The sequence below is a fragment of the Pseudomonas sp. genome, assembly GCF_048269965.1.
Lineage (GTDB): Bacteria > Pseudomonadota > Gammaproteobacteria > Pseudomonadales > Pseudomonadaceae > Aquipseudomonas.
Genome location: NZ_JBLWTV010000002.1, coordinates 1 through 222,553 on the forward strand (window position 1 = coordinate 1; position 222,553 = coordinate 222,553).

Consider the following 222,553-nt stretch of genomic DNA (forward strand, 5'->3'; position numbering starts at 1 on the left):
GCAAAGAGTCTATCCTCTAGATTTTGCCCAATGGCGCGTCAATGACTCAAAAACCCTAGAGCTACTCAAGGGTGTCAATGCCCCTAGCGTATCAATAGAGTTCGATACCTCTTCTTTAAGAGGTGCAGAGATTGGAGGAATAGGGGACAGACCACGATTAATTTATCCGTAAATCGTGGTCTGTCCCCTGTTGTTGCAGGTTCAGTATCGCAATATGAAAAGCATTTCAAAGTAAAGTACGAAACATCTGAATCGATTTTGGCGTCCTCGAAAAAAGGGTGGCTCGCCAATAAAATACCAAGATCAAAAGCTGGCCGATGTTAATAAGTAGGGGTTAATGATGAGAGAAAATATCTTCTCAAATACTGAGTCCGCCATTGGTTCGCCTGACTTAGACAACCTGGAAAGATTGATCAGGAAAAAATTACCTGCCTCCTTTAGGGATCACTATCTTAAATACAATGGAGGCATACCAGAACGCACCTATTGGCTCAGCGAAACAGACGCTGAGCCAATAGAGGTTTCTGTCTTTAAATCTATTTCGAGCGCTCAGTCAAGTCTACTATCAACTTATCAGTCAATGCTAAGCAGGCAGGTTATACCTGCACGATTACTCCCTTTTGCAAACGATTGGGGAGGGAATTATTTTTGTTTGGACTTGGACAGCGGGGCGATCAGCTATTTTACCGTTGACAACTTTTACGAAGAACTTAGTGTCGAGGACAATCAACAAAAATCGGAAACGGTAATCTGCCCCGATTTTTCAAGCTTCGTTCAAGGGTTGATCGACGAGGAAGATATCGATGAATAGAGGAAAAGGGGACAGATTTATTTTTGGCCACTAGTATTGCGGTTCAATAAATAAATCTGTCCCCTTTTTGCTTGTCAGCTATTGGAACAAGAAAGGTGGGTTCCACGGTGCCAAGTCGAAAGAGGTCCGTGCATGGATGCGAGACTCAGACAACTATGAGCTAGAGTACTTTTCACATAATCGTTCTAAAGGTGCAAGTCTCGGGGAAACTTACAGAGATCCTGGAGGCTTTATTGGACCTGCTGAAAAATCAACCTATTTCTAAGGTGAGAAATGAGAGATCTAGAAGTAGAACTGCCAGACCTAGCAGAGAAAATTATCAACGTTATTGAGTCAGGTAATATGATGGCAGATGAAGGTGCGCACGAGAAAGCGCTGGCTGCTTATAATCAAGCTTGGAATCTTCTACCTGGCCCTAAAATAGAGTGGACCATGATTAGCAGCTGGTTGGTTGGCTGTTTTTATGAGTCTTTTTTTCAACTCGAAGACTTTAAGAGCGCACTGCATTGGGCGTCTATTGAGTTAGATATCAGGGAGTCAGATGTTGATGTGGGTCCTTGGATGAATCTAGGGAAAGTTTATTACGAGCTCAGCGATCATGATGCAGCCTTCAACTACTTCAAGAAGGCTTTTGATTTCGGCAAGGCTAGAGTTTTTAAGGAAGAGCCAAAGAAATATTACGAGTTCTTCAAATCAAAAAACATTTAGTAAGCCGTACGCGGAAAAGGGGACCTGTAGAGTTAGGGGCGGGCCACGCTTTAGATCGATTTTTCTCAGAGGCGAGGGCAGTTGCATTCGGAAAAGTAAGACCGACAATCTGTGGTGTTATCGTCCCTCTCCCCCAACCCCTCTCCCATAAATAGGAGAGGGGAGCTGATCGTGTTGCCGCCACGCGAGCCGGGTCAGGCCTTCACGCATCGTTCTCATGTCTGCCGCTATGGCAAAAGGCTTACACGCCGAAGCGCAATGAGCCTCTCCCGCCGCATGCGTAGGCTGGCTAATCTACACACACCTGCCGGGAACTGGATGTCCCGGGTCAAGGAAGACAGACCGCGCCAGGATGGCAAACGACAGGATGTCGGAAGGTCATTAAAAAACCCGCTTCGGCGGGTTTTTTGTTGCCTGCAAAAAATCGGGTCAGGCTGCGCGGCGGCCAAGCATGGTTCAACGCTGCCGGGAGACCGGTGAGAGGTTCCATCGAGCATCGCCGGCCAGTTTCCGCAATTGCCTTACTGCGCCGTGGCCAGTACCTGCGTATTGCGCCCGGCATGCTTGGCGCGATAGAGCGCGCCGTCGGCCTTGAGCAGCATGCTGGTGATGTCAACGTCCAGGGCGGGTGTCAGCCCGTAAACACCGGCACTGAAGCTCAAGTCGATGTGCTTGCCGTCAACCGGCGCCGGGTGCTGGGTTAGGGATTGGCGCAGCTGATCCACCAGCTCCAGCGCGCCGCTGGCGTCGGTGCCGGGCAGGATCAGCAGGAATTCCTCACCACCGTAACGACCAATGCTGTCGTTACGCCGCAGACGCTGCTGAAGATGGTCCGCGCAGTGCCTGAGCACGTCATCGCCAACCAGGTGGCCATGGCTGTCGTTGATCTGCTTGAAGTGATCCAGGTCGAGCATGGCGATGGACAGTGGTGTGTGTTGACGGCGAGCACGCTCCAGTTCGTCGGTGAGTCGCTCGAGTATCGCCAGGCGATTGGGCAGCCGGGTAAGCGTGTCACGCAGGGCGGTCTGCCGCAGTTCCGATTCGATACGCTCGCGCGACAGCAGCACCAGGCCGAAGGAGAACATGATGATGGTGGCGGCGCCGAGGGCGACCGATACGGTCTGCTTCAGGTTGCTCACGTCGTAATGCATCTCTGCCGGCGCGCCGCTGAGGATGACCGCTACGCGAATGCCCAGCCCGAACAGGCTGATGCCTGCGCCAATGATCAGGATGCGATGGGCACGGCCACCTGCCACGGCATGGATGCGGCTCAGGCGCAGGATCACCAGGCATTGCGTGAACAGCAGCAGGCAGGCCACCAACTGGCGGGGTTCCTGGGTGTCGACCAGCAGGCTGAGCAGCACGCCCAGCAGCAGCGGAAAGGCGAAGGCCAACCGCCAGGGCGGGCGCCGACCATGGATCAGCGGCAGGCTGACGGTGTAGAACGCCAGTGCCGTCGACAGCAGGGTGTTGGCCAGCACATAGGTCAGCCAAATCGAAGCCTGCCCGAACAGGGTGAAGCCGATGTAGGCCAGCGCGTGGGAAAGCATGCCCAAACCCGTGGTGAGCATGCCGTCGCGGTGACGCAACTGGCCGACCAGGATCAGGCAACTGCCCATGATCACGGCGACCAGCGCGACGGCTCCGAACAGGGTCTGGGTGTGGGCGATCATGTCGGCCTTCTTGTTCTCAGGAGTTGCTTAACTCTAGTGCAATCCTGTGTCCCAGTACTTGCGTCAGGTCAGGCCCACCAGTAGCGCACCATATGGAAGAACACCGGCGCGGCGAAGCACACCGAATCGAGGCGGTCGAGCATGCCGCCGTGCCCTTCGATCATGTGGCCCCAGTCCTTCACCCCACGGTCGCGCTTGATCGCCGACATCACCAGGCCGCCGGCAAAACCCAGCAAGCACACCAGCAGGGCGAACAGTGCGGCCTGCCAGAAGGCGAACGGAGTGATCCAGCACAGCATGGCGCCGATCAGGGTGGCCAGTGCCACGCCGCCGACAAAGCCTTCAACGGTTTTCGAGGGTGAGAGGTTGGGCGCGATCTTGTGTTTGCCGGCCAGCTTGCCGCACACGTACTGCAGCACGTCGGAGAGCTGCACGACGATGATCAGCCAGGCGATCAGCAGCAGGTTGCGCCCCTCGTAGCCGGGAATGTCCAGGGTCAGCAAGGCGGGCACCGAGGAGATGCAGTAAACCGCGATCATCAGGCCCCACTGCACCTTGGCCGCACGTTCGAGGTAACGGGTGGTGTCGCCGCCCAGCGAGGCGAGGATCGGCAGCAGCAGGAACAGGTAGACCGGGATGAAGATGGCGAACAGGCCGTACCAGCCGAAGGCGATCAGCACGTACTGCATCGGCAGGGCAAAGTAGAAGGCTGCCACCAGCGCCGGGTAGTCGCTGCGCCGGGTCGGCGTCAGGGTCATGAACTCGCGCAGGGCATAGAAGGAGACGAAGTAGAACAGCACCACAACGCCGGTGTTGCCGAACAGGAAGGCGATGCCGATCACCAGCACCATCACCCACCAGGCGTTGATCCGCGCGTTGAGGTTGTCGACCACCGGGTTGGGGCGGTCGCCGCTGCGTTTCTTGAGGATGAAGCCGACCAGGCTGGCCAGCAGGAGCAGGGCACCGATACCGGCGAATAACAGCAGGGTATTACGATCCATCTCAGGCCTCCTCGGGTGCCAGTGCCAGCAGGGCGTTACGCGCGCGTTCCAGGAAGGCGTCCTTGCCTTCCCCCTCGATGGGCTCCAGCGCAGCGCCAAAGCTCAGTGTGCACAGCAGCGGCAGCGGTAGCGCCCTGCCCTTGGGCATCACCCGGTTGAGGTTGGCGATCCACACCGGCACCAGCTCCACGTCCGGGCGCGCCTGAGCCAGGTGATAAAGGCCGCTCTTGAAGGGCAGCAGCGGCTCGTCGCCGAGGTTGCGCGTGCCCTCGGGGAAGATGATCAGCGAGTCGCCGCCGTCCAGCGCGTCGAGCATCGCTTGCAGCGGGTTGGCGCCTTCCTTGCGCTCGCGGTCGACCAATACGCCGTTGAATACCTTGTTGATCAGGAAGCTGCGTACGCCCGGCTTCTGCCAGTAGTCGGCGCCGGCCACCGGTCGGGTGCGTTTGCGCAGTTCCGGCGGCAGCGAGGCCCAGAGCAGGACGAAATCGCCATGGCTACTGTGGTTGGCGTAGTACAGGCGTTGCGTTGCCTGCGCGGTGCTGCCGAGCCATAGGGCTCGTGCGCCGGTCAGCAGGCGAGCTGCCGAGGTGATGGCGAAAGCGGTCAATGCAGCGAGCATGGCGACTCCTTAAGCGAAAACGATGAAGATCCCGAGTACGACGATGACGATCTGTAGCAGCAGGCACAGCGCCTGTTTGCGTAGCAGGCCGAGTGCGCCCTGAGAGCGAAGGCTCCAGCTGCGGCCAGCCTGCTGTGCATTCTGCAGGCCCAGATTCTGTAGTGCCTGATCCAGCGCATGGGTCTGGCTGTCGAGCTGTTCACCGGCCTGGGCCAGACGTTGAAAGAGTTCGGCGTCCAGCGCCACGCGCAGCGCCCAGTATTTCTCGGCCAGTCCGGTGATCAGCAGCGCGGCGCAGAGCAGCGCCAGGGTCAGGCTGGATGGCGCACCCAGCCAAGGCGCCAGGCCGAAGAGCACGGCGAGCAGGCTCAGCGCGCCGGAGCAATGATCGAGGCTGCGCCCCCGTCGCAGCAGTGCCGCGACCAGCAGCAGATCAGCCTGCATGAGCGACCTCCAGTCTGGGCCCGGCATCGAGCATGCCCTGCAGTGCGGCCAGGTGCTGCGGGCCAAGCACGATCTGCGACCGCGCCTGGCGGATCAGCGCCACGGCCGCTTCCACGCTCTGGCAGCGGCCACTGTGCAGCAGCCAGGCCGCCACGGCGGTGGCACTGCGCGAATAACCGAGGGCGCAGCACACCAGCAACGGGCCCTCATGACGCAGACGCTCTATGGCCTCGGCGGCGCGTTGGCAGGTCAGCGCATCCGGCACCACCAGGTCCAGTGACGGCAGGCTGCAGTAGTGCTGCGGCGTATGCAGCAGCGGCAGCTCGGCGCAGAGGTCGACCAGGGCGGTAAATCCATCGAGATCGCCTGCGGCGGGCAGGCGACCGAGATGAATGCCTTCCACCACCTGACTGGGCGCAGGCTGGCGAAGCGTCCACAGCCGCGAGTTGATCCAGGCGCCGAGCAGATAGGGGGCGAGCAACGCCGTGGCGGCCGGGCTGAGACGCCCATTGGCTTGTTTCTGGAAGCCGCCAGCACCGAACAGCAGGTAGTTGAGCGCAACCAGCGCCAGGGCCACGGCCGGCCAGAGCAGCCACAGCCAGGCACCGCCCAGCTTGACCGCGAGCACGGCGCTCAGCGTTGCGCCAAGCCCGTAGCGCAGTGCCAGGCGCCAACGGCGCGGATCGCTGGCCAGGCGTAGCTGCTTCAGCGGCGTATCGCCCTGCAGCGGCAACAGCCACAGGCAGAGGAAACCGGCCAGCGCCCCGGTGGGCACGTCGATGAAGTGGTGCTGCCAGGTGGTCAGCACGGAAATGCCGATCAGCGCCATCCACCCGTGCAGCAGGCCACGCCAGAACGGGCCGCGCGTGTGATTGGCGAACATCGCCCAGATGATCACCAGCAGGGTGATATGCAGCGACGGCGCCTGGTTGAAGGGTTTGTCGAAGCCCATCAGTACGTCGAACATCAGGCCGAAGGTGCCGTCCAGCGCGGGTCGTTCGAAGGTGAAGCGCAGTGGCCAGAGCAGGAAGCAGGCGACGCAGATCACCTGTGCGGCAAGCAGGCGCAGAGCGTGGCGATCCATTTCGCGGCGGCAGGCCGGCAGCAGGAAGGACAAACCATAGAGCAGGTCGATCGACCAGTACGGGACGATGCTCCAGGGCCACAGCGGTATCTGCGGCTCCCAGGCGAAGACCAGGCTGCCGACATCATCGCGCTGCCCGCTGAACCAGTTGGCGAAGCCGTAACTGGCGAAGAACAGCGGGCCGAGCAGCAGCAGCCAGAGTACGCCGCGCTTCCACAATCCTTGTTCGCGGGCGTGCTCCATCACTTCACCCGTTGTGCCAGGGACACACTGAAGATGCCCCATTGGTCGATGCGCTGCGCCACCTTGCGAAAGCCGGCGGCTTCGACCAACTGATCCATCTCCGCCTGGCTGCGCCGACGCATGACCCAGGCCTGGCCGTCGCGGTGGCTGGTCAGGGCGCGGGCGATCAGCTCCAGCTGCGGGTGCCAGGGCTGGCCGGTGTAGACCAGATAACCGCCCTCCTCGACTGCCGCCGCCAGGCCGGCCAGCGAGTCGCCGACCATCTGGTTGCTGCCGAACAGTTCGTACAGGCCGGAGACCACCGCCAGGGTCGGTTTCGGGTCGAGTGCGGCGAGGTCGTCACGGTCGAAGGCATCGCCTTTGACGAAACGGGCGATATCGCCCAGGCCCTTCTGCGCGATCAGGGCATTGCCGTCGCGCACGTTGATGTCGCTGTAGTCGCGCAGCAGGATCGAGTCGGGCCGCTGCTGCTGGCCTTCCAGCGATTCGAGGATGTAGCGGCCGTGGCCGGCGGCGATATCGACGATGCGCACCGCGCTGTTCGCCTCGCGCAGTCTGCTCATGGCCAGGCGCAGCAGCTCCTCGGCATGCAGCTTGCGCTGGCGGATGCCACGCCAGCCGATGGAATCCAGGTAGTTCTGGTCGATGAGTCGGCCCAGTGTGCCCTTGCCGGTGGGCTGGTTGCGGTAGACATAATCGAGCGTGCTGCCGGAATCGAAGCCGGTGTCGAAGCCCAGCTTCACCCCGGCCGACACACTGCTGCCCAGGCGCATGCCCGCGCGGGTGGCGCGCCAGTAGAGGTCACGCAGCGAGTGTTTGGGCAGCGGTGCGGCCAGCTCTTCGGCCTCGGCGCAGGTGGCGCCCAGGCGATCGGCATCGAGCAGCGAGGGGCGTGCGACCGGCTCCTCGAAATTGCGCAGGATGAAGCGCCGCGCGCGGCTCAGGGCATGGGCGCGGTCACGTTCACCAAGGGTGTCATGGAAGAAACCCGGGAGCAGGTGTTTTTCCTTGCGCAGACTGCCGAGGCGCGCGAAGAAGTCTTCCTGCGGCTTGCGGTGGACGACGAAGTCGGCACCGGAGATCAGCAACTGGGTCGGCACCTGAATCGCCTGGGCGTCGGCGACGATACGGTCGGCCGCCTCGTACAGACCGAGCAGCATGGTCACCGAAATTGGCCGGGCGATCAGCGAGTCGTTCTCGAAGGAGGCGATACGCTCGGGATCGTGGCTGAGGAACCGCGCCTTGACGTAACTGTTGACGAAGAAGTTGCCGCGCAGGGTGTGCAGCAGCTTCAAGCCGGGGCGGGCGAAGGGCACGTAGAGCTTGACCTTGAACGCCGGCGAGGCGAGTACCAGGCAGCGCACCTTGGGCGCGTAGTCGTGGGCCCAGGTGGAGATGATCACCGCGCCAACGCTTTGCGCCACCACCGCCAGGTCCTCTTCGGCGATGCCGTGCTGGCTGCCGATATGCTCGACGAAGGTCTGCACGTCACGCACGTTGGTGGTGAAGCTCGGGCTGTCGCCGCGTACGCCGGGCGAAAGGCCATGGCCACGGGCATCCCAGGCGAAGAAGTCGCAGTGCGGCAGCTCCAGTTCGTCCACCAGGTGGGCCATGCGCCCACCGTGCTCATGGCCGCGATGAAACAGCACGACGGCCTGGCGCGGGCCATCGCCGGGCGCTGTCGCCGGCCAGTGGCGATAGCTCAGCTCGACGCCGTCATGTGTAGTAAAGCTGTGAAGTTGTACGGGGCGCATGGAATCTCCTTATTCCTTGAGAGGGTTCAGGCCGTTTCGGCCAACCCGTGGCGAACGCGGTTGTACAGCGTATAGAGCAGCAAGGCGAGGATCAGGGCCAACAGCAGGTTGATCCACAAAGCCGGAAGCAGGCCGGTGGCGACGCCAGCGCCGAGCACGCCGAAGCAGAAGGCGCGGTCACTCTTGCCCATCGGCCCGTCATAGCGACGTGAAGCGCCAACCATCGGGCCAAGCACGCCGGCGTACTCGCTGATCACCGCCAGCAGTACTACCAGAATCACCAGCAGCGGCGAAACGCCGGCCAGCAGGGCGAAGGGCAGATACAAGGCGCTGTCGGCGATCACGTCGCTGAGTTCGTTGAGGTAGGCGCCGAGCTTCGATTGCTGGCCGAACTCGCGCGCGAGCATGCCGTCGACGGCGTTCAGCGCCATGCGCAGCAGCATCCACAACGGAATCAGGGCGAACAGCCAGGTGATGTGGTTGAACGCGGCGAGCAGGGCGCCGAGCAGCGCGGAAACGACGGCTGCCGCCAGGGTGACCTGATTGGCGGTGACGCCGCGTGCGTAAAGACGTTCGACGCCGGGGCGCAGCAGATTCTGGAAGGCCGGTTTGAGCTGGTAGATCGAGGGCATGGCAGCGAATTCCTTTTCTTGTCCCATCTTCGGCCATTGCCGCGGGCGAGACTGTGAACCCATCGAGGTAGAAGCGGATTCATCGACGGCATTCGTAGCGCAGGTACGACCTGCCCTACATCTGAGTCACAACTTATACCCCGCCACTGGATTTTCCTAGCGCGGTTTAATCGCCATTAAAATCAGGCGGATACGGGTGGTGATGGCGCTTTGACTGCATTTGACGCACAGCTTATCCACAGCTCAGGCGGTCTCGCCCAGACGACTCAGCTGCGGCTCTTCGCCGCGCAGTTCGGTCTGTTGCTGGCGCACCCACTGAAAAGCACGTTCGTTGAGTTCGGCGATGGCACGCGGGCCTTCGCCCTCGGCATGCATCGGCTGGCCGATGATGACCTGGATGGTGCCCGGGCGCTTGCCCCAGCCTGCCTTCGGCCAGAACTCACCGGCATTGTGGGCGATGGGCAGCACTGGCAGACCGGCATTCACCGCCAGAGAGGTGCCGCCTCGGGAGAACTTGCCGATCTGGCCTGGCGGAATCCGCGTGCCTTCGGGGAACACCAGCACCCAGGCGCCCTGCTTGAGGCGTTCGTCGCCCTGCTTGGCCAACTGCTTGAGCGCCGCCTTGGGGTTGCTGCGGTCGATGGCGATGGGCTTGAGCAGCGCCATGCCCCAGCCGAAGAAGGGCACGCGCAGCAATTCACGCTTGACCACCTGCGACAGTGGCTCGAAGAAGCCGGAGAGGAAGAAGGTTTCCCAGGTGCTCTGGTGGTTGGCGAGGATCACACAGGGGCGCTCCGGGATGTTCTCCAGGCCGCGCACTTCATAGCGGATACCGACGATCACCTTGGCCAGCCACACGGCGCAGTTGCACCAGGCCTGGACGACGAAGCGGTAGCGTTGGCGGAACGGCAGCAGCGGCGCGACCACCAGGCTGATCAGGCACCAGAAGAACGAGCTGGCCGACAGCAGCAGGTAGAAAAGCGTGACTCTGAATGCCTGCACTAGCGCCATGAACCTTCACACCTTATGAGAGCAATTGATCGGCGACAGCCGCCAGATCATCGAATACCAGGGTTCCTGGCGGCAACGGCTTGGCCAGGGTGCGTTCGCCCTTGCCGGTTCTCACCAGCACAGGCTGACAATCGACGGCCAGCGCGGCCTGCAGGTCACCGCCGGTATCGCCGACGAACCAGATTCCTGCCAGTTCCGTGGCGTAGTGCGCAGCGATCTGCCGGAGCATGCCCGGTTTCGGCTTGCGGCACTCGCAGCCATCGTCCGGCCCGTGCGGGCAATGAACGATCAGGCCAACCTCACCGCCCTGCTCCGCCACCAGCTCGCGCAGGCGCGCGTGCATCGATTCCAGGGTCGCCAGGTCGTAATAACCACGGGCGATACCGGACTGGTTGGTGGCCACCGCCACCGTCCAACCGGCTTTCGACAGGCGTGCGATGGCGGCGATCGACGAAGGGATCGGCAGCCACTCGTCGAGCGTCTTGATATAGGCGTCGGAGTCTTCGTTGATGACACCGTCGCGGTCGAGGATCAGTAGTTTCATGCAGTCGTTTCAGAGTCTGCCGTAGGAGCGAGCTTTGCTCGCGAACGCTTTCACGCGCGGAGCTCGCTCCTACAGAAGGGGTCAGCCCAGTACCGAGATGTCCGCCACGCCGAGGAACAGCCCGCGCAGGCGGGCCAGCAGGGCGTAACGGTTGGCGCGCACGCGCGCATCCTCGGCATTGACCAGCACCGCCTCGAAGAAGGCATCCACCGGCTCACGCAGGCCAGCCAGCTTGGCCAGGGCCTCGTTGTACTGGCGGGCGGCGGCCAGCGGCTGTACGGCCTGGTCGGCCTGCTGGATGGCGGCGTGCAGGGCGAACTCGCTGGGGTTGTCGAAGTAGTGCGCTTCGACCTGGGCGGCGACGCCACCTTCGGCCTTGCTCAGCAGGTTCGACACTCGCTTGTTGGCGGCGGCCAGGGCAGCGGCCTGCGGCAGTGTGCGGAAGGCCTGCACGGCCTGCACGCGCTGGTCGAAGTCCAGCGGCGAGGTCGGGCCCACCGCGCGCACCGCCTGGTACACGGCCACTTCGATGCCTTCGTCCTCGTAGCGCGCACGCAGGCGGTCGAAGATGAACTCCAGCACCTGGGCGGCCAGGCCTTCGGTCTTGATCTTGCCGGCGTACTGGGCGACGGCGAAGTCGACCGCAGCGGCCAGGTCCAGGTCCAGGCCCTTCTCGATCAGGATGCGCAGCACGCCGAGGGCGGCGCGACGCAGGGCGTAGGGGTCTTTCGAGCCGGTCGGCAGCATGCCGATGCCGAAGATGCCGACCAGGGTGTCGAGCTTGTCGGCCACCGCCACGGCAGCACCGGTCAGGGTGCTTGGCAGTTCGGCGCCGGCACCGCGTGGCATGTACTGCTCGTTCAGGGCCAGGGCGACGTCCTGCGGCTCACCGTCGTTGAGCGCGTAGTAGTAGCCGGCGATGCCCTGCATCTCGGGGAATTCGCCGACCATCTCGGTAGCCAGGTCGCACTTGCTCAGCAGGCCGGCACGGGCGGCGCGCTGGGCGTCGCCACCGACTTCGCGGGCGATGAAGCCGGCCAGGGCGGAGACGCGCTGGGCCTTTTCGAATACCGAACCCAGCTGGGCCTGGAACACCACGTTGGCCAGGCGCTGGTTGAAGCCTTCGAGCTTCTGCTTCTTGTCCTGCTTGAAGAAGAACTCGGCGTCGGTCAGGCGCGGACGCACGACCTTCTCGTTGCCCGAGACGATCTGCGCCGGGTCCTTGGACTCGACGTTGGCCACGGTGATGAAGCGCGGCAGCAGCTTGCCGTTCGCATCGAGCAGGCAGAAGTACTTCTGGTTGTCCTGCATGGTGCTGATCAGCGCCTCCTGCGGCACCTCGAGGAAGCGTTCCTCGAAGGAGCAGACCAGCGGCACCGGCCATTCCACCAGGGCGGTGACTTCGTCCAGCAGCGCCGGCGGCACGATGGCCGTGCCCTGCTCGGCGGCGGCCAGCTCGTCGACGCGGCGGCCGATGAGCTCGCGGCGCTCGGCGAAGTCGGCCAGCACGAAGGCGCTGCGCAGGTCTTCGGCGTAGTTGGCCGGGGCGCTGATACGCACGTCACGGTTGGCGTGGAAGCGGTGGCCACGGGACACGCGACCAGCCTTCTGCGCGAGGATCTCGCAGTCGACCACGGCGTCACCGAAGAGCATCACCAGCCACTGGGTCGGGCGCACGAATTCGTCGCGACGCGCGGCCCAGCGCATGCGTTTCGGGATCGGCAGGTCGTTCAGCGAATCCTGCACGATGGTCGGCAGCAGGTTGACCGCCGGCTGGCCGGGGATGTGCTGGGCGAAGCGCAGTTTCGCACCGCTGCGGTCGATCTCGGCGATGTCCACGCCGCATTTGCGGGCGAAGCCCAGGGCGGCCTGGGTCGGGTTGCCGTCGGCGTCGAAGGCGGCCTGGATGGGCGGGCCGTCGAGGTTCATGCTGCGGTCGGCCTGCTGCTCTTCGAGCTGCTCGACCAGCACCGCGAGGCGGCGCGGCGCGGCGTACACGCGGCTGGCGGTGTAGCTCAGGCCGGCGGCCTTGAGGCCTTTCTCGATACCGGTGAGGAAGGCTTCACCGAGGCTTTTCAGGGCTTTGGGTGGCAGCTCTTCGGTGCCCAGTTCGACCAGGAAATCGTGTGCACTCATGCTTGCGCCTCCAGCTTGGCCAATACTTCGTCACGCAGTTCGGGGGTGGCCATGGGGAAGCCGAGCTTGGCGCGCGCCTGCAGGTAGCTCTGCGCGACGGCGCGGGCCAGGGTGCGCACGCGCAGGATGTACTGCTGACGCGCGGTCACCGAGATGGCGCGGCGGGCGTCCAGCAGGTTGAAGGTGTGCGAGGCCTTGAGCACCATTTCGTAGGTCGGCAGCGGCAATTGAAGCTCGATCAGACGGTTGGCTTCGCTCTCGTAGAAGTCGAACAGCTCGAACAGCTTCTCGACGTTGGCGTGCTCGAAGTTGTAGGTGGACTGCTCCACCTCGTTCTGGTGGAACACGTCGCCGTAGGTCACGGTGCCGAACGGGCCGTCGGTCCAGATCAGGTCGTAGACCGAGTCGACGCCCTGCAGGTACATGGCCAGGCGCTCCAGGCCGTAGGTGATCTCGCCGGTCACCGGGTAGCACTCGATGCCACCGACCTGCTGGAAGTAGGTGAACTGGGTGACTTCCATGCCGTTGAGCCAGATTTCCCAGCCCAGGCCCCAGGCGCCGAGGGTCGGCGACTCCCAGTTGTCCTCGACGAAGCGGATGTCGTGCACTTCCGGGTCGAGGCCGATGGCCTTCAGCGAACCCAGGTACAGCTCCTGGAAGTTCTCCGGGTTGGGCTTGAGGACCACCTGGAACTGGTAGTAGTGCTGCAGGCGGTTGGGGTTTTCGCCGTAGCGGCCGTCGGTCGGGCGACGCGAAGGCTGCACGTAGGCGGCATTCCAGGTCTCCGGGCCAATGGCGCGCAGGAAGGTGGCGGTGTGGAAGGTGCCGGCACCTACTTCCATGTCGTAGGGTTGCAGCACTACGCAGCCCTGCTCGGCCCAGTAGTTCTGCAGGGCCAGGATCAGGTCCTGGAAGGTGCGCACGGCAGGCTTGGTCTGGCTCACGAAAAAATCACCTGTGGAGGCTTGCGAGGGAAAGCCGGAGAGTATATCGAAACTCGGCGCAGGCCGCAGGGTACGGCATATCGGCATCATCCGACGGATAGCGTGACTGTATTTATATCCAGTTGTTTTGTCGTTATAGTCACCGCTTCGACCCTGACCGAGGTTCACAGCCATGCCCCGCTGCTTCTGGTGTACCGACGATCCGCTCTACCAGGCCTATCACGACGAGGAATGGGGTGTGCCGCAGCGCGATGCCGGTCATCTGTTCGAGATGCTGCTGCTCGAAGGCGCGCAGGCCGGCCTGTCGTGGATCACCGTGCTGAAGAAGCGCGAGCGCTACCGCCAGGTGCTGCACGGGTTCGACCCTGAGCGTCTGGCCCGCCTCAGTGACGAAGAGATCGAGGCGCTGATGCAGGACCCGGGCATCATCCGCAATCGCCTCAAGCTCAAGGCCGTGCGGCAGAACGCCCAGGCCTGGCTGAAGCTGGAAGACCCGGTGACGCTGCTCTGGTCGTTCGTCGGCGGCGTGCCGAAGATCAATCACTTCAGCGACCGTAGCCAGATGCTGGCGGTGACGCCCGAAGCCGAGGCAATGAGCAAGGCGCTGAAGAAGGCCGGTTTCACCTTCGTCGGGCCGACCATCTGCTATGCCTTCATGCAGGCCACGGGTATGGTGATGGACCACACCACCGACTGCGACCGCTATGCGCAACTGAAGGGCTCATGACCACCATCACCACGCTGGACCAACTACAAGAATTGTACGGCGAAAGCCACGAACGCTCGCGGCGCAAGGAACTGCCGCGGCTGATCGAACCCTACCGCGCGCTGATCGATGCCTCGCCCTTCGTGGTGTTGGCCAGCGTGGGTCCGGATGGCCTGGATTGCTCGCCGCGTGGCGATGAGCCAGGTTTCGTGCGAATTCTCGATGACCAGACCCTGCTGCTGCCGGATCGCCCGGGCAACAACCGTATCGACAGCCTGCGCAACATCGTGCTCAACCCGCAGGTGGCGCTGCTGTTTCTGATTCCCGGCGTCGGTGAGAGCCTGCGCATCAATGGCCGCGCCGAGATCTCCCTCGACCCCGAGCTGCTGGAGCTGGGCCGTGCGCAGGGCAAGCTGCCGCGCAGCGTGCTGCGCATCCATATCGATACCTGCTACTTCCAGTGTTCCAAGGCGGCAGTGCGTTCCGGCCTGTGGGATGCCTCGCGTCAGGTCGAGCGCGCCAGTCTGCCGAGTGCCGGCGATATCTTCCGCTGTATCTATGAGGAGTTCGACGTCGAGGCCTACGAGCGCGATCTGCAGCAGAGGCTTCGGACGAGCCTGTACTGACTGGCTCGGCCCTGGCCGTTACACTGGGCGCTTTGCGGAAACGGTTGGAGTCTGTCGTGGAAAAACTCAAGGGCGCCCTGGTGGTCGGTTTCCTGCGCCTGTTCGCACTGCTGCCCTGGCGTGCCGTACAGGCCGTGGGCAATGCCATCGGCTGGCTGATGTGGAAGCTGCCGAACGGCTCGCGCGACGTGGTGCGCATCAACCTGAGCAAGTGCTTCCCCGAGCTGAACGAGGCCGAGCGTGAGCACCTGGTCGGGCAAAGCCTGAAGGACATCGGCAAGACCCTGACCGAAAGCGCCTGCGCCTGGATCTGGCCGGCGCACAAGTCACTCAAGCTGGTCCGCGAAGTCGAAGGCCTGGAAGTGCTGCAACAGGCCCTGGCCTCGGGCAAGGGCGTGGTCGGCATCACCAGCCACCTGGGCAACTGGGAAGTGCTCAACCACTTCTACTGCAACCAGTGCAAACCGATTATTTTCTACCGCCCGCCGAAGCTCAAGGCCGTCGACGAGCTGCTGCAGCAGCAGCGCGTGCAGATGGGCAACCGCGTCGCACCCTCGACCAAGGAAGGCATCCTCAGCGTCATCAAGGAGGTACGCAGGGGCGGCGCCGTGGGCATTCCTGCCGACCCGGAGCCGAGCCGTTCGTCGGGGGTTTTCGTGCCCTTCCTCGGCACCACCGCGCTGACCAGCAAGTTCGTGCCCGGCATGCTCACTGGCGGCAAGGCGGTCGGCGTGTTCCTGCATGCGCTGCGCCTGCCGGACGGCAGCGGCTACAAGGTGATCCTCGAAGCGGCGCCGGAAGGCATGTACAGCGAGAATGTGGAAGAAGGCGTGGCGGCGATGAGCGAAGTGGTGTCGCGCTACGTACGCAACTACCCGAGCCAGTACATGTGGAGCATGAAGCGCTTCAAGAAGCGGCCCGAGGGTGAGGCCAGGTGGTACTGAAGCGGTTTCGCCCATCTCTGGCTGATGCGATCGCGGCCAGGCTCTAGAGCTCCAGTTCCAGCCGCCGGGCAGCGAAATCGTCCAGCCGTCCCTTCAGCAGCAATTGGCGAATCCAGGGGCCCAGCAGATCCTGACGCCCGTCGAGCATCTGCACGGGACCCCATTGCTCAGCGCATCCGGCGAAGCGCTGCTGGTTTGCGCTGACGGCCTCGAGGATGCGCTTGTCCTGGCGCAGCACTACACCGAATAGCGGCCGTATCAGTAGCTGTTTCAGCCAGCCGGGTAGCCAGCCGCGGCGGGTGGCAATACGGGCGATCACCTGCAAGTGACCGGGTTCGGCGGGAACGAGCCAGGCCGTGATCAGCAGCGTGAGCCGGCCACGGGCGTCGCGGTATTCGATTTCCGCCTGACCCGGCAGGCGGAAGCGGCCGAAGCTCTCTGCGCGACTGCCTTCGAACAGCCGGGAGATCAGCCCGGTCTGCAGGTGCTCCTCGCTGTAACGCGCTTCGATCCCGTCTTGCAGTGCACGGATATCGGCGATCACCCGCTGGCGTTGGCTGTCGCGGCGGATCCAGCCGGCGTGTACGAAGTGGGTGTGGAAGGCGTCAAGGAAGTTCTCCGCCGCCTCTTGCAGGCTGCAACGGACCTTGTCGTGCATCCAGAACAGGTCCAGTCCTTCCTGCGGGGTGCTACAGGGTAGTGTCGGTGCCGCCAGCCTGGCGTCGCGCACCCAGATCAGGCCGTGGGAATCCAGTGCCTGCAGCGGTTGCAGCATGGCTGCGCGGCTGCCTTCGTCGAGACTGCCCGGGGCGCGGGTGCAGTGACCGGCGCCGTTGAAGCGCCAGCCGTGGTAGGGGCACTCGACTGCGCCGTCGCGCACGCAGCCGGCGCTGAGCGGAGCGAAGCGATGCGGGCATCGATCCGGCAGTGCCGCAGGCCGCCCGTCGCGCTCGCGGAACAGGACCAGCGGCCGGCCGTGCAGCACGCGCGCCAACGGTTGGCCCGCGCCGAGCTGCTGGCTTGTCGCCAACGGCCACCAGTAGGCCAGCGGCTGGTCGGTCGGGTTCATAGTTTCAGCTTCCTCATCAGCGGCACACCCAGCCCCTGCAGGAGTGCGGCCAGGGTGCGCCAGACCAGGCGCTGGCGCAGCGGCAGGTGAGCGATATGCAGCATGCTGTATTCGATCTGTGGCTGGCCGCCGCGCAAGCGCTTGAAGTGCGCTGCCCCGGAGCTGAAGTTGAGCAGCATGCGGCGTGTGGCCGCCTCTTCGAGGCACAGCCGGGTTAATTGACGATAGAGCCCGGCACGCTGTGGCAGTGCGGTGTCATAGCCGACGATGGGCGCGCTGAGCACGGTGTCGCTGGCGAACCAGCCGACGACCCCATCGATACGACCGCTTTCCGTGCGCAGCACGCGCAGTTCGAGCCAGCCATCACGGTGGCCCTGCTCCAGCCAGGCTGCGCTGTAGTGCGGATTCAGGACGCTGTATTTGTCCAGATAGAGCAGGTCGTAGAGCGCTTCGATACGCTCGAACTCAGCCTGTGTCAGGGTTTCGCCCGTATCCACCTGGTAACCGCTGCGGCGCAACAGCGTCGCATCGAGCCGGCAATTGTGGTGACGCAGATAAGCGCTGTCGGCGCCCTCGCGGCCATCGAACAGATAGACCTGGCGGCTCGGCACGGCGAGATAGCCGAGTGCATCAAGCCGTTTCAGCAATACGGCGTTGCTGGCCGGGTTGAGCGAGCGAAAGCCGAAGGCATGGCTCGGAAAACGCTGGCGCAGCTGCACTGTCAGCTCATCCAGGCCCTGGCCTTGCCAGTCCGAGGGATACAGGTTGGTCGACAGCAGCCAGTTGTTGACCTGCACGATGCGATCGATGCGGGCGCTCCTGAGCAGGTATTCGACGCTCGCGACCAGCGGTTTCAGCAGGTGTGCAAGCAGCCGGCTGGGCAGGCGCTGCAATTCGTCGCGGGCGTAGCCGCTGTAGGCGGTCAGGGGCGAGACCACATAGCAATTGTCGGCCCGCTCGCCGCCGTGGTTGATCGATACCGGCATCTGCCACTGGCCGAGCTCGAGCAACTGCAGTTCGCAGGCCGGTTGCCGATCCCGCGCTCGGCATGTTCGCGCACGTAACGCGGCGCTGCGCTGTCGCGTTGCGCCAGTTGCGGATCGTCGGCAGCCAGCAGCTTCATGATCCTGGTGTTCCTGCGAGTGACTGACCGTCCCACTCTATATCCGCAGTCGAGGCGGCCAGCAGGCCGCGCCGGCGCATCAGCGCGCGCATGGCGATCTCGCCAACGCCGAGCAACTGGCCTGCCAGCGGGCCGAGGTCGCCGTCGCGTAGGATCACGTCGCGCGCCGCGCGATAGTCGCTCCAGAAGGTGCGGCTGGCGAGATGGCGTGGCGCGCCGATCAGCAACATCGCGAGCGCCACCATGCGCGGGGTCGAGCTGGGCAGCAGCGGCTCGCCGGCCGTGCTTAGGGTGTTCACCAGCGCCCTGGGCTGGTCGTCGAACAGATGGATACCGCTGGTAGCGCGTGGGTTGCATTCAAGGACGTGAAAGTCTCCCTCGGCATCGGCGATGAAGTCGAAGCCGACCTGGCCGCTATAGCCGGTGGCCTGACCGAAGGCCTCGACGAAGCCCCGCACGGCAGCAGGTTGCGCAGGCTGGAAGTAGATCCCGGAGCCACGTCCGACGCGATACAGCGGACGGTAACAGGCATGTGCGCGTAACTGCCCGTCGACCAGCAGGCTGAAGCTGCAGTGTTCGTCGCCGGCGATGAAGCGCTGGGCTACCCAGGGTTGGTCTGGCGTCGGATGCAGTGTGCGAACGGTACGCGGGTCGGGACGGATCAGGGTGCGCGAGGCGAAGCGCGAATAGGCCGGTTTGAACACCCAGTCGCGGCTCTCTGCGGCCAGGGCGAGGCACTCTTCGTGGCACTGCAGCAGGCGTGTCTCGGGCGCTGCAACTTGCCAGCCGCGGGTCATCTCGGCGAAGCGGCCCTTGTGATGCAGGCGGTGCAGCAGCTCGAAATCGCTGGTCAGCACCCGGCACAGCGGTGTCAGTTGTGGCAAGCCATGGGCCAGGTAGAAGACCTCCTCGCAGGTCGGCAGGAGCAGGTCGATAGCGTCCTGGCGTATGCGCTCGGCCAGTGTGTCGACCCAGGCTTGCGGGTTGCTGCGTGGCTCCGGCAGGCGCACGAAGCGGTGTACCGCCCGACTCGAGCGAGCCAGGGGCCAGGCCAGTGAGTCGCCAACGCTGACTGTCCAGCCGCTGGCGGCAAATGCGTGTGCCCATTCCAGGCACGCCGGCGCACGAGCGCCGAGGATCAGTACGTGCATGGCGTTCCCTCTGGTCTGCGTTGCAGCAGCAGACGGCGACGCTTGGCGCCGGGTTCATCCGGCATCCAGTCGCTGATGTGCAAGGTCGCGGGCTGCACCTGCTGCTGTTGAAAGAATATCGCCAACGCTTCGCGCAAGGCTGTTTCGGCTTTGCCGGGTGCTGCGGCCTTCAACTGCAGATGCCAGTCCATGCCATCCTGGTGCAGGCGCCATTGCTCCAGGTTGGCCTGCGCGGTAGCGATGGCGCGCCGCAGCAGATCCGGGTAGAGCGGACGCAGGCCGCTGCCATCCAGGGCCGGCAGCCAGAATACTTCATCGGCGCGGCCTTCGATGGCGGCCAGGGTGCGCTCGGCGCGGCCACAGGGGCATGGCGCCGGCGCCAGTTGCAGAATGTCGTTGAGGCGATAGCGAACGATGATCTGCGTGGTACGCGAGAAGTCGCTGATCAGCGGCTGGAAGCGCCGCTGCTCCTGGTCCAGCCACTCGGGTTCGATCAGCAGATGGGTTTCGTTCAGGTGCAGGTTGCCCCGCTCGCAGCTGTAGCCGAGAAAGCCTTCGCTGGCCTGGTAGATCTGCGCCGGGCGGCGGCCGAAGGCGTGCTCGATGCGCTGTGCGTCGTCTTCCTCGAGGACTTCGGCGACCGATACCAGATGCGCCGGGGCGATGCGCAGGCGCCCGGCCAGATGCGCGTCGGCCAGAGCGCGCAGTACCGTGGCCGGTGCTACCAGTACATGCGGCTGTTGCTGTTCGAGCGCTTCCAGCGCAGCCTCCAGGCCCAGCAGCAGATCATGGAAGGCGAAGTCGATCCGGCGGCTGGACAGCGTCGTGTACAGACGGCTGTTGGCGCGCAGGAAGAAGGCGATGCGCAGCGGCTCTCGCCACGGCAGCAGATGGCCGAGCAGGCGTGTCGGCAAGGTGCGCGCCAGCAACGTTCCGGCCCAGCGTTCGCGCTCTTCCCTGCCGACCAGAAAGACGCCGCGATGACCGGACGTGCCGCTGGAAAGGCCGACGGTCAGCTCGCCCAGCTGGGGGCTGAAATCCCGCGAATGCTCGGCTTGCAGCGCGACGTCCAGAGCGGATTGCAGGTCGATGCCCTGGCTGTTGCAGGCGCTGAACTCGCTCATCAACAGCGCCTTGTCCATGCCAGGCCATCGCTCCAGCGGTTGTCCCCGAAAAGCACGCAGGCGCGGCGCCTGTGGTGCGGTTTCGCGCAGAAAGCGCGTCAGCTGACGCGCCTGCCAGGCCTCCAGGCGGCGCCGGTCGGAGAAGCGCAGCCACCAACGACTGTGGATGAAGCTGATGGCAACGCGCAGCAGGCTGCGCAGTCGTTCAAGGTCGCGCATGGAAAGCCTCTGCAGCCACTTCGCAGTGCGACGGCAGGATCAGCAGCGAGGGTTCGCGCCGGGCCAGTTCGCCGACGGCGGCGAAAGTCTCGCGATAGGCTCGAACGCTGCTGTTGCTGAACCATTGCGTCGGTGTTGGAGGCAGGCGACCTTCACGACAAGCGGGAAGCGAATAGCAGGCGTCCGCCACCAGCAGCAGCGGCCGGCCACCTGCATCGGGGATGCACAGGCCAAGCTGGCCGTGGCTGTGTCCGGGGAGTACGACGCCGAGCAGGCTGCCATCGCCGAACAGGTCGAAACCGTCCCTGAACGGTGCCATCCACGTTGGCAGCGGCCGCTGTGGGCAATGGTCAGCCTGTTCCAGGCGCGCCGAGAAATCATCCGGCAGCAGGCCCGGCAGGCGCCCCTGCAGCGTGGCCCGCCACCCCTTGCCACGCAGCGCCAGCACATGCTCGCTCTCGGCGCGCAGGGCGATGAAGCGCGCCTGCGGAAAGTCGCGCAAGCCGGCAACGTGGTCGCCATGATAGTGCGAGACGATCACGGTGGAGATCTGCTCGCAACGAATACCGCGCGTGGCGAGCTGCGCCGACAGGCACTCTTCGGCAGGTAGATGCACTGGCAGCAGGCTGCCGTAGAGGCGCTCGGGAAACGTGGCGGTGGCCTTGAGAAAGTGCGCCGCATAACCGGTGTCGTAAAGCATCCAGCCGCGCGTCGGGTGGCGCAGCAGGGCGCAGTACGACGGGAAGTCGACCTGCCGCAGCCCTGCCCCGCGCGCGGCCATGCACGCCAGGTGACGGCAGCTGCCGACCCGTAGCCAGGCGACTTCGACCGATGCGCTCATCTACCCTGCTCCAGCCACCAGGCCGCGTGGCGACGAATGCCTTCTGCGAGGTCGATCCTGGGCTGCCAGCCAAGCTCGCGACGAATCGCCGAGGTATCCAGGGTCTGGCTGAAGGCGAGTACGCCGGCGCTGTAGCGGGTCAGCAGCGGCTCCTCGCCGCTGCGCCAATGCGCGTCGGTTTCGAGCAGGCGGGCGACGGCAGAAACCAGCGGCCAGGGCAGTCGGCGCGTGCGTAGCGGCAGCGCGAAGGCCGTGGCGACGCGTTCCAGCAGATGGTCGAGACGGATAGGTTCGGCATTGCTGACGTTGTACAGGTTGTAGCGGCCTGGTAGCGGGCGGGTCAGGCCGAGCCAGGCGGCATCGACCAGATTGTCGATGTAAGTCAGATCGAGTTCGGCACGCCCACCGCGCATCAGTGGAATCGCCCCACGGCGCATCACGCGCAGCATGCGCGGCATCAGTGTGGCGTCCCACGGGCCGAACACGGCGCGCGGGCGCAGCACCACGGTTGGCGCGACATCGGCTGCACGCAGCAGCGCTTCGGCCATGCCCTTGGTGTGCGCATAGTGGTTCACCGGGGGCGGCAATGGGTCGTTCTCACGCACGCCGAGTCGATCCTGGAAGTCGAAGTACAGGCTCGGTGTCGACAGGTGCACCAGGCGCGCGACGCCTTGCGTGCGACAGGCATTGATGACTTCTTCGGTAGAGGCGACGTTGGCGCGCTGAAATGCCTCGGCGCTGCCCCAGGGCGCCGATAGCGCCGCGCAATGCACCAGAGCGTCGGCGCCCCTGGCCGCCTCTGCAAGCGCGGCACGTGCCTGTGGAGTGCCGTGTTCTATGGGTAGAAAGCGCATCGCTGCGCGAGCGTGGCGCAGTACTTCGTCAGCGGCGTCACGGTTGCGGCCGCTGAACACCACCTCGCAACCCTCTGCGGCCAGACGCCAGGCGATATGCCGACCGACGAAGCCGGTGCCTCCGGTGAGCAGAATCTTCATTCCAGCTCCAGCAGCATGCCACCGAGCGAAAGCCCGGCCCCTGTGCCGAGCAGCAGCACGCGCTGACCGGCGCGGACACGCCCGTCGCGCAGGCCTATGTCGAGGGCGGTCGGCAGCGATGCGGCGACCTGATTGCCGTAGTCGGCAAAGATGTCGATCACCTGCTCGGCAGAGAATCCCAGCCGTTTGCGCAGGTGTTGCATCGCCAGATGGCTGGCCTGGTGCGGAATCACTCGGTCGATCTGTGTCCGCTGCAATCGCGCTTCGTCGAGCAGAGACTGCACAAACCCCGGCAGATGGGTCGAGGCCAGGCGAAAAACCGCTTTGCCCCGCATGGTGAAACGGCTCAGGGCGGCGAAATGCTCGTCGCCGCGCGAGGGGTGGTGACGCGAGCCGCCTGCCTCAATCTGGCAGAGCTCGGCGCCTTCGGAATAGGTGCGTAGCTGCGCAGCGAGGATGTTCAGGCGCAGCCCGTCGCCGTCGCGCCCGAGAACCATCGCCGCCGCGCCGTCGCCGAAGATCGCGGCACTGTGCAACTGCTGCCAGTCGAGCCCGCAGGAGGCAATGTCGGCACAGACCAGCAGCACTCGGCGGTAGCGACCGGCAACCAGTGCCCAGGACAGCTGATCGAGGGCGACGATGAAACCGAGGCAACTGGCGTTGATATCGAAGGCCGGGATGCCGCTCGCGCCAAGGCCCAGCTCGCGGTGAACCAGCGCGGCATTGCAGGGCATGCCCTGGTCCATGGTACCGCTGGCGGCGATCACGCAGTCGAGCTGGTCTGCCGTCAGACCGGCAGCCTGAAGCGCCTTGTGCGCGGCTTGTGTGGCAAGGCTGGCGGCAGTGTCGTCGGCAGCGGCAACCGCGCGGCTGCGTACGCCACTGAGGCGCTCGACGCTGCCATCGGGCAGACCGAGCGAATGGTCGATTTCGGCGCTCGTCAGACGCCGCTTTGGCAGGGCATGGCCGCTACCGAGAAGTGACAGGGTGCGCAGAGGTAAAGAGTCGATCGGCATGCACAATCCATTGTTCAGGCATCGGGAACAGCCCGCATGATGAACCAGCAAGGCGTTTACGCCTACTGCGCAGGCTGTTCAGTCACCTATTTTCGTGCGCCAGGACGCCCTTTTGCGAAGGTCTCGACGGCGGTTGTCCCTCTCGGTCAAGGAGGCGTCGCTCGCTTCCGTGGGTGCGCCCAGGAGACGAAACGGTCATGACACGCCCTGGGCCCAGGAGGGTCTTGGTAACTGTCGCCACCTTTTTTCTGTCGAGCGTTGGGAATTGTTTCGATTTTGCGTTATTAAAGGCTGCATCGTCCGCCTACCCCCGGAGCCTCCATGCCGAACCAGCGCCAGCAGGTGCGTACCCCGATGAAGTGCCGGATCAAGATCAGCCACCCCAACTTCGGCGAGCTGCTGGCGCAGACCCGTGACCTGTCCGATAGCGGCGTCTACGTGAAGCACCCGGACATGGCCAGCCTGTCGGTCGGCGCCGAAGTGATCGGCCAGGTGCAGGATCTGCCTTTCCCCGCCCCGATATTGAAGATGGAAGTGATGCGCGTGGATCCCGAAGGGGCCGGCCTGCGTTTTCTCGGCGAAGCCTGAACGGCGGTAGCCAGCCTGGAGGTTCGTAACGCGTGTTTCGGCCAAGCATATGGCCGCTGGCGGGCATCGACACCCCGCGTCACTGCTGGCAGCACAAGGGCCCGGAACAGAACGCTGCCGACCTGTCGCGGCTGAATCCGCTCCTACGGAAACTGCAGAGCACTTTGTTGTGGGAGGGGCTTCAGCCGCGATGCCCTGCAGCTCTGCCCCTGTCGCTGCTGAAGCGCCTCCCACAGGTCCGGTCTCGGCGCCTCAGTTCGCCTCGTTGACTGCACTCAGAAACGCCTTGGTACGCTCCTGCTGCGGGTTGCCGAACAGCTGATCCGGCGTGCCCTGCTCATGGATGCAGCCCTGGTGGAAGAAGCACACACGGTCGGCGAACTCGCGGGCGAAGCCCATCTGGTGGGTGACCATCAGCATGGTCAGGTTGTGTTCGCTACCGAGGCGGCGAATCACGTTGAGTACTTCGCCGCACAGCTCCGGGTCGAGCGCCGAGGTCACCTCGTCGAACAGCATCACCTTGGGTCGCATCGCCAGCGCACGGGCGATGGCCACGCGCTGCTGCTGACCACCCGACAGCTGCGACGGGAAATGGCGCAGCTTCTCGCCCAGGCCGACCATCGCCAGCAGCTCCTCGGCGCGCTCGGTGGCTTCCTTCCTGCCCATGCCGAGCACCTGCATCGGCGCCTCGATCACGTTCTGCAGCGCGCACATGTGCGGGAACAGGTTGAAACTCTGGAACACCATGCCGATCTTGCCGCGCACCTTGCGCTGGTGACTGGCGCTGGCCGGCAGCAGACGCCCGTTGCGGCCGGGCATGTGGGTGAGCGGCTCGTCATCGACGGCGATCACGCCCTCATCGATGCTCTCCAGGGTCATCAGTGCGCGCAACAGGGTCGATTTGCCCGAGCCGCTGGGGCCGATGATCGCCACCTTCTCGCCGGGGGCGACGTCCAGGTTGAGCTTGTTGAGTACGGTGAGGTTGCCGTAACGCTTGGTCACGTCGGTGAAGCGGACGATGGGCTGGGGCATGGAGGAACTCCCTGCGGCGTCTGTAGAGTTGAGAAAAGCAGTCATCGGGCAGTGACCTCCAGGCGATCTTCCACGCGCCGCACGCACCAGGCCAGGGCCAGGCTGAGCAGCAGGAAGAAGATGCCGACCATGGTGATGGGCTCGAGGTAGCGGAAGCTCTCCGAACCGATGTTCTTGGCTTGTTGCATGATTTCCACCACGGTGATCGCCGACAGCACCGGGGTGTCCTTGAGCATGGCCACCAGGTAGTTGCCCAGCGCCGGCAGGATCGGCCGCAGCGCCTGCGGCAGGATGATCTGCCGATAGGCAGGCAGCGGCGACATGTTCAATGCCGTCACCGCCTCCCACTGGCCACGCGGCACCGCATCGAGGCCGGCGCGGTACACCTCGGCGGTGTAGCAGGCGTAGTGCAGGGCGATGCCGAGGATACCCGCCTGCAGCGCAGTCAGGTTCAGCCCGTAGTTGGGGAACACGTAGAACAGGAAGTACACCTGGATCAGCAGCGGCGTGCTGCGGATGAATTCGATCAGCCCGGCCACCGGCCAGGACAGCCACATATGCCGGCTGCGTCGGGCGATGGCCAGCAGCAGGCCGAGGACGATGGCGATGGCGAAGCCGGCGAAGGTGATCAGCAGGGTATTGAGCGAGGCCTCGAGCAGATCTGGAAGGATGCTCAGGGCGAAGTCCCAGTCGAAGAAATTCATTGCAGGCCTCCGCGCATCCGGCCACGGCTCAGGCGTTTTTCCAACAGGCGCATGCCGAGGTTGATCACCTGGGCCATGAGGAAATACAGCACCAGGGCCAGGGCGAATATCTCCAGGGTCATGAAGGTCGCCTGGTCCAGCTGACGAGCGCGGAAGGCCAGGTCAGACAGGGTGATCAGCGACACCAGCGAGGTGTTCTTCAGCAGTTCGATCAGCAGGTTGGTTCCTGGCGGAATCGCTGCCAGCAGCGCCTGCGGCAGGATGATGCGCAGGAAGCGTTTGGACGGATGCATGTTCAGCGCGGTGCAGGCCTCGTACTGACCCTTGGCCACGGAGCGGATGGCACCACGCATCACTTCCGCACCATAGGCGCCGATGTGCAGGCCAAGGCCGACGATGGCCACGGTGAAGGCGCTCATCTCGACGTTGAAGGGTGGCATCGGCAGCACGAAGTACAGCCAGAACAGCTGCACCAGCAGCGAGGTGCCGCGAAAGATTTCGATGTAGGTGATGGCCAGCCAGCGTAGCGGGCCAATCGGCGACAGCCGGCCGAGGGCGGCGATGACTGCCGAGACGATGGCCAGCAGCGAGCCCCAGAAGGTGACTTGCACGGTGACCCAGGCGCCTTGCAGCAGCAGGGGGAAAAGATCGGTCATGAATGTCTACCGCTCTATGCAGGGAAACACGCCACGCACCTTCGTGCGCGGCGTTACCCGTGCATTACTGGCCGCAGAGTTCGGCGGCGGTCTTGTCGGTGATGTTGGACTGATCGAAACCGAAGGGTTTGACCGTGGCCAGATGCTCTTCGCTGCCCAGCCACTTCTTCAGCTCGGCATTGACCGCATCGCGCAGGTCCTTGTCTTCCGGGCGGAAGGCCAGGGCGCCGTAACCGGTGTGGGCCGGGTCATCCTTGAATTCGGCGATGGCTTCGACGCTGTCGCCGCCCTTGTCGGCCAGGCCCTTCATGGTCAACTGGGTGCCGACGGCGGCGTCGGCGCGACCGGCGCGCACGGCCTGCAGCTGCGCGGTGGTGTCCGGCACCTGGAGGATCTGGTCGTCGGTGATACCGGAATCACGGGCATAACCCAGGTTCACCGTGCCGGACATGATCGCCACCTTGGCACCGCTCTTGGCGATGTCTGCGTAGCTGTGCAGGTCCTTCGGGTTGCCGGCTTTCACCAGCAGGGTATCGGGCAACTGGTAGTGCGGGTCGGTGAACAGCACCTGCTTGCAGCGCTCGGGGGTGATGTACATGCCGGCGGCGATCAGGTCGAAGCGGCTAGCGCGCAGGCCGGGGATCAGCGAGCCCCATTCGGTAAGCACCGGGTTGATCTTCTCGACGCCCATGCGCTCGAAGATCTTCCTGACGATCTCCGGCGACTCGCCGGTGACGCTGCCGTCGAGAGCGGTATAGGCGAAGGGGGTTTCGTTGGCGTAGCCGATGCGCACGCTGCTGCTGTCCTTGACCTTGTCCAGCGTTGAAGCCTGGGCGCCGGCAACGCTGGTGAGCAGGGCGCAGGCCAGCGCCAGGCGGCCGAAGCGGGAGGGGATAACGCTACTCATCTTGGTATTCTCCTGTTTCTTGTAGTCCGCCAACGGCGGCGTGCTGTGTTAGGAGGCAGGTAAATCAAGAGCGTTGGTGGCGCTGTTCGCGCCAGGTGGTCATTCTTCTGCGGTGCCGAGGCACTGTTTTCCACCCTTGGCCCGAGCATACAAAGGCTTTTTTCGCTGCGGTATTGCACTAGGACAATTGAATCGCAATGCCTCACGCGGGATGCTTGAGCGCAGTCGCCGCAGGAGCCATCGATGCACAACTGGAAGAAGGCCCTGGCCAACGCTCGCCCGGGCGAGTCGAAGTACAAGCTGCTGGTCCAGGCGGTCGCCGCCGATATCGAACAGGGTAGCCTGATCGACGGCCAGCGACTGCCACCGCAACGCCAGGTGTCCGATGCGCTCGGCATCAGCGTGCAGACCGTGACCAACGCCTACAAGGAACTGGAGCGCCAGGGCCGCGTGCGCTGCGAGGTGGGTCGTGGCAGCTTTGTCTCACGGCGCACCAGCGAGCGCGTGGCCACCAGCATGCTCGATCGCAGCGAGCAGGCGCTGATGGACTTTTCCAATGCGCGCATCCTGCACACCGATGCCCACGACCGCCTGTGGCGACAGACCTGCCTGGAGCTGGCGCAGGAGCCTGACCAGCCCTGGATTCACGCCTTCCGCCCGATAGCCGGCATGCAGCACCAGCGCGAGTCGGCAGTGCGCTGGCTGGCGCGCCTGGGCATGGACGTGGGTATCGAGGACGTGCTGCTGACCAGCGGCGCTGCGCACGGCATCTTCCTCGCCCTGGCGACGCTGGCCGGCCCGGACGACGTGGTGCTCTGCGAAGGCCTGACCGATCACGGTGCCATTGGCAGCTCGCAGGTGCTCGGCTTCACCCTCAAGGGGCTGGAGATGGATCGCTACGGGCTGAACCCCGAGCACTTCGAGGACATGTGCGGCAACGAGCGCATCACCGCGCTGGTCTGCACGCCCAACCTGAACAACCCCACCAGCGCGCTGATGCCCGACGAGCGCCGCCGCGAGATCGCCGAGATCGCCCGCCGCTATGGCGTGTACATCATCGAGGACGACGTTTACGGCCCGCTGCTGGCCGGCCAGCAGAGCACGCGGCCGCTCAGCCATTACGCGCCGGAGCTGTCGTTTTACTGCACCAGCATGACCAAGTCGGTGCTCACCGGTCTGCGCATCGGCTACCTGGTGATGCCCAAGCGCCTGGCCCTGCGTACCGAGAGCATCTTGCGGGTCAACAGCTGGATGGCGCCGTCGCTGCTCGGTGAGATTGCCACGCGCTGGATCGACTCCGGCGAGGCCGAGGACCTGGTGCAGCTGCAGCGGCAATTGCTGGCCAACCGGCAGGCTTTGGTGGAGCAGGAACTGGGCGAGCACCTGATCGGCGCTCATCCCTATTCGCTCAACAGTTGGTTGCGGGTGCCCGACGGCTGGGAGATCGACGGCCTGTTGCGCGAGTTGCGTCGGCGCAACGTGGCGTTGACTTTGCCCGACCCATTCGTCCCGCCGGGCATGCCGAGGCCGCGTGCGGTGCGCCTGTGCGTCGGCGCCGAATGCAGCGAAGCGAAGATGCGCCAGGGCGTGCAGATCGTGCGTGACGTCTTCGAGCAGTACCCGAAGGTGCATGATTTTTGAGGGTCGTAGGGTGGACGTCGCTTTTCACGTCCACCGCAACGGTGGATCGGTGAAGCGTGATCCACCCTACGTGCTCAACGGCGGGCGGGTTCAGCCCCCTCTCCCGCTTGCGGGAGAGGGTTGGGGAGAGGGGCTTTGTAGCCCGGATGAAATCCGGGAGCGGTTTGCTCCGATGCGTCCGGGTTACATCGGTGCGCACGGCGCACCCTACGCAAACGCGCCGATTGCTGGTCTCTTGAGGCACACCAATAAAAAATCGTCCTAGTACATTAAGCCGCTCAATTTCCCGCTCATACACTCGGCCGCACACCTTCACGGAATGTGCACCATGCCCTCCACCATTGCCTTCGATGATCTGCTCCAGGCTCGCCAGCGTATTGCCGGCCTGGTGCGCCAGACGCCACTGGAGCATTCGCCCAGCCTGAGCCGCCTGGCCGGTGTGCCGGTGTGGTTGAAGCTGGAGTCGCAGCAGGCCACTGGCAGCTTCAAGCTACGCGGCGCGAGCAACGCGGTGGCGCAGCTGGATGCCGAGCACAAGCGTCTCGGCGTGGTCACTGCCTCCACCGGCAACCATGGTCGCGCCCTGGCCTTCGCCGCCTCGCAGCAGGGCGTGAAGGCCATCGTCTGCCTCTCCGAACTGGTGCCACAGAACAAGGTGCGCGCCATTCGCGAACTGGGCGCCGAGGTGGTGATCAGCGGCCGCAGCCAGGACGACGCCCAGCTCGAAGCCCTGCGCATTGCCCGCGAACAGGGCGCCGCGTTCATCCCGCCCTTCGACCACCCGCACGTGATCGCCGGCCAGGGCAGCCTGGGCCTGGAGATTCTCGAGCAGTGCCCGGATGTCTGCGAAGTGCTGGTGCCGCTGTCCGGCGGCGGCCTGTTCGCCGGTGTGGCACTGGCGATCAAGGCGGCGAGCCCGGCCATTCGCACCCACGGCATCAGCATGCAGCTGGGCGCCGCCATGCACGCCAGCCTGCAGGTCGGCGAGCCGGTCGAGGTGGAGGAACTGCCGACCCTGGCCGATTCGCTTGGTGGCGGTATCGGCCTGGACAACCGCTACACCTTCGCCCTCACCCGCGAGCTGTGCGATCAGCTGCACCTGCTCGGCGAGGCCTCCATCGCTCGTGGCATCCGCCACGCCTACCGCGAGGAGCGACTGGTGGTCGAAGGCGCCGCTGCCGTCGGTATCGCCGCCCTGCTCGACGACCTGATCGAACCCCGTGGCCCGGTGGTGGTGGTGGTCAGCGGCCGCAACATCGACATCGACCAGCACCTGCGTGTGCTCAACGGCGCCGACGCCTGAGGAACTCCCATGGCCAAGACCCTGATACTCAACCAGGCCGATCTGCGCGAGTGCGTTGGCCTCGACGCCGACAGCCTCGCGGTGGTGGAAAACGCCTTCCGCCTGCTCGCCACGGCCGCCGTGGCGATGCCGCCGATCCTGCGCCTGGACGTGCCCGAGCATAACGGCGAGGTGGACGTGAAGACCGCCTACCTGCCCGGCGTGGCGCACTTCGCGATCAAGGTCAGCCCCGGTTTCTTCGACAACCCCAGGCTCGGCCTGCCCAGCCTCAATGGTCTGATGATGCTGTTCTCGGCACGGACCGGCCTGGCCGATGCGCTGCTGCTGGATAACGGCTACCTCACCGCCGTGCGCACCGCTGCCGCTGGCGCCATCGCGGCCAAATGGCTGGCCCGCGAAGACGCCAAGGTGGTCGCCATCCTCGGTGCCGGCGAGCAGGCGCGCTTGCAGCTGCAGGCCCTGCGCCTGGTGCGAGAGGTGCGCGAGGTGCGTATCTGGGCCCGTGATCCCGCCAAGGCTCAGGCCATGGCTGCCGAGCTGGAGGACGCCCGCGCGCTGGACAGCCTCGACGCGGCGCTGGAGGGCGCCGATATCGCCATCACCACCACACCGAGTCGCGAGCCGCTGCTCCAGCCGCAGCACCTGCGCCCCGGCCTGCACATCACCGCCATGGGCTCGGATGCCGAGCACAAGAACGAGATCGCCCCGGCCGCGCTGGCGCGGGTCGATGCCTATGTCGCCGACCGCCTGAGCCAGACCCGCGTGCTCGGTGAGCTCAATCACGCCGTCGCCGCCGGCCTGGTGGCCGCCGATGCCGATTTCGCCGAACTCGGCCAGGTCATCGCCGGCCAGCGTCAGGGGCGCACCGCGCCCGAGCAGATCACCCTGTGCGACCTCACCGGCACCGGGGCACAAGATACCGCCATCGCCAGCCTCGCCTACCAGCGCGCCGTTGCGGCCGGCAAAGGCCTCAGTTTCGATTCATGAACCTGTGGGAGGGGCCGGGCGGCGCTCCGCTTTAGCCGCGATAAACCAATCGCGACCAAAGCCTCTCCCACAGTCCAAAAACCACGGGGATTCATCCATGTCCGAAATCGTCGTCAACCTCCCCTTCAGCCGGGAGGAATATGCTCAGCGCCTCGCCAAGGTCCGCACGGCCATGCAGGCCAAGGGCATCGAGCTGCTGATCGTCACCGATCCGTCCAACATGGCCTGGCTCACCGGGTATGACGGCTGGTCGTTCTACGTGCACCAGTGCGTGCTGCTGGCGCTCGATGGCGAGCCGGTCTGGTATGGCCGTGGTCAGGATGCCAACGGCGCCAAGCGTACGGTGTTCATGCAGCAGAGCAATATCGTCGGCTACCCCGATCACTACGTGCAGTCCACCGAGCGCCACCCGATGGACTACCTGTCCAAGGAGGTCATCGCCGCGCGTGGCTGGGACAAGCTCGCCATCGGCGTCGAGCTGGACAACTACTACTTCAGCGCCGCCGCCTACGGCTCGCTGCAGCGCAACCTGCCCAATGCACGCTTCGTCGACGCCACCGCGCTGGTCAACTGGCAGCGGGCGATCAAGTCGCCCACCGAGGTCGGCTACATGCGCATCGCGGCGAAGATCGTCGAGCAGATGCACGCGGCGATCTTCGACAAGATCGAGCCGGGCCTGCGCAAGAACGAGCTGGTGGCCGAGATCTACCGCACCGGCATCCTCGGCGCCGACGGCCATGGCGGCGACTACCCGGCCATCGTGCCGCTGCTGCCCACCGGCGCCGACGCCAGCGCGCCACACCTGACCTGGGACGACTCGCCGATGCTCAGTGGCGCCGGCACCTTCTTCGAGATCGCCGGCTGCTACAAGCGCTACCACTGCCCGTTGTCGCGCACTATTTACCTGGGCAAGCCGCCGCAGCATTTCCTCGACGGCGAGAAGGCCGTGGTCGAAGGCATCGCCGCCGGCCTGGAAGCGGCCAAGCCGGGCAACACCACCGGCGATATCGCCCGCGCCTTCTTCAAGGTGCTGGAGAAATTTGGCATCCACAAGGACAGCCGCTGCGGCTACCCCATCGGTATCAGTTATCCGCCGGACTGGGGCGAGCGCACCATGAGCCTGCGCCCGAGCGACGAGAGCGTGCTGCAGCCGGGCATGACCTTCCACTTCATGCCCGGCCTGTGGCTGGACGACTGGGGCCTGGAAATCACCGAGTCGATCCTGATCACCGACCACGGCGTGGAAACCCTCTGCGACGTGCCGCGCAAGCTGTTCGTGAAGGATTGATCTGATCGTAGGGTGGAAAACCGCGAAGCGTTTTCCACCGATCCTGGACCTCAACGGTGGACAAGCCTTCGGCATGTCCACCCTACGTGGAATGTCGTCAATGACCTCTTTACGCGACAACCCCATCAGCCCCACGGTCGATTTCGACCGTGACGGCGTGCAACACGGATTTCTCAAGCTGCCCCATTCCCGCGACGATTCGGCCTGGGGCGCGGTGATGATTCCGGTCACCCTGGTGAAGAATGGCAGCGGCCCCACCGCGCTGCTCACTGGCGGCAACCATGGCGACGAGTACGAAGGCCCGCTGGCCCTGAGCAAGCTGGCCCAGCGCCTGCGCGCCGAGGACGTCAGCGGCCGGGTGATCATCGTGCCGTTCATGAACACCCCGGCCGTGCAGGCTGGCAGCCGCACTTCGCCGATCGACAAGGGCAACCTCAACCGTAGCTTCCCCGGCAAGCCGGATGGCACGGTGACGCAGAAGATCGCTGACTACTTCCAGCGCACGCTGCTGCCGCTGGCCGATGTGGTGCTGGACATCCACTCCGGCGGCAAGACCCTGGATTTTCTGCCCTTCGCCGCCTGCCACGTGCTGCCGGACAAGGCCCAGGATGCCGCCTGCGCCGCCGGCATGCGCGCCTTCGCTGCGCCCTACTGCATGCGCATGCTGGAGCTGGACGCGGTGGGCATGTACGACACCGCCGCCGAGGAGCAGGGCAAGGTGTTCGTCACCACCGAACTCGGTGGTGGCGGCAGCAGCACGGCGAAAAGCCTGGCCATCGCCGAGCGCGGTGTGCGCAACCTGCTGATCCACTTCGGTCTGCTGCAGGGTGAGATCGAGGCGAGTGAATCGGTGATGCTCGACATGCCGGATGGCGACTGCTTCGTCGCCAGTGAGGATGACGGCCTGCTGGAGATGTGTCGCGACCTCGGCGATACGGTGCAGAAAGGCGAGGTGATCGCGCGGGTGCACAGCGTGCGCCGCACCGGTGCGGCGGCTACCGAGTACCGCGCCAAACGCAGCGGCCTGCTCGCCGCCCGGCACTTTCCGGGGCTGGTGAAAGGTGGTGATACCCTGGCCGTCATCGCCGAGGTGGTGAGTTGAGAAACCCGACCTGCAGCCGCTGTGAAAGCACCTGGCCATGCTCGTGAGCGCCGGTAAGGCAGACGCTTCGCGAGCACGCTCGCTCCTACAGGCCTCGCATCGTTCCCAAGATAGGCGTACTGCCGATGCACAAGCTCGACCGCTATGACCTGAAGATCCTGCGCATCCTTGCCGAGGACGGGCGAATCACCAAGTCGGCCCTGGCCGAGGCGATCAACCTGTCGGTGACGCCGGCCTGGGAGCGGGTGCGCAAGCTGGAAAGCGCCGGGCTGATCAAGGGCTACCGCGCGCAGATCGACTGGGCAACGCTGTTTCGCAGCCAGCAGGTGCTGGTGGAAATCACCCTGGCTCGCCACACCGCGCAGGACATGCGCCGCTTCGAGCAGCGCCTGAGCGAGGCGCCGGAGGTGGGCTTCTGCTACGCCACCGGCGGCGGTGTCGACTACATCGCCATGATCCGCGCCCGCGACATCGACCACTACCAGCGCTTCATCGACCAGTTGCTGCTGGAAGACCTCGGTATCGAGCGCTACTTCACCTATATCGTGACCAAGACCATCAAGGCAGACACGTCGGGCGCGCCCACAGAACTGGACGACTGACGTACGCCACCATGAGATGTCGGGGGGGTTAGCCGCCTGCCGAGGTGACCGAGCGTTTCACCCCATTGGCTGCGGCGTAACCCACCATCGGAGCACCATGCTTCCTCGCCTGGTGGGTTACGCGCCGCGCCGCGATAGTGGGCATCTTCGATTCACGTTCAGCGTCGCTAACCCACCACTGCAGGCAGTGGCTCGACCGAGGGCAGCTTGAACGCCGCCAGGTCATCGCCCTGACCTTAACGGCCTGTGGGGCGGCTCAGCCGGAGGGGCGCAGTTGGGCGCGAATGGTCGGCAATACGCAGGCATCAGCGGTAAACCGTTCGTCGACTCTTCTCGTTTGGAAATGAACCAAAGACTTTTCCAGGCAGTCCCTCTCCGGGACGGGCAGGCGGCTCGTTTCCGATGCAACGCCTTGATCAGGAAGGGCTTCCGCGCAAAGGCCAATCACCAGGGTCACTGGGTTTGAATAAATTTTTCATGTCATTTTGCCTGGGAGGCGCTCTTTTACTGGGAATCTGTACCCAAGCCTCCGCCACCTTTCGTATCCACACCGTTCCTGCCACCGCGCCAGCGGTTGCGCCCAAACCGGCCAGCGAAGTGATCGACCGCGCCCTCGGCGCGCTGGGCACTCCCTACCGTTGGGGCGGTACCAGCCTGCGCCACGGCTTCGATTGCAGCGGCCTGGTGCAATACGCCTTCAAGACCCAGGACGACCTCGACCTGCCGCGCACCTCCCGCGCGCTGTCGCGCCTGGATGCGCCCTCGGTGAAGCGCAGCGACCTGCAGCCGGGCGATCTGCTGTTCTTCCGCATTCGCAGCCGCGCGGTGGATCACGTGGCCATCTACATTGGCGAAGGTCGCTTCGTCCACGCGCCGCGTCGCGGCACCAAGGTGCGCATCGACTTCCTCGACAATTCGTACTGGCAGCGGCATTTCCAGTTGGCCAAGCGGGTAGTGCCGCAGGCTTGAGTCTGCGACGGCGCGTTCAAGGTCGGCGTGATTGGCTGCCCTCTCCCTGCAGGGGCTCATCGCGCAAGACCATTTCTCAAGTGCACCGCATTACGCGAAGGCGCGACCTTTCATCCGAGCGGCGTGGCCGTCTGCGGCAAAACCTATCCTGCGGGTCAACAACGCGCTAGAATGCGCGCCGCTCGCGGCCATGTCGGCTGCGGCAGTGGGTTCCCTAACCCCACTCCATGAAAAAGGACATCGACATGACCCTGATTCCTGCGTCGGTCAGTCGGCCCGTGCTGGCCGGCCTGATCGCCTTCCATATCCTCATCATCATCGCCAGCAACTACCTGGTGCAGCTGCCGATCACCCTGTTTGGCTGGCATACCACCTGGGGTGCGTTCAGCTTCCCGTTCATCTTCCTGGCCACTGACCTCACCGTGCGCCTGATCGGCAAGCATGCCGCGCGCGTGGTGATCGCCCGGGTGATGCTGCCGGCATTGATCGCCTCCTACGTGGTGTCTGTGCTGTTCCATCAAGGCGCCTTCGGCGGCCTGGCCACGCTGGGCGAGTTCAACCTGTTCGTCTTCCGTATCGCCGTGGCCAGCTTCCTGGCCTACGCCTTCGGCCAGTTGCTGGATATTCAGGTGTTCGACCGCCTGCGCAAGATGCGCCAGTGGTGGGTCGCGCCAACCGCTTCGACCATTTTCGGCAACCTGCTCGATACCTTCCTGTTCTTCTCGGTGGCCTTCTGGCGCAGTGACGATCCGTTCATGGCCGCCAACTGGGTGGAGATCGCCACGGTGGACTACGTGATCAAACTGGCTATCAGCCTGATCCTCTTCGTGCCGCTGTACGGCATGCTGCTCAGCGCCATCGTGCGGGCGTTGCCGCAGCGTACCGCCACAGCCTGAGCTGAATCCGTAGCCCGGATGCAATCCGGGAATGTTCTGTGCCCTGCCCCGGATTTCATCCGGGCTACGCCACACGAGAATTCTCCTATTGCCCCGCCACCTTCAGAAAAAACTGCGGTAGCGCCTACCCGTCTTGGAAAAAACGCCAAGCGGCTCTTCCCTAGCATGTCTCCCATGCCCCACGGCCCGGAGACACCGCCATGCCCCTCGATCATCCCCTGCTGTTCAAATCGCTGTGCTATGTCGATGGTCACTGGCTGCACAGTGACGACGGCGCCAGCATCGCCGTGCACAACCCCGCCGACCAGAGCGTGATCGGCCATGTGCCGATGCTCAACCGGCAACAGCTCATCTGCGCCGTGGATGCCGCTCAGCGCGCCTTCGTCGACTGGCGCGAGCAGAGCCTGGACGCCCGCGCGGCGCTGCTGCGACGCTGGGCCGAGCTGATCCTGCAGCATCAGGAAGACCTGGCGCGCATCCTCAGCCTGGAGCAGGGCAAGCCGCTGGCCGAAGCACGCGGCGAGATCCGCTACGCCGCCAGCTTCATTCCCTGGTTCGCCGAAGAGGCGCGCCGGCTCTACGGTCAGACCATTCCCAGCCATATCCCCGGTGCTCAGCTCGGCACGGTAAAGGAACCGGTCGGCGTGTGTGCCCTGCTCACGCCGTGGAACTTCCCCAGCGCGATGATCACCCGCAAGGCGGCTGCCGCCCTGGCCGCTGGCTGCACCGTGGTGGTCAAACCGGCGCACGAGACGCCCTATTCCGCTTTCGCCCTGGCGCAACTGGCCGAGGAAGCGGGCTTGCCGGCTGGTGTATTCAACGTGGTACTGGGCGAGCCGCAGATGGCCATGGAAACCCTGGTCAAGGATGCGCGGGTGCGCTCGGTGAGCTTCACCGGCTCGACCCGCGTCGGCAAGCTGGTGTTGCAGGCTGCCGCCGAAGACGTGAAAAAGGTGGCGCTGGAGCTGGGCGGCAATGCGCCGCTGATCGTCTGCGCCGACGCTGATCTGGATCACGCTGTGCAGGTGGCGCTGGACGCCAAGTTCCAGACCTCCGGTCAGGACTGCTGTGCGGCCAACCGCATTCTGGTCGAGCGTCCGGTCTATGAGGCGTTCCTCCAGCGTTTCGCCAAGGCCGTGCGCGGCTTGCGCGTCGGCCCTGGGCATGACGCGCGCAACCAGATCGGCCCGCTGATGCACCAGGCTGCGCTGGATGTGACTGCCGCACGGGTTGCCGATGCCATCGAACAGGGCGCGCGCCTGCTGGCAGGCGGCGAGCCTCATGCGCTGGGCGGCTGGTTCTGGCAGCCGACCCTGCTGGCCGACGTTACCGACGGCATGCGCATCTACCGCGAGGAGAACTTCGCCCCCATCGCCGGCGTGCGTGCCTTCGACACCCTGGACGAAGCGGTGGCCATGGCCAACGACACCGAATACGGCCTGGCCGCCTACATTTGTTGCAACCGCGTGGATGTCGTCCACCCGCTGATCCGCCGCCTCGACCACGCCATGGTCGCGGTCAACGGCACCAAGTTCACCGGCCACCCGATCCCCTTCGGCGGCATGAAAGCCTCCGGCCTCGGCCGCGAGGGTGGCACGCAAGGCTTCGAGCCCTTCGTCGAAACCAAGTACTTCTGCATTCATCACCAGGGCCAGCGTTACCCCTGATGATCCAGAGTGCAGGTGGAAGTGAATTACCTTTAACGCTACCTCAGCGAATCAGATGGAGATCGCCATGACCGACTACCAGAACCTGTTCGAGCAGGACCGTGCCCACTTCATGCACCCGTCCACCCACGCCCACGACCACGCCAGCGGCGCGCTCAAGGGCCGCATCATCACCGGCGCCTCGGGCATCCGCATTCAGGATCATGAAGGTCGCGAGCTGATCGATGCCTTCGCCGGTCTGTACTGCGTGAACATCGGCTACGGTCGTACCGAGGTCGCCGAGGCCATCTACAAGCAGGCCAAGGAGCTGGCCTACTATCACACCTATGTCGGTCATTCGACCGAGGCCATCATCGAGCTGTCGGCGCGCATCATCGACTGGGCGCCCAAGGGCATGAAGAAGGTCTACTACGGCATGTCCGGCTCGGACGCCAACGAGACCCAGATCAAGCTGGTGCGTTACTACAACAACGTGCTCGGTCGCCCGGCGAAGAAGAAGATCATCTCCCGCCAGCGCGGCTACCACGGCTCGGGCATCATGACCGGCAGCCTCACCGGTCTGGCCAGCTTCCACCAGCACTTCGACCTGCCTCACGCGGACATCAAGCATGCCGCCTGCCCGCATTTCTACAAGGCGCCGGCCGGCATGGACGAGGCCGCCTTCGTGCGTCACTGCGCCGAGGATCTTGAGCGTCTGATCCTGGCCGAAGGGCCGGACACCGTGGCAGCCTTTATCGGCGAGCCGGTGATGGGGACCGGCGGCATCATCGTGCCGCCCACCGGGTACTGGGAGGCGATCCAGGCTGTGCTGGCCAAGTACGACATCCTGCTGATTGCCGATGAAGTGGTCTGCGCCTTCGGTCGCCTGGGCACGCCGATGGGCAGCCAGATGTTCGGTATGCAGCCGGACCTGATCACCACTGCCAAAGGCCTGACCAGCGCCTATGCGCCGCTGTCGGCAGTGATTGTCGGTGAGAAGGTGTGGAACGTGATCGACGAGGCCTCCAGCCGCGACGGCGCCATGGGCCATGGCTGGACCTACTCCGGTCACCCGATCTGTGCCGCCGCCGCGCTGGCCAATCTGAACATCCTGGAGAAGGAAAACATCGCCGCCAACGCCGCCGATGTCGGTGCCTACCTCAACCAGCAACTGCGCCAGACCTTCGAAGGCCACCCGCTGGTGGGTGAAGTGCGCGGTGTCGGCATGCTCGCCGCGCTGGAGTTCATGGCGGACAAGGATGCGCGCACGCCCTTCGATGCCGCGCTCAAGGTCGGCCCCCGGGTTTCTGCCGCCTGCCTGGAACGCGGCATGATCGCCCGCGCCATGCCGCACGGCGACATCCTCGGCTTCGCCCCGCCGCTGGTGCTGACCAAGGCTGAGGCGGACGAGGTGGTGGGGATCGCCAAGGCGGCGGTGGATGCGGTGGCCAGCGAGGTACTCTGAGCTCGCTAGAGCGGCAGGTTGCCGTCCTGTGGGAGGGGCTTCAGCCGCGACGGCTGAAGCCCTGATCCCGGATCGGCCACATGCAGAAATGCCTAGAAGCTCGCCGCTGAAGCGCCTCCCACAGTCCGCGGCGGGCTTTTCGATCAGCGGGGTAGTACTGAGCTTGTGGGAGGGGCTTTAGCCGCGATTGCTCTCTGGCTTGTCCAGCTTGCGCAGGAACACGCTCATCTCCTTTTCGGCCTGTTTGTCGCCCTTGGCTTGGGCTGCAGCGATGCCCTGCTGCCAGGCCTGGCGTGCGCCGTCGTGGTTGCCCTCGGCCTGCAGCGCCTTGCCCAGCAGCTTCCACGCCGCTGAATAGGCCGGGTCGAACGCCACGCAGCGTTGCAGGTGCTCGGCCGCCTGCGAGGCGTTGCCACCATCCAGATGGGCCTTGCCCAGGCCGAAGCGCAGCAGGGCGTTGTCCATGCCCTTGGCCAGCAGTTTCTCCAGTGCTTCGCTGCTCATCTTGGCTCCTGCATTGGGCATTCCCGGATTTCATCCGGGCTACGGGCTCGTAGCCGGGTGCGACAAGGGACTCAGAAGAACGTCAGGCCGGCCTGGAACAGGCGCTCGACATCGCGGATGTACTTCTTGTCGACCAGGAACAGGATCACGTGGTCGCCGGACTCGATCACCGTGTCGTCATGGGCGATCAGCACTTCTTCGTCGCGGATGATGGCGCCGATGGTGGTACTCGGCGGCAGGGCGATGTCTTCGATGGCGCGGCCGATCACCTTGCTCGATTTGGCATCGCCGTGGGCGATCACTTCCAGCGCTTCCGCTGCACCACGGCGCAGGCTGTGCACGCTTTCGATGTCGCCACGGCGCACGTGGGTCAGCAGTGTGCCGATGGTGGCCAACTGTGGGCTGATGGCGATGTCGATCTCGCCGCCCTGCACCAGGTCGACATAGGCCGGGTTGTTGATGATGGTCATCACCTTGCGCGCACCGAGGCGCTTGGCCAGCAGCGACGACATGATGTTGGCCTCGTCGTCGTTGGTCAGGGCGAGGAAGATGTCGGCGTCGTTGATGTTCTCTTCCACCAGCAGGTCGCGATCCGAGGCGCTGCCCTGCAGCACGATGGTGCTGTCGAGGCTCTCCGACAGGTAGCGGCAGCGTGCCGGATTCATTTCGATGATCTTCACCTGGTAGCGGCTTTCGATGGCTTCGGCCAGACGCTCGCCGATATTGCCGCCGCCGGCGATCACCACGCGCTTGTAGCTGTCTTCCAGGCGGCGCATCTCGCTCATTACCGCACGGATATGCGCCTTGGCGGCGATGAAGAATACCTCGTCATCGGCCTCGATGACGGTGTCGCCCTTGGGCATGATCGGCCGGTTGCGGCGGAAGATGGCCGCCACGCGCGTGTCGACGTTGGGCATGTGCTGGCGCAACTGGCGCAGTTGCTGACCCACCAGCGGGCCGCCGTAGTAGGCCTTGACCGCCACCAGTTGCGCCTTGCCTTCGGCGAAGTCGATCACCTGCAGGGCGCCGGGGTATTCGATCAGGCGCTTGATGTAGTTGGTCACCACCTGCTCGGGGCTGATCAGCACGTCGACCGGAATCGCTTCGTTGTCGAACAGCGCCTCACGGGTCAGGTAGGCCGCCTCGCGCACCCGGGCGATCTTGGTCGGCGTGTGGAACAGGGTGTAGGCCACCTGACAGGCCATCATGTTGACTTCGTCGCTGTTGGTCACTGCCACCAGCATGTCGGCATCGTCAGCGCCGGCCTGGCGCAGCACGGTGGGGAAGGAGCCCTTGCCCTGTACGGTGCGGATGTCCAGGCGGTCGCCGAGGTCGCGCAGGCGGTCGCCATCTGTGTCGACCACGGTGATGTCGTTGGCCTCGCTGGCGAGGTGTTCGGCCAGGGTGCCGCCCACTTGGCCGGCGCCGAGAATGATGATTTTCACTGATCGCTCCGTTAGCTGTGGCTGGTCACAGCGGTCTTTATCAGCTTGGCATAGTAGAAGCCGTCGTGGCCTTCCAGTTGTGGCAGCAGTTGGCGACCGTGCTCCGGCTGCAGGCCGAAGCCGCCGGTGATGGCGACTTCCTGCGCGTCGGCGGTGCGGGCCAGGAACGCGGCGATGGTCTCGCTGTTTTCCGTTGGCAGCACCGAGCAGGTGGCATAGAGCAGGATGCCGCCGGGTGCCAGGGTCGGCCACAGGGCATCGAGCAGCTCGCCTTGCAGCTGGGCCAGGGCCGGGATGTCCTCGGGCTTGCGGGTCAGCTTGATGTCCGGGTGACGGCGGATCACGCCGGTGGCCGAACAGGGCGCGTCGAGCAGGATGCGCTGGAATGGCTGGCCGTCCCACCAGGCGCCGGTATCGCGGCCGTCGGCGGCGATCAGCGTGGCGTCGAGGCGCAGGCGCTCGAGGTTCTCGCGCACGCGCGCCAGGCGCTTGGCTTCCAGATCCACGGCGACCACTTCACCCAGCCCCGGCTCGGCTTCCAGCAGGTGGCAGGTCTTGCCGCCTGGTGCGGCGCAGGCGTCCAGCACGCGCTGACCGGGCGCCAGCTCCAACAGGTCGGCGGCCAGTTGCGCGGCTTCGTCCTGCACGCTGACGCGGCCGTCCTTGAAACCTGGCAGTGTCGTCACATCGCAGGGCTGCAGCAGGCGCACGCCGTCGCGGCTGAAGGTGCAGGGCTCGGCTTCGATGCCCGCGCTGCGCAGCTCAATGAGATAGGCATCGCGTGAACCGTGGCGGCGATTGACCCGCAGGATCAGCGGCGGGTGCGCGTTGTTGGCGGCGCAGATGGCCTGCCAGTGCTGCGGCCAGTGCGCCTTGAGCGCCTTTTGCAGCCAGCGCGGATGCGCGCTGTGCAGCACCGGGTCACGATCGAGTTCGGCAAACAGGGCTTCGTGCTCACGCTGGGCGCGGCGTAGCACGGCATTGAGCAGGCCCTTGGCCCAGGGTTTTTTCAGCGCGCCGGCGCAGCCGACGGTCTCGCCGATGGCGGCGTGTTCGGGAATGCGGCTGTGCAGCAGTTGGTAGAGACCGATCAGCAGCAGCGCTTCCACGTCCTTGTCGGCGGCCTTGAAGGGTTTTTCCAGCAGTTTCTCGGCCAGCAATTGCAGACGCGGCTGCCAGCGGGCCGCGCCGAATGCCAGGTCCTGCGCCAGGGCGCGGTCGTGGTGTTCGACCTTGTCCAGCTGTGGCGGCAGGCTGCTGCCCAGCGAGGCCTTGCCGGACAGCACGGCGGTCAGGGCGCGGGCGGCTGCCAGGCGCGGGTTCATCGACCGAGCACCAGACCGGCGGCGAACTGCTCACGGCGGCTGTTATAAAGGTCGGCGAACGCCAGCGGCTTACCGCCGGGCAACTGCAGGCGGGTCAGGCGCAGTGCACCGTCGCCGCAGGCCACGGTCAGGCCGTTCTTGTCAGCCGCGAGAATGGTGCCTGGGCTGCCCTTGCCCTCGCCGATCTCGGCTGCATGCACTTTCAAGGCATCGCCACCCAGCGTGGTGTGGCAGATCGGCCAGGGATGGAAGGCGCGCACCAGGCGCTCCAGCTCCACGGCCGGGCGGCTGAAATCGATGCGCGCCTCGTCCTTGTTGAGCTTGTGCGCGTAGTTGGCCAAGGCATCATCCTGTACCTCACCCTTCAGTGTGCCGGCCGCCAGGCCGTCGATGGCCTGCAGCACTGCCTGTGGGCCGAGCTGGGCGAGGCGGTCGTGCAGCGAGCCGCCCGTGTCGCTGGCGCTGATCGGGGTGCTGACCTTGAGCAGCATCGGCCCGGTGTCCAGGCCGGCCTCCATCTGCATCACGGTAACGCCAGACTCAAGATCACCGGCCTGCACCGCGCGCTGGATCGGCGCTGCGCCGCGCCAGCGTGGCAGCAAGGATGCGTGGCTGTTGATGCAGCCCAGGCGCGGGGTGTCGAGCACCACCTGGGGCAGGATCAGGCCGTATGCGACCACCACCATCAGATCCGGCTTGAGCGCCGCCAGCTCGGCCTGGGCCTCTTCATTGCGCAGGCTGGCCGGTTGGTAGACGGCAATACCCTGCTCCAGAGCAAGCTGCTTGACCGGGCTGGGCATCAGTTTCTGGCCACGGCCGGCCGGCCGATCCGGCTGGGTATAGACGGCGACTATTTCGTGCGGGCTGGCCAGCAGGGCCTTGAGGTGCTCGGCGGCGAATTCCGGGGTGCCGGCAAAGACGATACGCAATGAGTCAGGCATGGGCGGTCACTAAAGAAAAAGGCTTGCCTGGCAGGTCACATGGAAACTACTGCGCTCGGTTATGCCGCGTTGAAAACAGGCTCGGACTGCTCATTTACAGCTCGTAAAGTCGATCGCGACTCCGACCGATCCTCGCCTGTTTTCGCCTTGCCTAACCTTCGCTCGTGACGTTTCCATGCGACCTGCTACACAAGCCCTTGGAATAAGTGGATCAGGCGCGTTGGCGATGCTGTTTTTCCAGCTTCTTCTTGATCCGGTCGCGCTTGAGGTTGGACAGATAGTCGACGAACAGCTTGCCGTTGAGGTGATCGCACTCGTGCTGAATACACACGGCGAGCAGGCCTTCGGCGATCAGCTCGTAGGGCTGGCCATCGCGATCCAGTGCCTTGATCCTGACCTTCTGCGGGCGGTCGACGTTCTCGTAGAAACCAGGCACCGACAGGCAGCCTTCCTGGTACTGGTCCATCTCGTCGGTCAGTGACTCGAACTCGGGGTTGATGAACACCCGTGGCTCGGACTTGTCCTCGGACAGGTCCATGACCACCACGCGCTTGTGCACGTTGACCTGCGTCGCGGCCAGGCCGATACCCGGAGCGTCATACATGGTCTCGAACATGTCGTCGACCAGTTGACGGATGGAGTCATCCACGACGTCCACCGGTTTGGCGATGGTACGCAGGCGTGGATCAGGAAATTCGAGGATATTCAGGATCGCCATATGCGTTTGTGATGCACTTGTGGAATAAAGTCAAAATCCGCTGCTAAGATGATGAACAGCATTGAAAAACGGCTTCACGCCGCGTATTCAGCGGGTTTGGCACGCGGCGCTAGGGCGCTTCACGTGAAGGCACATAATAAAGGGATTCACCGTATGAGGAAATCACTACTCGCCCTGCTCTTTGCAGCTGGCGGACTGGCCCTGACCAGCTTGGCTCAGGCCGAAGTGCAACTCAAGGACGGTCACCCGGACCGCTACACTGTGGTCAGGGGCGATACTCTCTGGGACATTTCCGGCAAATTCCTGCGCCAGCCGTGGAAATGGCCGGAGATCTGGCACGCCAACCCGCAGGTCGCCAACCCGCACCTGATCTATCCCGGCGATACGCTCAATCTGGTCTACGTTGACGGTCAGCCGCGCCTGATGCTCAACCGCGGCGAGTCGCGCGGCACCATCAAGCTGTCGCCGCAGGTGCGCAGCACGCCGATGGCCGAAGCGATTCCGACCATCCCGCTGGAGGCGATCAACAGCTTCTTGCTGAGCAACCGCATCGTCGACACGCCGGAAGAATTCAACGGCAAGCCTTACGTCGTCGCCGGCAACGCCGAGCGCGTGGTCAGCGGCGCTGGCGATCGCGTCTACGCCCGTGGCCAGTTCGATGAAGAGCATCCGATCTACGGCATCTTCCGTCAGGGCAAGACCTACGTGGACCCGGAGACCAAGGAATTTCTCGGCATCAACGCCGATGACGTCGGCTCTGGCGAGATCGTGGCCGAAGAGGGTGATGTCGGTACCCTGCTGCTGAAGCGCTCCACTCAGGAAGTGCGCCTGGGCGATCGCCTGTTCCCCACCGAAGAACGTGCGATCAACTCCACCTTCATGCCCAGCGAGCCGATAACCGATATCGACGGCTTGATCCTCGACGTGCCGCGCGGTGTGAGCCAGATCGGTCAGTTCGACGTTGTCACCCTGAACAAGGGGCTGCGTGACGGCCTGGAAATCGGCAACGTGCTGGCGGTGTTCAAGACCGGCGAGACCGTACGTGACCGCGTTACCGGCGAAAGCGTGAAAATTCCGGACGAGCGCTCCGGCTTGCTGATGGTGTTCCGCACCTACGACAAGCTCAGCTACGGCCTGGTACTGCAGGCCAGCCGCCAACTGGCGGTGATGGACAAGGTCCGCAACCCGTAATGCCCAACGAGCCCCGCACTAGCGGGGCTCGTGCTTTCAGGCCGCCAGGATGGCGGTGCAACTGTTCAGGGAAGAGTCGCCATGCCTGCCGCCTCCTCGCTTTCCCCCGCCGTTTCTCCTGCCGAGCTCGAAGCCCGCTTGCGCCTGCATCTGTTGCCAGAGTTGGGGCCGCGACGCTTTCGCAAACTTCTGAGCGCTTTCGATAGCGCCTCGGCTGCACTCAGTGCGCCGGCCAGTGCCTGGCGTGCGTTGGGGTTGCCGGCTGCCTGCGCCGAACCTCGCCGCAGTGCGGGCATCCGCGAGCGCGCGGCTGCCGCCCTGCGCTGGCTGGATGAGCCTGGTCAGCATGTGGTGATGTGGGATGATCCAGGCTACCCGGCTCTGCTCGGCGAGCTGGCGGATGCGCCGCCGCTGTTGTTCGTGGCGGGCGAGCCGAGCGTGCTGGAGGCGCCGCAACTGGCCATGGTCGGCAGTCGGCGCGCCTCGCGGCCCGGCATGGATAACGCACGAGCCTTTGCCCGCAGCCTGGCGGGCGGTGGCTTCGCCATCACCAGTGGTCTGGCGTTGGGCATCGATGGTGCTGCGCATCAGGGTGCGCTGGAAGGGGGCGGCAAAACGGTGGCCGTGCTGGGCACCGGCTTGCAGTGCCTGTATCCGCGTCGGCATGTGGGGCTGGCGGCGCAGATCATCGAGCACGGCGGTGCGCTGGTCTCCGAGCTGCCGCTGGACTGTCCGCCGCAGGCGGGCAACTTCCCGAGGCGCAACAGGATCATCAGCGGGCTTTCGCTGGGTGTGCTGGTGGTCGAGGCCAGCCCGTCCAGTGGCTCGCTGATCACCGCGCGCCTGGCCGCCGAGCAGGGGCGCGAGGTCTATGCGATTCCCGGTTCGATCCATCATCCTGGCGCACGGGGTTGTCATCAGCTGATTCGTGATGGCGCCACCCTGGTGGAAAGCATCGAACATATCCTCGAAGCCTTGCGTGGCTGGCAGACGCCCACCGCCGAACCTCTATCGGTGCCGCTCGCTGGCGTCGAACACCCATTGCTGGCCTTGCTGCATGCCGCGCCGCACAGCACCGAGGCGCTGGTGCAGGGCAGCGGCTGGCCGCTGTCACAGGTGCTGGCAGCTTTGACCGAGTTGGAGCTCGATGGCCAGGTGTGCAACGAGGCAGGGCGTTGGCTGGCGCGCCGACCTTAAGTGCCGTGGCAGGTCTCGATTGGCTTGGATAGACTGCCGCCCATTGATTCCGTGGGAGACAGGCGATGGCCAGCAACTGGCAGATACAGCAAACGGCGCGAGTGGTACGTGAGGGAGGCGTGATCGCCTATCCGACCGAGGCGGTCTGGGGCCTGGGCTGCGATCCCTGGAACGAGGAGGCGGTGTATCGTCTTCTGGCGCTCAAGGAGCGGCCGATGCACAAGGGGCTGATTCTGGTGGCCGATGACATCGAACAGTTCGACTTCCTGCTCGATGATCTGCCAGAGGTCTGGCAGGAACGCCTCGCCGGCACCTGGCCTGGCCCGAATACCTGGCTGGTGCCGCATCAGAATCGCCTGCCCGAATGGGTCACGGGCCAGCACGACAGCGTTGCCCTGCGCGTCAGTGACCATCCGCTGGTTCGCGCGCTGTGCCGCTACACCGGCCCGCTGATCTCCACCTCGGCCAATCCGACGGGGCGCCCTTCGGCGCGTTCGCGCCTGCGCGTCGAGCAGTACTTCCCGGGCGAACTGGACAAGGTCCTCGGCGGCGCGCTGGGCGGACGCAAGAACCCCAGTCTGATTCGTGACCTGCGTACGGGCGATGTGATTCGCCCGTCCTAGCAGAGCGGTTCAAGCTGCAAGCCATTGCCGTAGGGTGCGCTGCGCGCACCGCGAAAACCACACAGGTCCGAGGGCGAGCGGTGCGCATGGCGCACCCTACGGTACGTCGCGCCGCCATTCACGAATCATCTCGTAGGGTGCGCCGCGCGCACCGGCGCTTCGCAACACCCTGTCCGAAAGAATCGCGACACCACCAATATCTATCCGTCCTCACGGCAGCAGGATGGTCGAGCCGGTGGTCTGCCGCGAGCTCAGCGCATCCTGTGCGGCGGCGGCGTCCTTCAGTGCGTAGCGGTTGCTGATTTCCACCTGCAGCTGGCCACCGGCGATCATGCCGAACAGCTCGTCGGCCATGGCCTGCAGGCGCTGTGCGCTGGTGGCGTAGCCGGCCAGGGTCGGGCGGGTGACGTACAGCGAACCCTTCTGCGCCAGAATGCCCAGGTTGACGCCGGTCACCGCGCCCGAGGCATTGCCGAAGCTGACCAGCAGGCCGCGTGGCGCCACGCAGTCCAGCGAGGTTTCCCAGGTGTCCTTGCCGACGCCGTCATAGACCACCGGGCACTTGGCGCCGTCGGTCAGTTCCAGCACGCGCTGCACGACGTTCTCATGGCTGTAGTCGATGGTCGCCCAGGCCCCCTGCTCCGTGGCCCGAGCTGCTTTCTCGGCAGAACTGACGGTGCCGATCAGCTTCACGCCCAGCGCCTTGGCCCACTGGCAGGCGAAGGAGCCGACACCGCCGGCCGCAGCGTGGAACAGGATGGTTTCGCCGCCCTTGAGCTCGTAGGTCTGGCGCAACAGGTACTGCACGGTCAGGCCCTTGAGCATCACCGCCGCGGCCTGCTCGAAGCTGATGTCGTCCGGCAGTTTCACCAGCTTGTCGGCGGGCAGCACGTGCAGCTCGCTGTAGGCGCCGAGCGGGCCGGTGGCGTAGGCGACGCGGTCACCGACTTCGAGGCCTTCTACCTCGCTGCCGATCGCCTCGACCACACCGGCACCTTCGGTGCCCAGGCTCGAAGGCAGCGCGGGTGGCTGATACAGGCCGCTGCGGAAGTAGGTGTCGATGAAGTTCAGGCCGATGGCCCGGTTGGCCACGCGAACCTCGCGCGGGCCTGGTGCTGCCGGCTGGTAGTCGCGGTATTCCAGCACGTCGCTGCCGCCGTGCTGGCTGAACTGAATACGCTTGGCCATCTCGGATTCCTTGTCTGACTTGAGCCGCTGCGAGCGGCGAAAGGGTCTATCCAATCGTCCCGATTGACCGACGTCAACTGCGGATGTGCCTGGGTGAATGCTATGCTGCCCGCCGATTTCGACCTGCTCTCTGTTCAAGGTGCCGCCGTGACTGACCGTACCGAGGCCGTGAAGGCCTACCTGCTCGACCTGCAAGACCGCATCTGCTCCGCCCTGCAAGCCGAAGACGGCCAGGCCGTGTTCGCCGAGGACTCTTGGCAGCGTCCGGCCGGTGGTGGCGGGCGCACGCGGGTGATCGAGAACGGCGCGTTGATCGAAAAAGGCGGGGTGAATTTCTCCCACGTGTTCGGCGACAGCCTGCCGCCCTCGGCCAGTGCCCATCGCCCCGAACTGGCCGGGCGTGGCTTCCAGGCCCTCGGCGTGTCGCTGGTGATCCACCCGGAAAACCCTTACGTGCCGACCTCGCACGCCAACGTGCGCTTCTTCAGCGCCGAGAAGGAAGGCGAGGAGCCGGTGTGGTGGTTCGGTGGCGGTTTCGACCTCACGCCCTACTACGCCAACGAAGAAGACTGCGTGCACTGGCACCAGGTCGCGCATGACGCCTGTGCGCCGTTCGGTGCCGAGGTCTATCCCAAGTTCAAGGTCTGGTGCGACCGCTATTTCCACCTCAAGCATCGCGGCGAGCCGCGTGGCATCGGCGGGCTGTTCTTCGACGACCTCAACGAGTGGGACTTCGACACCAGCTTCGCTTTCATGCGTGCCATTGGCGACGCCTACATCCAGGCCTACCTGCCCATCGTCCAGCGCCGCAAGCTGACGCCTTTCGGCGAACGCGAGCGCGAGTTCCAGGCCTTCCGTCGCGGTCGTTACGTGGAGTTCAACCTGGTGTTCGACCGTGGCACCCTGTTCGGCCTGCAGTCGGGCGGGCGTACCGAGTCGATCCTCATGTCGCTGCCACCGCACGTGCGCTGGGGCTATGACTGGAAGCCGGAGCCGGGCAGCGAGGAAGCGCGCCTGACCGAGTATTTCCTCACCGATCGTGATTGGCTGGCATAAGTTTTTTCGCGTAGCCCGGATGCAATCCGGGGCACTTATCGACCGCTCCCGGATTTCATCCGGGCTACCAACTGGCGCCATTTCCCCGCAGGAGACCGCTTGCGGGCGATCTGGCCCCAGAGCGAATCGCCAGCCAGCTGGCTCCTACACAAACAGGATTTCCCATGGACCGCTACTGCGTCTTCGGCAACCCCATCGGCCATAGCAAATCGCCGCTGATCCATCGTCTGTTCGCCGAGCAGACCGGCCAGGCGTTGACCTATGACGCGCGCCTGGCGCCGCTGGACGCTTTCGTCGGCGATGCCCGCGCCTTCTTTGCCGAAGGTCTGGGCGGCAATGTCACCGTACCCTTCAAGGAAGAGGCCTTTCGCCTGGCCGACGAACTGACCGAGCGTGCGCGCCGCGCTGGAGCGGTGAACACCCTGAAGAAGCTGGCAGACGGTCGTCTGCTCGGCGACAACACCGATGGCGCCGGTCTGACCCGTGACCTGCAGGACAACGCCGGTTTCAGCCTGGCCGGCAAGCGCATCCTCGTGCTCGGTGCCGGCGGTGCCGTGCGCGGTGTGCTCGAACCCTTCCTGGCGCAGAAACCGGCCGTGCTGGTGATTGCCAACCGTACCGTGGCCAAGGCCGAACAGTTGGTGCGCGAGTTCGCCGATCTCGGCCCACTGGTCGCCGCCGGCTTCGACTGGATCGATGCGCCGGTGGACCTGATCGTCAACGGTACTTCGGCCAGCCTTGGTGGTGAGCTGCCGGCGATTGCGCCGAGCCTGATCCAGCCCGGTCATACGGTCTGCTACGACATGATGTACGGCCGCGAGGCGACCGCCTTCAACCGCTGGGCTGCCGAACAGGGCGCGGCGCGCTGCCTGGATGGTCTGGGCATGCTGGTCGAGCAGGCTGCCGAGGCTTTCGAGCTATGGCGTGGCGTGCGTCCGGATACCGCGCCGGTGCTGGCCGAACTGCGCCGCCAGCTGGCGGGCTGAACTTCCCGAAGTTCGTGCAGAGCGCCGCTGCGTAGGGTGGGTTAGGCGCATGCCGCAGATACCGATGACCCCGCAAGTTCCGACGCGCCGTAACCCACCATTAGTGTCACGCGGGAAGATCGCCTGGTGGGTTACGCGGCGCGCCATCATCGCGCTGTCAGGTCGTTCGTGTATTGCGCCGCTAACCCACCCTACGAGTTCGAGGCCGCTCACTCAATCCTCGAACTGCACCGGGCAGCGCTCGGCGCCTTCGAGCTTGAGGATTTCCTCCACCACCTGCGGTCGCGCCTGGCGCAACACCAGGCTGCGTTTCAGTGCCTGCAGGCGGCGCGCCTCCTGGTGCAGCATCTCCACCCCGGCGTAGTCGATGAAGTTGATGTGCCGCGCGTCGATCACCAGGCGCTGACCTCGGCTGCGTTGCAGCAATTGCTGGATGTACTGGCAGGCGCCGAAGAAGATCGAGCCCTCGATGCGCAGCACCTCGTCGTCGCCGTCCTGCCACAGGCGCACGCGCGGCTGCGAGGTGCGCTTGAGGTAGAAGAACAGCGAGGCCAGCACGCCGGCGTAGATCGCCGTCTGCAGCTCCAGCACCAGGGTGGCGGCGAAGGTCAGCAGCATCACCATGAACTCGGAGCGACTGACCCGGCGCAATGCACGGATCGCCGGCAGATCCATAAGGCCCCAGCAGATCAGCAGGATGCCGGCGGCCATCACCGGCAGCGGGATATGCGTCAGCAGCGCTGCGCCGAACACCGCGAACAGCGCCACCAGCAGTGCCGAGAACACGCCGGCCAGCGGTGTACGTGCGCCGGCCTGCAGGTTCAGCGCCGAACGGGTGAAGGAGCCGGCCGACAGCGAGGCGCAGAACCACGGCCCGAGCATGTTCGACAGGCCCTGGGCGCGAACTTCCTGGTTGGCATCGAGGAACTGGTGCGACTTCACCGCCAGCGCACGGGCGATGGACAGGCTGGTGACCAGCCCGAGCATGCCGCAGGCCACGGCTGCCGGCAGCAGGCGCAGCACGTCGTCGAGGTCGAAACTCAGCGCAGTAAATGGCGGCAGGCCGCCGGCGAACGGTGCCACCAGGGCGATTTCATCGACCAAACGCGCAGGCAGCAACCAGGCCAGCAGGCTGCCACAGACCAGGCCGATCAGCAGTGCAGGCGCCTTGGGCCAGAGCTTGCGCACGGCCACGCTGAGCAGCAGGGTGAAGGCTGCCAGGGCCAGGCTCGGCCAGTGCGCCTCGGGCAGGTGCTGGCCGATCTGCAGCAGACTGGCCAGCGCCGTGGGCTGGCTGGTGACCTCGACGCCGAGCAGATTGGGCATCTGCCCGATGGCGATCACCAGCGCCGCGCCGAGGGTGAAGCCGAGCACCACCGACTGCGAGACGAAGTTCACCAGGGCGCCGAAGCGCAGCAGGCCGAGCAGCCATTGGAACAGTCCGGCGAGAAAGGTCAGCAGCAGGATCAGGGCGATGAATTCGTCGCTGCCCATGCGCGCCATGGGGCTGACGCTGGTGAACAGGACGATGGAGATGGCTGCCGTCGGTCCGCAGATCAGGTGCCAGGAGGAGCCCCACAGGCAGGCGATGATCACCGGCACGATGGCGGCGTACAGGCCGTATTCGGCCGGTAGCCCGGCAATCAGTGCGTAGGCCAGCGATTGCGGCAGAGCCAGGATGGCGCCGGTCAGGCCCACCAGCAGGTCATTGCCGAGGGTCTTGCGGCTGGTGCCAGGCAACCAGCGGAGAAACGGCAGCAGGGTCTGTCGGTCAGGTAGGCGCATGATTCGGGTCGAGGGTGGGCCGCAGGCGACTCCACCCTACTCACTTGCCGCGGTTAATTCAAAGCCGCGCCTTCACGGCGGCCAGACCGTCGCCACCGTCGAGGGTCTTGACGCCCTGCAGCCAGCCATCGAGTACCTGCGGGTTGGCCTGGAGCCAGGCCTTGATCGCGGCGTCGTTGCTGGCCTGCTTGCTCAGCACCTGATCCATGATGCTGTTCTCCATCTCCTGGGTAAAAGTCAGGTTGCTCAGCAGCTTGCCGACGTTGGGGCACTGCGCGGCGTAGCCCTTGCGCGCCAGGGTGTTGACCTGGCCGCTGTCGCCGAAGTACTTCTCGCCGCCTTTGAGGTACTTCATGTCGTACTGCACGTTCATCGGGTGCGGCGTCCAGCCGAGGAAGACCACGAACTGATCGCGTTTCACCGCGCGGCCGACCTGCACCAGCATCGCCTGTTCGCTGGACTCCACCAGCGTCCAGTCGCCCAGGCCGAACTCGTCGGCGGCGATCATCTGCCTGATCGACTCGTTGGCGGGTGAGCCGGAGGCGATGCCGTAGAGCTTCTTGCCGAACTTGTCGGCGTGCTTGTCCAGATCGGCGAAGGTCTTCACCCCGGCATCAAAGGCATAGGTCGGTACGGCCAGGGTGTACTCGGTGCCTTCGAGGTTTTGCGCCAGCTTGTCCACCTCGCCGCTGGCGACGAACTTGTCGTAGTTGCTTTGCTGCGCCGGCATCCAGTTGCCGAGGAACACGTCGACCTGGCCCTTGTGCAGGCCGGCGAAGATGATCGGCACGGCCAGGGTCTGGGTTTGCGGCTTGTAGCCCAGGCCGTCGAGCAGGAAGCTGGCGATGCCGTTGGTCACGGCGATGTCGCTCCAGCCCGGATCACCCAGCTTGACCGTGGCACAGGCGGCGTCCTCAGCCCAGACGTTGCCGGCGCTGGTGAGCGCAGTGGCGAGTAACAGCACGCTGAATCGGTTCATGGCGTCTCTCCTTTTTTCTTCTGTTTTGGGCCCCTCTAAAAACATAGGCGAGGCAGCCAGCGCAATACCGATGGCGGCCCCGCAAAAACAGGCGAAAAACGACCGGGGTCGCGCTCGACTTTACGAGCTGTAAATGAGCATTTGACCGGGCTGGCGTTCCAGCCTGTTTTTAACGCAGTGATGGCAACGCAGGTAGTTTTTAGAGGTGTCCCTTTGGGGGCGGCAGTCGGTAAAGGTTCATACCTGTGGAAAACGGGCGCGGCGTTCCAGGTCGTCGAGATCGATATGGTTGCGCATGTACTGTTGGCTGGCGTCGACCCAGGGCTGATGATCCCAGCTGGTCAGCTTGCCCTGGCTCAGGGCCTCGGCCACCAGTCGGCGGCGGCGCTGGCTGGCCAGGGTGGCGGCGTGGATGGCCGGAATATCCCAGCGTTCGCGGGCCTCGGCCAGGAAGCCGGCGAGGATGTCCTTGTGCTCGCTGCACTCGGCCAGGTTCTGACGCTCGAGCGGGTCATTGTCCAGGTTGAACAGCAGCAGCGGGTCCTGCTCGCAATAGACGAACTTCCAGGGGCCGCGACGAATCATCATCAGTGGGCTGACAGTGCCTTCGGCCATGTATTCGCCGAGTACTTCGTCGTGGCCACCCGCGCCTTGCAGGTGCGGCAGCAGGGAATGGCCCTCCAGCTCCAGGCCCTGCTCGACCTCGCCGCCGGCCAGTTCCACCAGCGTTGGCAGCAGGTCGAGGGTGGATACGGACTGGCTGACCCGGTGCGCGGCAAACTGCTTGGGCGCATGCACCAGCAGCGGCACGCGGGCGGACATCTCGAACCAGTGCATCTTGTACCAGAGGCCACGCTCGCCAAGCATGTCGCCGTGGTCGCCGGAGAAGACGATCAGGGTGTCCTCCGCCAGGCCGCATTCCTCCAGGGTGTTCAACAGCTTGCCGATATTGTCGTCGATGTAGCTGCAGGCGCCGAAGTAGGCGCGGCGGGCGTCGCGGATCTTGTTCTCGGGCAGCGGCTTGTTCCACAGGTCGATGACCTTGAGCAGGCGCTGCGAATGCGGGTCCTGCTCACTCTGCTCGAGGTACTGGCGCGGCAGAGGAATGTCCACGCCCTCGTAACGATCCCAGTATTCGCGCGCGATGGTGTAGGGGTCGTGCGGGTGGGTCATCGACACGGTCAGGCAGAACGGTTGATCCGGGGTCATGCGCACATGGTCGTAGAGGTACTGGCGGGCCTTGAATACCACCTCTTCGTCGAAGTCCAGCTGGTTGCTGCGCACGCAAGGGCCGGCCTGCAGCACCGAAGACATGTTGTGGTACCAGCTGGCGCGTACCTCCGGCTCGTCCCAGTTCACTGCCCAGCCGTAGTCGGCCGGGTAGATGTCGCTGGTCAGGCGCTGCTCGTAGCCGTGCAACTGATCCGGCCCGCAGAAGTGCATCTTGCCCGACAGCGCGGTGCGGTAGCCGAGGCGGCGCAGGTAATGGGCGTAGGTCGGCACGTCGGCTGGAAAGTCGGCGGCGTTATCGAAGGCGCCGATCTTCGACGGCAGCCGCCCGCTGACCAGGGTGAAGCGCGACGGCGCGCAGAGCGGGCTGTTGCAGTAGGCCGAGTCGAACACCACGGCCTGCTCGGCCAGCTTCATCAGGTTGGGCATCTGCACCGGCGAGGCCGCGTCGTGCAGCGGCAGGATCGGCGCGGCCATCTGGTCGGCCATGATGAAGAGGATGTTCGGGCGCTTCATGGTGACGGGTATTCCATACTGTTGGTTTATGCGACAGTGCGGGCACCATGATTCCGGTAGAACGGCGGCAGGGTAAACCCGGCTGAAATACATGCCTCGGATAAGCACAGCTTATGTTTAAAGCCATCGATGGACTGTCGCTCGACGCGCTGCGGGTGTTCGAGTCGGCGGCGCGCCAGCTCAGTTTCACCGCCGCCGCCAGCGAGCTGGGCAGCAGCCAGCCGGCCATCAGCCAGCAGATCAAGCGTCTGGAGCAGCAACTGGCCACGCGCCTGTTCGACCGCGTCTATCGCGGCATCGTGCTGACCGAGGCCGGCGAGCTGTTGCTGGCCCATGTGCAGGAGGGGCTGGCCAGCCTCGATGCCGGGCTCGTCGCCGTCACTGCACGGCAGCAGCATGAGGTGCTGCAGGTGGCCACCGACTTCGCCTTCGCCGCCTACTGGCTGATGCCACGCCTGCAGCGCTTCAACAGGCTGTACCCGGAGGTGGACGTCAGCCTGATCACCAGCGAGCGCGACCCGGCCACGGTACCCAGCGACATCGACGTGGCGATCCGCTTCGGTGATGGCCGCTTCAAGCATGGCGAGGCGCATCTGCTGTTTCGCGAGGAGGTATTCCCGGTGTGCAGTCCGCGTCTGCTCGGCGAGCTTCAGCCGCCGCTGCCGGTCGCAGTGCTGGCTGACCTACCGCTGCTGCACCTGCGTCCCGAGCACCGTTCGCGCTGGTTCGACTGGGATGGCCTGTTTCGCGCGCTGGGTATCGCCAGCCTACCAACGCCCGGCGCGTTGCGTTTCGACAACTACACCCTGCTGATCCAGGCGGCGATTGCCGGGCAGGGTGTGGCCATCGGCTGGCGCCATCTGGTCGATGAACTTCTGGCTCAGGGGCTGCTCTGTCGTCTGGGTGAGGCCCAGGTGCATTCGGCGTTGGGCTATTACCTGGTGCTGCCCGAGCGCAAGCGTCGCCAGCGCCTTACCGCGCGTTTCGTCGACTGGTTGCAGGCCGAGCTGGATTCGCCAGCAGCAACCGTTTGACCGGGCCATACTGCAATAGCCAAGCGTGATCCCTATACTGGTCGCCGCCGCTCCAGCCAGTCGTTTTCCAGGTCTGCCAGCGGCTCCCACACTCCAACCGGTGAAGTAAACCGTGAAACTCCATCATTCGATTTTGGGCCTGCTGCTGTGCGGCAGCCTTGTTGTTTCGAACCTCCAGGCCGCGCCTGCCCAGCCCAAGCAGGAGCTGGCCGCCGGCAGTGCATTGCTGATCGATCTGAAAACTGGCCAGGAGCTCTATTCCAGCAACCCGGACCTGCGACTGCCGGTCGCCTCGGTCACCAAGTTGATGACCGCCATGGTGGTGCTGGATGCCAAGCTGCCGCTGGATCAGGTTTTGCCGATCAACATCCGTGACACCGAGGAAATGCAGGGCGTGTTCTCCCGTGTGCGTATCGGCAGCGAAATCACTCGTCGCGAGATGCTGCACCTGGCGCTGATGTCCTCGGAGAACCGCGCCGCCGCCAGCCTCGCGCACCATTACCCAGGCGGCCACGCGGCCTTCGTCGCGGCGATGAATGCCAAGGCCAAGGCGCTGGGCATGCACAACAGCCATTTCGTCGAGCCTACCGGCCTGTCCGAGCTGAACGTCGCCACCGCCCGTGACCTGGCACTGATGGTCAAGGCAGCCAACCAGTATCCGCTGATCCACCAGTTCAGCACCGACTCCGAAGCGACCGTGGCCTTCCGCAAGCCCAACTACACCCTGGGCTTTCGCAACACCAACGCCCTGGTGCGCAAGCCCGACTGGAACATCGACCTGAGCAAGACCGGCTTCACCAATGCCGCCGGCCGCTGCCTGGTGATGGCCACCACCATCGCCAATCGCCCGGTGGCCTTCGTGGTACTCGGCGCCTTCGGCAAGTACACCCACATGGCCGACGCCAACCGCCTCAAGCGCTGGATGGAAACCGGCAAGGTCACCCCGGTACCGGCTGCGGCGCTCAGCTACAAGCAGCAGAAGCTGGCCGAGTGGAGCCTGCAGGCCAAGCAGTGATGCAGCGGTGACAGAAAGGGCGACTCGTTGAGTCGCCCTTTTTCGTTGTGCTGTCATCTAGATCCGGATGCAATCCGGGGCCTTTCAACTGTTTCCCCGGATTCCAGGCTACGGTCGATTTTTCTCGGTCGTGGTGCCTCAGGTCGGGCAGCCCAGCCGCTCGCTGAGAAAATCGAGAAAGCAGGTGATGCGCGACGCCAGCGCGGTGTTGCGGTAGTACACCGCGTTGATCGGCTGGCGCACCTCCACGCGTTGCGCGGCCAGCACCTCGACCAGCGCGCCGCTGGCGCGGGTGCCGTCAGTCATGAAGTCCGACAGGCACACCAGGCCTTCGCCAGCCAGGGCCAGTTCGAGAATGGTGTCGCCGCTGGAGGCGCGCAGGCTTGGGGTGATGCGCCAGCGCTCGCCGAGGGCGTGGCGTAGCGGCCATTCGTTGAGGCTGTCCGGCTCGGTGAAGCCGATCAGGCTGTGCCCGGCCAGCTCCTCGGTACGCGTTGGCGTGCCATGGCGGCGCAGGTACTCCGGGCTGGCCAGCACGCGGCGGCGGCTGTGGCACAGCGGCCTGGCATGCAGGCTGGAGTCCGGCAGGTTGCCGATGCGGATGGCCAGGTCGGTGCGGCGCTCCAGCAGGTCGATGATACGATCGTCGCTGTTCAGCTCCAGTTCGATCTGTGGATAAAGCGCGCGAAACTCGCCGATCAGCGGCACGATCACATGCAGCATGAAGGGCGAGGCGGTGTTGATTCGCAGGCGCCCGGCCGGTGCCTGGCGGCGCAGGGTCATCTGCTCCTCCGCATCCTCGACACTGGCGAGGATGCGCCGCGCCTGGGCCAGGAATATCTCGCCCTCCTCGGTCAGCTCCAGGCGCCGGGTGGTGCGGCGTAGCAAGGTGACGGCAAGCTTTTCCTCCAGCCGGCTGAGGGCACGGCTGACGCCGGACGCCGTTTGTTCGAGCTGCTCGGCGGCCGCGCTGATCGAGCCGCAGTCGACCACGCTGGTGAAGGCGAGCATTTCTTCCAGGCTAGTCTTCATTGTTGATCTTCAGTCAAAGGTGTTTGCTGGTTTGGCAGGTTTTTCCGCATGAGTCTGGCGCGGATACTGCTCTCCATCAAGCCTGCCTGCTGCTCGCCCTTTGCCTTGGGCCTGCACGGGCCGAACCATTCAGTCCCTGCGCCGGTTTGCTGATCGGCCATCCATTCACGATCTGTGAGGATATTGGTCATGAAATTCATTCCCCCCTTCGGTCTTGGCACCTTCCGCCTCAAGGACCAGATCGCCATCGACTCGGTACGCACGGGCCTGGAGCTGGGTTACCGGCATATCGACACGGCGCAGATCTACGGCAACGAGGCGGCGATCGGCCAGGCCATCGCCGCCAGCAAGGTGGCGCGCGATGAGCTGTTCGTGACCACCAAGGTCTGGACCGAGAACCTCGGCAGCGGCCGGGTGATCGCCAGTTTGCAGGAGAGCCTGCAGCGTCTGGGCCTGGAGCGGGTCGACCTGACCCTGATCCACTGGCCGTCGCCGAACGATGAGCTTCCCGTGGCGCAGTACCTGGGCGAGTTGCTGGACGCCAAGCGCCAGGGCCTGACCGCCGCCATCGGCGTGTCCAACTTCACCATCGCCCATTTGCGCCGGGCTATCGAAGCCGTGGGCAAGGACGAGATCGCCACCAATCAGGTGGAAATCCATCCGCTGCTGCAGAACCGCAAGCTGGTGGAGTTCTCCCGGCAGCAGGGGATCCATCTCACCGCCTACATGCCGCTGGCCTACGGCAAGGTGCTGGCAGAGCCAGTGATCCAGCGCATCGCCGCTGCCCATGGCGCCAGCCCGGCGCAGGTCGCCCTGGCCTGGTCGCTGCAGCAGGGTCATGCGGTGATTCCGTCCTCGACCAGGCGCGAGAACCTGGCGGCCAACCTGGTTGCCGCCGAACTGCGCCTGAGCGACGAGGACATGGCCGCCATCGCGACTCTGGAGCGTGGCGAGCGAGTCGCCAACCCGGGTTTCGCGCCGCGCTGGGATTGAGCACACGGAAGGTCGTCCGGATTGCCAGCGGTGCGCATGGCGCACCCTACCTGGCGCCGTGCGCACCGGCTGTAGAGCGTGCCTCAGCGCCCGCCGGCGATATCGATCAGCGCGCCGGTGGTATAGCTGGCCTTGTCACCGAGCAGCCAGACGATGGCTTCGGCGACTTCCTCGGCGCGCCCGGCGCGGCCCAGCGGTGTCGCCTTGCCCAGGCGCTCGGCGCGATCCGGCTGGCCACCGCTGGCGTGAATCTCGGTATCGATCAATCCCGGGCGCACGGCGTTGACCCGCACGCCCTCGCCGCCCAGTTCCTTGGCCAGGCCGCGAGTCAGCACGTCCATGGCGCCTTTGGCTCCGGCGTAGTCGACATACTCGAAGGGCGAGCCGAGACTGGCGGCCACCGACGATACCAGCACCATCGAACCACCCTCTCCACCACGGCTGTGGGCCATGCGCCGGGCCCCTTCGCGCGCGGTGAGGTAGCTGCCCAGCACATTGACGTCGAACATCCGTTGCAGGCGTTCGCCGCTCATCTCCAGCAGCGGCATGGGCGGGGCGACGATGCCGGCATTGACTACCAGGCCGTGCAGCGCGCCGAGCTTGTCCATGGCCTCGAACAGGCGCAGCACATCGTCCTCGTTGGCGACATCACCTGGCAGCGCAACGGCCTTGCCGCCCATGGCTTCGATCTGCGCCACCACCTCATTGGCGGCTTCGCGGTCGCTGCGGTAGTTCACGCCGACCGTCCAGCCGTCAGCCGCGGCCATCAGGGCTGTGGCACGGCCGATGCCGCGACTGGCACCGGTGATCAGCAGGTTCTTGTTCATGACTGGGCTCCTTGTTGTTCTGGTGTTCAGAATATATGCCGGGCTGTCGAAGTGTGGCGCCCTTGGTGTCCGACTTTGCCGGATGCAGGTAGCATCGGCGCCGCGCATGTCCGCCTGTGGACGTGCCTCAGCATCCGATAAGGAAATCCCATGAAGAAACTGCTGTGTGTTCCCCTGTTCGCCCTGTTGTCGAGCGCGGCCAGTGCCGCCACGATCGAACGCCAGGATCAACTGCTCGGCATCTGGGCCATGACGCCGCTGAACAACGGTATCGCCAACGTCGTCGAGTTCAAGGCCGACGGCAAGAGCGACCTGCATCCGTTCAATTGCGCAGAGCCGGGCGAGCGGGAGGTGGAAGTCTCCGACTATCGCCTCAGCGAGGATGGCCAGACCATCCACATCACTTCGCCCTACCAGAGCTTCGATCTGCAGGTGCTGGCTTTCAATGCCAAGACCATGGAGCTGGGCATGGAGATCGAAGGCCTCAAGCTGAATTTCTCCTACGTCAAGGGCGACAAGATCGAGCCGCTGTGCGCTTTGTATCGGTAAGCGATGCCTGACAGCCTCTGCCCTGTGATTGCCATGCACTCACAGGGTATGGACCAGGCTGCTGATTCCCCGGTCATCTATGAGCGCATGACGGCAAGTCGCTTGGGGCGCTAACATGCGCGCCCTTTTGCCTGTTCACACGCCCGCTCATGAAACCCGCACGCCTACGCGCCGACCTGCTGGCCGGCCTGACCTCGTCCTTCGCCCTGGTGCCCGAGTGCATCGCCTTCGCCCTGGTGGCCCAGGTCAACCCGCTGATGGGCCTGTACGGCGCCTTCATCATCTGCACCCTCACCGCCTTGTTCGGTGGCCGGCCGGGGATGATCTCCGGCGCGGCCGGCTCGATGGCGGTGGTGATCGTTGCGCTGGTGATACAGCACGGCGTGCAGTACTTGCTGGCCACGGTGCTGCTCGGTGGTCTGATCATGCTGGCGTTCGGCTTGCTGCGCCTGGGCAAGCTGATCCGTATGGTGCCGCACCCGGTGATGCTGGGCTTCGTCAACGGCCTGGCGATCATCATCGCCCTGGCCCAGTTCGAGCACTTCCAGCACGACGGCCACTGGCTGCAAGGCAACGCGTTGTACCTGATGCTCGGGCTGGTGGCGCTGACCATGCTCATCGTCTACCTGCTGCCGCGCCTGACCCGTGCCGTGCCGCCTGCGCTGGTCGCAATCCTCGGCATCGGCGCGCTGGTCTACCTGATGGATCTGCCGACCCATACCCTCGGCGACATGGCGCAGATTGCCGGCGGTCTGCCGAGCCTGGTGTGGCCGGACATTCCCTGGAATCTGCAAACCCTCGTCATCATCGCCCCCTACGCGGTGTTGATGGCCCTGGTCGGCCTGCTGGAAACCCTGCTGACCCTGAACCTGACCGACGAAATCACCGCCACGCGCGGCCACCCGGATCGCGAGTGCGTGGCGCTCGGCGTAGCCAACATGACGTCCGGTCTGTTCGGCGGCATGGGCGGCTGCGCGATGATCGGCCAGACCGTGATCAACCTCGGCTCGGGTGGGCGCGGGCGGCTGTCCGGTGTGGTCGCCGGGGTCATGATCCTGCTCTTCGTGCTGTTTCTCTCGCCACTGATCGAGCGCATCCCGCTGGCCGCGCTGGTCGGCGTGATGTTCGTGGTGGCGCAGCAGACCTTCGCCTGGGGGTCGCTGCGTGTCGCCGGCAAGGTGCCGGCCAACGACGTGCTGGTGATCGTCGCGGTGACTGCCATCACGGTGGCCACCGACCTGGCAACGGCAGTGCTCTGCGGCATCGTCATCGCCGCGCTCAACTTCGCCTGGCAGCATGCCCGTGAGCTTTACGCCGACAGCGATATGCAGGCCGATGGCAGCAAGCTGTACCGCGTGCATGGCACATTGTTCTTCGCTTCCTGCACCACCTTCCTGGCGCAGTTCGAGCCCGCCGATGACCCACAGCAGGTGACGCTGGACTGCCGCCACCTGAGCTTCGTCGACTACTCGGCCATCGCCGCGCTGAAAACCCTGCGCGAGCGCTACGAGCGCGCCGGCAAGCACCTGCGCGTGGTGCACCTGTCCGAGCGTTGCAAGCAGCTGCTCAAGCGGGCGAGCGAGTAGTGACGCCGTAACGAAAAAACCGCTGCACCTTGCGATAGGGCAGCGGTTTTTTTGGGGCTTGGGATCAGCGCCGCGCGCCACGTACCCCTTCGGCCAGTTCGCGGCACAGGCCGAGTACGCCGTCGATGGCCTGTTGTGGGCTTTGCGCTTCGGCGATCTTGTCGATCAGCGCGGAGCCGACCACCGCGCCCTCGGCGCGCCTGGCCACTTCGGCGGCGTGCTGCGGGGTGCGGATACCGAAGCCGATGCACAGCGGCAGGTCGGTGTGGCGACGCAGGCGTGCCACGGCTTCCTCGACATGATCCATGGTCGCCGCGCCAGCGCCGGTCACGCCCGCTACCGACACGTAGTAGACGAAGCCGGAGCTGCCAGCCAGCACGGTGGGCAGGCGGTCGTCGTCGGTGGTCGGGGTGGTCAGGCGGATGAAGTCCAGACCAACGGCTTGCGCCGGCTCGCACAGCTCGTCGTTGTGCTCCGGCGGCAGGTCGACCACGATCAGACCGTCGACGCCAGCGGCCTTGGCGTCAGCGATGAAACGCTCGACGCCGTAGACGAAGATCGGGTTGTAGTAGCCCATCAGCACCAGCGGCGTGCTCTGGTTGCCTGCGCGGAATTCGCGAACCATCTGCAGCGTCTGCTGCATGCCCTGTTTGCCGGCCAGCGCGCGGATGTTGGCGAGCTGGATGGCCGGGCCGTCGGCCATCGGATCGGTGAAGGGCATGCCCAGTTCGATCACGTCGGCGCCGGCGTCCGGCAGGCCCTTGAGGATGCTCAGCGAGGTGGCGTAGTCGGGGTCACCGGCGGTGATGAAGGTCACCAGCGCGGCGCGGTTTTCCGCTTTCAGTTCGGCGAAACGGTTCTGCAGGCGGCTCATGCGTGCTTCTCCTGGTTGTCCTGCATGTGGTGCATCACGGTCTGCATGTCCTTGTCGCCGCGACCGGACAGGTTGATCACCATCAGGTGGTCCTTGGGCAATTTGGGTGCGCGCTTGAAGGCTTCGGCCAGCGCGTGGGCGCTTTCCAGGGCCGGGATGATGCCTTCAAGGCGGCAGCACTGGTGGAAGGCTGCGAGGGCTTCGTCATCGCTGATCGGCACGTATTCGACGCGCTTGATCTCGTGCAACCAGGCGTGTTCCGGGCCGACGCCCGGGTAGTCGAGGCCGGCGGAAATCGAGTGGGCATCGGTGATCTGGCCGTCGTCATCCTGCAGCAGGAAGGTGCGGTTGCCATGCAGTACGCCCGGCGCGCCACCGGCCATGCTCGCCGCATGCTTGCCGGTGTCGACGCCATGGCCGGCGGCCTCGACGCCGACGATCTGCACGCCTTCGTCGTCGAGGAAGGGGTGGAACAGGCCGATGGCGTTGGAGCCGCCGCCGATGCAGGCGACCAGCGAGTCGGGCAGGCGCCCTTCCTTCTCGAGGATCTGCTCACGCACTTCGTTACCGATCACCGACTGGAAGTCGCGCACCATGGCCGGGTACGGATGCGGGCCGGCGGCGGTGCCGATCAGGTAGAAGGTGTTGTGGACGTTGGTCACCCAGTCGCGCAGGGCTTCATTCATGGCGTCCTTGAGGGTGCCGGTGCCGGCGGTGACCGGGATCACCTCGGCGCCGAGCAGCTTCATGCGGAAGACGTTGGCCTGCTGGCGATCGATGTCGGTGGTACCCATGTACACCACGCACTGCATGCCGAAGCGCGCGGCCACGGTGGCGGTGGCCACGCCGTGCATGCCGGCGCCGGTCTCGGCGATGATGCGCTGCTTGCCCATGCGCTTGGCCAGCAGGATCTGGCCGATGCAGTTGTTGATCTTGTGCGCGCCGGTGTGGTTCAGGTCTTCGCGCTTGAGGTAGATCTTCGCCCCGCCGAAGTGCTCGGAGAGGCGCTCGGCGTGGTACAGCGGGCTGGCGCGGCCGATGTAGTCGCGCTGGAAGTAGGCGAGTTCTTCGAGGAAGGCCGGATCGCTCTTGGCCTTCTCGTATTCGGCGGCCAGCGAGTTGATCAGCGGCATCAGGGTTTCGGCGACGAACTGGCCGCCGAAGCGACCGAAAAGGCCGCGAGCGTCGGGGCCGCTGCGGAAGGAATTCTGTGAACCAGGCATGGCTGTCATCCGTTGGTTGGTCAGACAATGGAGGTAGCTTAAGGCTTGAAGGGGGTAGATAAAAACTGATTAATTTGCTTAAACGTGTGATTTTTTCTGACATATTAATCATGGATGAATAGCATGAATGATCGCTGGTTATGGACTTTTCCTGTGGTAGGCGCTTTTCTTATTGCCATCGCATTGCTGCTACAAAATCACAGATGGAATGAAGAGGAACGCATGGTGCGAACGACCGGCAGTGTGGTGGCGTTGATGGGCCGGGGCTGCCCTCTCGTCGAATTCTTTCCCCGTCCGGGGGAGCGCATTACCTTTACGGGCGAGGTCTGCAGTCGATCTGGCTATGCCGAGGGCGATACGGTCGACTTGTTCTACGACCCCCTGGAGCCGCAGCACGCGCATATCGATAGCTTCCTGCAGAACTGGTTCATCAGCCTGATACTGGGTGCCATTGGTTTGTTCTTCACGTTGATCGGGCTGGCGCTGTTAATGCCGGAGGCGCTGGTCGACAGCCGGCGCAAACGGCTCATACGTAAAGGTCAGGCCGTACAGGCACAGTTCGTGGAAATCCGGCGCAACCCGTTTTCCACCTTCAACAATGTGCCGGCCTGGCAATTGGTCTGTCAGTGGTGCAACCCGAGTACCGGCGCAGTACATCTGTTCTACAGCGAAGACCTGTGGTTCGACCCGCAACCGTTTATCGGGAATGAATTTCTGCAGGTAATGGTCGACCCCAATGACCCTCGACGTTACAGCGTCGATACCAGCTTCCTTCCGCGCCTTGCAGATTGATGACATGAATCGAGATCTGCCCCCGCTAAACGCCCTGCGCGCCTTCGAGGCCGCCGCTCGCCTGCAGAGTGTCAGCCGTGCGGGTGAGGAGCTGCATGTCACCCATGGTGCGATCAGTCGGCAGATTCGTGCGCTGGAAGAACAGCTCGGCGTCAGTTTGTTCGACAAGGACGGTCGTGGTGTGAAACTCACCGATGCCGGCATGCGTTTGCGCGATGCTGCCGGCGACGCCTTCGAGCGCCTGCGTGGGGTCTGCGCCGAGCTCCGGCAACGCCAGGACGATGCGCCCTTCGTCCTCGCTTGCCCCGGTAGCCTGCTGGCACGCTGGTTCATCCCACGCCTGGATCGCTTGAACCGCGAGCTGCCGGAGCTGCGCCTGCAGCTATCGGCCAGTGAGGGCGAGCTGGACCCGCGCCGCCCCGGGGTGGACGCCACCCTGTGCTTCGCCACACCGCCCTGGCCGGCAGACATGCAGGTGCATGAGCTCGATATCGAGCGGATCGGGCCGGTGCTCAGTCCGCGCTTTGCCGGCTATGCGCATTTGCGCGATGCGCCCGCTGCGGCGCTGCTCGAGGAACCGTTGCTGCACACCGCCTCGCGCCCCCAGGCCTGGCCGCAGTGGGCCGCAGCGCAGGGCCTGGAGCCGGCGCGGCTGCAACAGGGCCAGGGTTTCGAGCATCTCTACTACCTGCTGGAGGCGGCCGCTGCCGGCCTGGGCGTGGCCATCGCGCCGCAGCCGTTGGTGGCCGACGACCTGGCCGCCGGCCGCCTGGTCGCGCCCTGGGGCTTCGTCGAAACCGCTGCGCGGCTGGCGCTGTGGGTGCCGGGTCGTGTGCGTGATGGCCGCGCTCAGCAACTGGCGCACTGGCTGGAGCACGAGCTACGGGTTTAGGTCATTTCGGCGCGTGCTCTGACCGCTGGTCTAGGCTGTTAGTAAAGCCACCGTGGAGCAGCGACATGTCCGACCATCGCACCTACAAGAAGATCGAAATCGTCGGCACTTCCAAGATCAGCATCGAGGATGCCATTCAGAACGCATTGGCCGAATGTGCCAAGAGCGTGCGCAACATGGACTGGTTCGAAGTCATCGACACCCGTGGCCATATCGTCGACGGCAAGGTGGCGCACTACCAGGTCGAACTCAAGGTTGGCTTTCGCTTGAGTGGTAGCTGATGCCCTGGGCGGTGAGGAAGGCGAAGAAGGCTTCGCGGCTCGAATAGCGCGGTTGGTAGCCGAATTCCTCCTTCAGGCGCTGGTTGGTCAGCACGGGTCGGTAGCGCAGGAAGTCCAGTTGCTCGGGGCCGTACTGACTCAACCCCAGTGGCTTGAGCAGGCGCAGTGCGGCGCTGAGCAGCGACGCCGGTAGCGGCCGGTAGGGTTTGCCGAGGATCTCGGCGATTTCCTTGAGGCTCAACGCGCCATCGCCGGCCAGGTTGTAGATGCCTTCCCGGTTCTCTTCCAGGCCCTGACGGATGATGCTGACCACGTCCTGCTCCCAGATGAACACGAAACGGCTGCTGTGGCCGAGCACGCCGAGTACCGTGCGCTTGTTGAACAGGTCGCTGATCGGGTTGTTCAGGCGCTTGCCAAGAATGGTGCCGGGGCGTAGCACCAGTTGACGCAGTTGCGGATGTTCCTCGCGGCAGCGCGCCAAGCATTGTTCGATCTCCAGTTTGTGCCTGGCGTAGGCGAAATAGGGGTGGCCGCGCAGCGGCTGGTCTTCGTCGATCCACTCGGCATTGTCTGCGGCGTAGCCGTAGGCTGCGCCGGAGCTGGCAACTATCAGCTGGCGTACGCCGTTGGCGAGCGCGCTATCGACCAGGCACTGGGTACCACCGACCTCGATGGCGTGCAGGTGGGCTTCGGTCATATCGCGCGGTGGGCGTATCACCGTGGCCAGGTGGACGATGGCGTCCGGTTTCCAGCCGCTGATGCAGGCGCGTACCTGCGCCGGGCGACCCATGTCCAGCAGCACCGGCTCGATGTTGGCTTTCAGCCCCTGGCTGGCGAGGGGGCGTATGTCTGCGGCGATCAGCGTCCATTCGGGGTGCTGGATGGCCAGTTCGTCGAGCAGCTGATGGCCTATGAAACCGGCTGCACCGGTGATCAGAACGCGCATGATTGCCTCCCGGCGGATACTGATGTCCGCTCTGCTCCGTTCATCTGCCGGAAGCGCCCCGGCGCGACGGACGTGGCCCTTTGGATAAACGAGCCTGGTGGTGATTGTTTTCACCCGGCGTCAGGCTAGGCAGACGACCGCCGGCGGACAATGGCGGAAGTCGCCAGCGGCCGTGGCGATTGACGCCAGGCGCACGGAGGCTGTGGCACCGCGCACAGCCATGAGGGTTGCGGCTGGTCACCAAGGCGTGGATCAGGCAAGCTGGCCACGCTTGTTCAGGGAGGATAGTCATGTTCAGGATGATGCTGGTGTTGTTCGTCGCGCTGTCGCTCGGCGGCTGCATCGACAACGAACCGCCACTCGCCGAGGAGCGCCGCCTGCTGCTCAGCGGTGAGGATTTCGCCGCTTACGAGGCGCCGGACGAGGGGCGCTACGAGAAGCTGGTGACCTACGCTGCGCGCAGCATCGATCTCAGTTTCGAGAGCGAGGGCAGCGACTGGTTCTATCTCTACAGCGGCGTCTCGCTCTACCCGCGCGCCGGTGATGCCCTGATGACCAGCTACGCCGAGACCTTCGGTGCCTCGTTCGGCCTGCGTGAAAGCGGGCTGGTGCAGCAGGATCTGCCGCTGGAAACCAAGCTGGCCAGTCGCGCCAGCCTCAAGCTGCTGACCCAGGACGGTGAGCCGGTGGGCAACCTGTTCTATGCCACGGTCGGCAACAAGTCGATGTTCACCATCTTCACCGGGGTGTACTTCGAGCAGCCCGAGGACTTCGAGGCGTTCATCGCGCCCAAGCTGCTGGCGTTGCGCGAATACCAGCACACCGATCCGTTGCTGAGCTGGGCGGGCGACAAGCTGGGGTTGGGCGCCGACTGAGCACCCCAGCCCGAAGACAATCAGCCGAAGAACCAGTAGCACACGCCGATGGCGGCGATGATCCCGGCCGCGTCGGCGACCAGGGCGCAGCCTACGGCATGGCGGGCGCGCTGCAGGCCGACCGCGCCGAAGTACACCGCAAGCACGTAGAAGGTGGTCTCGGTACTGCCCTGCACCGTGGCCGCAACCAGCGCCGGGAAGCTGTCGACGCCGAAGTTCTCCATGGTTTCGATCAGCATGGCGCGTGCGGCACCACCGGAGAAGGGTTTCATCAGCGCAGTGGGCAGGGCGTCGACGAAGCGGGTATCCCATCCCAGCGCTTCGATCAGCCAGCGAATGCCGTCGAGGCCGAAATCCAGCGCGCCGGATGCGCGCAGCACGCCGATGGCGCAGAGCATGGCGACCAGATAGGGCAGCAGGCTCTTGGCCACATCGAACCCTTCCTTGGCGCCTTCGATGAAGCTCTCGTACACCGCCACCTTGCGCAGTGCGCCGACCACCAGAAACAGCAGGATCAGGCCGAACAGTGTGAGGTTGCCGAGCAGCGACGACAGCGCCGCCAGGGCCGTGGCGCTCATCCCGGCGAGCAGGGCCATGAAGCCGCCGAGCAGCAGCGCGGATGGAATCAGGTAGGCCAGCACCACCGGGTCCCACAGGCGCAGGCGTTGCATCAGCGATACCGCCAGCAGGCCGGCCAGGGTCGACGCGCTGGTCGCCAGCAGGATGGGCAGGAACACCAGGGTGGGATCTTCGGCGCCTTGCTGCACGCGGTACATGAAGATCGACACCGGCAGCAGGGTCAGCGATGAGGTATTGAGCACCAGGAACAGGATCTGCGCGTTGCTCGCCGTGTTGGCGCTGGGGTTGAGATCCTGCAGGGCGCGCATGGCCTTGAGTCCGATGGGCGTGGCGGCGTTGTCAAGGCCCAGGCCGTTGGCGGCGAAGTTCATGCTGATCAGCCCGAGCGCCGGGTGGCCCCGTGGCACTTCCGGCATCAGGCGGGCGAACAACGGGCCCAGCATGCGGGCGAGCAGATCGACCAGCCCGGCTTTCTCGGCGATGCGCAACAGCCCCAACCACAGTGTCAGAGTGCCGAACAGCACCACCATCAGTTCCACCGAGAGCTTGGCCATGGCGAACAGGCTCTCGACCATCGCGCCGAACACGGTGGCGTCGCCGCCGATCAGCCAGCGTGCCAGAGCGGCGGCGGCTCCCAGCAGAAAAAAGCTCAGCCACAGGCCATTGAGCATTGCGATCCCCCTAGATTGGCCGGCGGTGCCTTCCCTGGTGTCCTTGTCCCTGAGGGAAAGGTGGCGCGAGGCGCCGGATGCAGGAGGGCATGCCGTTATGGCGGGGGATGATAACGTGCCGGCGGTGCCTATGGGGCAGCCGGCAAACTGTCGTCACTCAATACCAGTTGGGATCGCTGCGCAGCTGTTCCATCAGCATCTGCCGGACCTCCTCGTCCGGGTCGCCCAACCAGCGCAGGCTGGCGTGTTCACTGGGCACGCGATCCTCGGGCAGGCCATCGGGCACCTGCACGTACAGCGCGTAGGCTTCGTCGTCTTCCCATTCGAAGGCGACATAGGCGCGCTGCCCGAAACATCTGTGCGCTTCGCAGACCTGGCCGACCAGGTAGCGATCACTGTCGGCTTCCACTGCCTGCATGGGAGTGGAAAGGCCGCTGAGATTGATCAGCCAGTCCGGCAGGCGCTCTTCGTCCTTTGCCAGGTCCTGCCAGGCTTGGCGGTACTCGGCGTTGCTGGTCAGCAACTCGCCTGGATGGAAACGGGTGTCGCGGTCGGCGGCCTGAGCCGCCAGGGCGCCGCCCATCAGCAGGGCGGCGGCAATGGCGTGAATCGACTGCATCGATCTCTCCCTAAAGACGCGGGCGACGGCCCATGATGAACGAGACGATGAACAGCACCAGGAACACCACGAATAGAATCTTGGCGATACCTGCAGCGGTGCCGGCGATACCACCGAAGCCCAGTACAGCGGCGATGATGGCGATGATCAGGAAGGTGACTGCCCAACTAAGCATGGTGTTTCTCCTCGATGGATCAGTGGGTAATGGCCCAGGCAGGCCAGGGGTCTTGCGCGTTGCTCGGGTCCAAAGGCTGGGGCGCAGCGCCCGTGGGCAGCTCCAGCTCGGCGGTATCGCGGCTCGCGCACAGGGTCTGGCCAATCAGTACAACGCTGGCGAGCGTCAGGCTGAGCAGAAGCAGCAAGGTGGCGAGCACCAGAGCAACTATCCACATGGCGATTCTCCTGTTGCGTTGGAGGCGGATGGCTCGTTATCCGTCTCTTCCTTGTTCTGCATTGCAACCGGCGCATGGCCGGTCACCCACTGGGAACATTGCAGCACCCGTGCCAGGCCGTTTATTTAGATAAAATCCTTTAAAATCATTTGTTTAAGTTTTATTGAAAATATCAGGGGGCAGGCATACTGCCCGAACGAGGCCTGGCGGGTCATGCGTTTTGCACGACCCGACATGGGCTGTGACGTCTTGCGGCCTGCCAGAGTGGTCGCTCGTCGACTGCACAGTCGGTATACTCGCTGCGCCCGTGTGCCATGCGGGTTCCGCGCCCAGAACAACAACCGCGCCGCGAGTCTCGAACCGATGAACGACTACGAACAGGAAGACCCGATTCCCCAGGGTGACCTCGCCCTGCAGATCACCGCGTTGCCGCGCGAGACCAATGGTTTCGGGGATATCTATGGTGGCTGGCTGGTATCGCAGATGGATCTCGCCGGCACCGCAATGGCGAGCAGGGTCGCAGGTGGCCGTGTGGCGACCGTCGCCATCGATCGCATGGCCTTTCTGGTACCGGTATCGGTGGGCGCGCAGCTTTCGTTCTACACCCAGGCATTGGAGATCGGCCGCAGCTCGATTCAGATGATGGTCGAGGTGTGGAGCGACGACCCGCTGTCCAACGAGTGGCGCAAGGTCACCGAGGCGGTGTTCGTGTTCGTCGCCATCGACGGCAGTGGTCGCACTCGCCCGGTGCCGCCGCGTCGCGGTTGACGCTCACCCGGCGCAAACGCGAATGGCAGTCACGAAAACGCCGGCTTAAAGCCGGCGTTTTGTTTTGCTGAGCGATCAGCCGCGGATGTTGTAGATATCCTTCTCGTTGCTTTCCGCGTATTCGTACAGGCGCTTGAGGTAGGCCTTCTGGTGTTCCCACACCTTGCTCGCTGCCGGGTCGGCCGCCGCGCTGGCATCGACCACCTCGGCCGCCACTTCCTTCAGGCGGGCCAGGACTTCGTCCGGCAGGCGGCGAACTTCCACGCCGTCGGCCTTGAGCTGCTCCATGGCCTCCATGTTCTTGGCGTTGTAATCGTCGAGCATGTCGCCGTTGACGTCACGGGCGGCGGCGCGAACGATGGCTTGCAGATCCGCAGGCAGGGTTTCCCAGGCCTTGATGTTGACGTCCAGCTCGAACAGAACGCTCGGCTCCTGCCAGCCCGGGGTGTAGTAGTACTTGGCTGCTTTGTGCAGGCCGAGGGCCAGATCGTTGTATGGGCCGATCCACTCGGTGGCGTCGATGGCGCCAGTCTGCATGGCGGTGAAGATTTCACCGGCTGGCATGTTGACCACGGTGCCGCCCATCTTGGTCAGCACTTCGCCGCCCAGGCCAGGGGTACGCATCTTCAGACCCTTGAAGTCTTCGACCGAGTTCATTTCCTTGTTGAACCAGCCAGCGGTCTGCACGCCGGTGTTGCCACAGGCCATCGGCAGTACGCCGAAGGGTTTGTAGACTTCTTCCCACAGCTGCTGGCCACCGCCACGATGCAGCCAGGCGTTCATTTCCTGGGCATTCGGGCCGAATGGCGAGGCGCAGAAGAACTGCGCCGCCGGGACCTTGCCTTTCCAGTAGTACGGTGCGCCGTGACCCATCTCGGCGGTCCCGCGGGAGACTGCATCGAACACTTCCAGTGCCGGTACCAGTTCACCGGCTGCGTACACCTTGACCTTCAGGCGGCCGTTACTCATTTCATCGACCAGCTTGGCGAAGCGCTCGGCCCCCACGCCGACGCCCGGAAAGTTCTTCGGCCAGGAGGTGACCATCTTCCAGTTGAAGGTTTGGGAACTCGAGCCCTCTTGGGGTGCTGCGGCGCTCTTGGCCTCTTCTTTACAGCCAGCCAGTGCGGTTGCTGCAAGGCCTACGCCCGCTGCGGCGAGTATGTCGCGACGTTTCATGCAATGCTCCTTCTTGTTGTATTGGTCTTACCACGGGATCGCCGAAGGTAGACCGGGCGTGAATAACATAGGGGGTCGTGACCTACAAGCCTAGCTACTACGACTAAAGTTGTACGGGCATTGCTGCATTACCGGTAGCCTGCCTAGAATCGCCGGCCTGCGGCTCACAAGGACGCGGGCGGCGTGATGTGCAGCCAACCGGCTTGCTGTCCTGTCTCCTACACTCATAACGATAAAGGACTCACTATGTCCGACAAGCCTTCATTCCCCCTCGCTCTTGCATATCTGATCGATGCGCTCAACAGCTGGCTCGGCAAGGCCTGCGCCTGGCTGACGGTATTTCTGGTGATCGGTACCGCCATCGTCGTGGTGCTGCGTTACGGTTTCGGTATCGGTGCGACAGCCCTGCAGGAGGCGGTGCTTTACGCTCACGCCCTCGTGTTCATGGGTGCAGCGGCCTGGGTGCTGCAGCGCAACGGTCACGTGCGCGTGGATATCTTCTACCAGAAGTTCAGCGGTCGCCGTCAGGCGCTGGTGGAAATTCTCGGTAACCTGCTGTTCCTGCTGCCGGTCGCGCTGTTCCTCGGCTGGGCCAGCTGGGACTACGTCAGCAACGCCTGGTCGACTTTGGAAGCGTCCAGCGAGTCTGGTGGCCTCAAGTTCGTCTATCTGCAGAAGAGCATCATCCTGGTACTGGTCATCAGCCTGGTACTGCAAGGTATTGCCAATATGATCAAGGCGCTCTACGTCTTCAGCGGTCGCCTGCCGGCTCCGGAGGTGAAACATGGCTGAATTGATGGCGATTCTGCTGTTCGTCAGTATTTGCGTGGCCTTGATGGCCGGCTTCCCGGTGGCGTTCACCCTGGCCGGCGTTTCCCTGCTGTTCGCCGCTATCGGCGTCGTCACGGGGACCTTCGACCCCGGTTACCTCAGCGCTCTGCCGAACCGTCTGTTCGGCATCATGAACAACCAGACCATGCTCGCCGTACCGCTGTTCGTGTTCATGGGCGTGATGCTGGAACGTTCACGGGTGGCCGAGGACTTGCTGGAGTCCATGTCGCGCCTGTTCGGCACCCTGCGTGGCGGCCTGGCGATTTCCGTGTGCGTGGTCGGCGCTCTGCTGGCGGCTTCCACCGGTATCGTCGGTGCCACCGTGGTGACCATGGGCCTGCTGGCTCTGCCGACCATGCTGCGCCGCGGCTATGACCCGGCCATTTCCACCGGTACCCTGGCGGCTACCGGCACCCTGGGGCAGATCATTCCGCCTTCGATCGTGCTGGTGTTGCTGGGTGACGTGATGTCCAGCGCCTATCAGCAGGCGCAGTTGAAGATGGGCATCTTCTCGCCGAAGACCGTGTCGGTCGGTGACCTGTTCGTCGGCGCGCTGATTCCCGGGCTGCTGCTGGTTGGTCTGTACATCCTCTACATCATTGCAGTCGCCATCCTCCAGCCGAAGAAACTGCCGGCGCTGCCCCAGGAAGAACTGGGTCCGATCGAGTGGGGCAAGCTGATCAAAGCCCTGGTACCCCCGCTGATCCTGATTGGCGCGGTGCTGGGCTCGATCCTCGCTGGCTACGCCACGCCGACCGAGGCTGCCGCGCTGGGGGCCGTGGGCGCCATGTTGCTGGCGTTCAGCAAGGGCAAGCTGAACTTCGGTCAGCTCAAGGAAGTGGCTTACGGCACCACCGAAATCAGTGCCATGGTCTTCATGATCCTGATCGGTGCGTCGCTGTTCTCCCTGGTGTTTCGAGGCTTCGGCGGTGAGGTGCTGATCGAGGACGTGTTCGCCCAACTGCCTGGCGGCGTGCTCGGTGCGTTCTTCCTGGTGATGCTGGTGATCTTCCTGCTCGGCTTCATTCTCGACTTCATCGAGATCACCTTCGTGGTGGTGCCGATCGTCGGCCCGGTGCTGCTGGCCATGGGCCTCGACCCGATCTGGCTGGGCGTGATGATCGCGCTGAACCTGCAGACCTCCTTCCTGACGCCGCCTTTCGGTTTCGCGCTGTTCTATCTGCGTGGCGTGACGCCGGCGAGCATCCCCACCAGCACCATCTACAAGGGTGTCGTGCCGTTCATCCTGATCCAGATTCTGCTGCTGGTGATCGCCTACATCTTCCCGGGGCTGATCACCTGGCTGCCGGAGCAGGTCTACGGCAAGTAAGCATCGCTGGCTGGTTTGGCCAAACGCCCGTCCTCGTGATGGGCGTTTTGCTTTTTGCGTTGTCACACTGTCTGTCATCTATCTCAACGAGAGGTCGCCATGAGCACCGCCCAAGTCGAACGTGTGGAACTGGATCAACTGGTCTGCTGGCGCATCCGTGCCGCCGACAGCGAATTGCTGGTGGCCCAGCAGGGTGCGCAGATTCTCGGTTACCAGCAGGGCGAGCAGCCGCCGCTGATCTGGCTGAGCCCGGATGCGGTCTACCAGCGTGGCCAAAGCGTGCGTGGTGGTGTGCCGGTGTGCTGGCCCTGGTTCGGTGACCTGCGGCGCAATCCGCCGGCCGTGCAAGCGCACTATCATCAGGAGCAGGCGCCGGCCCACGGCCTGGTGAGGACGCTGGACTGGGAGTTGCTGGGCATCGACGAGGAAGACCAGTCCGTCACCCTGCGCTTTGCCTACGACACGCGCAATCAGCCACTGGAGGGTTGGCCGAGGGATGCCAGCCTGACCTTCGTCGTGCGTCTGGCGAACGACCTCAGCATGAGCCTGGAAACCCATAACCGCGGTGACACGCCGCTCACCCTGAGCCAGGCACTGCACAGCTACTTCGCCGTCAGCGACGTGCGCCAGGTCCATGTCGAGGGGCTGCAGGCCTGCCGCTACCTCGACACCCTGCAGGACTGGCAGGAACTGCGTCAGCAGAGCGAGCTGGGATTCAGCACCGAGACCGATCGCATCTACCTCGATACGCCCGCGCGGCTCAGTATCATCGACCCCGGCTGGGGCCGGCGCATCCATCTGGATGCCCGTGGTTCACGCTCGGCCGTGCTGTGGAATCCGTGGGTCGACAAGGCCAGGCGCCTCTCGCAGTTTCCCGATGACGCCTGGCAGAACATGCTGTGCATCGAAACGGCCAATGTGCTGGAGGATGTCGTGCAGCTGAAACCGGATGAACGGCATCGCCTGGAGCTGCGTATTTCGAGTGAGCTGACGGGCTAACAGTCAGTGCCGATACATCGGACCTGCAGGGGCGACGCGCACTTGAGAAGCTTCCCCCCCGGTGCGGGGCTCCTACGAAAGGCGGTTGGCGACCTGCTGGTTCTTCACTGACTGTCAGTGCCTGCTTGTGCCTCCAGGGCTTTTCGCAGATCGTCAGCGCGGCTGAAAACCTGCTGCGAGACGATCTGCAGGCCATCGAGCTGCAGCCACAGCACTTCGCCCTCGCCGGCCGGATAACGCGGGGCGATGCGCGCATCACGGTCGAGGAGGATGCGGTAGTTGTAGTCGCGCATCTTCGGCAGGGCGAAGAGGCTGGCGATGACCCTGGGCATGCGGCTGATATCGGCGAGAAAGACCGCCCGGCGCTCCTTCAGATAACCTTTTGGCTTGCCTTCGAGCGCGGCGTTGACCAGCTTGGCGCCGTCCATGTCGCGCGCCACCAGCAGCACGCGGGTCTGCTCGTTGAGCGTATAGGGTGCGTCATGCTGATCCAGCAGCGTCCAGGGCGCCAGGCGCTCGCCGGGCTCCAGGGCCAGTGCAGCGGTGGACAGCAGGCACAGCAATAGCAGGGCGGCAGCTTTCATGCGCGGGCTCCAGAGCGATCAGTAGAGGTCTTCGTCAGTTACCAGGCGGACTTCGCCCGCTTCCATGGCATAGGCAGCGTCGGCCAGGTCGTTGCTGACCTGCTCCACCTTGAGCTCGCCGCTGACCCACAGTGGCGCGTAGATATCGTCGAGCGCGATGCCCTTGGGATAGCGCACCAGCACCAGCTGATTGGGCGGCGGTGGCGGTACATGGATGCAGGCGCCCGGGTAGGGCACCAGAAAGAACAGCGTGCTGTTGCCTTTCTCGTCGCTCTCCAGCGGCACCGGGTAACCACCCAGGCGGATGGCCTTGCCGTCGAGTGCGGCGACGGTCTTGGCGGAGTACATGACCGCAGGCAGATTCTTGTCCTGCTGACGCAGGCCGCCTTCGCCGTAGAAGGTGCTGTCGCCTTCGGGGCTGTCGTGACTGATGTCGGGCATTTCCTCGAGAGCCTTGCGGTCTTCGGGGGGCATCAGGTCGAGCCAGTCGGTTTCCGGCAGTTCGGCGTGGGCCAGGCCGGTACAGAAGAGCAGGGCGAGCAGCAGGTGGCGCATGGGGTATGGCATCTCGTGGCGGCGTGAACGAGGAGCCGACAGGTCGGCTCCTGAGCAGGGCCTGTCAGCCCTTCTTGATCGCGCCGTAGATTACCAGCAGAACGACGGCACCGATCACCGCACCGATAAAACCGGCGGCCTGTCCGGCCTCGTAGATGCCTAGCGCCTGGCCGCCGTAGGTGGCCGCAATGGAACCGCCGATGCCGAGCAGGATGGTCATGATCCAGCCCATGCTGTCATCGCCGGGTTTGATAAAACGTGCGATCAACCCGACGATCAGGCCGATGAAGATGGTGCCGATAATGCCCATTGGCGTGTCTCCTTGATGTGTGCCGCTCGTGCGGCAGGCTCGTCATGGGACAAGCCAAGGTGCTATCAGTTCGCCTCGCCTGGCGGCAGAACGCCATAACGGTGGTAGATCAGGGCGACTTCGCCCTCCTCACGCATGCGTTCGAGCTCAGCACCCAGGCGGTCGTAGAGTTCGCGCCGGTCGCTCTGGTAGCGTTTCAGCGATGCGCCGAAGTGGTTGCCCAGTACCTGCTGGTGTGTGTAGTGCGCGTAGCTGTAGTCGCGAAAGTTAATCGCCTGGAATTGCGCTTCCATCGGTACGGTGTCGATCACTGCGATGCTGTCCAGGCGCCCGGCCCGGAACATCGCGGCCAGTTGCGCGTCGTCGCTGGCATAGGCACGCCCGAGCAGGTCATCGCTGTCGAAGGGCTCGAAATAGGCTGTACCGCGTTTGACGCCCACAGACAGATCGTACAGATCCTCGTAGCGGCTCAGTCTGGCTTCTTCCCCCGGGCGCACGACGAAGCGAACATTCAGTTGCTGATTGCCGATGCTGGGCAGGAAATGGATGTACTCGCGCCGCTGTTCGATGCGCAGCACACGCGGTACCAGGTCGACTCGTCCGGAGCGCAGGTCGTCGAGACTGCGCAGAAAAGGTGCTTCACGCCACTGCAGGTCTACCCCGATGCGGTGTGCGGCAGTTTCCAGCACGCTGATCAGCGGGCCGCTGGGCAGCCCGTCGACCGCACGCATTTCTGGCGGCCGTTCGCGAAAATCGACGCGCAGCACCTCTTGCGCGCCAACGCAGGTCAGCGTGAACAGTAGAGGCAGTAAGGAAAGAAGACGCTTCATGGGGGGCTCTTGAACGACCACCGTCGTTCAAGAGTCTAGCTGCGAATCGACCTGTCAGTCTTCGGCGATCAGCGCCTGAACGTCGGCGATACGCGCGTCGAGGCTGGCGTGATCGGCGCACCGCAGGGTGGCATGACCGACCTTGCGCCCGGCCTTGAAGGCCTTGCCATAGTGGTGCAGGTGACAGTCGGCAATGCTGATCACCTTGTCCACCGGGGGCACCGAACCGATGAAGTTGAGCATGGCGCTTTCGCCCAGCTTGGCGGTGGAGCCCAGCGGCAGGCCGGCGACGGCGCGCAGGTGGTTCTCGAACTGGCTGCACTCGGCGCCTTCGATGGTCCAGTGCCCGGAGTTGTGCACGCGCGGGGCGATCTCGTTGGCCTTGAGGCCGCCGTCCACCTCGAAGAACTCGAAGGCCAGCACGCCGACGTAATCGAGCTTGTCCAGCACGCGGCCGACATAGTCCTCGGCCAGGGCCTGCAGCGGGTGATCGGTGCTGGCGACGGACAGGGCGAGGATGCCGCTGTCGTGGGTGTTGTGCACCAGCGGGTAGAAGCGCGTTTCGCCGTCGCGGGCGCGCACGGCGATCAGCGACACCTCGCCGGTGAAGGCTACGAAGCCTTCGAGGATGCACGGTACGCTGCCCAGTTCGGCGAAGGCGCCGCTGACGTCTTCGGGCTTGCGCAACACCTTCTGGCCCTTGCCGTCGTAGCCCAGGGTGCGGGTCTTCATCACCGCCGGCAGGCCGATGCTGGCCACGGCGGCGTCGAGATCAGCCTGCGACTGGATATCGGCGAACTCCGGGGTGGGAATGCCCAGTTCGCGAAACATGGACTTCTCGAACCAGCGGTCGCGGGCGATGCGCAGGGCTTGCGCGCTCGGGTAAACCGGCACGAACTGCGAGAGGAAGGCCACGGTCTCGGCCGGCACGCTCTCGAACTCGAAGGTGACCAGGTCGACCTCGTCGGCCAACTGGCGCAGGTGGTCCTGATCGCCGTAGTCGGCACGGATATGCTCACCGAGCGCCTGGGCGCAGGCGTCCGGCGCGGGGTCGAGGAAAGCGAAGTTCATGCCCAGCGGGGTGCCCGCCAGGGCCATCATGCGGCCCAGCTGGCCGCCACCGATCACACCTATTTTCATAACAAAGCCCCTTTATCAGCAGGTGGCGAGACCAAGCAGTTGAACGCTGCCCGCAGCGCAGGAAGCGGAGTTTACGCCGGTAAATGAGCATTCCGAGCAGCGGACAGCGTTCAAATGCACCGTGTCGCAGCCCCTGATGGAATGGGCTTCAGGCCTCGCGCGGGTCCGGGTTGCTCAGCACGGTATCGGTCTGTTCCTGGCGGAACTGCTTCAGCGCCGCGTGAAACTGCGGGTGCTGGTGACCGAGGATGCTGGCGGCCAGCAGGGCGGCGTTGACTGCACCAGCCTTGCCGATGGCCAGGGTGGCGACCGGAATACCGGCCGGCATCTGCACGATCGACAGCAGCGAGTCGACGCCCGAGAGCATGGACGACTGCACCGGCACGCCGAGTACCGGCAGGTGGGTCTTGGCCGCGCACATGCCCGGCAGGTGAGCGGCGCCACCGGCACCGGCGATGATCACCTGAATGCCGCGTGCTTCTGCCTCTTCTGCGTACTGGAACAGCAGATCCGGGGTGCGGTGGGCAGAGACCACCTTGACCTCGTGGGGAATGCCCAGCTTGTCCAGCATCTCGGCGGTGTGGCTAAGGGTGGACCAATCGGACTTGGAGCCCATGATCACGCCAACCAGTGCGCTCATCAAAGTGCCTCTTCTCTCGGGCGCCTCGCGGCGCGTCAAAAACCAACAAGCCACGCGGGCGGGCCAGCGTGGCTTGTCATGATTCGTTGGCCGGGTGCTGCCGGCCGAAGGCCGCGCAGTATAACGCAAAGCCACTGCTGGCGGGCAGTGGCGATGACCGTTTGTCATGCAGGCTGCGGCAGGGTGGGAAAACCGCCTAAACCTTGCTCTGGGGCAATGCCGGGGTGGGCTGCGCGCGCACACTGGTCAGACACTCGCATGCAAGAGGAGCCGCGCATGAACCAGACCATGAAAGCCGCCGTCGTCCACGCTTTCGGTGAGCCGCTACGTATCGAGGAGGTGAAAACCCCGCTGCCCGGCCCGGGGCAGATTCTGGTGAAGATCGAGGCCTCGGGCGTCTGCCACACCGACCTGCACGCAGCCGAGGGCGACTGGCCGGTGAAGCCGAGCCTGCCGTTCATTCCAGGCCACGAGGGGGTTTGTTACGTGGCGGCGGTCGGCAGTGGCGTTACTCGGGTCAAAGAGGGTGATCGCGTCGGGGTGCCCTGGTTGTACACCGCCTGCGGCTGCTGCGAGCACTGCCTGACCGGCTGGGAAACCCTGTGCGAGAGCCAGCAGAACACCGGTTATTCGATCAATGGCGGCTACGCCGAATACGTGCTGGCTGACCCGAACTACGTCGGCATCCTGCCGAAAAATGTCGACTTCCTCGAAATCGCCCCGATCCTCTGCGCTGGCGTGACGGTGTACAAGGGCCTCAAGGAAACCAGGGCACGTCCCGGCCAGTGGGTGGCGATTTCCGGCATCGGCGGCCTCGGCCATGTTGCGGTGCAATACGCCCGCGCCATGGGCCTGCACGTCATCGCGGTGGACGTCGATGACGCCAAGCTGGAGCTGGCGTGCAAGCTCGGCGCCAGCCTGACCATCAACGCGCGCAAGGAAAACCCGGCCGAGGTGGTGCAGCGCGATATCGGCGGTGCTCACGGCGTGCTGGTCACGGCGGTATCCAACGCTGCTTTCGGCCAGGCCATCGGCATGGCGCGCCGGCATGGCACCGTGGCGCTGGTTGGCCTGCCGCCGGGTGATTTCCCCACGCCGATCTTCGATGTGGTGCTCAAGGCCATCACGATCACCGGCTCCATCGTCGGTACTCGCGCCGATCTGCAGGAAGCGCTGGATTTTGCCGGCGAGGGTCTGGTCAAGGCCACGGTGCACAGCGACAAGCTCGACAACATCAATGCCATCTTCGATCAGATGCGCGGTGGGCAGATCGAGGGGCGGGTGGTGTTGCAGTTCTGATTCGGGAAAGGCCACGGATTGGCAACTTTCCTACAGAACGGACGCGGACAGGCGCACAGATCGCCGCCAGGCGGGAGGCTATACTGTGCATCCTTCATCCGAACAAGGACGTGTCGTCATGAAACAGTACGTTTCGCTCGTTGCTCTCTCCCTGCTCTCCCTTCAAGCCGCTGCGCTGGATCTGGCCAAGCATCCGCAGGTCTTCGATGCCGGCCAGGGCGTCAGCCTGGCGCTGGCCCCTTCTGCCGACGGCAAGCAGGCGCTGGTGCAGGTCCGCGGCATCAACCACCCGCTCGACGAAGTGGTGTTCCTCACCGACGTCCGCGAGCTGGGTAACGAGCAGCGCGACTATGGCATCCGTCTCGATGGTCGCGACTACAACCTGCTGAACAAGCGCCGCGCCTGGAGCGGCGAGAGCTACCAGCTCAACCTGCCGAACACCCCGGGCTTCGAACTCAGCTACAACGAGGACAAGACCAGGGCACTGAAGCCCAAGGATCTCCTGGCGATGTACCAGAAGCAGGAGAAGGATGGCCTGCAGTCGCGCCTCGCTGCCTTCGACCGCGAGCAGCGCGTCGCCGATTACAGCGCTCGCCTGCAGGAGATCGACGGTGAGGCCTCCAAGGCCTGCGCCACCCCGCTGAGCACCCAGGTGGACTGGAGCGCGATGTCCGATGAGCAGCTGATGAACCTCAGCGTGCCGAGCTTCTGCGGTGAAGTGGTCAACCAGATGGCCTACCTGTGTGGCAAGGACGAGCGCTACAAGACTGAGGCCAAGACACTCAAGGGTGTCGACTGCCGCTTCGGCGAGAGCATGAAGTTGCGCGAGCAGGACGGCCAGCTGCAGTTCACCACCCGCAAGGACGAACCGAATCAGGGCGACTTCATCAACGCGATTCTGCGTAATCGCTGATCCTTCCCGGCGGGCTGCGGCCCGCCGTCTCGCGGCATACTTCTTGCGTTCCTTTGCGTAACCGCGCATACGGAACGCATCATGCTGCACGCCCCACTGACCACCCTGCATGTGGTGTCCCTGATCCTGCAACGCTTCGCCGAGCAGCCCGAGCTACGCCCGCAATTGCTGGCCGGGAGCGGCATTGGTGCGGCTGACCTGGACAATGCCGATGCCCGCATCACCCGGGTGCAGGAGCTGCAGGTCTGCGCCAATGCCCTGGCCCTGCGTGCTGATCTGGGGCTCGACCTGGGGCGCAGCCTGCATGTTTCCTCCTATGGGCTGCTAGGTTACGCCGCGCTGTCGGCTGCCACCTTTGGTGACGCCTGGCGTCTGTTGTTGCAGTACCCGGCGCTACTCGGCACCTATTTTCGCCTCGATCTGCAGGTGGAAGGCGAGCTGGCCTGGATCTGCGCCAGCGGTTACCGCGATGCCGAGGCGCTGGAAGTGTTCAACGTGGAGATGTGCCTGGCCTCGCTGAAACTGATCGGTGATGAACTGCTGCGCCAGCCCCTGCCGTTGGAGGGCGCCGAGTTCACCTATGCCCAGCCGCGCTACGTGAAGCGCTATGCACAGAGCTTTCCCTGTCCGCTGCGTTTCGAGGCCCAGCGCAATGCCTTCGCCTTTCCCGCTGCACTGCTGGAGCGCCGACTGCCGCTGGCCGATAGCGTCACCCACGGCGACATGGTGGAACGCTGCCGACGTCTGAATGCCGAGTTCAGCAGCCGCCAGGCCTGGCTGGAGCGGGTGCGCCAGTTGCTCGCCGCGCAGTTGGCCGAGCCGCCGGGGCTGGAAAACCTGGCGCAACAGATGCACTGCTCGCCGCGCACCCTGCGCCGCCACCTGCAGGAGCTGGGCACCAGTTATCAGGGGCTGCTCGACGAGCTGCGCTTCGAGCGCGCCAAGGCGCTGCTCAGCGAGCAGCAATGGCCGGTGTACCGCATCGCCGAGGTGCTCGGCTTCAGCGAGACCGCCAGCTTCCGCCATGCCTTCCAGCGCTGGAGCGGCGTGCCGCCGAGCCGCTTTCGCGCGTAGCCCGGATGCAATCCGGTCTGCCGAGTTGGTGCGCACGGCGCACCCTACGAGTCGGTGCAGTGCGCTGTTAAAAAATCGCTCCCGGCGATTTTTGGCCATTTCGATCCCCTTTTGGCCATTGTCAGCGTTCTCGATTCGCTGCCAGCGGGCGAACAATGCAGGCACAACAACGAGCCTGGAGCGCTTTGCATGCTCACCTACTACAGCGACGACCACCACCTGCACCACGGCAAATGCGAGCTGATCGACGGGCAACTGATGCCCTGCTTCGAGAAGCCGCAGCGCGCCGACCACATCCTCGCGCGCGTCAAGGCTCGCCAGCTCGGCGAAGTCCGCGCGCCCAAGGATTTCGGCCTGGCGCCCATCGAGCGTATCCACAGCAAGGCCTACCTGGAATTCTTCAAGGGCGCCTGGACGCGCTGGCAGGAGCAGGGCGGCAAGGGCGACCTGCTGCCGTTCACCTGGCCGGCACGCACCCTGCGCCGGATGATCCCCAACGACCTGCACGGCCAGCTCGGTTACTACAGTTTCGATGGCGGTGCGCCGATCACTGCCGGCACCTGGCAGGCCGCCTACAGCGCTGCCCAGGTCGCGCTCAGCGCCCAGCAGGAGATTGCCAACGGCGCCCACAGCGCCTTCGCCCTGTGCCGTCCGCCAGGCCACCACGCCGCTGGCGACGTGATGGGCGGCTACTGCTACCTGAACAATGCCGCCATCGCCGCCCAGGCCTTCCTCGACCAGGGTCGCAAGAAAGTCGCCATCCTCGATGTCGACTACCACCACGGCAACGGTACCCAGGACATCTTCTACCAGCGCAGCGACGTGCTGTTCGCCTCCATCCACGGCGACCCGGCCGAGGAATTCCCGTTCTTCCTCGGTTATGCCGACGAGCTGGGCGAGGGTGCCGGCGAGGGCTGCAACTTCAATTACCCGTTGCCGATGGGTAGCTCCTGGGACACCTGGAGCGCGGCGCTGGAGCAGGCCTGTCAGCGCATCGCCGACTACGGCGCCGACGTGCTGGTGGTGTCGCTGGGCGTGGACACCTACATGGAAGATCCGATTTCGCAGTTCAAGCTCGACAGCCCGGACTACCTGGCCATGGGCCGGCGCATCGCCGCGCTCGGCTTGCCGACGCTGTTCATCATGGAAGGCGGCTACGCGGTGGAGGCCATCGGGGTCAACGCGGTCAACGTGCTGGAAGGTTTCGAGGGCGCCTGATCGGCGTAGGGTGGACCGGGGCGCGTAGCTGGCGCTTTTTCGTCCACCGTCATGCGCTCGGTGGACGGGTGAAGCGTCGTCCACCCTACAAAAAACCAATAACGACACTTCAAGGGTGAAACGATGAAAGCCATCAAACAGATGCTCGGCGCCGCCCTGTGCGGCGCCACCCTGCTCAGCGGCGCAGTGCAGGCCAAGGAACTGCGCGTGTACAACTGGGCCGACTACATCCTCCCGGAGGTACCCAAGGACTTCCAGGATGAGTCCGGCATCCAGATCACCTGGGACACCTTCGAGACCAACGAGGCGCTGGAGGCCAAGCTGCTCACCGGTAACTCCGGCTACGATCTGGTGATCCCCTCCAACCAGTTCCTCGAGACCCAGATCAAGGCCGGCGTGTTCGCCCCGCTGGACAAATCCAAGCTGCCCAATTGGAAGAATCTCGACCCGGTGCTGCTCGGCCTGCTGGAGAAGAACGACCCGGGCAACCAATACGGCGTGCCCTACATGTACGGCACCGTGCTGCTCGGCTACAACCCGGAGAAGGTCAAGGCTGCGCTCGGTGACGATGCGCCGGTGAACAGCTGGGACCTGGTGTTCAAACCCGAGTACATGGAGAAACTGAAATCCTGCGGCGTGGCCATGCTCGATTCGCCCACCGAGATCATCCCCATCGCCCTGCACTACCTGGGTCTGGACCCCAACAGCGCCAACCCGGCCGACTATGACAAGGTCACCGAACTGCTGCTCAAGGTGCGCCCGTACGTGGCCTACTTCCATTCGGCCAAGTACATGACCGACATCGCCAACGGCGACATCTGCGTGGCCATCGGCTATTCGGGCAGTTTCTACCAGTTCGCCAACCGCGCCAAGGAAGCCGGCAACGGCGTGGTGATCAACTGGCGCCTGCCGAAAGAGGGCGCACCGATCTGGTTCGACACCTGGGCCATCCCCAAGAGCGCGAATAATTCGGACGAAGCTCACGCCTTCATCAACCACCTGCTCGAACCCAAGGTGATCGCGCCGATCAGCGATTTCCTCGGCTATCCCAACCCCAACGTGCCGGGCATGGAGCTGGTGGGTGCGGAAATCGCCGACGACCACGACCTGACCCCGACACCGGAGTTGCAGAAGTCGCTGTACGTGGTGCAGCCGCTGCCGCAGAAGATCGAGCGCGTGCGTACGCGAGCCTGGACGTCGATCAAGTCGGGTAAATGATTCATCGCTAAAAGCTCGCGGCTGAAGCGCAATGTCGCCCAGCCGCTCTTAAAGAACGCGATGCCCTCTGTACCGATGGTGCCCACGCTCTGCGTGGGCATCTGCGTGTGTGACGCTCTGCGTCATGTGTGGCGGCGTTGGTGGCTGTGACGGACGCAGAGCGTCCTGGGCTGCGTTTCCACGCAGAGCGTGGGAACGATCAATGTCCCGCGACAACCGCTGCGCGCAGCGCACCCTAACCGAAAGCTCAGCCACCCACCTCCCCCGTCTCCAGCTTGCGCCACAGCAAACGCACCGCCGCCTTGCGTACCAGGGCGCAGCGGTACAGGCGGATTTCCAGCGGGATCTGCCAGTGTTCGCCGCCGCAGATGGCCAGTTCGCCACGGGCCAGCTCGGCGGTGACCGACAACCGTGGCACCCAGGCCACGCCCATGCCTTGCAGGGCCATGCTCTTGAGACTGTCGGCCATGGCGGTTTCGTACACGGTGGTCGAGCGCAGCGCGCGCTGGCGCAGCAGCAGGTTGACCGAACGCCCGAGAAAGGCGCCGGCGCTGTAGGCCAGCAACGGTACGCTCTGGCCATTGTCGAGGTCGTACAGCGGCGCGCCGCACTCGTTCACCGCGCACACCGGCAGCATCGAGGTCGCGCCCAGGTGCAGCGAGGGGAAGATCGCCGGGTCCATCTGCAGCGCTGCGTCGGGGTCGTAGTAGGCGAGGATCAGGTCGCAGGCGCCTTCGCGCAACGAGTGCACCGCTTCGCCGACGTTGGTCGCCACCAGTCGTGTGGTCAGTGGCAGGCCTTCGCGGCGCAGGCGGGCGATCCACTCGGGGAAGAAGCCCAGGGTCAGTGAGTGGGCGGCGGCAATCGAGAGCATTTCGCCCTGCTGACCTTCCAGGTTGTGCAGGTGGCGCACCACCTCGCCGAGCTGTTCGACCAGGCTGCGCGCGGTGACCAGAAACAGCCGGCCGGCCTCGGTGAGTTCGACGGGGGTGCAGGAGCGGTCGACCAGAGTCAGGCCGAGCATGGCTTCCAGGCTGCGAATGCGGCGGCTGAATGCCGGCTGGGTGACGAAGCGCTTTTCAGCGGCCTGGGAGAAGCTGCGGGTGCCGGCCAGGGCGACGAAATCTTCCAGCCATTTGGTTTCCAGGTTCATTGCAGGCTCCCGAGGCTTGCACGAGGCGTAGGGTGGGTTAGCGACGCTGAACGCGGCTCGGCAGACGCAGCTGCAGTGGTGCGTCGCGTACCCCACCAGGCGATGGATCATCGCTGCGCCGATGGTGGGTTACGCCGCGTCTCGAACGATGTGATGTTCGGCAATGGCAGCGTGCGGCTAACCCACCCTACGTTTGCCGCTATCTCGCAGTCACATCCACATTATGCCGATTGTGCATAGGGCAGCAAGTAACGGCATTGGTAGCGAGACGGTCAGAGCCCCTATTCTATGGGCATCGCGGCACTCGCCGTATTTCCCAAGAGCCATCGCTATCATGTCCTCTGCTGCATCTGTTCGCGTCGAAAAAGACCTGCTCGGCACCCTCGAAGTCCCCGCTGATGCCTATTACGGCATCCAGACCCTGCGCGCGGTGCAGAACTTCCGCCTGTCCGGTGTGCCGCTGTCGCACTACCCGAAGCTGGTGATCGGCCTGGCCATGGTCAAGCAGGCCTCGGCAGACGCCAACCGCGAGCTGGGCCACCTCAGCGCGGCCAAGCACACGGCGATCAGCACGGCCTGCGCGCGCATCATCCAGGGCGAGTTCCACGAGCAGTTCGTGGTCGACATGATCCAGGGCGGCGCGGGTACCTCGACCAACATGAACGCCAACGAGGTGATCGCCAACATTGCGTTGGAGGCCATGGGCTTTGAGAAGGGCCAGTACCAGCACCTGCACCCGAACAACGACGTGAACATGGCGCAGTCGACCAACGACGCCTACCCGACTGCCATTCGTCTCGGTCTGCTGCTCGGTCACGACAGCCTGCTGAGCGCACTGCACAAGCTGATCCAGTCGTTCGCCGCCAAGGGCCTGGAGTTCGGCCACGTGCTGAAGATGGGTCGTACCCAGCTGCAGGACGCCGTGCCGATGACCCTCGGCCAGGAATTTCGCGCCTTCGCCACCACCCTCGGCGAAGACCTGCAACACCTGAAACTGCTGGCGCCGACCCTGCTCACCGAGGTGAACCTGGGCGGTACCGCGATCGGCACCGGCATCAACGCCGACCCGAAATACCAGGCCCTGGCGGTCAAGCGCCTGGCCATCATCAGCGGCCACCCGCTGACCCCGGCTGCCGACCTGATCGAAGCCACCAGCGACATGGGCGCCTTCGTGCTGTTCTCCGGCATGCTCAAGCGCACGGCGGTCAAGCTGTCGAAGATCTGCAACGACCTGCGTCTGCTCTCCAGCGGCCCGCGTACCGGCATCAACGAGATCAACCTGCCGGCGCGTCAACCGGGCAGTTCGATCATGCCGGGCAAGGTCAACCCGGTGATCCCCGAGGCGGTCAATCAGGTGGCCTTCGAAGTGATCGGCAACGACCTGGCGCTGACCATGGCAGCCGAGGGCGGCCAGTTGCAGCTGAACGTGATGGAGCCGCTGATCGCCTACAAGATCTTCGACTCGATCCGCCTGCTCACGCGCGCCATGGATATGCTGCGCGAGCTGTGCATCGACGGCATCACCGCCAACGAGGCGCGCTGCCGTGAGCTGATGGAAAACTCCATTGGCCTGATCACCGCGCTGAATCCCTACATCGGTTACGAGAACGCCACCCGCATCGCCAAGGTCGCCCTGGAAAGCGGGCGCGGCGTGCTGGAGCTGGTGCGCGAGGAGCAACTGCTGGACGAAGCCACCCTGGCCGACATCCTGCGCCCTGAGAACATGATCGCCCCGCGTCTCGTGCCCTTGCAGCCCTGAGTGGAGCACCATCATGCAGCCTACAACGACGCCTAACGTCCGCTTCCTGTTCCGTACGGTGCATCCGCCACGGCGCTTCTGGCCGGGCCTGGGTGGTTTCTACACCGGGGCGAGCCAGGTGCAAGCCCGCCCGCGCAGCTGACGACCTGTTCATAGGAGGCCTTCACCAGCCTCAACCTTCAGGGATGGCTTTGGCCATCCCTTTTTTTGCCTGCCATTCAATTGGGGGTTGCGCACCGTCTGTTGGCCTGGCTTACAGCTTCCACGCCCGTCGCAGCGTCTGCACCGCCTCGACGATCTGCGCCTCCGGCACCGCAGCAAAACCCAGCACCAGTCCGGCGCGGGCGTCCTCGGCCGTCTCGCTGCCCGGCAGCCAGTAATCGCTCAGAGGGTTCATCTCGATGCCGGTTGCACGCGCAGCGCCGATCAGCTCGCGTTCACGCGTGAGGCTCTGGACCTTGATGCACAGGTGCAGGCCGGCGTCCACGGCCGGTAAAGAAGCACACCCGGGAATTGCCTGCGGCCAGGCCTCGATCAGGGCGTCGCGTCGGCTGCGGGCAGCCTGACGCATGCGCCGCACATGGCGCTGGAAGTGCCCGGCAGCGATGAACTCGGCCATCACCGCCTGGGTGCCGACCTCCAGATGGCGCATCTCCAGCGCCTGGCGCCGGGCGAAGCTCTCGGCCAGCGCGGGCGGCAGCAGCAGATAGCCCAGGCGCAGCGCCGGAAAGGCGAGCTTGCCGAAGGTGCCGATGTAGATCACTCGCTGCTGCTCGTCCAGCGCTGCCAGCGGTGCGAGCGGCGTGCCGCTGTAGCGGTACTCGCCGTCGTAGTCATCCTCGATGATCCAGCCATTCACGCGCTTGGCCCACTCCAGCAATGCCAGGCGTCGCGGCAGCGACAGGGTCACGCCGCTGGGGTACTGGTGCGCGGGTGTGACATAGGTCAGGCGGCAATCATTCAGGCGCTGCAGGACGGCGACGTCCAGGCCTTCGCCGTCCACCGGCACGCCACACAGTTGTGCGCCGGCTACGGCGAAGGTGTGGCCCGCCGCGCGGTAGCCGGGGTTTTCGATTGCCACACGGTCGCCCGGTTGAATCAGCAGTTGAGCGCAGAGGCTGATGGCCTGCTGCGAGCCGCAGGTGATCAGTACCTGCTGCGCCTCGCAGCTCAGGCCGCGACTGTTGCGCAGGTAGGCGGCGATCAGCTCGCGCAACTGCATGTCACCGGCCGGATCGCCGTAGCCCAGCCGTGCTGGCGAGGGTTTGCGCCAGAAGCGTGCCTGCAGGCGTGCCCAGGTCTCGAAGGGGAACAGGTCGAAGGCCGGTATACCGATGCGAAAGGCGCGCGGTGAGCCCTCGGTGGGTATCGCCAGGTGGTGGTCGTGTAACAGCTGCAATGCCGGGCTGGCCATTGCTGGGGAGGCGGCTGCTACGGCGGCAGGGCGACTGTGCGGCAGTTCGGCGACGTAGGTGCCATCGCCAACCCGCCCGGCTACGTATCCCTCGGCATACAACTGGTCCAGCGCGCGGGTCACGGTATTGCGCGAGATGCCGAGCAGCGCGGCCAGCTCACGGCTGGCTGGCAGGCGTGTGCCACCGGCCAGGCGCCCATCGAGGATGCGCTCGCGCAAGGCCTGGTAGAGCTGGCGCGCCAGGCCCTGGCCGGGCTGCAGGTGAATGCCGGAAAGATCGAACGGCAAGGCGGGCGAGCGATGCATGATCAATGGATTGGCTCTATGAAAGTCATCAGGAATGGATCTTACGTCAGGCCAATATCCTGCCTAGGATGGCCCCATCACGCCAGGAGAAACCGCCATGTACTGCCCCGCCGCCTTCCGTCAGGACGACCTGGCCACCTTGCATGCGCAGATTCAGGCCAGCGGCCTGGCCATTGTGACCAGCACCGGCGAGCAGGGCCTGCAGGCCAGTCACCTGCCGCTGCTGCTCGAGCCTGGTGAGGGTGAGTTCGGCACCCTCTATGGCCACTTCGCCCGGGCCAATCCGCACTGGCGCGACCTGGCCAGCGGCGCCGAGGCGCTGGCGGTGTTCAGCGGGCCGGACGCCTACGTGCATCCTGGCTGGTACCCGGCCAAGGCCGAGCACGGCAAGGTGGTGCCGACCTGGAACTACATCGCCGTGCATGCCTGGGGGCGGGCCGAGGTGTTCGATGAGCCTGAGCGCCTGTTGCAACTGGTCAGCCGCCTCAGCGACCGCCATGAGCAGACCCGAGCGCAGCCCTGGTCGGTCAGCGATGCGCCGCGCGAATACATCGACGCCATGCTGCGCGCCATTGTCGGTTTTGCCCTGCCGATTCGCAGGCTAGAGGGTAAATGGAAGCTCGGCCAGAACCGTTCCGAGGCAGACCAGGCCGGTGTCCGTGCCGGCCTGACGACGTCAACCGCGCCGCGCGACCATGAACTGGTGGCGCGAATGAATTTAACCGACTGACCATCAAAGGAATGCCCTCATGCTCGACATCCGCCCTGTCGCCGTTGCCGATCACAGCGCCTGGCTGCCGCTCTGGCAGGCGTACCAGCGCTTCTACCAGGCCGAGATTGCGGCTGAGACCAGCGCCCTCACCTGGCAGCGCTTTCTCGACCCGGCCGAGCCGATGCACGCCGCCCTGGCCTGGCAGGACGGCGAGGCGGTCGGTCTGGTGCATTTCATTTATCACCGCAGTTGCTGGACGTGTGGTGACTACTGCTACCTGCAGGACCTGTTCGTCGCCGAGCACATTCGCGGTGGCGGCATCGGCCGCGCGCTGATCGAGCAAGTCTACGCCGAGGCCCGTGCCGCCGGTGCCAGCCGCGTGCACTGGCTGACCCAGGAAAACAATTACCAGGGGCGTATGCTCTACGACCGAATCGGCGACCGCTCCGGTTTCATCCAGTACAGGAAACTCTTCTGATGACGCGTGATCTCGCTCATTGGCAACCCCGCCCAACACCTGACCAGCGCACGCTGCAAGGCCGTTTCGTGCGTCTCGAGGCACTCGATGTCGGGCGTCATGGCGATGATCTGTGGCGCGCCTTGCAGGGGCCGGACCCGGCGCTTTGGGATTATCTGCCCTACGGCCCCTTCACCGAGCGTGGCGCCTTCGATACCTGGCTGACCGGCAATGCGCAGAGCCGCGATCCGCTGTTCTATGCAGTGGTCGACCTGGCCGGCGGTCGCGCTCTGGGGTTGTTCAGCTACCTGCGCATCACCGCGCAGGACGGCAGCATCGAGATCGGTCACGTGGCCTTCGGCGCGCCGATGCAGCGCACGCCAGGGGCGACCGAAGCCGTCTATCTGCTGGCGCGACATGCTTTCGACGACCTTGGCTATCGCCGCCTCGAATGGAAGTGCGACGCGGCCAATGCCCGCTCGCTGCGCGCCGCCGAGCGCTTCGGTTTCACCCAGGAAGGGCTGTTTCGTCAGCACATGGTGCGCAAGGGCAGGAATCGCGACACGGCGTGGTTCTCCATCATCGATGGAGAATGGCTGACCTGCCGCGAGGCATTCGAGCGCTGGCTGGCTGTGGACAATTTCGATGATCGGGGCCAGCAGAAGCAGCGCCTGGAGGCGCTGCGCGAGTGATTCGAGGTTATGACGGTTCGGTTGTCTGCCTGAGTTGGCTCTCAGGTTTCGCTCCGGCAGCGCCTTTGCCCAGTAACTGATGAAAAGAATCAGTTCTTCCAGCAGTCGGCAAAGCGTTCGCACACGGCATAGCGTTTGTCCAGGTCGGCCATGCGTGTCAGATGATTGCTGAGGTTTTCCCTCAGCACCTGGCTACTCGCCGTGCGGTAGTACCGCAGCATTCGGATCTTTACCGTGAGCACTCGGTTTTTATCTGTGGACGCGCTGTTGGGGACCAGTTTGCTCAGTTCGGCCGTGTCCAGTTGCCTGAGGTATTTGCGGTATTCGTCTTCGTAGCGCTTGAGCGTTCTCTGATTGCTAGTCGAGAGTTCCTGCGCGGCGATGTCAATGTTCTGCTGGTATTCTTTCCAGTACTCCTTTGGCAAGGTAAAACCCATGCGTCGGGTACGCTCGTCGATCCGCTTTTCGAAGCTCTCGTCAAGCAGTGCCCTGTCCAACTGCGGTTGCTCGGCTTGCATGGATTCCGTGAGGCTCTCGGCAATGATCTGCTCGATCATGCTCACACGCTCTTGCGTATCGGGCTGCGCTACAAGTGCTTTGGGAAATAGGGCATTGCTACCAGCGCATGCAGGTAGGCCATTGTTGAGCAACGGTACTGGTGAGCGCGATACCTGATCGCCGACCTGGTGCAGACGGTTGAGCAGCGCGCGACACATTTTGCCTGAATAGTCGAAGGTCAGTTCGTACTCAGCTCCGCTCTGTGGCGTGTAGCTGAACATGCTCCCACAAACGCTGCTCCTGCCTTGAGTGTTCACCTGTAGCACGACTTCACTGTCCGGTTTCAGGCGAATTTCCAGATATGCCTTGGCGTCGGGAGGCGCTGCGATGGACATGTCTGCCCGGCGTGAGGTGTTGGCTATGAACAGATTATTGAGTATGCCCGTAGTGCGCCCTCCACAGTGCTGCGCGTCGAACACCGCGAGTGTGGCGCTGTCCAGACCGCTTATGAAACGCAACTTCGCCGCATCGGTTTCGGCGGCGTCCGGGTACGAGCCATGAATACTGCATCCACTCAGCAAGAGCGTGAGCGTGGCTGTAGCAATGGGCGCGCGAAGGGTGGGTAGATCGGGCATGGGCGAATCGTCCTTGATGCTTAAAAGCGTGGGGTCGCATGCTAATAAAGGTGCGATAGGTCAGTCCAGCGAGTAAGCCCCACGGCCGTCTTTCGCAGGAGTCTCGCTCTGGGGTGATGCTTTGGCAGTCTGCCGCGCCGTTGTTCGCTGCGCGGCGCCGCACCTGCAGGAGTTGAGTGAGACGTCTTTTTGTGTGCATCCGTACATTCTTCAATGCGCTTGCATTGATCGCTACTCCATCTCGAACAACCCGTCACGCAGCTGTGCGCCGCCCAGGCGCTGGCGGATATCGTCGTCGATGCGTGGGTCGTCGGGGGCGTAGAGCATCAACTGGCGATAGGCGTTGACCCGGTTGATCTCGTTGCCCAGGTACTGCCAGACCACGCGGGTGCAGGCCGGCGTGCGGCGGTCGCCGCTGGAAACGCCGGTCTTGATGCCGTTGAGGCGGATGATGCGGCTCTTGAAGCTGGGGATCAGGATGGTCTGACTCATCTCGTTGCCGGTGAGCGACTCGTAGTCCACCAGAAACAGGCGGTCCTGCAGGAACAACGCCGTGCCCAGGTAGCGACAGCGCACCCAGTCCTCGCTGCCGCCGCGCGTGGGTTCCTGGCGCTCCTGGCGTTCCTGGCGCTCGAACAGGTAGTTGCCGCGCTCCTCGCGCAGGTGCACCAGTGACAGCAGCACGTGCCCCGGCACCGACATGCAGTTGGAGTATTCGAAGTAGTAGCCGCAGTAGCGCTCCATCGGGCTGGCCTGACGGCGCAGTGGGGCGAACAGGTCCAGCAGCGGGTCGCTGCCATTTTGCTGCTGCGCATCGCCGCTGCGTGCGCCGATCAGGCGGGTGAACTGCTCGGCCGGCATGGCCAGCTCGAAGGGTTCGACGCCGAAGAAATCGCAGATGCGCTTGAGGTTGTGCGTGGTCGGCCGGCTTTGCCCTGCCAGGTAGCGGTTGAACTGCGCGCGGTTGATCGACAGCTTGCGGCACACCTCGGCAATCGAGCGGTAATGGCTGCAAAGCAATTTCAGATTGCTGCCGAGGGAATCGGACATATGGCCGCTCCAGCTGATGCGAATGACGCGATTCTAGCATCAACTCGCATCAGTTAGCCGCGACCTGCGAAATTGTCCCGCGCGGCGCCTTCACCAAAGATTGCGCCACCCGCCAGGCGCGGCGCATTCCCATTCAGAACAACAAGAGAGAAAGCCTCCATGCTCGATCTTCTCAATGACCTCATCTGGAGCAAGCTGCTGATCGTGATGCTGATCGGTCTCGGCCTGTTCTTCACTATCGCCTCACGCTTCGTCCAGTTCCGCTACTTCGGCAGCATGTTCCGCATTTTCAGCGAGGCCTTCCAGCGTCAGCCGGGCCAGCTCAGCTCGTTCCAGGCCCTGATGCTGTCGGTTGCCGGTCGCGTGGGCGCCGGCAACATCGCCGGCGTATCGGTGGCGATCATGCTCGGCGGTCCGGGCGCCATCTTCTGGATGTGGGTCGTGGCCCTGGTCGGCATGGCCACCAGCTACTTCGAGTGCTCGCTGGCGCAGCTGTACAAGCGCCGCGAGGCCGATGGCGGCTACCGTGGTGGCCCGGCCTTCTACATCCAGCACGGCCTTGGCCAGCGCTGGCTGGGTATCGTCGTGTCGATCCTGCTGCTGGTGACCTTCGGCTTCGGCTTCAACGCCGTGCAGTCCTTCACCGTCGCCAGCTCGCTGCACGACACCTTCGGCGTTCCGACCCTGGCCAGCGGTATCGCCCTGACCGTGGTGATCGGTCTGATCATCTTCGGTGGCATCAAGCGCATCGCCAAGTTCGCCGACGTGCTGGTGCCGGTCATGGCGTTCTCCTACCTGGCCATGGCACTGCTGGTGATCGGTCTGAACATCGCCGAAGTTCCAGCCACCTTCGCCCTGATCTTCAAGAGCGCCTTCGGCCTAGAGCCGGCCTTCGCCGGTGGCATCGGCGCGGCCATCATCATGGGCGTCAAGCGCGGCCTGTTCTCCAACGAAGCCGGCCTGGGCAGTGCGCCGAACGTGGCGGCGGTGGCCGAGGTCAAGCACCCGGCCGCGCAGGGCATCGTGCAGTCGCTCAGTGTGTTCATCGACACCCTGATCCTGTGCAGCTGCACGGCGATGATCATTCTGCTGTCCGGCGTGTATCAGCCGGGCATGGAGCAGGCCGGTGTGGTGTTGACCCAGAGTGCCGTCGCAGCCGTGGTCGGTGAGTGGGGCCGGGTGTTCGTCAGCCTGGCGCTGCTGCTGTTCGTCTTCACCACGCTGATCTACAACTATTATCTGGGTGAAAACGCTCTGGGCTTCTTCAGCCAGAAGCGCGGCCCGGTAATGATCTACCGCGTGCTGGTGGTTGGCCTGGTGCTGTGGGGCTCGGTGCAGGATCTGGGCACCGTGTTCGCTTTTGCCGACGTGACCATGGGCCTGCTGGCGATCTGCAACCTCATCGCCCTGGCGTTGCTGTTCAAGGTGGGCCTGCGCCTGATGCGCGACTACGATAGCCAGATCAAGGCAGGTGTCGAATCGCCGGTGCTCGACGCCAAGCAGTTCGCTGATCTGGACCTCGACCCTGCCGTCTGGGCTGGTCAGCCAGGCAAAACCGCCGACCAGGCGGAAATCGGTGATCGCGTCTACCAGCGTTGATCTGACTCAGATGGAAGAAGGGGGCGAGGCCCCCTTTTTCTTGCCTGACACCTTTGGCAGCCATTGTTCGGGCAGTCGTAAGCGACGCAGCGAATGCGCGCAGGCCCGTGATTTGTGAGGAGAGTCCATGGCGACCCCAGAAAAACTCCTGGTGCTGTACACCGGCGGCACCATCGGCATGCAGATGAGCGCAGACGGCCTGGCGCCGGCCTCGGGTTTCGAGGCGCGCATGCGCACGCAACAAGCCAGCGAGAACGGCAGCGAGCTGCCGCAATGGACCTTTCGCGAGCTGCTGCCGCTGATCGACAGCGCCAACATGAACACCGGCCACTGGCTGGCGCTGCGCGATGAAATCGTCACGGCGGTGCAGACCGACGGCCACGACGCCGTGCTGGTGCTGCACGGCACCGACACCCTGGCCTACAGCGCCGCCGCGCTGAGTTTCCTGCTGCTGGGTCTCGAGGCGCCGGTGGTGCTCACCGGCGCCATGCAGCCGGCCGGTGTGGCCGGTGGCGATGCCTGGCCCAATCTGTTCGGCGCCATGCGCGCCTTGTATCGCGGCGTGAAGCCGGGCGTGCACCTGTACTTCAACGGGCAGCTGCTGCATGGCGCACGCTGCTCGAAGTTGCGCAGCGACGCCTTTGACGCCTTCCAGGTGCTGCCGCGTCAGCGTCAGGCAGAGCGTGCGAAGGTCGATGCGCGGATTGACTTCCGCCAGCCGCGCCAGACGGTCAATCTTGCCGTGTTGCCGTTGCATCCGGCCGTGCAGGCCGGGCATCTGCACGTCCTGCTGGCCAGCGGCGTGCAGGGTCTGCTGTTGGAGTGCTACGGCAGCGGTACCGGCCCGGCCGGCGATGCGCAATTGATGAGCGTGCTGCGTGAGGCGCATCAGCGCGGCGTGGTGCTGGCGGCAATCAGCCAGTGTCCGCAGGGCCATGTGCAGTTCGGTGTGTATGCGGCCGGCAGCCGTCTGGCCGAGGTCGGTCTGGTGTCCTGTGGCGGCATGACCCGCGAGGCCGCACTGGGCAAGCTGTTCGCCTTGCTCGGCGCCGGTCTGCCGCAAGCCGAGGTCGAGCACTGGCTGGCGCGCGATCTCTGTGGTGAGATGAGCGACTGATCCACCTGCCCAAACAGAGGAAGGACGATGAGTATCGACATTCGCCCTGTAGTCGCCGCCGATCACCCCGCCTGGTTGCCCTTGTGGCAGGGCTACCAGCGCTTCTACATGACCGAGATTGCAGCCGAGACCAGCGCGGTTACCTGGCAGCGTTTTCTCGACTCCGCCGAGCCCATGGGCGCTGCCCTGGCCTGGCAGGGTGACCAGGCCATTGGCCTGGTGCACTGGGTCATTCACCGCTCGACCTGGACCACCGGCGACTATTGCTACCTGCAGGACCTGTTCGTCGCCAAGGGCCAGCGCAGTGGCGGCGTCGGTCGTCGGCTGATCCAGCATGTCTTTGAGCAGGCCCGCGCCGCCGGCTGTTCACGGGTGCACTGGCTGACTCACGAGAGCAACAGCCAGGCCAAGCTCTTGTACGAGCGCATCGGTGAGCGCTCGGGATTCGTGCAGTACCGCAAGCTGTTGTAGGGTGCGCTGCGCGCACCTTTGGCACCCTTGGCCTGGGTGCGATCCGGCGAGAGCGGCGCCCCTTCCCCGGATTTCATCCGGGCTACTGCAGCTGTAGCGCGCCGATTCAGAAGACCGACCAGCCGATGCGCTCACTGAGCAGCTCCAGCGCCTTGATCCCGGCCAGGGAGTTACCCGCTGCGTTCAGCTCCGGTGACCACACGCATACGCTGAACTGCCCTGGTACCACCGCGACGATGCCGCCGCCGACGCCGCTCTTGCCCGGCAGACCGACACGATAGGCGAAGTTGCCGGCTTCGTCGTACAGCCCACTGGTGGCCATGATGGCGTTGATCTGCTTGGTCTGGCGGGGCGACAGCACCTGCTCGCCGCTGTGCTGGCAGAAACCCTGGTTGGCCAGGAAGCCGAAGGCGCGCGCCAGGTCGACGCAGCTCATGCGCAGCGCGCAGCAGCTGAAGTAGCTGCGCAGCACCGCCTCGACTTCGTTGTGGAAATTGCCGAACGATTGCATCAGGTAGGCTGCAGCCGCGTTGCGTGCACGGTGTTGGTATTCCGATTCGGCGACATGGTTGTCCACCGTCACCTCGGGGTTGCCCGACAGACGCCGGACGAAGTCGCGCATCGACAATGCTGGTGCGGCGTAGCGCGACTGGTTGATGTCGCAGATCACCAGGGCGCCGGCATTGATGAACGGATTGCGCGGCTTGCCACGCTCGAACTCGAGCTGCACCAGCGAGTTGAACGGCTGCCCGGACGGCTCGTGGCCCAGGCGCTGCCAGATGCTCTCGCCGCTGTGGCCGATGGCCTGGACCAGGCTGAACACCTTGGAAATGCTCTGGATCGAGAAGGGCGTACGCGCATCGCCGGCGACATGCACCTGGCCGTCGTTGCCATACACGGCGATGCCCAGCTGATCGGGCACCACGCTGGCCAGCGCGGGAATGTAGTCGGCCACCTTGCCCTGGCCGATCAGTGGGCGGACTTCATCGAGAATTTCGTTCAACAGCGCTTGCATGCTCAGGCTCGCGAGTAGGCCGGGTAGCGTCCCGGCAGGTCAGTGCTAGACGCCTGCGGACGCTACGGAATCACAGGCAGGCGCTTGCCCTGAGCGGCCTGCACCCCCTAGGCTCGGCCCTCCCCTGTCGCTGGCGTAGTTCGATGTCCACCGTTCTCAATGTGCTGCTGCCGATCTTCGGCCTGATCCTGGTCGGATTCATCTGTCGGCGAACCAATCGCCTGGGGCCGACGGCGGCCTCGGAGATGAACCGCTTCGTGGTCTGGCTCGGCCTGCCGGCCCTGCTCTTCAGCCTCACGGCCAAGGCCGACTGGGCGCAGATCTGGCAACCCGGTTTCCTGCTCGCCTTCACCGGCGGCATGCTCGCGGTGTTTCTGGTCACGCTGGCATACCGCTGGAAAACCACTGGCAGCCTGGTCGACGCCAGCATCGATGGGCTCAGTGCCGGTTATGCCAATACCGGCTATATCGGCATTCCACTGTGCGTGCTGGTGCTGGGGGAGGACGGCATGGCTCCCGCGCTGATCGCCTCGCTGCTGGTGGTCTGCGTGCTGTTCGGCCTGGCGGTGGTGTGCATCGAGGTGGGTCTGCAGAGCAAGAAGGGGTTGGGCGGCGCCATCGTGCAGGTGGTCACGGCGCTGCTGAAGAACCCGCTGGTGGTGGCGCCACTGCTGGGGGCTGCCTGGGCCTTTGGCGGCGTGCAGATGCCAGCGGCGCTGGACGAGTTTCTGCGCCTGCTCGGCGCGGCCACGGTGCCCTGTGCACTGGTTTCGCTGGGGTTGTTCCTGGCGCAGCGGCAGAGCGGGCCGAGCGAAGGCGCCTGGCCGCTGGTGGCCCTGAAGCTGGTGCTGCAACCGCTGGTGACCTGGTTCATCGCCTTCGTGCTGCTCGACCTGCCACCGTTCTGGGCGCACGCCGCGTTGCTGCTCAGCGCACTGCCAACGGGCACCGGGCCGTTCATGCTCGCCGAGTACTACCAGCGCCAGGCGGCGCTGGTTTCGCGGGCGATCCTGTTCTCTACCCTCGGCTCGCTGCTGACCTTGACCCTGATCCTGCTGGCGATCACGCCTTGAGTTGCAGCTCCACGCCCAACTGCTGCGACAGGCAGGACCAGCGCTGCCAGGCCGATGCGGTATCCGGCGCCGCCAGGCGCTCACGGTAGGCCTGCACCGACGGCAGGTCGAAGCTGGCGTCATCGAGCATGCCGGCCAGGGCATGATGCACGGCCTCGTCGAGCTGGTTGGCGAAAGGTTCGCCGATCAACTGATGAGCGATCAGGTTGGCGCGCGTGGTGTCCAGCGGGATCAGCGGCTGGCCGAGGTGGGCGATATAGCGGTCATTGACCTCCTCCACCAGGCGGTGGGCCAGATAGGCCTCGTCGAGCAGGCCTTCGAGACCTTCATGGCCCTCCATCAGCGCCGGTGGCTGCAGGAAGAAATGCTCGGCGATCTTCAGTACCGGTTTCACAGCGGCCTCGATTCCTGCTTCGCGCGCCACCTCGGCAGCCGCGTCGAGCACGTCCGGCACCTGCTCGATATAGGCGATCACGAATGCGCTCAGCGCCGCCGCCGCATCCTCCCCCGGCAGGCGGATGGACGGGTGCAGGCGCTCCAGCTGAGCCTGCAGCAGGCGCGAGAGCGCCTGGCTGCCGCTTTCCTGCTGGTGAGCCTGGGCGATCAATTGACGAAGGGCGGCGGTGTTCATGACAGCTCCTACATTTCAGGACATGGGCGTGAACATTAGCCGGCCGTTTGGTCAGGCTAAGACGCGATTGTCATAATTTTTTCATACTTATGCGAGTTCGCTATAACGACCTGTATCAGAACGGCTACACCCCGCGTCAGGCGGGGCGTTTAGGACAGGGCTTGCGCGCCTTCGGCCATTTTTGCGCGCACGTTGCGAGGTGAAACTCGCCGTCTATACTCGAACTCGAAAGGCAGTACCTGATGGAACCGGACGAGCTCAGGCACGGAGAGGTTTCGGCAGTAGTCGCCAGCAGTTGAGCGCGGTGCGCGGACAGTGAGTCCGCCTTGTCGCTCCATGGCAGTCGATCCCTTAGCCGCAGGCTCAGCCGGCGGGATAACAAGAACAATCAAGGGGAACCCGCAATGATGCGACATCCACGAGTCTGGATGGGCCTCCTGCTGTGGCTGGCATTAGGCTCGGCGCACGCGCAGTGGACGGTCAACATGGCGCCCGGTGTAACCGACGTCAGCCGCTCCGTGTTCGATCTGCACATGACCATTTTCTGGATCTGCGTTGTGATCGGTGTGATCGTGTTCGGCGCCATGTTCTGGTCGATGATCATGCACCGCCGCTCTACCGGCCAGAAACCCGCACATTTTCACGAAAGCACCACCGTCGAGATTCTCTGGACCGTGGTGCCGTTGGCCATTCTGGTGGTGATGGCGATCCCGGCGACCAAGACGCTGATCGAGATCTACGACACCACCGAGTCCGAGCTGGATATCCAGGTCACCGGCTACCAGTGGAAGTGGCACTACAAGTACCTGGGGCAGGACGTCGAGTTCTTCAGCAATCTGACCACGCCGCGCTCGCAGATCGACAACCGCGAAGCCAAGGGCGAACACTACCTGCTGGAAGTCGACGAGCCGCTGGTGGTGCCGGTGGGCACCAAGGTGCGCTTCCTGATCACCGCCGCCGACGTCATCCATTCCTGGTGGGTGCCGGCACTGGCGGTGAAGAAGGACGCCGTCCCCGGGTTCATCAACGAATCCTGGACGCGCATCGAGGAACCCGGCATCTACCGCGGCCAGTGCACCGAGCTGTGCGGCAAGGACCACGGTTTCATGCCGGTGGTGGTCGAGGCCAAGTCCAAGGAAGACTTCGCTGCCTGGCTGGCCGAGCGCAAGCAGGCAGCCGCCGCCGAGCGCGAGCTGACCAGCAAGGAGTGGACCATGGAAGAGCTGATGGCGCGTGGTGAGAAGGCCTACAACACCGCCTGTGCAGCCTGCCACCAGCCCAGCGGTGAAGGTCTGCCGCCGATGTTCCCGGCGCTCAAAGGCTCGGCCATCGCCAAGGGGGCTGCCGAGGGCCATATCGACATCGTCTACCACGGCAAGCCGGGCACCTCCATGGCCGCCTTCGGCAAGCAGCTGTCGCCGGTCGACCTGGCCGCCATCATCACCTACGAGCGCAACGCCTGGGGCAACAATGTCGGTGACATGGTCACGCCCAAGGACATTCTCGATTTCTCCAAGGCGCAGGAGTAAGGACATGAGTGCAGTGATCGACCACGGTCATACTGACCACCACCATGGCCCGGCCAAGGGCCTGATGCGCTGGGTGCTGACCACCAACCACAAGGACATCGGCACGATGTACCTGTGGTTCAGCTTCTGCGCCTTTCTGCTCGGTGGCTCGATGGCCATGGTCATCCGCGCCGAGCTGTTCCAGCCGGGCTTGCAGATCGTGCAGCCGGAATTCTTCAACCAGATGACCACCATGCACGGCCTGATCATGGTCTTCGGCGCGGTGATGCCGGCCTTCGTCGGCCTGGCCAACTGGATGATCCCGCTGATGATCGGCGCGCCGGACATGGCCCTGCCACGGATGAACAACTTCAGTTTCTGGCTGTTGCCGGCGGCCTTCGGTCTGCTGGTCTCGACGCTGTTCATGGAGGGTGGCGGGCCGAACTTCGGCTGGACCTTCTATGCGCCGCTGTCGACCACCTACGGGCCGGAGAGCACGACCTTCTTCATCTTCGCGATACACCTGATGGGCATCAGTTCGATCATGGGGGCGATCAACGTGGTCGCCACCATCCTCAACCTGCGTGCCCCCGGCATGACCCTGATGAAGATGCCGCTGTTCGTCTGGACCTGGTTGATCACCGCCTTCCTGCTGATCGCGGTGATGCCGGTACTGGCCGGTTGCGTGACCATGATGCTGATGGACATCCACTTCGGCACCAGCTTCTTCAGCGCCGCTGGCGGTGGCGACCCGGTGCTGTTCCAGCACGTGTTCTGGTTCTTCGGTCATCCCGAGGTGTACATCATGATCCTGCCCGCCTTCGGCGCGGTCAGCTCGATCATTCCGGCCTTCGCGCGCAAGCCGCTGTTCGGCTACACCTCGATGGTCTACGCCACGGCAGCGATCGCCTTCCTGTCGTTCATCGTCTGGGCGCACCACATGTTCACCGTGGGCATTCCGCTGACCGGCGAGCTGTTCTTCATGTACGCCACCATGCTGATCGCCGTACCCACGGGGGTGAAGGTGTTCAACTGGGCCAGCACCATGTGGCAGGGCTCGATGACCTTCGAGGCGCCGATGCTGTTCTCGGTGGCCTTCGTCATCCTGTTCACCATCGGTGGTTTTTCCGGGCTGATGCTGGCCATCGCCCCGGCGGACTTCCAGTACCACGACACCTACTTCGTGGTGGCGCACTTCCACTACGTGCTGGTACCCGGTGCGATCTTCGGCATCTTCGCCTCGGCCTACTACTGGCTGCCCAAGTGGACCGGCCACATGTACGACGAAACCCTGGCCAAGCTGCATTTCTGGATGAGCTTCATCGGCATGAACCTGGCGTTCTTCCCGATGCACTTCGTTGGCCTGGCCGGCATGCCACGGCGTATCCCCGACTACAACATGATGTTCGCCAACTTCAACATGGTCTCCAGCATCGGCGCCTTCATGTTCGGGGCGACCCAGCTGCTGTTCCTGTTCATCGTCATCAAGTGCATCCGCGGCGGCAAGCCGGCCCCGGCCAAACCCTGGGACGGTGCCGAAGGCCTGGAGTGGACGGTGCCGTCACCGGCGCCCTACCACACCTTCAGCACGCCACCGGAAGTGAAATAGGAGGTCCGCCGTGAGCGAGGTCATCGCGACTCGTCGCCTGGTTACCCGTCTGCTGCTCGTGGTGGTGGTGATGTTCTGCTTTGGCATCTTCGTCCTGCCGCCGTTCTACGACGCCATGTGCCGGGTTTTCGGCATCAACGGCAAGACGGCCGGGGCCTACCAGGGCGAGCAGATGGTGGATGAACAGCGCCAGGTGCGCGTGCAGTTTCTCGCCACCAACGCTGCCGGCATGGTCTGGGAGTTCGGTCCGCAGGCCGACGAGATACTGGTTCACCCGGGTGAGGCGCGCGACATGCTGTTCGTTGCCTACAACCCCAGCGACCAGCTGATGAGCGCGCAGGCGATCCCGAGCGTATCGCCTTCGAAAGCGGCGGCCTTCTTTCACAAGACCGAGTGTTTCTGCTTTACCCAGCAGGTGTTGCAACCGGGCGAGCGCATCGAAATGCCGGTGCGCTTCATCGTCGACAGAGACCTGCCCAAGGACGTGAAGCACCTGACCCTGGGCTACACCCTGTTCGATATCACCGTGCGCAAACCGCCAGTGGCACAGGCTCCATAAGGAGAACAACAATGTCGAGTCACGAAAGTCACGAGAACTATTACGTCCCGGCGCAGAGCAAGTGGCCTATCGTCGCCACCATCGGCCTGCTGGTCAGCTTCTATGGTGTCGGCACCTGGTTCAACGACCTGTCGGCAGGTCGCGACGGCTCCAACGGGCCGCTGATCTTCTTCGTCGGTGGGCTGATTCTGGCCTGGATGCTGTTCGGCTGGTTCGGCAACGTCATCAAGGAAAGTCGTAGCGGTCTGTACAGCGCGCAGATGGACCGCTCCTTTCGCTGGGGCATGAGCTGGTTCATCTTCTCCGAGGTGATGTTCTTCGCCGCCTTCTTCGGCGCCCTGTTCTATGTCCGCATGTGGGCCGGACCCTGGCTTGGCGGCGAGGGTGACAAGGGCGTGGCCAACATGCTCTGGGAAGGCTTCGAATACAGCTGGCCGCTGCTGCAGAACCCCGACTCCAAGCTGTTCCCGCCACCCAGCGCAGTGATCGATCCGTGGCATCTGCCCTTGGTCAACACCATCTTGCTGGTGTCTTCCAGCGTCACCATCACCTTCGCCCACCATGCGTTGAAGAAGAACCACCGTGGCCCGCTCAAGGCCTGGCTGGCCGCCACCATCGTACTGGCGCTGGCGTTCCTGTTCTTTCAGGTCGAGGAATACATCGAGGCCTACACCGAGCTGGGGCTGACCCTGGGCTCAGGCATCTATGGCGCCACTTTCTTCATGCTCACCGGCTTTCACGGCGCGCACGTGACGCTCGGCACCATCATCCTGATCGTGATGCTGGTGCGCATCATGCGCGGGCATTTCAGTGCCGATCAGCACTTCGGCTTCGAGGCGGCCGCCTGGTACTGGCACTTCGTCGACGTGGTCTGGCTGGGCTTGTTCGTCTTCGTCTACGTACTGTAGCGGGGGCTACCACGTGACGTGGGACACCAGTTGCCCTGAGTAGAAGCCCCAGGCGACCAGGGCAACGGTAATGGCGGTCAGGCCGACACGGACAGTCAGCGCGCCAACCACGCGGGAACCATGGCCCTCATCCTTGACCAGGAAGAACAGGCCGCTGAACAGGCTGGCGATGGTTGCCAGCAGCATGAGGACGATCGCGGCCTTGAGCATGTGAGACTCCGGGGGATTCGAGTGATGCCTTGCAGTATAGCCAGCAACCCCGATCATAACGGCAGGGCGCAATGAGCGCTTTCCGTCCCGGTTGGCTGCCCAGCCTGCTGGTTGCCCTGCTGCTGCCGGGGTTGCTCTGGCTGGGCTTCTGGCAGCTGCAGCGTGGCGATGAGAAGCGCCAGTTGCTGGCCAGTTTCGAGGCGCGGCGTCAGGCCGAGCCGATCAGCCTCGAGCAGCTCGAGCCCCTGGCGGACCCCGCCTACCGCCGCGTCCAGCTGCGTGGGCACTTCGATAGCGAGCACAGCCTGCTGCTCGATAGCCGCATCCGTGATGGCCATGCCGGTGTCGAGTTGCTGCAACCTTTTTACGATCAGTCCAGCGGCCTCTGGGTGTTGCTCAACCGCGGCTGGCTACCCTGGCCGGACCGGCGCACGGCGCCGCACTTCGAGAGTCCCGATGGCGTGCTGCAGCTCACTGCCTGGGTCTACGTGGCGCCCTCTGGCGGTCTGAATTGGCGATCCGGCGCGGCATCCGAGGGCTGGCCACGCCTGATCACGCAGGTCGAGGCCGACAGCCTCTGGCATCAGCTCGGCCGTGGTGGCCTGCCTTTCGAGGTACGCCTGGAGTCCGGGCCCGCCAGTTATCGCGTCGACTGGCCGATCGTGGCCATGAGCCCCAGCAAGCATCTGGGCTATGCGGTGCAGTGGTTCTCCTTGGCTGCCGCGCTGCTGGGCCTGTTCATCTATCTCGGAATTCACAATGCACGGGAGCATCGTCATGAACCCAGCCATCGCCATGCCTGAGGCACCGCGCAAGGGGCGTGGTCGCCTGCAGTTGTTGTTGATCCTGGCCGTTGCCATCGGCCCGATGTTCCTGGCCAGCGCCATGTACCAGTGGCGCTTCTGGGTGCCGGAGACGCGCAGCTACCACGGTGTGCTGATCGGCGATGGGCGCACCCTTGCCGATCTCGGCGTGCAGGGTGAGGTGCAGCCGCTGTGGCAGATTCTGGTGACAGCACCGGGCGCATGTGAGGCCGACTGTCAGCAGCTGGTTTACCTGGCGCGGCAGATCCAGATCGGTCTCAACCGCGAGACTGCCCGCGCCAGTCACGGCCTGGCGCTGGCCGAGCCATTGCCGGCCGAGTACGACGCCACGCTCAAGCGTGAGTACCCGCAGCTCGGACGCTATCAGCTGGATCTGCAGGCCTACGACAAGGCCGCCGAGGCGGTGCCAGGTGCACAGCTGTGGCTGGTCGATCCACACGGCAATCTGGTGCTGCGCTATCCGGCCGGCAGCAAGGGCAAGGCCATTCTCGATGATCTGCGCTACCTGCTGAAAATTTCCCTGATCGGTTGACGCCGCGCGCTGTCCGTATCGACAGAGCGCCAAGCCCAGTGCCCAAGGAGTCAGACATGCACAAGCCCGGTTACCGTCTAGCGCTGTTCGCGACCCTTCTGACCGTGGTGGTGGTGCTGCTAGGTGCCTACACCCGACTGACCCATGCCGGCCTGGGTTGTCCGGACTGGCCGGGTTGCTACGGGTTTCTCGGGGTGCCGATGAGCGAGCACAAGCAGGCCATCGCCGAGGCGCGATTTCCCGAGGCCCCGGTAGAGGTCGCCAAGGGCTGGTACGAGATGATCCATCGCTACTTTGCCGGTGCACTGGGGCTGGTGATTCTCGTCATTGCTGCCCAGGCCGTGCGCCGTCGCGCGGAGCCAACCCAGCCGCTCAGGTTGCCGTTGGCGATTCTGGCGCTGGTGATCCTGCAGGGCGCCTTCGGCATGTGGACAGTCACCCTGCAGCTGTGGCCGCAGGTGGTCACCGCTCACTTGCTCGGCGGTTTCGCCACGCTCAGTCTGCTCACCTTGCTCACGCTGCGCCTGTCCGGACGCTTCGCCCCGCTGCAGCTGCCGGGGCGCCTGCGGACGTTGGCGCTGGCGTGCCTGCTGCTGGTGATCGGGCAGATCACCCTCGGCGGCTGGGTCAGCTCCAACTACGCTGCCGTCGCCTGCGTCGACCTGCCCACCTGTCACGGCGAGTGGTGGCCGGCGATGGATTTCGGCAAGGGCTTTCACCTGACCCAGCACATCGGTCCCAACTACCTGGGCGGACAGCTCGACAGTGACGCGCGCACCGCCATTCACATGAGCCATCGCATCGGTGCGCTGCTGGTCACGCTGGCGCTGTTGGCTCTGGCCTGGCGACTGCACGCGGCCAGTCTGTCGCGCCTGGCCGGTCTGCTGCTGCTGGCGCTGACCCTGCAGGTCGGCCTGGGCATCAGCAACGTGATCTTCCATCTGCCGCTGCTGGTGGCGGTCGCGCACAACGCAGGTGGCGCGGCCCTGCTGCTGGTGATGGTGCTGGTCAACTATCGCTTGCGCACTGCCAGCGAGATCAAGCATGCAGCGCGCGACCTCACCGGTGCCCACGCGGCTCTGGCTTCCAACGGTCTGCTTCAGGCCGGCAAATAACGATTCAGGGAGAAATGTCATGGCGACAATGCTGCGAGTTCACGCCGAACATGCCACCTGGCGAGATTATCTGGAGCTGACCAAACCACGGGTGGTGATGCTGATGCTGATCACCTCGCTGGTCGGCATGTTCCTCGCCACCCGTGCCGGTGTGCCCTGGACGGTGCTGTTGTTCGGCAACCTCGGCATCGGCCTGTGTGCCGGTGCGGCGGCTGCGGTCAATCATGTGGTGGATCGACGTATCGACTCGATCATGGTGCGTACGCACAAGCGTCCGGTCACCGCCGGGCGGGTCTCGCCGGTCGCGGCGCTGACCTTCGCGCTGCTGTTGGCCATCGCCGGCATGAGCCTGCTGATGGTGTTCACCAACGAGCTGGCCGCCTGGCTGACCCTCGCCTCATTGCTCGGTTATGCGGTGATCTACACCGGTTTTCTCAAGCGCGCCACGCCGCAGAACATCGTCATCGGCGGCCTGGCTGGCGCTGCACCGCCGCTGCTGGGCTGGGTCGCCGTCACTGGTCACCTGAGCGCCGAGCCGCTGCTGCTGGTGCTGATCATCTTCGCCTGGACGCCGCCGCACTTCTGGGCCCTGGCCATTCATCGCAAGGCCGAATATGCCAAGGCGGACATCCCCATGCTGCCGGTGACCCATGGCGAGCACTACACCAAGGTGCATATCCTGCTCTACACCCTGGTGATGTTCGCGGTGACCTTGCTGCCCTACGCCATTCACATGAGCGGCCCGCTCTACCTGGCCTGCGCCCTGCTGCTCGGCGGACGCTTCCTGCACTGGGCCTGGGTGCTGTACCGTGACAGCAAACCGCACGCGGCGATCAACACCTTCAAGTACAGTATCTGGTACCTGTTTCTGCTGTTCATCGCTTTACTGGCGGATCACTATCTGTTGCTGAATATCTAGCAGGCCGTTTAAAAACGTTGGCGAGGCAGCCAGCGCAATACCGATGGCGGCCCCGCAAAAACAGGCGAGGACCGGTCGGAGTCGCGCTCGACTTTACGGATTGTAAATGAGCAGTCCGAGCCTGTTTTTAACGCCGCGATGGCAACGCAGGTAGTTTTTCAATGGCTTGCTGAGGGGTTTCATGACGCGTACTCATACCACTGTTTTCGTCCTCGTTGCCATCGTCGCTCTGGTGCTGGGCCTGACCGTCAACAAGGTGCTCAACAGCAAGAGCCAGGGTGACCCGGCCGCACTGCTCGATGCCGGTATCGTGCTGCTACCGCAGAACCGCAGCCTGCCAGCGCTGAGCCTGATCGATCAGGACGGCAAGGAGGTCGTGGTGGATCAGCTCAAGGGTGAATGGAGCCTGCTGTTCTTCGGCTACACCTTCTGTCCGGATATCTGTCCGGCCACCCTCGCCCAGTTGCGCCAACTGCAGACTCAACTGCCCGAAGAAACCCGCGCACGGCTGAAGGTAGTGATGGTCAGCGTCGATCCTCATCGCGATACGCCGGAGCAACTGAGCAAGTACCTGGGCTTCTTCGATGCGGGCTTCAAAGGCCTGACCGGCGAAGAGCAAACCCTGCAGAAGTTCGCCAACTCGGTAAGCATTCCCTACATCCCGGCTGACACCAGCAAGGAAAACTACACCGTCGATCACAGCGGCAACCTGGTGATCATAGGCCCGGATGGCACCCAGCGTGGCTTCATCCGCGCGCCGATCAACAACGCCAAGCTGGCGGCGCAACTGCCGGGGCTGGTTTCGGGTAGCTAAAGGCACGCCCGTGTCTGCGTAGGGTGGATGACGCTCTTTTCATCCACCGCAGTGCGCGCCATGGTGGATCGATGAAGCGTGATCCACCCTACAAGGCGAATGGCAGGGGCAGCTTGACCTGCTGACGCTGCGCCAGGCGCCGCTGGAATTCGGCCGGATCATGAATCAGCACTTCCTGCCCGGCGAACGACTCGGCGGCGATCAGGCGCGATAACCAGAAACGCACGCAGGCCACGCGCAACATGGCCGGCCACAGCTGTGCCTCGGCAGCGGTGAAGGGGCGCAGCGCCGCATAGGCGCCGAGCAGCGCACGGGCGCGAGCGCCGTCGAGGCTGCCGTCTTCGTGTGAGCACCAGTCGTTCAGGGTGATGGCCAGGTCGTAGAGCATCGGCCCGGAGCAGGCGTTGTAGAAGTCGATTACCCCGGCCAGGTGGTTGCCGTCGAACAGCACGTTGTCGCGGAACAGATCGGCATGCAGGTTCGCCCTCGGCAAAGCCAGGATGAGCGGCTTCAGCTCGGCAATCTCGGCCAGCGCATCACGCAGCAGCGGCAATGCCTGTTCATCGAGCTTCAGCGCCTGGCTCGGGCCTTCGGCGAGCATCCAGTCCAGGCCACGGTCGCTGCGCCGCTCGATGGGCGCATCACGCGTGGCCAGGTGAATCCGCGCCAGCAGGCTACCCACTTCCTGACAGTGATGGGCGTTGGCCTCGCGCACATGCTTGCCGGACAGCCGTGGCTGCAGCAGCGCCGGTTTCTCCGCCAGGCTGCGCAGCGCCTCGCCATCCTGCGTGCGCAGGGCGTAGGGTACCGGCAGGCCGGCATCGTGCAGCACATCGAGTAATTCGATGAAGAACGGCAGGTCGGCCACTGGCCCGCGTTCGACCAGGGTCAGAACGTACTCACCCTGCTCCAGGCTGACGAAGAAGTTGCTGTTTTCGCTGCCCGCAGCAATGCCCTGGAAATCACGCAACCGACCAAGCCCGTAGGGCGCCAGGAAGACTTCGAGCTCATGACGCTCCAGGGGGGTGAATACCGACATATCAGACCTTAATCACTTACCAGCTAAAGATTTCCCAGGACGGGATCAGCATGTCCGGGTCGTCCGAACGTACGAAGTTGCCGTCGCTGCCATCGGCGCGAACGAGAAAGTAGGGTTTACCGTTCTTGGGAATCACCTTGATGGCGTAGAGAAAGCCATTGACCCGGTATTCCTGAATGGTGCGGTCGCCGTCCTGGCGGATGGTCACGTCCGGATCGGCGGAAACCGGATCCTCGGCGTGAGCGGCAAGGGGCGTGCAGGCCAGCAGGCCGACCAGCAAAAGGCGTTTGACTGTACCCATGGTAACCTTGCTCCTTGTATTCAATGATGCAGCCATTCTACCGCTGCACCCGCCGAAAAGGTTGATTCCGCGCATGAGCCAAGCCCCCCTCGTTCTGGTCGACGGTTCCTCGTACCTGTACCGCGCCTTCCACGCCCTGCCACCGCTGACCACTTCCAAGGGCATGCCCACCGGAGCGGTAAAAGGCGTGCTGAACATGCTCAAGAGCCTGCGCAAGCAGTACCCGAACAGCCCCTTCGCCGTGGTCTTCGATGCCAAGGGCGGTACCTTCCGCGACGAGCTGTTCGCCGAGTACAAGGCCAATCGCCCCTCCATGCCGGACGAGCTGCGTGTTCAGGTCGAGCCGCTGCATGCCAGCGTGCGTGCCCTGGGCCTGCCGCTGCTGTGCGTAGAAGGAGTGGAGGCCGATGACGTGATCGGCACCCTGGCCCGCCAGGCGGCCGGGGAAAAGCGCGACGTGGTCATCTCCACCGGCGACAAGGACATGGCGCAGCTGGTCTGCCCGCACGTTACGCTGGTCAATACCATGACTGGAAGCGTCTACGACGAAGGTGGCGTAAAGGAGAAATTCGGTGTCGGCCCTGAGCTGATCATCGACTACCTGGCGCTGATGGGCGACAAGGTCGACAACATTCCGGGTGTGCCCGGCGTCGGTGAGAAGACTGCTCTCGGCCTGCTGGTCGGCATCGGCGGTGGTCTCGACGTGCTCTACGCCAACCTCGACAAGGTGCCTGAGCTGCCGATCCGTGGCGCCAAGGGCCTGCCGGCCAAGCTCGAAGAACACCGCGAGATGGCCTACCTGTCCTACCAACTGGCGACCATCAAGACCGATGTACCGCTGAACATCGAGATCGACGCGCTACATCCGGGCGAGCCGGATCAGGCCGCGCTGGTGCAGCTTTACGGCGAACTGGAGTTCAAGAACTGGCTGGACGACCTGCTCCGTCAGAACAAGTCACTGGCCGCCAAGGCTGCTGCGCCGGCCGGCGATCTGTTCGCCGAACCCGCTGGAGAAACCGTCGAAGCAGCCGCCGAACCAACGCCGCCGAGCGCCGGTGATTACCAGCTGGTGCTGGAGCAGGCGCAGTTCGATGCCTGGCTGCAGAAGCTGGAGCAGGCCGAGCTGATCGCCTTCGACAGCGAGACCACCAGCATCGACGCCCAGCAGGCGCAACTGGTCGGCCTGTCCTTCGCGGTCAAGGCCGGCGAAGCGGCCTACGTGCCGCTGGCGCACAGCTACATGGGCGTGCCGCAGCAGCTCGATCGTGACGCGGTGCTCAAGGCGCTCAAGCCGATCCTCGAAGATCCGGCCAAGGCCAAGGTCGGCCAGCACGCCAAGTACGACATCAACGTCCTTGCCAATGCCAGCACACCGATTGCCGTGCAGGGCGTGGCCTTCGACACCATGCTCGAATCCTACGTGCTGGACTCCACCGCCACCCGCCATGACATGGACAGCCTGGCGCTGAAATACCTGAACCACAGCACCATTCGCTTCGAGGACATCGCCGGCAAGGGCGCCAAGCAGCTGACCTTCGACCAGATCGCCCTGGAGCAGGCCGGCCCTTACGCTGCCGAGGATGCCGACGTCACCCTGCGCCTGCACCAGGAACTGTGGGGCCGGCTGCAGTCCGTGCCATCGCTGGCCAAGGTGCTGCGCGAGATCGAAATCCCGCTGGTGCCGGTGCTGGCACGTATCGACCGCAACGGCGCGCTGGTCGACGCCAAGCTGCTCGGTGAGCAGAGCGTCGAGCTGGGCGAAAAACTGGTGGAGCTGGAGCGCAAGGCATTCGAGATCGCTGGCGAGGAGTTCAACCTCGCATCGCCCAAGCAGCTGGGCGTGATCCTCTACGAGAAACTCGGTTATCCGGTGATCAGCAAGACCGCCAAGGGTCAGCCTTCCACTGCCGAGGCAGTATTGGCCGAACTGGCCGAGCAGGACTTCGAACTGCCCAAGGTGCTGATGCAGTACCGCTCTCTGAGCAAGCTCAAGAGCACCTATACCGACAAGCTGCCGGAGCAGATCAACCCGCGTACCGGGCGTATCCATACCAGCTATCACCAGGCCGTGGCCGCCACCGGCCGCCTGTCGTCGAGCGACCCGAACCTGCAGAACATCCCGATCCGCACCGCCGAAGGACGGCGCATCCGTCAGGCCTTCGTCGCGCCCAAGGGCTACAAGCTGATGGCGGCGGACTACTCGCAGATCGAGCTGCGCATCATGGCCCACCTGGCCAAGGATGAAGGCCTGCTGGACGCCTTCCGCCACGACCTGGACGTACACAAGGCCACGGCTGCCGAGGTCTTCGGCGTGGCGCTGGAAGCGGTGACCAGCGACCAGCGACGCAAGGCCAAGGCCATCAACTTCGGCCTGATCTACGGCATGAGCGCCTTCGGCCTGGCCAAGCAGATCGACGTCGAACGCAAGGAGGCGCAGGCCTACATCGACCGTTACTTCGCTCGCTATCCGGGCGTGCTGACCTACATGGAGCGCACTCGCGCGCAGGCTTCCGAGCAGGGCTACGTGGAGACGGTCTACGGCCGTCGCCTCTACCTGCCGGAGATCCATGCGCAGAATCAGGCCATGCGCAAGGGCGCCGAGCGCGCGGCGATCAACGCGCCGATGCAGGGTACTGCGGCGGACATCATCAAGCGCGCCATGATTGCCGTGGACGGCTGGCTGCAGGACAGCGGCATCGACGCGCGCATCATCCTGCAGGTGCACGACGAACTGGTGCTGGAGGTGCGCGAGGAACTGATCGACGAGGTCAGCGCCAAACTCAAGACCCTGATGAGTGGTGCCGCCGAGCTGGACGTGCCGCTGCTGGTGGAGGTGGGCGTCGGCATCAATTGGGACGAGGCACACTGACCCCCGTCGCCGCGGCGCAATGCCGCGGCCGCTCTAGTATCGGGGGCTCAGGGCATCAAAAGACGCTTTCTTATTGCAAATGGTTTTTAAAAAGGCGATGAACTTTCCGTAAACCCGCCCGGTCAGAGTTCATGAATGGCCGCAAAGCCCTTCAATGCTCCTTTGTTGTGTTAAGTGTTGGCAGACATCTGAACCCCGCCCTAGCGGTTCAGACCTTGAACCCCGAACTTCTCCCTCCCCATACGAAGCTCGGGGTTTTTTTTGCCCAAAAAAAGCTGCCGCGAGCGGCATTCTGATGACCCTCTCCCTCCGGGAGAGGGTGCCCGAAGGGCGGGAGAGGGAGCTTACTCGCCCATTACGAGTCGTCCCCGTTGCCGCACAGCGCCCCCTACGCTTGTACCGCTAGCGACATTCTGATGGCACCCGAAGGGCGGGAGAGGGTTTGTCCGGCGAAACCAGGCATCGCCTGAGCCACCCTCTCCCCAGCCCTCTCCACTAGGCGTGCCCCCAATAAATGGGATAGGGGGCTGACCGTGCATGTCGGGTGTGCCGCGCACCCAACGCTTCATTCCCCCTCAGCGCTTTCTTCACCCTCCTCCGGCAACAGATCCAGCCAACCAGCCAGAACCATCTGCGCCTCTTCCACACCCATGCGCTTGGGCGCCGAGAACAGCTGGATGCTGATGGCCTCGCCCCACTGCTTGTGAATTTCCTGGCGCACCTTGAGCAGCGCGGTCTTCGCCGCACCGAAGGCCAGCTTGTCGGCCTTGGTCAGCAAGATATGCAGCGGCATGCCACTGGCCACCGACCAGTCCAGCATCATGCAGTCGAACTCGGTCAGCGGATGACGGATATCCATCATCAGCACCAGGCCGCTCAAGCTCTCGCGGCTGCCCAGATAGGCTTCCAGATGTTTCTGCCAGTGCTGCTTGAGCGGGATCGGCACCTTGGCATACCCATAGCCAGGCAGGTCGACCAGGCGACGCTCGTCGTCCAGGCGGAAGAAGTTGAGCAATTGCGTGCGCCCGGGGGTCTTCGAGGTGCGCGCCAGGCTGGCATGGGTCAGCGTATTGAGCGCGCTCGACTTGCCCGCGTTGGAACGGCCGGCGAAGGCGACTTCCAGGCCGCTGTCCTCGGGGCACTGATCGACCTTGGCGGCACTGATGAGGAAGCTGGCCTGCTGGCACAGACCGATGATGGGATTTTTCGGGAGCATGGGGTATCCGGTGGTTACCTCGATCCGCAGAGAGGGTGTCTACAAATGGCTGCGCGCGGCCATGCTGCGTTGGAATCAACCTCGCATGCGAGCCCAGTCAAAATGCTCATGTACTACTCGTACACTCCGCTTTTTCGGCTGACTCCGCCTTGCCTGACCTTTGCTCGCTGCTTTGTAGACACTCTCTTGATCGTTCGAGGGATTGCGACATTTGCGCGCACCTGCCGCACGCCAGGTGGCGCGGCAAGCGGCGTCGTTTCCGTTTCAGCGTTGCCAGTATATAATGCCGCAGATTTTGTGTGCGCTTTGTCCCACCCGCAGGAACCCGATTGCCGGGAGCGATTACATCTCTGCTCGATAGAAAGCAGAACGTTCCCTACCCTGATGAGGTTGATTTGATGAAGAAAATGCTGCTCGCTGCTGCCGTTATGACGCTGTCTTTCAACGTCTATGCTGCTCAGGATCCGCAAGCTGTGTATGACCGTTCCTGTGGCGTATGCCACAACGGCCAGATTCCCACGGCGCCCAAGAAGGGCGACAAGGCCGCATGGGAACCCCGCCTGGCCAAGGGCATGGATACACTGGTGCAGAGCGTCACCAATGGTTTGAATGCCATGCCGCCGCGCGGCCTGTGCATGGACTGCACGGCCGAGGATTACCAGGCGGTCATCAAGCTGATGACCGAATGAGTGAGCCCCCGCCGATAACCCTTCTCTCTTTTAGCCGTAATTGGATTAGCTGATGAACAAAGTACTCGTGAGTCTGCTGTTGACCCTGGGCCTCACCGGCGTGGCTCAGGCTGCTGGCGATGCCGAAGCCGGTCAGGGCAAAGTTGCTGTCTGTGGTGCCTGCCATGGCGTCGATGGCAACAGCCCTGCGCCAAACTTCCCCAAGCTGGCCGGTCAGGGCGAGCGTTACTTGCTCAAGCAGCTGCACGACATCAAGTCCGGTGACCGTCCAGTGGTCGAGATGACCGGCATGCTGGACAACCTCAGTGATCAGGACATGGCTGACATCGCTGCTTACTTCTCCAGCCAGAAGATGAGCGTTGGTGCTGCCGATCCCAAGCTGGTCGCGCGTGGTGAAGCGCTGTTCCGTGGCGGCAAGCTGGAAGAAGGCATGCCGGCCTGCACCGGCTGCCACTCGCCCAACGGCGCTGGTCTGGATGCCGCTGGCTTCCCGCAGCTGGGCGGCCAGCACGCCCAGTACGTTGCCAAGCAGCTGACCGATTTCCGCGAAGGCAACCGCACCAACGACGGCGACGCGATGATCATGCGTGCCATCGCTGCCAAGCTCAGCAACAAGGATATCGAAGCCGTGTCCAGCTTCATCCAGGGTCTGCACTGATAAGCAGTTCCAGGCGACCACTGTTGCAGTTGGTAAGACAAAGGGTGGCTACGGCCACCCTTTTTCATTTGCGTCGCGGCTACAATGGCCGGAACCTGCATCGTGTCGCCCGGTCTTACTAGCGATTCGCCACGAGGCGATGCCTACTACCAAGGAGTCCCCCATGCGTAACCTGATTCTCGGCGCCGCTCTGGCCGTCAGCAGCCTGTTCGGTATCACTGCTCATGCCGAGCCAGTGGCTGGTCAGCAGTACGTTGAGCTGAAGAGCCCGGTGCCGGTTTCCAAACCCGGCCAGATCGAGGTAGTGGAGCTGTTCTGGTACGGCTGCCCGCACTGCTATCAGTTCGAGGCGACCCTCAACCCCTGGGTCGAGAATCTGCCGGAAGACGTCAATTTCGTTCGCGTGCCGGCGCTGTTCGGTGGCATCTGGAACGTGCACGGTCAGGCGTTCATCACCCTGGAAAGCATGAAGGTCGAACAGAAGGTGCATGACGCCGTGTTCACCGCCATCCACCAGGAGAAGAAGAAGCTGGCTTCGGCTGAAGAGTTTGCCGACTTCGTTGCGACGCAGGGCGTTGATCGCGATGCCTTCCTCAAGACCTTCAACTCCTTCGCCGTCAAAGGCCAGATGGAAAAGGCCAAGAAACTGGCGATGGCTTACCAGGTCACGGGTGTGCCGGTGATGATCGTCGGTGGCAAGTATCGCTTCGACCTGGGTTCGGCCGGTGGCCCGCAGCAGACCCTGCAGGTCGCTGACCACCTGATCGCCAAGGAACGCGAGGCGCTGTAAGCGACCGCAGGCGCGAAGCATGTTGCGCCGCTGGCGAAAGACACGTGCGGTTGGCCTGTGCGATCCACAGGTCAACCGGCACTGTTCGCCGCAGGCCGACTGGCCAGCCGACGGCCTGCTGCGTCTGCTCAGTTTCAACGTCCAGGTCGGCATCAATACCCAGCGTTACCATCACTACCTGACCCGCAGCTGGCAGCACCTGTTGCCCCATGCCGGACGTGTCGGCAATCTGCAGCGCATCGGTGATCTGCTTGCCGACTTCGATCTGGTGGCTTTGCAGGAGGTCGATGGTGGCAGCCTGCGCTCGGGCTACATCAATCAGGTCGAATACCTGGCCCAGCAGGGCGCCTTTCCCTACTGGTATCAACAGCTCAATCGCAATCTCGGGCGCTTCGCCCAGCACAGCAATGGCGTGCTCAGCCGCTTGCGTCCCACCCTGCTGGAAGATCATCCGCTGCCTGGTCCACCCGGGCGTGGCGCGATTTTCCTGCGCCTTGGTGAGGGCGAGCAGGCACTGGGCGTGGTGATGATGCATCTGGCGCTGGGTGCGCGCACCCGCACGCGGCAACTGGCTTACATTCGTGAGCGCGTCAGTGAGTTTCGCCACCTGGTGCTGATGGGCGACATGAACACCCATGCTGTCGACCTGCTGGAGAACTCCCCGCTGCGCGACCTCGGCCTGATCGCGCCGCAGGTCGAAGCGACCTTTCCCAGTTGGCGACCGCAGCGCTGTCTCGATCATATTCTGCTCAGTTCCGAGCTCGAGCTGGGGCGCGTCGATGTACTCAGTCAGCCGATTTCCGATCACCTTCCCGTGGCCGTGGAAATCCGCCTGCCGGAAGCACAGAATGCTGCGCAAATGCCTATGCTGAAGACGCCATCTCCCGAGTAAGCCGTATGAGCGATGACGCGCAACGCTGGAAAGACAAATACCTGAGCAGCCTGGAGCAGCAGGAAAAGCTCGACCGCCGTTGGGAGTTGCGCCTGGATCTGCTGCGTCGTGGCCTGGTGCGCAGCAGCCTGGCCGCCGAGGGCGCGGACAAGGCGGTCGATCAATGCATGCAGGAAATGCGCGAAATCCTCCGTCGCGAAGATATGGATGGTGCTTTGAGCGGCCTCATCCCGCGTCTGGAAAAGGCCGTGCTGGATTCCGAGCAGCGCCGTCAGCAGCGTGCCGGCGAGGCGGCGACTGCACTGGCTGCCTTGATCGAGCAACTGCAGCGTCTGCAGCCGCCGCGCGAGGTGCGCAAGGCCCTCAAGTCACTGGGCAAACAACTGGAGGACGCCACCAGTCATCAGTATCTGCTGCCAGCGCTGCTCAGCCAGCTGAGCAATCTGCAGGGGCAGGCGCTGACCGTTCTGCAGGCTCCGGTGCAGGAGCAGCCGGGTCTTCTCCAGCGCCTGTTCGGTTCGCGCGGCGAAAGCAATACGGATGCGCTGGGCAATGTCAGCGAGGCCACTGGCGTTGCCGAGGAGCCCGCACCAGCATTGACGCCAACGCCAACGCCAACGCCAACGCCAACGCCAACGCCAACGCCAACGCCAACGCCAACGCCAACGCCAACGCCAACACCAACAACCATAGCGTTGGCGAACGAGTCACCTCCCAGTTTCTCCAACCTGGCAAGCGTGCCAGCCCGGCACCAGGTCCACGACGCCTCGCCTGTGCTCGACAGCCTGCCGCTGCCACCGGGGCTGGTACGGCAGGAGGATGCCGGCGACAGCCCGTTCTCATTGCCCAGCAGCGAACCCGGGTACAGCGCGGTGGCGCCACATATCGCCAGCAGTCTGCGCAATCTGCTCGACGAGCTCGAACTGCCGGCGCGCCATCTGCCGCAAGGTGAAGCGCTGCGCCTGCGCCTGGAGGGCAATCTCAACTGGTACGAGCTGGTGCCGGTGCTGGATGACCTGGCTGTGCTGGTGCTTGCCGTCACCGATAGCGGCCAGCGTGAGTTCGCCGGTTATCTCAAGCAACTCAACGAGCGTCTGGCTGCCTTCATCGAAACCCTCAGCGAGGCACACGAGGGCTACAGCGCTTCAGTGGAGAATGCGCGCAGTTTCAACCAGCAACTGCGCGATCAGGTCAGCGATCTGCAGCACAGTGTGCAGGAGGCTGCCGATCTGGAATCGCTCAAACAGGCCCTGGAGCAGCGCCTGGAAGGCCTCTTGCAAAGTGTCAGCAGCCAGCAGCGTCAGCGCGACAGCGGTGGAGATGACGTGGCCGAGCGGCTACAGGGGCTGGTCAAGCGTGTCGCCGAGATGGAGCAGGAGGCGCAGCAGTTTCGCGAGCATATCGAGGAACAGCGACAGAAGTCCTTGCTGGATCCTCTGACCGGGCTGCCCAACCGTGCTGCCTGGAGCGAGCGTCTCGACCTGGAGGTCGCTCGTCGCCAACGTTATGGCGGCCAGTTGTTGTTGGCGGTGCTGGACGTCGATCACTTCAAGCGGATCAACGACGGCTACGGCCACCTGGCAGGTGACCGAGTGCTGAAGATCATCGCCGGGGAGCTCAGCAAGCGTTTGCGCAAGACCGACTTCATCGCCCGTTTTGGTGGCGAAGAGTTCGTTCTGCTGATTCCTGCAACGCCGCCGGAGGGAGGTGTCCAGCTTCTGGAAACCCTGCGCGCGGCAATCGAGGCCTGCCCGTTCCACTTCAAGGGCGAGCCGGTGACCATCACCTTCTCCGCCGGTATCGCGGAATTTCGCAATGGCGAGGCGACCGAGGTCACCTTCGAACGTGCCGATCAGGCGCTGTATCGCGCCAAGGGCGCGGGGCGTAACCGAGTCGAACAGGCGGCCTGATCCCTTCTGCGCCGGGCCGCAGCGGCAGGCGCTGCGGCTCCCTGAAGAGCGACCCTGCTATTTCTAGGATGTTGCCTCAGCCGGGTCCCTGCTGGTCGCTGATGTGGCAGCAGCGGTTCGTGCCCGTGGCGCGTGATCGTCCTCGTCCTGCAATGGCACCTCATTGCCCTGCGCGTCATACAGCTTCCCGCCGATGAAGTGATCGCCATCGTGCAGGGCGGCGATGTCGCGGTAGCGCAGGCTGCGCTCGGTGCCGGCGACGAATACCGACTGCTGATCCGAGTTGCCGGCGGTGAAGTGGTTGAACAGCAGGTTGAGCAGGATCGCCATGATCGCCGCCGAGCTGATGCCCGAGTGGAAGATGGTTTCGAACCAGGCCGGGAAGTGGTGGTAGAAGCTGGGCATGGCGATGGGGATCATGCCGAAGCCGATGGAGGTGGCGACGATCACCAGATTCATGTTGTTGCGGTAGTCGACCTTGGCCAGGGTGCGGATGCCGCTGGCGGCGACGGTGCCGAACAGCACGATGCCGGCACCACCGAGCACCGAGGTCGGCACTGCGGCGATCACTCGGCCCATGATCGGCAGCAGGCCGAGGGTGACCAGAATCAGCCCGCCGGTGGCGACCACATAGCGGCTCTTCACGCCAGTCACGGCAACCAGGCCGACGTTCTGGGCGAAGGCGCTCTGGGTGAAGGAGCCGAACAGCGGGGCAACGACACTGGCGATCATGTCCGCGCGCAAACCATTGCCGAGGCGTTTGGAATCGACTTTGGTGTCGATGATGTCGCCGACGGCAAGGATGTCGGCCGAGGTTTCCACCAGGATCACCATCACCACGATCAGCATCGAGATGATCGCTGCCACCTCGAACACCGGCATGCCGAAATGCAGCGGTGCCGGGAAGGCCAGCACCGGCCCGTCGCCGACTTTGGAAAAATCGGCCATGCCGAATACCAGTGCCACCAGGGTGCCGATGACCATGGCCAGCAGAATCGACAGGCGCGAGAGAGTGGCGCTGCCGACCTTGCTCAGCAGCAGCACGGTGGCCAGGGTGAAGGCGGCCAGGCCGATGTTGGCCGTGCTGCCGAAGTCGGCTGCACGGCTGTTGCCGCCCATGGCCCAGCGCGCGGCCACAGGCATCAGCGTCAGGCCGATGGTGGTGATGACGATGCCGGTCACCAGCGGCGGGAAGAACTGGGTGATCTTGGAAAAGATTGGCGTGATCAGCAGACCGATCGCCGCTGCGCCTATCACCGCGCCGAACACCACGGGTAGCCCGCCTTCACCGCCATTGGCGCCGACTATCGCCACGATGGTGGCGACGCTGGCGAACGACACGCCCTGTACCAGGGGTAACTGGCAGCCGAAGAACGGCAAGCCGATGGTCTGCAGCAAAGTGGCGGCGCCACCGACGAAAAGCGAAGCGGCGATCAGCAGGCCGATATCGGCAGGTGACAGACCAGCCGCCTGGCCGACGATCAGGGGGACGGCGACGATGCCGCCGTACATGGTCAGTACGTGCTGCAGGCCGTAAAGCAGATTGGAGCCGAGGCCGAGGTTCTCGTCCTCTGGGCGCTGAGTGGTGGACGTCATGGGGAAGCTACTCGCTGTTGTTCTTGTGCGGTCAATGTAGACATTTTGTTGCCATATTGGCTACTACTTTGTATACATTTTTTCGAGTGTTTATCCCTGGAACCGTTTCACCTCTGTTGGTCATAAAATTCCCGCATAGGCTGGAAGTGCTCGAATCTGACCGTGTCGCCGACTCGCGAGGCGACCCCGTCAGGCTCTAGACTATGCGCACTAGCCACCGGAGACGCCCATGGACATCTTCAGCATCGCCGTGCTGATCTTTTTGGTCACCGACCCTTTCGGCAATATCGCCATCTACATTGCCGCGCTGAAGAACGTCGAACCGCGCAGACGCTTGTGGATCGCCGCGCGCGAACTGCTGTTCGCCCTTGGCCTGTTACTGCTGTTCCTCACCTTTGGTGACAAATTCCTCACCAGCCTCGGGCTGTCACGCGAGGCAACCGCGATTGCCGGCGGTATCATCCTGTTCGTCATCGCCATGCGCCTGATCTTTCCCGGCCCGCAAGGCCTGCTCGGCGACGTGCCGGATGGCGAGCCGATGCTGGTGCCGTTGGCCACGCCGGCGGTCGCCGGACCTTCTGCTCTCGCGGTGCTGATGACCCTGCGCAACACCCACACCGGGCCGCTCTGGGAGCTTTACCTGGCGGTCATCCTGGCCTGGGCAGCGACGGCATTCATCCTGTTGCAGGCTTCGTTCCTGCAGCGTTTTCTCGGTAATCGCGGGTTGATGGCGGTAGAGCGATTGATGGGCATGCTGTTGATCATGCTCAGCGTCGACATGCTGCTGGACAACCTGCAGAGCGTATTCGGTCACGCATGAAGTCTCTCTGCCTTGCCCTGGTCCTTGTTCTGCTTGTCGGTTGCACCGGTGGTCTGCGTATCGATGACAGCCACACGGCGACCGGTCAGAACAGCCGTGTGCAGTACGTCGTGCTGCACTACACCTCCGCTGACCTGCAGCGCTCGCTCGACCTGCTGACGCAGACCGAGGTGAGCAGCCACTACCTGATCGGTGATGCACCGCCGACGGTCTATCGTCTGGTGGATGAGAACCGTCGCGCCTGGCACGTCGGCGTCAGCGAATGGAAAGGGCGCACCTGGCTCAATAGCACCACGATCGGCATCGAGCTGGTCAACCAGGGTTACTACCAGACGCCGGCCGGTCGTTACTGGCAGCCTTTCGCGCCGCAGCAGATCGATACCCTGATCGTGCTGCTCAAGGACATCGTCAAACGTCACCAGCTACCGCTGGGCTCGATCATCGCGCACAGCGATGTGGCGCCGCAGCGCAAGGTCGATCCGGGCCCATTGTTCCCCTGGAAGCGTCTGGCCGACGAGGGCCTGGTGCCCTGGCCGAACGAAGACGCCGTGGCGCGCCAACAGGCGCTGTTCAGCGCCAGCCTGCCCAGCGTGCAGTGGTTCCAGGAGCAGTTGGCGCAAAACGGTTACAGGGTGCCGCAGCATGGCGAGCTGGATGAGCTGACGCGCAACGTCATTGCCGCCTTCCAGATGAAGTATCGCCCGGCCAATTACGACGGCCAGCCGGACGCCGAAACCGCAGCGCGGTTGTTGGTGCTCAATCTGCAGGCGGCAGGATAGAACTCAGCTGGGTGTGCTGCCGATCAGCCGGGAGTCGGCCAGCGCGGCACTGCGATGAACGGTGGCGGCCTGGTATTCGGGGTCAGAGAGCATGCTCAGAAAGGCTGCTGACGAGGGATAGCGCACCAGCAGAAGCAAGTCCCAGCGCTCTTCCTTCGGTGCGATGAGCGCCAGGTGGACATCAGCCATCACCTGCACCTCACCGCCCACCCCCTTGACCTTGTTCAGCGCGGTGCGACTGTAGCGCGCATAGGCTTCGCGCCCGCTGCACGGCACGTGGAGGCTGCCTGCGTCGTACGCGGCTTGATCGTTGAAACGAAGCAGATTGAGCATCAGGATCGGTGTATCGCTGGGCATGTGCTCGGCGAATGCCAGCAGATCCTCGCGGTTGGGGTTGATGCTGGGCATGCACGTTCCTCGGCTGGCGTTTTTCCTGAGCCTCCCGCCTGAAGCCGAGTACGGCAAGCGCTATTGATCCTTCTGATAGCCAATCATCTGGTCGGCGTGGTGCTGCACTGCGGTCGCTGTACCGGCAGGCCGATCAGCGTGGGCCAGGTTGGAAATCGCGTGCATCACGCGCCCAGACGTCCAGCACCGGTTTGAGATCCTCCAGGGTCAGTTGCGTGCTGCTGTTCTCCAGCGTCAGGCCGTGACCCTTGCGCACCACGCGCAGCACCGGTTCGCTGGTGCGGGCATCGAGGCCCTCCAGCTCGATGAAAATGGCGCTGTCGCGGTCACGGGTGCCAGCGGCTGTGGTTGCCGCAGCGAGTACCAGGGCGACAGGAATCACTTCATAGGCCTTTAGCCCTTCGGTGGAAACCGTCACGCTGGTGATCGCGCTGCGCAGTACCAGGCTGTCCATGGTCGGTTCGTTTACCACCGTCATGCGTCCCCGTAACTCACGGATCAACGCCTGATGCAGATAATCACGGACGCTTTCCAGCGTCTGCGCGCTGACCTGATCGCTGGGGGCTGGTTCTGGATAGAAGGTCGGCTTCTCCACATACACCGTCGTGTAGCGCTCGCTGCTGAACTGCGGCGAAACCCAGCGCAGCACCGGTGCGCCAGTGGCTGAAGTGGCTGGCTGGAGCTGGGAGTAGTCGGCGAGGTAGCCGGAGAACTGGGTGGGTTTGGTGGTCTGGCTGGCGCAGCCGCTGAGCAGGAAACCAGCGAGTAGAGCCAGGCAAAGCGAGTTGGCGTAACGCATCGGAGGACTCTCCTGTCCAGGGGCCTGCAATCAGCCTAGATGCCGCTTCGTCAACCCGCCAGTTCGCTCAAGCGTTGAGCGAGAAGCTTGAAGTCATAGGGTTTCACGATGCTCTCGGTGGCCGCCGCGCTGTCGCGGGCGCGCACCGCTTCGAGCAGGTCGCGTTCGTAATAGCCGCTGGCGAACAACACAGGCAGGGTCGGTCGCAGCTGGCGAGCGGCTTCCACCAGTTCGCGCCCGTCCATCCCGGGCAGGCCGATGTCGCTCATCAGCAGATCGAAGTGCTGCTCGCTGCGCAGCCGCTCCAGTGCGCTGTGCCCATCGCGCAGGGCGAGGACGCGATAGCCGAATTCCTCGAGTACTTCAGCGGTGAGTTGGCGCACCACATCGTCATCCTCGACCAGCAGGATGGTCTTGGCACGGGCGCAGTCGATTTCGGTCATGGGGCTCTCTGTTTCAGCGCGCAGAATGCGCGAATGTTTGGCAAACTTCGCAGTCGGTGCGCGGTCAGTGTGCCATACGCCTTCTCCGGACAGACAAGAACAAGCGAGACAATCATCGAATGGACGTCCCAATGTCGAATGAGTCCGCAATGGACGAAAAAGGCTTTCGCCGGATTCTCAACCGTAACGTCGGGCTGCCGCTCGGCCTGGGTCTGGTCGGCGCGCTGTGCTTCGCGCTGTTGATCGGCTACCTGCTCAATGTGATCCGCTGGGTCGAGCACACCGACCAGGTGCTCAACAGGGCCAGCGAGGTGTACAAGCTGACGCTGGACCTGGAAACCGGCATGCGTGGCTTCCTGCTCAGCGGCGAAGAGGACTACCTCGCGCCCTACGAGCAGGCACGCGGCAAGTTTCGTCCGCAGACCGAACAGCTCATCGACATGGTTTCCGACAACCCGTCGCAGGTGCAGCGTCTCGAACGTCTGTTGGCCATGCAGGAGCAGTGGGATCTCTATGCTCAGGACGTCATTGCCAGCCGCCGCGACGGCGGCAACTTCATGGCCGAGGTCGGGCGTGGCCGGGGCAAGAATCTTACCGATGGCATGCGCCGCGAGCTGGATACCTTCATCAACAGCGAACGTGAACTGCGTCAGCAGCGCAATGCCGAAGTAAGCAGCACCACGCTCTGGGGGGCCGGCATCTACCTGGTGGTCAGCATCCTGTTCAGTGCCCTGTTGGCGCTGTTCGGGCGCCGTGAGCTGATGAACCTCTCGCAGACCTATTCACTGGCCATGGCCAAGCAGTCCGATTATGCCGATGAGCAGCGTCGCCGCGCCTGGCTCGGTGGTGGTCAGAACCTGCTGGCGGAGCGTTTGATTGGCCAGCCGCAGGTACAGGAATTGGCCGACCGCTCCCTTGAGTTTCTTGCCGAATATCTCGATTGCGTGGTCGCCGCCCTGTATCTGCGCGATGCTCAGACGGGCGACCTCACGCGCGTTGCCGGTTATGGCTTCAGTGAAGACGCCAGCCTCAAGGCGCATTTCTATCGCGGTGAGGGCCTGATCGGACAGGCTGCTCGCGGCCGTCGTCTGGTCTGCCTGGATGATCTGCCGGCGGATTACATCAAGGTCGCTTCGAGTCTCGGAGAAGGCCAGCCAGTGAGCGTCGCCTTGCTGCCGCTGCAGTCCGAAGACCGCGTCAACGGTGTAATCGAACTGGCCTTCATGCGCGTGCTGGAGCCGCGTGAGCGCGAGTTCCTCGAGGCCATCGCCAGCAATGTCGGGATGGCACTTGAAGCGGCGCGCTATCGCCAGCGTCTGCAAGAGGTGCTCGGCCAGACCCAGCAACTCAACGAGGAGCTGCAGACCCAGCAGGAAGAACTGCGCGCGGCCAACGAGGAGCTGGAGCAGCAGGCGCGCGTGCTCAAGGAGTCCCAGGCGCACCTGGAAACCCAGCAGGCCGAGCTGGAGCAGACCAACGAGAAACTCTCCGAACAGGCGCAGACACTGGCCGACCAACGTGATGAGCTGGACCAGCGCAACACCACCCTCGGGCGTATTCAGGCTCAGTTGGAAGAGCGTGCCGAGGAGCTGCAGCGCGCCAGCCGCTACAAATCCGAGTTCCTTGCCAACATGAGTCACGAGCTGCGCACGCCGCTCAACAGCTCGCTGATCCTGGCCAAGCTGCTGGCGGAAAACGGCAACGGCAATCTCGACGATGAGCAGGTCAAGTTCGCCGAGTCGATCTACTCGGCCGGCAACGATCTGCTCAATCTGATCAACGACATTCTCGATATCGCCAAGGTCGAGGCCGGCAAGCTAGAGATACGCCCCGAGCGCACGCCGCTGGCGAGCCTGCTCGAAGGCTTGCGTGATGTATTCGTACCGCTGGCTGGCGAGCGCAGTCTGAGTTTCGAGATCGAGCAGCAAGGCGAGCTGCCGCCGGTGCTGTTCACCGATCGCCAGCGTGCCGAACAGATCCTGCGCAACCTGTTGTCCAACGCCATCAAGTTCACTGACCGTGGCGGCGTGACCCTCAGCGTGTCGCGGCAGGACGACCAGAACCTGGCCTTCGCCGTGCGCGATACCGGCATCGGCATCGCTGCGGATCAGCAGCAGGCGATCTTCGAGGCCTTCCGCCAGGCCGATGGCACCACCAACCGCCGTTATGGCGGCACCGGCCTGGGGCTGTCCATCTCGCGTGATCTGGCCGGGTTGCTCGGTGGCTCGATCACGGTCAGCAGCGTACCGGGCGAGGGCAGTACCTTCACCTTGCTGCTGCCCGAGCGTCTGGTTGAAGGTGCTGCTCCCAGCCAGCCGATTGCCGCGCCTCGGGTGGCGGTCGAGTCGTCGCTGCCGGTTGCCGCAGCCATTGCCGCGCCGGTGATGCCGCGAGCGCCAGCGCCGTTCGCCGATGACCGCGAGCACCTCGACGAGCGTGGCGGCCGCCGCGTGCTGGTGGTCGAGGACGAAGTGCGCTTCGCCCGCATCCTCTTCGATCTGGCTCACGAACTGGGTTACGCCTGTCTGGTGGCGACCTGCGCCGACGAAGGCCTGGAGCTGGCGCGGCAGTACCGCCCGGATGCCATCCTGCTCGACATGCGCCTGCCCGACGGCTCCGGTCTCGGTGTGCTGCAACGGTTGAAGGACGACCCGCAGACCCGCCACATCCCGGTCCATGTGGTTTCGGTGGAGGATCAGAGCGAGGCTGCGCTGCACCTGGGGGCGGTTGGCTATGCGCTCAAGCCCACCAGTCGCGATCAGCTCAAGGACGTCTTCGGCAGGCTCGAGGCCAAGCTCAATCAGCAGGTCAAGCGCGTGCTGCTGGTCGAGGACGACCCGTTGCAACGCGACAGCGTTGCCCGCCTGATCAGCGACGAAGACATCGAGATCACCGCCGTCGCACTGGCTGGCGAAGCGCTGGAGAAGCTGCGCGATACGGTGTTCGACTGCATGATCATCGACCTCAAGCTGCCCGACATGCAGGGCAACGAGTTGTTACGACGCATGGCCGAGGAAGACATCTGTTCCTTCCCGCCGGTGATCGTGTACACCGGTCGTAACCTGACCCGCGACGAGGAAGCCGAGCTGCTCAAGTACTCGCGCTCGATCATCATCAAGGGCGCGCGTTCGCCAGAACGTTTGCTGGATGAGGTCACCCTGTTCCTGCACAAGGTCGAGGCCGAGCTGTCCAGCGAGCACCAGCGCATGCTCAAGACCGCGCGCAGCCGCGACAAGCTGTTCGAGGGTCGGCGCCTGCTGCTGGTGGACGATGACGTGCGCAACATCTTCGCCCTCTCCAGCGCGCTGGAGCAGAAGGGCGCCACGGTGGAAGTCGCGCGCAACGGTTTCGAAGCGCTGGACAAGCTGAGGGAGCGTGAAGACATCGACCTGGTCTTGATGGACGTGATGATGCCGGAGATGGACGGCTACGAAGCCACCCGGCAGATTCGCCTGGAGAATCGCTGGAAGAACCTGCCGATCATTGCGGTCACGGCCAAGGCGATGAAGGATGACCAGGAGCGCTGCCGCGAGGCTGGCGCCAACGATTACCTGGCCAAGCCCATCGACCTGGACCGTCTGTTCTCCCTGATCCGCGTGTGGATGCCCAAGCTGGAGCGTCTGTGATGCCTGATGAAATCGAGCTGCGCCTGCTGATCGAGGCGATCTACCTGCGCTACAGCTACGACTTTCGCGACTACTCGAAGGCCTCGCTCAAGCGCCGTGTACGCCAGGCGCAGGCGCAGTTGGATTGCCCGACCATTTCGGCGTTGCAGGCGCGCATCCTGCACGAGCCGCAGGCGTTCATGCAGCTGCTGCAGTACCTCACCATCCCGGTCAGCGAGATGTTCCGCGACCCCGAATACTTTCTCGCCCTGCGCGAGCAGGTGGTGCCGTTGCTGCACACCTATCCTTCGCTGAAGGTCTGGGTGGCTGGCTGCAGTACCGGCGAGGAGGTGTATTCCCTGGCCATCCTGCTGTACGAGGAAGGCCTGCTGGAACGCACCATGATCTACGCCACCGACATCAATCCGCACTCGCTGGAGAAGGCCGAGCAGGGCATCTTCGCCCTCGACAACCTGCGCACCTATACCCAGAACTACCAACTGTCCGGTGGCAAGCGCGCGTTCTCCGACTACTACTCGGCGGCCTATGACCGGGTGCTGTTCGACAAGTCGTTGCGCACCAACCTGACCTTCGCTGATCACAGCCTGGCCACCGACAGTGTGTTCGCCGAAACCCATCTGGTGTCGTGCCGCAACGTGCTGATTTATTTCAACCGCGACCTGCAGGACCGTGCTCTCGGTCTGTTCCACGAATCCCTTTGCCACCGAGGCTTTCTCGGTCTGGGCAGCAAGGAGAGCCTGGATTTTTCCGCCTATGCCCGGCAGTTCGAAGCGGTGTCGCGGCCCGAGCGGATTTTCCGCAAGCGATGAGCAGCCAACGGATCAACCTCCGCGGCCAGGTGCGTGCGCCGCTGCAGGCCCTGCTGATTGGCGCCTCGGCCGGAGGGGTAGAGGCGCTGTTGAGCTTGCTCGAGGACCTGCCGCCGGATTACCGACTGCCAGTGGTCTGCCTGCTGCATCAGCCGGATCGCAGCGACAGTCTGCTGGCCGATCTGCTGCAGCGACGCCTGCAACTGCCCGCCAAGGAAGCCGAGGACAAGGAGTACCTGCGCGGCGGCGTGGTCTACGTGGCGCCCGCCGGTTACCACCTGTCCATCGAAAGCGAGCGCAGCTTCTCCCTCAGTCGTGAGGAACCACGGCATTTCTCCCGGCCGTCGATCGATATTCTTTTCGAGTCCGCTGCCGATGCCTATGGCGAGCAACTGGCTGCCGCGCTGCTCACCGGCGCCAACGAGGATGGCGCGGCCGGTCTGCTGGCGATCAAACAGGCCGGCGGCCTGACTCTGGTGCAGGAGCCTGCCGATGCACAGGTGCCCACCATGCCGAATGCCGCGCTGGCGCTGCTTGAACCGGATTTTCTCCTGTCTATCAATGCCATGCGCCTGCTGCTGGCCGAACTGGATGCCCTGCCATGCTGAGGAAGATTGAAGCCAAGGTGCTGATCGTCGACGACCTGCCGGAAAACCTGCTGGCATTGCGTTCGTTGATTCAGAGCGAGGATTGCACCGTGTTCCAGGCCAGCAGCGCCGATGAGGCGCTGTCACTGCTACTCGAGCACGAGTTCGCCCTGGCCATTCTCGACGTCAAGATGCCAGGCATGAACGGCTTCGAACTGGCCGAGCTGATGCGCGGCACGGAAAAGACCAAGCATATCCCGATCATCTTCGTCAGCGCGGTTGGCCGCGACATGGACTACGCCTTCCGTGGTTACGAGAGCGGCGCAGTGGACTTCCTGCACAAGCCGCTGTCGCCCTTCGAGGTACGCAGCAAGGTGGCGATGTTCGTCGAGCTGTACCGCCATCGCAAGGCGTTGAGCATGCAGCTGGAAGTGGTCGAGGCGGCGCGTCGTGAACAGGAGGCGCTGCTCGCCGAGCTGCGCGAGACCCAGGGCGAGCTGCAGAAAGCGGTACAGATGCGTGACGTGTTCATGTCCATCGCCTCGCACGAGCTGCGCACGCCACTCAATGGTCTGATCCTCGACGTACAGCTGCGCCGACTGCGCCTGGAGCAGGGGCGCATGGATGCCTTTACCCCGGACAAGCTGCAGGAGATGGTGGCACGCGACGAGCGACAGATCCGCAGCCTGAGCCGCCTGATCGACGACATGCTGGATGTTTCGCGCATTCGTACCGGCAAGCTTTCCGTGCGTCCAGAACCCGGCGACCTCGGCGTGCTGGCTGGCAACGTGGTGGAGAGCCTGGCCGCGCAGTTCACCCATACCGGCAGCTATATCGAGTTGCACGTCGAGGATCCGGCACCGGTGATGATGGACGAGTTCCGCATCGAGCAGGTGTTGGCCAACCTGCTGACCAACGCCCTGCGCTACGGGGGTGGTAAACCCGTGTCGGTGCGTGTGCGGGTGGTGGACGATATGGCCCGTGCCGAGGTGCGTGACCAGGGGCTGGGCATCTCCGAGGCTGACCAGCGGCGGATCTTCGAGCAGTTCGAGCGCGTTTCTGGTGCCAGCGTCGCGCAGGGGCTGGGGCTCGGCTTGTTTATCAGCGAGCAGATCGTCCAGGCCCATGACGGGCGCATCGAGCTCAGCAGTCGACTCGGCGAGGGCTCCTGTTTCAGCATCCTGCTGCCGCTACGCAGTTGATCGTGCAAATTGCACGTGTCGTGATTCATGCATCTTGCAAAGTGCATGAGCGAGGGTATTTAGATTTGTTTTAAATATTTGATTTATAAGGATATTTTACCTTAATTGATGTTGGCATGAGCGCTGCAGAATCAGTCATGTAAGCCCCCCGACTGATCTGCTGATGGAGAAGCGTCATGAACATCGTCCGAGTGAGCCTGTTTTGCGTCGCTGCATTGCTGGTCAACGGAGCTTACGGCAAAGATTTCAGTGATTCGGCTGGCGCCATCGCCAAAACGGCCGAGTTCACCCTTTCCAACTCGCCGGTCTGGGAATCGCGTGTCGCTGCGCAGCAGGAAGGCTCTGCCGAACTGCGCACGCAGCCAACTCGCGCTGTCGGTGCCGTCGGTGACGATGCGCAGTGGGTGCGCATTTCCGACGAGGGTGACACCGATACCGCCAACCGTGAGCCGCGTCCTGCCAACAGCACCCCACGCTGGGTGTTCTGAGCGACAAGGAGTCCTGCCGTGTCCAGAAGTGCCATCCTGTTGTTGATCATGACCCTGTCGAGCCTGGGCGCGCTGTGGCTGAGCCCCGCTCTGGACGGGGGTGTCGCCCTGCTGCTCAAGGGCGGCTGCGTCGTCTTCGCAGCGGGCTTTCTGGTCGCGCTGATGGCCGGGCGCCGTATCAAGTTCGATCCGGTGCTGCGCTGAACTGCCTAGGGTGGGCCGGGCGGCGATCCGCTTTAGCCCACCGAGACCGAGCGTCGCCCGCAACGGTCGATCAAACCGGCAGGTTGAAATAGAAGTTGGCGCCTTCGCCGGGGCGTGAATGAACCCTCAGCTGGCCGCCGTGCAATTGCACGATCTCCCTTGCCAACGCCAGTCCCAGGCCGACGCCGCCCTTGCGCCGGCCGACCTGAACGAAGGGCTCGAAGATCCGCGCCTGCTGTTCGAAGGGGATCCCTTCGCCTTCGTCCTGCACGCTGACGATCACCTGTTCGCCATGGCGACGCACCTGTAGCCGTATCTCGTCACCCGGGTTGCTGTAGCGCAGGGCGTTGTCGGTCAGGTTATCGAGCAGCCGCTGCAGCTGCGTGGCATCGAGTTCAAGCTGCGGCAGTGGCTCGTGGACTTCGCAGAGCAGCGTCACCTCGCGTTGCGCAGCGCTCTCGGTAAAGCGTTGAGACATCTGCTGGATCATTGCGCCGAGGTCACAGGGGCGGCGCTGCAGGGTCTGTACACCGTTCTGGTAGCGCGAGAAGTTGAGCAGGTCGTCGATCAACTGCACCAGCCGATGCATCTCCTCGTCGACCGTGCGTATCAGTTCCTGCTCGCGTCCGCCTGGCGGCAGTGAAAGACGTTCGCGCAGCAGGCTGAACGCCATGTGCATACCGGTGATCGGCGTGCGCAGCTCATGCGAGGCGCGCAGGATGAACTCGCTGCGCACCCGGTCGAAGGCACGTTGTTTGGTGACGTCACGCAGCACCATCACTGCCCCCACGCTACCACCCTCGCGCAGCTGAATCGGAGTCAGGGCCCAGGCCAGCAGCCTGGTCTCGCCGTCACGTTCGATCTGCAGATCAGCCGGCGGCTCATGCAGCAGTTCGCCTGCCAGTACCTGGCGCAGCGCCTCGTCCACGGCATGATCAGGCAACAGTGGCCCGATCGGCTGGCCGAGGATATCGGCCTGCCAGGAAAGCTGGCGCAGCGCCACCGGGTTGGCGTGTTCGATGTTGCCCTGGGCGTCGAGGATGACCAGACCATCGTCGATGCTGTCGAGCACCGCTTTCAGGCGGCCCTCGCTGTTGAGCAGTTGCTTGAGGTTGCTCGAGTGATATTCGCGCAGGGACTCGGTCATCAGACCGAAGCGGCGGCTCAGGACGGCCAGCTCGAACACCGGCGATACCGGCAGCACCACGTCATATTTGCCTTGGCCGATCCGATCGGCGGCCCGCGCCAGCATGTCGATGGGGGCGCCGAAGCGGCGGGCGATGCCGTGGGCCGTCAGCACGCCTATCGCCAAGACGGCCAGGCCGATAAGGACCAGGAGCCCGGCGATCAGCTGGGAGCGTTCGCCAGCACGACTTTCGGCCGAGATGACCCAGTCGACGACCTGGTCCTGTTGCGCCAGCAGGTGATCACGCAGGTGCTGAAAGGCTTCGATGAAGGGCTTGTGGTTGCCCAGATCGTGCGGTGTCTCGCCGGGCGCGGTGGCGCTGTTGGCTGCCTCTTCCATTTCAGCGTAAAGCGCTGCGGCTTGTTCCAGGCTGCGTGAATAGTCGTCATTGAGGTTGGCCTTGAGCCCCTCATCGAAGGTGGCGCGGAACGACTTGCGAATGGTTTCGAGGCGCTGCGCATCGGGCTGTTGATCGATCAACACGATCAGTTCGTCGCCCAGATGCTGGCGCAGCTTCTGGCCGATCTGCACGGCGTCGAAACCGCGCTGGATCAGGTCGCTCTGGCTGCGCGCCATCTGCGTGACGCTGAACAAGCCGAGCAGCAGGCCCAGCAGCGCCACGGTGATCAGCGCGGAGATGCTGAGGAACAGGCGCGTGCGAAGCTTCATCGACAGCTTCATGGAGATCCCGTGGTCAGAGGTTGTACTGCTTGCGTTTGCGGTAGAGGGTCGAGGTATCGATGCCCAGCGTCTTGGCGGCCATGTCGAGGGTGTTGCTGCTGGCCAGCACGGCGGCGATATGCGCCTTTTCCAGCTCTTCGAGGCTCATTGCTGCGCCGACGCGCACGGCATTGCCAGGTGCTTCGCTGCTGCCGCCGAGGCCGAGGTGAGTCACTTCCACCGTCTCGCTCTGGCAGATGATGCTGGCGCGTTCGATGACGTTGCGCAGCTCGCGAATGTTGCCTGGCCAGTGATAGTCCTGCAGAGCGGCAGCGGCTTCGGGGCTGAAGGTGCAGGCCGGGCGACCATAGTCGCTGACGAAGCGGGCGAGGAAGCGCTCGGCCAGTCCCATCACGTCTTCGTGACGTTCGCGCAGCGGCGGCAGCTTCAGGGTGATCACGTTGAGGCGGTAGAGAAGGTCTTCGCGGAAGCGTCCTTCGCGGACCATCTCGTCGAGGTCCAGGTTGGTCGCGGCGACGATGCGCACATCGGCGCGGCGGGTTACCGGATCGCCGACACGCTCGTACTCCTTGTCCTGAATGAAGCGCAACAGCTTGGGTTGCAGGGCCAGTGGGAAGTCGCCGATCTCATCGAGGAACAGGGTGCCACCGTCGGCCTGGCTGACGCGGCCCTGGGTACTTTCGCTGGCGCCGGTGAAGGAGCCACGGGCATGGCCGAACAGTTCGCTTTCCATCAGTTCGGCCGTCAGCGACGGGCAGTTGATGGTCACGCAGGTACGTTTGGCGCGGCGACTCCAGCCGTGGATGGCGCGCGACAGCTCGCCCTTGCCGGTGCCGGATTCGCCGAGAATGAGGATATTGGCATCGGTAGCGGCGACCTGGCGCGCCGTTTCCAGAATCGCCATCATCGCCGGGCTGTGCGAGTCGAGGCCATCCTTGGCCTTGCGCACCTCACCCTCCAGAGCCTCAAGGCGTGCGGCCAGGGTGCGCACTTCCAGCTGCTTGGCGGCGGCCAGGCGCAGTTGATCGGGGGTGCAGGGTTTGACCAGGTAATCGGCGGCACCAGCCTGGATCGCATCGACGGCGGTGTCCACGGCGGAGTGGGCGGTGACGATCACCACGCGCATCCAGGGTGCCTGGATGCGCATCTGCGCCAGCAGGTCCAGGCCGTTGTCCTCGCCCAGGCGCAGGTCGAGAAAGCACAGGTCGAAGACCTGCCGCTGCAGCAGCGCCTCGGCTTGCGTCGCACTGCTGGCGCCGGCGACGTCATAGCCTTCGTCTTCAAGGCAGTAACGGAAGGTACGCAGGATTGCCGCTTCGTCGTCCACCAGCAGAATGCGTCCGCTGCCTTGCTCTGAAACTGCCATGTATGTGCTCCGTCTGACTGGTCAATGCAGCTTAGTCAGGTAAAAACCATGCAAGTTGCACGGCCCGACTGTGCGAATCCTGCACCCTGCATGCAGGCAGGCTGCCTTTTCTTGAATTAACTATTTGTTTTTAAACGAATTTATTTTGTTGTGGTGGCTGGCGCGGGGCTTGCGATATTGCCTGTATCGTCTCACGAACAGGAGTGAACTCATGCCCCCGTTCAAGCCTTTGTTAGTGGCCGCCGGCACCGCCCTGATGCTTGGTCTGGCGCCTGTGGCCAGCCACGCTGCCGAAGGCCAGCTGTCAGCGCAGCTGGATGCGGCACGCCAGGAAGGTTCGATCTGGACAGCCTTCGCGCTCAACCGGCACCTCAACCCTTTCAAGCTCGATATCGATGTGGAGGACGGTGAGGCCGCCCTCAGCGGCAAGGTCGAGAGCGAGGTTCAGAAGGAGCTGGCCGAGCAGGTGGCGCTGAGCATAGATGGCATCGATTCGGTGGACAATCGCATCGAGGTCAGCAGCGACGCCATCGAGGGCGCTGCACCCAGCATGGTCCAGCGCCTGGAGGACGCCAGTCTGGCTGCCACGGTGAAATCCAAATTGCTGTGGAACAGCAACACTCGCGGCCTGGATATCCAGGTCAAGAGCGAAACCGGCAACATCACCCTCAGTGGTCATGCGCAAACCCCGGCGGCCAAGGAGTTGGCAGGCCAGCTGGCAGCCAATACCGATGGCGTGCGTGAAGTGTTCAACCACCTCAGCATCAGCACTGCCGACAGCAGTAGCAGCGAAGTGCAAACCACACTCGACGAAGCGCGCGAGAACATCAGTGACAGCTGGATCACCAGCAAGGTCAAGGCCAGCTTCCTCTCCAGCCGCAACCTGGATGCCATGAACATTGCGGTGAACACCGACGACGGCCTGGTCAGCCTGCGTGGCAACGTGCTGAGCAGTGCCGAGAAGCGCCTGGCAGTCGAGATCGCTCGCAACATCCGTGGTGTGCGTGGTGTCGACGCCGACGCCCTGCGTATCAGCGGCTGAATTTCAATCCATCGCAGCCGCTGGAGCGGCTGCCATCTCGCAAGTCCCATCGCCAAGGAGTGAATCCATGAGCAGCAAGACCGCACAACTCAATGAACTGATCGAAATCACCCGTGACGGCAAGCGCTTCTACGAGCATGCCCACGAAGAGGTCAAGGATATCCGCCTGCAGGCGCTGTTCCGCGACATGGTGCGCGCCAAGACCGAAGTGATCGATGCGTTGAGCGTCAAGGTCGCGGCCAACCAGAGCGAGCCGGCGGCTGGCGGCACCCTGCTGGGCAAGCTGCGCCAGTTCTACGCTGACACCCGCGCGACACTGGCCAAGGATGAAGACGCCACCTACGTCGCGCAGCTGGAGGAAGCGGAAGACCGCATTCTGCATGCCTTCGAAGATGCGCTGGAAAGTGCGGACAATGACGTTCGTGTGCTGCTGGCCGTGGAAATGCCCAAGGTGCGGGCTTGTCACGACCGCATGCGGGCGCTGAAGCAGAACATGCAGTAATCCTCGCGCGTCATATGAAGCCCTGCACGCACTGCGTGTGGGGGCTTTTTATTGGTTCTTCGCATTTTCGCGGGGCGGGTACGCTTGACACCGGACGGCAAATAAGTGTGTGCTTTCGGTGCTGGCACTATCCGTTAGCGCGTCGTCTGAACGTTTAGGTTTCGCCCCTTACGGGCGAGTCACTTTCTCTTGCTTGCCCAAGAGAAAGTAACCAAAGAGAAGGGCACCCCGACATCCGGCCCCGGCTGCGCCGGGGTTCCCTCGCTCCATCACCACTCCAGGGGCACGCCACGAAGGGCCATCCCTGGCCCATCGTGGCTCTCGCGACATCCATGTCGCTCAACCCCTTACGTGGCGATTCCACTCGGCCTCCTGAAGGGGACTTGGGCGTCGTCTGTACCATCGCAGTTGAAGAGCAAAAGCCAAACGCTACCGACTTTGATCTTCCGAAGATTTCGCAAGCTCGCGAACCGGCCCCCGGAGCGGCACCGGAGCGAGGAAACGCAGCGAAGCGAAGTAACAGCCACAGGCTGGCCCGAAGGGTGAGCAAAGCGAATCAAGTTTCGCGCAGCGAAACCCGGATGTCGGGGTGCCCTTCTTTGGCACACCTTTCTTGGGCAAGCAAAGAAACGTAGCGAAGCGCAGTAACAGCCGCAGGCTGGCCCGAAGGGTGAGCGCAGCGAATCAAGGTGTGGCGCCCGTAAGGGGCGCAACCAAAACGCTCAGTGGACTCGGTAATGGATAGTGCTAAGCCAGTAAGCGATACGCACACAAACATGCCAGTCCGGTATCACCCACATTTTCCCCAAACCACCCGAAGCGCCTTTTCGCTGCCGCAACCGAAACTCGTCGACGTTCATTTAACTGTCACATTCGTTTCATAGAGTGGTCACGTGGCCTGCAGATACTTGGGCCCGTTCCATCCAACACTATCCTGCTAGGAGCAAGGCATGAAACTGAAGCGTTTGATGGCGGCCCTGACTTTCGCCGCCGCTGGCGTAAGCGCCGTATCTGCTGTAGCCGCCGTCGACCCGGCTCTGCCGACCTATGAAAAGACTTCCGGTGTGTCGGGCAACCTGTCCAGCGTCGGTTCCGATTCGCTGGCCAACCTGATGACCCTGTGGGCAGAAGAGTTCAAGAAGAACTACCCCAACGTCAACATCCAGATCCAGGCCGCCGGTTCTTCCACTGCGCCACCCGCAATGACCGAAGGCACTGCCAACATGGGCCCGATGAGCCGTCCGATGAAGGACAGCGAAATCCAGGCCTTCGAAGAGAAGTACGGCTACAAGCCGACCGCCGTGCCGGTTGCCATCGATGCCCTGGCTGTGTTCGTGCACAAGGACAACCCGATCAAGTCGCTGTCCATCGAGCAGGTTGACGCGATCTTCTCCAGCACCCGTCTGTGCGGTGGCGCCAAGGACATCACCACCTGGGGTGATCTGGGCATGACCGGCGAATGGGCTGGCAAGCCGATCCAGCTGTTCGGTCGTAACTCGGTATCCGGCACCTACGGCTACTTCAAGGAAGAAGCCCTGTGCAAAGGTGACTTCAAGTCCAACGTCAACGAGCAGCCGGGTTCGGCCTCGGTGGTGCAGTCGATCTCCAGCACCCTGAATGCCATCGGTTACTCGGGCATCGGTTACAAGACCTCCAGCGTCCGCGCCGTACCGCTTTCCAAGGGTGGTGAAGCCTTCGAGGCCAACGAAGAGAACGCTCTGGCTGGCAAGTTCCCGCTGGCTCGCTTCTTCTACGTCTATGTCAACAAGGCGCCGAACCAGGCCCTGAGCCCGCTGGACGCCGAATTCATCAAGCTGATGCTGTCCAAGCAGGGTCAGGAAGTGGTGATGAAGGATGGTTACATCCCGCTGCCGGCCAAGGTGGCCGAGAAGACCCTGAAGGAACTGGGTCTGTAAGCCTGGCTTCGCGCTAGAGGATGTAAACGACGCGGCCCGCCCTCCTTGGAGTGGCGGGCTTCGTCATGTCAGCTGGCTGTAACCTTTCTGTCATACAAGCCCGTTAGATTGACAAGCCTGGGCAGCCGCATGCGCTGCAATCAAGCCCGCGCAGAGACTTCTCGCATGAACGACTTGGCAAACGAATCCGTGAACCGATCACAGAATCCCCTGGGTATCGACTTCAATACCCCCGCCCTGCAACGCAAGCGCCGCCTGCGTGCGCTGAAGGATCGCCTGGCGCGCTGGTATGTCTCCATCGGTGGCCTGGCTGTGCTCGGCGCCATCACCCTGATCTTCTTCTACCTGGCCCATGTGGTGATGCCGATGTTCCAGGGCGCCGAGATGAGTCCGCGCAAGGCCCAGCAACCGGCCTGGCTGGCCGAGGAGCAGGCGCCGCTGCTGCTGGCCATGGAAGAGCAGAACCAGGTGGCCATGCGCCTGGACCGTGCAGGTGGCGTACAGTTCTTCAACCTGAAAAACGGCGAGGCGATGAGCCGCGTGCAGTTGCCGCTGGCCGAAGGCGTCAGCGTCGCCTCTGTCAGCCAGGACCAGCCGGGCAGTCGCCGCGTCGCCCTTGGCCTGTCCAACGGCCAGGTGCTGGTGCTGCAACACAACTACAAGGTGACCTACCCGGACAACGTGCGCACCATCGCGCCGCAGATCGACTTTCCCTACGGTGAGCAGCCGATCGCGCTGGACCCGCAGGGCCGTCCTCTGGAGCATGTGGCGCTGAACCTCAACAGCGGCACCCTGATGCTGGCCGGCTCTACCGGCAGCGAGTTGCACCTGATCGCGCTGAGCCGCGAAGAGAACCTGTTCACCGGCGAGGTCAGCCTCGGCGAAGATCGCATCAACCTGCCGCAGATCGCCGACCCCATCCAGGAGCTGATCCTCGATCCGCGCCAGCTGTGGCTGTACGTGATCAATGGCGAGTCCACCGCCGACGTCTTCGATCTGCGCAAGCGCAGCCTCAACGGTCGCTACGAACTGCTCAAGGACGCCTCCAATCGCATCACCAGCGCCACCAGCCTGCTGGGCGGCATCTCCATCATGCTGGGCGACGCCAAGGGCGGTATCCAGCAGTGGTTCATGGTGCGCGATGCGGACGGTAAATCGACCTTCCAGCCGGTGCGCAGCTTCCAGTTGGGCAACAGCGCCATCACCCAGATTCTCCCCGAGGAGCGTCGCAAGGGCTTCATGGCGCTGGATGCCGACGGCCAGCTGGGCATTTTCCACAGCACTGCGCACCGCACTCTACTCAAGCAGCAGGTCGCCGAAGGCAGCGCCATTGCCGCCCTGTCGCCGCGCGCCAGTCGTGTGCTGGTCGAGTCGGACGGCACGCTGCAGCGTTTCGTGGTGGATAACCCGCACCCGGAAATTTCCTGGAGTTCGCTGTGGGGCAAGGTCTGGTATGAAAGCTACCCGGAGCCGGATTACGTCTGGCAGTCGACCTCCGCCAACACCGACTTCGAATCCAAGCTGAGCCTGTCGCCGCTGGCCTTCGGTACCCTCAAGGCAGCGTTCTACGCCATGCTGCTGGCCGCTCCGTTGGCCATCGCCGCGGCGATCTACACCGCCTACTTCATGGCGCCGCGCATGCGCACCAAGGTCAAGCCGGTGATCGAGCTGATGGAGGCCCTCCCGACGGTAATTCTCGGTTTCTTCGCCGGCCTGTTCCTCGCCCCGTTCCTGGAAAACCACTTACCCGGCATCTTCAGCCTGTTGTTGCTGACCCCTGTCGGCATTCTGCTCACCGGCTTCCTGTGGACCAAGCTGCCCGAGAGCATTCGCCACCGCGTGCCCGAAGGCTGGGAGGCTGCGCTGTTGATCCCGGTGGTGATCGCTGTGGGCTGGATTTCCTTGAGCATGAGCGGTCATCTGGAAAATTGGCTGTTCGAGGGCAACATGCGCCTGTGGCTGACCAATGACCTGGGGATTCCCTTCGACCAGCGCAACGCTCTGGTGGTCGGCCTGGCCATGGGCTTCGCGGTGATCCCGAACATCTACTCGATTGCCGAGGATGCTGTGTTCAGCGTGCCGAAGAGTCTGACCTTCGGCTCTCTGGCGCTCGGCGCGACGCCCTGGCAGACCCTGACCCGCGTGGTGATCCTGACTGCCAGCCCCGGTATCTTCTCGGCGCTGATGATCGGCATGGGCCGTGCGGTGGGCGAGACCATGATCGTGCTGATGGCCACCGGCAATACGCCGATCATGGATATCAACATCTTCGAGGGCATGCGTACCCTGGCCGCTAACGTCGCTGTGGAAATGCCCGAGTCGGAAGTCGGCGGAACCCACTACCGCGTGCTGTTCCTCGCCGCGCTGGTGCTACTGATGTTCACTTTCGTGATGAACACTCTGGCCGAGCTGATTCGTCAGCGACTGCGAGTCAAGTACTCAAGCCTGTAAGACATGCCTGCGCAGCAGGCCAACTGATGACTCTCTCCCTCCGGGAGGGGGTGCCCGCAGGGCGGGAGAGGGTAGCGTGAACAGCACGGACCCTCTGCCCCGACCCCTCTCCCGCTTGCGGGAGAGGGGAGGTAAAGAATGATTTCATTCAAGGTGTGATGCCGTGAAACAGAACAACCTGAAGTCCTGGTACAAGAGCGGCGCCCCGGGCGTATGGATGAGTGGTGGCGCGGTTGCCATCGCCATCATCATGACCCTGGGCCTGCTGATGGTCATCGCCACCCGTGGCCTGGGCCACTTCTGGCCGGCCGACGTGATCGAGGCCGACTACCAAGTGCCTGGCCAGGAAGCCCGGGTGATGGCTGGTGAGATCACCCAGATCGAGGAAGTGCCGCGCGCGCGCCTGGCAGCTGCCGGTATGCCGGTGGCCGAGGAAGGCGGCGAGTTCATGACCCGTGAGTTGCTTAAGGTGGGCAACCGTGAACTGTTTGGTGCCGACTTTAGCTGGGTGATCGGCGAATGGCTGAGCAACCCGCGCACTCCTGCCGAGCTGATGGTGGTGGAGCGCCGTGAGTGGGGCAACATGTATGGCTACCTGGTCAACGTCAAAGAGAACGGCCAGATAGTCGCCGAAGGTGAAGCGGCCTGGACCGAACTGCAGAAGCGCATCGAGCGTGTTGATCAGTTGCATGCTCAGTTGTCGCGTCTGGAGAAGAAGGACATTGGCCGGATCAATCACGGCATCGAGCGAATCCGTCTGGAGGGGCGCAAGCTGGAGTTGCAGGGCAAGCTGGATGCCGCTGCCCAGGCCGCCCTGGATCAGCGCCGTGCCGCACTGGATGCCGACTACAAGGTGCTGGAAGCGCAGATTGTCGAGCTCTATCAGCAGTTCAACCGCGACAGCATGACCGTGCGTGTCAGCGACGGCCGCGAGAGCGATATCGTTCTGGGCAAGGTGGTGCGGGCCTTCCGCCCGAATGCCATGGGTACTTTCGACAAGCTCGGTTTCTACGTCATGAAGCTGTGGGAGTTCGTCAGCGACGAGCCGCGTGAAGCCAACACTGAAGGCGGGATCTTCCCGGCGATCTTTGGCACCGTACTGATGGTCATGCTGATGGCGGTGATCGTCACCCCGTTCGGCGTGATCGCTGCGGTCTATCTGCGTGAATACGCGCATCAGGGTCCGCTGACCCGGGTGATCCGCATCGCGGTGAACAACCTGGCCGGCGTACCTTCGATCGTCTACGGCGTGTTTGGCCTGGGCTTCTTCGTCTATGTGCTGGGTGGCTCGATCGACAGCCTGTTCTTCCCCGAGTCCGCGCCGGCGCCGACCTTCGGCACGCCAGGTCTGATGTGGGCCTCGCTGACCTTGGCGATCCTGACCCTGCCGGTGGTCATCGTCGCCACCGAGGAAGGCCTGGCGCGTATTCCGCGTGCAGTGCGCGAAGGTTCGCTGGCGCTCGGCGCGACCAAGGCCGAGACGCTGTGGAAGGTAGTCATCCCGATGGCCAGCCCGGCGATGATGACCGGCCTGATTCTCGCCGTGGCACGTGCCGCTGGCGAGGTGGCGCCGCTGATGCTGGTGGGTGTGGTGAAACTGGCGCCGAGTCTGCCGCTCAACGGCAACTACCCTTACCTGCACCTGGACCAGAAGATCATGCACCTGGGCTTCCACATCTACGACGTCGGCTTCCAGAGCCCCAACGTCGAGGCTGCGCGCCCGCTGGTGTACGCCACGGCGCTGCTGCTGGTGATCGTTATCGCCCTGCTCAACCTGACTGCGGTCTATATCCGTAACCACCTGCGCGAGAAGTACAAGGCGCTGGATCACTAACGCAGCTACGAGTCGCGCGCCGCTGGCGCGCAGCTTGCAGCTTGTAGCTACGAACGGAGTGAGTTTATGCAACACGAAACCCATACCCACGGCATCGATATGGCCGCCCTCGGCCGCGACAAGCAGAGCCTCAGCCTGGCCAACGAGACCACGGCTATCGAAGTACCGGGTCTGAACCTGTATTACGGCGAGAAGCAGGCGCTGTTCGACGTCAAGATGGATATCCCCAAGCAGCGCGTGACTGCCTTCATCGGCCCGTCCGGCTGCGGCAAGTCGACCCTGCTGCGTACCTTCAACCGCATGAACGACCTGGTCGATGGTTGCCGCGTGGAAGGCGAAATCAACATCGACGGGCGCAACATCTACCGCAAGGGCGAGGACGTGGCCGAGCTGCGTCGCCGTGTCGGCATGGTGTTCCAGAAGCCCAACCCCTTCCCCAAGAGCATCTACGAGAACGTGGTGTATGGCCTGCGCATCCAGGGCATCAACAGCAAGCGCGTGCTTGATGAGGCCGTGGAATGGGCCCTGAAGAGCGCGGCGCTGTGGGACGAGGTCAAGGACCGTCTGCACGACTCGGCACTCGGTCTGTCCGGTGGTCAGCAGCAGCGTCTGGTCATCGCCCGTACTGTGGCGGTGCAGCCGGAAGTGCTGCTGCTCGACGAACCCTGCTCGGCGCTCGACCCGATCTCCACGCTGAAGGTCGAAGAGCTGATCTACGAGCTCAAGAGCAAGTACACCATCGTCATCGTTACCCACAACATGCAGCAGGCGGCGCGCGTCTCCGACTACACCGCGTTCATGTACATGGGCAAGCTGATCGAGTTCGGTGATACCGACACGCTGTTCACCAACCCGGCCAAGAAGCAGACCGAGGACTACATCACCGGTCGTTATGGTTGAGCTGATCCCGTAGGGTGCGCTGAGCGCACCAAAGGGCCGGTGCGCACGGCGCACCCTACTTGCAGCTTTCGCGGAGCGAAACATGATCAACAAAGACAACCTTACCCAGCATATCTCCCAGCAGTTCAACGCCGAGCTGGAAGAAGTGCGCAGCCACCTGCTGGCCATGGGCGGCCTGGTGGAAAAGCAGGTCAACGACGCCGTCACCGCGCTGATCGAGGCCGACTCCGGCCTGGCCCAGCAGGTGCGTGAGATCGACGACCAGATCAACCAGATGGAGCGCAACATCGACGAGGAATGCGTGCGCATCCTCGCCCGTCGCCAGCCGGCGGCTTCCGATCTGCGTCTGATCATCAGCATCTCCAAGTCGGTGATCGACCTCGAGCGCATTGGTGACGAATCCACCAAGATCGCCAAGCGCGCCATCCAGCTGTGTGAAGAGGGTGAGTCGCCGCGTGGCTATGTCGAGGTTCGTCATATCGGCGATCAGGTGCGCAAAATGGTGCAGGAGGCGCTGGACGCCTTCGCCCGATTCGATGCGGACCTGGCCCTGTCGGTGGCGCAGTACGACAAGACCGTCGACCGCGAGTACAAGACCGCGCTGCGCGAGCTGGTCACCTACATGATGGAAGATCCGCGTTCGATCTCCCGCGTGCTCAACGTGATCTGGGCGCTGCGCTCGCTGGAGCGCATCGGCGATCATGCGCGCAACATCGCCGAACTGGTGATCTATCTGGTGCGTGGCACCGATGTGCGCCACATCGGCCTGACCCGCATGCGTGAAGAGGTCGAGGGCAAGTCCAACGACTGACGCCTGCTTCGTGCTGACGGCCCGGGACTTCCCGGGCCGTTTCGTTTGCGCGATTTGTTGCGCGTCTGGCGTTTTCCGTTGGCCTTAGGCCACTGGCCATGACTATGCTTACTGCCATTCGTACAGGAGTGGCCGATGAGCAAAGTCAGTGTGCTGGTGGTGGATGACGCGACCTTTATCCGTGATCTGGTCAAGAAAGGGCTGCGCGATAATTTCCCCGGCGTACAGATCGAGGAAGCGATCAATGGCCGCAAGGCCCAGCAGATGTTGAGCCGTCAGGTGGTCGACCTGATCCTCTGCGACTGGGAAATGCCGGAGATGTCCGGCCTCGAACTGCTGACCTGGTGCCGCGAGCAGGACAACCTGAAAACCACGCCCTTCATCATGGTGACCAGCCGTGGCGACAAGGAGAACGTGGTGCAGGCGATCCAGGCCGGTGTTTCCGACTACATCGGCAAGCCATTTTCCAACGAACAGCTGGTGACCAAGGTCAAAAAGGCCCTGCAGCGGGCCGGCAAGCTGCAGGCGCTGATGTCCAGTGCGCCGCCGAAGATGCTGAGCACGGGTGGCTTCGCCAACGACTCGCTGGCCGCACTCACCGGTGGCAAGGCCGAGGTCGTGAAGAGCAGCCCGCCCGCGCCGGCATCTGCCGCCCCTGCTGCGCCGAGTGTCGCCCCTGCCCCGGCCGCCGCAAGCAAGTCGCCGGCCGGTCGTGGTCAGGGGCAGCTGCGTTTACCGGCAGGTAGCATGGCCTGCGTGATCAAGGCGCTGAGCCTCAAGGAGGCACTGCTGGTGGTCAAGCGCACCGAGCAGCTGCCGCAGGTGCTGGAGAGTGCGGTGCTCGACCTGGAACAGGGCGAAGCCGCGGAAACCGCGCGGCTCAATGGCTACCTGCACGCGGTGGCGGCATTCGAACCCAAGCCCGACAGTGAATGGCTGCAACTGACTTTTCGCTTCGTCGACCGCGACCCGCAGAAGCTCGACTACCTGTCGCGGCTGATCGCCCGTGGCACCGCCCAGAAGCATTTCAGCCCCGGTGCCTGAACGGCACGTGCGCGTTGGTTTCATCCGCCCGGCAGCCCGGTAGGGCGGGTGCAACCCACCACAGCGTTTGCAGCGTCGACGGTGGCTACCCGACCGACGGCGGTGAGCCGGTTCACAGCCTGGCGGTCGGTGTCTCGCGCGCACCGGGCCGCGCTGCTAGTCTTGCTAACCCGGATATCAAAAAGCCATAAGATCCGAGTCGTTATGCTAGGGCGTCTGATTATTCTCTGCAGTCTGTTGGCCTTTTGCGGCCAGGCCGCTGCGCTGACCATCTACAAGTACGTCGACAAGAACGGCGTGGTGACCTATAGCGACCAGGCTGCGCCTGGCGCGCAGGTGTTCGTGTTCAACGACCGCATGGTCGAGCGCCTGGACAATCAGGTGAAGCTGGAAACCAAGAAGCACGAAGCCGGTGAGACCCTGCTGATTCGCAATGACCTGTACGCCCCGGTGGAAATCGAACTGAAACTGGAGCAGGTACAGAACGCCGTCGGTGCGCCGGACAAGCCGATTCGCTGGGTGCTGCCACCGCGCAGCAATATCCGCCTGGCCACCCTCGCCCCGCAGGACGCCTCCAAGCCGCTGCGCTACAAGCCCAGGTTGCGCTACGCCCTCGGTGATCCGCGTCTGCAGCCGAGCATCCACCGTTATCCGCTGCCCTGGCGCGGCGGCCCGTTCCGTCAGACCCAGGGTGCCAATGGCACCTACAGCCATTTCACCCCCAAGGGCCGCTATGCGGTGGACATCGCCATGCCCGAGGGCACGCCCATCGTCGCCGCACGCGGTGGTGTGGTGGTGAAGACCGAGAACCGGCAGAGCGGCCGTGGCAACAATCCGGCCGGCAACTTCGTGCGCATCCTGCATGACGACGGCACCATGGGCGTTTACCTGCACCTGATGAAGGGTTCGGTCGCCGTGCGTGAAGGCCAGCGGGTGGAAACCGGCAGCCGCTTGGCGCGTTCCGGCAACACCGGCAACAGCACCGGTCCGCACCTGCATTTCGTGGTGCAGCGCAACGTCGGTCTGGCCGTCGAGTCCATTCCCTTCAACTTCCGTCAGCCGGTCAACAGCCTGCCGAACTTCGCCGTCGGCGGCGAATAGCGCGATAAAGCCTGCCGGCTGCGCGCTCCCCCGAAAATCCCGGCGCAACCCTGTCGCGCTCGCGCATTGCTGGGGTTTCCGTTGTTGCGCAGTACTGCCGGTGCGCATGGCGCACCCTACGGGGATGCGCGCACTTCAGAGGTTCATCGGTACGCGCGGTAATCGGTAGGGTGCACCGCGCCTGCGCCTGCGGTTTGCCATCGACGCGCCGAACGCTCCCTGAGGCATTTCCTTAAGTCACCCCCCTGTGCTGTCGCCTTTGTAATCGGTACGTCCGCCGTCTGCGCGACGCAGGCGGAAGTTGGCCTTCCGCTCGTCGTTGATCAGTGTGCAGGCGGAAAGGATCTTTCACCTGGCGGAATGCCTAGAGCCCTCTAAATCAAGGGTTTCAGCTGTTGGCATCGCTATTGCTATCTCACAGGAAAACGGGTGTCCGACTATGGCTATCGATTCAGATTACGTTCAAAGCATGGCGACCCAACTGGCCCAATACGAAGTTCAGGGCCAGTTGGCCAAGGCCAACCGCAACCAGGCCGCATACCAGGCGCAGCTCGGTGCCCTGACCAGCCTGGATACCGCGCTGAAGGCCTTCAAGACGGCTGCCAGCGGGCTCAAGCTGGCCGGCAGCAGCATGCTGGTCAACAGTGCGAGCTTCAGCCAGGAGGGTTATGCCAGCGCTACGGTGGGCTCCAAGGCCGTGGCCGGCAGTTACGACTTTTTCGTTCAGCAATTGGCCAGCAAGAGCCAGGTTGCCCTGCAAGGGCTGCAGGACGGCGACCTCGGTAGCGGCAGCCTGACCATCGGCCAGGGCGGCGACGCGTTCAATGTCGATCTCGGCGCCGTCGCCACGCTCGACGAACTGGCCGCAGCCATCAACGGTGCGACCGACAACAATGGCGTCAAGGCGACCCTGGTGCGCAGCAATGGCCAGGTCAACCTGGTGCTGACCAGTGAGAAGACCGGCGCCGACCAGGCCATCAGCCTGAGTGCCAGTGGCAATGCTGCGGTCGAAGGGGCGGTGGCCGGCCGGCAGGAGCTGTCGGTCGCCAAGGATGCCATCGTGCGCCTGGGTGGCGAGACCGGTATCGAACTGACCAGCACCAGCAACACCTTCGACAACATCATCGATGGCGTCAGCCTGACCTTCAGCAAGGCGCACAAGAGCGGTGACGCGCCGCTGACCATGGAAATCGGCCAGGACCAGAAAGCCACCAAGGAGAAGACGCAGACCTTCGTCAGCGCCTTCAATGCCCTGATGACCAGTTTCGACTCGCTCACCTCCAGCGGTGGCGAGAGCGGCGGTCGCGGGCCTCTGGCTGGCGATGCCAGCGTGCGCGCCATCGAGACCATGCTCAACCAGTTGGTGCGCAGCCCGTTTGGCGGTGTGAGCCTCACCGAGTTCGGCATCGTCGCCGACCGCAACGGCAAGCTGACCATCGACAACGCCCGCTTCGAGAAGGCCGTGGCAGCCAACCCGGAAGGCTTCGAGAAGCTGTTCACCGACAAGGGCAACCTGCTCGATACCCTGGACAAGAATCTGGCGGTCTACACCAGCAGTGCTGGCGGGCTGCTGAGCAATCGCAAGGACACCCTCAACTCCCAGCTGCGCCGTGTCGATCAGCAGTTCGACACCATCCAGAAGCAATACGACTCCTACTACGCCCGCTATCTCCGTCAGTACACCGGTCTCATGCAGACCATGGCGGCGATGGAACAGACCTACGGAATGTTCTGATGAGTGCCTACAACCTCAACGAAAGTTACGACAGCTACCGCACCGTGGACCTCGAGGCGCGTGCCGCTGCGGCCTCGCCTTACGAACTGGTGCTGGTGCTGTTCGACGGCCTGCTCGATGAGCTGGCGCGTGCCCGTGGTCATATCGAGGCCAAGCGTTACCAGCAGAAGGGCCAATCCCTGGAGAAGTGCCTGAACATCCTCGGCGGCCTCAATGGTGCCCTCGATTACGAGAACGGCGGCGAGTTGGTGCAGGGCCTGGCGCGGCTCTACGACTACTGCATCTATCGCCTCTCCGATGTCAGCGTCAGCCTGTCGCTGGAGGGGTTGGATGAAGTGGTCGGCCTGCTCGGTGTGCTGCGCGAAGGCTGGGAAGGCGTGAATGCAACGCGCAAGTGAACTGCGTGCGCTGCAGCAACTGCACGCGCAGTTGGCGCAGGCGCTGGAGCAGGCTGACTGGACGCGTATCGGTGAGATCGATGGGCTGATCCGCTCCTGCCTGCAGTTGCTGGCCGGGATGCCCGGCCTGAGCGACGAGGTACGCGAGGCCAAGGGGCAGTTGCAGCAGTTGCACGGACAGGCGCGTAGCGCCTGCGCCGAAGAGTGCGAGCGGGTGCGTCGGCTGCTGCTGACGCACCTGGAATACGCCGAAGGGCGCAGCGCATACATGCGCGTCGATCTGTATCAAGGTGGGAGATAAAAGGTGCTGCAACTGATCAATGCCAATGCTCAGGTGAACCTGACGGACGCCGCCGGGCAAACCCTGCCGGCCGGTTTTGCCCAGGCCCTGCGCGCTGGCGGTGAGACGCCGCCGTTCGATCTGCAGATGGCCGTGCAGGGCTTCACCGCCGCCGAGCCAGGGGCAGCGCTGAGTGAAGATGTCACGGCCGTCAAGGTCACCCTCAGCGAAGCGGATGCCGAACAGTGGCTGGCCAGCATGCTGGACCAGCAGGCGGTGCATATCGAGGCGCGTGAAACACCTGAGCAGGTGCTGCATGAACAGGTGCATCAGGACGACTCGGAGCAGGTCGAGCAGGCTGCCGCGTTGCCTGCCGAGCTCCTCGGCCAGGCGCAGATGCAGCCGCAGCCGCAGCCGCGTGAGCAGTCGCCAGCCCAGCCAGCGCATAGCGCAAGTGTTCCAGCGCCCAGCCAGCAATCGCTGTCGTCCCAGGTAGCGGCGCCCGTGCCGCAGGTGGCAGCCGAGATTGCGATACAGACGGCCGCGCCAGCGCTGGCGAGTGAAAGCATCGAGACGAGCGATCTCGAGCGCCTGGCGAGTGCCGGCACGGATGCAGATAAAGCGATTCCCGGCCCCGCGACTTCCTCTGCGGCGCCTGCTACGCCACTGACTGCCGAGCGCCCGCTCAAGCTGCATGCGCCACAGACACAGTGGGGCGAGCAGATGCTGGCCAGCTTGCGCGAGCATGTAGAGCTGCAGATCAATCAGCGCATACAGAACGCCACCATCCGCCTCGACCCGCCGGAGTTGGGCAGCCTGGAAATTTTCCTCAGCCATGAGTCCGGCCGCCTCAGTGTGCAGCTCTCGGCTGCCAACGCCGATGTCGCCCGCCTGTTGCAGCAGACCAGCGAGCGTCTGCGTCAGGAACTGGTCGGGCAGAACTTCGTGCAGGTCAACGTGCAGGTCTCCGCCGATGCTCAGGGCGGTCGCCAGCAAGGCCAGCCACGCCAGGCCTGGCAGGGCGAAGAGCCGGTGCAGGCCGCCAGCCTCATCACGCCGACCAGCGAGCGCGGCAACCCGAATTCCACCAGCGACGTGCTGGTCACCGTTTAACCCTTTGCAAGTGGATCGAGAATCAACCATGACCATGCCGCGCATCATCCTGCTGCTGCTTATCTTCAACACCCTGGTGGTGATCGGCGGCACCGTCTTCAACTACGCGACGCTGCGTTCGATGCAGTCGGGCCAGCCAGTGCTCGGCCTGCCTGCCGGCGGCGCTGAGGCGGAGGAGGCGACCAGCGAATACCGCTTCTTCCCCATCGAGAAGGTCATCGTCAGCCTGAAGGGCGAAAACCGTGAGCATTACTTCGTGCTCGACCTGGTGTTGCAGGCCGACCTCGAAACCGACCCGAAGAAGCTCGAGCAGATCGACCCGATGGTGCGCAATTCGGTGGTCGCCCACCTGTCTGCCATGACCTTCGAGACGCTGCGCGGCATGCCCATTCCAGAGCTGCAGGGCACGCTGGAAAGCGCGCTGTTCGATGACTTCGCCAGCAAGAAGCTGGCGATGCCGTTCGCCAATGTGCTGGTCAGCAAACTGATCGTCCAGTAGGTACCGTCGCCATGAACGCCAACTGCGCCATTGACTATCGCTACGCTGCCGAACAGGGCGGAGCTGCGCTGTTCGCCCCAGGGGCCGAGCAGAAGTGGTTGTTGCAGTACCTGCCGCTGGTCAAGCGCATCGTCAGTCAGCTGGCGTTGCAGGCCAATCAGGTGCTCGACCGCGAAGACATGGAGCAGATCGGCCTGATGGGGCTGCTCGAATGCCTGCGCCGCTATGGCACCCCGGATGAGCAGTTCGGTCGCTTCGCCGCGCTGCGCATCCGTGGCGCGATTCTCGACGAGCTGCGCCGCCAGGACTGGCGCCCACGCCAGGTGCGCCAGCAGACCCACAGGATCCGCGACGCCATTCGCCAGTTGGCGCGGCAACTGGGTCGTGTGCCGCAGGAGGAAGAGATCCTCCAGGCGGCCGGGATCAGTAGCAAGGATTACCAGGAGTTTCTCCAGGCCGATGCCTGTGAGGCCATCGAAAGCCTCGATGAGTTGCTGCAGAACGGTCACGAGGGCTTCGCCTGTGGCAGCAGTGCGGTCGAGGACCGCGTGCTCAAGGAGCGCCTGCTGACTCAGGCGCTGAGCCAGCTCAGCGAACGCGAACGACTGGTGCTGACCCTTTACTACCAACATGAGCTGAGCCTCAAGGAAATCGCCCTGGTGCTGGAGCTGAGCGACGCGCGCGTCTGCCAGTTGAGCAAGCAGGCGATCGCCAAGGCCAGTCGCTACCTGAACGAGAGAGGCTAGGGTGCAGAAGTTATTAGGTGCATTGATCATCGTCGCCTGCGTGCTCGGTGGCTACGTCATGGCCCATGGTGAGTTGGCCATGCTGTGGCAGCCGGCCGAGGTGATCATCATCGTCGGGGCGGGCTTTGGTGCTCTGGTGGTGGCCAACCCCAAGGACGTGCTGATCGAGATGCTGCATCAGATCAAAGGCGTGTTCGTTTACAAGAAACGCGGCGAGGAATTTCAGCGCCAGCTGTTGATGCTGCTCTATGAGTTGCTGGAGATGGTCGATGTCGGTGGCCTCAAGGTGCTCGACGCGCATATCGAGGAGCCCGAGCAGAGCGAGCTGTTCGCCAAGTACCCGCTGATCCGTCAGGAGAAGAACCTGATGGCTTTCATCGCCGACAACTTCCGGCTGATGGCCATGGGCAAGATCAGCGCCCACGAACTCGAAGGCTTCCTCGAGCAGGAACTGGAGGCCATGGAACACGTGCTGATGCAGCCGTCGCGCTCGCTGCACAAGATCGGTGAGGCGATGCCGGGTTTCGGCATCCTCGCGGCGATCCTCGGCATCGTCATCACTATGGGTAACATCGGTGGTTCGGTGGCCGAGATCGGCGCCCATGTCGCCGCCGCACTGGTGGGCACTTTCCTCGGCATCTTCATGTGCTATTGCGTGATGGACCCGCTGTCCAGCGCCATGGGCCAGTGCATCAAGACCGAGATGTCGGCACTCGAATGCGTGCGCACCACCCTGGTCGCGCACGTCGCCGGCAAACCCACGCTGCTGGCGGTGGACGCCGGACGCAAGCTGATCGAGCAGGACGTCAAACCGGCATTCAAACAGCTCGAGATCTGGGTCAACCGTTACGAAGATGAAAGGGACGCGGCATGAAACCGCGTGCCGGTGAAGGCCATGAAATCATTATCAAGCGTCGTAGCAAGAAGGGTGGCCACGACGGGCATGGCGGTGCCTGGAAGGTAGCCTTCGCCGACTTCACCATGGCCATGATGGCGCTGTTCATGGTGCTGTGGATCATCCAGCCGCAGACCCAGGACGCCAGCCGCGCCAATGCCGACATGCTGAACAATCCGCTGGTCGATGGCGGTGCCGGCATCTTCGATGGCACCAGCACCACGCCGCTGGACCTCGATGGTGTGCCGGTGCAGGTCAGCCCGCGCCAGGATCGGGAAAACCAGGCTCGCACCCCCGAGGAAGATCCCGGCGCGGAGCTGGGCGATGGCCAGCCGGGGCCAGCCCGCCGGCCGCACTATGCCGAGTCGCAGCAGATGCAGGATCTGGCCAAGCTGATGGAGGCGCTGGCGCTGCAGCTGGATGCCGAGGCCAACATCGAAGTGCAGGTGGTGCCGCAGGGCCTGCGCATCCTGATCAAGGACGATGCCCAGCGTTTCATGTTCAGCCGTGGCAGTGCGCGACTGGACCCGCATTTCGCCAGGCTGCTCGAGCGCCTGGCCGCCATTCTGGTCAAGGTCGACAATCACCTGATCATCAGCGGCCACACCGATGCCACCCCTTATCGTGGTGTCGTCGGTGGCTACAACAACTGGAACCTGTCCGGCGACCGCGCACTGCGCGCGCGCAACGTGATGGTCGAGGCCGGTCTGTCGCCCAGCGCCGTACTGCAGGTCACCGCTCAGGCGGATGGCATGCCCTTGTTGCCGAATGACCCGGAGAACGGTGCCAATCGACGTATCGAGCTGCTGTTGCTGACCAGTCAGGCCGAAGGCCTGTACCGCGAGTTGTTCGGCGAGGCCCAGGTGCGTGTGGAGTACCGCGCCGAGGGGGCGCAGCTCAGTGCGCCGGACTCGTGATGTGGGTCGTTGGGAGTTTACAGACGCTGCGTGCGGCAGTAGACCTGTCGAGTCTCCAGCGCATAGAGGCAGCCATCGAGGCGGGTCAGGCGAATGGTCGAACCCTTGTGTCGGCCGTAGAGCAGGTTGAACACCAGTTCGTCGTCGACTTCGCTGGCCAGGCCGGTGACCTGGCCGTCTTCGACGCGCAGCCGGTAATTGCCGAGGAAGCCGTACTCCACGACCCCCGAGGTCTCCAGGATGCTGTCGCCCTGCCGGGTCATGGCATAGAAACGACCATGGTTGACCTGCAGGCTGTGGCTGATCTCCAGGACCTGACCGTTGCTCAGATGAACCTGCCCGCTGGACTGGTAACGGCCGTCGAGCTCGGCGCTGGAAATGAAATTCAGCCACAGCACGAGCATGCCGAGCAGCATCGCCAGGGCCGTGGCGAGCATGGTCAGCAACCAGCCGCCGCTGATGCCGCACTGTTTGCTCTGGCTCATGGCAGGCACCTGCTCAGTTGGGCATCGGCCACCTGATCCAGCTGGCTTTCGTGCAACATCAGCGAGCGTGCACCACCATTGACCTGCAGGCACAGCAGTTCATAGAAACCGCCACGCAGGCTCAGTACCAGATTGGCCGGTTTGCTGGCCAGTACCGTAAGCCTGCTGGTCAGGCCGTGAGTCTGCAGAATCAGTTGCTGCAGTTTGTGCGGATCCTGATCGATGTAGCGTACCTGCAGTGAGCCCAGGTTCATTTCGCTGCTGTGCAGGTCTTCGGGCTGGCTGATCGTGTACAGCGCCGTGAACAAGGCGATACCGACGATGCTGAACAGGCTCAGCAGCATCAGCCAGGATGCCCGCTGACGGCTGTGGCGGCGCAGAAAGGCTGGCGGCGGCGCCGGCGTATCGAGGTTTTCGCTGACTGCGCCGATGTCGTCGATGCTCGGCGGATAGACCAGATAGTTGGGGTTCAGCAGATAGCCGCGGCGCGGCAGGGTCTGGATGATCTCGCGGCTCTTTTCGTCGCCCAGCACCTGGCGCAGGGTGTAGATCTGCTGGTTGAGGCTGCCCTGGCCGACAATCCGATCGGCCCAGGCGTGGCTCATCAGTTCCTCGCGCGCAACCACTTCGCCGGGCTCCTGCAGCAAACGCTCGAGCAGGCGGCTGCCGGAGTAGCCAAGATCGATCTTTTCTTCGATGCCGCTCTTTACCAGGGTCAGCTGATACAGCGCCGGGTAGAAGTGCGCGTAACAATCGCTGCGCCCGGTCCTGATGATCAGACACGTAATGTTGCTTTCCGGCTCGGCTAGCGGCGTTTCGGGGCTGGTGTTCATGCGGTCCTTGAGGCGAGCGGCAATTCCATGCGGGAAATTTCCCGACGATAGACGGTCAGCATTCTGGCGCCAGGGGAATGCACTGGCAAGTCTTGTGCCAGCTGCTTGTTGCTGGAGGCAGGTTGCCGTTCGCTGGGGGCGATCACTCAATACTAGCCAGTCTGCGGGTGAAGTCGACGATATCGCCGAGATTCGCCGAAGCCGTATCGATCATGTCTCGGTTTGATGACAGTTGATCAATGTTCCTGATAGGGCGGGATGGGGCGCAACGAGAAACGCCCCGCGGGTGCGAGGCGTTGGGGGATCGGCGCAATCCTTTGCGCCTGGATGACGCGGTATCAGCCCAGCAGGGACATGACCATGCCCGGCATCTGGCCGGCTTGCTTGAGCATGGAGATGCCCGACTGCATCAGCATGGAGTTCTTGCTCATGTTGGCGCTTTCCTTGGCGAAGTCGGCATCCATGATGCGACCCTTGGCCATGTCGGTGTTGTCCTTCATGTTGGCCAGGTTGTTGGCGGTGTGGTTCAGGCGGTTGATGTTGGCACCGAAGGCGGCACGCATGGCGCCAATGTCGTCCAGAGCGGTGTTGATGGTATCGATCATGGTGTTGGCGCCAGCGGCGGTGGCGATTTCGGTACCGGCAGTGCCTGGGGTGGTGTAGTTGCTGGACAGGCCGTCCAGGGCAGTACCCAGGGCAGCGGACTGAGTCGTGGCGTCCAGTTCCAGGGTTTCGGCAGTGGTGGCGCCGATCTGGAAGGTCACGGCGGCGGCACCGAACTTGCCGGTAGCACCGTCAAGACCGAACAGGGCGTCGCCAGCGTAGCTGGTGTTGGTCATGATGTTGGCCAGTTCTTTACCCAGCTCGTCGTATTCGGCTTGCAGGGCGTCACGGTCAGCCTGGGCGTTGGTGCCGTTGGAGGACTGGGTGGCGAGGTCTTTCATGCGCTGAACGATATCGGTCATTTCGCTGAAGGCGCCTTCGGCGGTCTGCAGCAGCGATACTGCGTCGCTGGTGTTGCGCATGGCCACGTCCATGCCGCGCGACTGGGCGTTCAGACGGGTAGCGATCTGCAGGCCGGCGGCGTCGTCGGCAGCGGAGTTGATGCGCAGGCCAGTGCCCAGACGCTGCTGGTTGGTGCTCAGGGCGTTGTTGGTCTTGCCCAGGTTGGTCTGGGTGATCAGCGAGGAGTAGTTGGTATGAATCGACAGAGCCATGATGATAATTCCTTCAGTTGAGTGAAGCTGGCTGTGATTGCCTGCTGTAAGTGAAGGGCGACCGGCTTATGGCGCTGATTAAATGGCGCTGAGGATTTTTTTGCACCTGCGGCGCTGGTACGGGCTGTCCTGCGTAGGGTGCGCTGGCGACTCGTGGTGCGCGCGGCGCACCCTACGGGTCGTCGCGGCAAACGAAAACGGCGACCCGAGGGTCGCCGTTTTGTGAAAACCAGGCGTGATCAGCCGATTTCGATCATCTCGAAATCCATCTTGCCGACGCCGCAGTCAGGGCATAGCCAGTCTTCCGGCACGTCTTCCCAGCGGGTGCCGGGAGCGATGCCGTCATCCGGCCAGCCCTGGCTCTCGTCGTAAATCAGTCCACAGACCACGCATTGCCACTTCTTCATATAACCCTCAGGCGTATCTCACGGTAGTGCGCGATGAACGCTACCGTAATTGCACCGATGCGCCAAGCGGACCGGCGACGATCGTCGTCCGCCAGCGGCCAACCAAAGGCGGGTCGTGCAGTGCACGACCCGCCAGAAGTCAGCGACTGCTCATCAGTGGATCGGTCAGCGCCATGCCGTACATCGCCACCAGCGCGATCACGCCGGCCATGGCGAGATAGTAGAGCGTCGGCAGGATGGTCTTGCGCAGGGTGATGCCTTCGCGTCCGAGTAGGCCAACGGTTGCCGATGCCGCCACCACGTTGTGGATGGCGATCATGTTGCCCGCCGCTGCACCGACCGACTGCACCGCCACCATCATCGCCCCGGATACGCCGATCAGCTCCGCCGCGTTGAGCTGGAACTGCGACAGCATCAGGTTGGACACGGTGTTGGAGCCGGCGATGAAGGCGCCCAGTGCGCCGACCGCCGGCGCGAAGAACGGATACACGCCGCCGACGCTGTCGGCCACCAGTTGTGCCATGGCCACGGGCATCGACATCAGGTCGCTGCCGTTGACGCCCGAGTTGATCAGGATACGCACCATGGGAATGGTGAAGATCAGCACGAAGCCGGCACCGAGCAGGGTCTTGCTCGACTCGCCCACTGCCGCCTTGAGCTCGGAAAAGCGCATGCGGTGCAGGAAGAAGGTCACCAGCACCACCATGCAGAGGATGCCACCCGGCAGGAAAAGCGGCTCGATGGTGCCGGATACGCCGGTTTCACCGAGGATATCCTTCCAGCCGAAACTCAGGCTCATCAGGGCTGCCTTGACCTCAGGGAAGGTACGCGAGATCACCAGGAACACGGCGAGCAACAGGTAGGGTGCCCAGGCCATGGGGACGGAGATCGGCGCCTTGCCGGCCACCTCGTCGAGCTTCATCTCGATCTTGCCCATCCAGTCGGACGGCCAGTCCTTTGGATCAGCGAAGTCCCAGCTGTCCTTCGGCAGCAGGAAGCCGGCCTTGGCGGCCGGCACCACGATGGCCAGGCCGACCAGGGCGCCGATCATCGAGGGGAATTCCGGGCCGAGGAACACGCCGGCGGCCATGTACGGCAGGGAGAAGGCGAAGGCGGTGAAGATGGCGAACGGTGCGATGGCCAGGCCTTCCTTCCAGCTCCGATTCTTGCCGAAGAAGCGCGTCATGATCATCACCATGATCAGCGGCATCAGCAGACCGATCAGGCCGTGGGTGATGGCCACGCGCGAGTAGATCAGGTGGAAGAAGGTTTCCCAGCTGCTGCCGCTGGCCACCAGTTGTTCGGTGATGCCGGTTCTGTCCAGACCGGCGCCGACGCCCACCAGGATCGGCGTACCCACCGCACCGAAGGACACCGGTGTGGACTGCACCATCATCCCCAGCACCACCGCGGCCAGTGCCGGGAAGCCCAGGGCTACCAGCAGCGGTGCGGCCACGGCAGCCGGGGTGCCGAAACCGGAGGCACCCTCGATGAAGCAGCCGAACAGCCAGGCGACGATCAGCGCCTGCACGCGGCGATCCGGACTGACATTGGAGAAGCCCCGGCGGATCGCCGCGATACCTCCCGAGTGCTTGAGGGTGTTCAGCAGCAGGATCGCGCCGAAGATGATCCACAGGATCGAGGCCGTGAGAATCAGCCCCTGCAGGCTGGAGGCGATGACCCGGTTGAGGGACATGTCCCAGGCCAGCAGGCCGATCAGGGCGGTGAGGACGAACACCAGCGGCATCGCGTACTTGGCCGGCCAGCGAAAGCCGATCAACAGCACACCCGCCAGCACCAGCGGCACGAAGGCCAGGATGGACAGCAGCGTTTGACTCATGGGTTGGTTCCTTCTTTTTCTTGTGAACCACAAATTTCCGGGGACACCCGGCGCCACGCATCTGGAAGGGCCGGGCACCACGGCACCGACCTTTCCGCGAGCCACGAAGACAGGGATCACCCATCGTCGCGCTCATGCTCGAAAGCCCCGACGGTCAGAAACCGTCAGGGCTTGTTACTGCTCAGTGGGAGGGGCTTTCGGCTCTGGCATCCTGCTTCGCTCTACCTCCTGCATCCAGGCAGTCGTAGCCGCGACAAGGAAACTACAAACAGCTCGCGGCTGAGGCCCCTCACACAGTCATTCAAACCTCCTCTTTGAAACGCAAACGCCAGGCGTGCAGCAGCGGCTCGGTGTAGCCGGACGGCTGCTCGCGGCCCTTGAACACCAGATCACTGGCGGCGCGGAAGGCATGGGATTGCTCGAAGTTCGGTGCCATCGGGCGGTAGGCCGGATCGCCGGCATTCTGCCCGTCCACCACCTGCGCCATGCGCTGCAGCGTCTCGCGGACCTGGGCCTCGCTGACCACGCCGTGGTGCAACCAGTTGGCGATGTGCTGGGCGGAGATCCGCAATGTGGCGCGGTCTTCCATCAGGCCGACGTTGTGGATGTCCGGCACCTTGGAACAGCCGACGCCTTGCTCGACCCAGCGCACCACGTAACCGAGGATGCCCTGGCAGTTGTTGTCCAGTTCCTGCTGGATATCGCTGGCGCTCCAGGGCCGTTCGGCACTGACCGGTACGCTGAGCAGGTCGCCCAGCAGGCTGTCGCGCTGGCTGGCCAGGTCGATCAGCTCCAGCTCGCTCTGCACCGCCTGCACGTCGACCTGGTGGTAGTGCAGGGCGTGCAGCACGGCGGCGGTCGGCGACGGCACCCAGGCGGTGTTGGCGCCGGCCTTCGGGTGGCCGATCTTCTGTTCGAGCATGGCCGCCATCAGGTCCGGCATGGCCCACATGCCTTTGCCGATCTGCGCTTTGCCACGCAGGCCGCAGGCCAGGCCGACCAGCACGTTGTTGCGCTCGTAGGCCTGGATCCAGGCGCTGGACTTCATGTCGCCCTTGCGCAGCATGGCGCCGGCTTCCATGGCGGTGTGCATCTCGTCACCGGTGCGGTCGAGAAAGCCGGTGTTGATGAAGGCCACGCGCGCGCTGGCGGCCTCGATGCAGGCCTTGAGGTTGACGCTGGTGCGCCGCTCCTCGTCCATGATGCCCATCTTCAGGGTGTTGGCCGCCATGCCCAGCAGCTGTTCGACGCGACCGAACAGCTCGTTGGCGAAGGCCACTTCGAACGGGCCGTGCATCTTCGGCTTGACGATATAGACGCTGCCGGTGCGCGAGTTGCCACGACGCTTGAGGTCATGCAGGGCGATCAGGCTGGTGACCACGGCATCGAGAATGCCTTCGGGAATCTCATGGCCTTCGCCATCGATGATGGCCGGGTTGCTCATCAGGTGGCCGACGTTGCGCACGAACAGCAGCGAGCGACCGTGCAGGGTCAGTTCGCTGCCGTCGGCGCCGGTGTAAGTGCGATCCGGGTTGAGGCGGCGGGTGATGCGCTTGCCGCCCTTGTCCAGTTCCTCGGCCAGGTCACCTTTCATCAGGCCCAGCCAGTTGCGGTAGATCACCACCTTGTCAGCGGCGTCGACGGCGGCCACCGAATCCTCGCAGTCCATGATGGTCGACAACGCCGCTTCCATCAGCACGTCCTTGACCCCGGCGGCGTCAGTGCGGCCGATAGGGCTGCCCGCGTCGATCTGGATCTCGAAGTGCAGGCCGTTGTTCTTCAGCAGCACCGCGCTCGGTGCGGCGGCATCGCCCAGGAAGCCGACGAATTTCTCTGGCTGTGCCAGGGAGGTCTGCGCGCCGCTGCTCAGGGTCACCTGCAACTGGCCGGCGACTACGGCATAGGCGCTGGCGTCGGCGTGCGAGCCCTTGGCCAGCGGCGCCGCCTGATCGAGGAAGGCGCGGGCGAAGGCGATCACCTTGGCGCCGCGTACTTCGTTGTAGCCCGGCCCTTTGCTGGCGCCATCAGCCTCACTGATCGCGTCGGTGCCATACAGCGCGTCGTACAGCGAGCCCCAGCGAGCGTTGGCGGCGTTCAGTGCGTAACGGGCATTCATCACCGGCACCACCAGTTGCGGGCCGGCCTGGGTGGCGATCTCGCTGTCGACCTTGGCGGTGGTCGCCTTGACCTTCTCCGGCTGTGGCAGCAGATAGCCGATGGTGCCGAGGAAGGCGCGGTAGGCGTTCATGTCGCGGATCGGGCCGGGGTTGGCGCGATGCCAGGCATCCAGCTCGGTCTGCAGGCGGTCGCGCTCGGCCAGCAGCGCACGGTTGCGTGGCGCCAGATCGTGCACCAGCGCGTCGAAACCGTTCCAGAAGGCCGCAGCCTCGATACCGCTGCCGGGCAGCACTTCGTGTTCGATGAACTGCTTGAGCTCGGCGGCTACCTGCAGGCGCTGACATTGCACGCGTTCGGTCATGTTTCTGTTCTCCTGTCTATTCGCTCCCCTCTCCCATTGGGAGAGGGGCTGGGGGTGAGGGGTTATGGCGGTGCGCTGCAAATGCCCCTCATCCGGTATTTCGTGCCACCTTCTCCCGGAGGGAGAAGGGCATCAGTTGGCGGCTGCGTTGCAAAAAACCTCATCTGGTACTTCGTGGCAGCTTCCCCCTTGGGGGAGAAGGGCATCGGTTGGCGGCTGCGTTGCAAAAAAACCTCATCTGGTACTTCGTGGCAGCTTCTCCCTTGGGGGAGAAGGGCATCGGTTGGCGGCTGCGTTGCCAAAGCCCCCTCATCCGGCACTTCGTGCCACCTTCTCCCAGAGGGAGAAGGGCATCAGTTGGCGGCTGCGCCGCATGTTTAAAGGGCCGCAATACCTGCTTTGGCCACCTGCGCGTCCTGCTCGGCCTTGACCCCGGACACGCCCACGGCACCCACCACCTGGCCGTCCACCAGCACCGGCACGCCACCTTCCAATGAAGTAATCAGCGGCGCGCTGAGGAAGGCGCTGCGCCCGCTATTGACCATGTCCTCGTACCCCTTGGTTTCACGGCGGCCGAGGGCGGCGCTGCGCGCTTTCTCGGTGGCGATGTAGGCGCCGATCGGCGCGCAGCCGTCGAGACGTTCCAGGGCCAGCGGGTGGCCGCCGTCATCGACCACGGCGATGGCCACGGCCCAGCCCTGTTGCTGCGCTTCGCTGCGGGCCGCCTGGAGGATCTGGGCAACTTCGGTCTGGCTGAGTACGGCTTTGTGTTGCATGGCATACCTCGTATTCGTGGTTTCGTAGCCCGGATGCAATCCGGGATTTACGGCGTTCGTTGTCCCGGATTTCATCCGGGCTACGGCGATCAGTGCATGGCCTCCTCGACTATCTCGATCCAGTGCCTAACCGGAGTACGTCCGGCACCGTCCAGATGGGTCTGGCAGCCGATATTGGCGGTGACGATGGCGTCGGGTTTGCCGCTTTCCAGGGCGTTCAGCTTGTTGTCGCGCAACTGCCGCGACAGCTCGGGCTGGGTCAGCGAATAGGTGCCGGCCGAGCCGCAGCACAGGTGGCCATCCGGCACGGCGGTCAGGCCGAAACCGAGGCGCGTCAGCACGCCTTCCACTGCGCCGCCGAGCTTCTGCGCATGCTGCAGGGTGCAGGGGCAATGGAAGGCCAGGCGCTGCTCGGCGCGTACCTGCAGCTTCTCCAGCGCCTCGCTTTGCAGCACCTCGACCAGATCCTTGGCCAATGCGCTGACCCGCGCCGCCTTGGCGGCATAGGCCGGATCGCTGACGAGCAGATGGCCGTAGTCCTTGACGAAGGCGCCGCAGCCGCTGGCGGTCTGCACGATGGCTTCGGCGCCGGCCTCGATGGCCGGCCACCAGGCATCGATGTTCTGCCGCGCACGTTGCAGGCCAGCTTCCTGGGCGTTGAGGTGATAGTCCACGGCGCCGCAGCAACCCGCTTCGCGAATCGGCGTGACGCTGATGCCGAGGCGATCCAGCACGCGCGCGGTGGCGGCGTTGGTGTTGGGCGACAGCCCCGGCTGCACGCAGCCTTCGAGCATCAACACGCGGCGCGTGTGCTGTTGCGTCGGGCGTGGCTTGGCTGGGCGAATCTCGCGCGGCAGCTTGGCCTTGAGCGCGGCCGGCAGCAGCGGGCGCAGGGCCAGGCCGGTCTGGGTCAGCGTCCTGAACAGTGCCGGTCGCGGCACCACGGCGCGCAGGCCCTGACGCAGCAGGCGTTCGTTCAGCGGCCTGGGCACCGCCTGCTCGACCACTTCGCGCCCGATATCCAGCAGGTTGTGGTACTGCACACCGGACGGGCAGGTGGTTTCGCAGTTGCGGCAGGTCAGGCAGCGATCCAGATGCTGCTGGGTCTTGGCCGTGACTTCGTTGCCCTCGAGCATCTGCTTGATCAGATAGATGCGCCCGCGTGGGCCGTCCAGCTCGTCGCCGAGCAACTGATAGGTCGGGCAGGTGGCGTTGCAGAAGCCGCAATGCACGCAGGAGCGCAGGATGCGTTCAGCTTCCTCGGCGCGCGGCAGGCGTTTGGCCTGTTCACTCAAATTGGTCTGCACGTCTTATACCTCGGCGTACATGCGGCCAGGGTTGAAAATACCCTGGGGGTCGAGCTGGTTCTTCAACTGGCGCTGGTAGCGCAGCAGCGGTGCAGCCAGCGGCTGGAAAGGTTGCGCCTGGCCGGCGGCGAAACAGGTGGCATGGCCGCCGAGTTTGGCCGTCACGCGCTGGATCAGCTCGCCATCGGCGTCCGTCTTCAGCCAGCGCTGCGCGCCGCCCCAGTCGATTATCTGGCGACCGGGCAGGTCGAGCAGACCACTGTTGGCCGGTAGCGACAGGCGCCAGAGCGTGCCGCTGACGCTGAAGAACGGCAGGCGCTGTTCGCGCAGCTGATGCCAGTAGGCGTTGTCGATCTCTTCACCACCGAGGCGTTGGCGCGCGGCCTGTACCGAGCCTTCGCCACCTTCCAGGCGCAGGTGCAGCGCCGCGCCGTCGTGGCTGGCCGCGCTGATCGGCAGCGGCTGCTGGCCCCACTCGGCGAGCTTGTTCAGCGCATGCAGGGCGTCCACTTCCAGGCGCAGGCTGAGCACCTGGCGCGGCTTGGGCAGCACCTTGAGCGACACTTCGGCGAGCAGGCCGAGGCAGCCGAAGCTGCCGGCCATCAGGCGCGACAGATCGTAGCCGGCGACGTTCTTCATCACCTCGCCGCCGAAGCGCAGCAGCTTGCCCTGGCCGGAGATCACACGGGTGCCGAGCACCTGGTCGCGCACCGATCCGGCCCAGGGCCGGCGCGGGCCGGACAGCCCCGCAGCGACCATGCCACCGAGGGTGGCGCCATCGCCCAGATGCGGCGGCTCGCACGGCAGCATCTGGTCGTTGGCCTCCAGCGCCGCCTCGATTTCGGTGAGTGGCGTGCCGGCGCGAGCGGTGAGTACCAGCTCGGTAGGGTCGTAGCTGACGATGCCACGGTGCAGGCGGGTATCCAGCACCTCGCCGCTGGTGGCGCGGCCCAGGTGGGCCTTGCTGCCGCTGCCCTGGATGCGCAGCGGCGTGGCGCTGTTGAGCGCGTGGTTGACCTGTTCCAGCAACGCGGCGCTGGCGTCGAAATCATGCGACATCAGAAACGCTCCAGTTCCGGGAAGGGCAGTTGGCCGTGGTGCACGTGCATGGCGCCGAACTCGGCGCAGCGGTGCAGGGTGGGAATGTTCTTGCCCGGGTTGAGCAGGCCGCTCGGGTCGAACGCCGCCTTCACTGCGTGGAACAGGGTGATTTCGTCGCTGTTGAACTGCGCGCACATCTGGTTGATCTTCTCGCGGCCGACGCCGTGCTCGCCGGTGATGCTGCCGCCGACCTTGACGCAGAGTTCGAGGATCTTGCCGCCGATGGCCTCGGCGCGCTCCAGCTCGCCAGGCACGTTGGCATCGAAAAGAATCAACGGGTGCATGTTGCCGTCGCCGGCATGGAACACGTTGGCCACGCGCAGGCCGTACTCTTCGGACAGCTCGGCGATGCCGCGCAGCACACCAGGCAGCTCGCGGCGCGGGATGGTGCCGTCCATGCAGTAGTAATCGGGCGAGATGCGCCCGACCGCCGGGAAGGCGTTCTTGCGCCCGGCCCAGAATTTCACTCGCTCGGCCTCGTCGCGGGCCAGGCGCACTTCGGTGGCGCCGGCCTTTTCCAGCACCTCACGCACCCGCTCGCAGTCGTCGGCCACGTCGGCTTCCACGCCGTCCAGTTCGCACAGCAGGATGGCTTCGGCCTCTACCGGGTAGCCGGCGTGGATGAAGTCCTCGGCGGCGCGGATGGCCAGGTTGTCCATCATCTCCAGGCCACCAGGAATGATGCCGGCAGCGATGATGTCACCGACCGCGCGCCCGGCCTTTTCCACCGAGTCGAAGGCCGCCAGCAGCACCTTGGCCACCTGCGGCTTGGGCAGCAGCTTGACGGTGACCTCGGTGACGATGCCGAGCATGCCCTCGGAGCCGGTGAACAGCGCCAGCAGGTCGAAACCGGGGGCGTCCAGAGCTTCGCTGCCGAGGGTCATGAACTCGCCCTCGACGGTGAGGATGTCGACCTTGAGCAGGTTGTGCACGGTCAGGCCGTACTTCAGGCAGTGCACGCCGCCGGCATTCTCGGCGACGTTGCCGCCGATGGAACAGGCGATCTGCGAGGACGGGTCGGGGGCGTAATACAGGTCGAAGGGCGCGGCGGCCTGGGAAATCGCCAGGTTGCGTACGCCGGGCTGGACCCGGGCGAAGCGACCTTCGCGGTTGATCTCGAGAATCTGGTTGAAGCGCGCCATCACCAGCAGGATGCCCTTTTCCAGCGGCAGTGCGCCGCCGGACAGGCCGGTACCGGCGCCGCGCGCCACCACCGGCACGCCACGGGCGTGGCAGAGCTTGAGTAACTGCTGCACCTGCTCGATGCGCTCGGGCAGCACTACCAGCATCGGCGTGGTGCGGTAGGCGGACAGGCCGTCGCACTCGTAGGGCTTGAGGTCTTCCTGGGTGTGCAGGATGTCGAGGTCGGGCAGGCGCTGGCGCAACTCCGCCAGCAGGGCGGCCTTGTCGACCGTGGGTAGCGCGCCGTCGACGCGCTCGTCGTACAGAATGCTCATGGCAGGCTCAATCGTGGACGTTGTTGTTATTGGCGGTCATGCCGCGACCTTGGGCCGCATGTTTAGGCCGCCAGCATTTTTACGTCCATCCTCTTTGATGCTGGTAGGACCAGTTTCTTTCGTCAGGCTTTCACCATGGATGGGGCTAAGGTCTTATCCGGCGTGGCTTGCCTGTCGGCATCCACAGGGTCTAAGGTGGTCCTTAAAAATTGGTACGACCAGTTCTGCGGAGGTGGCGAATGGACGGGCAACAAGGCGTCGCACGGCGACAGGTCAGCGATGTGGTGGCCGAGCGTATCGAGCGGTTGATCGTGGACGGTGTGCTCAAGGTGGGGCAGCCACTGCCGTCGGAGCGGCGCCTGTGCGAGAAACTGGGTATCTCCCGTTCGGCGCTGCGTGAAGGGCTCAAGGTGCTGCGCGGTCGCGGCATCATCGACACCGCTCAGGGCCGTGATTCGCGGGTGGCCAAGCTCAGCGGCGAGCGCGACGCCAGCCCGCTGATGCACCTGTTCAACTCGCAACCGCGCACTCTGTACGACCTGCTGGAGGTGCGCGGTCTGCTCGAAGGCGAGTCGGCGCGCCTGGCGGCGCTGCGTGGCACCGAGGCGGATTTCGTCCTGCTGACCCGGCGTTACGAAGAGATGCTGGCGGCCCATGCGCAGGAAAATCCGGTCGACCCGCGCGAACATGCGCGTCTCGACCACGCCTTCCACCTGGCCATCTGCGAGGCCTCGCACAACCCGGTGCTGGTGCACACCCTGCAGTCGCTGACCGACCTGATGCTCAGCACCGTGTTCGCCTCGGTGAACAACCTTTACCACCGCCCGGCGCAGAAGCGGCAGATCGACCGTCAGCATTCGCGGCTGTACCACGCGGTGATCGAGCGCTTGCCGGAACAGGCCCAGCGCGCCGCGCGCGACCACATCAACAGCATCCGCGACAACCTGCAGGAGATCGAGCAGGAAGAGCAGCGCCTGGTGCGCGCCACCATGCGCCTGGAAGGCTGGGCGTAGGGCGGGTGAAACCCGGCTGATGGCGGGTGATCGTTCCCACGCTCCGCGTGGAAACGCAGCCCAGACGCTCCGCGTCTGCCGCAATACAGACGCACACCGTGAACTGGCGCAGAGCGCCCATGCAGGGGCTACCACGCGGAGCGTGGGAGCCATCTAGCTAGCAGCGGCGCGTTGGTGCGCATGATCGTTCCCACGCTCCGCGTGGAAACGCAGCTCTAGACGCGCCGCGTCTGCCGCAATACAGACGCACACCGTGAACTGGCGCAGAGCGCCCTCACAGGGGCTACCACGCAGAGCGTGGGAGCCATCCCGCCAGCAGTTGGTGGCGGGTTGCACCCGCCATGCGTGCCGACGCACGGGTGCGCATCGGCGTTACCTGAAGATGCTGGTCACCACTCCTTCTTCCACCACCTGCGCTTCGATCACTTTCTGGCTGCCGAGGTTGCGCACGCGGATCACCTCGCCTTCGCGGCCATTGGCCAGGGCTTCGCCGGTGGCCGACGCGGAGATACCGTCCTGACTGGCGATGATGGTCACCTGCTGGCCGCGACGGATCAGCAGGGGCGCGGAGAGCAGATTCGGCGCGATCAACTGGCCGGCGCGCAGGCGACGCTTGGCGCCCTGGCCGATCACCTCGTCGACGCTGTTATAGAAGCCGCGTGAGGCTCTGCCGACGTTCACTTCCTGCAGTTGCAGCTGTTCGGCGGTGATGGTCTGGCCGCGTTCGATCACGCGGGCGGCATGCACGGCCGGCAGGAACACGCTGGCTTGCACCAGGGCCGTGACGCTCCAGCCGGGCGTATCGGCGCAGCTCAGGTCCAGGCGTTGACGTGACAGGGGAGAGGGATCGTCGCTGCTGACTGTCACGCTCAGCGCCTGGGTACAGGCCGGCAGGCGTTCGGCGCTATTGAGCAGGGTGATATCGAGGCTGTGGCGCTGCCCTTGCCAGGCCTGACGCCTGGCTTCCTCGGTCAGCATCTGCTGCATGTGTGCGGTCACGGCCTGGTCGATCTGGCTGGTGGCATCGGTCTCGCCGTACGCAGCGCTCAGCGGCAGCAGGGCAAGGAGGAAAAACGTCGACACCCAGGCGGAAAAGCCCTTTCCGCTTTTCCTCCAGGCCGCGCTTCGATGCGGAAGGAAGGCGACGTGGAAGTCGTCTCTATGTCTTTTAAATGCCTTTAAAATCAATGTGATACGGCTCTCTACTGGGTTGGGCACGCTTTGTGCTGAAGGCACCTGGGCACAACCTTGGGTTAAGGGTACCGGTAAATGAGTATACGGATTGATGACGTGGTGGGCCTGCATTCGCGAGCGATCGAACTGCGTATGCAGCGCAGCGAAATCCTCGCTGCCAACCTGGCCAACGAAGACACCCCGGGCTTTCTCGCCCGTGACATCGATTTTGCTGGCGAGATGCGGCAGCTCGACTCGCAGCCGGCATTCGCCGCCAGCAGCGCGGATCTCAAGTACCGCGTACCGACCCAGCCGTCGCAGGACGGCAACAGCGTCGAGCTGAGTGTGGAGCAGGCCGCGTTCTCCAAGAACAGCATGGACTTCCAGACCAGCCTGACCTTTCTCAGCATGAAATTCCGTGGCCTGAAACAGGCCATCGAGGGGCGTTGATCATGGCTTTCGACTCCATCTACCGCATCGCCGGCTCGTCGATGAACGCGCAGACCGTGCGCCTCAACACGGTGGCCAGCAACCTGGCCAACGCCGATTCGGCCGCTGCCAGCGCCGAGGACGTGTATCAGGCACGCAAGCCGGTGTTCGCGGCCGTCTACAACAACGACCAGTTGACCCGCAGCGCAGGCATGGGCGGCGCCCATGTGCAGGTGCTCGATGTGGTCACCGCCGGTCGTGAACCGGTGCGCCGCTATGAGCCGGACAATCCCCTGGCCGATGACCAGGGCTACGTGTTCTACGCCGACATCGATCAGATCGAAGAGATGACCGACATGATGTCGGCCACCCGCAGCTTCGAGACCAGCGTCGAAGTGCTCAATCGCCTGAAAAGCATGCAGCAGGGCCTGCTCAAGCTCGGAGAATCCTGATGACCACGGTCAGTAATAACAGCCAGAACAATCCCGCTTACAGCATCGACGAGGCGGTGAAGCAGTCGGTCAACGTCAGCGACGCGACCCAGCTGGAAAACAACTTTCTCACCCTGATGGTCGCGCAGATCCAGAACCAGGACCCGACCAAACCGGTGGACAGCACCGAGTTCCTCAACCAGTTCGCCGCCATGAGCCAGGTCAAGAGCCTGGAAAACATGGCCTCGCTGAGCAAGAGCAACCTGGTGCTGCTGGACAACCTGCAGACCCTCACCGCCGCTGGCCTGGTCGGCCAGGAAGTGAAGGTGGCGACCGAGCAACTGGAGCTGGGTGCGGACAAGGTCAAGGGTGAGATCAACCTGGAGCATGCCGCCGGCACGCTGGCTCTGGTGGTCACCGACAGCAATGGCGTGAAGAAGGAAATCGACCTGGGCAGCCAGGCGCCGGGGCGCGTGCCCTTCGAGCTGGACCCCGAGGCCCTTGGCCTGGCGCCGGGCAGCTACAAGGTCGAGGTCAAGAGCGACAGCGGCGAGTACCCCAAGGTCGAGGTGGCCGGTCGCGTCACCCAGGTGCGCGTCAGCGCCGAAGGCCCGGTGCTGGAAGTCGTCGGCGTTGGCACCGTGCCCTTCTACAACATCACCGAATTCGGCCAGACGCAGACCGCCGGTCTGCTCTGAACCCTCCTACTCGTTCAATTCAAAGGTCCAGTCGCCATGAGTTTCAACATCGCCATGACCGGCCTCAGCGCCGTCAACGAACAGCTCAACACCATCAGCCACAACATCGCCAACGCCGGCACCACCGGCTTCAAGTCCTCGCGCACCGAGTTCGGCAGCATCTACGCCGACAGCCAGGCGATGGGCGTGGAAGTGCTGGCCACCACCCAGAGCATCAGCCAGGGCGGGTCCCTGGTGACCACCGGGCGCAGCCTGGACCTGGCCATCTCCGGCGGTGGCTTCTTCGTCACCCGTGATACCAACGGCGACCTGAGCTACACCCGCGCCGGCGTGTTCGGCGCCGACAAGGACAACAACATCGTCAACGCTGCCGGGCAGACCCTGCAGGGTTATCCAGTGGACGCCGCCGGCAACCTGCTGGTCGGCGCCATGGGCGACCTGCAACTGCAGAACGCCAACCTGCCGGCCCGCGCCACCGACACCCTGGCCTTCGTCATGAACCTGGACTCCAACCAGACCGTGCCGGCCACTGCGCCGTTCGACCCGGCGGACGTGAATACCTACAACTCCACCTACACCACCAAGGTGTTCGACTCCCAGGGCAAGGAACACACCCTGACCCAGTACTTCGTGAAGACTGGCGCCAACACCTGGGATGCCCACTACTACCAGGGCAACACCGCTGTCGGCGGCCCGCAGGCACTGACTTTCGGCACCAACGGCACGCTCACCGCGCCGGTTGGCCCGGTCAACGTCGGCTTCGCCCTGCCGGGCGTCGACCCGATGAACATCGCCATCGACTACAGCAACTCCAGCCAGTACGGCTCCGACTTCGTCGTCACCAGCAACCGCGCCAGCGGCTATGCCGCAGGCGAGCAGACCGGTCTGGCGGTGGAGAAGGACGGCATGGTCTACGCCAACTACAGCAACGGCCAGCGCATGCTCCAGGGCCAGGTGGCGCTGGCCACCTTCGCCAATGCCGGCGGCCTGAAGAACATCAGCGGCACCGCCTGGGTGGAGACCGCCGATTCCGGCGCTGCGCTGATCGGCGTGCCGGGTGTCGGTCCGTTCGGCGAGCTGGTGGCCGGTTCGCTGGAGAACTCCAACGTCGACCTGACCCAGCAACTGGTCGGTTTGATGGAGGGCCAGCGCAACTACCAGGCCAACACCAAGGTGCTGACCACCAACAAGGAACTCACCCAAGTGCTGTTCGGCGCGATCTGAGGCTGACCCATGGACCGTCTCGGTTATACCGCAATGACTGCCGCCAGCCGCACCATGAGCTCGCTCACGGTGCGTGCCAACAACCTGGCCAACGTCAACACGCCCGGTTTTCGTGCCGACCTGGAGCAAGCCCAGGCCGTCGCCGTGGAAGGCTACGGCTACGACAGCCGGCACCTGGTGCGGGTGAAGAACAACGGCGTCAACCTCGCCCCCGGTGAGTTGATGGCGACCGGCCGTGATCTCGACGTGGCGATCCAGGGCCGTGGCCTGTTCACCGTCGAAGGCGATGGCGGTGCCGAGCGCTACACGCGCAACGGCGCGCTGCAGGTCGATGCCGAGCTGCGCCTGACCCTGAACGGCCGCGCCGTGCTGGGCGAGGGCGGCCCCATCGTGTTGCCCGAGTACGACAGCCTGCACATCGGTCGCGACGGCACCGTTTCGGTGATCCCGCGTGGTGACTTCGTCACCGCCGAGGTCGATCGCATCCGCGTGGTGGATGTCGACGCCGCCGACCTGACCAAGGATGCCAGCGGCCTGCTGGCACGCACCGACGGTCAGCCGGCCGAGGACATGGAAACGCCGGTGCTGGTCTCCGGTTACCTGGAGGCGAGCAACGTCGGCGCCATCGATCAGCTGGTGGCGACCATGAGCCTGAACCGCCTGTTCGAGACCCAGGTAAAGATGATGAAGGCCGCCGAGGACCTGTCCGAAGCCGGCAACCGGATGATTCGCGGCAGTTGACGGTTCGTAGGGTGGGCTTCAGCCCACCGGCGCGTTCCGCCATGGTGGGCTGAAGCCCACCCTACCCAATGAAACGAATCGCCGCTCGGCCCACCCTCGGGTGACAGGACACGACTACGTAGCCCGGATGCAATCCGGGAACGATTTCCCCGGATTGCATCCGGGCTACAGGTATAGAGGAGACACGACATGAGTTCCGCACTTTGGGTCAGCAAGACCGGCCTGGCCGCCCAGGACAAGGCCATGAGTGCCGTGGCCAACAACCTGGCCAACGTCAACACCAACGGCTTCAAGAGCGACCGCGTGGTGTTCGAGGACCTGTTCTACGCCATCGAACTGCAGCCAGGCGCGCAGGCCGATGAGGTCAACACCGTGCCTTCGGGCATCCAGCTCGGCAGCGGTGTGCGCGTGGCCGGCACGCAGAAGGTGTTCACCGAAGGCAGTATCCAGACCACCGGCCAGCCGATGGATCTGGCCATCATCGGCGCCGGCTTCTTCCAGGTGGAAGCGCCCAACGGCGACATCTACTACACCGAGAACGGCCAGCTGCAGCTCAATGCCGAAGGCATGATCGTCAACTCCCAGGGCCTGCCGCTGACGCCGGCCATCGAAGTGCCGGCCGGCAGCAGCCGCTTCACCGTGGGCAGCGACGGCATCGTCACCGCCGTGCTGGCCGGCGATACCCTGCCTTCGGAGCTGGGCCAGATCACCCTGGTCAGCTTCACCAATCCGAGTGGCCTCGAAGCGCTCGGCGGCAACCTCTACCGCGAGACCGTGGCCAGCGGCGAGCCGGTCGAAGGCGTGCCTGGTGAAGAAGGTCTGGGCAACCTCAAGCAAGGCGTGCTGGAAGGCTCCAACGTGCAGGTGGTCGAGGCGATGGTGGCGATGATCTCCATCCAGCGCGCCTACGAGGCCAACGCCAAGGTGCTCGACGCCGCGTCGGGCATGCAGCAGTTCCTCAACCAGACCGTGTGATTGCCATGAAGCGCCTGATCCCGCTCGCCCTGCTCCTGACCCTGGGTGGTTGCGCCAGCTTCAACGAGATGCTGCCCGACGAAGACTCGAGCCAGTACGAACCCTTGCAACTGGACTACAGCGTGCCGCCGAGCACCGGTGGCGGGCTGTTTCGCAGTGGCTACAGCGGTTCGCTGACCGGCGACAAGCGTGCGGTGCGGGTCGGCGACATCCTCACCGTGGTGCTCGACGAGTCCACCCAGTCGAGCAAGAGCGCCGGCACCAGCTTCGGCAAGAGTTCGGGCGTGTCCGTCGGTATTCCCACTGTGCTGGGCAAGACCTACGACCGCCTGGAAAGCTCCGCCGAGGCCGAGCGCGACTTCAATGGCTCGGCGCGCAGCTCGCAGCAGAACACCCTGCGCGGCTCCATCGCGGTGACGGTGCACCAGGTGCTGCCCAACGGCACGCTGCTGATCAAGGGCGAGAAGGCCCTGCGTCTGAATCAGGGCGACGAATACATCCGCCTGGTCGGCCTGGTGCGCATGGACGATATCAACCGCGCCAACCAGGTGTCCTCGCAGAACGTAGCCAACGCGCGCATCTCCTACGCCGGGCGCGGCGTGCTCAGTGACAGCAACTCGGCCGGTTGGCTGACGCGCTTCTTCACCAGCCCGCTGTTCCCGCTCTGAGGTCCAGACCATGATCAAACGTATTCTCGTCGCCTGTGTCCTGAGCTGGCCGCTATTGGCCAATGCCGTGCCGCTGATGGACCTGGTGGACATCGAAGGCATTCGCGGCAACCAGTTGATCGGCTATGGCCTGGTGGTGGGCCTCGACGGCACCGGCGACAAGAACCAGGTGCGCTTCACCAGCCAGTCGGTGGCGAACATGATCAAGCAGTTCGGCATCAACCTGCCGCCGAACGTCGACCCCAAGCTGAAGAACGTCGCGGCGGTAACCGTGACCGCAGAAATTCCGCCGTCCTACAGCCCGGGGCAGACCGTGGATATCACCGTCGCCTCGCTGGGCGATGCCAAGAGCCTGCGGGGCGGCCAGTTGCTGATGACCCCGCTGCAGGGCGTCGACGGGGAGACCTATGCCCTGGCCCAGGGCGCCGTCGTCGTCGGCGGCCTGAATGCCTCCGGGCAGAGCGGCTCCAGCGTGGCGATCAACTCCGCCAACAGTGGCCGCGTGCCTAACGGCGCCACCGTCGAGCGCCTGATCCCCAGCGACTTCAGCACCCGCGACGAGGTCATGCTCAACCTGCGCCAGCCCAGCTTCCAGACTGCCGCGCGGGTCGTCGAAGCGGTCAACGGCCGCTTCGGCAGCGGCACCGCCAGCGCCCTGAACTCGACCAAGATTTCCATTCGCGCCCCCATTACCAGCACCCAGCGCATCGGTTTCATGGCCATGCTCGAAGGCCTGGAAGTGGAAGAGGGCCGTGAACGGCCGCGTGTGGTGTTCAACAGCCGCACCGGCACCGTGGTGGTTGGCCAGGGCGTGCGCGTCAAGGCCGCCGCCGTGGCCCATGGCACGCTGACCGTGACCATCAGCGAGAACCCCCAGGTCAGTCAGCCCAATGCCTTCTCCGGCGGTCAGACCGCCGTGGTGCCGCGCTCCGATGTGGCCGTCAGCCAGGACAAGAACGCCATGTTCAAGTGGCCCGACGGCGCCAGCCTGGACAGCATCATCAACACCGTGAACAGCCTCGGCGCCACCCCGGACGATGTCATGAGCATCCTCCAGGCGCTGGAACAGGCCGGTGCCCTCAACGCTGAACTGATCGTGATCTGAGCCATGAGCATCGTATCCCTCGCCCAACACATGAACAGCCACCGTGGCAGCGCCGATGGCATCGGCACCGCCCGTGAGCAGCAGCTGCAGGCCGCGGCCGAGCAGTTCGAGGCGCTGTTCCTGCAGCAGATCCTCAAGCAGATGCGCAAGGCCAGCGACGTGCTCGCCGAAGGCAATCCGATGCGCAGTCGCGAGATGGACACCATGCGCGACTTCTACGACGAGGTGCTGGCCGAGACCCTGGCCGGGCGCAAGCAGACCGGTATCGCCGACATGCTGGTCAAGCAGCTGTCCGGCTCGACGTCCCAGGCGCCGGACCTGGAGGTGGCCGCAGCTGCTGCCCGTTCGGCGGAGCTGCCGCAGCGTTCTTCCAGCAGCCTGCTGGAGCCGCTGCGCGCGACCTGGCAGCGCGGCGTCGATGGGCTGGGCAAGGTCTGGGACAAGGGCTCGGCCGGTTTTCTCGCCCTGGTCGATCGCGTCATCCAGCAGGAGTCTGCCGGTCGTGTCGACGCCGTATCGCCCAAGGGCGCGCGCGGCCTGATGCAGTTGATGCCGGACACCGCGCGGGAGATGGCCGCCGAACTCGGCCTGCCGTTCGATGAGGCGCGCCTGACCTCGGACGCCGACTACAACAAGCGCCTGGGCAGCGCCTACCTGGACAAGATGCTGCAGCGTTACGACGGCCATCAGGCGCTGGCGCTGGCTGCCTATAACGCCGGCCCTGGCCGCGTCGATGAATGGCTGAAGGTCAATGGCGATCCGCGCAGTGGCGAGATCGCTACCGGTGCCTGGATCGAGCGCATTCCCTTCCAGGAAACCCGCGATTACACACGCAAGATTCTCGGCGATCTGGCCAGCCGCGAAACACCGGTCAAGAACGAAGTACAGCAGCAGACCTCGCTCAGCGCGCAGACCCGTCAACAGCTGGCCAGTGCCCTGAGTGCCGACAGTGGCCTGTTGCTCGGTGCTGTCGCCAGCAAGCAGGTATTGCCGCGAGAGGCATTTAAGTCCACCGCAGATTCCGTCGCCCTGTCTTCAGTAACAGCCCAATCCGCTGCCGACGATGCCCGTGCGCCGCGTCTGGCGGCCTTCGCTCAGCCGATGCGCTTCGAGCGTCAGGAGTCCTAAGTCGTGAGCATCCTCAACCAGATCGCCTACAGCGGTGTGCGTGCCAGCCAGGTCGCCCTGGCCACTACCGGGCAGAACATCGCCAACGTCAATACGCCCGGTTTCAGCCGCCTGCAGACCATCACCGGGTCGCTGGCCGGGCAGGGTGGCTTGAGCGTCGGCGGCGGGGTCGAGGTGATCAGCATTCGCCGCATGACCAACGAATTTCACAACCAGCAACTGTGGCGCGCGACCACCGAGGAGAACTTCTACGGCGCCTCGCAGCAGTACCTGACCGCGCTGGAAGCGTTGATGTCCGGCACCGGTTCGAGCATCAGCGCCGGCCTCGACCAGTTCTTCGCCGCGCTCAGTGAAGCCAGTGCCACGCCGGGCTCCATTGCCTTGCGTCAGCAGATCATCAGTGAGGCCGGCAACCTGGCGCAGCGTTTCAATGGCCTGAGCAGCAACATCGATGCGCAGGTCAAGGCGCTGCAGGAGCAGCGCACCGCCATGGCCACCGAGATCAACGGCCTGACCGAGAACATCGCGCTGCTGAACAAGAAGATCGTCGAGACCGAGTCGGTCAAGGGTGACAGCACCGCACTGCGTGATCACCGTGAAAGCCTGATCGGCGAACTCAGCCAGTTCGCCAAGCTGCGCGTCAACGAGACCCCGGACGGCTCGGTCAGCGTCGCCCTGGCCAACGGTCAGCCGCTGGTGGCCGGTCCGACCGCCGGCCAGCTCAAGGTGGCGATGACCGCCACGGGGGAGCAGGAAGTCAGCCTGGCCTTCGCCGGCACCAGCTTCCCGCTGCGGCAGGATGGTTTCGGCGGTGCGTTCGGCGGCCTGTATGACGTCGAGTACAGCAGCCTGCGGCCGAACCTGGACGCCCTGCACGACATGGCCGGGCAACTGGCGCAGATGGTCAACGACGTGCTCGCCACCGGCTTCGATCTCAACGGCAACCCCGGCCAGCCGCTGTTCGTCTATGACCCCGCCAGCACCACCGCCTTGCTGCGTATCGAGCCGCTGACCGCCGAACAGCTGGCGTTCTCTTCGGTGGCGGGGGAGACCGGCAACAACGAAGTGCTGCTGGATCTGCTCGACCTGAAGAACCAGACCATCACCCTGGGCGGCAGCCAGGTCACCCTCAACGATGCCTACGCGGGCCTGCTTGGCCAGGTTGCGAGCGACAGTCGGCAGAATCAGGCTGATTTCAAGTCCGCCACTGCCGTGACCCAGCAGGCGCAGTCGCAGCGCGACAGCGTCAGCGCCGTGAGCCTGGACGAGGAGGCGGTCAACCTGATGACCTACCAGCAGGCCTACCAGGCCAACATGAAGGTGATCAACACCGCCAACCAGTTGTTCGACGACATGCTTGCCGCGTTCTGAAGCGGCTTTTAGAGAGATTCAGCCATGATGCGCATCACCAATTCGCAGATCACCTCGCTGATGCACAACTCGATGAACAGCAGTTCCGCCGAGCTGGGCAAGCTGATGCAGCAGATGGCCACCGGCAAGCGCATCCTGCTGCCGTCCGACGACCCCATCGCCAGCGTGCGCGTGCTGCGTGTCGAGCGTGAGGAAGCGAGCCTGGAGCAGTTCCGCAAGAACATCGCCAACGTCTCCGGCAGCCTCTCGACTCAGGAAGCCAACCTCAAGTCCACTTCCGACGCGATGCTCAACGTGCGCGATCTGCTGCTGTGGGCGGCCAACGGCTCCAACACCAGCGAAGACCTGGCTGCCATGGCCGGTGAGCTGTCGATTATCGAAGACACCATCTTCAGCTTCGCCAACGTGCGGGACGAGGAGGGGCGCTATCTGTTCTCCGGCACCCTCAGTGACACCCCGGCACTGGGCTTCGATGCGGCCACCCAGACCTACAGCATCACCGGCAACGACAAGCACCGTCAGGCCGCCGTGGCCAACGGCGTGCTGGTCGACGAGAACGTCACGGCGGCCAGCGTCTTCGGCGCCGGAGTGGGCATGCTCAACGAGCTGCGTGGTCTGATCAACACCCTGCAGGACCCGGCGCTGGACGCCACCGATCCGGCCGTGCGCCAGCAGATCACCGACACCCTCGGCGCCCTGGATGATGCTCATGGGCGTGTCATGGGCTCGATCACCGACCTCGGTGGCCGGCAGAACGCACTGACCCTTCTGACTGACAGCAACGAGGACGTGTCGCTGGTCAACCAGAAGATCGAAGGCGAGCTGTCGCAGCTGGACTATGCCGGCGCCACGATCGACCTGAACAACTACCAGCTGGCGCTCGGCGCGACGCAGAAGACTTATCTGAAGATCAACGAGATGTCGTTGTTCAGCCTGCTGTAAGGAGCCTGCGGTGATCAAGGTCGATACACAGCTCCCGGTCGTCACGGCGCTCGATCCGCAGGCCCGTCGCCCGGTACAGGGCGAGCAGCCCGTGCAGCGCCAGCGCAAGCAGTTGCCCGCTGAGCCTGCGTCACCGCCGCGTGGCAAGAGCGCCACGTTCAATCTGCAGCTCAACCAGCAGTTGACCTCGATGCAGGCGGCCGACAGTTACCTCGGCGAACTGGCCGGGCGACTCGGTCAGCTCAAGCTCAGTCTCAGCCGCGAGCTGAGCAATGCCCAGGCCGGTGAGCGCGACGGCATCAAGCGTGAGCTGGAACAGGTACGCAAACTGCTCGCCGAACGCAGCCAGCGCTCCGGCGAGGCGCTCGATGCCAGCTTCAAGTTGCGTCTCAGCGAGCCGGTGCGCAGCCGCTTCAGCCTGCAAGGGCTGGACTCCATCGCTGCGGTGCAGCAGGCCGGCAAGGAAACCCTGCTGTTCAGCGCCGGGCGCAAGCTGGCCGAGCCGCTGGCGGTGGTGCTCGACGAGGGCCTGAGCGAGCAACAGATTCTCCGTCGTTTCAACGCCGGCCTCGGTCCGGCAGGCATCCGCGCTGAAGTCGATAATGGCGGGGCGCTGAAATTCAGCGCCCGCGAGAGTGAATGGCAGCAGCTCAAGGGCGAGCTGCGCGTGCAGGGTGAAGGCAAGCTGGCGAGCCAGGCTCAAGCAGCCGTGGTCAGCCACGAGGAGCAGATGCTGCGCCTGCCCGAGGCGGCGCGCCTCGATGGTGCCCGCGAACTGCGCCGGGCACTGGACGAAGTGGTGGCGGCGCTGGACCGGATCGGCACGCTGCGTGAGCAACTCAGCCACCGTCAGGAAGAAATTCGCGAGTTTCTCGCCCGTCATGCCGATCACAACGAGCGTGAATGGGCCAAGGAGTTTGCCGGTGAAGTGTTCAGCCTGATGCGTCGCAGCCCCAGCAGCTACGCGGCAGTCACCCAGACTGTGGTAGCCCAGTCCAATATCAGCCGTTCCAGCGTGGTCAGCCTGTTGTCCTGATCGCTAGCCTCTCCTCAGCCGTCGGTCGCCCTCCCCCTTTTTTGGCGACTGGCGGCTTTTTTGATTCCCGAGCGGCTGGTCACTGGGCGCAGGCATTTTTGCTGCAGGGTTGTTGGCTTTCAGGAAAAGGACATCCGGCCCGATGCCGGTCAGCTGATTTGACCATTGATCCGCTTTTTGACTGGTCGCACAGAAATGATGGCGTTTTAACAGCTATCATCGCCCCCTCTCCGCAGTGTGTGGGCCCGGCGCCCGTCCTATCTGCCCTCTCGCATTCCAATAAAAACCCCGCATTCAAAGGGTTCAACCCGTTCCGGTGGCTTGTGCTTCCGGTGCATTGCCTTGTTCTCGAATTTTGGAGTACCGACGTGTTGAAGAAGTACCTGACTCTCCTCCTGCTTGCCTGCACCGCGCTGGTCAGCGTGCCCAGCCTGGCGCAGTTGAGCGATTCCGAAGCCATGAACATGGCCGGTCTGCAGCGCTCGCTGACCCAGCGCATGGCCAAGAACTACCTGATGGTCGGTGCCGATGTGCGCGTGGATGCCGCCCAGCGCCAGCTGCAGGAAACCATCCAGCGTTTCGATGCCAGCCACAAAGCGCTTACCGAATATGCCCCTAACGCCGAGATCAAGGCCGCGCTGGCCAGGATCGACGGCACCTGGGCCACCTACCGTCAGCAGCTGGAAGCCCAACCGGAGCAGGCCAAGGCCGCCCAGATGCTCGCCACCAGTGAGGAACTGCTGCAGCAGACGCAGACCGTCAGTGCTCTGATGGGCAAACACCTGGGCGCCATGGGCGCATCGGTACACCGCACCGGCTGGGCGCGCGTACAGACCCAGCGCATCGCCATGCTTTACATGGCCAAGTCCTGGCACGTGCAGGCGCCAGAACTGGACGCCAAGCTGGACACCGCCGTGAGTGACTTCGAAACCATCCTCAAGGAGCTGGAAGCCCGGGGTACGCCGAACGAGGAAATCGCCAACACCCAGCGTCGCGCTCGCGCCAACTGGAGCTTCACCCTCAAGGGCATCGACCTGCACGCCAACGAGGGCTTCGTCGGGACTGCCATCACCATCAGCACTGATTCGTTGTTCCGCCATCTCAACGAGCTGACCCGCCTGTACGCGGGCCTGCAGGCCAAAGAGGCCTGATAGCCATTCGCCAGTTCGTCACCTTGGCGACCCGCTTTTGCGCTATAAACAAGCGTTAGTCGGGCAGAGGTGACGGGCATGAGCGAAGCAACTGATCAGGCGGTGTACAAGACCCTGCTGGAGTCCACCCGGGCGATTCCCTGGAAGATCGACTGGAAGACCATGACCTTCGCCTACATCGGCCCGCAGATCGAGACGCTGTTGGGCTGGTCGCAGGCCAGTTGGGTCAGCGCCGAGGACTGGGCGACGCGCATGCACCCGGACGACCGCGAGAAGGTGGTGGAGTTCTGCATCGCGCAGTCGCAGAACGGCGTCGATCATGAGGCCGACTACCGCGCGCTGACCGCCGCCGGCGATTACCTGTGGATTCGCGACGTGGTGCACGTGGTGCGCGACGATAACGGCGAGGTGGATTCGCTGATCGGCTTCATGTTCGACATCAGCGAGCGCAAGAAGACCGAAGAGCAGCTGCTGACCCTGCAGAAGCAGCTGGAGGAATACTCCTACAAGGACGGTCTCACCGGCGTGGCCAACCGGCGCATGTTCGACAGCGTGCTGGCCACCGAATGGGCCAATGCCCAGCGCACCCAGCAGCCGCTGTCGCTGATCCTGCTGGATATCGATCACTTCAAGCAGTTCAACGACCACTACGGCCACCTCCAGGGCGACGACTGCCTGAAGAGCGTTGGCCAGGCACTGAGTCGCGCGGCCAGCCGGCCACGGGATTTCGTCGGCCGCTTCGGTGGCGAGGAGTTCGTCCTGGTGCTGCCGGAGACCGACGAGGCCGCCGCCCGCCATATCGCCGAGCGCTGCCGCCAGCAGGTGCGCCAGCAGCGCATTGCTCACGAGCGCTCTGCGGTGTCGTCCCTGCTCACCATCAGCCTCGGTGTCGGCACTATCGTGCCGGGCGCTCACGATCGCCCGCTGGATTTTCTCAACAGCATCGACAAGCTGCTCTACCAGGCCAAGCAACGCGGTCGTGACCGGCTTGAAGTAGCCAGAATGCCTGCTCGCTCGCAGCTGGATGGTGCCGCTGACGCCCGCGCTTGAGCAATCGTTAACCTGGGCGTAACGATAGCGCGAGCTGCTTGATTGATGACCACAGGGTCACGCTCCTAATGTGCCTCCACGACAGCGGAACTCGTGGAGTCTTCAATGACAACAACAATATCCCCACCGCCGCAGTGGTCGCGTCGTCGCGCTGAAAAAGCCCGGCGACTCGATCAGGTGCGCAACCTCGCCGATGGCGTGGTCCTGCCCAGCGACAAGATAGTCACTGCACTTGAGGCACTGATTGCCCCCGGTGATCGCGTGGTGCTCGAGGGCAACAATCAAAAACAGGCGGATTTTCTTTCCCGCTCGCTGGCCAAGGCCGATCCCGGCCGTCTGCACGACCTGCACATGATCATGCCCAGCGTCAGTCGCGCCGAGCACTTGGACCTGTTCGAGCGCGGCATCGCCCGCAAGCTCGACTTCTCCTTCGCCGGGCCGCAAAGCCTGCGCATCGGCCAACTGCTCGAAGACGGGCAGATGGAAGTCGGCGCCATTCACACCTATATCGAGTTGTATTCGCGCCTGCTGGTGGACCTGATCCCCAACGTCGCACTGGTCGCGGGCTTCCAGGCCGATCGTCACGGCAACATCTACACCGGCCCGAGCACCGAGGACACCCCGGCGCTGGTCGAGCCCACGGCCTTCTCCGACGGCATCGTGATCTTCCAGGTCAACGAGATCGTCGACGAGCTGCCACGCGTGGACATTCCCGCGTCCTGGGTCGACTTCGTGGTGGTGGCCGACAAGCCCTTCTACATCGAACCGCTGTTCACCCGCGACCCGCGCCATATCAAGCCGGTGCACGTGCTGATGGCGATGATGGCGATTCGCGGCATCTATGAAAAACACAAGGTGCAGTCGCTCAACCATGGCATCGGCTTCAACACCGCCGCCATCGAACTGATCCTGCCGACCTACGGCGAATCGCTGGGCCTGAAAGGCAAGATCTGCCGCAACTGGACGCTCAACCCGCACCCGACGCTGATCCCGGCCATCGAGACCGGCTGGGTCGAGAGCGTGCACTGCTTCGGCACCGAGCTGGGCATGGAGGGCTACATCGCCCAGCGCCCGGACGTGTTCTTCACCGGCCGCGATGGCTCGATGCGTTCCAACCGCATGATGTGCCAGCTGGCCGGGCAGTACGCGGTCGACCTGTTCATCGGCGCCACCCTGCAGGTGGACGGCGAGGGCCATTCCTCCACCGTCACCCGTGGTCGTTTGGCCGGTTTCGGCGGTGCGCCGAACATGGGCCATGACCCGCGCGGTCGCCGTCACTCGACACCTGCCTGGCTGGACATGCGCCCGGCCGACAGCGACGCGCCGCTGCTCGAGCGCGGCAAGAAGCTGGTGGTGCAGATGGTCGAGACCTTCCAGGAAGGCGGCAAACCCACCTTCGTCGAGCAACTCGATGCCGTCGACATGGCTAAGAAGGTCGGCATGCCGCTGGCGCCGATCATGATCTACGGCGATGACGTCACCCACCTGCTCACCGAGGAAGGCATCGCCTACCTGTATAAGGCGCGCACCCTGGAAGAGCGCCAGGCGATGATCGCGGCGGTGGCCGGCGTCACCGCCATCGGCCTGCGCCATGACCCGAAAGACACCGCGCGCATGCGCCGCGAAGGGCTGATCGCCCTGCCCGAGGATCTCGGCATCCGCCGCACCGATGCCAGCCGCGAACTGCTCGCGGCCAAGAGCATCGCCGAGCTGGTCGAGTGGTCGGGCGGCCTGTACAACCCGCCCGCCAAGTTCAGGAGCTGGTGATGAATGCACTCACTGCACTTCAGCCGCAGCTATCGCTGTCGTTGGGCGATTGGCTGGCGGATTTAGCCGTCGACGCGCTGATCGACGAGGCCGACCTGTCGCCCAAGCCGGGCCTGGTCGACCGTCGCGGCAGCGGCGCCCACACGGATTTGCACCTGGGCCTGATGCACGCCTCGGCGCTGGCCTTGTGGCCGAGTTTCAAGGCCATGGCCGAGGCCGCGCAGCAACGCGGCGAGATCGACCAGACGCTGCGTGAAGACGTCGGCCGCATCGGCCGCGAAGGCGAGGTGGAGATGCTGCGCGTCACCGGCGGCGTCAACACTCACCGTGGCGCGATCTGGGCGCTGGGGCTGCTCGCAGCCGCAGCCGCGCTGGATCCCCGTGAGCCGGCGCCAGCGCAGGTCGCCCTGCGCGCCGCACGCCTGGCGCTGCTCAATGACCGCGCCGCGCCGCTCAGCGGCGACAGCCATGGCGCGCAGGTGTGCCGTCTGTACGGCGTGCATGGCGCTCGTGAGGAGGCGCAGCTTGGCTTCCCTGCGGTGATCCGACAGGCCCTGCCGCAACTGGCGCGCAGCCGAGCCGCCGGGGCAGGCGAGCAGAACGCCCGCCTCGATGCGCTGCTGGCGATCATGACCCAGCTGGCCGACACCTGTGTGCTCTACCGCGCCGGCATGGCCGGGCTGAGCTGCATGCAGAGCGGTGCCCGCGCGGTGCTCGCCGCTGGCGGTTGCGCCAGCCTCGACGGACGTCGCCTGCTGCGTGACCTCGAACGCGACATGTTGCGCCTGCGCGCCTCGCCTGGCGGCGCTGCCGATCTGCTCGCCGCCACCCTGTTCCTCGACCGCCTGCAGCATGGCCTGCCGGCGCCGCTTGGGAGTCTGTGAAATGGAAACCCTGTCCTTTGAATTTCCCGCCGGGCAACCGGCGCAGAGCCGCGCGCTGGTGGGTTGTGTCGGCTCCGGCGACCTGGAGGTGCTGCTCGAACCCGGCCAGGCCGGCACCCTGGCCATCCAAGTGGTCACTTCGGTGAACGGCAGTGCGCCGCGCTGGCAATTGCTGTTCGAGCGCATGTTTCGCGAGCAGCAGCTGCCCGCGCTGAACATCTCCATTCATGATTTCGGCGCCACGCCGGGTGTGGTGCGCCTGCGCCTGGAACAGGGCCTGGAGGAACTGAACCATGGCTGAGCAAGACATTGCGCGCCTGCTGGCGCAGCGCAGTTTTACCGAACTCGGTGCCCGCGAGCGTGCCCGCGCACTGCTCGATGCCGGCAGTTTCCGCGAGCTGCTCGACCCCTTTGCCCGGCTGATGTCGCCCTGGCTGCCCAAGCAGGGCATCGTGCCGCAGGCCGATGACGGTGTGGTGGTGGCCAAGGGGCTGATCGATGGTCAGCCAGCGGTGGTCATCGCCATCGAAGGCGCCTTTCAGGGCGGCAGTCTGGGTGAAGTAGGCGGGGCGAAGATTGCCGGTGCCCTGGAGCTGGCCGCCGAAGACAACCGCAACGGCACGCCGACTCGCGCCGTGCTGCTGCTGGAAACCGGTGGCGTGCGCCTGCAGGAGGCCAACCTGGGCCTGGCGGCAATCGCCGAGATCCAGGCCGCCATCGTCGAACTGCGAGAGTTTCAGCCGGTGATCGGCCTGGTGGCCGGCCCGGTCGGCTGCTTCGGTGGCATGTCCATCGCTGCCGGGTTGTGCAGCTATCTGCTGGTGACCCGCGAAGCGCGCCTGGGCCTCAACGGCCCGCAGGTGATCGAACAGGAAGCCGGGCTGGACGAATACGACTCGCGTGACCGTCCCTTCATCTGGAGCCTGACCGGCGGCGAACAGCGTTACGCCAGTGGCCTGGTCGACGGCTATGTCAGCGACGACGTGGAGGCGATCCGCGGCGAACTGCATGGGCTGTTCGCCAAGGGTAAACCCGTGCTGGAACGCAGCCGTCGCCACGCCTGGTTCCTCCAGCGCCTGCGCGCTGTCGACACGTCCGTCCAGGCCGATGCCGCTGCCGTGCGCAGCGCCTACCAGGGAGCATGAACATGACAAACGCACAGGAACAACGCGGCCTGCACTGGTTCCAGGCCCTGACCGGCGCTGCCCAGCCGCAACAAGGTTTGCCTGCTTCGCTGCGGGTGGCCGATGGCGAACTGGCCGGTCAGGCGGTGCGCTATCTGGCGGTTATCGCCGATGCCAGCAATCCCTTCCCCCGCGCCCGCAACGGTGAGGTTGGCCTGCTCGAAGGCTGGGGCCTGTCGCAGGCGGTGGACGAAGCCATCGAGGCAGATCGCGGCAACCCGCACAAACGGGCGCTGATCGCCATCGTCGACGTGCCCAGCCAGGCCTACGGCCGGCGTGAGGAGGCCTATGGCATCCATCAGGCACTGTCCGGCGCGGTGGACGCTTATGCCCGTGCCCGCCTGGCCGGCCATGCGGTGATCGGCCTGCTGGTGGGCAAGGCCATGTCCGGCGCCTTTCTCGCCCACGGCTACCAGGCCAATCGCCTGATCGCCCTGCGCGATGCCGGAGTCATGGTGCATGCCATGGGCAAGGCCGCCGCCGCGCGCATCACCCTGCGTAGCGTCGATGAGCTGGAGGCGCTGGCCGCCAGCGTACCGCCCATGGCCTACGACCTGGACAACTACGCCTCGCTGGGCCTGCTGGCGGAGGTGCTCGATGTGGAACAGGCCTCGCAGCCGACGGCCGCCGATCTGGCCCGCGTGCAGGACGCCCTGAATCGTGCCCTGGCCGACATCGCCGAGTCGCCGCGTGATCTGCGTAGCCGCCTGGGCGCCGCCAACCGCGTGGCTTCCACCCAGGTGCGCGAGGCTCTGCGCGCGCAGTGGTGAAACGTAGGGCGGGTGAAACCCGCCAACTCTGAATGACGTGAAATGGCGGGTTGCACTCGCCCTACAGAGGAAATACCGATGCACCCGACACCCCGTCCACATGATCTGCTCTGGGGCCTGCGTCCTGAGCACCTGCCGCAGGAGGCGCCGGCCTGGGCTCGCGCCGCCCTGGGCGGGCATGTGCCGGTGGTGGTGCGCCGTGCGCCGGCTGACAGCGGATGGGTCGCGGTGGGTATTCGTGGCTCCGCACGTGAACAGCGGCATGCCACCTGGATGCGGGTGAGCGAGATCAGCCGTCGGGTCAGCCCACAGGCCGTGGCCCGGGCCGGGCGCTGGCGTAGCCACGCTCAGCCGCACTGGCCGGCGTTGCGAGCCTTGAGCCAGTTGGCGCCCCGTTTCGATGCCCTGGGCCTGGCCTGGGGCGTGACCGGCAGCCTGGGCTTCGAACTGGCCAGCGGTATCAGCGCCGCCCACCCGGATAGCGATCTCGACTTGTCGTTACGCGCGCCCGATCAGCTTTCTCGCGCCGAGGCGCGCACATTGTGCGTTCTGCTGGATGCCGCGCCGGGTCGTATCGACCTGCAACTGGAAACGCCTTGCGGCGCTGTGGCGCTGCGTGAGTGGGCCAGCGAGGCGCCGCGCGTCCTGCTGAAAACCCAGAATGGCCCATTGCTGGTCAGCGACCCTTGGCAACTGCAGCAGGTGGCGGCGTGAGCACGCTCTGGGCCTTCCCCGGGCAGGGCGCGCAGCAGCCCGGCATGCTTCAGGCCTTGCCCGCCGCGCCGGTAGTGCAGGCCTGTATCGAGCAGGCCAGCGCCGCGCTGGGCGAGGATGTACGCCTGCTGGATTCGGCCGAAGCCTTGCAAAGCACCCGCGCCGTGCAGCTCTGCCTGTTGATTGCCGGCGTGGCCGCCGCGCGGCTGCTGGGCGAACGCGGCCATCGCCCCGATTATGTGGCCGGCCTGTCCATTGGCGCCTATGCCGCTGCAGTGGTAGCCGGTGCGCTGGATTTTGCCGATGCCGTGCGTCTGGTCGCCCTGCGTGGCGAGCTGATGCAGCGCGCCTACCCCAGTGGCTATGGCATGACCGCCATCCTCGGCCTCGACCAGGCCAGCATCGAACGCCTGCTGGCCGACGCCGACGGCCCGGTCTACCTGGCCAATATCAACGGCGAAAGCCAACTGGTGATCGCCGGCAGCGATGTCGCCATGGCGGCGGTGGCCGAACGCGCTCGCGCGCTTGGTGCCGGTATGGCCAGGCGCCTGGCCATGAGCGTGCCGTCGCACTGCGTCTTGCTCGACGGCCCGGCGCGGGCGCTGGCTGACGCTTTTGCTGGCGTCGAATTGCGCACGCTGCAGGTGCGCTACCTGAGCAGCAGCTCGGCGCGCCTGATCCGCGACCCCGAAACCCTGCGCGACGACCTGGCTTGCAACATGAGCCGTGTCGTCGACTGGCAGGCCACGCTCGTCACCGCCTATGAGCGCGGCGTGCGCCTGCACCTGGAACTGCCACCCGGCGGCGTGCTGACCGGGCTCGCCCGGCGCGTCTTCGACGCCGGCCAGGCAATCGCTTTCGAGGGCGCACGTCTGGATACACTCGACGCCATGTTGCGTCAGGAGGTAAGCCGCGACCACTGAGCCGTAGCGTTTACCGAAGCACAAGAACAACAACTTCGATATGAACCGAGGACAACAACAATGATCATCTACGGTGTCGCCTTTCTGGCGTTCTGCACCCTGGCAGGCATCTTCATCGGAGAGCTGCTGGGCAAACTCATCGGCGTCCCCGCCAACGTCGGCGGTGTCGGCATCGCCATGATGCTGCTGATCTTTCTGGGCAGTTACCTGAGCAAGCGCGGCTTGTTCACCGGCAAGTCGGAACAGGGCGTGGAGTTCTGGAGCGCCATCTACATCCCCATCGTGGTCGCCATGGCCGCCCAGCAGAACGTCTACGGAGCCCTCAAAGGTGGCCCGATGGCGATTCTGGCCGGTACTGCTGCCGTCGCCATCGGTTTTGCGCTGGTCCCCGCGCTCAGCCGGATCGGGCAAAAGAAGCCTGAAACCGACGCTGCTCCCTCCCTGACCAAAGCGCCACGGTGACTGCCATGTACGAATCATTGATGAAAGTCATTACCGGCTACAGCCTGCTCAGCGGTTTCGCCATCATCGGCATCACCATGTGGGTGTCGTACTGGATTTCCGACAAGTTCACCAAGGGTCGCCTGCACGGCTCGGCCATCGCCATCCTGCTCGGGTTGTTGCTGTCCTACATCGGCGGCGCTTACACCGGTGGTCAGAAGGGCCTGGTGGACATTCCTCTGTTCGCCGGCATCGGCCTGCTCGGCGGCGCCATGCTGCGTGACTTCGCCATCGTCGCCACCGGCTTCGGCGTGAGCGTCGAAGAACTCAAGCGCGCCGGTTTTGCCGGTGTGCTGGCGCTGTTCGTCGGCGTGTTCACCTCCTTCATCGCCGGCGTGGCGGTGGCCATGGCCTTCGGTTACACCGACGTGGTCAGCCTGACCACCATCGGCACCGGCGCCGTGACCTATATCGTCGGCCCGGTGACCGGTGCAGCCATCGGTGCCAGCTCCGACGTCATGGCGTTGTCGATTGCTGCCGGCCTGATCAAGGCGATCCTGGTGATGGTGGCCACTCCTTTCATCGCGCCCTATATCGGCCTGAACAATCCGCGCAGCGCGGTGATCTTCGGCGGCCTGATGGGCACCTCCAGCGGCGTGGCCGGTGGCCTGGCGGCAACCGATCCGAAGCTGGTGCCCTACGGCTGCCTGACGGCGGCGTTCTACACCGCACTGGGCTGCCTGCTCGGCCCATCGTTGCTGTACTTTCTGATGCGAGGCCTTCTGGGCTGACCTTTGCCCGCCGCCATGGCGGGCTTTTTATTTGGTTCTTCGCATTTTCGCGGGGCGGATACGCTTGACACCGGACTGGCAAGTTTGTGTGCGTCTTGCTCACGGGCTTAGCACTATCCATTACCGAGTCCACTGAGCGTTTGGGTTGCGCCCCTTACGGGCGCCACACCTTTCTTGCTTGCCCAAGAAAGGTGTGCCAAAAAAGGGCACCCCGACATCCGGGTTTCGCTGCGCGAAACTTGATTCGCTTTGCTCACCCTTCGGGCCAGCCTGCGGCTGTTACTTCGCTTCGCTGCGTTTCCTCGCTCCGGTGCCGCTCCGGGGGCCGGCTTACAAGGGCCATCCCTGGCCCATTAAGCGGGGCCGCCATCGGTATCTCGCCGCATCCATGCGGCTCGCTCCCCTACGCAACACCTCCGCTCGGCCTCCTGAAGGGGACCGGTTCGCGAGCTTGCGAAATCTTCGGAAGATCAAAGTCGGTAGCGTTTGGCTTTTGCTCTTGAAGCGCGATCTCACAGACGACGCCCAAGTCCCCTTCAGGAGGCCGAGTGGAATCACCGCGTAAGGGGTTGAGCGACATGGATGTCGCGAGAGCCACGATGGGCCAGGGATGGCCCTTCGTGGCGTGCCCCTGGAGTGGTGATGGAGCGAGGGAACCCCGGCGCAGCAGGGGCCGTATGTAGGGGTGTGTTTCTTTGCTTACTTTCTTTGCACAAGCAAAGAAAGTGAGTCGCCCGTAAGGGGCGAAACCCATCAGGTCAGACGGCGTGCTAATGAAGAGTGCCAAGTCATCGACAGCTGACACGTAATTGCCAGTCTGGTGTCAATCCGGACGTTCCCCAAGCTATGCGAAGAACCTTTTATTCGGGCTGAACGCGCTGCCCACGTAGGGGCGCCGTGCGCACCAGGATGACCGCGTATGAACGATCATCCTGGTACCTATGGCTTGCGACTACGACTGCCGACTGTACATCCGGCATTCGGCCAGCAGCGCCAGCAGGTTCGGATCGCGCTCCTTGGCCTTGAGGAACACCACGCCGATATGCTGCTGCAGGTGGTACTTGGCCTGCAGCGGGATCAGCTTCACCCGGTTCTCGTACACCGCCGCCACGCGCCCCGGCAGCAGGGCATAGCCGACGCCCGAGCTGACCATGCTGAGCAGGGTGAAGATGTCCTTCACCTGCATCGCCACCTTGGGTTCGAAGCCGGCCTGCTTGAACACCCGCTCGCCATCGCGGAAGGTGGCGTAGCCCTGGGTCAGGGTGATGAAGGTCGAATCGCGTAGAGCGGCCAGATCCACTTCGGCGTGATCGGCAAACGGCGAGTCATTGGGTGTGGCGAGGAAGATGTCATCGGAGAACAGCGCCAGTTGTTCGCAATCCGGGTCGCTGACGCTGTCGTCGAGGGCGATGAGGATGGCGTCCAGCTCCATGTTCTTCAGCTTGTACAGCAGGTCGACGTTGGAGCCGAGCACCAGGTCGATGTTCAACTCGCTGCGCCGCAGCTTCAGGCCCATGATCAGTTGCGGCACGGTCTTCACCGTCAGCGAGTAGAGCGCGCCGAGCTTGAAACGCTCGGCGCCGAAGCCCGCCGCCTCACGAGTCAGGCGCACCATCTCCTGGGCGTCCTGGATCAGCTTCTGGGCCTTTTCCTCCAGCACATAGGCACTCTCCAGCGGAATCAGGTTGCGCCCCTCGTGCTTGAACAGCGGACAGCGCAGCGCGCTTTCCAACGAGTGGATGGCGCGGTGCACGCTGACGTTACTGGTCTGCAACTCGCTGGCGGCGCGCGCCAGGTTGCCGCTGCGCATGAAGGCGAGAAAGACCTCCAGCTTCTTCAGGGTCAGTTCTTCATCGATCAGCATCGGCCTGTCCTTTTCCTGCGATGGCTGATTGTGCCGTATCCACGCGGGGCAGCGGTGATCGGCTGGTGCGACTTTGGTGGTGTGTGAGCCGGCTTGGCCGGATGATCTCGGCGTGCGAACTGTGCTTTAGTGCGAGCGCTAATCGGCTCTCTCTTCACGCGCCCCAGGAATCTGCCCATGCAACTGATCTACGCCGCCGCTTCACCCTTCGCCCGCAAGGTTCGCGTGCTGGCCGCGGAAACCGGCCTGCTGGACCGAATCGAGCTGCTCGACACCGCCGTTTTGCCGACCACGATCAACGAACGGGTCAATGCCCTCAACCCGCTGGGCAAGATTCCGGTGCTGCTGACGGATGACGATGAGGCCTTGTACGACAGCCGCGTGATCTGCGAATACCTCGATACCCTGCACCAGGGCCAGAAGCTGCTACCGAGCGATGCGGCGCGTTGGCAGGTACTGCGCTTGGCCGCACTGGCCGACGGCCTGATGGACGCGGCCCTGCTCGCGCGTTACGAGCGCGGAGTGCGCCCGGCGGAGCTGCAGTGGGCGGCCTGGCTGGATGGCCAACTGGGCAAGGTGCAGCGCGCCCTGGTAGAGCTGGAGCGCCATGTCGGACAACTACAGGGCCCGCTCGACCTGGCGCAGATTGGCGTCGCCTGTGCGCTGGGCTATCTGGATTTCCGCTTCGCCGACCTCGACTGGCGCACCGCTCATCCAGGCCTGGCGGCGTTCCAGCAAACCTTCGCTCAGCGCACCTCGATGCTGGCCAGCGCGCCGGTCTGAGCGTCCGGCAGTGTTCAGGGGGAGCTTCACTATTGCGCGCAATAACGACGCGAGGTTGTCGAGTCTCTGACGCAAGATTGCCCGATTGATATCATAGGGCTATTATTCCGGCGCACCTGCCGCTTAAAAATAGTCATTTAATTGACTAATTCAGGCTGATCACACCGCTTGTCTGAGCATTATATCAAAAAATTGACAGTTTGTTGGTTGGACTGATTCAATGCCGATACATATAAGCGTCACGGCTGTGCTCGAGGTTCAGGGTCCGACCCGGGTGTCAGCAAGTGATGGGGGGACGCCTCGCCAGAGGTTTCTGTGAGAAGTCGGCGTACAAACGCTGTCCAGTTCAGTGGGTTGATCAGTTGAAATTCTCAAATGGAATAGCTGGGCTTTTCAGTCTGGCCGTTGCGTTTTTCGCTAGTACAGCACTTGCTCAACCCTCCAGCGTGGCTTTCTGGTACGCCGATGAGCCGCCGCTGCCCGAGCTTTCCCAGTTCGAATGGGTGGTTGTCGAGCCCGGACATGTCTCCGCTTCCGACCTCGCGTATCTCAAGGCCCAGGGACGCACGGTGTTCGCTTACCTGTCGGTCGGTGAATACCTGGGTGATCTCACTGCGGCCGGCTTGCAGGACGCAGCCAGCAGCATCAGAAACAGTGCCTGGAACAGTCAGGTCATGGATCTCGAGGCATCCGCCTGGCGTGACTATCTCCTTGGCCGAGCCAGTGCTCTGAAAGGGCAAGGCTATGACGGCGTTTTTCTCGATACGCTGGACAGTTTCCATCTTCAACCCAAGGCTTTTCAGGAGCCGCAGCGCCTGGCCCTGAAAAGTCTTCTGCAGCAGATGCATCGCAGTGAGCCCGGACTCAAGCTGTTCTTCAATCGGGGTTTCGATGTGCTGCCCGAGCTGCCGGGCGTCGCGTCTGCCGTCGCCGTAGAGTCCCTTTATGCAGGCTGGGACGCTGCAGGTGGCGGTTATCGTCAGGTGCCCCAGCGTGATCGCGACTGGTTGTTGCCACACCTCGATGACGCACGGTCAAAAGGCATCCCTGTCGTGGCGATCGAATACCTGCCCCCAGAGCAGCGCAAGGCGTCTCGCGAACTTGCTGCGCGCCTGGTTCGTGAGGGCTTCATTCCCTACATCACGTCGCCTGCACTGAATGCGTTGGGGATGAGTTCCATCGAGGTCCAGCCACGGCGTATCGGTCTGGTCTATGACCCTCGCGAAGGCGAGGTCGAGGACAACCCGGGTCATATCCATCTTGGCGGGTTGCTCGAGTACCTGGGCTATCGCGTCGACTACTGGCCTGCCGACGCGTCGCTGCCGCAACGTTCGCTCAAGGGACTGTATGCCGGCGTCGTGGTATGGATGACCAGTGGCGCCCCGGAAAAGCGCGACATCTTCGAGGATTGGCTGAACGAGCGGCTCGATGAACAGGTGCCGCTGGCTTTCTTTTCCGGTCTGCCGTTGGACAACGACAGCCTGCTCAGCCGTCTTGGTATTCGCACCCTGTCGCAGCCGATTGCCGATGACGCGGTACTGGAGTCGCATGATGCCGCGCTGGTCGGTGGGTTCGAGGCGCCCATGCGCTTGCGTACCCGGGAGCTGCCCGCGCTGACGGTTACCAATCCTGACGTGACCCAGGCCGCTGTGGCTCTGCGTAGCGGTGAGAGGCGCTATGTGCCTGTCGCTACGGGCAGTTGGGGTGGATACGTGCTGACGCCTTATGTATTCGAGGAGGGGCTCGATCACCGTCGCTGGATCGTCGACCCCTTCGCGTTCCTCCAGCGCGCCTTTGCCTTGCCCCCTCTGCCGAGGCCTGACACGACGACGGAAAACGGTCGGCGTATCGCCACCGTGCACCTCGATGGCGATGGTTTCGTTTCGCGCGCTGAAGTAACCGGTACTCCGTACTCCGGTATCCAGGTACTGGATGATTTCATCACGCCCTATCCGTTGCTGACGTCGGTTTCAGTGATCGAAGGCGAGGTCGGCCCCAAGGGCATGTATCCGCACCTGGCTCGTGAGCTGGAGCCGATTGCCCGCAAGATATTCGCCGATCCCAAGGTCGAAGTCGCCAGCCACACCTTCAGTCACCCGTTCTTCTGGCAGCCTGAGAAGGCCTCCCAGCGTGAGGACTTCGAGGCGCAGTACGGCTACATGATGGCCATTCCGGGCTACAAGACGCTGGACATGCAGCGCGAGGTCGTGGGCGCGCGCGACTACATCAATCAGCGCCTGACCACGCCTGAGAAGCCGGTGAAGATGATCTTCTGGTCGGGCGATGCCATGCCCAGTGCCGAGACGCTCAAGCTGGCCTATGACAGCGGTCTGCCCAACGTCAACGGCGGCAACACGGTTCTGACCAATGCCTACCCTTCGCTGACCGGCCTCTATCCATTGCTTCGTCCGACCTCCGGAGGCTTGCACTTCTACGCGCCGGTGATCAACGAGAACGTCTATACGAATCTATGGACGGGGCCCTACTACGGCTTCCGGGGTGTGCAGGAAACCTTCGCGTTGACCGACAGCCCGCGCCGCCTGCGCGGCTTTCATCTGTATTACCACTTCTACTCGGGGACCAAGCAGGCCTCCATTCGGGTGATGAAGCAGACCTATCAGGCCATGGTCGACAGCCAGCCGCTGTCGCTGTGGATGAGCGATTACATCCAGCGCGTAGAGGGCCTCTACAGAGCGAGCCTGGCCAAGCGCAGCGATGGCGCCTGGTTGGTCAGAGGGCTGGTGGGCATGCGTACGCTGCGTCTCGATCCGGCGCTGGGCTGGCCCGATCTGTCGCGCTCCGAAGGGGTTGCGGGCGTGCGAGATCTGCCACAGGGGCGTTACGTGCACCTCAGTGGGCCTGAGGCGGTGCTGGCACTGCGCGAAACGCGTGATCCGCGTCCGTCTCTGGAAGAGGCCAACATCCCGCTGACTGCCTGGCGTTACAACGATGACAGAAACGTCACGTTTTCCTTCGAGGGAGAATTCCCGCTGACGTTCAGCGTTCGCTCGGACAAGGCGTGTCAGGTACAGGTGGGGGGCAGTCGCTTCCAGGCGAGGGCTGACAAAGGTATCTGGCACTTCGAGTTGCCAATGAAGCGGGTGAGAGATGGAAAGCTTATCTGCAACCAGTAAACGTGAGCGCCAGACGCGCCTGCTCAACCCATGGATGATCGTGCTGGTCGCGCTCTTCGTGATTGCGCTGCTGGCGCTGTCCTACAAGAGCGAGGACGTATTCCTTCCGGCGGCTGATACGGCGCCTGACGCGGTTGCCATCAGCTATACCGAGTTGCTGATCAAGGCACACCCTGAAGATGACCAGCTGCGGCTGAGACTGATCGATCAGTTGATTCAGGTCGGTGACTTCAAGCGCGCCCGCGAGTACCTCGAGCAGCTGCAAGGCCGCCTTGTGGCCATTACGCCGTTCTATGTGGTGATGCTGGATATCCTCAGGGCTCAGGCCGATCCGAACGGTATCAGCGATGCGCAGCGTGCACAGCTGATCGCTGAGTTGCGGTCGCTGAACATCGCTGACCTGGATAACTCCATGCTGGAGCGTACAGCGCGTTACGCATTGGAGATCGGCGGCCTGGATGTGGCCGTGACGTCCTACAAGGCACTCGCCGAGCGTGATGCCGAGCGACGCACGCACTGGCTGGGCGAGGCCGCTCTGTGGAGCCTGGCGAACAATGACCAGAGTGGTGCTGCTCAGCTCTATCTGCAGTTGGCTGAGGCAGAGCCCGATGCGCAAAAGCGGCTCGAGCTGCTGCGTGAGGCATTCAACGCCTTGCGTGCCGCCAATCATTCCGCGCAGGCCGCGGAGCTGCTGGCTCAGCATCTGGGCGAGTTGAATGCCGAGCAAGAGTCGCTGGATTGGCTGGCCGAAGGCGTCGACGCGGCTCAGGCGGCGCAGCGTTTCGATCTTGCCGAGACCTTCGTTCAGCACTGGCTGAGCCTGAAGTCCGATGATCATCGGGCGCTCAATGCCGACTTCCGCCTCAGTCTGGCATCCGGAGCCATCGAGCGTGCCTGGCAGCTCGGACCGCAACTGCTCACGCAGACTCCCGATGATTTCGAGTTGATGGCGGAGCTGGCACGCCTGGCTGAGTGGACCGGTCATACCCAGCAGGCATTGAACTACTGGGTACAGATGCTCGCCCATCAGGAAGACCCGGCAATGCGTGAGCGTGTCTGGCGCTATGCATTGCAGCTGTTCGACTTCGATCAGGTGGTCAGTACGCTCTCGGCCATCGACCGCCTGCGGCAGATGACGGATCAGGAAGTGGACACGCTGGTATACAGCCATGAGGTCCGCGGCACTCCTGAAGATGCGGAATCCTGGCTACGGGCTTATCTGCAGCGCTACCCCGATCATCTGTTTGCCCGCAAGCGCCTGCGCATGCTGCTGGAGAACACCCAGCAGCTCGACAAGGAGGCTGAGCTCTGGGCCAGCATGGCCGAGCGCACGAGCCTGACCACCGAAGACCGTATCCGCTGGGCCAAGGTGCATTGGAACCTCTTTCAACCGCAGCAGGCCTGGGCGGTATTGACCGCCGTGGACGCGAGTGCGGTGGATGACCCGCAGTACTGGCAGTTGCGTGCTGATCTTGCCTGGAAGCTCGAGCGGGATGCCGATGTTCGCCAGGCATACGAGCGCCTGATCAGCCTCGACGTGCCGCTGGACAGGGACGATGAAGATCGCCTGATACGAATCTACTGGGACAAAGAGCCGCGTCGCGCCCTGCAGGTCCTCGTCGAAAGCTGGCGGCGTACCGGCAGGCTGGCGCGGCTGGCCGTGGCATTGCAACTGGCCGAGACCTTGCGTGACTGGGATACGCTCAGAGCGTTGCTGGCTGAAGCGGAGCAGTCGCCGGCGGGCCGTGACAGTTCGCACTACTGGCTCGCGCGTGCAGCGCTCGCAGCCCAGGACGGGCAATACGAGCAGGCCGACGCATTCTACAAGCAAGCCCTGGCTCAGTTCCCGGAAGACAACCTGGTACGTCAGCGCATGCTCTGGTTCTACATCGACAATGCCCAGCGCGATGCCCTCGCAGCGCTGCTGCCGCAATGGCGTTCACGGGCCGTCGCTGACAGTCGTTTGTGGCTGCCCTATGCGACCGGCCACATGATGCTCAACAACACACGCGAGGCCTTGCTCTGGTTCCGTCAGCACCTCAAGTCCAATCCATCTGATCGTCTGGTGCTGGCTGCTTACGCCGATGCCGCCGAGGCTGCCGGTTATGCCGACCTGGCCTGGCGCCTGCGTCGTCAATTGCTCAAGGATATGGACCGCACGCGCATCCTCGCGACGCCGGAAGGTTATGCCATGTACCTGCGCCTGCTCGCCGGTAGCCAGGGATCGCTGGTGTCGCTGGCGCAGGCCAGGCAGTTGTGGAATGGCGAACAGGCGACGCTGCAACTCTGGTTCGAACATTTTCTCGAGCGGCTGGACGCCGGCAACCAGGCGGCACTCAAGGACGACTGGCTGGCGTGGGGGGCTGCACGCGGCCTCGAGCCAGGCAACTACGATCAGATTCAGCAGGCGCTGCGCAGCGATAACCGTGAGCAGATGCAGCGTCTTCTGCAGCGCGGCAGCCTGGACGTGGCGCATCAGGTCGAGGTTCTTGCGCGCCTGGGGCATGACGGCGAGGCATTGGCCACCGCACTCGGCGCCCAGGGCGACGAGCAGCCTGCGTCCATTCGCCAGCAACTGCTCTATCAGGCCACCGGCATGCTGGAACGCTCACCGCAGGGCCTCCAGCTGGGATGGCAGAAGATGGACTTCGGTGACCTGGATCTCTCCGGGCCTCGCTTGCGCGTCGCGCGCAATCTGGGCGACGACTGGTATGCCGATCTGCAACTCGACCAGATGCGCTATGACAGCGCCAACCTGGACAGCGCGGTGCTGGGCAACGAGCGCAATCTCAAGCTGCATACCCGTCGAGAGCTGTCCGATGGCGACCTCAGCCTGTACCTCGACAGCAGTCTGCGCGATGACGATGATCGCCATGGCCTGGGCGTCGAGCGGACCTGGCGCCTTAGCTCGCGCGACGAGCTGGGCGTCGCCGTGGATTGGCACCGGCAGACCGATGACACCGGGCTGTTGCGCGCCCTGGGTATGCGTGACGGCCTGGGCCTGAGAGGTCAGCACGGCTTTTCCGCGCGTGACCAGCTGAGCTGGTCGATCACGCACAGCCGCTACAGCTCGAGAAGCGGCGATGCGCTCGGCACGGGCAATGGCGTATCCGTCGAGTGGGGGCACATGCTGTTCTTCGACGATCCTTCCTGGCTGCTGCGCACCGGGCTCGACTACCAGAAGAACAGTGTCGAGCGCGAAGTTCCCAGTGAGCTTCTGAGCGCGAACGGAGGCGCCTACATACCCTTCGATACCACGCCGGGGGCGACGATCCCGGGTGATGAGCTCATGCAGGATCGTTACGGCCAGGTGTATGTCGCCAGCACCTGGCGCCGAGGCTTCCCCGGCGCACTGAATCGAACCCGTCCACAGTTCACCTGGATGGTCGACACCATTGCCGGCTGGCAGTGGACGGAAAAGCAGTTCAACTACGGTATCAACCTGGGGGTTGGCGTCGAGTTGTTCGGTGATGACGAGTTGGCTGTGACCCTCGGCTATCAATCCGCTCCCCGTGGTGGAGAGGGTGATGCCGGCGGGTCCATGGGTATTACCTACAGCACCCGCTTTGGGCGCTAAGCAAGGATTCTCAAAGGAGGAATGACGATGCAAATCATCCGTTGCCTGACCCTGGTGGTCATTGCAGCACTCGCGACCGGGTGCTCGAGCTTCACCCGCGAAAGTGGCCAGACGCTGCCGCGCAACGCCTCCTGGGGCGTCGCGCCACTGGTCAACTACGCCCAGACGCCGCAGGCCGGTGAGCGCGCCGAGCAGATCCTGATCAGCATCCTGGCGGAAGAGGGCGTACGCCCGCTCATGTACCCCCAGACGCCGCGGCAGGACCTGTTGCTGCAGGACGACCGTGAGCGCCAGATCCAGGCGCTCGACTGGGCTCGCCAACAGCGTCTGGCTTACGTGATCACCGGTAGCGTCGAGGAGTGGCAGTACAAGAACGGCCTCGATGGCGAACCCGCTGTGGGCGTGAGTCTGCAGGTGCTGGAGCCGGCGACCGGTCGCGTGGTCTGGAGCTCGAGTGGTGCCCGTGCGGGTTGGTCGCGCGAGAGTCTGGCGGGGGCGGCGCAGAAGGTGCTGCGTGAGCTGGTCGGTAACCTCGACTTCGAGTGATGACGATGCAGTCTGCCCACAAGGATTTCATACTTGCGCCGAGGGCCAGTGGCCGTGTTTCCTGGTGGGAAACCTGCCTGCTGAGCCTCCTCGCCCTAGGTTTCGGCTACTGGCTATCGCCGGACGACCCCCTGCTCGTGGTGGCGTCGTTCCCCTGGATGATTCTCGTACCGATACTGCTCGGCGTTCGCTACGGATTCCTGCAGGGGCTGTTCAGTGCCGCATTGCTGATTGCTGCGCTGTTCGTGTTTCGGCTGTCGGGGTGGGCGCTCTATCTGGAGATCCCGGCGTCCTTCATCGTCGGCATGTTGCTCTGCAGCATGCTGGTCGGTGAGTTTCGCGACATCTGGGAGCGTCGTCTCGAGCGGCTCAGTCTGGCCAACGAGTATCGCCAGCTGCGGCTCGATGAATTTACCCGCTCCCACCATATCCTGCGCATCTCGCACGACCGTCTGGAACAACGCGTGGCGGGCAACGACCAGAGTCTGCGCAGCTCGCTGCTCAGCTTGCGCGAACAGCTGCGTGCCTTGCCGGGTGATCGCGACGCCCTGAAGACCCTGGCCGATACGGTCATCTCCCTGCTTGCCCAGTATGGGGCGCTGCGAGTGGCGGGGCTCTATCGGGTCATGGACAACGCTCAGGTCGACCCCCAACCGCTGGCCACGCTGGGGGAAATGGGCGAGCTCAATGGCAAGGATGTGCTGTTGCGCCAGTGCCTGCAGCGCGGTGAACTGGTCAGTGTGCGCTCCGAGGTGCTGGATCGTGGCGAAGGCGCCCGGCATTCCGCGTTGCAGGTCTGTGTGCCGCTGATCGACACCGAAGGCCGCATCCTGGCGGTTCTGGCGATTCAGCAGATGCCGTTCTTCATGTTCCACGAACGCAGTTTCAGCCTGCTGGCGATTCTGTCCGGGCATATCGCCGACCTGTTGATGAGCGATGCGCAGGCCCTGCAACTGCCAGACGCCGACGCTCAGCACTACTCGCAATTGCTCAAGCGCTCGCTGAGCGATGCGCGCGACCACGACCTGCCGGCCAGCCTCTATGCCTTCGAACTCGCCGAGGAAAATGGAGAAGAGGTTCAGCGTCTGCTGGAGGGCAGCCAGCGCGGCCTCGATGTCCAGCTCAAGGTCATCAACGGGCGCGGCAGTCGCCTGGTGCTGGTGCTGCTGCCGCTGACCTCGGGTGAGGGCGCGCAGGGCTATCTGGTGCGTATCAGGCAGCTTTTCGCAGAACGCTTCGGCCAGGGCCGAGACCTTGATTCGCTGGGCATACAGACGCATCAGTTCCTGTTCGAGGGCGGTGATGAGCGCGATGCATTGCGACACTTCCTCTTCAACGAGTGTGCATTGAATGATCAGCAAGTGGCTGTTTAGCGGCGCCGCGCTGCTCGAGGTCGGGAGCTGGGCCAGTGCGGTCAGCGATCTCCCTATTCCTCAGGCCGCGTTGCTCTATGCCTCGGCGCATGGCCTGGGAAGCGCTATGCTGGCTGCCGGGATCTGGCTGCTGCTGCCGCGCCGCTATCGCTACCCCTTGCCCTGGAGCCTGCTGTTCATTTTCAGTGTCTCGTTCTTCATCCCCCTTATCGGGATGATCGGCGTAGCGCTGGCGTTGTTTCCGGCCCTCTACTTGCCGCGCAAGCGCAAGGTGCAGTCCTGGGAGGCGACCGCCGTTCCCGAGCTGCCCTTCCGGCCCCGCGAGCGCAAGCGCGAGCTGATGTTCAGCGATGGCGGGCTGCAGGATGTGTTGCGTCATGCCCCTGATCCCGATCAGCGTCTGACGGCGATCTTCGCCACACGCCGCATGCGCAGCAAGGAGGCCATCCCGATTCTCAAGCTGGCGCTGCGCGATCCATCTGACGATGTGCGTTTGCTGGCTTACTCGATGCTCGATCAACGTGAAAGCCGAATCAACCAGCGTATCGAACAGGCTTTGGCAAACATGGAGAGCGCCAGTACGGATCGCAAGATCGCGCTGCACGCCGAACTGGCGCGTTGGTACTGGGAACTCGCCTATGTCGGCCTGGCTCAGGGCAGTGTTCTGGAGCACGTGCTGCAGCAGGCCTGGAGTCATGTGATGGCGGCGCTGCAGGGTAACCCGGGTGGCGAGCTGCACTTGCTGGCCGGGCGCATCGCCATGGAACAGGGCAATCTCGACGAGGCGTTGGCGCAGTTCGATCAATCCGCACAGGCCGGCATGGATGCGGTGCAACTGGCGCCCTATCGGGCCGAGATCGCATTCCTGCGGCAACGCTATGCGGACATCCCGCACATGCTGGCGACCATGCCGGCCGAGCTGTTGCAACGTCCCCCCTTCGCGGCCTTGGCAAGATACTGGTTATGAGTGAGAAATCCGCTGTTCCCGACGTGCAGAGCGTCGATGTCTGCCTGTTGCTCGAGGGAACCTGGCCCTACGTGCGCGGGGGCGTGTCGAGCTGGATCAACCAGCTGATCCTGGGGCTGCCTGAGCTGACCTTCTCGGTGTTGTTCATCGGCGGTCAGAAGGAGGCTTACGGCAAGCGCCACTACGCCATCCCGGACAACGTGGTGCACATTCAGGAGCATTTTCTCGAAGATGCCTGGAGTTCGATTCCCACCACCAGTACGCGGGCGAGCGCGGAGCTGGCCGAGCTGATGCTGGATGTGCACCGTTTTCTGCACAACCCGGAGGAGCCCAGCGCCGAGCAGGGCGATGCATTCGTCGACACCCTGGCTACCGGGCGCATCGGCCGTGAGGCTTTCCTGCAGAGTCGTGCCAGCTGGGATGCGATCGTCGACGGCTATACCCAGCACTGCGCCGATCCGTCATTCGTCAATTACTTCTGGACGCTGCGCTCCATGCAGGCGCCGCTGTTCATGCTGGCCGAGGTCTCCAGAACGCTGCCGCGCGCGCGCATGCTGCACTCGATCTCCACCGGTTACGCGGGCATGTTGGGCAGCGTCCTGCAGCGCCGCTGGGGCTGCTACTACCTGCTCAGCGAGCACGGCATCTATACCAAGGAACGCAAGATCGATCTGGCCCAGGCGGGCTGGATCGCCGAAAGCCCCGACGAGCGCCTGAGCACCGGCCTCGATGCGGAGGTCAGCTATATCCGCAGGCTGTGGATTCGCTTCTTCGAGCGTATCGGGCTGATCACCTACCGATCCGCCCATTCGATCATCGCGCTGTACGAGGGCAACCGGCGGCGTCAGGTGCTCGACGGCGCTCCCGAGGAGCGTACTCGGGTCATCCCCAATGGTATCGATCTGGCCAGTTGGGATCAGGCGCTACTCAGCCGGCCAGAGGGCGTGCCGCCGGTGGCCGGCCTGGTTGGGCGGGTGGTGCCGATCAAGGACGTCAAGACCTTCATCCGCGCCATTCGTGGCGTGGTCAGCGTCATCCCTGAAGCCGAGGGCTGGATCGTCGGTCCGGAAGAAGAAGATCCGGACTACGCGGCCGAGTGCCACAGCCTGGTGGCCAGTCTGGGGTTGCAGGACAAGGTGCGCTTTCTTGGCTTTCGCCAGGTGCGCGAAGTCATGCCGCAACTGGGCGTTATGGTGCTGACCTCGATCAGCGAGGCGCAGCCATTGGTGGTACTCGAAGCCTGGGCGGCCGGCACGCCGGTGGTGACCAGTGACGTGGGGTCGTGCCGCGAATTGGTCGAGGGTTCCAGCGAGGAGGATCGTCAACTCGGCACGGCGGGTGAAGTCGTGGCGATTGCCGATCCGCAGGCCACCTCGCGCGCCATCCTCTCGCTGTTACGCGATCCCGAGCGCTGGAAGGCGGCCCAGGCTGTCGGCCTGGAGCGCGTGCGACGTTACTACACCGAAGAACTGATGCTCGCGCGCTATCGCGAGTTGTATCGCGAAGGCACGGAGAGCGCGTAAATGGCGGGTATAGGCTTTGAACTGAGGAAGATCCTGTCCAGGGACTCCTACACATCGACGATGCGCGCCTACCTGTATGCCGGCCTGATCAGTTCCGGCCCCTGGGTATTGTCGATCATCAGCGTGATGCTCATCGGCGTGCTGAGCCTGGGGGCGGTGCTGCCGGAAACGCTGATCGGCCAGTTTCTGGTCACCGTGACGTACCTGATGGCCACGTCGCTGATCCTTACCGGCGGGCTGCAGCTGTTCTTCACCCGCTTCGTCTCCGACCGCCTGTTCGAACGGCGCCTGGACCTGATCCTGCCCAACCTGGTGGGTATCCTGCTGCTGGTGACGATCGTCTCGGGGCTGCTGGCGATCTGCGTGCTGGGCCTGCTGTTCGATCAGTCGTTTTCCTATCGCCTGCTGGTGATGGCCAACTTCGTGGTGCTGTGCAACCTGTGGCTGGTGATCATCTTCCTGTCCGGGATGAAGGCCTACAACCGCATCCTCGGGGTGATGTTTCTCGGCTACTCGCTGATGGTCGCCTCGGCCTATCTGCTGCGCTTTCTCAATATCGACGGCTTGCTGCTGGGCCTGCTGATCGGTCACTCCAGCCTGCTGTTCATCTTCCTTTTCGACATCCTGCGCGAGTACCCGGCCGAGCGCCTGGTCGCGTTCGATTTCCTCAAGCGTCGCCAGGTATTCGGCAGTCTGCTGCTGACAGGGCTGTGCTACAACCTGGGCATCTGGATCGACAAGTTCATCTTCTGGTTCAACCCGTCGACTTCCGAAGCCGTGATCGGCCCGCTGCGCGCATCGATCCTCTATGACCTGCCGATCTTCCTTGCCTACCTGTCGATCATTCCCGGCATGGCGGTGTTCCTGGTGCGCATCGAAACCGACTTCGCCGAGTGGTACGAGCGGGTCTATGACGCGATTCGCGGCGGGGAAACCCTGCAGCACATCGGCTGGCTCAAGGAGCAGATGATCCTGGCGATTCGCCAGGGCCTGATGGAAATCTGCAAGGTGCAGGGGCTGACTCTGGTTCTGCTGTTTCTGCTCGCGCCGCAGTTGCTGTCCTGGCTGGGCATCTCGCACTACTACCTGCCGCTGTTCTACATCGACGTGATCGGCGTGAGCATTCAGGTGGTGTTCATGGCCTTGCTCAACGTGTTCTTCTATCTGGACAAGCGCGCCATCGTCCTCGAACTCTGCGTCCTCTTCGTCCTGGCGAACGGTGCGTTGACCCTGTTCAGCCAGATGCTTGGCCCGACGTTCTTCGGCTACGGTTTCACCCTGTCGCTGCTGCTGTGCGTGCTTCTCGGGTTGTATCGTCTCAACGAGGCGCTGGACGATCTCGAGTTCGAAACCTTCATGCTCAGCCGCTAAGCGGCTTCAGTCGCCTCTGGCCTGACGCGAGTTCGAGGGTGACGGTGAGTGCCCTCGAGCTCAGGTTGAAGCAGGGTGGGCTGCTGTTGGGTCACAAGCGAAAGCACGTCATCAACGGGTTGTGACCGAACGGCCGCTTGCGCCTGCGAGGTGCTGGTGATCACCGGGTTGCGCGCGTTGTGAGGGCGTGCACATCGGGTGGCGCATGTCGTCATGGTGCAACGAGTTGTCGATAAAGAACATTGCATGCAATAGCTGTTTTGTATGAGGCTGTCATATGTAGGAGTATTGCGGGGTATGGCGCTCTGCGGTTCTTCCCCTTCCCACATACGACCCGAAAACAATAATGAAGAAGCATCTCAACGATCAGTTGTTCGAACTCATCGCAACGAGCATCCGCAAAGGTCGCCTCAAGTCGGGAACGTTGCTGCTCGAAGGCCCCCTGGCGGATCTGTTCGGTGTGAGCCGTTCACCTGTGCGCCAGGCGCTGCTCAATCTGCATCAGGCAGGTCTGGTCTGCACGTTCGACGGTCGTGGTTATCTGGTCGGGGCGCAGCCTGGCAAGGTGTTGCGGCGCACGCTGGAGGCGAGCGATTTCAAACTGACGGACGACCGCACTCAGGCCCCGCGCAAGACGGAAACCTGGAAGTCCGTCTACGATCAGATCGAACGCGACCTGCTGCACCAGTCGCTGTTCGGCACCTATCGCATCAACGAACTGGAACTGTCTCGCCACTACGCCATCAGCCGTACGGTCTCCAGCCAGGTACTGACGCGCTTGTCGCTGATGGGCCTGGTCGAGCGCGACGAGCGCTCGCGCTGGCAGCTCGGGCAGTGGAACGAGGAGCGACTCGGCGAACTCTATGAGGTGCGCCGACGCCTGGAGCCCTACGTGCTGGTGCGCGCTGCGGAGTTCATCGAACCCGCGCGGATCGAGGGTTACATCGAGCGTCTGCACCAGGCCATGGCGCTCTACCCGGACATGGACAGTCGCCAGTTCGACGAACTGGAAAGCGACCTGCACATCGAAACGCTCGGCTGCTGCCCCAACCGGCAGATGTTGCAGATCCTGCGGCGTACCCACTCGTTGCTGCTGTCGGGTAAGCACATCCTGCTGGACAAGAGCTACTTCCCCGATGAAGAACCCTTCTTCCGCGAGCACCTGAGCATCTTCGAGAACCTGCAGGCCGGTCGCCCCGATCTGGCGGCGCAGAGCATGGAGGAACACCTGGTGATCGCCGAGCACAAGGTCAAACAGCGTCTGGCGCAGTTCCGCGAGCATAACCAGATCGCTGCAGTGCCGTATCTGGAGCGGATCGAAGCCTAGGTCGTTCGGCCTGGCGCCCCCTGCTTCTCAGGGTGCGCCGCCTCACCCCGCAAATCAGGTCACCGCACCCACCTGCCACGGCACGAATTCGTTATCGCCGTAGTTGTACAGCTCACTCTTGGACGGCTCGCCCGAGGCGATCTCGATGAGGATGTCGAAGATCTTCTGCCCGGCTTCGGCGATGCTCAGCTCACCGTCGACGATGCCGCCGCAGTTGATGTCCATGTCCTCCTCGAGTTTGCGGAACATCTCGGTGTTGGTGGCCAGCTTGATGCACGGCGCGGGTTTGAAACCGGACACCGAGCCGCGCCCGGTGGTGAAGCAGATCATGTTGGCGCCGGAGGCTACCTGGCCGGTCACGGACACCGGATCATAGCCGGGGCTGTCCATGAACACGAAGCCGCGCTCGGTGATTGGCTCACCCCACTCGTACACGCCGTTGAGCGAGCTGGTGCCGCCCTTGGCCGCTGCGCCGAGGGATTTTTCCAGGATGGTGGTCAGGCCGCCGGCCTTGTTGCCTGGCGAGGGGTTGTTGTTCAGCTCGGCGCCGTTGATGCGCGTGTATTGCTCCCACCAGGTCAGGCGATCGAGCAGCTTCTGGCCGACTTCATGACTGATCGCCCGGGCGATCAACAGGTGTTCGGCACCGTAGATTTCCGGGGTTTCGCTGAGGATGGCGGTACCGCCGTGCCGGGCCAGCAGGTCGGCGGCATAGCCCAGCGCCGGGTTGGCGGTGATGCCCGAGTAGCCGTCGGAGCCGCCGCACTGCATGCCGACCATGATGTGTTCGACGCTTTCCGAGGTGCGCTCCAGGCGGCCGATGGCTTCGAGCATCTCGGTCACCTGCTCGATGGCGCGGGCGATGCTGGCACGGGTGCCGCCGGCGTTCTGGATGTTGAAGACGCGGAAGTTCGGCCCCTCGCTGATGTTGTAACGCTTCATCAGCGAGCTGATCTGGTTGGTCTCGCAGCCCAGGCCGATCACCAGCGCACCCGCCACGTTGGGGTTGCAGGCGTAACCCCAGATGCTGCGCTCGAGGAACTTGAAGCCTTCCGACTCGGTGTTGATCGCGCAGCCGCTGCCGTGGGTGAGCGCCACCACGCCATCGATGTTGTAGCGCTTGAGCAGTTCCGAACCGTTGAAGTGCGCGGCCACCGCACGCGACACCGTCGCCGAGCAGTTCACCGTGGACAGGATGCCGATGTAGTTGCGCGTGCCGACGCGCCCGTCCGGGCGGCGGTAGCCCATGAAGCGGCGGCGCTGCTCCGGCGGCAGCACTGGCGTACGTGCGATGGGCGGCGGCAACTGGTTGTCGGCGTGGCTCTGTGGCATCGACACGTTGTGGGTGTGCACATGGGCGCCGGCGGCGATGTCCTGGCTGGCCACGCCGATGACCTGGCCGTACTTGAGCACTGCTGCGCCGGCGGCGATGGCGCGGCGGGCGATCTTGTGCCCGGCAGGAATGTCGTCCAGGGCGTTCAGGGCGAGGCTTTCGACATGGCTGCCACGCGCCAGGGCTCGGCGGGCGACGGCCACGGAATCCTGCTCGCTGAGGATAACCACGGTCTGGCTGTTGGTGATGAGGTGCATGGCGCGTTCTCGTTGTTGTTGTGATCGTCTGGCCACGATACTGACAAAAATGAACATTGCACGCAATAATTTGTGGTGTTAGTGTCGGCCTCACACGGCTGCTTGTCAGCACACAAAAACAACAATGTGAGGCTTTCCAGATGGATCATTCCCATCCTTCCGGGAGCGTTGGCTGCCAGCCGACTTCCTGCCTGTACGCCGCCATCGTCCGCCTGCGGGAGTGCCGTCATGCATAAGCTCGTCGAGGGTTATTTCACCCTGCTCAAGGTGCTGGCGATCATCTGTCTGGTGACCATGGTGGTGCTGGTATTCGGCAACGTCGTGCTGCGCTACGGCTTCAACGAAAGCATCCTGATCTCCGAAGAGATTTCGCGTTGGGCCTTTGTCTGGCTGACGTTCCTCGGCGCCGTGGTGCTGCTGCGCGAGCGCGGTCACATGAGCGTGGACCTGGCGCTGAGGGCGCTGCCGAGCTGGGGTGAGCGCGGCTGCCTGATCCTGTCCCAACTGCTGATGCTGGCCTGCTCGGGGCTGTTCTTCTGGGGGAGTTGGCAGCAGATGGAGATCAACTGGAACGTGCCATCGCCGGTCGCTGGCTGGTCGATGGGCCTGTTCTACGGCTCCGGTGTGTTCTTCGGTATCTCGGCCTGCCTGATTCATCTCTACGAAGTCGCCCGCCTGGCAGCCGGTGGCGAAATACCGCGCCCCGATCTCTCTGCGGAACTGCATCAGTAGCGCTTTCCGGCAGCTCGCCGGCCTGCCGCTGGCGCTCAATTTCATAATAAGAATCGGAGTGATGTGATGGTCATCATCGCGATATTCGTGCTGTCTCTGCTGGGCGCCATGGCCATTGGCGTGCCCATCTCCTATGCGCTGATCCTCTGCGCGCTGGCCATGATGTATCACCTCGATCTGTTCGACGCGCAGATCGTCGCTCAGGGTCTGGTAAACGGTGCCGACAGCTTCCCGCTGATGGCCGTGCCCTTCTTCATGCTCGCTGGTGAGCTGATGAATGCCGGTGGTCTGTCCCGGCGCATCGTCAACATGGCCATCGCCCTGGTCGGCCACATCAAGGGCGGGCTTGGCTACGTCACCATCCTGGCGGCCTGTGTGCTGGCCAGCCTGTCGGGCTCGGCCGCGGCCGATGCCGCTGCACTGGCCGCGCTGCTGGTGCCGATGATGGTCAAGGTGGGGCATGACAGGGCGACCGCCGGTGGTCTTGTCGCTGCGTCGGGCATCATCGCCCCGGTTCTGCCGCCCTCGATTGGCCTGATTCTGTTCGGCGTTGCGGCCAACGTGTCGATCACCAAGCTGTTTCTCGCCGGTATCGCTCCCGGTCTGATGATGGGCGCTTCGTTGTGTCTCGCCTGGGCCATCATCTCGCGTCGCGAGACGCTGATCACCCGCCCGCGAGCACCGATGCGAGAGGTCGCCAAGGCGTTCTACGAAGGCATCTGGGCACTGCTGCTGCCGGTGATCATCCTGGTTGGCCTGCGCGCCGGGATCTTCACGCCCACGGAGGCGGGGGTGGTGGCTGCTGTCTATGCGTTGTTCGTGTCGCTGGTGATCTACCGCGAGCTGACCTGGAAAAGCATGTACCAGGTGCTGGTGTCGTCCGTGATGACCACCTCGATGGTGATGTTCCTGGTGGCCTCGGCGATGGTCGCAGCCTGGATGATCACCGTCGCCGACCTGCCGAGTTCGGTGGTCGAGGTGCTGGAGCCGCTGATGGACAGCCCGCGTCTGCTGATGCTGTTGATCGTCGCCATCATCGTGTTGATCGGCATGGCCATGGACATGTCACCGATCATCCTGATCCTGGCGCCGGTGATGATGCCGGTGGCGGTCGCGGCCGGTATCGACCCGATCTACTTCGGCGTGATCTTCGTCATGACCTGCGCCATCGGCCTGATCACTCCGCCTGTGGGGTTGGTGCTCAACGTGGTGGCCGGTGTGGCGAAGATCGACTTCGTCGCCACCGTTCGCGGTGTGCTGCCCTTCCTGCTCGCCGAACTGGTGGTGATCGGCCTGCTGCTGGCCTTCCCGCAATTGCTGCTGATACCCGCGCAGTGGCTCTACTGATCGACAACGCCGCATTCGTCGTGTTCTGACGGCGAATGCGCAACGGGCTGTTTCGCCCATTTCCCCGCCATGCGTGGCGGCAATAAAAACAAGAGGAAACACCATGACGTTCATCCCTAAAGCCCTCACCGCACTGCTTTGCTCTTCGGCCCTGCTGCTGTCTGCCGCCACTCAGGCTGCCGAAGAGATCAATCGCCACAACTTCAAGGTCGCCTTCGTCCAGGCCAAGGATCACCCGCACGGCCTGGGCGCGCAGAAATTCGCCGAGATCATCAAGGAAAAGAGCGGCGGCAAGATGAAGGTCATGGTGTTCGCCAGCGGCACTCTGGGTGGCGATGCGCAGGTGATCTCGTCCGTACAGGGCGGCACTGTCGACATGACGCTGGTAACTCCCGGCCTGCTGTCGGGTATCGAGAAGGGTTTCGCCCTGTATGGTCTGCCGTTCCTGTTCCAGGACACCGAAGAGGTCGACGCTGTGCTCGACGGTCCAGCCGGGCAGAACCTGCTGACCACCTTGGAACCGCACGGCCTGATCGGCCTGGGTTACTGGGATCATGGCTTCCGCCACGTCACCAACAGCAAGCATCCGGTCGAGAAGGTCGAGGACCTCAAGGGCCTGAAACTGCGCCTGCAGCAGATACCTACTGCCATCGAATCCTTCCGTACGCTGGGTGCCAACGTGGTGCCGTTGTCGTTCACCGAGCTCTACACCGCGATGGAAACCCGCACCGTGGATGGCCAGGAGAACCCGCTGGCAGCTATCGAGACTTCAAAGTTCTACGAGGTGCAGAAGTACCTGTCGCTGACCGGCCACTTCTACGATCCACTGGTGGCGATCTTCAGCAAGCGTACCTGGGACAAGCTCAACGAAACCGAGCGCGAGCTGGTCCGCAGCGCATCTCTGGAAGCCCAGGCCTACGAACGCAAGGTCTCCCGCGAAATGGACGTCAGCTCGCGCCAAGCGCTGGCCAAGCATGGCATGCAGATCAACGAAGTCGCGCCTGAGGAAATCCAGCGCATGCGTGAGCAGGTGCGTCCGACCGTCGAGAAGCTGGTGGCCGAATATGGCCCTGAGCTGATGGCCGAAATGAACGCCGAGATCGCCAAGGTGCGCAACGCTCAGTAACCCTTTGCGACCTTGCTCGGCACCGCATGTGCCGGGCATCGCCGCCACATGCAAGGTGGAGTCTCATGACCGCTATCAATGTTGGGTTCATCGGCCTCGGGTTGATGGGCCATGCCATGGCCAGCAACATCCAGAACAAGGGCTTCAGCCTCGCTGTCACGGCGCACCGTAACCGCCAGCCGGTCGAGGATCTGGTCAGCAAGGGCGCCCGCGAATACGCCAACGGCGCCGAGCTGACGCGTGCCGTCGACGTGGTGCTGTTGTGTCTGCCAGGCACGGCGGAAGTCAGCCGCGCTCTGGCAGGCGAGACCGGTATCCTCGCTGGCCTGCGCCCGGGGCAGATCGTCGTCGATTGCAGCACGGGTGATCCGAATCGTACCGCCGAGCTGGCCGCGCAGGTGGTTGCACACGGCGGTCATTACCTCGATGCACCGGTCAACCGTACACCCAGGGATGCGGTGGCCGGGCGCCTCAACGTGCTGGCTGGCGGCGATGCCGAAGTGCTCGACCAGGTGCGGCCGGTGCTCGAATGCTTCTCCGAGACCATCCACTACCTTGGCCCGTTGGGCTCGGGCCACAAGGCCAAGGTCATCCACAACTTCATTTCCCAGGGCAATGCCACCATCCTCGCCGAGGCTTTCTGCACGGCGGCGAAAAACGGCATCGACCTGGCTGCGTTCGCCGAGATCTGCAGCATGAGCGGCGGTTACAGCCGCACCTTCGAGCGGATCATTCCCTACGTCCTGCATGGCGACGATTCCGGGCAGCAGTTCGCCCTGGCCAACTGCGAGAAGGACATGCGCTATTACACCGAGCTGACCAAGATGACGCCAACCACCGGCATCGTGTCCGATGCGGTGTACCAGACCTTCATGCTGGCCAAGGCACTGGGCCATGGCGACAAGTACGTACCGCGCCTGTTCGATGTGTTGGGTGAAATCAACGGCGTGCGTGTACGTGCCTACAAGGAAGAGGAACAGGCATGAAACTGTTGCGTTATGGCCCGCCGGGCCAAGAGAAACCGGGGTTGGTCGCTGCCGACGGCAGCCTGCGCGACCTGTCGCAGCATGTGCTCGATATCAGCCCGCGGACGCTCGACGCCAAGGCGCTCGATGAGCTGCGTGCGCTCGATCCGGCCAGCCTGCCGCGAGTCGAGGAGGGCGTGCGTATCGGCACCCCCATCGCCAATGTCGGCAAGCTGATCTGCGTGGGCCTGAACTACGCCGATCACGCCAAGGAATCCAACCTGCCGGTGCCCAGCGAGCCCGTGCTGTTCATGAAGGCGACCAGTGCCATCTGCGGGCCGAACGATCAGGTGATCATTCCGCGCGGTGCACAGAAGACCGACTGGGAAGTGGAACTGGGCATCGTCATCGGCCGCAAGGCGCAATATGTCGAGCGTGAACAGGCGCTGGAGCATGTTGCCGGCTACTGCATCGTCAACGACGTGTCCGAGCGTGCCTACCAACTCGAAAGGGGCGGCACCTGGGACAAGGGCAAGGGCTGCGACACCTTCGCGCCCATCGGCCCGTGGCTGGTCACGGCCGACGAAATTGCCGACCTGCGCAATCTCGACATGCACCTGAGCGTGAACGGCGAGACCCGGCAGAACGGCAACACCCGCACGATGATCTTTTCCATCGACGAGATCGTCAGCTACATCAGCCAGTTCATGACGCTCAACCCGGGCGACGTGATCTGCACCGGCACGCCGCCGGGCGTGGGCGCTGGCATGAAGCCGCCGCAGTTTCTCAAGGCCGGCGACCGCATGCGCCTGAGCATCAGTGGGCTTGGTGAGCAGTGCCAGGAAGTAGTGGCCTGGCAGCGCTGAGACTGCCCTTTGCTCCCCTCTCCCGCATGCGGGAGAGGGGCTGGGGGAGAGGGTTGAAGCGTCCGTAAGGGCTTTCCCGAGAGCAGAGGCATTCCCTCGCTAACTCTTGTTCGCAACCTGTAGAGAAACAATCATGAAACGACGCCTGTATCCGGGGCGCGATTTTCGTCGTGCGCAGAACATCGAAGAGCTGCGCGAGATGGCCCGTCGCCGCCTGCCCAATTTCTCCTTCGAGTACGTCGAAGGTGGGGCGGACGACGAGTTCACTCTCGAACGCAACCGCTCCATTTTCGAGAGCGTGACCCTGCAGCCGCGCACCTTGCGGGATGTCGGCCAGCGCAGTCTGCAGCGCAGCTTCTTCGGGCGCGCCTCGCAGCTGCCGTTCATGATCGGCCCGACCGGCTTCAACGGCCTGCTGACCCGTGACGGCGACCTGCACCTGGCTCGCGCTGCGGCAGACGCCGGCATTCCCTTCGTACTGAGCAATGCCTCGACCACCTCCATCGAGGACATCGCCGCTGTTGACGGCATCCGCGCCTGGATGCAGATCTACCTGTATCGCACTCGTGACCACGTGGCCAAGCTGGTCGAGCGGGTGAAACGGCTGAACCTGGAAGCCATCATGGTAACCACCGACAGCGCCATCTTCGGCAACCGCGAGTGGGACAAGCGCAATTACGCCAAGCCGCTGCAGCTGGACCTGCGCAACCGCCTCGACGTGCTGTGTCACCCCGAGTGGATCTGGGACGTGCTGGTGCCCGACGGCGTACCGCGCTTTCGCAACCTCGGTGACCTCCTGCCGCTCGGCAAGGACTCGGTGAAAGGGGCAGCCAGCGCGCTGGCCGCCGAACTCGACCCAACCCTGAGCTGGGACGACATCGCCTGGTTGCGCGACCTCTGGCCCGGCAAGCTAATCGTCAAGGGCATGATCCACCCGGACGACGCGCGCCTGGCGCTGCAGTACGGCGTCGACGGCGTGGTGCTGTCCAATCACGGCGGTCGTCAGCTCGATGGCGCGGTGTCGGCGCTGGAGACACTGCCGGAGGTGGCGCGCATCAACCAGGGACGGATGGAGATTTTCCTCGATGGCGGCTTCCGTCGTGGCAGCGATATCGCCAAGGCGCTGCTCTTGGGCGCCAGCGGCGTGTTGATCGGCCGCGCCGGCCTATACGGACTGGCCGCCGGCAAGGGCCCAGGCGCTGCGCACGCGCTCGAGATTTTGCGTACAGAACTGGATCGCACCCTGGGCCTGCTCGGCTGCAGCAGCCTGGAGGAACTCACCCCCGACCTGATCCACTCGGCGCATTGGCGCGCCCTGGCTGAGCGGATTCGCAACTAGTTTCCCAACTGCCTCGTACTCCCCACATCTGCAGGTACGAGGCAGTTTTTTATTCCAACACGAAGAAGGGCGCCGAGGCGCCCTTCTTCATATCTGCATAAACCGAAGTGTTTCCCGACCCCACTTTCGCGGGGCCGGGTTTGCACGCGCCTCGCTTGCCTCGAGGCTGGATCGACTCAGTGTGAATGCCGCGGTACGGCAGAGCCGCGACAGCCAACCAGAAAGTCGAAATCGCAGCCCTCGTCGGCCTGCAGCACGTGGTCGACGTAGAGGCGGCGATAACCACCGTCCCAGAGCAGGCCTTGCGGTTGCTGCCAGGCCGCCAGACGCGTCTGCAGCTCGGCGTCGGAGATATCCAGGTGCAGGCGTCCATTGGCACAGTCGAGTTCGATGAAGTCCCCGTTCTGCACCACGGCCAGCGGGCCACCGGCGGCAGCCTCCGGGGCGACATGCAGGACCACGGTGCCGTAGGCAGTGCCGCTCATGCGTGCATCGGAGATGCGCACCATGTCGGTGATGCCTTTGGCCAGAACCTTGGGTGGCAGACCCATGTTGCCGACTTCGGCCATGCCCGGGTAACCCTTGGGGCCGCAGTTCTTCATGACCAGCACGCAGGTTTCGTCGACATCCAGATGCGGGTCATTGATCCGCGCCTTGTAGTCGTCGAAGTCCTCGAAGACGACCGCGCGGCCACGATGTTGCATCAGGGCGGGGCTGGCTGCCGAGGGCTTTAGCACGGCGCCCTTGGGCGCCAGGTTGCCGCGCAATACGCAGATACCGCCATCGGCGCGCAACGGGTTGTCGAGCTGACGGATCACCTCGTCGTCACCATAGATCGGTGCATCCTTGCAGTTCTCCCACAGGTTCTTGCCATTGGCCGTCAATGCCTGCGGGTTAGGGAGCAGGCCGTTCTCGCCGAGGCGGCGAATGACGGCGGGCAGGCCGCCAGCGTAGTAAAACTCCTCCATCAGGAAGCGACCGGAGGGCTGCAGATCGACGATGGTCGGCGTGCCACGACCCACCCGGGTCCAGTCGTCCAGCTCCAGCTCGACGCCCATGCGCCCGGCGATGGCCTTGAGGTGGATAACCGCGTTGGTCGAGCCACCGATTGCAGCATTGAGCCGGATCGCATTCTCGAAGGCTTCACGGGTGAGTATCTTCGACAGGCGAAGGTCTTCATGGACCATTTCGACGATGCGCATACCCGATAGATGGGCCAGTACGTAGCGCCGAGAATCGACCGCCGGGATCGCTGCGTTGTGCGGCAGTGAGGTGCCCAGGGCTTCAGCCATGCAAGCCATGGTCGAGGCCGTACCCATGGTGTTGCAGGTACCCGCCGAGCGCGACATGCCCGCCTCGGCGGCCATGAAGTCATGAATCGAAATCTTGCCGGCCTTGACCTCTTCGCTGAGCTGCCAGACCACCGTGCCGGAGCCGATATCCTTGCCCTGATGCTTACCGTTGAGCATTGGCCCGCCGGTCACGACGATGGCCGGTACGTCGCAGCTCGCGGCGCCCATCAACAGGGCCGGCGTGGTTTTGTCGCAGCCGGTCAGCAGGACCACGGCATCTATCGGGTTGCCCCGAATCGCTTCCTCGACATCCATGCTCGCCAGGTTGCGGGTAAGCATGGCGGTGGGGCGCAGATTCGATTCCCCGTTGGAGAACACCGGGAACTCCAGCGGATATCCGCCGGCCTCCAGTACACCTTGTTTGACGTGTTCGGCGATCTTGCGAAAGTGCGCGTTGCAGGGGGTCAGTTCGGACCAAGTGTTGCAGATACCGATGATTGGCTTGCCCTGAAACTCATGGTCCGGAATGCCCTGGTTTTTCATCCAGCTGCGATACATGAAGCCATTCTTATCGGCGCTGCCGAACCACTGGGCAGAGCGTAGGGGACGTTTATCTGTCATGAGAAAACCTGCCAGGGAGCGAAAGGCCGCCCAGGGCCTTTCGGGTTGATCGAAAAAGAGAGTGGGTTACAGCAGCCAGGTCGAGAGCGCCGGCACGTAAAGCAACAGGCCGAGGACGAACAGCTGGATGAAGATGAACGGCACCATCGACCTGAAGATGTCGGTAAGGCTGATGTCCGGGGGCGCCACGCTTTTCAGGTAGAAGGCCGCCGGGCCGAAGGGAGGTGAGATGTAGGACACCTGCATGCTTACGGCGAAGAGGATGCCGAACCAGACCGGGTCATAGCCGAGCTGCACGACAATCGGCACGAAGATCGGCAGGCAGAGCATGGCAATGCCGATCCAGTCGAGGATCATGCCGAGCACCAGGAAGATCAGCATCATCACCAGGATGATGACGAAGGGCGCTACATCCAGGCCGGTTATCGCCGAGGAGACGAAGCGATTGCCACCCATCAGGTTGTAGACCCCGACCAGGCAGGCTGCACCGATACCGATCCAGACGATCATCCCGCAGGTTTCCAGCGTTTGGGTCAGGCTGCCTTGGAGCAACTTAACGGTGAACTCACCGCGTACGATCACTGCAAGCAGCACGCCCAGAGCCCCCATGGCGGCGGCCTCGGTGACTGAGGCGATACCGCCGTAGATGCTGCCGAGTACCAGACCGGCAATGGCCACCGGGTAGAACATACCGCTGAAGGCCTCGGCGACCGTGAGGCGTGGGGAATGGTCCTCCTGCTCGAGATTGGCGCCGCCCATCTGCGGATAGCGCGTACACATCACCACCACGTAGATCATGTAGCAACCCATCAGCAGAAATGCCGGCACTATCGCTGCCTTGAACAGGTCGGCGATCGAGACGCTGGCGATCAGGCCATAGATGATCAGCACGATGGATGGCGGCACCATGGTGCCGAGCGAGCCACCGGCGCACACCACGCCGATGGCGATGCGCTTGTCGTAACCCAGGCGCAGCATCTGCGGCAAGGCGAGCAACCCGAGCAGGACGATTTCACCGCCGATGATTCCGGAGATGGCGGCCAGGAAGAACGCCACGACCAGCGTCTGCACCGCGACCCCGCCGGGCAGACGGCCCGCGAAGAAACGCATCGAGTTGAACAGGTCGCGGGCCAGGCCGGAGCGGTCGAGCAGCCCGGCCATGAAGACGAACATGGGAACGGCGACCAGGGAGTATTCGGTGATGAAGCCGAACATGCGACTGGCGACCAGGGGAACTGCCATCGGGCCGAACCAGCCCAGGGTAAAGATCGCCGCCACCAGGCCGGTGACATAGGCCAGGGGCAGGCCCAGTATCAGCAGGCCGAAGATGGCAAAAATGATCAGATAAGTTGCGATTTCAATGCTCATGGCGCGATTCCGGGGTCATGGGTTCTTGCGCCAGTGCTGGCTGATGCGTACGACCTGCTGCAGCGCCATGAGGGCGATCGAGATCAGGATGATGATCTTGATGAAGGCGGGTAGCGGCGGGTTCCACGAGGAGCCGGAGGTTTCCAGGCGCCAGCTGCCGTCCGGTGCATGAGTGGCGTTGAAAGCCAGAATCCAGGCGGCGTAGCCGATGGCCAGGCAGAAGAGGATGCCCAGGAGCAGGTTCAGCAGATCCAGCCAGGAGCGCTTTTGCGGCGAAAGGCGGTCGAGCAGGATGCGAATCTGGATGTGCCTGTTGGTGGCCAGCGCGTAAGGCCCGCCCAGAGCGAAGATCGTCGCGACCAGGAACGTGGTGGTCTCGTGAGCCCAGTCCGTGGGGGCATTGAATCCATAGCGCATGATCACTTCATAAACGCTGACCAGCATGGCGACGAATACCAGCCAGGCGACAGCCTGACCGATACGCTGGATGACCTGGTCGAAACGGTTCTGGCCAGGCGTGGTTGCTGTGACGGGCAGAGAACCGTCACTCGATGATTGCGGCAGTTTCACTGTAAAGCTCCTCGTCAGCCCCGGCCGAAGCCAGGGCTGTGCGCGCTGAGTGTGGTTCGAAGAAGGGCGTCAGAGCAGACCTTTGCTCTGCAAGTAAGCCTGGATCGAGTCGACGGCTTCCTTGGCCTCAGGACTGCGGTCACGCCAGGCGCTCCACTCGGCGCGGGCAATCTGGCGGAATTTCTTCAGCTCTTCGGCGGGGAGCGTGGTCAGGGTCACGTCGCCTTTCTGCTTGGCGATTGCCACCTGCTCTTCGTCCTTGGTTTGCAGGTCGCCGATCAACTGGGCGGTGAAGGCGTCCACCGACTCTTCGAGAATGCGCTTCTGCTCGTCGCTGAGCCCATCCCAGATGGCCTTGTTGATGGAGATATCCTTCATCGGCATCGAATGGAAACCGGGGTAAATCGCGAACGGGGCGTACTTGTGGTAGCCCTGCTGATAGTTGGTGGCGAACACGGTGTAGTCGGCGGCATCGATCACGCCTTTTTCCAACGCCGTGTAGACCTCGGAGGTCGGCAGATTCACCGGTGCTGCGCCGACCAGCTTGAAGGCATTCGATACCATGCCTTCAGGTGCACGGACCTTGAGGCCCTTGAAGTCGTCGAGTTTTTCGATGCGCCGCTTGGTGATCAGCGACTCGACGCCGACAGCTCCGGCGCGAATCAGGTGCACGTTGTAGGGCTCGACCAGACGGTTGTAACCGTCCTCGCCGCCATTGCGCATGTAATCGAGGAAGGTCGAGGTATCGCTCCAGGCACCGACCATGTTGCCGTAGACGGCGAAGGCCGGATTTTTGCCGGAGAAGTAGCCAGGGTCGGTGATGTGGCCCTGAATGATGCCGGCGCCGACGGCGTCCAGGGTCTCGTTGTTGCCGACGATGGTGCCGGTCGGCATCACCTCGATGAGGATTTCGCCGTTGGTTTTCTGGCCGACGCTCTTGGCCCATTCCTGGGCGATGCGGAATTCGTCATCGCCGGCATTGACGTTGATCTGGAACTTCCATTCCTCTTTCGCCAGCGCGCTGGTGGAGCTCAGGATCAAGGCCAGGGCCGCGATGCCCTTGCCTAGGCGGTAAGGGGTTGCAGTGAGTTTCATGGTGCCTCTCCGGTTATTTTTATAAGGGCATTTTCTAGCGCAGAGGCCCGAAATAGAGCCGCTGCGAAAAACAGACGGATAGTGCGGCATCTGTAATTCTGAGGGTAGAGAGTAGACAGACGAGGGATCATCAACAAATATGTAATTGCGCCATCTCCATATCCAAATGGATATACCTGATTCTTTATGAAACCTCTCAATAGCAGTTGGTTTGTCCGGGCCCGGCTGAAGAGTCGGCACATTCCCTTGTTGGTGGCGCTGGGTGATACCGGCAACCTCAACCGTGCCGCCGAAGGTCTGGGAATCTCCCAGCCGGCCATCTCCAAGTTGCTCAAGGAGCTGGAGGACGGCCTCGAGGTCGCCCTGTTCGAGCGCCATGCCCGTGGCGTGGTGCCGACGCTCTATGGCGAGGCGATGATTCGTCATGCACGGCGCATCCAGACCAGCCTCGAGGATGCCTTCGATGAGGTCTGTGCGATGCGCGGCGGGCAACGCGGGCACGTGCGCATCGGCACCATTCTCACGCCCTGTGCCGAGCTGCTCCCGGAGCTGACGCGACGAGTCAAGCAGAGCCACCCGAATCTGGAATTGAGTATTCGTACGGGGTCGAGCCTCGATCTGATGGCGATTCTCAACGATGGCGAACTGGATTTTCTGGTCGCGCGTTTCTTTGCCGACAGCGCCCAGAGCGGCATGTGTTTCGAGCCCCTGTACAAGGAGCCGCTGTGCGTCTGTGCGCGGGCAGGACTGATCAACCACGTACTGTCGCGCGAGGACCTGCACGCTGCCGATTGGGTGCTGCCGCCTTCCGGTAGCGTGCTGCGGCATGAGTTCGACGCTCTTTTCCAGCACGTCGGCATGTACCCGCCGAGCAAGGTGGTGAATGCTGAAAACCTGTTGATGGTGACCACGCTGCTTGAGCAGAACGACATGCTTACCGTGCTGCCGCGTGAGGTGGTGGCGCACTATGCGCGTTACGGCATGCTGGCGATCGCCAAACTGGATGCCGGAATAGAGGAGGACCTCAACCGCAACCTGATGGCCTACGGCATCATCACCAAGAACGAGGAACTGCTGTCTCCTGCCGCCAGGAGCGTGTTGGCTCTGTTGCGCGAGAGTGCGCAGCTGTTGCCGCCGGTGGAGCGATCGTCAGTCTGAATTGCTCGTCCACTGATCACGGTGGGCGTGCCGGGGAATTTCCGGGACGAGAGCTGAGTCATCTACGTCCCGGTTGTTGCTACGTTTCGGTGAGCCTATCCGAGCGCTCTTTGCGCTATCAGAAGGGGTATTCGTAACCGGCTTCGCTCGCTGCTCCACGCAACGCCGCCAGCACATCGTCCGGCAACTCCAGCCCTTGCTCGAAGGCTTTGGCGCGGCGCGCGATGCCAGCATGACCCGGCATGCGCACCGGGTTTTGCGCCACCCGCGGGCGGCTTTCCAGGCACGCACCGACGAAGTGATCCATCTCCGCTTTCAGTTCATCGACGCCACCGAAGAACGCTGGGTCGAAGGTCAGTACGGTCACCGCAGCGCCCCATTGCTTGACCCCATCCTTGCGGCCGAAACCACCCAGCCCCGCCGTCAGCGCCTCGATCATGGTGCCGAGGGCGAAGCCCTTGTGGCCGAACTCCAGGCTGCCCAGCGGCAGGATCGCGCCCGGCGGCGTGCCGAAGTAGGCCGCTGTATCGCGGGTCGGTTGGCCATCCGGGCCGATCAGCGCGGCGTGTTCCAGCTGGCCGCCGGCCTGGTGAGTCTTGTTCACCAGGCCATTGGTGATGGTCGACATGCTGACGTCGATGAGAATCGGCTTCTCGCCGGTGGGAATGCCGATGCCCAGCGGGTTGGGCGTATATACCGGGTCGAGACCGCCGTGCGGCGCCACGGAGGCCACCGCCGGATCGGAGGTCAGCACCAGCGCGATCAGATCCTGTTCGGTATAGCGTTGCAGGTAGGCGGCCAGGCAGGCGATATGGTGCGAGCGGCGGATGCTCGCGACGCCGATGCCGAAGGTACGCGCGGCCTCGGCGGTGAAGTCCAGCGCCTGTTCGACGCAGTACGGGCCGAGCAGGTAAGCGGCGTCGTAGAGCCGTGCCGCCGGCGTCTGGCGGATGACCTGCAGGCTTTCGGCGTTGCCTTTGGCCTGGCCTGCGCGCAGGTCCTTGAGGTAGCCCTGGGTCAGTTTCACGCCGTGGGTGTGATGACCGAGCAGGTCGCCTTCGACCAGCACGCGGCTGACCACCGTGGCGACGTCGGGGCTGACGTCTGCCCCGAGAAAGAGCTGATTGATGAAGTGTTCCAGTTGTTCCGGGGCGATGCGGCTCATTCGATGGCTTCCTTGGGTGAGGACAGGGCGCGCGGATAGCGCATGCGCCAGTACCTGGCGAGCACCGGGAACAGGGCCACCAGCAGTACCAGCAGGGCCAGACCGATGCTGATCGGGCGCTCGACGAAGGCCAGCAGATTGCCGTCGGCCTTGATCATCGAGGTCATGAAGTTGGTTTCGAGAATGTTGCCCAGCACCAGGCCCAGAATCGCGGGGGCGATGGGAAAGTTGGCGGTGGCGATCAGGTAGGCAGCGACGCCGCAGATCAGCATGATCCACACGTCGGTGAGGCTGTTGTTGATGGCGAAGGCACCGACGATGCAGAAGCACAGGATGATCGGCATCAGCACACGTGTCGGCGTCACCGCGAAGATATGGGCACTGCGGATCGCCAGGTAACCGATCGGCAACAGGATCAGGTTGGCGACGAAGAACGCGGTGAACAGACCGTAAGCCATGGCGCTGTTGTCCATGAAGATGGTCGGGCCGGGGTTCATGCCCTTCATGTACAGCACGCCAATGACGATGGCGGTGATCGAGTCGCCCGGAATGCCGAACACCAGCGCCGGGACCCAGGCACCCGCGACGGCCGAATTGTTCGCGGAGCCCGCATCCACCAACCCTTCGACATGGCCTTTGCCGTAGGCTTCGGGGGTCTTCGAGCGCTTCTTGCTGACGGCGTAGCAGATCCAGGCGGCTATGTCCGCGCCGGCACCGGGCAGCGCGCCGATGAAGGCGCCCAGGCTGCTGCCGCGAATCACGTTCTTCCAGTAGCGCTTGAGGTGCGTCGGCACCAGGCCGAAGACGCTGCCATGCTGGGGGGCGATGGTTTGCGTCGCATCCTGCCCGTTGGCTTTGTCGCGGGGGATGGAATAGAGCTTCATCACCTCGTACATGGCGAAGAAACCAATCATCACCGGGATGAAGTTGATGCCCCCCATCAGGTCGGGCACATCGAAGGTGAAGCGCGGCGCGCCGGTGACCATATCCAGGCCGACGGTGGCCAGCAGCAGGCCGACCATCAGCGACAGGAAACCCTTTACCGCCGAGCCGGTGGAGATGAACACCGCGCTGCCCAGGCCGAGTACGGCCAGCCAGAAATATTCGTAAGAGCTGAAGTTGAGGGCGAATTCGGCCAGGGAAGGGGCGATCATGACCAGCACCAGTGTTCCGGTCAGGCCCCCGATCACCGAGCAGGTAAGGTTCAGGCCCAGTGCTTCACGCGCTCGTCCCGCCCTGCCAAGCGCCGCAGAGTCGGCAACATAGGCGGCAGAGGCAGGTGTACCCGGGATGTTCAGGTAGGTGCCTGGAATGTCGCCGGCGAAGATGGCCATGGCCGCGGTGGTGATGATTGCCGCAATGGCAGCGGTCGGGTCCATGGCGAAAGTGATCGGAACCAGCAGCGCGACAGCCATGGTGGCGGACAGGCCCGGAATGGCGCCGACGAAGACACCGAACAGAGCGGCCAGCAGGATCACCAGCAGCGTCTGGAAATTGAAGACGAGCAGAATGCCGTCGAGTAACGCGTTCATGGATGGCTCCTCAGAAACCTAGGGGCCCGATGGGCAATGGAACCTTGAGCAGGTGACCGAAGGAGAGACTGATGACTGCGGTGGCCACGAGGCTGATGACCAGCGATGGCATCAGGCGTACGCCACGCTGGATCAGCAGCGTCAGCATGATCAACAGCATCATCGGGGCAGCGCCGATGACTTCGCTGAGGTAGATGTAGGCCACGACCAGTGCGCAAGGCAGCAGCACGGCCAGTGACGGCAGACCAGAACCGGGTTTGCCATCAGGGCCTTCGCTGCGCAGCTGACGCAGGGCGCTGAAGCTGAGCAACGCCCCCCCACCGGCCATGCCGATGGCGATCAGCGTGGGGAAAAAATCGGCACCGTACTGCATGCCGGGCACTACCGGAAACTCGCGGGCCATCAGCCACACACCCAGGCCCAGGGCGATGAAGATCAGACCGAACAGAAGGTCTTTCATGGATGAACTCTCATGCAACCGAGTAAAGGCAAACGGCACCCCCGAAGGGGCGCCGTATCGAACGTCGGGCTTACTTCTTCATGCCGATCTTTTCGATGATGCCGCCCATGTAGGTGTTGTTTTCCTCGAGGAAGGCATTGAAGTCGGCGGTGTTGCGCCACTCCGCACCGAAGCCCAGCTTGCGCATGTAGTCCTGATACATGTCGGACTTGTAGGCTTTCTCCAGCGCTGCTTCGAGGGTGGCGACGATTTCCGGCGGCAGGTTCCTGGGCCCGGCGATACCGCGCCATTCGCCCAGGGAGTAATCACTGCCCAGGCTTTCCTTGAGCGTCGGGATGTCCGGGAAGGCCGGGTTGCGCTCGGGCGAGAGAATGGCCAGGCCTTTGGCCTTGCCGGCGTCGATCATCGAGCGGGCTTCCGGCACCGAGGTCGGCACCAGCTGGATGCTGCCGGCCGCCAGTTCGACCATGGCCGGTGCCGCGCCCTGGCTCGGCACGAAGGTAATCTTCTGCGGGTCGATGCCCTGCTCCAGCAGCAGGCCGGAGAAGGCCACGTGCCAGATGCCGCCCAGGCCGGTGCCCGATGCCTTGATGGTGCCCCTGGGTTCGTTGCGAATGGTTTCCAGCAGTTCGCCAACGCTGTTGTACGGCGCATCTGCCGCGACCTGTACGCCCGGATAGTCATAGTTGGTCATGGCTATCGGGGTGTAGTCCTTGTAGGTCAGCTTGGTCAGACCCTGCCAGTGCATCATGTTCAGTTCGCCGGTGATGAAGCCCAGCGTATAGCCGTCCGGCTTGGCGGTTGCCATCACGCTGTGGCCGACGACGCCGTTGCCGCCTGCACGGTTGACCACGTTGATGGTGACGCCCAGTTCCTTCTCCAGAGCCGCTGCGATACCGCGCGCCGCCGCATCGCTGCCACCGCCGGCAGCCCAGGGCACGATCAATTGGATGGGCTTTTCCGGGTAAGCCGCCATGGCCATGGGCGAGACCAGCAGGGCACAGAGCAGGAGGGATTTGAGGGTGCGGCGCGCAGCGCCAGCCTGGGTGGAAAGCATGGATGTCACCTATTGAAATTATTGTCAGTGATCGCGCCGTTGCTGCGTTGGCTCGGTCGCGATAGCCCGCGCCAGAGGGTTGGGCATGGCCTGCACACTATTGTCTGACAAGCCGGACTGTCTAATGAGGCTTAGTAATCAACCCATAACGAGGAGTTATCTGGGTTTGCCGAGCACGTTGTGCAGCGCCTCGCAGAACTCGGTGGCGTTGGCCGACAGCGGCTCGTCCTTGCGTCGCAGCAGGCCATAGCCGAGCGATGGCGTCTGTAGCGGCGGTTGCAGGAGAACCAGCTGTCCCAGCGCGACCTGCTGCAGAACGATGGCCTCTGGCAGCAGCGCCAGCGCCTGGCTGTGATGCAGCAGGTGCAGGGTCGATTGCACCGAGGCGGTTTCCACCCGGTTGAGCGGGAAGCGGATGCCGGCATCGTTGAAGGCTTGCTCGATCATCCGCCGCAGAGGGGTGTTGTACGGGTACACCACCCAGGGCCACTGCTCCAGATCACGTGCACTCGGCGTCGCTTCGCGGGCCAGTGGATGGGCCGGGTCGGCGCAGAGCAGGAAGGGTTCACTGGCGACTTCCTGATAACTGAAATGTTCCTGCTGACGCGGCTCGGTGAAGCGGCCGATGGCCAGGTCCAGCTGCTTGTGCAGGAGCATCTGCAGCAGGTAGTCGCTGGTGTGCTCGACCAGTTCGATGGTCAGCAGCGGGCGCTGGCTTTTGAGCTGCAACAGGGTCTTCGGCACGACCTGGGCGGTAGCGGCGAAGATCGCGCCGACGCGCAGATGGCCATAGCCACCCTGGCGCAGGGTATCGAGCTCCTGGGCGAAGTGCTGGCAGTCGTTGAGCGTGCGCCGGGCATAGGCGATCACCGTCAGGCCGAGCTCGGTGGCCACCAGCTCGCGTGGCTGACGGTCGAACAGGGCGAAGTCGAACATCTGCTCGATCTCGCGCAGCATCTTGCTCACTGCCGGTTGGCTGAGGCCCATCTGCTGCGCCGTGGCGTGCATGTTGCCGGTGTCGGCGAGGGTTTCTATCAGTTGCAGATGGCGCAGGCGCAGCCAGTTATGCAGGGTGGGCAGCTTGTTCAGGCTCACGACTACGGAACTCCCTGTGAGGCGGTGCGATAACCAGTGTGTATCGGGCGTTGACGATTCGTCATTGGTCGAGTGCACGAACGCTTGGCTATGGTCGCACAGCAGCGGCCGGGCATCCATT

At 63.9% G+C, this 222,553-nt stretch carries 214 protein-coding genes; 128 read left to right on the plus strand and 86 right to left on the minus strand.

Annotated features, from left to right (window positions below; genetic code table 11):
- The first annotated feature begins 340 nt into the window (after positions 1-340).
- On the plus strand, positions 341-811 hold the full coding sequence (locus ACN0X6_RS02270) for an SMI1/KNR4 family protein (RefSeq protein ID WP_417701744.1): 471 nt from the start codon (positions 341-343) through the stop codon (positions 809-811).
- Between the two features lie 273 nt (positions 812-1,084).
- Positions 1,085-1,519, plus strand: coding sequence for a hypothetical protein (locus ACN0X6_RS02275; protein ID WP_417701745.1), 435 nt, complete (start codon positions 1,085-1,087; stop codon positions 1,517-1,519).
- 521 nt (positions 1,520-2,040) lie between these two features.
- Here the strand turns inward: ACN0X6_RS02275 and ACN0X6_RS02280 are convergent.
- From ACN0X6_RS02280 to glyQ, 11 genes are all read right to left on the minus strand, one after another.
- On the minus strand, positions 2,041-3,192 hold the full coding sequence (locus ACN0X6_RS02280; protein ID WP_417701747.1) for a GGDEF domain-containing protein: 1,152 nt from the start codon (positions 3,190-3,192) through the stop codon (positions 2,041-2,043).
- Between the two features lie 68 nt (positions 3,193-3,260).
- Positions 3,261-4,193, minus strand: coding sequence for a phosphatidate cytidylyltransferase (locus ACN0X6_RS02285; protein ID WP_417701748.1), 933 nt, complete (start codon positions 4,191-4,193; stop codon positions 3,261-3,263).
- A gap of 1 nt (position 4,194) precedes the next feature.
- Positions 4,195-4,815, minus strand: a complete 621-nt coding sequence (locus ACN0X6_RS02290; RefSeq protein WP_074677272.1) for a lysophospholipid acyltransferase family protein — start codon at positions 4,813-4,815, stop codon at positions 4,195-4,197.
- Between the two features lie 9 nt (positions 4,816-4,824).
- Entirely contained in the window at positions 4,825-5,259 is a 435-nt protein-coding gene (locus tag ACN0X6_RS02295) for a hypothetical protein (protein WP_417701749.1), read from the minus strand.
- The gene (locus ACN0X6_RS02300; RefSeq protein ID WP_417701751.1) at positions 5,249-6,586 is read right to left on the minus strand and encodes a phosphatase PAP2/dual specificity phosphatase family protein; all 1,338 of its coding nucleotides are present in this window, start codon (positions 6,584-6,586) and stop codon (positions 5,249-5,251) included. The genes ACN0X6_RS02295 and ACN0X6_RS02300 overlap by 11 nt, the downstream gene beginning before the upstream one ends.
- A complete protein-coding gene (locus ACN0X6_RS02305) occupies positions 6,586-8,340 on the minus strand; it encodes a bifunctional alpha/beta hydrolase/class I SAM-dependent methyltransferase (protein WP_417701753.1) in 1,755 nt (584 codons plus the stop codon). Before ACN0X6_RS02305 ends, ACN0X6_RS02300 begins: the two co-directional genes overlap by 1 nt.
- 26 nt (positions 8,341-8,366) lie before the next feature.
- Positions 8,367-8,972, minus strand: a complete 606-nt coding sequence (locus ACN0X6_RS02310) for a CDP-alcohol phosphatidyltransferase family protein (RefSeq protein WP_417701755.1) — start codon at positions 8,970-8,972, stop codon at positions 8,367-8,369.
- A 243-nt stretch (positions 8,973-9,215) separates the two neighbouring features.
- Complete coding sequence (locus ACN0X6_RS02315) at positions 9,216-9,983, minus strand: lysophospholipid acyltransferase family protein (protein ID WP_417701757.1); 768 nt, start codon at positions 9,981-9,983, stop codon at positions 9,216-9,218.
- A 13-nt stretch (positions 9,984-9,996) separates the two neighbouring features.
- On the minus strand, positions 9,997-10,527 hold the full coding sequence (gmhB, locus tag ACN0X6_RS02320; RefSeq protein WP_417701758.1) for a D-glycero-beta-D-manno-heptose 1,7-bisphosphate 7-phosphatase: 531 nt from the start codon (positions 10,525-10,527) through the stop codon (positions 9,997-9,999).
- An 81-nt stretch (positions 10,528-10,608) separates the two neighbouring features.
- On the minus strand, positions 10,609-12,663 hold the full coding sequence (glyS, locus tag ACN0X6_RS02325; RefSeq protein ID WP_417701760.1) for a glycine--tRNA ligase subunit beta: 2,055 nt from the start codon (positions 12,661-12,663) through the stop codon (positions 10,609-10,611).
- Positions 12,660-13,607 (minus strand): glycine--tRNA ligase subunit alpha, encoded by a 948-nt coding sequence (gene glyQ / locus ACN0X6_RS02330; RefSeq protein ID WP_037001019.1) that lies wholly within the window; start codon positions 13,605-13,607, stop codon positions 12,660-12,662. Before glyQ ends, glyS begins: the two co-directional genes overlap by 4 nt.
- A 172-nt stretch (positions 13,608-13,779) precedes the next feature.
- On the opposite strand from glyQ, the gene ACN0X6_RS02335 reads away from it, so the two are divergent.
- The 3 genes from ACN0X6_RS02335 to ACN0X6_RS02345 are packed head-to-tail and all read left to right on the plus strand — an operon-like array spanning position 13,780 to position 15,883.
- Positions 13,780-14,334 carry a DNA-3-methyladenine glycosylase I gene (locus ACN0X6_RS02335; RefSeq protein ID WP_417701762.1) on the plus strand — a complete coding sequence of 185 codons (555 nt, stop codon included), beginning with the start codon at positions 13,780-13,782 and terminating at the stop codon, positions 14,332-14,334.
- A complete protein-coding gene (locus ACN0X6_RS02340; protein ID WP_417701763.1) occupies positions 14,331-14,939 on the plus strand; it encodes a pyridoxamine 5'-phosphate oxidase family protein in 609 nt (202 codons plus the stop codon). Before ACN0X6_RS02335 ends, ACN0X6_RS02340 begins: the two co-directional genes overlap by 4 nt.
- 56 nt (positions 14,940-14,995) lie before the next feature.
- Positions 14,996-15,883: a lysophospholipid acyltransferase gene (locus ACN0X6_RS02345; RefSeq protein WP_417701765.1), complete on the plus strand. Its 888-nt coding sequence runs from the start codon at positions 14,996-14,998 to the stop codon at positions 15,881-15,883.
- A gap of 43 nt (positions 15,884-15,926) precedes the next feature.
- Here the strand turns inward: ACN0X6_RS02345 and ACN0X6_RS02350 are convergent, their stop codons facing one another.
- From ACN0X6_RS02350 to ACN0X6_RS02380, 7 genes are all read right to left on the minus strand, one after another.
- Entirely contained in the window at positions 15,927-16,952 is a 1,026-nt protein-coding gene (locus ACN0X6_RS02350) for a Rieske 2Fe-2S domain-containing protein (protein WP_417701767.1), read from the minus strand.
- Positions 16,949-17,962 carry a GNAT family N-acetyltransferase gene (locus ACN0X6_RS02355; protein WP_417701769.1) on the minus strand — a complete coding sequence of 338 codons (1,014 nt, stop codon included), beginning with the start codon at positions 17,960-17,962 and terminating at the stop codon, positions 16,949-16,951. Before ACN0X6_RS02355 ends, ACN0X6_RS02350 begins: the two co-directional genes overlap by 4 nt.
- A gap of 109 nt (positions 17,963-18,071) precedes the next feature.
- The gene (locus tag ACN0X6_RS02360) at positions 18,072-19,226 is read right to left on the minus strand and encodes an ATP-grasp domain-containing protein (RefSeq protein ID WP_417701771.1); all 1,155 of its coding nucleotides are present in this window, start codon (positions 19,224-19,226) and stop codon (positions 18,072-18,074) included.
- Positions 19,214-20,569 (minus strand): F390 synthetase-related protein, encoded by a 1,356-nt coding sequence (locus tag ACN0X6_RS02365; protein ID WP_417701772.1) that lies wholly within the window; start codon positions 20,567-20,569, stop codon positions 19,214-19,216. The genes ACN0X6_RS02360 and ACN0X6_RS02365 overlap by 13 nt, the downstream gene beginning before the upstream one ends.
- Positions 20,556-21,410 (minus strand): MBL fold metallo-hydrolase, encoded by an 855-nt coding sequence (locus ACN0X6_RS02370; protein WP_417701773.1) that lies wholly within the window; start codon positions 21,408-21,410, stop codon positions 20,556-20,558. The genes ACN0X6_RS02365 and ACN0X6_RS02370 overlap by 14 nt, the downstream gene beginning before the upstream one ends.
- Positions 21,407-22,405 (minus strand): NAD-dependent epimerase/dehydratase family protein, encoded by a 999-nt coding sequence (locus tag ACN0X6_RS02375; protein ID WP_417701774.1) that lies wholly within the window; start codon positions 22,403-22,405, stop codon positions 21,407-21,409. Before ACN0X6_RS02375 ends, ACN0X6_RS02370 begins: the two co-directional genes overlap by 4 nt.
- Positions 22,402-23,421, minus strand: coding sequence for a 3-oxoacyl-[acyl-carrier-protein] synthase III C-terminal domain-containing protein (locus ACN0X6_RS02380; protein WP_417701776.1), 1,020 nt, complete (start codon positions 23,419-23,421; stop codon positions 22,402-22,404). Before ACN0X6_RS02380 ends, ACN0X6_RS02375 begins: the two co-directional genes overlap by 4 nt.
- Positions 23,422-23,742: 321 nt before the next feature.
- Here ACN0X6_RS02380 and ACN0X6_RS02385 point away from each other — a divergent pair, with 321 nt between their 5' ends.
- Entirely contained in the window at positions 23,743-24,009 is a 267-nt protein-coding gene (locus ACN0X6_RS02385; RefSeq protein WP_417701777.1) for a PilZ domain-containing protein, read from the plus strand.
- A gap of 252 nt (positions 24,010-24,261) precedes the next feature.
- Here ACN0X6_RS02385 and ehuA read toward each other — a convergent pair whose 3' ends face one another.
- The 4 genes from ehuA to ehuB form a co-directional block, all read right to left on the minus strand.
- Entirely contained in the window at positions 24,262-25,041 is a 780-nt protein-coding gene (gene ehuA / locus ACN0X6_RS02390) for an ectoine/hydroxyectoine ABC transporter ATP-binding protein EhuA (protein ID WP_417701779.1), read from the minus strand.
- 41 nt (positions 25,042-25,082) lie between these two features.
- On the minus strand, positions 25,083-25,745 hold the full coding sequence (gene ehuD, locus ACN0X6_RS02395) for an ectoine/hydroxyectoine ABC transporter permease subunit EhuD (protein WP_417701781.1): 663 nt from the start codon (positions 25,743-25,745) through the stop codon (positions 25,083-25,085).
- Positions 25,742-26,401 (minus strand): ectoine/hydroxyectoine ABC transporter permease subunit EhuC, encoded by a 660-nt coding sequence (gene ehuC / locus ACN0X6_RS02400; protein WP_417701783.1) that lies wholly within the window; start codon positions 26,399-26,401, stop codon positions 25,742-25,744. Before ehuC ends, ehuD begins: the two co-directional genes overlap by 4 nt.
- Positions 26,402-26,465: 64 nt before the next feature.
- A complete protein-coding gene (ehuB, locus tag ACN0X6_RS02405) occupies positions 26,466-27,308 on the minus strand; it encodes an ectoine/hydroxyectoine ABC transporter substrate-binding protein EhuB (protein WP_417701785.1) in 843 nt (280 codons plus the stop codon).
- Positions 27,309-27,551: 243 nt separating this feature from the next.
- On the opposite strand from ehuB, the gene ACN0X6_RS02410 reads away from it, so the two are divergent.
- From ACN0X6_RS02410 to ACN0X6_RS02455, 10 genes are all read left to right on the plus strand, one after another.
- On the plus strand, positions 27,552-28,949 hold the full coding sequence (locus tag ACN0X6_RS02410; protein ID WP_417701787.1) for a PLP-dependent aminotransferase family protein: 1,398 nt from the start codon (positions 27,552-27,554) through the stop codon (positions 28,947-28,949).
- A gap of 328 nt (positions 28,950-29,277) precedes the next feature.
- A complete protein-coding gene (gene eutB, locus ACN0X6_RS02415) occupies positions 29,278-30,252 on the plus strand; it encodes a hydroxyectoine utilization dehydratase EutB (RefSeq protein WP_417701788.1) in 975 nt (324 codons plus the stop codon).
- A 9-nt stretch (positions 30,253-30,261) separates the two neighbouring features.
- Positions 30,262-31,239, plus strand: coding sequence for an ectoine utilization protein EutC (gene eutC, locus ACN0X6_RS02420; protein ID WP_417701790.1), 978 nt, complete (start codon positions 30,262-30,264; stop codon positions 31,237-31,239).
- Positions 31,240-31,336: 97 nt separating this feature from the next.
- Complete coding sequence (gene doeA / locus ACN0X6_RS02425; protein WP_417701792.1) at positions 31,337-32,527, plus strand: ectoine hydrolase DoeA; 1,191 nt, start codon at positions 31,337-31,339, stop codon at positions 32,525-32,527.
- A 100-nt stretch (positions 32,528-32,627) separates the two neighbouring features.
- On the plus strand, positions 32,628-33,629 hold the full coding sequence (gene doeB, locus ACN0X6_RS02430) for a N(2)-acetyl-L-2,4-diaminobutanoate deacetylase DoeB (RefSeq protein ID WP_417701794.1): 1,002 nt from the start codon (positions 32,628-32,630) through the stop codon (positions 33,627-33,629).
- 125 nt (positions 33,630-33,754) lie between these two features.
- Positions 33,755-34,231, plus strand: coding sequence for an Lrp/AsnC family transcriptional regulator (locus tag ACN0X6_RS02435; protein WP_417701796.1), 477 nt, complete (start codon positions 33,755-33,757; stop codon positions 34,229-34,231).
- Positions 34,232-34,633: 402 nt separating this feature from the next.
- Positions 34,634-35,200, plus strand: a complete 567-nt coding sequence (locus ACN0X6_RS02440) for a C40 family peptidase (RefSeq protein WP_417701798.1) — start codon at positions 34,634-34,636, stop codon at positions 35,198-35,200.
- A 245-nt stretch (positions 35,201-35,445) separates the two neighbouring features.
- Entirely contained in the window at positions 35,446-36,096 is a 651-nt protein-coding gene (locus ACN0X6_RS02445) for a 7-cyano-7-deazaguanine/7-aminomethyl-7-deazaguanine transporter (RefSeq protein WP_417701800.1), read from the plus strand.
- A 200-nt stretch (positions 36,097-36,296) separates the two neighbouring features.
- On the plus strand, positions 36,297-37,763 hold the full coding sequence (locus ACN0X6_RS02450; RefSeq protein WP_417701802.1) for an NAD-dependent succinate-semialdehyde dehydrogenase: 1,467 nt from the start codon (positions 36,297-36,299) through the stop codon (positions 37,761-37,763).
- Positions 37,764-37,830: 67 nt separating this feature from the next.
- The gene (locus ACN0X6_RS02455) at positions 37,831-39,207 is read left to right on the plus strand and encodes an aspartate aminotransferase family protein (RefSeq protein ID WP_417701804.1); all 1,377 of its coding nucleotides are present in this window, start codon (positions 37,831-37,833) and stop codon (positions 39,205-39,207) included.
- A 177-nt stretch (positions 39,208-39,384) separates the two neighbouring features.
- Here ACN0X6_RS02455 and ACN0X6_RS02460 read toward each other — a convergent pair whose 3' ends face one another.
- The 5 genes from ACN0X6_RS02460 to def form a co-directional block, all read right to left on the minus strand.
- Positions 39,385-39,711: a tetratricopeptide repeat protein gene (locus ACN0X6_RS02460; RefSeq protein WP_417701806.1), complete on the minus strand. Its 327-nt coding sequence runs from the start codon at positions 39,709-39,711 to the stop codon at positions 39,385-39,387.
- 71 nt (positions 39,712-39,782) lie between these two features.
- Positions 39,783-41,156 (minus strand): Trk system potassium transporter TrkA, encoded by a 1,374-nt coding sequence (gene trkA / locus ACN0X6_RS02465; protein WP_417701808.1) that lies wholly within the window; start codon positions 41,154-41,156, stop codon positions 39,783-39,785.
- Between the two features lie 11 nt (positions 41,157-41,167).
- Positions 41,168-42,481 carry a 16S rRNA (cytosine(967)-C(5))-methyltransferase RsmB gene (gene rsmB / locus ACN0X6_RS02470; protein WP_417701810.1) on the minus strand — a complete coding sequence of 438 codons (1,314 nt, stop codon included), beginning with the start codon at positions 42,479-42,481 and terminating at the stop codon, positions 41,168-41,170.
- Positions 42,478-43,422 (minus strand): methionyl-tRNA formyltransferase, encoded by a 945-nt coding sequence (fmt, locus tag ACN0X6_RS02475; RefSeq protein ID WP_417701812.1) that lies wholly within the window; start codon positions 43,420-43,422, stop codon positions 42,478-42,480. The genes rsmB and fmt overlap by 4 nt, the downstream gene beginning before the upstream one ends.
- Before the next feature lie 211 nt (positions 43,423-43,633).
- On the minus strand, positions 43,634-44,140 hold the full coding sequence (gene def, locus ACN0X6_RS02480; protein ID WP_230926079.1) for a peptide deformylase: 507 nt from the start codon (positions 44,138-44,140) through the stop codon (positions 43,634-43,636).
- A gap of 153 nt (positions 44,141-44,293) precedes the next feature.
- Here def and ACN0X6_RS02485 point away from each other — a divergent pair, with 153 nt between their 5' ends.
- From ACN0X6_RS02485 to ACN0X6_RS02495, 3 genes are all read left to right on the plus strand, one after another.
- On the plus strand, positions 44,294-45,331 hold the full coding sequence (locus ACN0X6_RS02485; protein WP_417701814.1) for a LysM peptidoglycan-binding domain-containing protein: 1,038 nt from the start codon (positions 44,294-44,296) through the stop codon (positions 45,329-45,331).
- An 81-nt stretch (positions 45,332-45,412) separates the two neighbouring features.
- Positions 45,413-46,528, plus strand: coding sequence for a DNA-processing protein DprA (gene dprA / locus ACN0X6_RS02490; protein ID WP_417701816.1), 1,116 nt, complete (start codon positions 45,413-45,415; stop codon positions 46,526-46,528).
- Between the two features lie 65 nt (positions 46,529-46,593).
- Positions 46,594-47,151, plus strand: coding sequence for an L-threonylcarbamoyladenylate synthase (locus tag ACN0X6_RS02495; protein ID WP_417701818.1), 558 nt, complete (start codon positions 46,594-46,596; stop codon positions 47,149-47,151).
- Positions 47,152-47,361: 210 nt separating this feature from the next.
- On the opposite strand, the gene ACN0X6_RS02500 is transcribed toward ACN0X6_RS02495, so the two are convergent.
- Positions 47,362-48,339, minus strand: a complete 978-nt coding sequence (locus ACN0X6_RS02500; RefSeq protein ID WP_417701820.1) for an NADPH:quinone reductase — start codon at positions 48,337-48,339, stop codon at positions 47,362-47,364.
- Positions 48,340-48,486: 147 nt separating this feature from the next.
- Between ACN0X6_RS02500 and hemF the strand changes: the two genes are divergently transcribed.
- Both hemF and aroE read left to right on the plus strand, forming a co-directional pair.
- Positions 48,487-49,395, plus strand: a complete 909-nt coding sequence (hemF, locus tag ACN0X6_RS02505; RefSeq protein WP_417701822.1) for an oxygen-dependent coproporphyrinogen oxidase — start codon at positions 48,487-48,489, stop codon at positions 49,393-49,395.
- Between the two features lie 164 nt (positions 49,396-49,559).
- Positions 49,560-50,381, plus strand: a complete 822-nt coding sequence (aroE, locus tag ACN0X6_RS02510) for a shikimate dehydrogenase (protein WP_417701824.1) — start codon at positions 49,560-49,562, stop codon at positions 50,379-50,381.
- Positions 50,382-50,594: 213 nt separating this feature from the next.
- Here the strand turns inward: aroE and ACN0X6_RS02515 are convergent, their stop codons facing one another.
- The 3 genes from ACN0X6_RS02515 to betC form a co-directional block, all read right to left on the minus strand.
- Positions 50,595-52,166 (minus strand): SulP family inorganic anion transporter, encoded by a 1,572-nt coding sequence (locus tag ACN0X6_RS02515; protein ID WP_417701826.1) that lies wholly within the window; start codon positions 52,164-52,166, stop codon positions 50,595-50,597.
- Positions 52,167-52,224: 58 nt separating this feature from the next.
- Positions 52,225-53,145, minus strand: coding sequence for a choline ABC transporter substrate-binding protein (gene choX, locus ACN0X6_RS02520; protein WP_417701828.1), 921 nt, complete (start codon positions 53,143-53,145; stop codon positions 52,225-52,227).
- A 237-nt stretch (positions 53,146-53,382) separates the two neighbouring features.
- Positions 53,383-54,891 carry a choline-sulfatase gene (betC, locus tag ACN0X6_RS02525; RefSeq protein WP_417701830.1) on the minus strand — a complete coding sequence of 503 codons (1,509 nt, stop codon included), beginning with the start codon at positions 54,889-54,891 and terminating at the stop codon, positions 53,383-53,385.
- Between the two features lie 113 nt (positions 54,892-55,004).
- Between betC and ACN0X6_RS02530 the strand changes: the two genes are divergently transcribed.
- Positions 55,005-55,925, plus strand: coding sequence for a choline sulfate utilization transcriptional regulator (locus ACN0X6_RS02530; RefSeq protein WP_417701832.1), 921 nt, complete (start codon positions 55,005-55,007; stop codon positions 55,923-55,925).
- 112 nt (positions 55,926-56,037) lie between these two features.
- Positions 56,038-56,940, plus strand: a complete 903-nt coding sequence (gene pbpG, locus ACN0X6_RS02535; protein WP_417701834.1) for a D-alanyl-D-alanine endopeptidase — start codon at positions 56,038-56,040, stop codon at positions 56,938-56,940.
- Positions 56,941-57,078: 138 nt separating this feature from the next.
- Here pbpG and ACN0X6_RS02540 read toward each other — a convergent pair whose 3' ends face one another.
- The gene (locus tag ACN0X6_RS02540; protein WP_417701835.1) at positions 57,079-57,972 is read right to left on the minus strand and encodes a LysR substrate-binding domain-containing protein; all 894 of its coding nucleotides are present in this window, start codon (positions 57,970-57,972) and stop codon (positions 57,079-57,081) included.
- Entirely contained in the window at positions 57,969-58,163 is a 195-nt protein-coding gene (locus tag ACN0X6_RS02545; protein WP_417701837.1) for a hypothetical protein, read from the minus strand. Before ACN0X6_RS02545 ends, ACN0X6_RS02540 begins: the two co-directional genes overlap by 4 nt.
- On the opposite strand from ACN0X6_RS02545, the gene dkgB reads away from it, so the two are divergent.
- Positions 58,162-58,965, plus strand: coding sequence for a 2,5-didehydrogluconate reductase DkgB (dkgB, locus tag ACN0X6_RS02550; RefSeq protein ID WP_417701839.1), 804 nt, complete (start codon positions 58,162-58,164; stop codon positions 58,963-58,965). The two genes, ACN0X6_RS02545 and dkgB, sit on opposite strands and share 2 nt — an antisense overlap.
- Positions 58,966-59,048: 83 nt before the next feature.
- Here dkgB and ACN0X6_RS02555 read toward each other — a convergent pair whose 3' ends face one another.
- A complete protein-coding gene (locus ACN0X6_RS02555) occupies positions 59,049-59,792 on the minus strand; it encodes an SDR family oxidoreductase (RefSeq protein WP_417701841.1) in 744 nt (247 codons plus the stop codon).
- A gap of 150 nt (positions 59,793-59,942) precedes the next feature.
- Here ACN0X6_RS02555 and ACN0X6_RS02560 point away from each other — a divergent pair, with 150 nt between their 5' ends.
- Positions 59,943-60,341 (plus strand): hypothetical protein, encoded by a 399-nt coding sequence (locus ACN0X6_RS02560; protein ID WP_417701843.1) that lies wholly within the window; start codon positions 59,943-59,945, stop codon positions 60,339-60,341.
- A 149-nt stretch (positions 60,342-60,490) separates the two neighbouring features.
- Positions 60,491-61,927 carry a SulP family inorganic anion transporter gene (locus ACN0X6_RS02565; protein WP_417701845.1) on the plus strand — a complete coding sequence of 479 codons (1,437 nt, stop codon included), beginning with the start codon at positions 60,491-60,493 and terminating at the stop codon, positions 61,925-61,927.
- A 64-nt stretch (positions 61,928-61,991) separates the two neighbouring features.
- On the opposite strand, the gene trpA is transcribed toward ACN0X6_RS02565, so the two are convergent.
- Positions 61,992-62,801 (minus strand): tryptophan synthase subunit alpha, encoded by an 810-nt coding sequence (gene trpA / locus ACN0X6_RS02570; RefSeq protein ID WP_417701847.1) that lies wholly within the window; start codon positions 62,799-62,801, stop codon positions 61,992-61,994.
- Positions 62,798-64,024 (minus strand): tryptophan synthase subunit beta, encoded by a 1,227-nt coding sequence (trpB, locus tag ACN0X6_RS02575; protein ID WP_417701849.1) that lies wholly within the window; start codon positions 64,022-64,024, stop codon positions 62,798-62,800. Before trpB ends, trpA begins: the two co-directional genes overlap by 4 nt.
- Positions 64,025-64,147: 123 nt before the next feature.
- Between trpB and ACN0X6_RS02580 the strand changes: the two genes are divergently transcribed.
- The 3 genes from ACN0X6_RS02580 (at position 64,148) to ACN0X6_RS02590 (ending at position 65,989) form a co-directional block, all read left to right on the plus strand.
- Positions 64,148-64,816 carry a DUF3592 domain-containing protein gene (locus ACN0X6_RS02580; protein WP_417701851.1) on the plus strand — a complete coding sequence of 223 codons (669 nt, stop codon included), beginning with the start codon at positions 64,148-64,150 and terminating at the stop codon, positions 64,814-64,816.
- A gap of 4 nt (positions 64,817-64,820) precedes the next feature.
- Complete coding sequence (locus ACN0X6_RS02585) at positions 64,821-65,708, plus strand: LysR family transcriptional regulator (protein WP_417701853.1); 888 nt, start codon at positions 64,821-64,823, stop codon at positions 65,706-65,708.
- Between the two features lie 65 nt (positions 65,709-65,773).
- Positions 65,774-65,989, plus strand: coding sequence for a dodecin (locus tag ACN0X6_RS02590; RefSeq protein WP_196474294.1), 216 nt, complete (start codon positions 65,774-65,776; stop codon positions 65,987-65,989).
- Here ACN0X6_RS02590 and ACN0X6_RS02595 read toward each other — a convergent pair.
- Positions 65,958-66,935 (minus strand): NAD-dependent epimerase/dehydratase family protein, encoded by a 978-nt coding sequence (locus tag ACN0X6_RS02595; protein WP_417701855.1) that lies wholly within the window; start codon positions 66,933-66,935, stop codon positions 65,958-65,960. The genes ACN0X6_RS02590 and ACN0X6_RS02595 overlap by 32 nt on opposite strands.
- Positions 66,936-67,225: 290 nt before the next feature.
- Here ACN0X6_RS02595 and ACN0X6_RS02600 point away from each other — a divergent pair, with 290 nt between their 5' ends.
- The gene (locus tag ACN0X6_RS02600) at positions 67,226-67,810 is read left to right on the plus strand and encodes a hypothetical protein (RefSeq protein ID WP_417701857.1); all 585 of its coding nucleotides are present in this window, start codon (positions 67,226-67,228) and stop codon (positions 67,808-67,810) included.
- Between the two features lie 20 nt (positions 67,811-67,830).
- On the opposite strand, the gene ACN0X6_RS02605 is transcribed toward ACN0X6_RS02600, so the two are convergent.
- The 4 genes from ACN0X6_RS02605 to ACN0X6_RS02620 form a co-directional block, all read right to left on the minus strand.
- Positions 67,831-69,060, minus strand: coding sequence for a nucleoside recognition domain-containing protein (locus ACN0X6_RS02605; RefSeq protein ID WP_417701859.1), 1,230 nt, complete (start codon positions 69,058-69,060; stop codon positions 67,831-67,833).
- A 157-nt stretch (positions 69,061-69,217) separates the two neighbouring features.
- Complete coding sequence (locus ACN0X6_RS02610) at positions 69,218-69,679, minus strand: inhibitor of vertebrate lysozyme family protein (RefSeq protein ID WP_417701861.1); 462 nt, start codon at positions 69,677-69,679, stop codon at positions 69,218-69,220.
- 10 nt (positions 69,680-69,689) lie between these two features.
- Positions 69,690-69,854, minus strand: coding sequence for a DUF1328 domain-containing protein (locus ACN0X6_RS02615; protein WP_037002124.1), 165 nt, complete (start codon positions 69,852-69,854; stop codon positions 69,690-69,692).
- 19 nt (positions 69,855-69,873) lie between these two features.
- Positions 69,874-70,071, minus strand: coding sequence for a hypothetical protein (locus tag ACN0X6_RS02620; protein ID WP_417701863.1), 198 nt, complete (start codon positions 70,069-70,071; stop codon positions 69,874-69,876).
- A gap of 363 nt (positions 70,072-70,434) precedes the next feature.
- On the opposite strand from ACN0X6_RS02620, the gene ACN0X6_RS02625 reads away from it, so the two are divergent.
- On the plus strand, positions 70,435-70,839 hold the full coding sequence (locus ACN0X6_RS02625; RefSeq protein ID WP_417701865.1) for an acyl-CoA thioesterase: 405 nt from the start codon (positions 70,435-70,437) through the stop codon (positions 70,837-70,839).
- A 75-nt stretch (positions 70,840-70,914) separates the two neighbouring features.
- Here the strand turns inward: ACN0X6_RS02625 and ACN0X6_RS02630 are convergent, their stop codons facing one another.
- Positions 70,915-72,015: a TRAP transporter substrate-binding protein gene (locus tag ACN0X6_RS02630; RefSeq protein WP_160018587.1), complete on the minus strand. Its 1,101-nt coding sequence runs from the start codon at positions 72,013-72,015 to the stop codon at positions 70,915-70,917.
- Between the two features lie 246 nt (positions 72,016-72,261).
- On the opposite strand from ACN0X6_RS02630, the gene ACN0X6_RS02635 reads away from it, so the two are divergent.
- The 3 genes from ACN0X6_RS02635 (at position 72,262) to ACN0X6_RS02645 (ending at position 75,175) form a co-directional block, all read left to right on the plus strand.
- The gene (locus tag ACN0X6_RS02635; protein ID WP_417701867.1) at positions 72,262-72,807 is read left to right on the plus strand and encodes a TRAP transporter small permease subunit; all 546 of its coding nucleotides are present in this window, start codon (positions 72,262-72,264) and stop codon (positions 72,805-72,807) included.
- The gene (locus ACN0X6_RS02640; RefSeq protein ID WP_417701869.1) at positions 72,800-74,176 is read left to right on the plus strand and encodes a TRAP transporter large permease; all 1,377 of its coding nucleotides are present in this window, start codon (positions 72,800-72,802) and stop codon (positions 74,174-74,176) included. Before ACN0X6_RS02635 ends, ACN0X6_RS02640 begins: the two co-directional genes overlap by 8 nt.
- A gap of 99 nt (positions 74,177-74,275) precedes the next feature.
- Positions 74,276-75,175, plus strand: coding sequence for a D-hexose-6-phosphate mutarotase (locus ACN0X6_RS02645; protein ID WP_417701871.1), 900 nt, complete (start codon positions 74,276-74,278; stop codon positions 75,173-75,175).
- 104 nt (positions 75,176-75,279) lie between these two features.
- Here ACN0X6_RS02645 and ACN0X6_RS02650 read toward each other — a convergent pair whose 3' ends face one another.
- From ACN0X6_RS02650 to purE, 6 genes are all read right to left on the minus strand, one after another.
- Positions 75,280-75,759 (minus strand): FAD/FMN-containing dehydrogenase, encoded by a 480-nt coding sequence (locus ACN0X6_RS02650; protein WP_417701873.1) that lies wholly within the window; start codon positions 75,757-75,759, stop codon positions 75,280-75,282.
- An 18-nt stretch (positions 75,760-75,777) separates the two neighbouring features.
- A complete protein-coding gene (locus ACN0X6_RS02655; protein ID WP_417701875.1) occupies positions 75,778-76,314 on the minus strand; it encodes a DUF3299 domain-containing protein in 537 nt (178 codons plus the stop codon).
- A 64-nt stretch (positions 76,315-76,378) separates the two neighbouring features.
- Positions 76,379-76,624 (minus strand): GlsB/YeaQ/YmgE family stress response membrane protein, encoded by a 246-nt coding sequence (locus ACN0X6_RS02660; protein WP_417701877.1) that lies wholly within the window; start codon positions 76,622-76,624, stop codon positions 76,379-76,381.
- A gap of 65 nt (positions 76,625-76,689) precedes the next feature.
- Complete coding sequence (locus ACN0X6_RS02665) at positions 76,690-77,454, minus strand: substrate-binding periplasmic protein (RefSeq protein WP_417701879.1); 765 nt, start codon at positions 77,452-77,454, stop codon at positions 76,690-76,692.
- A gap of 54 nt (positions 77,455-77,508) precedes the next feature.
- On the minus strand, positions 77,509-78,594 hold the full coding sequence (locus tag ACN0X6_RS02670; protein WP_417701881.1) for a 5-(carboxyamino)imidazole ribonucleotide synthase: 1,086 nt from the start codon (positions 78,592-78,594) through the stop codon (positions 77,509-77,511).
- A gap of 148 nt (positions 78,595-78,742) precedes the next feature.
- A complete protein-coding gene (purE, locus tag ACN0X6_RS02675; protein WP_003242109.1) occupies positions 78,743-79,234 on the minus strand; it encodes a 5-(carboxyamino)imidazole ribonucleotide mutase in 492 nt (163 codons plus the stop codon).
- 276 nt (positions 79,235-79,510) lie between these two features.
- Here purE and adhP point away from each other — a divergent pair, with 276 nt between their 5' ends.
- The 5 genes from adhP (at position 79,511) to ACN0X6_RS02700 (ending at position 84,956) form a co-directional block, all read left to right on the plus strand.
- Positions 79,511-80,533: an alcohol dehydrogenase AdhP gene (gene adhP / locus ACN0X6_RS02680; RefSeq protein ID WP_417701883.1), complete on the plus strand. Its 1,023-nt coding sequence runs from the start codon at positions 79,511-79,513 to the stop codon at positions 80,531-80,533.
- A 118-nt stretch (positions 80,534-80,651) separates the two neighbouring features.
- Positions 80,652-81,446, plus strand: coding sequence for a hypothetical protein (locus tag ACN0X6_RS02685; protein ID WP_417701885.1), 795 nt, complete (start codon positions 80,652-80,654; stop codon positions 81,444-81,446).
- 81 nt (positions 81,447-81,527) lie between these two features.
- Positions 81,528-82,520 (plus strand): AraC family transcriptional regulator, encoded by a 993-nt coding sequence (locus ACN0X6_RS02690; protein ID WP_417701887.1) that lies wholly within the window; start codon positions 81,528-81,530, stop codon positions 82,518-82,520.
- Positions 82,521-82,709: 189 nt separating this feature from the next.
- Entirely contained in the window at positions 82,710-83,738 is a 1,029-nt protein-coding gene (locus ACN0X6_RS02695) for a histone deacetylase family protein (RefSeq protein ID WP_417701889.1), read from the plus strand.
- Positions 83,739-83,861: 123 nt separating this feature from the next.
- Complete coding sequence (locus ACN0X6_RS02700) at positions 83,862-84,956, plus strand: polyamine ABC transporter substrate-binding protein (protein ID WP_417701890.1); 1,095 nt, start codon at positions 83,862-83,864, stop codon at positions 84,954-84,956.
- 247 nt (positions 84,957-85,203) lie between these two features.
- On the opposite strand, the gene ACN0X6_RS02705 is transcribed toward ACN0X6_RS02700, so the two are convergent.
- Positions 85,204-86,109, minus strand: coding sequence for a LysR substrate-binding domain-containing protein (locus ACN0X6_RS02705; protein ID WP_417701892.1), 906 nt, complete (start codon positions 86,107-86,109; stop codon positions 85,204-85,206).
- A 334-nt stretch (positions 86,110-86,443) separates the two neighbouring features.
- Between ACN0X6_RS02705 and ACN0X6_RS02710 the strand changes: the two genes are divergently transcribed.
- Positions 86,444-87,868: an aspartate ammonia-lyase gene (locus ACN0X6_RS02710; RefSeq protein WP_417701894.1), complete on the plus strand. Its 1,425-nt coding sequence runs from the start codon at positions 86,444-86,446 to the stop codon at positions 87,866-87,868.
- A 13-nt stretch (positions 87,869-87,881) separates the two neighbouring features.
- Entirely contained in the window at positions 87,882-88,010 is a 129-nt protein-coding gene (locus tag ACN0X6_RS02715; RefSeq protein WP_256667064.1) for a hypothetical protein, read from the plus strand.
- Positions 88,011-88,121: 111 nt separating this feature from the next.
- On the opposite strand, the gene ACN0X6_RS02720 is transcribed toward ACN0X6_RS02715, so the two are convergent.
- Entirely contained in the window at positions 88,122-89,588 is a 1,467-nt protein-coding gene (locus tag ACN0X6_RS02720; protein ID WP_417701897.1) for a PLP-dependent aminotransferase family protein, read from the minus strand.
- A 97-nt stretch (positions 89,589-89,685) separates the two neighbouring features.
- Between ACN0X6_RS02720 and ACN0X6_RS02725 the strand changes: the two genes are divergently transcribed.
- Genes ACN0X6_RS02725 through ACN0X6_RS02735 form a run of 3 tightly spaced genes read left to right on the plus strand, consistent with a single transcriptional unit; the run spans position 89,686 to position 91,449 of the window.
- Entirely contained in the window at positions 89,686-90,318 is a 633-nt protein-coding gene (locus ACN0X6_RS02725) for an FMN-binding negative transcriptional regulator (protein WP_417701899.1), read from the plus strand.
- 19 nt (positions 90,319-90,337) lie between these two features.
- Positions 90,338-90,778 carry a GNAT family N-acetyltransferase gene (locus ACN0X6_RS02730; RefSeq protein WP_417701901.1) on the plus strand — a complete coding sequence of 147 codons (441 nt, stop codon included), beginning with the start codon at positions 90,338-90,340 and terminating at the stop codon, positions 90,776-90,778.
- Entirely contained in the window at positions 90,778-91,449 is a 672-nt protein-coding gene (locus tag ACN0X6_RS02735; RefSeq protein WP_417701903.1) for a GNAT family N-acetyltransferase, read from the plus strand. The genes ACN0X6_RS02730 and ACN0X6_RS02735 overlap by 1 nt, the downstream gene beginning before the upstream one ends.
- An 89-nt stretch (positions 91,450-91,538) precedes the next feature.
- Here ACN0X6_RS02735 and ACN0X6_RS02740 read toward each other — a convergent pair whose 3' ends face one another.
- Both ACN0X6_RS02740 and ACN0X6_RS02745 read right to left on the minus strand, forming a co-directional pair.
- Entirely contained in the window at positions 91,539-92,582 is a 1,044-nt protein-coding gene (locus tag ACN0X6_RS02740) for a hypothetical protein (protein ID WP_417701905.1), read from the minus strand.
- 231 nt (positions 92,583-92,813) lie between these two features.
- Positions 92,814-93,632 (minus strand): helix-turn-helix domain-containing protein, encoded by an 819-nt coding sequence (locus ACN0X6_RS02745; RefSeq protein ID WP_417701907.1) that lies wholly within the window; start codon positions 93,630-93,632, stop codon positions 92,814-92,816.
- 159 nt (positions 93,633-93,791) lie between these two features.
- Between ACN0X6_RS02745 and ACN0X6_RS02750 the strand changes: the two genes are divergently transcribed.
- The 3 genes from ACN0X6_RS02750 (at position 93,792) to ACN0X6_RS02760 (ending at position 96,819) form a co-directional block, all read left to right on the plus strand.
- Positions 93,792-95,231: an alanine/glycine:cation symporter family protein gene (locus ACN0X6_RS02750; protein ID WP_417701909.1), complete on the plus strand. Its 1,440-nt coding sequence runs from the start codon at positions 93,792-93,794 to the stop codon at positions 95,229-95,231.
- Positions 95,232-95,358: 127 nt separating this feature from the next.
- Positions 95,359-96,348 carry an asparaginase gene (locus tag ACN0X6_RS02755; RefSeq protein WP_417701911.1) on the plus strand — a complete coding sequence of 330 codons (990 nt, stop codon included), beginning with the start codon at positions 95,359-95,361 and terminating at the stop codon, positions 96,346-96,348.
- A 27-nt stretch (positions 96,349-96,375) separates the two neighbouring features.
- Positions 96,376-96,819: a GNAT family N-acetyltransferase gene (locus ACN0X6_RS02760; protein ID WP_417701914.1), complete on the plus strand. Its 444-nt coding sequence runs from the start codon at positions 96,376-96,378 to the stop codon at positions 96,817-96,819.
- A 106-nt stretch (positions 96,820-96,925) separates the two neighbouring features.
- Here the strand turns inward: ACN0X6_RS02760 and glsB are convergent, their stop codons facing one another.
- Entirely contained in the window at positions 96,926-97,834 is a 909-nt protein-coding gene (gene glsB / locus ACN0X6_RS02765; protein WP_074677566.1) for a glutaminase B, read from the minus strand.
- Positions 97,835-97,977: 143 nt separating this feature from the next.
- Between glsB and ACN0X6_RS02770 the strand changes: the two genes are divergently transcribed.
- On the plus strand, positions 97,978-98,907 hold the full coding sequence (locus ACN0X6_RS02770; RefSeq protein ID WP_417701916.1) for an AEC family transporter: 930 nt from the start codon (positions 97,978-97,980) through the stop codon (positions 98,905-98,907).
- Here ACN0X6_RS02770 and ACN0X6_RS02775 read toward each other — a convergent pair.
- A complete protein-coding gene (locus tag ACN0X6_RS02775) occupies positions 98,897-99,538 on the minus strand; it encodes a hypothetical protein (protein ID WP_417701918.1) in 642 nt (213 codons plus the stop codon). The two genes, ACN0X6_RS02770 and ACN0X6_RS02775, sit on opposite strands and share 11 nt — an antisense overlap.
- A 404-nt stretch (positions 99,539-99,942) precedes the next feature.
- Between ACN0X6_RS02775 and coxB the strand changes: the two genes are divergently transcribed.
- From coxB to ACN0X6_RS02795, 4 genes are read left to right on the plus strand one after another with little or no spacing between them, the layout of a single operon-like run.
- A complete protein-coding gene (coxB, locus tag ACN0X6_RS02780; RefSeq protein WP_417701920.1) occupies positions 99,943-101,067 on the plus strand; it encodes a cytochrome c oxidase subunit II in 1,125 nt (374 codons plus the stop codon).
- Positions 101,068-101,071: 4 nt separating this feature from the next.
- Complete coding sequence (gene ctaD, locus ACN0X6_RS02785) at positions 101,072-102,655, plus strand: cytochrome c oxidase subunit I (RefSeq protein WP_417701922.1); 1,584 nt, start codon at positions 101,072-101,074, stop codon at positions 102,653-102,655.
- Positions 102,656-102,665: 10 nt separating this feature from the next.
- The gene (locus ACN0X6_RS02790; RefSeq protein ID WP_417701924.1) at positions 102,666-103,214 is read left to right on the plus strand and encodes a cytochrome c oxidase assembly protein; all 549 of its coding nucleotides are present in this window, start codon (positions 102,666-102,668) and stop codon (positions 103,212-103,214) included.
- A gap of 11 nt (positions 103,215-103,225) precedes the next feature.
- Entirely contained in the window at positions 103,226-104,122 is an 897-nt protein-coding gene (locus tag ACN0X6_RS02795) for a cytochrome c oxidase subunit 3 (protein ID WP_417701926.1), read from the plus strand.
- 6 nt (positions 104,123-104,128) lie between these two features.
- On the opposite strand, the gene ACN0X6_RS02800 is transcribed toward ACN0X6_RS02795, so the two are convergent.
- Complete coding sequence (locus ACN0X6_RS02800) at positions 104,129-104,332, minus strand: twin transmembrane helix small protein (RefSeq protein ID WP_021487546.1); 204 nt, start codon at positions 104,330-104,332, stop codon at positions 104,129-104,131.
- A gap of 71 nt (positions 104,333-104,403) precedes the next feature.
- On the opposite strand from ACN0X6_RS02800, the gene ACN0X6_RS02805 reads away from it, so the two are divergent.
- The 5 genes from ACN0X6_RS02805 to ACN0X6_RS02825 all read left to right on the plus strand — a co-directional run bounded on the left by ACN0X6_RS02805 (position 104,404) and on the right by ACN0X6_RS02825 (position 108,536).
- Positions 104,404-105,135 carry an SURF1 family protein gene (locus ACN0X6_RS02805; RefSeq protein ID WP_417701928.1) on the plus strand — a complete coding sequence of 244 codons (732 nt, stop codon included), beginning with the start codon at positions 104,404-104,406 and terminating at the stop codon, positions 105,133-105,135.
- Positions 105,110-105,688, plus strand: a complete 579-nt coding sequence (locus tag ACN0X6_RS02810) for a hypothetical protein (protein ID WP_417701930.1) — start codon at positions 105,110-105,112, stop codon at positions 105,686-105,688. Before ACN0X6_RS02805 ends, ACN0X6_RS02810 begins: the two co-directional genes overlap by 26 nt.
- Before the next feature lie 56 nt (positions 105,689-105,744).
- Positions 105,745-106,803: a COX15/CtaA family protein gene (locus ACN0X6_RS02815; RefSeq protein WP_417701932.1), complete on the plus strand. Its 1,059-nt coding sequence runs from the start codon at positions 105,745-105,747 to the stop codon at positions 106,801-106,803.
- A 19-nt stretch (positions 106,804-106,822) separates the two neighbouring features.
- The gene (cyoE, locus tag ACN0X6_RS02820) at positions 106,823-107,722 is read left to right on the plus strand and encodes a heme o synthase (protein WP_417701934.1); all 900 of its coding nucleotides are present in this window, start codon (positions 106,823-106,825) and stop codon (positions 107,720-107,722) included.
- 181 nt (positions 107,723-107,903) lie between these two features.
- On the plus strand, positions 107,904-108,536 hold the full coding sequence (locus ACN0X6_RS02825; protein WP_417701936.1) for an SCO family protein: 633 nt from the start codon (positions 107,904-107,906) through the stop codon (positions 108,534-108,536).
- Between the two features lie 88 nt (positions 108,537-108,624).
- Here ACN0X6_RS02825 and ACN0X6_RS02830 read toward each other — a convergent pair whose 3' ends face one another.
- Positions 108,625-109,575 (minus strand): homoserine kinase, encoded by a 951-nt coding sequence (locus tag ACN0X6_RS02830; protein WP_417701938.1) that lies wholly within the window; start codon positions 109,573-109,575, stop codon positions 108,625-108,627.
- A gap of 16 nt (positions 109,576-109,591) precedes the next feature.
- The gene (locus ACN0X6_RS02835; RefSeq protein ID WP_417701940.1) at positions 109,592-109,876 is read right to left on the minus strand and encodes a DUF2782 domain-containing protein; all 285 of its coding nucleotides are present in this window, start codon (positions 109,874-109,876) and stop codon (positions 109,592-109,594) included.
- Positions 109,877-109,949: 73 nt separating this feature from the next.
- Between ACN0X6_RS02835 and polA the strand changes: the two genes are divergently transcribed.
- Positions 109,950-112,745 (plus strand): DNA polymerase I, encoded by a 2,796-nt coding sequence (gene polA / locus ACN0X6_RS02840; RefSeq protein ID WP_417701942.1) that lies wholly within the window; start codon positions 109,950-109,952, stop codon positions 112,743-112,745.
- Between the two features lie 565 nt (positions 112,746-113,310).
- Here polA and yihA read toward each other — a convergent pair.
- A complete protein-coding gene (gene yihA, locus ACN0X6_RS02845) occupies positions 113,311-113,961 on the minus strand; it encodes a ribosome biogenesis GTP-binding protein YihA/YsxC (RefSeq protein ID WP_417701944.1) in 651 nt (216 codons plus the stop codon).
- A 398-nt stretch (positions 113,962-114,359) separates the two neighbouring features.
- Here yihA and ACN0X6_RS02850 point away from each other — a divergent pair, with 398 nt between their 5' ends.
- From ACN0X6_RS02850 to ACN0X6_RS02870, 5 genes are all read left to right on the plus strand, one after another.
- Positions 114,360-114,650 (plus strand): c-type cytochrome, encoded by a 291-nt coding sequence (locus ACN0X6_RS02850; protein WP_160018546.1) that lies wholly within the window; start codon positions 114,360-114,362, stop codon positions 114,648-114,650.
- Between the two features lie 52 nt (positions 114,651-114,702).
- On the plus strand, positions 114,703-115,308 hold the full coding sequence (locus tag ACN0X6_RS02855; RefSeq protein ID WP_417701947.1) for a c-type cytochrome: 606 nt from the start codon (positions 114,703-114,705) through the stop codon (positions 115,306-115,308).
- A 163-nt stretch (positions 115,309-115,471) separates the two neighbouring features.
- Positions 115,472-116,098, plus strand: coding sequence for a thiol:disulfide interchange protein DsbA/DsbL (locus tag ACN0X6_RS02860; protein WP_417701949.1), 627 nt, complete (start codon positions 115,472-115,474; stop codon positions 116,096-116,098).
- Between the two features lie 19 nt (positions 116,099-116,117).
- Positions 116,118-116,990, plus strand: coding sequence for an endonuclease/exonuclease/phosphatase family protein (locus tag ACN0X6_RS02865; protein ID WP_417701951.1), 873 nt, complete (start codon positions 116,118-116,120; stop codon positions 116,988-116,990).
- A 5-nt stretch (positions 116,991-116,995) separates the two neighbouring features.
- Positions 116,996-118,900 (plus strand): GGDEF domain-containing protein, encoded by a 1,905-nt coding sequence (locus ACN0X6_RS02870; RefSeq protein ID WP_417701953.1) that lies wholly within the window; start codon positions 116,996-116,998, stop codon positions 118,898-118,900.
- A gap of 63 nt (positions 118,901-118,963) precedes the next feature.
- Here ACN0X6_RS02870 and ACN0X6_RS02875 read toward each other — a convergent pair whose 3' ends face one another.
- Complete coding sequence (locus tag ACN0X6_RS02875) at positions 118,964-120,496, minus strand: nucleobase:cation symporter-2 family protein (protein ID WP_417701956.1); 1,533 nt, start codon at positions 120,494-120,496, stop codon at positions 118,964-118,966.
- Between the two features lie 229 nt (positions 120,497-120,725).
- Between ACN0X6_RS02875 and ACN0X6_RS02880 the strand changes: the two genes are divergently transcribed.
- Both ACN0X6_RS02880 and ACN0X6_RS02885 read left to right on the plus strand, forming a co-directional pair.
- Entirely contained in the window at positions 120,726-121,316 is a 591-nt protein-coding gene (locus ACN0X6_RS02880) for a MarC family protein (RefSeq protein ID WP_417701958.1), read from the plus strand.
- Positions 121,313-122,095 (plus strand): N-acetylmuramoyl-L-alanine amidase, encoded by a 783-nt coding sequence (locus ACN0X6_RS02885; protein ID WP_417701960.1) that lies wholly within the window; start codon positions 121,313-121,315, stop codon positions 122,093-122,095. Before ACN0X6_RS02880 ends, ACN0X6_RS02885 begins: the two co-directional genes overlap by 4 nt.
- A 3-nt stretch (positions 122,096-122,098) precedes the next feature.
- On the opposite strand, the gene ACN0X6_RS02890 is transcribed toward ACN0X6_RS02885, so the two are convergent.
- The 3 genes from ACN0X6_RS02890 to ACN0X6_RS02900 all read right to left on the minus strand — a co-directional run bounded on the left by ACN0X6_RS02890 (position 122,099) and on the right by ACN0X6_RS02900 (position 123,745).
- Complete coding sequence (locus ACN0X6_RS02890; RefSeq protein WP_417701962.1) at positions 122,099-122,503, minus strand: DUF1330 domain-containing protein; 405 nt, start codon at positions 122,501-122,503, stop codon at positions 122,099-122,101.
- Between the two features lie 133 nt (positions 122,504-122,636).
- The gene (locus ACN0X6_RS02895) at positions 122,637-123,302 is read right to left on the minus strand and encodes a DUF3313 domain-containing protein (protein ID WP_417701964.1); all 666 of its coding nucleotides are present in this window, start codon (positions 123,300-123,302) and stop codon (positions 122,637-122,639) included.
- Positions 123,303-123,352: 50 nt separating this feature from the next.
- Positions 123,353-123,745 (minus strand): response regulator, encoded by a 393-nt coding sequence (locus ACN0X6_RS02900; protein WP_417701966.1) that lies wholly within the window; start codon positions 123,743-123,745, stop codon positions 123,353-123,355.
- A gap of 131 nt (positions 123,746-123,876) precedes the next feature.
- On the opposite strand from ACN0X6_RS02900, the gene ACN0X6_RS02905 reads away from it, so the two are divergent.
- The 6 genes from ACN0X6_RS02905 (at position 123,877) to ACN0X6_RS02930 (ending at position 130,661) form a co-directional block, all read left to right on the plus strand.
- Positions 123,877-127,371 (plus strand): response regulator, encoded by a 3,495-nt coding sequence (locus tag ACN0X6_RS02905; RefSeq protein WP_417701968.1) that lies wholly within the window; start codon positions 123,877-123,879, stop codon positions 127,369-127,371.
- Positions 127,371-128,180, plus strand: a complete 810-nt coding sequence (locus tag ACN0X6_RS02910; protein WP_417701970.1) for a CheR family methyltransferase — start codon at positions 127,371-127,373, stop codon at positions 128,178-128,180. Before ACN0X6_RS02905 ends, ACN0X6_RS02910 begins: the two co-directional genes overlap by 1 nt.
- Complete coding sequence (locus tag ACN0X6_RS02915) at positions 128,177-128,788, plus strand: chemotaxis protein CheB (protein ID WP_417701972.1); 612 nt, start codon at positions 128,177-128,179, stop codon at positions 128,786-128,788. The genes ACN0X6_RS02910 and ACN0X6_RS02915 overlap by 4 nt, the downstream gene beginning before the upstream one ends.
- The gene (locus ACN0X6_RS02920) at positions 128,782-129,969 is read left to right on the plus strand and encodes an ATP-binding protein (protein WP_417701974.1); all 1,188 of its coding nucleotides are present in this window, start codon (positions 128,782-128,784) and stop codon (positions 129,967-129,969) included. The genes ACN0X6_RS02915 and ACN0X6_RS02920 overlap by 7 nt, the downstream gene beginning before the upstream one ends.
- Before the next feature lie 176 nt (positions 129,970-130,145).
- A complete protein-coding gene (locus tag ACN0X6_RS02925; protein ID WP_417701976.1) occupies positions 130,146-130,457 on the plus strand; it encodes a hypothetical protein in 312 nt (103 codons plus the stop codon).
- 18 nt (positions 130,458-130,475) lie between these two features.
- Positions 130,476-130,661, plus strand: a complete 186-nt coding sequence (locus tag ACN0X6_RS02930; RefSeq protein WP_417701978.1) for a PA3371 family protein — start codon at positions 130,476-130,478, stop codon at positions 130,659-130,661.
- Positions 130,662-130,731: 70 nt separating this feature from the next.
- On the opposite strand, the gene ACN0X6_RS02935 is transcribed toward ACN0X6_RS02930, so the two are convergent.
- On the minus strand, positions 130,732-132,528 hold the full coding sequence (locus ACN0X6_RS02935; protein WP_417701980.1) for an ATP-binding protein: 1,797 nt from the start codon (positions 132,526-132,528) through the stop codon (positions 130,732-130,734).
- A 13-nt stretch (positions 132,529-132,541) separates the two neighbouring features.
- Positions 132,542-133,894 (minus strand): sigma-54-dependent response regulator transcription factor AlgB, encoded by a 1,353-nt coding sequence (gene algB, locus ACN0X6_RS02940; RefSeq protein ID WP_417701982.1) that lies wholly within the window; start codon positions 133,892-133,894, stop codon positions 132,542-132,544.
- Between the two features lie 211 nt (positions 133,895-134,105).
- Here algB and ACN0X6_RS02945 point away from each other — a divergent pair, with 211 nt between their 5' ends.
- The 17 genes from ACN0X6_RS02945 (at position 134,106) to ACN0X6_RS03025 (ending at position 152,078) form a co-directional block, all read left to right on the plus strand.
- Entirely contained in the window at positions 134,106-134,936 is an 831-nt protein-coding gene (locus ACN0X6_RS02945; RefSeq protein ID WP_417701984.1) for a BON domain-containing protein, read from the plus strand.
- 67 nt (positions 134,937-135,003) lie between these two features.
- A complete protein-coding gene (locus ACN0X6_RS02950) occupies positions 135,004-135,438 on the plus strand; it encodes a ferritin-like domain-containing protein (protein WP_417701986.1) in 435 nt (144 codons plus the stop codon).
- A 950-nt stretch (positions 135,439-136,388) separates the two neighbouring features.
- On the plus strand, positions 136,389-137,354 hold the full coding sequence (locus tag ACN0X6_RS02955; protein WP_160018527.1) for a PstS family phosphate ABC transporter substrate-binding protein: 966 nt from the start codon (positions 136,389-136,391) through the stop codon (positions 137,352-137,354).
- Positions 137,355-137,519: 165 nt separating this feature from the next.
- On the plus strand, positions 137,520-139,805 hold the full coding sequence (locus tag ACN0X6_RS02960) for an ABC transporter permease subunit (protein ID WP_417701988.1): 2,286 nt from the start codon (positions 137,520-137,522) through the stop codon (positions 139,803-139,805).
- A gap of 217 nt (positions 139,806-140,022) precedes the next feature.
- Positions 140,023-141,639 (plus strand): phosphate ABC transporter permease PstA, encoded by a 1,617-nt coding sequence (gene pstA, locus ACN0X6_RS02965; RefSeq protein WP_417702329.1) that lies wholly within the window; start codon positions 140,023-140,025, stop codon positions 141,637-141,639.
- A 66-nt stretch (positions 141,640-141,705) separates the two neighbouring features.
- Positions 141,706-142,539: a phosphate ABC transporter ATP-binding protein PstB gene (gene pstB, locus ACN0X6_RS02970; protein ID WP_417701990.1), complete on the plus strand. Its 834-nt coding sequence runs from the start codon at positions 141,706-141,708 to the stop codon at positions 142,537-142,539.
- An 82-nt stretch (positions 142,540-142,621) separates the two neighbouring features.
- Complete coding sequence (gene phoU / locus ACN0X6_RS02975) at positions 142,622-143,350, plus strand: phosphate signaling complex protein PhoU (protein WP_072423651.1); 729 nt, start codon at positions 142,622-142,624, stop codon at positions 143,348-143,350.
- A gap of 135 nt (positions 143,351-143,485) precedes the next feature.
- On the plus strand, positions 143,486-144,394 hold the full coding sequence (locus ACN0X6_RS02980; RefSeq protein WP_417701992.1) for a response regulator: 909 nt from the start codon (positions 143,486-143,488) through the stop codon (positions 144,392-144,394).
- 204 nt (positions 144,395-144,598) lie between these two features.
- Positions 144,599-145,495 carry a peptidoglycan DD-metalloendopeptidase family protein gene (locus tag ACN0X6_RS02985; protein ID WP_417701994.1) on the plus strand — a complete coding sequence of 299 codons (897 nt, stop codon included), beginning with the start codon at positions 144,599-144,601 and terminating at the stop codon, positions 145,493-145,495.
- Positions 145,496-145,934: 439 nt separating this feature from the next.
- Positions 145,935-147,230, plus strand: coding sequence for a flagellar filament capping protein FliD (gene fliD, locus ACN0X6_RS02990; RefSeq protein WP_417701996.1), 1,296 nt, complete (start codon positions 145,935-145,937; stop codon positions 147,228-147,230).
- On the plus strand, positions 147,230-147,628 hold the full coding sequence (fliS, locus tag ACN0X6_RS02995; RefSeq protein WP_017676447.1) for a flagellar export chaperone FliS: 399 nt from the start codon (positions 147,230-147,232) through the stop codon (positions 147,626-147,628). The genes fliD and fliS overlap by 1 nt, the downstream gene beginning before the upstream one ends.
- Positions 147,612-147,929, plus strand: a complete 318-nt coding sequence (locus ACN0X6_RS03000; protein WP_417701998.1) for a hypothetical protein — start codon at positions 147,612-147,614, stop codon at positions 147,927-147,929. The genes fliS and ACN0X6_RS03000 overlap by 17 nt, the downstream gene beginning before the upstream one ends.
- Positions 147,930-147,932: 3 nt before the next feature.
- Positions 147,933-149,021 (plus strand): flagellar hook-length control protein FliK, encoded by a 1,089-nt coding sequence (locus ACN0X6_RS03005; protein WP_417701999.1) that lies wholly within the window; start codon positions 147,933-147,935, stop codon positions 149,019-149,021.
- A gap of 28 nt (positions 149,022-149,049) precedes the next feature.
- Entirely contained in the window at positions 149,050-149,520 is a 471-nt protein-coding gene (locus ACN0X6_RS03010; RefSeq protein WP_417702001.1) for a flagellar basal body-associated FliL family protein, read from the plus strand.
- 11 nt (positions 149,521-149,531) lie between these two features.
- Positions 149,532-150,266: a FliA/WhiG family RNA polymerase sigma factor gene (locus ACN0X6_RS03015; protein ID WP_417702003.1), complete on the plus strand. Its 735-nt coding sequence runs from the start codon at positions 149,532-149,534 to the stop codon at positions 150,264-150,266.
- Between the two features lies 1 nt (position 150,267).
- Positions 150,268-151,140: a flagellar motor stator protein MotA gene (gene motA / locus ACN0X6_RS03020; protein ID WP_021487573.1), complete on the plus strand. Its 873-nt coding sequence runs from the start codon at positions 150,268-150,270 to the stop codon at positions 151,138-151,140.
- Complete coding sequence (locus ACN0X6_RS03025) at positions 151,137-152,078, plus strand: flagellar motor protein MotB (protein ID WP_417702005.1); 942 nt, start codon at positions 151,137-151,139, stop codon at positions 152,076-152,078. Before motA ends, ACN0X6_RS03025 begins: the two co-directional genes overlap by 4 nt.
- A gap of 17 nt (positions 152,079-152,095) precedes the next feature.
- Here ACN0X6_RS03025 and ACN0X6_RS03030 read toward each other — a convergent pair whose 3' ends face one another.
- From ACN0X6_RS03030 to glcD, 10 genes are all read right to left on the minus strand, one after another.
- Positions 152,096-152,563, minus strand: coding sequence for a hypothetical protein (locus ACN0X6_RS03030; protein WP_417702007.1), 468 nt, complete (start codon positions 152,561-152,563; stop codon positions 152,096-152,098).
- A complete protein-coding gene (locus ACN0X6_RS03035; protein ID WP_417702008.1) occupies positions 152,560-153,396 on the minus strand; it encodes a winged helix-turn-helix domain-containing protein in 837 nt (278 codons plus the stop codon). Before ACN0X6_RS03035 ends, ACN0X6_RS03030 begins: the two co-directional genes overlap by 4 nt.
- A 338-nt stretch (positions 153,397-153,734) precedes the next feature.
- On the minus strand, positions 153,735-154,613 hold the full coding sequence (gene lafA, locus ACN0X6_RS03040) for a lateral flagellin LafA (RefSeq protein ID WP_160016941.1): 879 nt from the start codon (positions 154,611-154,613) through the stop codon (positions 153,735-153,737).
- 239 nt (positions 154,614-154,852) lie between these two features.
- Positions 154,853-155,020: a rubredoxin gene (locus ACN0X6_RS03045; RefSeq protein ID WP_003242223.1), complete on the minus strand. Its 168-nt coding sequence runs from the start codon at positions 155,018-155,020 to the stop codon at positions 154,853-154,855.
- A 139-nt stretch (positions 155,021-155,159) separates the two neighbouring features.
- Entirely contained in the window at positions 155,160-156,860 is a 1,701-nt protein-coding gene (locus tag ACN0X6_RS03050) for an L-lactate permease (protein ID WP_417702010.1), read from the minus strand.
- 301 nt (positions 156,861-157,161) lie between these two features.
- Positions 157,162-159,339 carry a malate synthase G gene (locus ACN0X6_RS03055; protein ID WP_417702012.1) on the minus strand — a complete coding sequence of 726 codons (2,178 nt, stop codon included), beginning with the start codon at positions 159,337-159,339 and terminating at the stop codon, positions 157,162-157,164.
- Between the two features lie 377 nt (positions 159,340-159,716).
- Entirely contained in the window at positions 159,717-160,115 is a 399-nt protein-coding gene (locus tag ACN0X6_RS03060) for a heme-binding protein (protein WP_417702014.1), read from the minus strand.
- 89 nt (positions 160,116-160,204) lie between these two features.
- Positions 160,205-161,422, minus strand: coding sequence for a glycolate oxidase subunit GlcF (glcF, locus tag ACN0X6_RS03065; protein WP_417702016.1), 1,218 nt, complete (start codon positions 161,420-161,422; stop codon positions 160,205-160,207).
- A 3-nt stretch (positions 161,423-161,425) separates the two neighbouring features.
- Complete coding sequence (glcE, locus tag ACN0X6_RS03070; RefSeq protein ID WP_417702018.1) at positions 161,426-162,481, minus strand: glycolate oxidase subunit GlcE; 1,056 nt, start codon at positions 162,479-162,481, stop codon at positions 161,426-161,428.
- Entirely contained in the window at positions 162,481-163,980 is a 1,500-nt protein-coding gene (gene glcD / locus ACN0X6_RS03075) for a glycolate oxidase subunit GlcD (RefSeq protein ID WP_160016935.1), read from the minus strand. The genes glcE and glcD overlap by 1 nt, the downstream gene beginning before the upstream one ends.
- Before the next feature lie 239 nt (positions 163,981-164,219).
- Between glcD and glcC the strand changes: the two genes are divergently transcribed.
- Positions 164,220-164,993, plus strand: a complete 774-nt coding sequence (gene glcC / locus ACN0X6_RS03080; protein WP_072423634.1) for a transcriptional regulator GlcC — start codon at positions 164,220-164,222, stop codon at positions 164,991-164,993.
- Positions 164,994-165,365: 372 nt separating this feature from the next.
- On the opposite strand, the gene flgA is transcribed toward glcC, so the two are convergent.
- Positions 165,366-166,076: a flagellar basal body P-ring formation chaperone FlgA gene (gene flgA, locus ACN0X6_RS03085; protein ID WP_417702020.1), complete on the minus strand. Its 711-nt coding sequence runs from the start codon at positions 166,074-166,076 to the stop codon at positions 165,366-165,368.
- A gap of 186 nt (positions 166,077-166,262) precedes the next feature.
- Here flgA and flgB point away from each other — a divergent pair, with 186 nt between their 5' ends.
- The 23 genes from flgB (at position 166,263) to madM (ending at position 186,589) form a co-directional block, all read left to right on the plus strand.
- Positions 166,263-166,616: a flagellar basal body rod protein FlgB gene (gene flgB, locus ACN0X6_RS03090; RefSeq protein ID WP_160016934.1), complete on the plus strand. Its 354-nt coding sequence runs from the start codon at positions 166,263-166,265 to the stop codon at positions 166,614-166,616.
- A 2-nt stretch (positions 166,617-166,618) separates the two neighbouring features.
- Complete coding sequence (flgC, locus tag ACN0X6_RS03095) at positions 166,619-167,047, plus strand: flagellar basal body rod protein FlgC (protein WP_160016933.1); 429 nt, start codon at positions 166,619-166,621, stop codon at positions 167,045-167,047.
- The gene (flgD, locus tag ACN0X6_RS03100) at positions 167,047-167,724 is read left to right on the plus strand and encodes a flagellar hook assembly protein FlgD (protein ID WP_417702023.1); all 678 of its coding nucleotides are present in this window, start codon (positions 167,047-167,049) and stop codon (positions 167,722-167,724) included. The genes flgC and flgD overlap by 1 nt, the downstream gene beginning before the upstream one ends.
- Positions 167,725-167,760: 36 nt before the next feature.
- Positions 167,761-168,948 (plus strand): flagellar hook protein FlgE, encoded by a 1,188-nt coding sequence (gene flgE / locus ACN0X6_RS03105; protein ID WP_160016931.1) that lies wholly within the window; start codon positions 167,761-167,763, stop codon positions 168,946-168,948.
- A gap of 9 nt (positions 168,949-168,957) precedes the next feature.
- The gene (locus ACN0X6_RS03110; RefSeq protein ID WP_160016930.1) at positions 168,958-169,689 is read left to right on the plus strand and encodes a flagellar basal body rod protein FlgF; all 732 of its coding nucleotides are present in this window, start codon (positions 168,958-168,960) and stop codon (positions 169,687-169,689) included.
- Positions 169,690-169,878: 189 nt separating this feature from the next.
- Entirely contained in the window at positions 169,879-170,664 is a 786-nt protein-coding gene (gene flgG, locus ACN0X6_RS03115; protein WP_072423629.1) for a flagellar basal-body rod protein FlgG, read from the plus strand.
- Positions 170,665-170,669: 5 nt separating this feature from the next.
- Positions 170,670-171,332: a flagellar basal body L-ring protein FlgH gene (gene flgH / locus ACN0X6_RS03120; protein ID WP_417702024.1), complete on the plus strand. Its 663-nt coding sequence runs from the start codon at positions 170,670-170,672 to the stop codon at positions 171,330-171,332.
- Positions 171,333-171,342: 10 nt separating this feature from the next.
- Positions 171,343-172,437, plus strand: coding sequence for a flagellar basal body P-ring protein FlgI (locus ACN0X6_RS03125; RefSeq protein ID WP_417702026.1), 1,095 nt, complete (start codon positions 171,343-171,345; stop codon positions 172,435-172,437).
- Between the two features lie 3 nt (positions 172,438-172,440).
- Positions 172,441-173,565, plus strand: coding sequence for a transglycosylase SLT domain-containing protein (locus tag ACN0X6_RS03130; protein ID WP_417702028.1), 1,125 nt, complete (start codon positions 172,441-172,443; stop codon positions 173,563-173,565).
- Between the two features lie 3 nt (positions 173,566-173,568).
- Positions 173,569-174,936, plus strand: a complete 1,368-nt coding sequence (gene flgK / locus ACN0X6_RS03135; protein WP_417702030.1) for a flagellar hook-associated protein FlgK — start codon at positions 173,569-173,571, stop codon at positions 174,934-174,936.
- 24 nt (positions 174,937-174,960) lie between these two features.
- On the plus strand, positions 174,961-175,878 hold the full coding sequence (gene flgL / locus ACN0X6_RS03140) for a flagellar hook-associated protein FlgL (protein ID WP_196474207.1): 918 nt from the start codon (positions 174,961-174,963) through the stop codon (positions 175,876-175,878).
- A gap of 13 nt (positions 175,879-175,891) precedes the next feature.
- Positions 175,892-176,914: a hypothetical protein gene (locus ACN0X6_RS03145; RefSeq protein ID WP_417702331.1), complete on the plus strand. Its 1,023-nt coding sequence runs from the start codon at positions 175,892-175,894 to the stop codon at positions 176,912-176,914.
- A 368-nt stretch (positions 176,915-177,282) separates the two neighbouring features.
- The gene (locus ACN0X6_RS03150) at positions 177,283-178,065 is read left to right on the plus strand and encodes a type IV pili methyl-accepting chemotaxis transducer N-terminal domain-containing protein (RefSeq protein WP_417702032.1); all 783 of its coding nucleotides are present in this window, start codon (positions 177,283-177,285) and stop codon (positions 178,063-178,065) included.
- Positions 178,066-178,143: 78 nt separating this feature from the next.
- Positions 178,144-179,115: a sensor domain-containing diguanylate cyclase gene (locus ACN0X6_RS03155; protein ID WP_417702033.1), complete on the plus strand. Its 972-nt coding sequence runs from the start codon at positions 178,144-178,146 to the stop codon at positions 179,113-179,115.
- Positions 179,116-179,220: 105 nt separating this feature from the next.
- The gene (gene mdcA, locus ACN0X6_RS03160) at positions 179,221-180,882 is read left to right on the plus strand and encodes a malonate decarboxylase subunit alpha (protein ID WP_417702035.1); all 1,662 of its coding nucleotides are present in this window, start codon (positions 179,221-179,223) and stop codon (positions 180,880-180,882) included.
- Positions 180,882-181,766, plus strand: a complete 885-nt coding sequence (locus tag ACN0X6_RS03165; RefSeq protein WP_417702036.1) for a triphosphoribosyl-dephospho-CoA synthase — start codon at positions 180,882-180,884, stop codon at positions 181,764-181,766. Before mdcA ends, ACN0X6_RS03165 begins: the two co-directional genes overlap by 1 nt.
- A gap of 1 nt (position 181,767) precedes the next feature.
- Complete coding sequence (locus tag ACN0X6_RS03170; RefSeq protein ID WP_160016919.1) at positions 181,768-182,067, plus strand: malonate decarboxylase subunit delta; 300 nt, start codon at positions 181,768-181,770, stop codon at positions 182,065-182,067.
- Entirely contained in the window at positions 182,060-182,911 is an 852-nt protein-coding gene (locus tag ACN0X6_RS03175; protein ID WP_417702037.1) for a biotin-independent malonate decarboxylase subunit beta, read from the plus strand. Before ACN0X6_RS03170 ends, ACN0X6_RS03175 begins: the two co-directional genes overlap by 8 nt.
- A gap of 2 nt (positions 182,912-182,913) precedes the next feature.
- Entirely contained in the window at positions 182,914-183,720 is an 807-nt protein-coding gene (gene mdcE, locus ACN0X6_RS03180; RefSeq protein WP_417702039.1) for a biotin-independent malonate decarboxylase subunit gamma, read from the plus strand.
- A 78-nt stretch (positions 183,721-183,798) separates the two neighbouring features.
- Positions 183,799-184,434, plus strand: a complete 636-nt coding sequence (locus ACN0X6_RS03185) for a malonate decarboxylase holo-ACP synthase (RefSeq protein WP_417702041.1) — start codon at positions 183,799-183,801, stop codon at positions 184,432-184,434.
- Positions 184,431-185,357 (plus strand): malonate decarboxylase subunit epsilon, encoded by a 927-nt coding sequence (mdcH, locus tag ACN0X6_RS03190; protein ID WP_417702043.1) that lies wholly within the window; start codon positions 184,431-184,433, stop codon positions 185,355-185,357. The genes ACN0X6_RS03185 and mdcH overlap by 4 nt, the downstream gene beginning before the upstream one ends.
- A gap of 60 nt (positions 185,358-185,417) precedes the next feature.
- Positions 185,418-185,819 (plus strand): malonate transporter subunit MadL, encoded by a 402-nt coding sequence (madL, locus tag ACN0X6_RS03195; RefSeq protein WP_160016914.1) that lies wholly within the window; start codon positions 185,418-185,420, stop codon positions 185,817-185,819.
- 5 nt (positions 185,820-185,824) lie between these two features.
- Positions 185,825-186,589 (plus strand): malonate transporter subunit MadM, encoded by a 765-nt coding sequence (gene madM, locus ACN0X6_RS03200; RefSeq protein ID WP_160016913.1) that lies wholly within the window; start codon positions 185,825-185,827, stop codon positions 186,587-186,589.
- A 952-nt stretch (positions 186,590-187,541) separates the two neighbouring features.
- Here the strand turns inward: madM and ACN0X6_RS03205 are convergent.
- The gene (locus ACN0X6_RS03205; RefSeq protein ID WP_192983855.1) at positions 187,542-188,453 is read right to left on the minus strand and encodes a LysR substrate-binding domain-containing protein; all 912 of its coding nucleotides are present in this window, start codon (positions 188,451-188,453) and stop codon (positions 187,542-187,544) included.
- Between the two features lie 177 nt (positions 188,454-188,630).
- On the opposite strand from ACN0X6_RS03205, the gene ACN0X6_RS03210 reads away from it, so the two are divergent.
- From ACN0X6_RS03210 to ACN0X6_RS03250, 9 genes are all read left to right on the plus strand, one after another.
- A complete protein-coding gene (locus tag ACN0X6_RS03210) occupies positions 188,631-189,236 on the plus strand; it encodes a glutathione S-transferase (protein WP_417702046.1) in 606 nt (201 codons plus the stop codon).
- 287 nt (positions 189,237-189,523) lie between these two features.
- Complete coding sequence (locus ACN0X6_RS03215) at positions 189,524-192,370, plus strand: bifunctional glycoside hydrolase 114/ polysaccharide deacetylase family protein (RefSeq protein WP_417702048.1); 2,847 nt, start codon at positions 189,524-189,526, stop codon at positions 192,368-192,370.
- A complete protein-coding gene (locus ACN0X6_RS03220) occupies positions 192,345-195,947 on the plus strand; it encodes a tetratricopeptide repeat protein (protein ID WP_417702050.1) in 3,603 nt (1,200 codons plus the stop codon). Before ACN0X6_RS03215 ends, ACN0X6_RS03220 begins: the two co-directional genes overlap by 26 nt.
- Positions 195,948-195,974: 27 nt before the next feature.
- Positions 195,975-196,493: a hypothetical protein gene (locus ACN0X6_RS03225; protein WP_059390911.1), complete on the plus strand. Its 519-nt coding sequence runs from the start codon at positions 195,975-195,977 to the stop codon at positions 196,491-196,493.
- Positions 196,494-196,498: 5 nt separating this feature from the next.
- Positions 196,499-197,866, plus strand: coding sequence for a PelD GGDEF domain-containing protein (locus ACN0X6_RS03230; protein WP_417702051.1), 1,368 nt, complete (start codon positions 196,499-196,501; stop codon positions 197,864-197,866).
- Positions 197,844-198,833, plus strand: coding sequence for a HEAT repeat domain-containing protein (locus ACN0X6_RS03235; protein ID WP_417702053.1), 990 nt, complete (start codon positions 197,844-197,846; stop codon positions 198,831-198,833). The genes ACN0X6_RS03230 and ACN0X6_RS03235 overlap by 23 nt, the downstream gene beginning before the upstream one ends.
- Complete coding sequence (pelF, locus tag ACN0X6_RS03240; protein ID WP_417702055.1) at positions 198,830-200,356, plus strand: GT4 family glycosyltransferase PelF; 1,527 nt, start codon at positions 198,830-198,832, stop codon at positions 200,354-200,356. Before ACN0X6_RS03235 ends, pelF begins: the two co-directional genes overlap by 4 nt.
- Positions 200,357-201,727 carry an exopolysaccharide Pel transporter PelG gene (pelG, locus tag ACN0X6_RS03245; protein ID WP_160016906.1) on the plus strand — a complete coding sequence of 457 codons (1,371 nt, stop codon included), beginning with the start codon at positions 200,357-200,359 and terminating at the stop codon, positions 201,725-201,727. It abuts the gene before it with no gap.
- Between the two features lie 346 nt (positions 201,728-202,073).
- Entirely contained in the window at positions 202,074-203,054 is a 981-nt protein-coding gene (locus ACN0X6_RS03250; protein WP_417702057.1) for a GntR family transcriptional regulator, read from the plus strand.
- A 54-nt stretch (positions 203,055-203,108) separates the two neighbouring features.
- Here the strand turns inward: ACN0X6_RS03250 and ACN0X6_RS03255 are convergent, their stop codons facing one another.
- Positions 203,109-204,644 (minus strand): UxaA family hydrolase, encoded by a 1,536-nt coding sequence (locus ACN0X6_RS03255; protein ID WP_417702059.1) that lies wholly within the window; start codon positions 204,642-204,644, stop codon positions 203,109-203,111.
- 228 nt (positions 204,645-204,872) lie between these two features.
- Here ACN0X6_RS03255 and ACN0X6_RS03260 point away from each other — a divergent pair, with 228 nt between their 5' ends.
- The 6 genes from ACN0X6_RS03260 to ACN0X6_RS03285 all read left to right on the plus strand — a co-directional run bounded on the left by ACN0X6_RS03260 (position 204,873) and on the right by ACN0X6_RS03285 (position 211,019).
- Positions 204,873-205,376: a TRAP transporter small permease gene (locus tag ACN0X6_RS03260; protein ID WP_417702061.1), complete on the plus strand. Its 504-nt coding sequence runs from the start codon at positions 204,873-204,875 to the stop codon at positions 205,374-205,376.
- A gap of 66 nt (positions 205,377-205,442) precedes the next feature.
- Complete coding sequence (locus ACN0X6_RS03265) at positions 205,443-206,723, plus strand: TRAP transporter large permease subunit (protein ID WP_417702063.1); 1,281 nt, start codon at positions 205,443-205,445, stop codon at positions 206,721-206,723.
- A 103-nt stretch (positions 206,724-206,826) separates the two neighbouring features.
- Positions 206,827-207,849, plus strand: a complete 1,023-nt coding sequence (locus tag ACN0X6_RS03270; protein WP_417702065.1) for a TRAP transporter substrate-binding protein — start codon at positions 206,827-206,829, stop codon at positions 207,847-207,849.
- 65 nt (positions 207,850-207,914) lie between these two features.
- Complete coding sequence (locus tag ACN0X6_RS03275) at positions 207,915-208,835, plus strand: NAD(P)-dependent oxidoreductase (protein WP_417702067.1); 921 nt, start codon at positions 207,915-207,917, stop codon at positions 208,833-208,835.
- On the plus strand, positions 208,832-209,680 hold the full coding sequence (locus ACN0X6_RS03280; protein ID WP_160016900.1) for a fumarylacetoacetate hydrolase family protein: 849 nt from the start codon (positions 208,832-208,834) through the stop codon (positions 209,678-209,680). Before ACN0X6_RS03275 ends, ACN0X6_RS03280 begins: the two co-directional genes overlap by 4 nt.
- Before the next feature lie 133 nt (positions 209,681-209,813).
- Complete coding sequence (locus ACN0X6_RS03285; RefSeq protein WP_417702070.1) at positions 209,814-211,019, plus strand: alpha-hydroxy acid oxidase; 1,206 nt, start codon at positions 209,814-209,816, stop codon at positions 211,017-211,019.
- A gap of 176 nt (positions 211,020-211,195) precedes the next feature.
- Here the strand turns inward: ACN0X6_RS03285 and ACN0X6_RS03290 are convergent, their stop codons facing one another.
- The 4 genes from ACN0X6_RS03290 to ACN0X6_RS03305 all read right to left on the minus strand — a co-directional run bounded on the left by ACN0X6_RS03290 (position 211,196) and on the right by ACN0X6_RS03305 (position 215,965).
- Positions 211,196-212,932 (minus strand): IlvD/Edd family dehydratase, encoded by a 1,737-nt coding sequence (locus ACN0X6_RS03290; protein ID WP_417702072.1) that lies wholly within the window; start codon positions 212,930-212,932, stop codon positions 211,196-211,198.
- A 66-nt stretch (positions 212,933-212,998) separates the two neighbouring features.
- Positions 212,999-214,300 carry a TRAP transporter large permease gene (locus ACN0X6_RS03295; RefSeq protein ID WP_196476704.1) on the minus strand — a complete coding sequence of 434 codons (1,302 nt, stop codon included), beginning with the start codon at positions 214,298-214,300 and terminating at the stop codon, positions 212,999-213,001.
- A 15-nt stretch (positions 214,301-214,315) separates the two neighbouring features.
- Positions 214,316-214,870, minus strand: a complete 555-nt coding sequence (locus ACN0X6_RS03300; RefSeq protein ID WP_417702074.1) for a TRAP transporter small permease subunit — start codon at positions 214,868-214,870, stop codon at positions 214,316-214,318.
- 69 nt (positions 214,871-214,939) lie between these two features.
- Positions 214,940-215,965 carry a TRAP transporter substrate-binding protein gene (locus tag ACN0X6_RS03305; RefSeq protein WP_417702076.1) on the minus strand — a complete coding sequence of 342 codons (1,026 nt, stop codon included), beginning with the start codon at positions 215,963-215,965 and terminating at the stop codon, positions 214,940-214,942.
- Between the two features lie 186 nt (positions 215,966-216,151).
- Between ACN0X6_RS03305 and ACN0X6_RS03310 the strand changes: the two genes are divergently transcribed.
- Entirely contained in the window at positions 216,152-217,123 is a 972-nt protein-coding gene (locus ACN0X6_RS03310) for a LysR substrate-binding domain-containing protein (RefSeq protein ID WP_417702078.1), read from the plus strand.
- Between the two features lie 118 nt (positions 217,124-217,241).
- On the opposite strand, the gene ACN0X6_RS03315 is transcribed toward ACN0X6_RS03310, so the two are convergent.
- The 5 genes from ACN0X6_RS03315 to ACN0X6_RS03335 form a co-directional block, all read right to left on the minus strand.
- On the minus strand, positions 217,242-218,288 hold the full coding sequence (locus ACN0X6_RS03315) for an Ldh family oxidoreductase (RefSeq protein ID WP_417702080.1): 1,047 nt from the start codon (positions 218,286-218,288) through the stop codon (positions 217,242-217,244).
- On the minus strand, positions 218,285-219,820 hold the full coding sequence (locus ACN0X6_RS03320; protein ID WP_417702082.1) for a tripartite tricarboxylate transporter permease: 1,536 nt from the start codon (positions 219,818-219,820) through the stop codon (positions 218,285-218,287). Before ACN0X6_RS03320 ends, ACN0X6_RS03315 begins: the two co-directional genes overlap by 4 nt.
- Before the next feature lie 10 nt (positions 219,821-219,830).
- A complete protein-coding gene (locus ACN0X6_RS03325; protein ID WP_417702084.1) occupies positions 219,831-220,280 on the minus strand; it encodes a tripartite tricarboxylate transporter TctB family protein in 450 nt (149 codons plus the stop codon).
- Between the two features lie 70 nt (positions 220,281-220,350).
- Positions 220,351-221,337, minus strand: coding sequence for a tripartite tricarboxylate transporter substrate binding protein (locus tag ACN0X6_RS03330; protein ID WP_417702086.1), 987 nt, complete (start codon positions 221,335-221,337; stop codon positions 220,351-220,353).
- 156 nt (positions 221,338-221,493) lie between these two features.
- The gene (locus ACN0X6_RS03335) at positions 221,494-222,432 is read right to left on the minus strand and encodes a LysR family transcriptional regulator (RefSeq protein ID WP_417702088.1); all 939 of its coding nucleotides are present in this window, start codon (positions 222,430-222,432) and stop codon (positions 221,494-221,496) included.
- Positions 222,433-222,553: the final 121 nt, after the last annotated feature.

What these genes read in the sequence shown, in the direction of transcription:
- ACN0X6_RS02270 (WP_417701744.1), top strand. Translation starts at nt 341, where the DNA reads ATGAGAGAAAATATCTTCTCAAATACTGAGTCCGCCATTGGTTCGCCT.
- ACN0X6_RS02275 (WP_417701745.1), top strand. Translation starts at nt 1,085, where the DNA reads ATGAGAGATCTAGAAGTAGAACTGCCAGACCTAGCAGAGAAAATTATC.
- ACN0X6_RS02280 (WP_417701747.1), bottom strand. Translation starts at nt 3,192, where the DNA reads ATGATCGCCCACACCCAGACCCTGTTCGGAGCCGTCGCGCTGGTCGCC.
- ACN0X6_RS02285 (WP_417701748.1), bottom strand. Translation starts at nt 4,193, where the DNA reads ATGGATCGTAATACCCTGCTGTTATTCGCCGGTATCGGTGCCCTGCTC.
- ACN0X6_RS02290 (WP_074677272.1), bottom strand. Translation starts at nt 4,815, where the DNA reads ATGCTCGCTGCATTGACCGCTTTCGCCATCACCTCGGCAGCTCGCCTG.
- ACN0X6_RS02295 (WP_417701749.1), bottom strand. Translation starts at nt 5,259, where the DNA reads ATGCAGGCTGATCTGCTGCTGGTCGCGGCACTGCTGCGACGGGGGCGC.
- ACN0X6_RS02300 (WP_417701751.1), bottom strand. Translation starts at nt 6,586, where the DNA reads ATGGAGCACGCCCGCGAACAAGGATTGTGGAAGCGCGGCGTACTCTGG.
- ACN0X6_RS02305 (WP_417701753.1), bottom strand. Translation starts at nt 8,340, where the DNA reads ATGCGCCCCGTACAACTTCACAGCTTTACTACACATGACGGCGTCGAG.
- ACN0X6_RS02310 (WP_417701755.1), bottom strand. Translation starts at nt 8,972, where the DNA reads ATGCCCTCGATCTACCAGCTCAAACCGGCCTTCCAGAATCTGCTGCGC.
- ACN0X6_RS02315 (WP_417701757.1), bottom strand. Translation starts at nt 9,983, where the DNA reads ATGGCGCTAGTGCAGGCATTCAGAGTCACGCTTTTCTACCTGCTGCTG.
- gmhB (WP_417701758.1), bottom strand. Translation starts at nt 10,527, where the DNA reads ATGAAACTACTGATCCTCGACCGCGACGGTGTCATCAACGAAGACTCC.
- glyS (WP_417701760.1), bottom strand. Translation starts at nt 12,663, where the DNA reads ATGAGTGCACACGATTTCCTGGTCGAACTGGGCACCGAAGAGCTGCCA.
- ACN0X6_RS02335 (WP_417701762.1), top strand. Translation starts at nt 13,780, where the DNA reads ATGCCCCGCTGCTTCTGGTGTACCGACGATCCGCTCTACCAGGCCTAT.
- ACN0X6_RS02340 (WP_417701763.1), top strand. Translation starts at nt 14,331, where the DNA reads ATGACCACCATCACCACGCTGGACCAACTACAAGAATTGTACGGCGAA.
- ACN0X6_RS02350 (WP_417701767.1), bottom strand. Translation starts at nt 16,952, where the DNA reads ATGAACCCGACCGACCAGCCGCTGGCCTACTGGTGGCCGTTGGCGACA.
- ACN0X6_RS02360 (WP_417701771.1), bottom strand. Translation starts at nt 19,226, where the DNA reads ATGCACGTACTGATCCTCGGCGCTCGTGCGCCGGCGTGCCTGGAATGG.
- ACN0X6_RS02365 (WP_417701772.1), bottom strand. Translation starts at nt 20,569, where the DNA reads ATGCGCGACCTTGAACGACTGCGCAGCCTGCTGCGCGTTGCCATCAGC.
- ACN0X6_RS02370 (WP_417701773.1), bottom strand. Translation starts at nt 21,410, where the DNA reads ATGAGCGCATCGGTCGAAGTCGCCTGGCTACGGGTCGGCAGCTGCCGT.
- ACN0X6_RS02375 (WP_417701774.1), bottom strand. Translation starts at nt 22,405, where the DNA reads ATGAAGATTCTGCTCACCGGAGGCACCGGCTTCGTCGGTCGGCATATC.
- ACN0X6_RS02380 (WP_417701776.1), bottom strand. Translation starts at nt 23,421, where the DNA reads ATGCCGATCGACTCTTTACCTCTGCGCACCCTGTCACTTCTCGGTAGC.
- ACN0X6_RS02385 (WP_417701777.1), top strand. Translation starts at nt 23,743, where the DNA reads ATGCCGAACCAGCGCCAGCAGGTGCGTACCCCGATGAAGTGCCGGATC.
- ehuA (WP_417701779.1), bottom strand. Translation starts at nt 25,041, where the DNA reads ATGCCCCAGCCCATCGTCCGCTTCACCGACGTGACCAAGCGTTACGGC.
- ehuD (WP_417701781.1), bottom strand. Translation starts at nt 25,745, where the DNA reads ATGAATTTCTTCGACTGGGACTTCGCCCTGAGCATCCTTCCAGATCTG.
- ehuC (WP_417701783.1), bottom strand. Translation starts at nt 26,401, where the DNA reads ATGACCGATCTTTTCCCCCTGCTGCTGCAAGGCGCCTGGGTCACCGTG.
- ehuB (WP_417701785.1), bottom strand. Translation starts at nt 27,308, where the DNA reads ATGAGTAGCGTTATCCCCTCCCGCTTCGGCCGCCTGGCGCTGGCCTGC.
- ACN0X6_RS02410 (WP_417701787.1), top strand. Translation starts at nt 27,552, where the DNA reads ATGCACAACTGGAAGAAGGCCCTGGCCAACGCTCGCCCGGGCGAGTCG.
- eutB (WP_417701788.1), top strand. Translation starts at nt 29,278, where the DNA reads ATGCCCTCCACCATTGCCTTCGATGATCTGCTCCAGGCTCGCCAGCGT.
- eutC (WP_417701790.1), top strand. Translation starts at nt 30,262, where the DNA reads ATGGCCAAGACCCTGATACTCAACCAGGCCGATCTGCGCGAGTGCGTT.
- doeA (WP_417701792.1), top strand. Translation starts at nt 31,337, where the DNA reads ATGTCCGAAATCGTCGTCAACCTCCCCTTCAGCCGGGAGGAATATGCT.
- doeB (WP_417701794.1), top strand. Translation starts at nt 32,628, where the DNA reads ATGACCTCTTTACGCGACAACCCCATCAGCCCCACGGTCGATTTCGAC.
- ACN0X6_RS02435 (WP_417701796.1), top strand. Translation starts at nt 33,755, where the DNA reads ATGCACAAGCTCGACCGCTATGACCTGAAGATCCTGCGCATCCTTGCC.
- ACN0X6_RS02440 (WP_417701798.1), top strand. Translation starts at nt 34,634, where the DNA reads ATGCAACGCCTTGATCAGGAAGGGCTTCCGCGCAAAGGCCAATCACCA.
- ACN0X6_RS02445 (WP_417701800.1), top strand. Translation starts at nt 35,446, where the DNA reads ATGACCCTGATTCCTGCGTCGGTCAGTCGGCCCGTGCTGGCCGGCCTG.
- ACN0X6_RS02450 (WP_417701802.1), top strand. Translation starts at nt 36,297, where the DNA reads ATGCCCCTCGATCATCCCCTGCTGTTCAAATCGCTGTGCTATGTCGAT.
- ACN0X6_RS02455 (WP_417701804.1), top strand. Translation starts at nt 37,831, where the DNA reads ATGACCGACTACCAGAACCTGTTCGAGCAGGACCGTGCCCACTTCATG.
- ACN0X6_RS02460 (WP_417701806.1), bottom strand. Translation starts at nt 39,711, where the DNA reads ATGAGCAGCGAAGCACTGGAGAAACTGCTGGCCAAGGGCATGGACAAC.
- rsmB (WP_417701810.1), bottom strand. Translation starts at nt 42,481, where the DNA reads ATGAACCCGCGCCTGGCAGCCGCCCGCGCCCTGACCGCCGTGCTGTCC.
- fmt (WP_417701812.1), bottom strand. Translation starts at nt 43,422, where the DNA reads ATGCCTGACTCATTGCGTATCGTCTTTGCCGGCACCCCGGAATTCGCC.
- def (WP_230926079.1), bottom strand. Translation starts at nt 44,140, where the DNA reads ATGGCGATCCTGAATATCCTCGAATTTCCTGATCCACGCCTGCGTACC.
- ACN0X6_RS02485 (WP_417701814.1), top strand. Translation starts at nt 44,294, where the DNA reads ATGAGGAAATCACTACTCGCCCTGCTCTTTGCAGCTGGCGGACTGGCC.
- dprA (WP_417701816.1), top strand. Translation starts at nt 45,413, where the DNA reads ATGCCTGCCGCCTCCTCGCTTTCCCCCGCCGTTTCTCCTGCCGAGCTC.
- ACN0X6_RS02495 (WP_417701818.1), top strand. Translation starts at nt 46,594, where the DNA reads ATGGCCAGCAACTGGCAGATACAGCAAACGGCGCGAGTGGTACGTGAG.
- ACN0X6_RS02500 (WP_417701820.1), bottom strand. Translation starts at nt 48,339, where the DNA reads ATGGCCAAGCGTATTCAGTTCAGCCAGCACGGCGGCAGCGACGTGCTG.
- aroE (WP_417701824.1), top strand. Translation starts at nt 49,560, where the DNA reads ATGGACCGCTACTGCGTCTTCGGCAACCCCATCGGCCATAGCAAATCG.
- ACN0X6_RS02515 (WP_417701826.1), bottom strand. Translation starts at nt 52,166, where the DNA reads ATGCGCCTACCTGACCGACAGACCCTGCTGCCGTTTCTCCGCTGGTTG.
- choX (WP_417701828.1), bottom strand. Translation starts at nt 53,145, where the DNA reads ATGAACCGATTCAGCGTGCTGTTACTCGCCACTGCGCTCACCAGCGCC.
- betC (WP_417701830.1), bottom strand. Translation starts at nt 54,891, where the DNA reads ATGAAGCGCCCGAACATCCTCTTCATCATGGCCGACCAGATGGCCGCG.
- ACN0X6_RS02530 (WP_417701832.1), top strand. Translation starts at nt 55,005, where the DNA reads ATGTTTAAAGCCATCGATGGACTGTCGCTCGACGCGCTGCGGGTGTTC.
- ACN0X6_RS02540 (WP_417701835.1), bottom strand. Translation starts at nt 57,972, where the DNA reads ATGAAGACTAGCCTGGAAGAAATGCTCGCCTTCACCAGCGTGGTCGAC.
- dkgB (WP_417701839.1), top strand. Translation starts at nt 58,162, where the DNA reads ATGAAATTCATTCCCCCCTTCGGTCTTGGCACCTTCCGCCTCAAGGAC.
- ACN0X6_RS02545 (WP_417701837.1), bottom strand. Translation starts at nt 58,163, where the DNA reads ATGACCAATATCCTCACAGATCGTGAATGGATGGCCGATCAGCAAACC.
- ACN0X6_RS02555 (WP_417701841.1), bottom strand. Translation starts at nt 59,792, where the DNA reads ATGAACAAGAACCTGCTGATCACCGGTGCCAGTCGCGGCATCGGCCGT.
- ACN0X6_RS02560 (WP_417701843.1), top strand. Translation starts at nt 59,943, where the DNA reads ATGAAGAAACTGCTGTGTGTTCCCCTGTTCGCCCTGTTGTCGAGCGCG.
- ACN0X6_RS02565 (WP_417701845.1), top strand. Translation starts at nt 60,491, where the DNA reads ATGAAACCCGCACGCCTACGCGCCGACCTGCTGGCCGGCCTGACCTCG.
- trpA (WP_417701847.1), bottom strand. Translation starts at nt 62,801, where the DNA reads ATGAGCCGCCTGCAGAACCGTTTCGCCGAACTGAAAGCGGAAAACCGC.
- trpB (WP_417701849.1), bottom strand. Translation starts at nt 64,024, where the DNA reads ATGCCTGGTTCACAGAATTCCTTCCGCAGCGGCCCCGACGCTCGCGGC.
- ACN0X6_RS02580 (WP_417701851.1), top strand. Translation starts at nt 64,148, where the DNA reads ATGAATGATCGCTGGTTATGGACTTTTCCTGTGGTAGGCGCTTTTCTT.
- ACN0X6_RS02585 (WP_417701853.1), top strand. Translation starts at nt 64,821, where the DNA reads ATGAATCGAGATCTGCCCCCGCTAAACGCCCTGCGCGCCTTCGAGGCC.
- ACN0X6_RS02590 (WP_196474294.1), top strand. Translation starts at nt 65,774, where the DNA reads ATGTCCGACCATCGCACCTACAAGAAGATCGAAATCGTCGGCACTTCC.
- ACN0X6_RS02595 (WP_417701855.1), bottom strand. Translation starts at nt 66,935, where the DNA reads ATGCGCGTTCTGATCACCGGTGCAGCCGGTTTCATAGGCCATCAGCTG.
- ACN0X6_RS02600 (WP_417701857.1), top strand. Translation starts at nt 67,226, where the DNA reads ATGTTCAGGATGATGCTGGTGTTGTTCGTCGCGCTGTCGCTCGGCGGC.
- ACN0X6_RS02605 (WP_417701859.1), bottom strand. Translation starts at nt 69,060, where the DNA reads ATGCTCAATGGCCTGTGGCTGAGCTTTTTTCTGCTGGGAGCCGCCGCC.
- ACN0X6_RS02610 (WP_417701861.1), bottom strand. Translation starts at nt 69,679, where the DNA reads ATGCAGTCGATTCACGCCATTGCCGCCGCCCTGCTGATGGGCGGCGCC.
- ACN0X6_RS02615 (WP_037002124.1), bottom strand. Translation starts at nt 69,854, where the DNA reads ATGCTTAGTTGGGCAGTCACCTTCCTGATCATCGCCATCATCGCCGCT.
- ACN0X6_RS02620 (WP_417701863.1), bottom strand. Translation starts at nt 70,071, where the DNA reads ATGTGGATAGTTGCTCTGGTGCTCGCCACCTTGCTGCTTCTGCTCAGC.
- ACN0X6_RS02625 (WP_417701865.1), top strand. Translation starts at nt 70,435, where the DNA reads ATGAACGACTACGAACAGGAAGACCCGATTCCCCAGGGTGACCTCGCC.
- ACN0X6_RS02630 (WP_160018587.1), bottom strand. Translation starts at nt 72,015, where the DNA reads ATGAAACGTCGCGACATACTCGCCGCAGCGGGCGTAGGCCTTGCAGCA.
- ACN0X6_RS02635 (WP_417701867.1), top strand. Translation starts at nt 72,262, where the DNA reads ATGTCCGACAAGCCTTCATTCCCCCTCGCTCTTGCATATCTGATCGAT.
- ACN0X6_RS02640 (WP_417701869.1), top strand. Translation starts at nt 72,800, where the DNA reads ATGGCTGAATTGATGGCGATTCTGCTGTTCGTCAGTATTTGCGTGGCC.
- ACN0X6_RS02645 (WP_417701871.1), top strand. Translation starts at nt 74,276, where the DNA reads ATGAGCACCGCCCAAGTCGAACGTGTGGAACTGGATCAACTGGTCTGC.
- ACN0X6_RS02650 (WP_417701873.1), bottom strand. Translation starts at nt 75,759, where the DNA reads ATGAAAGCTGCCGCCCTGCTATTGCTGTGCCTGCTGTCCACCGCTGCA.
- ACN0X6_RS02655 (WP_417701875.1), bottom strand. Translation starts at nt 76,314, where the DNA reads ATGCGCCACCTGCTGCTCGCCCTGCTCTTCTGTACCGGCCTGGCCCAC.
- ACN0X6_RS02660 (WP_417701877.1), bottom strand. Translation starts at nt 76,624, where the DNA reads ATGGGCATTATCGGCACCATCTTCATCGGCCTGATCGTCGGGTTGATC.
- ACN0X6_RS02665 (WP_417701879.1), bottom strand. Translation starts at nt 77,454, where the DNA reads ATGAAGCGTCTTCTTTCCTTACTGCCTCTACTGTTCACGCTGACCTGC.
- ACN0X6_RS02670 (WP_417701881.1), bottom strand. Translation starts at nt 78,594, where the DNA reads ATGAAAATAGGTGTGATCGGTGGCGGCCAGCTGGGCCGCATGATGGCC.
- purE (WP_003242109.1), bottom strand. Translation starts at nt 79,234, where the DNA reads ATGAGCGCACTGGTTGGCGTGATCATGGGCTCCAAGTCCGATTGGTCC.
- adhP (WP_417701883.1), top strand. Translation starts at nt 79,511, where the DNA reads ATGAACCAGACCATGAAAGCCGCCGTCGTCCACGCTTTCGGTGAGCCG.
- ACN0X6_RS02685 (WP_417701885.1), top strand. Translation starts at nt 80,652, where the DNA reads ATGAAACAGTACGTTTCGCTCGTTGCTCTCTCCCTGCTCTCCCTTCAA.
- ACN0X6_RS02690 (WP_417701887.1), top strand. Translation starts at nt 81,528, where the DNA reads ATGCTGCACGCCCCACTGACCACCCTGCATGTGGTGTCCCTGATCCTG.
- ACN0X6_RS02695 (WP_417701889.1), top strand. Translation starts at nt 82,710, where the DNA reads ATGCTCACCTACTACAGCGACGACCACCACCTGCACCACGGCAAATGC.
- ACN0X6_RS02700 (WP_417701890.1), top strand. Translation starts at nt 83,862, where the DNA reads ATGAAAGCCATCAAACAGATGCTCGGCGCCGCCCTGTGCGGCGCCACC.
- ACN0X6_RS02705 (WP_417701892.1), bottom strand. Translation starts at nt 86,109, where the DNA reads ATGAACCTGGAAACCAAATGGCTGGAAGATTTCGTCGCCCTGGCCGGC.
- ACN0X6_RS02710 (WP_417701894.1), top strand. Translation starts at nt 86,444, where the DNA reads ATGTCCTCTGCTGCATCTGTTCGCGTCGAAAAAGACCTGCTCGGCACC.
- ACN0X6_RS02715 (WP_256667064.1), top strand. Translation starts at nt 87,882, where the DNA reads ATGCAGCCTACAACGACGCCTAACGTCCGCTTCCTGTTCCGTACGGTG.
- ACN0X6_RS02720 (WP_417701897.1), bottom strand. Translation starts at nt 89,588, where the DNA reads ATGCATCGCTCGCCCGCCTTGCCGTTCGATCTTTCCGGCATTCACCTG.
- ACN0X6_RS02725 (WP_417701899.1), top strand. Translation starts at nt 89,686, where the DNA reads ATGTACTGCCCCGCCGCCTTCCGTCAGGACGACCTGGCCACCTTGCAT.
- ACN0X6_RS02730 (WP_417701901.1), top strand. Translation starts at nt 90,338, where the DNA reads ATGCTCGACATCCGCCCTGTCGCCGTTGCCGATCACAGCGCCTGGCTG.
- ACN0X6_RS02735 (WP_417701903.1), top strand. Translation starts at nt 90,778, where the DNA reads ATGACGCGTGATCTCGCTCATTGGCAACCCCGCCCAACACCTGACCAG.
- ACN0X6_RS02740 (WP_417701905.1), bottom strand. Translation starts at nt 92,582, where the DNA reads ATGCCCGATCTACCCACCCTTCGCGCGCCCATTGCTACAGCCACGCTC.
- ACN0X6_RS02745 (WP_417701907.1), bottom strand. Translation starts at nt 93,632, where the DNA reads ATGTCCGATTCCCTCGGCAGCAATCTGAAATTGCTTTGCAGCCATTAC.
- ACN0X6_RS02750 (WP_417701909.1), top strand. Translation starts at nt 93,792, where the DNA reads ATGCTCGATCTTCTCAATGACCTCATCTGGAGCAAGCTGCTGATCGTG.
- ACN0X6_RS02755 (WP_417701911.1), top strand. Translation starts at nt 95,359, where the DNA reads ATGGCGACCCCAGAAAAACTCCTGGTGCTGTACACCGGCGGCACCATC.
- ACN0X6_RS02760 (WP_417701914.1), top strand. Translation starts at nt 96,376, where the DNA reads ATGAGTATCGACATTCGCCCTGTAGTCGCCGCCGATCACCCCGCCTGG.
- glsB (WP_074677566.1), bottom strand. Translation starts at nt 97,834, where the DNA reads ATGCAAGCGCTGTTGAACGAAATTCTCGATGAAGTCCGCCCACTGATC.
- ACN0X6_RS02770 (WP_417701916.1), top strand. Translation starts at nt 97,978, where the DNA reads ATGTCCACCGTTCTCAATGTGCTGCTGCCGATCTTCGGCCTGATCCTG.
- ACN0X6_RS02775 (WP_417701918.1), bottom strand. Translation starts at nt 99,538, where the DNA reads ATGAACACCGCCGCCCTTCGTCAATTGATCGCCCAGGCTCACCAGCAG.
- coxB (WP_417701920.1), top strand. Translation starts at nt 99,943, where the DNA reads ATGATGCGACATCCACGAGTCTGGATGGGCCTCCTGCTGTGGCTGGCA.
- ctaD (WP_417701922.1), top strand. Translation starts at nt 101,072, where the DNA reads ATGAGTGCAGTGATCGACCACGGTCATACTGACCACCACCATGGCCCG.
- ACN0X6_RS02795 (WP_417701926.1), top strand. Translation starts at nt 103,226, where the DNA reads ATGTCGAGTCACGAAAGTCACGAGAACTATTACGTCCCGGCGCAGAGC.
- ACN0X6_RS02800 (WP_021487546.1), bottom strand. Translation starts at nt 104,332, where the DNA reads ATGCTCAAGGCCGCGATCGTCCTCATGCTGCTGGCAACCATCGCCAGC.
- ACN0X6_RS02805 (WP_417701928.1), top strand. Translation starts at nt 104,404, where the DNA reads ATGAGCGCTTTCCGTCCCGGTTGGCTGCCCAGCCTGCTGGTTGCCCTG.
- ACN0X6_RS02810 (WP_417701930.1), top strand. Translation starts at nt 105,110, where the DNA reads ATGAACCCAGCCATCGCCATGCCTGAGGCACCGCGCAAGGGGCGTGGT.
- ACN0X6_RS02815 (WP_417701932.1), top strand. Translation starts at nt 105,745, where the DNA reads ATGCACAAGCCCGGTTACCGTCTAGCGCTGTTCGCGACCCTTCTGACC.
- cyoE (WP_417701934.1), top strand. Translation starts at nt 106,823, where the DNA reads ATGGCGACAATGCTGCGAGTTCACGCCGAACATGCCACCTGGCGAGAT.
- ACN0X6_RS02825 (WP_417701936.1), top strand. Translation starts at nt 107,904, where the DNA reads ATGACGCGTACTCATACCACTGTTTTCGTCCTCGTTGCCATCGTCGCT.
- ACN0X6_RS02830 (WP_417701938.1), bottom strand. Translation starts at nt 109,575, where the DNA reads ATGTCGGTATTCACCCCCCTGGAGCGTCATGAGCTCGAAGTCTTCCTG.
- ACN0X6_RS02835 (WP_417701940.1), bottom strand. Translation starts at nt 109,876, where the DNA reads ATGGGTACAGTCAAACGCCTTTTGCTGGTCGGCCTGCTGGCCTGCACG.
- polA (WP_417701942.1), top strand. Translation starts at nt 109,950, where the DNA reads ATGAGCCAAGCCCCCCTCGTTCTGGTCGACGGTTCCTCGTACCTGTAC.
- yihA (WP_417701944.1), bottom strand. Translation starts at nt 113,961, where the DNA reads ATGCTCCCGAAAAATCCCATCATCGGTCTGTGCCAGCAGGCCAGCTTC.
- ACN0X6_RS02850 (WP_160018546.1), top strand. Translation starts at nt 114,360, where the DNA reads ATGAAGAAAATGCTGCTCGCTGCTGCCGTTATGACGCTGTCTTTCAAC.
- ACN0X6_RS02855 (WP_417701947.1), top strand. Translation starts at nt 114,703, where the DNA reads ATGAACAAAGTACTCGTGAGTCTGCTGTTGACCCTGGGCCTCACCGGC.
- ACN0X6_RS02860 (WP_417701949.1), top strand. Translation starts at nt 115,472, where the DNA reads ATGCGTAACCTGATTCTCGGCGCCGCTCTGGCCGTCAGCAGCCTGTTC.
- ACN0X6_RS02865 (WP_417701951.1), top strand. Translation starts at nt 116,118, where the DNA reads ATGTTGCGCCGCTGGCGAAAGACACGTGCGGTTGGCCTGTGCGATCCA.
- ACN0X6_RS02870 (WP_417701953.1), top strand. Translation starts at nt 116,996, where the DNA reads ATGAGCGATGACGCGCAACGCTGGAAAGACAAATACCTGAGCAGCCTG.
- ACN0X6_RS02875 (WP_417701956.1), bottom strand. Translation starts at nt 120,496, where the DNA reads ATGACGTCCACCACTCAGCGCCCAGAGGACGAGAACCTCGGCCTCGGC.
- ACN0X6_RS02880 (WP_417701958.1), top strand. Translation starts at nt 120,726, where the DNA reads ATGGACATCTTCAGCATCGCCGTGCTGATCTTTTTGGTCACCGACCCT.
- ACN0X6_RS02885 (WP_417701960.1), top strand. Translation starts at nt 121,313, where the DNA reads ATGAAGTCTCTCTGCCTTGCCCTGGTCCTTGTTCTGCTTGTCGGTTGC.
- ACN0X6_RS02890 (WP_417701962.1), bottom strand. Translation starts at nt 122,503, where the DNA reads ATGCCCAGCATCAACCCCAACCGCGAGGATCTGCTGGCATTCGCCGAG.
- ACN0X6_RS02895 (WP_417701964.1), bottom strand. Translation starts at nt 123,302, where the DNA reads ATGCGTTACGCCAACTCGCTTTGCCTGGCTCTACTCGCTGGTTTCCTG.
- ACN0X6_RS02900 (WP_417701966.1), bottom strand. Translation starts at nt 123,745, where the DNA reads ATGACCGAAATCGACTGCGCCCGTGCCAAGACCATCCTGCTGGTCGAG.
- ACN0X6_RS02905 (WP_417701968.1), top strand. Translation starts at nt 123,877, where the DNA reads ATGTCGAATGAGTCCGCAATGGACGAAAAAGGCTTTCGCCGGATTCTC.
- ACN0X6_RS02910 (WP_417701970.1), top strand. Translation starts at nt 127,371, where the DNA reads ATGCCTGATGAAATCGAGCTGCGCCTGCTGATCGAGGCGATCTACCTG.
- ACN0X6_RS02915 (WP_417701972.1), top strand. Translation starts at nt 128,177, where the DNA reads ATGAGCAGCCAACGGATCAACCTCCGCGGCCAGGTGCGTGCGCCGCTG.
- ACN0X6_RS02920 (WP_417701974.1), top strand. Translation starts at nt 128,782, where the DNA reads ATGCTGAGGAAGATTGAAGCCAAGGTGCTGATCGTCGACGACCTGCCG.
- ACN0X6_RS02925 (WP_417701976.1), top strand. Translation starts at nt 130,146, where the DNA reads ATGAACATCGTCCGAGTGAGCCTGTTTTGCGTCGCTGCATTGCTGGTC.
- ACN0X6_RS02935 (WP_417701980.1), bottom strand. Translation starts at nt 132,528, where the DNA reads ATGAAGCTGTCGATGAAGCTTCGCACGCGCCTGTTCCTCAGCATCTCC.
- algB (WP_417701982.1), bottom strand. Translation starts at nt 133,894, where the DNA reads ATGGCAGTTTCAGAGCAAGGCAGCGGACGCATTCTGCTGGTGGACGAC.
- ACN0X6_RS02945 (WP_417701984.1), top strand. Translation starts at nt 134,106, where the DNA reads ATGCCCCCGTTCAAGCCTTTGTTAGTGGCCGCCGGCACCGCCCTGATG.
- ACN0X6_RS02950 (WP_417701986.1), top strand. Translation starts at nt 135,004, where the DNA reads ATGAGCAGCAAGACCGCACAACTCAATGAACTGATCGAAATCACCCGT.
- ACN0X6_RS02955 (WP_160018527.1), top strand. Translation starts at nt 136,389, where the DNA reads ATGAAACTGAAGCGTTTGATGGCGGCCCTGACTTTCGCCGCCGCTGGC.
- ACN0X6_RS02960 (WP_417701988.1), top strand. Translation starts at nt 137,520, where the DNA reads ATGAACGACTTGGCAAACGAATCCGTGAACCGATCACAGAATCCCCTG.
- pstA (WP_417702329.1), top strand. Translation starts at nt 140,023, where the DNA reads ATGAGTGGTGGCGCGGTTGCCATCGCCATCATCATGACCCTGGGCCTG.
- pstB (WP_417701990.1), top strand. Translation starts at nt 141,706, where the DNA reads ATGCAACACGAAACCCATACCCACGGCATCGATATGGCCGCCCTCGGC.
- phoU (WP_072423651.1), top strand. Translation starts at nt 142,622, where the DNA reads ATGATCAACAAAGACAACCTTACCCAGCATATCTCCCAGCAGTTCAAC.
- ACN0X6_RS02980 (WP_417701992.1), top strand. Translation starts at nt 143,486, where the DNA reads ATGAGCAAAGTCAGTGTGCTGGTGGTGGATGACGCGACCTTTATCCGT.
- ACN0X6_RS02985 (WP_417701994.1), top strand. Translation starts at nt 144,599, where the DNA reads ATGCTAGGGCGTCTGATTATTCTCTGCAGTCTGTTGGCCTTTTGCGGC.
- fliD (WP_417701996.1), top strand. Translation starts at nt 145,935, where the DNA reads ATGGCTATCGATTCAGATTACGTTCAAAGCATGGCGACCCAACTGGCC.
- fliS (WP_017676447.1), top strand. Translation starts at nt 147,230, where the DNA reads ATGAGTGCCTACAACCTCAACGAAAGTTACGACAGCTACCGCACCGTG.
- ACN0X6_RS03000 (WP_417701998.1), top strand. Translation starts at nt 147,612, where the DNA reads ATGCAACGCGCAAGTGAACTGCGTGCGCTGCAGCAACTGCACGCGCAG.
- ACN0X6_RS03010 (WP_417702001.1), top strand. Translation starts at nt 149,050, where the DNA reads ATGACCATGCCGCGCATCATCCTGCTGCTGCTTATCTTCAACACCCTG.
- ACN0X6_RS03015 (WP_417702003.1), top strand. Translation starts at nt 149,532, where the DNA reads ATGAACGCCAACTGCGCCATTGACTATCGCTACGCTGCCGAACAGGGC.
- ACN0X6_RS03025 (WP_417702005.1), top strand. Translation starts at nt 151,137, where the DNA reads ATGAAACCGCGTGCCGGTGAAGGCCATGAAATCATTATCAAGCGTCGT.
- ACN0X6_RS03030 (WP_417702007.1), bottom strand. Translation starts at nt 152,563, where the DNA reads ATGAGCCAGAGCAAACAGTGCGGCATCAGCGGCGGCTGGTTGCTGACC.
- ACN0X6_RS03035 (WP_417702008.1), bottom strand. Translation starts at nt 153,396, where the DNA reads ATGAACACCAGCCCCGAAACGCCGCTAGCCGAGCCGGAAAGCAACATT.
- lafA (WP_160016941.1), bottom strand. Translation starts at nt 154,613, where the DNA reads ATGGCTCTGTCGATTCATACCAACTACTCCTCGCTGATCACCCAGACC.
- ACN0X6_RS03045 (WP_003242223.1), bottom strand. Translation starts at nt 155,020, where the DNA reads ATGAAGAAGTGGCAATGCGTGGTCTGTGGACTGATTTACGACGAGAGC.
- ACN0X6_RS03050 (WP_417702010.1), bottom strand. Translation starts at nt 156,860, where the DNA reads ATGAGTCAAACGCTGCTGTCCATCCTGGCCTTCGTGCCGCTGGTGCTG.
- ACN0X6_RS03055 (WP_417702012.1), bottom strand. Translation starts at nt 159,339, where the DNA reads ATGACCGAACGCGTGCAATGTCAGCGCCTGCAGGTAGCCGCCGAGCTC.
- ACN0X6_RS03060 (WP_417702014.1), bottom strand. Translation starts at nt 160,115, where the DNA reads ATGCAACACAAAGCCGTACTCAGCCAGACCGAAGTTGCCCAGATCCTC.
- glcE (WP_417702018.1), bottom strand. Translation starts at nt 162,481, where the DNA reads ATGTCGCATGATTTCGACGCCAGCGCCGCGTTGCTGGAACAGGTCAAC.
- glcD (WP_160016935.1), bottom strand. Translation starts at nt 163,980, where the DNA reads ATGAGCATTCTGTACGACGAGCGCGTCGACGGCGCGCTACCCACGGTC.
- glcC (WP_072423634.1), top strand. Translation starts at nt 164,220, where the DNA reads ATGGACGGGCAACAAGGCGTCGCACGGCGACAGGTCAGCGATGTGGTG.
- flgB (WP_160016934.1), top strand. Translation starts at nt 166,263, where the DNA reads ATGAGTATACGGATTGATGACGTGGTGGGCCTGCATTCGCGAGCGATC.
- flgC (WP_160016933.1), top strand. Translation starts at nt 166,619, where the DNA reads ATGGCTTTCGACTCCATCTACCGCATCGCCGGCTCGTCGATGAACGCG.
- flgD (WP_417702023.1), top strand. Translation starts at nt 167,047, where the DNA reads ATGACCACGGTCAGTAATAACAGCCAGAACAATCCCGCTTACAGCATC.
- flgE (WP_160016931.1), top strand. Translation starts at nt 167,761, where the DNA reads ATGAGTTTCAACATCGCCATGACCGGCCTCAGCGCCGTCAACGAACAG.
- ACN0X6_RS03110 (WP_160016930.1), top strand. Translation starts at nt 168,958, where the DNA reads ATGGACCGTCTCGGTTATACCGCAATGACTGCCGCCAGCCGCACCATG.
- flgG (WP_072423629.1), top strand. Translation starts at nt 169,879, where the DNA reads ATGAGTTCCGCACTTTGGGTCAGCAAGACCGGCCTGGCCGCCCAGGAC.
- flgH (WP_417702024.1), top strand. Translation starts at nt 170,670, where the DNA reads ATGAAGCGCCTGATCCCGCTCGCCCTGCTCCTGACCCTGGGTGGTTGC.
- ACN0X6_RS03125 (WP_417702026.1), top strand. Translation starts at nt 171,343, where the DNA reads ATGATCAAACGTATTCTCGTCGCCTGTGTCCTGAGCTGGCCGCTATTG.
- ACN0X6_RS03130 (WP_417702028.1), top strand. Translation starts at nt 172,441, where the DNA reads ATGAGCATCGTATCCCTCGCCCAACACATGAACAGCCACCGTGGCAGC.
- flgL (WP_196474207.1), top strand. Translation starts at nt 174,961, where the DNA reads ATGATGCGCATCACCAATTCGCAGATCACCTCGCTGATGCACAACTCG.
- ACN0X6_RS03155 (WP_417702033.1), top strand. Translation starts at nt 178,144, where the DNA reads ATGAGCGAAGCAACTGATCAGGCGGTGTACAAGACCCTGCTGGAGTCC.
- mdcA (WP_417702035.1), top strand. Translation starts at nt 179,221, where the DNA reads ATGACAACAACAATATCCCCACCGCCGCAGTGGTCGCGTCGTCGCGCT.
- ACN0X6_RS03165 (WP_417702036.1), top strand. Translation starts at nt 180,882, where the DNA reads ATGAATGCACTCACTGCACTTCAGCCGCAGCTATCGCTGTCGTTGGGC.
- ACN0X6_RS03170 (WP_160016919.1), top strand. Translation starts at nt 181,768, where the DNA reads ATGGAAACCCTGTCCTTTGAATTTCCCGCCGGGCAACCGGCGCAGAGC.
- ACN0X6_RS03175 (WP_417702037.1), top strand. Translation starts at nt 182,060, where the DNA reads ATGGCTGAGCAAGACATTGCGCGCCTGCTGGCGCAGCGCAGTTTTACC.
- mdcE (WP_417702039.1), top strand. Translation starts at nt 182,914, where the DNA reads ATGACAAACGCACAGGAACAACGCGGCCTGCACTGGTTCCAGGCCCTG.
- ACN0X6_RS03185 (WP_417702041.1), top strand. Translation starts at nt 183,799, where the DNA reads ATGCACCCGACACCCCGTCCACATGATCTGCTCTGGGGCCTGCGTCCT.
- madL (WP_160016914.1), top strand. Translation starts at nt 185,418, where the DNA reads ATGATCATCTACGGTGTCGCCTTTCTGGCGTTCTGCACCCTGGCAGGC.
- madM (WP_160016913.1), top strand. Translation starts at nt 185,825, where the DNA reads ATGTACGAATCATTGATGAAAGTCATTACCGGCTACAGCCTGCTCAGC.
- ACN0X6_RS03205 (WP_192983855.1), bottom strand. Translation starts at nt 188,453, where the DNA reads ATGCTGATCGATGAAGAACTGACCCTGAAGAAGCTGGAGGTCTTTCTC.
- ACN0X6_RS03210 (WP_417702046.1), top strand. Translation starts at nt 188,631, where the DNA reads ATGCAACTGATCTACGCCGCCGCTTCACCCTTCGCCCGCAAGGTTCGC.
- ACN0X6_RS03215 (WP_417702048.1), top strand. Translation starts at nt 189,524, where the DNA reads ATGGGGGGACGCCTCGCCAGAGGTTTCTGTGAGAAGTCGGCGTACAAA.
- ACN0X6_RS03220 (WP_417702050.1), top strand. Translation starts at nt 192,345, where the DNA reads ATGGAAAGCTTATCTGCAACCAGTAAACGTGAGCGCCAGACGCGCCTG.
- ACN0X6_RS03225 (WP_059390911.1), top strand. Translation starts at nt 195,975, where the DNA reads ATGCAAATCATCCGTTGCCTGACCCTGGTGGTCATTGCAGCACTCGCG.
- ACN0X6_RS03230 (WP_417702051.1), top strand. Translation starts at nt 196,499, where the DNA reads ATGCAGTCTGCCCACAAGGATTTCATACTTGCGCCGAGGGCCAGTGGC.
- ACN0X6_RS03235 (WP_417702053.1), top strand. Translation starts at nt 197,844, where the DNA reads ATGATCAGCAAGTGGCTGTTTAGCGGCGCCGCGCTGCTCGAGGTCGGG.
- pelF (WP_417702055.1), top strand. Translation starts at nt 198,830, where the DNA reads ATGAGTGAGAAATCCGCTGTTCCCGACGTGCAGAGCGTCGATGTCTGC.
- pelG (WP_160016906.1), top strand. Translation starts at nt 200,357, where the DNA reads ATGGCGGGTATAGGCTTTGAACTGAGGAAGATCCTGTCCAGGGACTCC.
- ACN0X6_RS03250 (WP_417702057.1), top strand. Translation starts at nt 202,074, where the DNA reads ATGAAGAAGCATCTCAACGATCAGTTGTTCGAACTCATCGCAACGAGC.
- ACN0X6_RS03255 (WP_417702059.1), bottom strand. Translation starts at nt 204,644, where the DNA reads ATGCACCTCATCACCAACAGCCAGACCGTGGTTATCCTCAGCGAGCAG.
- ACN0X6_RS03260 (WP_417702061.1), top strand. Translation starts at nt 204,873, where the DNA reads ATGCATAAGCTCGTCGAGGGTTATTTCACCCTGCTCAAGGTGCTGGCG.
- ACN0X6_RS03265 (WP_417702063.1), top strand. Translation starts at nt 205,443, where the DNA reads ATGGTCATCATCGCGATATTCGTGCTGTCTCTGCTGGGCGCCATGGCC.
- ACN0X6_RS03270 (WP_417702065.1), top strand. Translation starts at nt 206,827, where the DNA reads ATGACGTTCATCCCTAAAGCCCTCACCGCACTGCTTTGCTCTTCGGCC.
- ACN0X6_RS03275 (WP_417702067.1), top strand. Translation starts at nt 207,915, where the DNA reads ATGACCGCTATCAATGTTGGGTTCATCGGCCTCGGGTTGATGGGCCAT.
- ACN0X6_RS03280 (WP_160016900.1), top strand. Translation starts at nt 208,832, where the DNA reads ATGAAACTGTTGCGTTATGGCCCGCCGGGCCAAGAGAAACCGGGGTTG.
- ACN0X6_RS03285 (WP_417702070.1), top strand. Translation starts at nt 209,814, where the DNA reads ATGAAACGACGCCTGTATCCGGGGCGCGATTTTCGTCGTGCGCAGAAC.
- ACN0X6_RS03290 (WP_417702072.1), bottom strand. Translation starts at nt 212,932, where the DNA reads ATGACAGATAAACGTCCCCTACGCTCTGCCCAGTGGTTCGGCAGCGCC.
- ACN0X6_RS03295 (WP_196476704.1), bottom strand. Translation starts at nt 214,300, where the DNA reads ATGAGCATTGAAATCGCAACTTATCTGATCATTTTTGCCATCTTCGGC.
- ACN0X6_RS03305 (WP_417702076.1), bottom strand. Translation starts at nt 215,965, where the DNA reads ATGAAACTCACTGCAACCCCTTACCGCCTAGGCAAGGGCATCGCGGCC.
- ACN0X6_RS03310 (WP_417702078.1), top strand. Translation starts at nt 216,152, where the DNA reads ATGAAACCTCTCAATAGCAGTTGGTTTGTCCGGGCCCGGCTGAAGAGT.
- ACN0X6_RS03315 (WP_417702080.1), bottom strand. Translation starts at nt 218,288, where the DNA reads ATGAGCCGCATCGCCCCGGAACAACTGGAACACTTCATCAATCAGCTC.
- ACN0X6_RS03320 (WP_417702082.1), bottom strand. Translation starts at nt 219,820, where the DNA reads ATGAACGCGTTACTCGACGGCATTCTGCTCGTCTTCAATTTCCAGACG.
- ACN0X6_RS03325 (WP_417702084.1), bottom strand. Translation starts at nt 220,280, where the DNA reads ATGAAAGACCTTCTGTTCGGTCTGATCTTCATCGCCCTGGGCCTGGGT.
- ACN0X6_RS03330 (WP_417702086.1), bottom strand. Translation starts at nt 221,337, where the DNA reads ATGCTTTCCACCCAGGCTGGCGCTGCGCGCCGCACCCTCAAATCCCTC.